At 49.4% G+C, this 230,686-nt stretch carries 207 protein-coding genes, 6 tRNA genes and 13 pseudogenes (2 of these 226 running past the window's edge); 107 read left to right on the top strand and 119 right to left on the bottom strand.

The genetic code is table 11. The features are described 5' to 3' along the window. The 3 genes in view from IPK30_11615 to IPK30_11605 are tightly spaced (at most 29 nt apart) and all read left to right on the top strand, a layout consistent with a single transcriptional unit that may run on beyond the window. On the top strand, nucleotides 1-777 hold the 3' portion of the coding sequence (locus tag IPK30_11615) for a segregation/condensation protein A (GenBank protein MBK8103880.1). Its footprint begins 81 nt before the window's first position; the window shows 777 of its 858 coding nt (coding positions 82-858); the start codon falls outside the window, past its left edge; its stop codon occupies nucleotides 775-777. Nucleotides 778-806: 29 nt separating this feature from the next. Then, complete coding sequence (gene scpB / locus IPK30_11610) at nucleotides 807-1,529, top strand: SMC-Scp complex subunit ScpB (GenBank protein ID MBK8103879.1); 723 nt, start codon at nucleotides 807-809, stop codon at nucleotides 1,527-1,529. Further along, nucleotides 1,529-2,494, top strand: coding sequence for a pseudouridine synthase (locus IPK30_11605; protein MBK8103878.1), 966 nt, complete (start codon nucleotides 1,529-1,531; stop codon nucleotides 2,492-2,494). Before scpB ends, IPK30_11605 begins: the two co-directional genes overlap by 1 nt. 10 nt (nucleotides 2,495-2,504) lie before the next feature. Here the strand turns inward: IPK30_11605 and IPK30_11600 are convergent, their stop codons facing one another. The 3 genes from IPK30_11600 to rne are packed head-to-tail and all read right to left on the bottom strand — an operon-like array spanning nucleotide 2,505 to nucleotide 7,302. Further along, nucleotides 2,505-2,999 carry a DUF934 domain-containing protein gene (locus IPK30_11600; protein MBK8103877.1) on the bottom strand — a complete coding sequence of 165 codons (495 nt, stop codon included), beginning with the start codon at nucleotides 2,997-2,999 and terminating at the stop codon, nucleotides 2,505-2,507. Further along, nucleotides 2,992-4,647 (bottom strand): nitrite/sulfite reductase, encoded by a 1,656-nt coding sequence (locus IPK30_11595; protein MBK8103876.1) that lies wholly within the window; start codon nucleotides 4,645-4,647, stop codon nucleotides 2,992-2,994. The genes IPK30_11600 and IPK30_11595 overlap by 8 nt, the downstream gene beginning before the upstream one ends. 21 nt (nucleotides 4,648-4,668) lie before the next feature. Further along, nucleotides 4,669-7,302, bottom strand: coding sequence for a ribonuclease E (gene rne, locus IPK30_11590; GenBank protein ID MBK8103875.1), 2,634 nt, complete (start codon nucleotides 7,300-7,302; stop codon nucleotides 4,669-4,671). A gap of 478 nt (nucleotides 7,303-7,780) precedes the next feature. Here rne and IPK30_11585 point away from each other — a divergent pair, with 478 nt between their 5' ends. The 12 genes and pseudogenes from IPK30_11585 (at nucleotide 7,781) to IPK30_11530 (ending at nucleotide 20,989) form a co-directional block, all read left to right on the top strand. Continuing rightward, nucleotides 7,781-8,368 carry a TetR/AcrR family transcriptional regulator gene (locus tag IPK30_11585; protein MBK8103874.1) on the top strand — a complete coding sequence of 196 codons (588 nt, stop codon included), beginning with the start codon at nucleotides 7,781-7,783 and terminating at the stop codon, nucleotides 8,366-8,368. Between the two features lie 145 nt (nucleotides 8,369-8,513). Continuing rightward, nucleotides 8,514-11,072, top strand: coding sequence for a DNA gyrase subunit A (gene gyrA, locus IPK30_11580; protein MBK8103873.1), 2,559 nt, complete (start codon nucleotides 8,514-8,516; stop codon nucleotides 11,070-11,072). An 18-nt stretch (nucleotides 11,073-11,090) separates the two neighbouring features. Next, a complete protein-coding gene (serC, locus tag IPK30_11575; GenBank protein MBK8103872.1) occupies nucleotides 11,091-12,173 on the top strand; it encodes a 3-phosphoserine/phosphohydroxythreonine transaminase in 1,083 nt (360 codons plus the stop codon). 9 nt (nucleotides 12,174-12,182) lie between these two features. Continuing rightward, the gene (gene pheA / locus IPK30_11570; GenBank protein MBK8103871.1) at nucleotides 12,183-13,268 is read left to right on the top strand and encodes a prephenate dehydratase; all 1,086 of its coding nucleotides are present in this window, start codon (nucleotides 12,183-12,185) and stop codon (nucleotides 13,266-13,268) included. Between the two features lie 23 nt (nucleotides 13,269-13,291). Next, the gene (locus IPK30_11565) at nucleotides 13,292-14,392 is read left to right on the top strand and encodes a histidinol-phosphate transaminase (protein MBK8103870.1); all 1,101 of its coding nucleotides are present in this window, start codon (nucleotides 13,292-13,294) and stop codon (nucleotides 14,390-14,392) included. Further along, nucleotides 14,389-16,610 (top strand): annotated as a pseudogene (locus IPK30_11560) (bifunctional prephenate dehydrogenase/3-phosphoshikimate 1-carboxyvinyltransferase). The gene IPK30_11565 and the pseudogene IPK30_11560 overlap by 4 nt, the downstream one beginning before the upstream one ends. Further along, complete coding sequence (locus tag IPK30_11555; protein ID MBK8103869.1) at nucleotides 16,610-17,299, top strand: (d)CMP kinase; 690 nt, start codon at nucleotides 16,610-16,612, stop codon at nucleotides 17,297-17,299. The pseudogene IPK30_11560 and the gene IPK30_11555 overlap by 1 nt, the downstream one beginning before the upstream one ends. A gap of 124 nt (nucleotides 17,300-17,423) precedes the next feature. Then, on the top strand, nucleotides 17,424-19,100 hold the full coding sequence (rpsA, locus tag IPK30_11550) for a 30S ribosomal protein S1 (protein ID MBK8103868.1): 1,677 nt from the start codon (nucleotides 17,424-17,426) through the stop codon (nucleotides 19,098-19,100). A gap of 24 nt (nucleotides 19,101-19,124) precedes the next feature. Further along, nucleotides 19,125-19,442 carry an integration host factor subunit beta gene (gene ihfB / locus IPK30_11545; protein ID MBK8103867.1) on the top strand — a complete coding sequence of 106 codons (318 nt, stop codon included), beginning with the start codon at nucleotides 19,125-19,127 and terminating at the stop codon, nucleotides 19,440-19,442. Nucleotides 19,443-19,546: 104 nt separating this feature from the next. Further along, on the top strand, nucleotides 19,547-19,831 hold the full coding sequence (locus tag IPK30_11540) for a LapA family protein (GenBank protein MBK8103866.1): 285 nt from the start codon (nucleotides 19,547-19,549) through the stop codon (nucleotides 19,829-19,831). Nucleotides 19,832-19,851: 20 nt separating this feature from the next. After that, nucleotides 19,852-20,547 carry an orotidine-5'-phosphate decarboxylase gene (gene pyrF, locus IPK30_11535; GenBank protein ID MBK8103865.1) on the top strand — a complete coding sequence of 232 codons (696 nt, stop codon included), beginning with the start codon at nucleotides 19,852-19,854 and terminating at the stop codon, nucleotides 20,545-20,547. Between the two features lie 121 nt (nucleotides 20,548-20,668). After that, entirely contained in the window at nucleotides 20,669-20,989 is a 321-nt protein-coding gene (locus IPK30_11530) for a ComEA family DNA-binding protein (GenBank protein ID MBK8103864.1), read from the top strand. Nucleotides 20,990-21,037: 48 nt separating this feature from the next. Here the strand turns inward: IPK30_11530 and pabB are convergent, their stop codons facing one another. Further along, the gene (pabB, locus tag IPK30_11525; protein ID MBK8103863.1) at nucleotides 21,038-22,492 is read right to left on the bottom strand and encodes an aminodeoxychorismate synthase component I; all 1,455 of its coding nucleotides are present in this window, start codon (nucleotides 22,490-22,492) and stop codon (nucleotides 21,038-21,040) included. A gap of 30 nt (nucleotides 22,493-22,522) precedes the next feature. On the opposite strand from pabB, the gene IPK30_11520 reads away from it, so the two are divergent. From IPK30_11520 to msrA, 7 genes are all read left to right on the top strand, one after another. Beyond that, nucleotides 22,523-22,825: a Rieske (2Fe-2S) protein gene (locus tag IPK30_11520; protein MBK8103862.1), complete on the top strand. Its 303-nt coding sequence runs from the start codon at nucleotides 22,523-22,525 to the stop codon at nucleotides 22,823-22,825. Between the two features lie 9 nt (nucleotides 22,826-22,834). Next, entirely contained in the window at nucleotides 22,835-23,311 is a 477-nt protein-coding gene (rraA, locus tag IPK30_11515; GenBank protein ID MBK8103861.1) for a ribonuclease E activity regulator RraA, read from the top strand. 75 nt (nucleotides 23,312-23,386) lie between these two features. Then, nucleotides 23,387-23,462, top strand: a tRNA-Gly gene (locus tag IPK30_11510). A 4-nt stretch (nucleotides 23,463-23,466) separates the two neighbouring features. After that, nucleotides 23,467-23,540: transfer RNA gene (locus tag IPK30_11505), tRNA-Cys, on the top strand. A 286-nt stretch (nucleotides 23,541-23,826) separates the two neighbouring features. Continuing rightward, the gene (locus IPK30_11500; protein ID MBK8103860.1) at nucleotides 23,827-24,405 is read left to right on the top strand and encodes a superoxide dismutase [Fe]; all 579 of its coding nucleotides are present in this window, start codon (nucleotides 23,827-23,829) and stop codon (nucleotides 24,403-24,405) included. A gap of 91 nt (nucleotides 24,406-24,496) precedes the next feature. Further along, the gene (locus IPK30_11495) at nucleotides 24,497-25,354 is read left to right on the top strand and encodes a CoA ester lyase (GenBank protein MBK8103859.1); all 858 of its coding nucleotides are present in this window, start codon (nucleotides 24,497-24,499) and stop codon (nucleotides 25,352-25,354) included. Nucleotides 25,355-25,505: 151 nt separating this feature from the next. Then, on the top strand, nucleotides 25,506-26,126 hold the full coding sequence (gene msrA / locus IPK30_11490; GenBank protein MBK8103858.1) for a peptide-methionine (S)-S-oxide reductase MsrA: 621 nt from the start codon (nucleotides 25,506-25,508) through the stop codon (nucleotides 26,124-26,126). Here msrA and IPK30_11485 read toward each other — a convergent pair. Next, complete coding sequence (locus IPK30_11485) at nucleotides 26,093-26,938, bottom strand: phytanoyl-CoA dioxygenase family protein (protein ID MBK8103857.1); 846 nt, start codon at nucleotides 26,936-26,938, stop codon at nucleotides 26,093-26,095. The two genes, msrA and IPK30_11485, sit on opposite strands and share 34 nt — an antisense overlap. Before the next feature lie 200 nt (nucleotides 26,939-27,138). Here IPK30_11485 and IPK30_11480 point away from each other — a divergent pair, with 200 nt between their 5' ends. Genes IPK30_11480 through IPK30_11460 form a run of 5 tightly spaced genes read left to right on the top strand, consistent with a single transcriptional unit; the run spans nucleotide 27,139 to nucleotide 32,104 of the window. Continuing rightward, on the top strand, nucleotides 27,139-28,089 hold the full coding sequence (locus IPK30_11480; GenBank protein ID MBK8103856.1) for an NAD-dependent epimerase/dehydratase family protein: 951 nt from the start codon (nucleotides 27,139-27,141) through the stop codon (nucleotides 28,087-28,089). Nucleotides 28,090-28,098: 9 nt separating this feature from the next. Next, nucleotides 28,099-29,406, top strand: a complete 1,308-nt coding sequence (locus IPK30_11475; GenBank protein MBK8103855.1) for an NAD(P)/FAD-dependent oxidoreductase — start codon at nucleotides 28,099-28,101, stop codon at nucleotides 29,404-29,406. Between the two features lie 5 nt (nucleotides 29,407-29,411). Beyond that, nucleotides 29,412-29,852: a GtrA family protein gene (locus IPK30_11470; protein MBK8103854.1), complete on the top strand. Its 441-nt coding sequence runs from the start codon at nucleotides 29,412-29,414 to the stop codon at nucleotides 29,850-29,852. Nucleotides 29,853-29,882: 30 nt separating this feature from the next. Further along, on the top strand, nucleotides 29,883-31,433 hold the full coding sequence (locus IPK30_11465) for an acyl-CoA synthetase (protein MBK8103853.1): 1,551 nt from the start codon (nucleotides 29,883-29,885) through the stop codon (nucleotides 31,431-31,433). A 5-nt stretch (nucleotides 31,434-31,438) separates the two neighbouring features. Beyond that, nucleotides 31,439-32,104: an HAD family phosphatase gene (locus tag IPK30_11460; protein MBK8103852.1), complete on the top strand. Its 666-nt coding sequence runs from the start codon at nucleotides 31,439-31,441 to the stop codon at nucleotides 32,102-32,104. Here the strand turns inward: IPK30_11460 and IPK30_11455 are convergent. From IPK30_11455 to IPK30_11440, 4 genes and pseudogenes are all read right to left on the bottom strand, one after another. Then, nucleotides 32,076-32,838, bottom strand: a pseudogene (locus IPK30_11455) (ABC transporter ATP-binding protein). The gene IPK30_11460 and the pseudogene IPK30_11455 sit on opposite strands and share 29 nt — an antisense overlap. Nucleotide 32,839: 1 nt before the next feature. Continuing rightward, a complete protein-coding gene (locus IPK30_11450; GenBank protein ID MBK8103851.1) occupies nucleotides 32,840-33,868 on the bottom strand; it encodes an ABC transporter ATP-binding protein in 1,029 nt (342 codons plus the stop codon). Further along, nucleotides 33,868-34,794 (bottom strand): branched-chain amino acid ABC transporter permease, encoded by a 927-nt coding sequence (locus tag IPK30_11445; GenBank protein ID MBK8103850.1) that lies wholly within the window; start codon nucleotides 34,792-34,794, stop codon nucleotides 33,868-33,870. Before IPK30_11445 ends, IPK30_11450 begins: the two co-directional genes overlap by 1 nt. Before the next feature lie 18 nt (nucleotides 34,795-34,812). Then, nucleotides 34,813-35,982 (bottom strand): branched-chain amino acid ABC transporter substrate-binding protein, encoded by a 1,170-nt coding sequence (locus IPK30_11440; GenBank protein MBK8103849.1) that lies wholly within the window; start codon nucleotides 35,980-35,982, stop codon nucleotides 34,813-34,815. A 202-nt stretch (nucleotides 35,983-36,184) separates the two neighbouring features. Here IPK30_11440 and acpP point away from each other — a divergent pair, with 202 nt between their 5' ends. The 10 genes from acpP to IPK30_11390 all read left to right on the top strand — a co-directional run bounded on the left by acpP (nucleotide 36,185) and on the right by IPK30_11390 (nucleotide 45,517). Further along, nucleotides 36,185-36,421 carry an acyl carrier protein gene (gene acpP, locus IPK30_11435; protein MBK8103848.1) on the top strand — a complete coding sequence of 79 codons (237 nt, stop codon included), beginning with the start codon at nucleotides 36,185-36,187 and terminating at the stop codon, nucleotides 36,419-36,421. 105 nt (nucleotides 36,422-36,526) lie between these two features. Next, nucleotides 36,527-37,765, top strand: a complete 1,239-nt coding sequence (gene fabF / locus IPK30_11430; protein MBK8103847.1) for a beta-ketoacyl-ACP synthase II — start codon at nucleotides 36,527-36,529, stop codon at nucleotides 37,763-37,765. A 21-nt stretch (nucleotides 37,766-37,786) separates the two neighbouring features. Continuing rightward, complete coding sequence (pabC, locus tag IPK30_11425; GenBank protein ID MBK8103846.1) at nucleotides 37,787-38,605, top strand: aminodeoxychorismate lyase; 819 nt, start codon at nucleotides 37,787-37,789, stop codon at nucleotides 38,603-38,605. Continuing rightward, nucleotides 38,598-39,680, top strand: coding sequence for an endolytic transglycosylase MltG (gene mltG, locus IPK30_11420; protein ID MBK8103845.1), 1,083 nt, complete (start codon nucleotides 38,598-38,600; stop codon nucleotides 39,678-39,680). Before pabC ends, mltG begins: the two co-directional genes overlap by 8 nt. After that, nucleotides 39,677-40,315, top strand: coding sequence for a dTMP kinase (locus IPK30_11415; GenBank protein ID MBK8103844.1), 639 nt, complete (start codon nucleotides 39,677-39,679; stop codon nucleotides 40,313-40,315). Before mltG ends, IPK30_11415 begins: the two co-directional genes overlap by 4 nt. Continuing rightward, on the top strand, nucleotides 40,312-41,325 hold the full coding sequence (gene holB / locus IPK30_11410) for a DNA polymerase III subunit delta' (GenBank protein MBK8103843.1): 1,014 nt from the start codon (nucleotides 40,312-40,314) through the stop codon (nucleotides 41,323-41,325). Before IPK30_11415 ends, holB begins: the two co-directional genes overlap by 4 nt. Then, on the top strand, nucleotides 41,322-43,241 hold the full coding sequence (locus IPK30_11405) for a radical SAM protein (protein MBK8103842.1): 1,920 nt from the start codon (nucleotides 41,322-41,324) through the stop codon (nucleotides 43,239-43,241). The genes holB and IPK30_11405 overlap by 4 nt, the downstream gene beginning before the upstream one ends. A gap of 77 nt (nucleotides 43,242-43,318) precedes the next feature. Beyond that, nucleotides 43,319-43,768, top strand: a complete 450-nt coding sequence (locus IPK30_11400; protein ID MBK8103841.1) for a response regulator — start codon at nucleotides 43,319-43,321, stop codon at nucleotides 43,766-43,768. Nucleotides 43,769-43,794: 26 nt separating this feature from the next. Then, nucleotides 43,795-43,947 (top strand): hypothetical protein, encoded by a 153-nt coding sequence (locus IPK30_11395; protein MBK8103840.1) that lies wholly within the window; start codon nucleotides 43,795-43,797, stop codon nucleotides 43,945-43,947. Nucleotides 43,948-44,014: 67 nt separating this feature from the next. Beyond that, nucleotides 44,015-45,517: an EAL domain-containing protein gene (locus IPK30_11390; protein MBK8103839.1), complete on the top strand. Its 1,503-nt coding sequence runs from the start codon at nucleotides 44,015-44,017 to the stop codon at nucleotides 45,515-45,517. A gap of 4 nt (nucleotides 45,518-45,521) precedes the next feature. On the opposite strand, the gene IPK30_11385 is transcribed toward IPK30_11390, so the two are convergent. Next, nucleotides 45,522-46,280, bottom strand: a complete 759-nt coding sequence (locus IPK30_11385) for an RNA methyltransferase (protein ID MBK8103838.1) — start codon at nucleotides 46,278-46,280, stop codon at nucleotides 45,522-45,524. Between the two features lie 88 nt (nucleotides 46,281-46,368). Here IPK30_11385 and lpdA point away from each other — a divergent pair, with 88 nt between their 5' ends. The 5 genes from lpdA (at nucleotide 46,369) to IPK30_11360 (ending at nucleotide 53,581) form a co-directional block, all read left to right on the top strand. Next, nucleotides 46,369-47,814, top strand: a complete 1,446-nt coding sequence (lpdA, locus tag IPK30_11380; protein MBK8103837.1) for a dihydrolipoyl dehydrogenase — start codon at nucleotides 46,369-46,371, stop codon at nucleotides 47,812-47,814. 144 nt (nucleotides 47,815-47,958) lie between these two features. Then, complete coding sequence (gene sucC, locus IPK30_11375; GenBank protein MBK8103836.1) at nucleotides 47,959-49,128, top strand: ADP-forming succinate--CoA ligase subunit beta; 1,170 nt, start codon at nucleotides 47,959-47,961, stop codon at nucleotides 49,126-49,128. Further along, a complete protein-coding gene (gene sucD, locus IPK30_11370) occupies nucleotides 49,128-50,003 on the top strand; it encodes a succinate--CoA ligase subunit alpha (protein MBK8103835.1) in 876 nt (291 codons plus the stop codon). The genes sucC and sucD overlap by 1 nt, the downstream gene beginning before the upstream one ends. Before the next feature lie 62 nt (nucleotides 50,004-50,065). After that, the gene (locus IPK30_11365) at nucleotides 50,066-51,322 is read left to right on the top strand and encodes an SGNH/GDSL hydrolase family protein (GenBank protein ID MBK8103834.1); all 1,257 of its coding nucleotides are present in this window, start codon (nucleotides 50,066-50,068) and stop codon (nucleotides 51,320-51,322) included. A 114-nt stretch (nucleotides 51,323-51,436) separates the two neighbouring features. Then, nucleotides 51,437-53,581 (top strand): carboxy terminal-processing peptidase, encoded by a 2,145-nt coding sequence (locus tag IPK30_11360; protein ID MBK8103833.1) that lies wholly within the window; start codon nucleotides 51,437-51,439, stop codon nucleotides 53,579-53,581. Here the strand turns inward: IPK30_11360 and IPK30_11355 are convergent. Then, nucleotides 53,578-55,002, bottom strand: coding sequence for a hypothetical protein (locus IPK30_11355; GenBank protein MBK8103832.1), 1,425 nt, complete (start codon nucleotides 55,000-55,002; stop codon nucleotides 53,578-53,580). The genes IPK30_11360 and IPK30_11355 overlap by 4 nt on opposite strands. A gap of 63 nt (nucleotides 55,003-55,065) precedes the next feature. On the opposite strand from IPK30_11355, the gene IPK30_11350 reads away from it, so the two are divergent. From IPK30_11350 to IPK30_11340, 3 genes are read left to right on the top strand one after another with little or no spacing between them, the layout of a single operon-like run. Next, a complete protein-coding gene (locus IPK30_11350) occupies nucleotides 55,066-56,484 on the top strand; it encodes a tRNA 5-hydroxyuridine modification protein YegQ (protein ID MBK8103831.1) in 1,419 nt (472 codons plus the stop codon). A 14-nt stretch (nucleotides 56,485-56,498) separates the two neighbouring features. Beyond that, a complete protein-coding gene (locus tag IPK30_11345) occupies nucleotides 56,499-56,882 on the top strand; it encodes a PPOX class F420-dependent oxidoreductase (protein ID MBK8103830.1) in 384 nt (127 codons plus the stop codon). Next, nucleotides 56,875-57,588 carry an endonuclease/exonuclease/phosphatase family protein gene (locus IPK30_11340; protein MBK8103829.1) on the top strand — a complete coding sequence of 238 codons (714 nt, stop codon included), beginning with the start codon at nucleotides 56,875-56,877 and terminating at the stop codon, nucleotides 57,586-57,588. Before IPK30_11345 ends, IPK30_11340 begins: the two co-directional genes overlap by 8 nt. A 184-nt stretch (nucleotides 57,589-57,772) precedes the next feature. On the opposite strand, the gene IPK30_11335 is transcribed toward IPK30_11340, so the two are convergent. The 3 genes from IPK30_11335 to IPK30_11325 form a co-directional block, all read right to left on the bottom strand. After that, nucleotides 57,773-59,194 (bottom strand): hypothetical protein, encoded by a 1,422-nt coding sequence (locus IPK30_11335; GenBank protein MBK8103828.1) that lies wholly within the window; start codon nucleotides 59,192-59,194, stop codon nucleotides 57,773-57,775. After that, nucleotides 59,191-59,832: a TetR/AcrR family transcriptional regulator gene (locus IPK30_11330; GenBank protein MBK8103827.1), complete on the bottom strand. Its 642-nt coding sequence runs from the start codon at nucleotides 59,830-59,832 to the stop codon at nucleotides 59,191-59,193. Before IPK30_11330 ends, IPK30_11335 begins: the two co-directional genes overlap by 4 nt. A 142-nt stretch (nucleotides 59,833-59,974) precedes the next feature. Further along, nucleotides 59,975-60,409 carry a phasin family protein gene (locus tag IPK30_11325; GenBank protein ID MBK8103826.1) on the bottom strand — a complete coding sequence of 145 codons (435 nt, stop codon included), beginning with the start codon at nucleotides 60,407-60,409 and terminating at the stop codon, nucleotides 59,975-59,977. Between the two features lie 193 nt (nucleotides 60,410-60,602). On the opposite strand from IPK30_11325, the gene IPK30_11320 reads away from it, so the two are divergent. The 3 genes from IPK30_11320 to IPK30_11310 all read left to right on the top strand — a co-directional run bounded on the left by IPK30_11320 (nucleotide 60,603) and on the right by IPK30_11310 (nucleotide 63,482). After that, nucleotides 60,603-61,607 carry a hemerythrin domain-containing protein gene (locus IPK30_11320; protein MBK8103825.1) on the top strand — a complete coding sequence of 335 codons (1,005 nt, stop codon included), beginning with the start codon at nucleotides 60,603-60,605 and terminating at the stop codon, nucleotides 61,605-61,607. Between the two features lie 122 nt (nucleotides 61,608-61,729). Further along, entirely contained in the window at nucleotides 61,730-62,548 is an 819-nt protein-coding gene (locus IPK30_11315; GenBank protein ID MBK8103824.1) for an alpha/beta fold hydrolase, read from the top strand. A gap of 16 nt (nucleotides 62,549-62,564) precedes the next feature. Then, entirely contained in the window at nucleotides 62,565-63,482 is a 918-nt protein-coding gene (locus tag IPK30_11310) for an alpha/beta hydrolase (GenBank protein ID MBK8103823.1), read from the top strand. On the opposite strand, the gene IPK30_11305 is transcribed toward IPK30_11310, so the two are convergent. From IPK30_11305 to aceA, 11 genes and pseudogenes are all read right to left on the bottom strand, one after another. Then, on the bottom strand, nucleotides 63,479-64,921 hold the full coding sequence (locus tag IPK30_11305; protein MBK8103822.1) for a wax ester/triacylglycerol synthase family O-acyltransferase: 1,443 nt from the start codon (nucleotides 64,919-64,921) through the stop codon (nucleotides 63,479-63,481). The two genes, IPK30_11310 and IPK30_11305, sit on opposite strands and share 4 nt — an antisense overlap. 33 nt (nucleotides 64,922-64,954) lie before the next feature. Further along, nucleotides 64,955-66,018, bottom strand: a pseudogene (gene sohB / locus IPK30_11300) (protease SohB). A gap of 17 nt (nucleotides 66,019-66,035) precedes the next feature. Beyond that, nucleotides 66,036-66,689 (bottom strand): hypothetical protein, encoded by a 654-nt coding sequence (locus IPK30_11295; GenBank protein ID MBK8103821.1) that lies wholly within the window; start codon nucleotides 66,687-66,689, stop codon nucleotides 66,036-66,038. Nucleotides 66,690-66,714: 25 nt separating this feature from the next. Continuing rightward, on the bottom strand, nucleotides 66,715-68,412 hold the full coding sequence (locus tag IPK30_11290; protein ID MBK8103820.1) for a pilus assembly protein: 1,698 nt from the start codon (nucleotides 68,410-68,412) through the stop codon (nucleotides 66,715-66,717). 185 nt (nucleotides 68,413-68,597) lie between these two features. Then, nucleotides 68,598-68,683, bottom strand: a tRNA-Leu gene (locus IPK30_11285). Nucleotides 68,684-68,740: 57 nt separating this feature from the next. After that, nucleotides 68,741-70,003 (bottom strand): exodeoxyribonuclease V subunit alpha, encoded by a 1,263-nt coding sequence (gene recD, locus IPK30_11280; GenBank protein ID MBK8103819.1) that lies wholly within the window; start codon nucleotides 70,001-70,003, stop codon nucleotides 68,741-68,743. Between the two features lie 310 nt (nucleotides 70,004-70,313). After that, nucleotides 70,314-74,063 carry an exodeoxyribonuclease V subunit beta gene (gene recB, locus IPK30_11275; protein MBK8103818.1) on the bottom strand — a complete coding sequence of 1,250 codons (3,750 nt, stop codon included), beginning with the start codon at nucleotides 74,061-74,063 and terminating at the stop codon, nucleotides 70,314-70,316. Further along, a complete protein-coding gene (gene recC / locus IPK30_11270) occupies nucleotides 74,060-76,651 on the bottom strand; it encodes an exodeoxyribonuclease V subunit gamma (GenBank protein ID MBK8103817.1) in 2,592 nt (863 codons plus the stop codon). The genes recB and recC overlap by 4 nt, the downstream gene beginning before the upstream one ends. An 8-nt stretch (nucleotides 76,652-76,659) precedes the next feature. Beyond that, entirely contained in the window at nucleotides 76,660-77,001 is a 342-nt protein-coding gene (locus tag IPK30_11265) for an exodeoxyribonuclease V subunit gamma (protein ID MBK8103816.1), read from the bottom strand. After that, nucleotides 76,899-77,456, bottom strand: coding sequence for an exodeoxyribonuclease V subunit gamma (locus IPK30_11260; protein MBK8103815.1), 558 nt, complete (start codon nucleotides 77,454-77,456; stop codon nucleotides 76,899-76,901). Before IPK30_11260 ends, IPK30_11265 begins: the two co-directional genes overlap by 103 nt. A 121-nt stretch (nucleotides 77,457-77,577) precedes the next feature. Next, nucleotides 77,578-78,915, bottom strand: a complete 1,338-nt coding sequence (gene aceA, locus IPK30_11255; protein MBK8103814.1) for an isocitrate lyase — start codon at nucleotides 78,913-78,915, stop codon at nucleotides 77,578-77,580. 205 nt (nucleotides 78,916-79,120) lie between these two features. Here aceA and IPK30_11250 point away from each other — a divergent pair, with 205 nt between their 5' ends. Next, complete coding sequence (locus IPK30_11250) at nucleotides 79,121-81,322, top strand: malate synthase G (protein MBK8103813.1); 2,202 nt, start codon at nucleotides 79,121-79,123, stop codon at nucleotides 81,320-81,322. 35 nt (nucleotides 81,323-81,357) lie between these two features. Here IPK30_11250 and IPK30_11245 read toward each other — a convergent pair whose 3' ends face one another. Together IPK30_11245 and IPK30_11240 are read right to left on the bottom strand one after the other, a co-directional pair. Further along, nucleotides 81,358-84,450, bottom strand: coding sequence for a DUF748 domain-containing protein (locus tag IPK30_11245; GenBank protein MBK8103812.1), 3,093 nt, complete (start codon nucleotides 84,448-84,450; stop codon nucleotides 81,358-81,360). A 19-nt stretch (nucleotides 84,451-84,469) separates the two neighbouring features. Further along, entirely contained in the window at nucleotides 84,470-84,958 is a 489-nt protein-coding gene (locus tag IPK30_11240; protein ID MBK8103811.1) for a peptidylprolyl isomerase, read from the bottom strand. Nucleotides 84,959-85,043: 85 nt separating this feature from the next. On the opposite strand from IPK30_11240, the gene IPK30_11235 reads away from it, so the two are divergent. Further along, nucleotides 85,044-85,325: a pyrimidine/purine nucleoside phosphorylase gene (locus tag IPK30_11235; GenBank protein MBK8103810.1), complete on the top strand. Its 282-nt coding sequence runs from the start codon at nucleotides 85,044-85,046 to the stop codon at nucleotides 85,323-85,325. 11 nt (nucleotides 85,326-85,336) lie between these two features. On the opposite strand, the gene fabG is transcribed toward IPK30_11235, so the two are convergent. The 6 genes and pseudogenes from fabG to IPK30_11205 all read right to left on the bottom strand — a co-directional run bounded on the left by fabG (nucleotide 85,337) and on the right by IPK30_11205 (nucleotide 90,847). Further along, entirely contained in the window at nucleotides 85,337-86,080 is a 744-nt protein-coding gene (fabG, locus tag IPK30_11230; protein MBK8103809.1) for a 3-oxoacyl-ACP reductase FabG, read from the bottom strand. Between the two features lie 43 nt (nucleotides 86,081-86,123). Next, complete coding sequence (fabD, locus tag IPK30_11225; protein MBK8103808.1) at nucleotides 86,124-87,059, bottom strand: ACP S-malonyltransferase; 936 nt, start codon at nucleotides 87,057-87,059, stop codon at nucleotides 86,124-86,126. Then, nucleotides 87,056-88,081, bottom strand: a complete 1,026-nt coding sequence (gene plsX / locus IPK30_11220; GenBank protein MBK8103807.1) for a phosphate acyltransferase PlsX — start codon at nucleotides 88,079-88,081, stop codon at nucleotides 87,056-87,058. The genes fabD and plsX overlap by 4 nt, the downstream gene beginning before the upstream one ends. 49 nt (nucleotides 88,082-88,130) lie before the next feature. Then, nucleotides 88,131-88,310 carry a 50S ribosomal protein L32 gene (gene rpmF, locus IPK30_11215; GenBank protein ID MBK8103806.1) on the bottom strand — a complete coding sequence of 60 codons (180 nt, stop codon included), beginning with the start codon at nucleotides 88,308-88,310 and terminating at the stop codon, nucleotides 88,131-88,133. A 48-nt stretch (nucleotides 88,311-88,358) separates the two neighbouring features. After that, nucleotides 88,359-88,913 carry a DUF177 domain-containing protein gene (locus tag IPK30_11210; GenBank protein MBK8103805.1) on the bottom strand — a complete coding sequence of 185 codons (555 nt, stop codon included), beginning with the start codon at nucleotides 88,911-88,913 and terminating at the stop codon, nucleotides 88,359-88,361. A gap of 61 nt (nucleotides 88,914-88,974) precedes the next feature. Further along, nucleotides 88,975-90,847 (bottom strand): annotated as a pseudogene (locus IPK30_11205) (potassium transporter Kup). A 76-nt stretch (nucleotides 90,848-90,923) separates the two neighbouring features. On the opposite strand from IPK30_11205, the gene IPK30_11200 reads away from it, so the two are divergent. Both IPK30_11200 and IPK30_11195 read left to right on the top strand, forming a co-directional pair. After that, nucleotides 90,924-91,709, top strand: coding sequence for a hypothetical protein (locus IPK30_11200; protein ID MBK8103804.1), 786 nt, complete (start codon nucleotides 90,924-90,926; stop codon nucleotides 91,707-91,709). A gap of 190 nt (nucleotides 91,710-91,899) precedes the next feature. Then, a complete protein-coding gene (locus IPK30_11195; protein MBK8103803.1) occupies nucleotides 91,900-93,183 on the top strand; it encodes a hypothetical protein in 1,284 nt (427 codons plus the stop codon). On the opposite strand, the gene IPK30_11190 is transcribed toward IPK30_11195, so the two are convergent. The 4 genes from IPK30_11190 to IPK30_11175 all read right to left on the bottom strand — a co-directional run bounded on the left by IPK30_11190 (nucleotide 93,180) and on the right by IPK30_11175 (nucleotide 98,558). Further along, entirely contained in the window at nucleotides 93,180-95,147 is a 1,968-nt protein-coding gene (locus tag IPK30_11190; protein MBK8103802.1) for a polysaccharide biosynthesis protein, read from the bottom strand. The genes IPK30_11195 and IPK30_11190 overlap by 4 nt on opposite strands. A 9-nt stretch (nucleotides 95,148-95,156) precedes the next feature. Continuing rightward, on the bottom strand, nucleotides 95,157-96,176 hold the full coding sequence (locus tag IPK30_11185; protein MBK8103801.1) for a glycosyltransferase family 4 protein: 1,020 nt from the start codon (nucleotides 96,174-96,176) through the stop codon (nucleotides 95,157-95,159). Nucleotides 96,177-96,186: 10 nt separating this feature from the next. Further along, entirely contained in the window at nucleotides 96,187-97,146 is a 960-nt protein-coding gene (locus IPK30_11180) for an NAD-dependent epimerase/dehydratase family protein (protein ID MBK8103800.1), read from the bottom strand. A gap of 74 nt (nucleotides 97,147-97,220) precedes the next feature. Beyond that, nucleotides 97,221-98,558: a DUF1329 domain-containing protein gene (locus IPK30_11175; protein ID MBK8103799.1), complete on the bottom strand. Its 1,338-nt coding sequence runs from the start codon at nucleotides 98,556-98,558 to the stop codon at nucleotides 97,221-97,223. Nucleotides 98,559-98,846: 288 nt separating this feature from the next. On the opposite strand from IPK30_11175, the gene IPK30_11170 reads away from it, so the two are divergent. Genes IPK30_11170 through IPK30_11160 form a run of 3 tightly spaced genes read left to right on the top strand, consistent with a single transcriptional unit; the run spans nucleotide 98,847 to nucleotide 101,616 of the window. Next, nucleotides 98,847-99,935 (top strand): 3-deoxy-7-phosphoheptulonate synthase, encoded by a 1,089-nt coding sequence (locus tag IPK30_11170; protein MBK8103798.1) that lies wholly within the window; start codon nucleotides 98,847-98,849, stop codon nucleotides 99,933-99,935. A 48-nt stretch (nucleotides 99,936-99,983) separates the two neighbouring features. Continuing rightward, nucleotides 99,984-100,157 carry a hypothetical protein gene (locus IPK30_11165; GenBank protein ID MBK8103797.1) on the top strand — a complete coding sequence of 58 codons (174 nt, stop codon included), beginning with the start codon at nucleotides 99,984-99,986 and terminating at the stop codon, nucleotides 100,155-100,157. Nucleotides 100,158-100,179: 22 nt separating this feature from the next. Further along, on the top strand, nucleotides 100,180-101,616 hold the full coding sequence (locus tag IPK30_11160) for an AMP-binding protein (protein MBK8103796.1): 1,437 nt from the start codon (nucleotides 100,180-100,182) through the stop codon (nucleotides 101,614-101,616). Nucleotides 101,617-101,664: 48 nt separating this feature from the next. On the opposite strand, the gene IPK30_11155 is transcribed toward IPK30_11160, so the two are convergent. From IPK30_11155 to bcp, 3 genes are read right to left on the bottom strand one after another with little or no spacing between them, the layout of a single operon-like run. Further along, entirely contained in the window at nucleotides 101,665-102,603 is a 939-nt protein-coding gene (locus tag IPK30_11155) for a phytanoyl-CoA dioxygenase family protein (protein ID MBK8103795.1), read from the bottom strand. A 19-nt stretch (nucleotides 102,604-102,622) separates the two neighbouring features. Then, nucleotides 102,623-102,964, bottom strand: coding sequence for a preprotein translocase subunit YajC (yajC, locus tag IPK30_11150; protein MBK8103794.1), 342 nt, complete (start codon nucleotides 102,962-102,964; stop codon nucleotides 102,623-102,625). A 30-nt stretch (nucleotides 102,965-102,994) separates the two neighbouring features. Further along, nucleotides 102,995-103,474: a thioredoxin-dependent thiol peroxidase gene (bcp, locus tag IPK30_11145; protein MBK8103793.1), complete on the bottom strand. Its 480-nt coding sequence runs from the start codon at nucleotides 103,472-103,474 to the stop codon at nucleotides 102,995-102,997. 105 nt (nucleotides 103,475-103,579) lie between these two features. On the opposite strand from bcp, the gene IPK30_11140 reads away from it, so the two are divergent. Further along, nucleotides 103,580-104,434 carry a glutamate racemase gene (locus IPK30_11140; GenBank protein ID MBK8103792.1) on the top strand — a complete coding sequence of 285 codons (855 nt, stop codon included), beginning with the start codon at nucleotides 103,580-103,582 and terminating at the stop codon, nucleotides 104,432-104,434. Here the strand turns inward: IPK30_11140 and IPK30_11135 are convergent. The 16 genes and pseudogenes from IPK30_11135 to IPK30_11060 all read right to left on the bottom strand — a co-directional run bounded on the left by IPK30_11135 (nucleotide 104,419) and on the right by IPK30_11060 (nucleotide 118,967). After that, nucleotides 104,419-105,201 carry a pilus assembly protein gene (locus IPK30_11135; GenBank protein ID MBK8103791.1) on the bottom strand — a complete coding sequence of 261 codons (783 nt, stop codon included), beginning with the start codon at nucleotides 105,199-105,201 and terminating at the stop codon, nucleotides 104,419-104,421. The genes IPK30_11140 and IPK30_11135 overlap by 16 nt on opposite strands. A 2-nt stretch (nucleotides 105,202-105,203) precedes the next feature. Further along, nucleotides 105,204-105,920: a tetratricopeptide repeat protein gene (locus tag IPK30_11130; protein ID MBK8103790.1), complete on the bottom strand. Its 717-nt coding sequence runs from the start codon at nucleotides 105,918-105,920 to the stop codon at nucleotides 105,204-105,206. Between the two features lie 136 nt (nucleotides 105,921-106,056). Beyond that, a complete protein-coding gene (locus tag IPK30_11125; protein ID MBK8103789.1) occupies nucleotides 106,057-106,281 on the bottom strand; it encodes a DUF192 domain-containing protein in 225 nt (74 codons plus the stop codon). Next, a complete protein-coding gene (locus IPK30_11120; GenBank protein ID MBK8103788.1) occupies nucleotides 106,281-107,174 on the bottom strand; it encodes a type II secretion system F family protein in 894 nt (297 codons plus the stop codon). Before IPK30_11120 ends, IPK30_11125 begins: the two co-directional genes overlap by 1 nt. Before the next feature lie 55 nt (nucleotides 107,175-107,229). Continuing rightward, nucleotides 107,230-108,090 carry a type II secretion system F family protein gene (locus tag IPK30_11115; GenBank protein ID MBK8103787.1) on the bottom strand — a complete coding sequence of 287 codons (861 nt, stop codon included), beginning with the start codon at nucleotides 108,088-108,090 and terminating at the stop codon, nucleotides 107,230-107,232. A gap of 10 nt (nucleotides 108,091-108,100) precedes the next feature. Beyond that, nucleotides 108,101-109,765, bottom strand: a pseudogene (gene tadA / locus IPK30_11110) (Flp pilus assembly complex ATPase component TadA). 26 nt (nucleotides 109,766-109,791) lie between these two features. Beyond that, nucleotides 109,792-111,129 (bottom strand): pilus assembly protein N-terminal domain-containing protein, encoded by a 1,338-nt coding sequence (locus tag IPK30_11105; protein MBK8103786.1) that lies wholly within the window; start codon nucleotides 111,127-111,129, stop codon nucleotides 109,792-109,794. 28 nt (nucleotides 111,130-111,157) lie between these two features. Beyond that, on the bottom strand, nucleotides 111,158-113,134 hold the full coding sequence (gene cpaB, locus IPK30_11100; protein MBK8103785.1) for a Flp pilus assembly protein CpaB: 1,977 nt from the start codon (nucleotides 113,132-113,134) through the stop codon (nucleotides 111,158-111,160). A gap of 16 nt (nucleotides 113,135-113,150) precedes the next feature. Then, nucleotides 113,151-113,936 (bottom strand): DUF3659 domain-containing protein, encoded by a 786-nt coding sequence (locus tag IPK30_11095; protein ID MBK8103784.1) that lies wholly within the window; start codon nucleotides 113,934-113,936, stop codon nucleotides 113,151-113,153. Between the two features lie 6 nt (nucleotides 113,937-113,942). Beyond that, the gene (locus tag IPK30_11090) at nucleotides 113,943-114,389 is read right to left on the bottom strand and encodes a hypothetical protein (GenBank protein ID MBK8103783.1); all 447 of its coding nucleotides are present in this window, start codon (nucleotides 114,387-114,389) and stop codon (nucleotides 113,943-113,945) included. Nucleotides 114,390-114,397: 8 nt separating this feature from the next. After that, nucleotides 114,398-114,634: a hypothetical protein gene (locus IPK30_11085; protein MBK8103782.1), complete on the bottom strand. Its 237-nt coding sequence runs from the start codon at nucleotides 114,632-114,634 to the stop codon at nucleotides 114,398-114,400. Continuing rightward, nucleotides 114,627-115,583 carry a hypothetical protein gene (locus IPK30_11080; protein MBK8103781.1) on the bottom strand — a complete coding sequence of 319 codons (957 nt, stop codon included), beginning with the start codon at nucleotides 115,581-115,583 and terminating at the stop codon, nucleotides 114,627-114,629. Before IPK30_11080 ends, IPK30_11085 begins: the two co-directional genes overlap by 8 nt. Then, complete coding sequence (locus IPK30_11075) at nucleotides 115,580-117,385, bottom strand: hypothetical protein (protein MBK8103780.1); 1,806 nt, start codon at nucleotides 117,383-117,385, stop codon at nucleotides 115,580-115,582. Before IPK30_11075 ends, IPK30_11080 begins: the two co-directional genes overlap by 4 nt. A 21-nt stretch (nucleotides 117,386-117,406) precedes the next feature. Beyond that, nucleotides 117,407-117,691 (bottom strand): annotated as a pseudogene (locus IPK30_11070) (pilus assembly protein). Nucleotides 117,692-117,751: 60 nt separating this feature from the next. Continuing rightward, a complete protein-coding gene (locus tag IPK30_11065; protein ID MBK8103779.1) occupies nucleotides 117,752-118,489 on the bottom strand; it encodes a hypothetical protein in 738 nt (245 codons plus the stop codon). Between the two features lie 22 nt (nucleotides 118,490-118,511). Next, nucleotides 118,512-118,967: a cyclic nucleotide-binding domain-containing protein gene (locus IPK30_11060; protein ID MBK8103778.1), complete on the bottom strand. Its 456-nt coding sequence runs from the start codon at nucleotides 118,965-118,967 to the stop codon at nucleotides 118,512-118,514. A 203-nt stretch (nucleotides 118,968-119,170) separates the two neighbouring features. Here IPK30_11060 and IPK30_11055 point away from each other — a divergent pair. The 4 genes and pseudogenes from IPK30_11055 (at nucleotide 119,171) to IPK30_11040 (ending at nucleotide 124,105) form a co-directional block, all read left to right on the top strand. Beyond that, nucleotides 119,171-120,884: pseudogene (locus IPK30_11055) on the top strand (acetyl-CoA carboxylase carboxyltransferase subunit). Nucleotides 120,885-121,035: 151 nt separating this feature from the next. Next, nucleotides 121,036-123,780 (top strand): biotin carboxylase, encoded by a 2,745-nt coding sequence (locus tag IPK30_11050; protein MBK8103777.1) that lies wholly within the window; start codon nucleotides 121,036-121,038, stop codon nucleotides 123,778-123,780. 137 nt (nucleotides 123,781-123,917) lie between these two features. After that, nucleotides 123,918-123,993 (top strand) — tRNA-Glu (locus IPK30_11045). A gap of 36 nt (nucleotides 123,994-124,029) precedes the next feature. Next, nucleotides 124,030-124,105: transfer RNA gene (locus tag IPK30_11040), tRNA-Gly, on the top strand. A 61-nt stretch (nucleotides 124,106-124,166) separates the two neighbouring features. Here IPK30_11040 and IPK30_11035 read toward each other — a convergent pair. The 4 genes from IPK30_11035 to IPK30_11020 are packed head-to-tail and all read right to left on the bottom strand — an operon-like array spanning nucleotide 124,167 to nucleotide 126,529. Further along, on the bottom strand, nucleotides 124,167-124,859 hold the full coding sequence (locus tag IPK30_11035) for an MBL fold metallo-hydrolase (GenBank protein ID MBK8103776.1): 693 nt from the start codon (nucleotides 124,857-124,859) through the stop codon (nucleotides 124,167-124,169). A gap of 27 nt (nucleotides 124,860-124,886) precedes the next feature. Next, nucleotides 124,887-125,702, bottom strand: a complete 816-nt coding sequence (locus tag IPK30_11030; GenBank protein ID MBK8103775.1) for a sulfite exporter TauE/SafE family protein — start codon at nucleotides 125,700-125,702, stop codon at nucleotides 124,887-124,889. 1 nt (nucleotide 125,703) lies between these two features. Further along, nucleotides 125,704-126,207 (bottom strand): rhodanese-like domain-containing protein, encoded by a 504-nt coding sequence (locus tag IPK30_11025; protein MBK8103774.1) that lies wholly within the window; start codon nucleotides 126,205-126,207, stop codon nucleotides 125,704-125,706. Then, entirely contained in the window at nucleotides 126,194-126,529 is a 336-nt protein-coding gene (locus tag IPK30_11020; protein ID MBK8103773.1) for a winged helix-turn-helix transcriptional regulator, read from the bottom strand. Before IPK30_11020 ends, IPK30_11025 begins: the two co-directional genes overlap by 14 nt. A 170-nt stretch (nucleotides 126,530-126,699) precedes the next feature. Here IPK30_11020 and IPK30_11015 point away from each other — a divergent pair, with 170 nt between their 5' ends. Then, complete coding sequence (locus tag IPK30_11015) at nucleotides 126,700-129,027, top strand: FdhF/YdeP family oxidoreductase (GenBank protein ID MBK8103772.1); 2,328 nt, start codon at nucleotides 126,700-126,702, stop codon at nucleotides 129,025-129,027. Here the strand turns inward: IPK30_11015 and IPK30_11010 are convergent. The 4 genes from IPK30_11010 to IPK30_10995 form a co-directional block, all read right to left on the bottom strand. Then, nucleotides 129,024-130,748: a hypothetical protein gene (locus IPK30_11010; GenBank protein ID MBK8103771.1), complete on the bottom strand. Its 1,725-nt coding sequence runs from the start codon at nucleotides 130,746-130,748 to the stop codon at nucleotides 129,024-129,026. The two genes, IPK30_11015 and IPK30_11010, sit on opposite strands and share 4 nt — an antisense overlap. 82 nt (nucleotides 130,749-130,830) lie before the next feature. After that, entirely contained in the window at nucleotides 130,831-130,938 is a 108-nt protein-coding gene (locus IPK30_11005; GenBank protein MBK8103770.1) for an IS3 family transposase, read from the bottom strand. Nucleotides 130,939-131,020: 82 nt separating this feature from the next. Next, nucleotides 131,021-132,379 carry an MBL fold metallo-hydrolase gene (locus IPK30_11000; protein ID MBK8103769.1) on the bottom strand — a complete coding sequence of 453 codons (1,359 nt, stop codon included), beginning with the start codon at nucleotides 132,377-132,379 and terminating at the stop codon, nucleotides 131,021-131,023. After that, nucleotides 132,373-134,688, bottom strand: a complete 2,316-nt coding sequence (locus tag IPK30_10995) for a xylulose 5-phosphate 3-epimerase (protein MBK8103768.1) — start codon at nucleotides 134,686-134,688, stop codon at nucleotides 132,373-132,375. Before IPK30_10995 ends, IPK30_11000 begins: the two co-directional genes overlap by 7 nt. 97 nt (nucleotides 134,689-134,785) lie before the next feature. Between IPK30_10995 and IPK30_10990 the strand changes: the two genes are divergently transcribed. From IPK30_10990 to dusA, 9 genes and pseudogenes are all read left to right on the top strand, one after another. Further along, nucleotides 134,786-135,706, top strand: coding sequence for an ABC transporter ATP-binding protein (locus tag IPK30_10990; GenBank protein MBK8103767.1), 921 nt, complete (start codon nucleotides 134,786-134,788; stop codon nucleotides 135,704-135,706). Next, a pseudogene (locus tag IPK30_10985) lies at nucleotides 135,703-136,476 on the top strand (ABC transporter permease). The gene IPK30_10990 and the pseudogene IPK30_10985 overlap by 4 nt, the downstream one beginning before the upstream one ends. Nucleotides 136,477-136,479: 3 nt before the next feature. Further along, on the top strand, nucleotides 136,480-137,307 hold the full coding sequence (queF, locus tag IPK30_10980; protein ID MBK8103766.1) for an NADPH-dependent 7-cyano-7-deazaguanine reductase QueF: 828 nt from the start codon (nucleotides 136,480-136,482) through the stop codon (nucleotides 137,305-137,307). Beyond that, complete coding sequence (locus tag IPK30_10975; protein MBK8103765.1) at nucleotides 137,304-138,329, top strand: ABC transporter permease subunit; 1,026 nt, start codon at nucleotides 137,304-137,306, stop codon at nucleotides 138,327-138,329. The genes queF and IPK30_10975 overlap by 4 nt, the downstream gene beginning before the upstream one ends. After that, nucleotides 138,326-139,381: an ABC transporter permease subunit gene (locus tag IPK30_10970; protein MBK8103764.1), complete on the top strand. Its 1,056-nt coding sequence runs from the start codon at nucleotides 138,326-138,328 to the stop codon at nucleotides 139,379-139,381. Before IPK30_10975 ends, IPK30_10970 begins: the two co-directional genes overlap by 4 nt. After that, nucleotides 139,381-141,231 (top strand): ABC transporter substrate-binding protein, encoded by a 1,851-nt coding sequence (locus IPK30_10965; GenBank protein ID MBK8103763.1) that lies wholly within the window; start codon nucleotides 139,381-139,383, stop codon nucleotides 141,229-141,231. Before IPK30_10970 ends, IPK30_10965 begins: the two co-directional genes overlap by 1 nt. Nucleotide 141,232: 1 nt before the next feature. Beyond that, nucleotides 141,233-142,828, top strand: coding sequence for an ABC transporter ATP-binding protein (locus IPK30_10960; protein MBK8103762.1), 1,596 nt, complete (start codon nucleotides 141,233-141,235; stop codon nucleotides 142,826-142,828). Between the two features lie 53 nt (nucleotides 142,829-142,881). Then, nucleotides 142,882-143,448: a DUF2062 domain-containing protein gene (locus IPK30_10955; protein ID MBK8103761.1), complete on the top strand. Its 567-nt coding sequence runs from the start codon at nucleotides 142,882-142,884 to the stop codon at nucleotides 143,446-143,448. Nucleotides 143,449-143,460: 12 nt separating this feature from the next. After that, nucleotides 143,461-144,462 (top strand): tRNA dihydrouridine(20/20a) synthase DusA, encoded by a 1,002-nt coding sequence (gene dusA / locus IPK30_10950; protein MBK8103760.1) that lies wholly within the window; start codon nucleotides 143,461-143,463, stop codon nucleotides 144,460-144,462. Here the strand turns inward: dusA and rlmKL are convergent. The 5 genes from rlmKL to IPK30_10925 are packed head-to-tail and all read right to left on the bottom strand — an operon-like array spanning nucleotide 144,445 to nucleotide 150,187. Further along, nucleotides 144,445-146,652, bottom strand: a complete 2,208-nt coding sequence (rlmKL, locus tag IPK30_10945; GenBank protein ID MBK8103759.1) for a bifunctional 23S rRNA (guanine(2069)-N(7))-methyltransferase RlmK/23S rRNA (guanine(2445)-N(2))-methyltransferase RlmL — start codon at nucleotides 146,650-146,652, stop codon at nucleotides 144,445-144,447. The genes dusA and rlmKL overlap by 18 nt on opposite strands. 11 nt (nucleotides 146,653-146,663) lie before the next feature. Further along, entirely contained in the window at nucleotides 146,664-147,497 is an 834-nt protein-coding gene (locus IPK30_10940; protein MBK8103758.1) for a Bro-N domain-containing protein, read from the bottom strand. 52 nt (nucleotides 147,498-147,549) lie between these two features. After that, nucleotides 147,550-148,569 carry a quinone-dependent dihydroorotate dehydrogenase gene (locus tag IPK30_10935; protein MBK8103757.1) on the bottom strand — a complete coding sequence of 340 codons (1,020 nt, stop codon included), beginning with the start codon at nucleotides 148,567-148,569 and terminating at the stop codon, nucleotides 147,550-147,552. Between the two features lie 32 nt (nucleotides 148,570-148,601). After that, nucleotides 148,602-149,339: a sulfate transporter CysZ gene (gene cysZ, locus IPK30_10930; GenBank protein MBK8103756.1), complete on the bottom strand. Its 738-nt coding sequence runs from the start codon at nucleotides 149,337-149,339 to the stop codon at nucleotides 148,602-148,604. Between the two features lie 2 nt (nucleotides 149,340-149,341). Continuing rightward, nucleotides 149,342-150,187 carry a MoxR family ATPase gene (locus tag IPK30_10925; GenBank protein MBK8103755.1) on the bottom strand — a complete coding sequence of 282 codons (846 nt, stop codon included), beginning with the start codon at nucleotides 150,185-150,187 and terminating at the stop codon, nucleotides 149,342-149,344. Between the two features lie 76 nt (nucleotides 150,188-150,263). On the opposite strand from IPK30_10925, the gene IPK30_10920 reads away from it, so the two are divergent. The 5 genes and pseudogenes from IPK30_10920 (at nucleotide 150,264) to IPK30_10900 (ending at nucleotide 152,427) form a co-directional block, all read left to right on the top strand. Next, a complete protein-coding gene (locus tag IPK30_10920; protein ID MBK8103754.1) occupies nucleotides 150,264-150,626 on the top strand; it encodes a hypothetical protein in 363 nt (120 codons plus the stop codon). Then, nucleotides 150,596-151,087, top strand: a complete 492-nt coding sequence (locus tag IPK30_10915) for a 2OG-Fe(II) oxygenase (GenBank protein ID MBK8103753.1) — start codon at nucleotides 150,596-150,598, stop codon at nucleotides 151,085-151,087. The genes IPK30_10920 and IPK30_10915 overlap by 31 nt, the downstream gene beginning before the upstream one ends. 3 nt (nucleotides 151,088-151,090) lie before the next feature. Continuing rightward, nucleotides 151,091-151,827 (top strand): annotated as a pseudogene (locus IPK30_10910) (ABC transporter ATP-binding protein). Between the two features lie 97 nt (nucleotides 151,828-151,924). Beyond that, on the top strand, nucleotides 151,925-152,116 hold the full coding sequence (locus tag IPK30_10905) for a hypothetical protein (GenBank protein ID MBK8103752.1): 192 nt from the start codon (nucleotides 151,925-151,927) through the stop codon (nucleotides 152,114-152,116). Beyond that, complete coding sequence (locus tag IPK30_10900) at nucleotides 152,113-152,427, top strand: type II toxin-antitoxin system RelE/ParE family toxin (GenBank protein MBK8103751.1); 315 nt, start codon at nucleotides 152,113-152,115, stop codon at nucleotides 152,425-152,427. The genes IPK30_10905 and IPK30_10900 overlap by 4 nt, the downstream gene beginning before the upstream one ends. Nucleotides 152,428-152,478: 51 nt before the next feature. Here the strand turns inward: IPK30_10900 and IPK30_10895 are convergent, their stop codons facing one another. The 3 genes from IPK30_10895 to IPK30_10885 all read right to left on the bottom strand — a co-directional run bounded on the left by IPK30_10895 (nucleotide 152,479) and on the right by IPK30_10885 (nucleotide 153,588). Beyond that, nucleotides 152,479-152,748: a BrnA antitoxin family protein gene (locus tag IPK30_10895; protein ID MBK8103750.1), complete on the bottom strand. Its 270-nt coding sequence runs from the start codon at nucleotides 152,746-152,748 to the stop codon at nucleotides 152,479-152,481. Continuing rightward, a complete protein-coding gene (locus tag IPK30_10890; protein MBK8103749.1) occupies nucleotides 152,720-153,001 on the bottom strand; it encodes a BrnT family toxin in 282 nt (93 codons plus the stop codon). Before IPK30_10890 ends, IPK30_10895 begins: the two co-directional genes overlap by 29 nt. Before the next feature lie 131 nt (nucleotides 153,002-153,132). Beyond that, nucleotides 153,133-153,588: a TlpA family protein disulfide reductase gene (locus IPK30_10885; protein ID MBK8103748.1), complete on the bottom strand. Its 456-nt coding sequence runs from the start codon at nucleotides 153,586-153,588 to the stop codon at nucleotides 153,133-153,135. 98 nt (nucleotides 153,589-153,686) lie between these two features. On the opposite strand from IPK30_10885, the gene arsC reads away from it, so the two are divergent. The 4 genes from arsC to sppA are packed head-to-tail and all read left to right on the top strand — an operon-like array spanning nucleotide 153,687 to nucleotide 156,818. Continuing rightward, nucleotides 153,687-154,031 (top strand): arsenate reductase (glutaredoxin), encoded by a 345-nt coding sequence (gene arsC, locus IPK30_10880; protein MBK8103747.1) that lies wholly within the window; start codon nucleotides 153,687-153,689, stop codon nucleotides 154,029-154,031. Next, nucleotides 154,028-154,636, top strand: a complete 609-nt coding sequence (wrbA, locus tag IPK30_10875) for an NAD(P)H:quinone oxidoreductase (GenBank protein ID MBK8103746.1) — start codon at nucleotides 154,028-154,030, stop codon at nucleotides 154,634-154,636. The genes arsC and wrbA overlap by 4 nt, the downstream gene beginning before the upstream one ends. Continuing rightward, nucleotides 154,636-154,980 (top strand): DUF2069 domain-containing protein, encoded by a 345-nt coding sequence (locus IPK30_10870; GenBank protein MBK8103745.1) that lies wholly within the window; start codon nucleotides 154,636-154,638, stop codon nucleotides 154,978-154,980. Before wrbA ends, IPK30_10870 begins: the two co-directional genes overlap by 1 nt. Beyond that, entirely contained in the window at nucleotides 154,977-156,818 is a 1,842-nt protein-coding gene (gene sppA, locus IPK30_10865; GenBank protein MBK8103744.1) for a signal peptide peptidase SppA, read from the top strand. Before IPK30_10870 ends, sppA begins: the two co-directional genes overlap by 4 nt. Before the next feature lie 3 nt (nucleotides 156,819-156,821). Here sppA and cysB read toward each other — a convergent pair whose 3' ends face one another. Continuing rightward, entirely contained in the window at nucleotides 156,822-157,796 is a 975-nt protein-coding gene (gene cysB / locus IPK30_10860) for an HTH-type transcriptional regulator CysB (GenBank protein ID MBK8103743.1), read from the bottom strand. A 24-nt stretch (nucleotides 157,797-157,820) separates the two neighbouring features. Beyond that, entirely contained in the window at nucleotides 157,821-158,720 is a 900-nt protein-coding gene (locus tag IPK30_10855; GenBank protein MBK8103742.1) for a 5'-nucleotidase, read from the bottom strand. Nucleotides 158,721-158,802: 82 nt separating this feature from the next. Between IPK30_10855 and alr the strand changes: the two genes are divergently transcribed. Next, complete coding sequence (gene alr, locus IPK30_10850) at nucleotides 158,803-159,876, top strand: alanine racemase (protein MBK8103741.1); 1,074 nt, start codon at nucleotides 158,803-158,805, stop codon at nucleotides 159,874-159,876. 3 nt (nucleotides 159,877-159,879) lie between these two features. On the opposite strand, the gene IPK30_10845 is transcribed toward alr, so the two are convergent. From IPK30_10845 to IPK30_10780, 14 genes and pseudogenes are all read right to left on the bottom strand, one after another. Beyond that, complete coding sequence (locus IPK30_10845) at nucleotides 159,880-161,079, bottom strand: NADH:flavin oxidoreductase (protein MBK8103740.1); 1,200 nt, start codon at nucleotides 161,077-161,079, stop codon at nucleotides 159,880-159,882. A 24-nt stretch (nucleotides 161,080-161,103) separates the two neighbouring features. Then, nucleotides 161,104-162,990: an ATP-binding cassette domain-containing protein gene (locus tag IPK30_10840; GenBank protein ID MBK8103739.1), complete on the bottom strand. Its 1,887-nt coding sequence runs from the start codon at nucleotides 162,988-162,990 to the stop codon at nucleotides 161,104-161,106. Between the two features lie 11 nt (nucleotides 162,991-163,001). After that, complete coding sequence (locus IPK30_10835; protein ID MBK8103738.1) at nucleotides 163,002-163,631, bottom strand: hypothetical protein; 630 nt, start codon at nucleotides 163,629-163,631, stop codon at nucleotides 163,002-163,004. Further along, nucleotides 163,622-165,319 carry a ComEC/Rec2 family competence protein gene (locus IPK30_10830; GenBank protein MBK8103737.1) on the bottom strand — a complete coding sequence of 566 codons (1,698 nt, stop codon included), beginning with the start codon at nucleotides 165,317-165,319 and terminating at the stop codon, nucleotides 163,622-163,624. Before IPK30_10830 ends, IPK30_10835 begins: the two co-directional genes overlap by 10 nt. A 50-nt stretch (nucleotides 165,320-165,369) precedes the next feature. Then, nucleotides 165,370-166,044 (bottom strand): heptose kinase, encoded by a 675-nt coding sequence (locus tag IPK30_10825; protein MBK8103736.1) that lies wholly within the window; start codon nucleotides 166,042-166,044, stop codon nucleotides 165,370-165,372. Nucleotides 166,045-166,127: 83 nt separating this feature from the next. After that, nucleotides 166,128-167,708 carry a serine/threonine protein kinase gene (locus tag IPK30_10820; GenBank protein MBK8103735.1) on the bottom strand — a complete coding sequence of 527 codons (1,581 nt, stop codon included), beginning with the start codon at nucleotides 167,706-167,708 and terminating at the stop codon, nucleotides 166,128-166,130. Nucleotides 167,709-168,491: 783 nt separating this feature from the next. Then, nucleotides 168,492-170,216, bottom strand: coding sequence for a peptidylprolyl isomerase (locus tag IPK30_10815; GenBank protein ID MBK8103734.1), 1,725 nt, complete (start codon nucleotides 170,214-170,216; stop codon nucleotides 168,492-168,494). Nucleotides 170,217-170,229: 13 nt separating this feature from the next. Next, on the bottom strand, nucleotides 170,230-170,421 hold the full coding sequence (locus tag IPK30_10810) for a SurA N-terminal domain-containing protein (protein MBK8103733.1): 192 nt from the start codon (nucleotides 170,419-170,421) through the stop codon (nucleotides 170,230-170,232). 111 nt (nucleotides 170,422-170,532) lie between these two features. Next, nucleotides 170,533-170,804, bottom strand: a pseudogene (locus IPK30_10805) (HU family DNA-binding protein). Between the two features lie 233 nt (nucleotides 170,805-171,037). Further along, nucleotides 171,038-173,446, bottom strand: coding sequence for an endopeptidase La (gene lon, locus IPK30_10800; GenBank protein ID MBK8103732.1), 2,409 nt, complete (start codon nucleotides 173,444-173,446; stop codon nucleotides 171,038-171,040). 125 nt (nucleotides 173,447-173,571) lie between these two features. Further along, nucleotides 173,572-174,855, bottom strand: a complete 1,284-nt coding sequence (gene clpX / locus IPK30_10795; protein ID MBK8103731.1) for an ATP-dependent Clp protease ATP-binding subunit ClpX — start codon at nucleotides 174,853-174,855, stop codon at nucleotides 173,572-173,574. 81 nt (nucleotides 174,856-174,936) lie between these two features. Then, nucleotides 174,937-175,569, bottom strand: coding sequence for an ATP-dependent Clp endopeptidase proteolytic subunit ClpP (gene clpP / locus IPK30_10790; protein ID MBK8103730.1), 633 nt, complete (start codon nucleotides 175,567-175,569; stop codon nucleotides 174,937-174,939). Nucleotides 175,570-175,629: 60 nt separating this feature from the next. After that, on the bottom strand, nucleotides 175,630-176,955 hold the full coding sequence (tig, locus tag IPK30_10785; GenBank protein ID MBK8103729.1) for a trigger factor: 1,326 nt from the start codon (nucleotides 176,953-176,955) through the stop codon (nucleotides 175,630-175,632). 43 nt (nucleotides 176,956-176,998) lie between these two features. Then, nucleotides 176,999-177,083: transfer RNA gene (locus IPK30_10780), tRNA-Leu, on the bottom strand. Between the two features lie 123 nt (nucleotides 177,084-177,206). On the opposite strand from IPK30_10780, the gene infA reads away from it, so the two are divergent. Next, entirely contained in the window at nucleotides 177,207-177,425 is a 219-nt protein-coding gene (gene infA, locus IPK30_10775) for a translation initiation factor IF-1 (GenBank protein MBK8103728.1), read from the top strand. A gap of 44 nt (nucleotides 177,426-177,469) precedes the next feature. On the opposite strand, the gene IPK30_10770 is transcribed toward infA, so the two are convergent. The 4 genes and pseudogenes from IPK30_10770 to clpS all read right to left on the bottom strand — a co-directional run bounded on the left by IPK30_10770 (nucleotide 177,470) and on the right by clpS (nucleotide 181,670). Then, a complete protein-coding gene (locus tag IPK30_10770) occupies nucleotides 177,470-178,630 on the bottom strand; it encodes a type II toxin-antitoxin system HipA family toxin (protein ID MBK8103727.1) in 1,161 nt (386 codons plus the stop codon). Next, a complete protein-coding gene (locus tag IPK30_10765; GenBank protein MBK8103726.1) occupies nucleotides 178,623-178,862 on the bottom strand; it encodes a helix-turn-helix domain-containing protein in 240 nt (79 codons plus the stop codon). Before IPK30_10765 ends, IPK30_10770 begins: the two co-directional genes overlap by 8 nt. Before the next feature lie 111 nt (nucleotides 178,863-178,973). Further along, a pseudogene (clpA, locus tag IPK30_10760) lies at nucleotides 178,974-181,249 on the bottom strand (ATP-dependent Clp protease ATP-binding subunit ClpA). A 37-nt stretch (nucleotides 181,250-181,286) separates the two neighbouring features. Next, nucleotides 181,287-181,670 (bottom strand): ATP-dependent Clp protease adapter ClpS, encoded by a 384-nt coding sequence (gene clpS, locus IPK30_10755; protein MBK8103725.1) that lies wholly within the window; start codon nucleotides 181,668-181,670, stop codon nucleotides 181,287-181,289. 174 nt (nucleotides 181,671-181,844) lie between these two features. Here clpS and IPK30_10750 point away from each other — a divergent pair, with 174 nt between their 5' ends. Continuing rightward, nucleotides 181,845-183,467: an electron transfer flavoprotein-ubiquinone oxidoreductase gene (locus IPK30_10750; GenBank protein MBK8103724.1), complete on the top strand. Its 1,623-nt coding sequence runs from the start codon at nucleotides 181,845-181,847 to the stop codon at nucleotides 183,465-183,467. 104 nt (nucleotides 183,468-183,571) lie between these two features. Here the strand turns inward: IPK30_10750 and IPK30_10745 are convergent, their stop codons facing one another. After that, nucleotides 183,572-183,925, bottom strand: coding sequence for a hypothetical protein (locus tag IPK30_10745; protein MBK8103723.1), 354 nt, complete (start codon nucleotides 183,923-183,925; stop codon nucleotides 183,572-183,574). A 168-nt stretch (nucleotides 183,926-184,093) separates the two neighbouring features. Between IPK30_10745 and IPK30_10740 the strand changes: the two genes are divergently transcribed. After that, nucleotides 184,094-184,339 carry a hypothetical protein gene (locus IPK30_10740; protein ID MBK8103722.1) on the top strand — a complete coding sequence of 82 codons (246 nt, stop codon included), beginning with the start codon at nucleotides 184,094-184,096 and terminating at the stop codon, nucleotides 184,337-184,339. Nucleotides 184,340-184,496: 157 nt separating this feature from the next. Here the strand turns inward: IPK30_10740 and IPK30_10735 are convergent, their stop codons facing one another. Both IPK30_10735 and IPK30_10730 read right to left on the bottom strand, forming a co-directional pair. After that, nucleotides 184,497-184,808: an XRE family transcriptional regulator gene (locus IPK30_10735; protein ID MBK8103721.1), complete on the bottom strand. Its 312-nt coding sequence runs from the start codon at nucleotides 184,806-184,808 to the stop codon at nucleotides 184,497-184,499. A 5-nt stretch (nucleotides 184,809-184,813) separates the two neighbouring features. Further along, the gene (locus IPK30_10730; GenBank protein MBK8103720.1) at nucleotides 184,814-184,978 is read right to left on the bottom strand and encodes a hypothetical protein; all 165 of its coding nucleotides are present in this window, start codon (nucleotides 184,976-184,978) and stop codon (nucleotides 184,814-184,816) included. A 206-nt stretch (nucleotides 184,979-185,184) separates the two neighbouring features. Between IPK30_10730 and IPK30_10725 the strand changes: the two genes are divergently transcribed. The 7 genes from IPK30_10725 to IPK30_10695 all read left to right on the top strand — a co-directional run bounded on the left by IPK30_10725 (nucleotide 185,185) and on the right by IPK30_10695 (nucleotide 189,620). Beyond that, the gene (locus IPK30_10725; protein ID MBK8103719.1) at nucleotides 185,185-185,430 is read left to right on the top strand and encodes an Arc family DNA-binding protein; all 246 of its coding nucleotides are present in this window, start codon (nucleotides 185,185-185,187) and stop codon (nucleotides 185,428-185,430) included. Continuing rightward, nucleotides 185,427-185,834 (top strand): type II toxin-antitoxin system VapC family toxin, encoded by a 408-nt coding sequence (locus tag IPK30_10720; GenBank protein MBK8103718.1) that lies wholly within the window; start codon nucleotides 185,427-185,429, stop codon nucleotides 185,832-185,834. Before IPK30_10725 ends, IPK30_10720 begins: the two co-directional genes overlap by 4 nt. Before the next feature lie 105 nt (nucleotides 185,835-185,939). Then, nucleotides 185,940-186,191 carry a type II toxin-antitoxin system Phd/YefM family antitoxin gene (locus tag IPK30_10715; protein ID MBK8103717.1) on the top strand — a complete coding sequence of 84 codons (252 nt, stop codon included), beginning with the start codon at nucleotides 185,940-185,942 and terminating at the stop codon, nucleotides 186,189-186,191. Continuing rightward, entirely contained in the window at nucleotides 186,184-186,630 is a 447-nt protein-coding gene (locus tag IPK30_10710) for a putative toxin-antitoxin system toxin component, PIN family (GenBank protein ID MBK8103716.1), read from the top strand. The genes IPK30_10715 and IPK30_10710 overlap by 8 nt, the downstream gene beginning before the upstream one ends. Before the next feature lie 22 nt (nucleotides 186,631-186,652). After that, nucleotides 186,653-187,612, top strand: coding sequence for a glycosyl transferase family protein (locus tag IPK30_10705; GenBank protein MBK8103715.1), 960 nt, complete (start codon nucleotides 186,653-186,655; stop codon nucleotides 187,610-187,612). 5 nt (nucleotides 187,613-187,617) lie between these two features. Further along, on the top strand, nucleotides 187,618-188,706 hold the full coding sequence (trmA, locus tag IPK30_10700; GenBank protein MBK8103714.1) for a tRNA (uridine(54)-C5)-methyltransferase TrmA: 1,089 nt from the start codon (nucleotides 187,618-187,620) through the stop codon (nucleotides 188,704-188,706). Nucleotides 188,707-188,723: 17 nt separating this feature from the next. After that, complete coding sequence (locus IPK30_10695; GenBank protein ID MBK8103713.1) at nucleotides 188,724-189,620, top strand: alpha/beta hydrolase; 897 nt, start codon at nucleotides 188,724-188,726, stop codon at nucleotides 189,618-189,620. Here the strand turns inward: IPK30_10695 and IPK30_10690 are convergent. Continuing rightward, entirely contained in the window at nucleotides 189,602-191,524 is a 1,923-nt protein-coding gene (locus IPK30_10690; GenBank protein MBK8103712.1) for a beta-ketoacyl synthase, read from the bottom strand. The genes IPK30_10695 and IPK30_10690 overlap by 19 nt on opposite strands. A gap of 103 nt (nucleotides 191,525-191,627) precedes the next feature. Here IPK30_10690 and IPK30_10685 point away from each other — a divergent pair, with 103 nt between their 5' ends. Beyond that, the gene (locus tag IPK30_10685) at nucleotides 191,628-192,644 is read left to right on the top strand and encodes a helix-turn-helix domain-containing protein (GenBank protein ID MBK8103711.1); all 1,017 of its coding nucleotides are present in this window, start codon (nucleotides 191,628-191,630) and stop codon (nucleotides 192,642-192,644) included. Here IPK30_10685 and IPK30_10680 read toward each other — a convergent pair. Genes IPK30_10680 through prmB form a run of 3 tightly spaced genes read right to left on the bottom strand, consistent with a single transcriptional unit; the run spans nucleotide 192,572 to nucleotide 195,823 of the window. Then, nucleotides 192,572-193,777, bottom strand: coding sequence for an MFS transporter (locus IPK30_10680; GenBank protein MBK8103710.1), 1,206 nt, complete (start codon nucleotides 193,775-193,777; stop codon nucleotides 192,572-192,574). The genes IPK30_10685 and IPK30_10680 overlap by 73 nt on opposite strands. A 4-nt stretch (nucleotides 193,778-193,781) precedes the next feature. After that, nucleotides 193,782-194,885, bottom strand: coding sequence for a chorismate synthase (gene aroC / locus IPK30_10675; GenBank protein MBK8103709.1), 1,104 nt, complete (start codon nucleotides 194,883-194,885; stop codon nucleotides 193,782-193,784). Next, a complete protein-coding gene (gene prmB / locus IPK30_10670; GenBank protein ID MBK8103708.1) occupies nucleotides 194,885-195,823 on the bottom strand; it encodes a 50S ribosomal protein L3 N(5)-glutamine methyltransferase in 939 nt (312 codons plus the stop codon). The genes aroC and prmB overlap by 1 nt, the downstream gene beginning before the upstream one ends. A 130-nt stretch (nucleotides 195,824-195,953) precedes the next feature. On the opposite strand from prmB, the gene folE reads away from it, so the two are divergent. Then, nucleotides 195,954-196,496, top strand: a complete 543-nt coding sequence (gene folE, locus IPK30_10665; protein ID MBK8103707.1) for a GTP cyclohydrolase I FolE — start codon at nucleotides 195,954-195,956, stop codon at nucleotides 196,494-196,496. Here folE and IPK30_10660 read toward each other — a convergent pair. From IPK30_10660 to IPK30_10625, 8 genes and pseudogenes are all read right to left on the bottom strand, one after another. Further along, complete coding sequence (locus IPK30_10660; protein MBK8103706.1) at nucleotides 196,493-197,386, bottom strand: hypothetical protein; 894 nt, start codon at nucleotides 197,384-197,386, stop codon at nucleotides 196,493-196,495. The genes folE and IPK30_10660 overlap by 4 nt on opposite strands. Continuing rightward, nucleotides 197,380-198,042, bottom strand: a complete 663-nt coding sequence (locus IPK30_10655; GenBank protein MBK8103705.1) for a hypothetical protein — start codon at nucleotides 198,040-198,042, stop codon at nucleotides 197,380-197,382. The genes IPK30_10660 and IPK30_10655 overlap by 7 nt, the downstream gene beginning before the upstream one ends. Continuing rightward, complete coding sequence (gene folC / locus IPK30_10650; protein MBK8103704.1) at nucleotides 198,039-199,310, bottom strand: bifunctional tetrahydrofolate synthase/dihydrofolate synthase; 1,272 nt, start codon at nucleotides 199,308-199,310, stop codon at nucleotides 198,039-198,041. Before folC ends, IPK30_10655 begins: the two co-directional genes overlap by 4 nt. After that, nucleotides 199,307-200,188, bottom strand: coding sequence for an acetyl-CoA carboxylase carboxyltransferase subunit beta (locus IPK30_10645; GenBank protein ID MBK8103703.1), 882 nt, complete (start codon nucleotides 200,186-200,188; stop codon nucleotides 199,307-199,309). The genes folC and IPK30_10645 overlap by 4 nt, the downstream gene beginning before the upstream one ends. A gap of 35 nt (nucleotides 200,189-200,223) precedes the next feature. Beyond that, nucleotides 200,224-201,012, bottom strand: a pseudogene (locus tag IPK30_10640) (tryptophan synthase subunit alpha). Between the two features lie 10 nt (nucleotides 201,013-201,022). Further along, complete coding sequence (gene trpB, locus IPK30_10635) at nucleotides 201,023-202,240, bottom strand: tryptophan synthase subunit beta (protein ID MBK8103702.1); 1,218 nt, start codon at nucleotides 202,238-202,240, stop codon at nucleotides 201,023-201,025. 13 nt (nucleotides 202,241-202,253) lie between these two features. Next, complete coding sequence (locus IPK30_10630) at nucleotides 202,254-202,889, bottom strand: phosphoribosylanthranilate isomerase (protein MBK8103701.1); 636 nt, start codon at nucleotides 202,887-202,889, stop codon at nucleotides 202,254-202,256. 73 nt (nucleotides 202,890-202,962) lie between these two features. Further along, a complete protein-coding gene (locus IPK30_10625) occupies nucleotides 202,963-204,138 on the bottom strand; it encodes an acyl-CoA dehydrogenase family protein (protein MBK8103700.1) in 1,176 nt (391 codons plus the stop codon). 157 nt (nucleotides 204,139-204,295) lie between these two features. On the opposite strand from IPK30_10625, the gene IPK30_10620 reads away from it, so the two are divergent. Genes IPK30_10620 through IPK30_10590 form a run of 7 tightly spaced genes read left to right on the top strand, consistent with a single transcriptional unit; the run spans nucleotide 204,296 to nucleotide 209,812 of the window. Continuing rightward, a complete protein-coding gene (locus IPK30_10620; GenBank protein MBK8103699.1) occupies nucleotides 204,296-205,438 on the top strand; it encodes an acyl-CoA/acyl-ACP dehydrogenase in 1,143 nt (380 codons plus the stop codon). Between the two features lie 20 nt (nucleotides 205,439-205,458). Further along, nucleotides 205,459-205,911 (top strand): cyclic nucleotide-binding domain-containing protein, encoded by a 453-nt coding sequence (locus tag IPK30_10615; GenBank protein ID MBK8103698.1) that lies wholly within the window; start codon nucleotides 205,459-205,461, stop codon nucleotides 205,909-205,911. A gap of 12 nt (nucleotides 205,912-205,923) precedes the next feature. Further along, nucleotides 205,924-206,520 (top strand): recombination protein RecR, encoded by a 597-nt coding sequence (recR, locus tag IPK30_10610; GenBank protein MBK8103697.1) that lies wholly within the window; start codon nucleotides 205,924-205,926, stop codon nucleotides 206,518-206,520. Further along, the gene (gene rnd / locus IPK30_10605) at nucleotides 206,517-207,662 is read left to right on the top strand and encodes a ribonuclease D (protein MBK8103696.1); all 1,146 of its coding nucleotides are present in this window, start codon (nucleotides 206,517-206,519) and stop codon (nucleotides 207,660-207,662) included. Before recR ends, rnd begins: the two co-directional genes overlap by 4 nt. Then, complete coding sequence (locus tag IPK30_10600; GenBank protein MBK8103695.1) at nucleotides 207,659-207,946, top strand: YcgL domain-containing protein; 288 nt, start codon at nucleotides 207,659-207,661, stop codon at nucleotides 207,944-207,946. The genes rnd and IPK30_10600 overlap by 4 nt, the downstream gene beginning before the upstream one ends. A 4-nt stretch (nucleotides 207,947-207,950) precedes the next feature. After that, nucleotides 207,951-208,484: a hypothetical protein gene (locus IPK30_10595; protein MBK8103694.1), complete on the top strand. Its 534-nt coding sequence runs from the start codon at nucleotides 207,951-207,953 to the stop codon at nucleotides 208,482-208,484. Beyond that, nucleotides 208,481-209,812 carry a TRZ/ATZ family hydrolase gene (locus tag IPK30_10590; GenBank protein MBK8103693.1) on the top strand — a complete coding sequence of 444 codons (1,332 nt, stop codon included), beginning with the start codon at nucleotides 208,481-208,483 and terminating at the stop codon, nucleotides 209,810-209,812. Before IPK30_10595 ends, IPK30_10590 begins: the two co-directional genes overlap by 4 nt. Here IPK30_10590 and IPK30_10585 read toward each other — a convergent pair. The 5 genes and pseudogenes from IPK30_10585 to IPK30_10565 form a co-directional block, all read right to left on the bottom strand. Continuing rightward, nucleotides 209,779-210,633 carry a 23S rRNA (adenine(2030)-N(6))-methyltransferase RlmJ gene (locus IPK30_10585; protein ID MBK8103692.1) on the bottom strand — a complete coding sequence of 285 codons (855 nt, stop codon included), beginning with the start codon at nucleotides 210,631-210,633 and terminating at the stop codon, nucleotides 209,779-209,781. The two genes, IPK30_10590 and IPK30_10585, sit on opposite strands and share 34 nt — an antisense overlap. A gap of 19 nt (nucleotides 210,634-210,652) precedes the next feature. After that, a pseudogene (locus IPK30_10580) lies at nucleotides 210,653-211,827 on the bottom strand (VWA domain-containing protein). A gap of 7 nt (nucleotides 211,828-211,834) precedes the next feature. Further along, nucleotides 211,835-213,457 (bottom strand): HAMP domain-containing protein, encoded by a 1,623-nt coding sequence (locus tag IPK30_10575; GenBank protein MBK8103691.1) that lies wholly within the window; start codon nucleotides 213,455-213,457, stop codon nucleotides 211,835-211,837. 182 nt (nucleotides 213,458-213,639) lie between these two features. Beyond that, on the bottom strand, nucleotides 213,640-214,416 hold the full coding sequence (locus IPK30_10570; GenBank protein MBK8103690.1) for a ferredoxin--NADP reductase: 777 nt from the start codon (nucleotides 214,414-214,416) through the stop codon (nucleotides 213,640-213,642). Between the two features lie 102 nt (nucleotides 214,417-214,518). Next, nucleotides 214,519-215,190: a cyclic nucleotide-binding domain-containing protein gene (locus IPK30_10565; GenBank protein ID MBK8103689.1), complete on the bottom strand. Its 672-nt coding sequence runs from the start codon at nucleotides 215,188-215,190 to the stop codon at nucleotides 214,519-214,521. Between the two features lie 120 nt (nucleotides 215,191-215,310). Here IPK30_10565 and IPK30_10560 point away from each other — a divergent pair, with 120 nt between their 5' ends. Beyond that, nucleotides 215,311-215,553 carry a DUF4404 family protein gene (locus tag IPK30_10560; protein MBK8103688.1) on the top strand — a complete coding sequence of 81 codons (243 nt, stop codon included), beginning with the start codon at nucleotides 215,311-215,313 and terminating at the stop codon, nucleotides 215,551-215,553. A gap of 5 nt (nucleotides 215,554-215,558) precedes the next feature. Here IPK30_10560 and IPK30_10555 read toward each other — a convergent pair whose 3' ends face one another. Continuing rightward, nucleotides 215,559-216,446, bottom strand: coding sequence for a DMT family transporter (locus tag IPK30_10555; protein MBK8103687.1), 888 nt, complete (start codon nucleotides 216,444-216,446; stop codon nucleotides 215,559-215,561). Between the two features lie 20 nt (nucleotides 216,447-216,466). Next, nucleotides 216,467-217,084: a bifunctional phosphoserine phosphatase/homoserine phosphotransferase ThrH gene (thrH, locus tag IPK30_10550; GenBank protein ID MBK8103686.1), complete on the bottom strand. Its 618-nt coding sequence runs from the start codon at nucleotides 217,082-217,084 to the stop codon at nucleotides 216,467-216,469. Nucleotides 217,085-217,177: 93 nt separating this feature from the next. Between thrH and IPK30_10545 the strand changes: the two genes are divergently transcribed. Together IPK30_10545 and rsxB are read left to right on the top strand one after the other, a co-directional pair. After that, on the top strand, nucleotides 217,178-217,921 hold the full coding sequence (locus tag IPK30_10545) for a 16S rRNA (uracil(1498)-N(3))-methyltransferase (protein MBK8103685.1): 744 nt from the start codon (nucleotides 217,178-217,180) through the stop codon (nucleotides 217,919-217,921). Next, a complete protein-coding gene (rsxB, locus tag IPK30_10540; GenBank protein MBK8103684.1) occupies nucleotides 217,921-218,988 on the top strand; it encodes an electron transport complex subunit RsxB in 1,068 nt (355 codons plus the stop codon). Before IPK30_10545 ends, rsxB begins: the two co-directional genes overlap by 1 nt. Here the strand turns inward: rsxB and tadA (IPK30_10535) are convergent. After that, nucleotides 218,985-219,413 (bottom strand): tRNA adenosine(34) deaminase TadA, encoded by a 429-nt coding sequence (gene tadA, locus IPK30_10535; GenBank protein MBK8103683.1) that lies wholly within the window; start codon nucleotides 219,411-219,413, stop codon nucleotides 218,985-218,987. The two genes, rsxB and tadA (IPK30_10535), sit on opposite strands and share 4 nt — an antisense overlap. A gap of 78 nt (nucleotides 219,414-219,491) precedes the next feature. Further along, entirely contained in the window at nucleotides 219,492-220,187 is a 696-nt protein-coding gene (locus IPK30_10530) for an outer membrane beta-barrel protein (GenBank protein MBK8103682.1), read from the bottom strand. Between the two features lie 144 nt (nucleotides 220,188-220,331). Between IPK30_10530 and IPK30_10525 the strand changes: the two genes are divergently transcribed. From IPK30_10525 to IPK30_10505, 5 genes are all read left to right on the top strand, one after another. Continuing rightward, nucleotides 220,332-221,075 carry a 2OG-Fe(II) oxygenase gene (locus IPK30_10525; protein ID MBK8103681.1) on the top strand — a complete coding sequence of 248 codons (744 nt, stop codon included), beginning with the start codon at nucleotides 220,332-220,334 and terminating at the stop codon, nucleotides 221,073-221,075. A 2-nt stretch (nucleotides 221,076-221,077) separates the two neighbouring features. After that, on the top strand, nucleotides 221,078-221,716 hold the full coding sequence (pdxH, locus tag IPK30_10520) for a pyridoxamine 5'-phosphate oxidase (protein MBK8103680.1): 639 nt from the start codon (nucleotides 221,078-221,080) through the stop codon (nucleotides 221,714-221,716). A gap of 90 nt (nucleotides 221,717-221,806) precedes the next feature. Continuing rightward, nucleotides 221,807-222,931: a nitronate monooxygenase gene (locus tag IPK30_10515; protein ID MBK8103679.1), complete on the top strand. Its 1,125-nt coding sequence runs from the start codon at nucleotides 221,807-221,809 to the stop codon at nucleotides 222,929-222,931. A 140-nt stretch (nucleotides 222,932-223,071) separates the two neighbouring features. Beyond that, complete coding sequence (locus IPK30_10510; GenBank protein MBK8103678.1) at nucleotides 223,072-223,350, top strand: type II toxin-antitoxin system RelE/ParE family toxin; 279 nt, start codon at nucleotides 223,072-223,074, stop codon at nucleotides 223,348-223,350. Nucleotides 223,351-223,358: 8 nt separating this feature from the next. After that, entirely contained in the window at nucleotides 223,359-223,649 is a 291-nt protein-coding gene (locus IPK30_10505; protein MBK8103677.1) for a HigA family addiction module antidote protein, read from the top strand. A 29-nt stretch (nucleotides 223,650-223,678) separates the two neighbouring features. Here IPK30_10505 and IPK30_10500 read toward each other — a convergent pair whose 3' ends face one another. From IPK30_10500 to rbbA, 3 genes are all read right to left on the bottom strand, one after another. After that, on the bottom strand, nucleotides 223,679-226,801 hold the full coding sequence (locus IPK30_10500; protein MBK8103676.1) for a thrombospondin type 3 repeat-containing protein: 3,123 nt from the start codon (nucleotides 226,799-226,801) through the stop codon (nucleotides 223,679-223,681). Between the two features lie 512 nt (nucleotides 226,802-227,313). Beyond that, the gene (locus tag IPK30_10495) at nucleotides 227,314-228,432 is read right to left on the bottom strand and encodes an ABC transporter permease (GenBank protein MBK8103675.1); all 1,119 of its coding nucleotides are present in this window, start codon (nucleotides 228,430-228,432) and stop codon (nucleotides 227,314-227,316) included. Between the two features lie 21 nt (nucleotides 228,433-228,453). Beyond that, nucleotides 228,454-230,686, bottom strand: the 3' portion of a protein-coding gene (gene rbbA / locus IPK30_10490) for a ribosome-associated ATPase/putative transporter RbbA (GenBank protein MBK8103674.1). The gene runs 509 nt beyond the window's last position; the window shows 2,233 of its 2,742 coding nt (coding positions 510-2,742); the start codon falls outside the window, past its right edge; the stop codon is at nucleotides 228,454-228,456.

Here is a 230,686-nt window from a genome sequence, read left to right as displayed (position 1 = left end):
ACGGAAATGCCGTTTGCTATTGTGCACGGCAAAAGCATTACCGAGCTGCCGAAAGATCTTTATATTCCACCGGATGCCTTAGAGGTTATTTTGGAGGCGTTTGAGGGGCCGCTTGATTTGTTGCTGTACCTGATCCGTCGCCAGAATCTCGATATTTTAGATATCAATGTTGCTGAAATTACGCGCCAATATATGCAGTACATCGAGCTTATGGATGCTATGCAGTTTGAATTGGCTGCCGAGTATCTGTTGATGGCCGCTATGTTGGCAGAAATTAAGTCTCGCGTATTACTGCCGCGTTCATCGGAAGCAGAAGAAGATGAAGAAGATCCGCGCGCGCAATTAATTCGTCGTTTGCAAGAATACGAGCGTTTCAAGCAAGCGGCAGAAGATTTAGATGCCTTGCCGCGCGAAGGGCGCGAGGTGTTCCCTGGTGGTGCCGAGCCGCCGGAGCGTGAGAGTCGCCGCGCCGATCCTCCAGTCGATATGAAAGAGTTGCTGTTGGTGTTGGGTGAAGTGCTGCGCCGTGCAGATATGTTTGAAAGTCACCAGGTGGAGCGCGAGCGTTTATCTACGCGTGAGCGCATGTCACAGGTGTTGGAAAAATTAAAAGGCGGCCAGTTTATGCCGTTTGTTACGCTGTTTACTGTGCAAGAAGGTAAGTTGGGTGTTGTGGTGACTTTTCTTGCCGTGATGGAATTGGTGAAAGAGTCGTTGATTGAGCTGTTGCAGACAGAGACTTACGGTCCTATTCATGTCAAAGCAAGAACGAATTGATAAAAATTAACGAAAAGTGATGAAAGTATATGAGTCAGTTTGATAAAACATTGCTCAAGAAAATTGTAGAGGGTTTGCTGCTTGCGAGTAACGAACCTTTGTCTGTGAAGCGCATTGCCGAAGTCTTCGCTGATCAAGAAGTATTTGGCGATGCTGAAAAGCCAGATGCAGAAGAGATACAGGCGGCGATTGAAGAAATTGCCGCGGATTGTCGTGATCATGGTTTTGAACTGAAAGAGTTGGCTAGTGGCTGGCGCTACCAAGTTCGACAAGAGTTGGCACTGTGGGTTGGCAGATTGTGGGAAGAAAAACCTGTGCGCTATTCGCGCGCTATTTTGGAAACCTTGGCGCTGATTGCCTATCGCCAACCCATTACGCGTGGCGATATTGAAGAGATACGCGGTGTTGCGGTGAGTACGGCGATTATCAAAACCCTGATGGAGCGGCAATGGGTGCGCATCGTTGGGCATCGTGATGTGCCAGGCCGTCCAGCCTTGTACGCCACCACTCGTCAGTTTTTAGATTATTTCAATTTGAAAAGTTTGGATGAGTTACCGTCTCTGAGTGAAATTCGCGATCTCGACAAAATTAACGCGGAATTGGATTTTGGTCAGGAGCAACAGGTAATTGAAGCGCTGGCGCCGCGCTTGGCTGAGCAAGCTGGCGGTGAAATAGTTGAAGATGACGGTGTAGATCTACCTGGTGTTGATCCTTCTGTGGACGATGTGTCCGATTCTCAGGTGCTACACTGATGTCTGTCTCGAAGAAATACCCTCCTGATACAAAAAAAGCTGCGCCACCTCGCGCGAGCAATAAAGCAAAAGTTAAAAAAGAAACTGTTGAGCCGAGTACAGAAAAATTACAAAAGCTGTTGGCGCGCGCTGGTTTTGGCTCGCGTCGAGAATTGGAGACATGGATTGCTGAAGGGCGAATTACCGTCAACGGTAAATTGGCAACTTTGGGAGACAGAGCTGCACTGACCGACAAAATTTGTGTCGATGGTAAAAATATTTCTGCGGCGCGTTTGGCTGGCCCGCGTGTGCGTGTGTTGCTTTACAACAAGCCCATCGGTGAGATTTGTACGCGCTCAGATCCTGAAGGTCGTCCCACTATTTTTGAACATCTGCCAACGCTGGAAAAAGGGCGCTGGATCGCAGTAGGGCGTTTAGACATCAACACCAGTGGCTTGTTGATTCTGACTTCAGATGGCGAGCTAGCAAACCGTTTAATGCATCCCAGTGCGCAGATTGATCGCGAATATCTCGTGCGAGTGATGGGGGTTGTTGATGCCGATATGCTGCAGCGTTTGCGTGAAGGCGTGGAGCTAGACGACGGCATGGCGCGTTTCACCGATGTGTGCTTGCTGCATAAAGAAGAAAGCGAAAGCATCAATCGTTGGTACTGTTGTACTTTGATGGAAGGCCGCAATCGTGAGGTGCGCCGCTTGTGGGAATCACAAGGTTTGAGTGTGTCGCGTTTGAAGCGCGTACGCTTTGGGCCGGTTTCTCTGGCGAATAAATTGCCGGAAGGTCGCTGGCAGGAATTAAAACCTGGCGAGGTGGCAATTCTGTATCAAGAAGCCGGGTTGCCTGTGCCGCCTATTTCTGCGCTGACACCGGCAGATAAAGAAGTAATGAAGCGAGAGCAGCGTAAGCCAATGAAATCTCGCGTTGAGGCAGAAAAGAATAGAGGCAGAAAGCCGCGTCGAACTATCTGACGCGGCGGTTTTACATTCTGCGAAAGAGTGGTTCTGGTTGATCCACTGAGCATTGGTAAAACTCTGTGAAATCATTCAAAGATTCAACAGCTTCCTCCAAATTGATGTGTTCAGCTAGCACAAAGCTGCTGAACCCACAGCGCTTCATGTAGCACATCTGTTCGCGCAACACATGACCAAAGGCGCGAATTTCTCCGTGATAATCAAAACGCTGACGCAATAAGCGCGCAGTAGTAAAGCCGCGACCATCAGTAAAAATCGGGAAATGAATTGCAATCAGCGGTAACTGTTTTAACTTGTCAGTCCACGCTGTATCTGGAAATTCATCACTGTCGAACCATACGGCAATATCTTTGCGTGCAGTTAATGTGGATTCCAGTGTCAGCCATAAAGTTAATGGCAGAATCAGATTGTCACCAGCGGGTAACTCAGTCGTTTCTTTGCTGATGAGTTGCCATTTGTTAGCAACAACTTGTCCGTCTTTAATGATGCGCTGTTCAGGCATACGCACGCTCCTTGAACAAATCAATGCCGATACGGCGATAGGTTTCCAAGAAACTTTCACCGTCGATGCGATTTTCTACATACACATCTAGAATTTTTCCAATCACTGCGGGTACATCTTCTTGTGAAAAAGAAGGGCCGAGAATATCGCCCAGCGCAGCCTGTTTGCCTGAATCGCCACCAAGTGATATTTGGTAAAACTCAGCGCCTTTTTTATCGACGCCTAGAATGCCAATATTGCCTACATGGTGATGGCCACAGGCGTTCATGCAGCCAGAAATATTGAGCTCGATGTCGCCGAGATCGTATAGATAATCCAAGTCATCAAACTTTCTTTGAATGGCTTCGGCGACAGGAATGGATTTGGCATTGGCAAGTGCGCAATAACTGCCACCTGGGCAGCAAATCATATCGTTTAATGTGCCAATGTTTGGCGCAGCAAAACCGAGTGGTTTGATTTTTTGCCAAAACTCAAAGAGGCGACCACCTTCAATATCTGCTAACACAATATTCTGATTGTGTGTGGTGCGTGCTTCACCAAAGCTGTATTCGTCAGCAAGGTCGGCGATGGCTTCAAATTGTTTATCGGTTACATCGCCGGGAACAACGCCGGTTGGCTTGAGCGACAAAGTGACAATGCGATAGCCCGCTTGTTTATGTAAAACCACATTGCGGTTCATCCAGTTGGCGAAGGCTTTGTCATTCGCCATTTGTTGTGCCAATTGCTCACTAACAGAGGACTCATCCAGTTTTTTGTAGTTTGGTGCGGTGAAATGTTGTTTAACGCGGTTGATTTCTTGTTCGGTTAAGGTGGCAGGACCATCTTTTACCAGCGCCCACTCTTGCTCTACTTTGGCGGCAAATGCTTCTGCACCCAAAGCTTTTACCAAAATTTTAATGCGTGCCTTGTGTTTGTTATCGCGACGACCTAGCAAATTATAGGTGCGGATAATGGCTTCCAAATAAGTTAGTAAATGCTTTTCAGGTAAGAACTCGCGTATTAGTGCTGCTATGCAAGGTGTGCGACCTAAACCACCGCCGACAAACACGCGATAGCCCATTTCACCCGCTGCATTGGTAGTGAGTTCGATAGCAATATCGTGGATCAGAATCGCTGCGCGATCTGCAGTTGCGCCATTCACTGCAATTTTAAATTTGCGTGGCAAAAAGGCGAATTCTGGGTGGAAAGTTGACCACTGGCGAATGATTTCACAATAGGGACGAGGGTCGATTAATTCGTCGACTGCTACGCCAGCGAACTGATCTGTCGTGGTATTGCGTATGCAGTTGCCGCTGGTTTGTATCGCGTGCATGCCAACGGTTGCAAGTTCAGCCAGAGCGCTAGGCACTTCTTCCAAACGCGGCCACATAAATTGAATGTTTTGGCGAGTGGTGACATGGCCGTAGCCTTTGTCATAGTGGCGCGCAATATGCGCAAGCATGCGCAGCTGTTTTGATGAGAGTAGGCCGTATGGAACAGCGAGACGCAGCATCGGTGCGTGGCGTTGAATGTAAAGCCCATTTTGTAAACGCAAAGGTAAAAATTCGGCTGGTGCCAATTCACCTTTGAGAAAGCGTTCCATCTGCCCGCGAAACTGAACAACGCGTTGTCCAAGAATTTTTTGGTCAATTTCTGAGTAGGCGTACATGGTTTCTACACACCGTGGCTGTTATTGAGCAGTTTCTGTAGCAACATTTTGCGCCTTGCTGCGAGGATCATTTGCAGGGCGTTTGCGTTGTTGGCGCGACGGATCAGGTTGCGCCATTTCTGTCGGGATACGCGGCTCAGGATTGTTAGCAACACCGGCCACAATAGTGAATTCACGCGGTTCTTTGTTCGGGTGTAAGCGTGGATCGTTGCTTGCGCGCGTGCGTACGCGTGGCTCAGATGCAGATTTTTCAGCAGTAATCTCAGTTTTAGCTGGATCAGATTCTGGTGCTGCAACAACCGGTTCTGCTGGTTTTTGCGCAACAACGACCGGCGCAACTTTTTGTTCTGTTGCTACAGGTTTTTCGGGTGCTGCTTGGACTGGTTTATCTACTTGTACAGTGACGGTAGGAGCCGTAATTGCCGGCTCAACTACTGCGTGCTCAACGCGTGGTGCTTGCACTTCTGCTGCTGTTACAACTTCGTTGGTTGAGTCAGCGGGTAGCAAGGATTGCTGTTCAGCTACTGCGGCTGGGCGTTGTCGTTGACGATCATTGCTGCGTGGGCGCTTGCCAGAAGGGCGACGAGCCGGTGCGCCAGCGTTGTCTTGCGGTTGAGCTGTTGTATTTTGCTCATTGTTATGGCGCGGCTGTTCGCTGCGTGGCGCAGCTTGCTCACCTTGCTGGGCGTTGTTGGGGCGTGCAGCAGGTTGCTGTTGTTTTTGCTGCTGATTATTTCTGCGGTTTTGATCATTACGATTTTGATCGTTTTTGTGTTGATCGTTGCGCGGCGCATTATCGTCGCGGTCGCGCGAACGCTCGCGGTTATTGCGATTGTGCCCATTGCGATTATTGCCGCGACGGCGTTGATCATTGTTGCGCTCACGCGGAGCACTGGTTTTTTCTTGTGCAGGTGGCGCTTCTTCGACAGGTTTCTCACTTTCACCAAACAATTTGCCAAACAAACGCGTCATAAAGCTGGCTGCTTTTTTCTCGCTGTTTTGAGTGGCAGTGGGTTGCGCAGCTGGAGCGATAGCAGTTGGCTGTGGAGCCGGAGTGCTAGGCACCAAAACTTGTACTGCAGCTGCTTTCGGTGCTTGTGAAGCGGCAGAGGTGTCGTCAATTTCCTGCGGCGTAATATCGCTCAATTCAATTTCAAAACTGGTTTGCGCCAGTTGTGTATCGTCATCGCGCAAGCGTTGGATGTGATAGTGCGGTGTCACCATATCGGGATTTGGCACAATCACCACGCGGCAGTGATGGCGTTTTTCAATTTCACTGATTTGCTTTCTTTTTTCGTTCAGCAAAAAGCTAGCCACAGCAACGGGCGTGACAGCGCGCACTTCAGAGCTGCGCTCTTTTTGTGCTTCTTCTTCCAACATACGCAACAGGGCTAGTGCGATGGATTTTGTGCCGCGAATGGTGCCTTGACCATTGCAGCGCGGGCAGAGGTGGCCGGATGTTTCGCCCAGTGATGGACGCAAACGCTGACGCGACATTTCCAATAAACCAAACCGAGAAATACGACCCACTTGCACGCGTGCGCGATCCATTTGCAGTGCGTCGCGAATGCGATCTTCTACCGCGCGCTGGTTTTTTGGAGAGTTCATGTCGATAAAATCAATCACCACCAAGCCGCCCATGTCGCGCAAGCGCAACTGGCGTGCGATTTCATCGGCAGCTTCAAGGTTGGTGTTGGTAGCAGTTTCTTCGATGTCGCCGCCTTTAGTGGCACGCGAGGAGTTGATGTCGATAGATACCAAGGCTTCGGTAACATCGATAACAATCGCGCCGCCGGAAGGCAGTTTCACTTCGCGTTCAAAAGCGGTTTCGATTTGCCCTTCAATTTGATAACGATTGAACAAGGGGATGCTGTCTTGATACAACTTCACTTTGCTGTGGTAATTCGGCATTACCTGCTTGATAAAAGCGGAGGCCAGTTCGTATGCGCTGCGTGTATCAATAATTACTTCGCCGATGTCTTGGCGCAGGTAGTCGCGAATGGCGCGAATAACAACATTGCTCTCTTGGAACAAAAAGTGCGGCGCTGCACTGTTGTCCGCTTCGGTTTTAATGGAGTTCCAGAGCTGTAGCAAGTAGTCCAAATCCCACTGCAATTCCTCTGCCGAACGACCGATACCGGCGGTGCGCACAATCGTGCCCATGCCTGCGGGGAGATCTAGACCGGCCAGCGCGTCTTTTAAATCCGAGCGATCTTCGCCTTCGATACGGCGTGAGATACCACCCACACGCGGGTTGTTTGGCATCAGGACTAAATAGCGGCCAGCGAGACTGATGAAAGTGGTTAGCGCGGCGCCCTTATTACCGCGCTCTTCTTTATCAATTTGTACGATAACTTCTTGGCCTTCGCGGATGACATCGCGAATGTTGATGCGACCTTCAATTTCATTGGGCTGCTTGCTGAAGTATTCGCGACTGATTTCTTTTAATGAAAGAAAGCCGTGGCGCTCGGCACCGTAATCGACAAAGGCGGCTTCGAGGCTAGGCTCAACGCGAGTGATTTTTCCTTTGTAGATGTTGGCTTTTTCTTGACGACGGTTGGTGTGTTCAATATCCAAATCGTACAGTTTTTGACCATCAACAAGCGCGACGCGTAGCTCTTCAGGCTGTGTCGCATTGATTAACATGCGTTTCATATCTATTTGTCCTTTCAGGTATTGGCGTAAAGCCAATGCATAACTTATGCATTGCCCTGCAGGGACGGCTGGGAGAAGCAGTCGGGTTCCGTTTTTCTGTGGCGGCGCAGGAGCGTCTTACTGCAACAGAGAATAGTGCGGAATGGTCTTGCTGCTTTTGTGTAACGCCCTGTGCAAATGCAAAGTAAGGAAGCACAAGGCGAGAAAATCAGTCATCACTACAGGGTGGGCAATGCGGTTTGCCTGCTGTACAGGCGAGAATCCGGTAACTGGCAGCGTGTCTTGTCGGAGCTGCGCGATACCACCCTTGTGCCCCAAGCGTCGGTATAGGTGGCCGACAGCAATTTTGGGCATCCCACTATAACAATGTTCGCTAACCTATTCAATTACAATGAAAAAATAGGGTCTTTGGTCTTGGCAAGTCCAAGCCCTCTGCTAGACTGAACCCAACCACGCTGGAGCACATAAGGAGGTGTTTGTGGGAGTCAGCGATAGGCGCAGTGCAGGTCGGCCTCGCAGCCAAGCGAGTCATACAGCCATACTTGATGCGTGTTCGGAGCTGTTGGATAGCAAGCCCTACGGTGAGATCACGATAGAGGCAATTGCCAGCTTGGCAGGTGTCAGCAAAGCCACAATTTATCGTTGGTGGCCGAGCAAGGTGGCTCTGGTCATTGAAGTACTGACCGAGAAAGCGCTGCACATGCCGCAAATTCCTTTTGATGGCCGCAATCTGCGTGATCATTTATTGGCTTGTCTCAAAGGCGGTTACAAAACCTTGCTGCGTGGACGCATGACCCCTGTGCTGCTGGCTGTGTTGGCCGAATGTCGAACGGATGCCGCGATGTTGGATCTGTTCTACAACAGTTTTTTTGCACGCTTGCAGGCCATCGGCTTGCGCGACTTACAGAAAGCTGTGGAAACGGGTGAACTGGGAACCGCCGTGCGGCTGGATGTGCTGCTCGACCAACTTTGGGGGCCGCTGTATTACCGCGCATTGATTGCTGGCAAGCCTGTGGATGATGTCTACCTCGAAAGTCTGTTAGTTAATTTATCTGCGCTCAATTAGCGTCTGAGCCAGTTTGTTGCTTCCCCGCTATCCCCCCACAAGGCAGAGCAATTCAGTTAGAATTGCGCGCTTCATTGCAGCCGTGTGTCGCTGCGCGCAGTAATTTAAGTAGTAATCAAATGTAGTAATAAAAGGAACATGCCGCATGGCTGATCTCGCCAAAGAAATTCTGCCCGTCAATATCGAAGATGAATTGAAACAGTCCTACTTGGACTACGCGATGAGCGTCATCGTGGGGCGTGCGTTACCCGATGCGCGCGACGGCTTGAAGCCGGTTCACCGCCGCGTGTTGTTTGCGATGAGCGAGTTGGGCAATGCGTGGAATAAGCCTTACAAAAAATCGGCGCGTGTGGTCGGCGATGTTATCGGTAAATATCACCCGCACGGTGACTCTGCGGTGTATGACACCATCGTAAGGATGGCGCAACCGTTTTCCCTGCGTTATATGTTAGTACATGGGCAGGGCAAATTCGGTTCGATAGATGGTGATTCGCCAGCGGCCATGCGTTACACCGAAATTCGCATGTCTAAAATCGCACACGATTTGTTGGCGGATTTGGATAAAGAAACAGTCGATTATGTGCCTAACTATGACGGCACGGAATTGATTCCTGAAGTGATGCCTACACGCATTCCCAACTTGTTGGTGAATGGTTCGTCGGGTATTGCAGTCGGTATGGCGACCAATATTCCGCCACACAATATCGGAGAAATTGTTAACGCTTGTTTGGCCTTGGTAGCCAATCCTGATTTATCGATTGATGAATTGATGGAGCATGTGCCGGGGCCAGATTTTCCAACAGCGGGCATCATCAATGGCAAGGCAGGCATCGTCGAAGCGTATCGCACGGGGCGCGGCCGCATCTATGTGCGCGCGCGAGCAGTGGTTGAGCGCGATGAAAAATCTGGACGCGAAACAGTTATCGTGCATGAATTGCCTTATCAAGTGAACAAAGCGCGCTTGATTGAAAAAATTGCGGAGTTAGTGAAAGAAAAGAAAATTGACGGCATTTCAGAATTGCGCGATGAATCTGACAAAGACGGCATGCGCATTGTGATTGAATTGAAGCGCAATGAATCAGGCGAAGTTCTGTTAAATAATTTGTACTCACAGACACAAATGCAAACCGTGTTTGGTATCAACATGGTGGCGTTGATAGACAACCAGCCGCGCACGCTAAATCTGAAAGAAATGCTGGAAGCGTTTGTGCGCCATCGTCGTGAAGTGGTAACGCGCCGTACCGTGTATTTACTGCGCAAAGCGCGTGAACGCGGTCATATTTTAGAAGGCTTGGCCGTTGCAATTTCCAATATCGACGAAGTGATTGAGTTGATTCGTCAATCGCCCACACCGGCGGATGCTAAAGAGCGTTTGATTGCGCGCGGCTGGAAGCCCGGCACAGTGGCGCAATGGCTGGAAAGAACAGGCGATGCAGCCTGCCGCCCTGAAAACTTAGGCGCAGAGTTTGGCTTGCGCGCAGGCCAGTACTATTTATCTACCGAGCAAGCACAAGCGATTCTGGATTTGCGTTTGCATCGCTTGACCGGCATGGAGCACGAAAAACTGCTTGCCGAGTATCAAGAAAAACTGGCGCAAATTGCCGAGTATTTGGATATTCTGGGTAGCTATGCGCGTTTGATGTCGGTGATTCGTGAAGAGCTGGAGCAAGTGAAAAGCGATTACAACGACAATCGCCGCACAGAAATTATCAGCTCGCAATTAGATCTCACAACAGAAGATTTGATCACGCCAGAAGATCGTGTGGTAACTATTTCACACGGTGGTTATGCCAAAGCGCAGCCGCTGGAAGTTTATCAGGCGCAAAAACGCGGCGGCATGGGCAAATCCGCCACCGCAGTAAAAGATGAAGATTTTGTTGAGCACCTGTTAATTGCTAATACGCACGACACTATGCTTTGTTTCAGCAACATGGGCAAAGTGTACTGGTTGAAGGTGTATCAAATTCCGGTTGCAGCACGCGGTTCGCGCGGTCGACCGATGATCAATTTGTTGTCTTTGGATGAAGGTGAGCGCATTACTTCGATCCTCACCATTAAAGAATATACCGAAGACCATTTCGTCTTTATGGCCACGGCCAACGGCACCGTGAAGAAAACTTTCTTAACGGAATTCTCGCGTCCGCGTTCTGTAGGGTTGCGTGCTGTGGAATTGGACGAAGGTGATGTGTTGGTAGGCACAGCTATCACCAACGGCAAGAACGACATCATGCTCTTTGCCAGTAACGGTAAAGCGGTGCGCTTTGAAGAGGATGATGTGCGCGCCATGGGTCGCACCGCGCGCGGTGTACGCGGTATTCGTTTGGCGGATGGTGCGCGCATGATTGCGCTGATCGTACCGGCAGAAGGCGGAAAAATTTTGACCGTGAGCCAAAACGGTTACGGCAAGCGCACAGAAGCTTCAGAGTTTCCAACCAAAGGTCGCGGTACGCAGGGCGTAATCGCTATGCAAACTTCTGAGCGCAACGGTGATGTGGTCGGCGCAGTGCAAGTGTTTGACGGCGATCAGTTAATGCTGATTTCGGATCAAGGCACGCTAGTGCGCACACGCACCGATGAGGTCGCGATTGTCAGTCGCAATACGCAGGGTGTGCGTGTAATTCGTCTGAAAGAAGATGAGCATTTGGTGAGCATTGAACGCATTGCCGAAGCGGATGATGCCGATGCTGATGAAGCCGCTGAATAGTTCGAGGTGAATGCGCAAATGAACAGAAAATTTAATTTCTGTGCGGGCCCTGCGGCTTTGCCAGAAGCAGTTCTGTTGCAAGCGCAACAAGAAATGCTCGACTGGCAGGGGCGTGGGCTTTCCATCATGGAAATGAGCCACCGCTCCAGCGAAATGATGAGCGTAGCCGCAGAGGCAGAAAACGATTTGCGTGATTTATTACACATCCCAGAAAATTACAAAGTGCTGTTTTTGCAGGGCGGTGCTTCCATGCAGTTTTCTGCTGTGCCGCTCAATCTATTGCCGGTGGACGGCAAAGCAGATTATTTAATTACAGGGCAGTGGTCAAAAAAAGCGTATGAAGAGGCGGCGCGTTTGGGCGAGGCGCATGTCGTCGCCACATCTAAAGGCAGCAACTTTTCTACCATTCCCACCGTTGCAGATTGGCAACTCAATAAACATGCTGCTTACTTGCATTACACGCCGAATGAAACCATCGGTGGCGTGGAGTTTCATTGGGCGCCTGAAGTGGGCGATGTACCTTTAGTGGTGGATATGTCGTCCACGATTTTGTCGCGGCCTATTGATGTGTCGAAATTTGGCGTGATTTATGCGGGAGCACAAAAAAATATTGGCCCTGCAGGTTTGGCGATTGTGATAGTGCGCGAAGACTTGCTCGGCAGGTCGCGTGCGGATATTCCCAAAATGCTCGACTGGAAAACAGCCGCCGACAACGATTCCATGTACAACACGCCGCCCACTTACTCGTGGTACCTCGCCGGTTTGGTATTTAAGTGGCTGAAGGCGCAGGGCGGTGTTGAAGGTATTGCCAAAATCAATCAGCGAAAAGCAGAAAAATTGTATAGCTACATTGATAACAGTGGCTTTTATAAAAATCCCGTTGAGTTGCAAAGTCGTTCGTGGATGAATGTGCCGTTTACCTTGCCCAATGAAAGTTTGGATAAACCTTTTTTGCAAGAAGCAGAAGAGGCGGGTTTGCTAAACCTGAAAGGTCATCGCTCGGTGGGTGGTATGCGCGCCAGCCTCTACAATGCCATCAGCGAAGAGGCGGTGGATGCTTTAATTACACACATGCAACATTTTGCTCAGCGTCACGCGTGAGGATGAACCATGACGAGTAGCTTGCAATCGCTGCGCGATCAAATCGATCAACTGGATGCCACGATTCAAAACCTAATTTCTGAGCGCGCGCGCTGTGCGCAGCATGTGGCAGAGATTAAAAAAGCGGAAGGCAGCACAGACACAGTTTTTTATCGACCTGAGCGCGAGGCGCAAGTGTTGCGCAAAGTGATGGAGCGCAACCAAGGGCCTCTCGATAACGAAGAAATGGCGCGCTTGTTTCGCGAAATCATGTCTTCCTGTTTGGCTCTGGAACAACCGGTGCGTGTGGCCTATCTTGGCCCGGAAGGCACTTTTACACAAGCGGCAGCTTTGAAGCATTTTGGTCACGCCTGCGTCAGTGTGCCGATGGCAGCGATTGACGAAGTGTTTCGTGAAGTGGCGGCGGGCGCGGTGAATTACGGCGTGGTGCCTGTGGAGAACTCTACCGAAGGTGTAGTGAATCACACGCTGGATAATTTCATGGAATCATCCGTGCATATTTGCGGCGAAGTGGAGTTACGCATTCATCAGCATCTTTTGGTGTCTGATGTCACCAAAACCGAAAATATCACGCGCATTTATTCGCACGCGCAGTCATTGGCGCAGTGTCGCAAATGGTTGGATTCACACTTTCCGCAAGCGGAGCGTGTGGCCGTTTCCAGCAATGCAGAAGCCGCACGCCGTATTCAAAGTGAGTGGAATGCAGCGGCGATTGCAGGTGATATGGCGGCAGATTTGTACGATCTGAAGAAGCTGCATGAAAAAATTGAAGACATGCCCGATAACTCCACACGCTTTTTAATTATTGGCACACAAAAAGTGCCAGCCAGTGGTGACGATAAAACCTCGATCATTGTCGCTGTGCGCAACAAGCCGGGCGCGCTCTACCATTTGCTGGAACCTTTTCATAAAAACGGTATTGATTTGACGCGCGTAGAAACGCGACCTTCACGCAACGGCGCGTGGAGTTATGTGTTTTTTATCGACTTTTCTGGTCATGCCGACAGCGACAAAGTCTCCGCTGTGCTGGAAGAAGTGGCGGGGCAGTCTGCTGATTTGCGGATTCTTGGCTCGTATCCACGCGCTGTTCTCTAATTTTTGTATCCACGCGGTTGCTCATGAAAAACATTGCTGCTCTTGCTGTATCCGGCGTACAAAAATTGTCTCCTTATCAGCCGGGGAAGCCGGTGTCTGAGTTGGAGCGCGAGCTGGGTATCACCAACATCATCAAATTAGCCAGCAATGAAAACCCGCTGGGAGTGCCGGAATCTGCTGTCGCGGCTATTCAAAAAAGCCTTGCAGATATTGCGCTGTATCCTGATGGCTCGGCTTTTGATCTAAAGGCAACGCTTGCCAAAAAACTGGCTGTGAATGCCAATCAAATCACCGTGGGCAATGGCTCCAATGAACTGCTGGATTTGATTGCGCGTGTTTTTTTATCGCCAGAAAACAATGCGGTCATTTCTGAGTTTGCATTTGTGGTGTACGCCATTGCCGTGCAATCGCTAGGTGCGGAATTGCGCGTAGCACAAGCAAAAGATTTTGGTCACGATTTGGATGCCATGGCGAAGCTGGTGGATGGCAACACGCGCATGGTGTTTATCGCCAACCCCAATAATCCAACCGGCACTTGTCTTGGCATCGCAGCAATTGAACGCTTTTTGCAAACCGTGCCTAGCGATGTGATTGTGGTGTTGGATGAGGCATATCACGAATATGTTGGCAGAGAAGATTACGCCAGTGGTCTGACGCTGCTCGATCGCTATCCCAATTTAATCGTGACCAGAACCTTTTCCAAAGCCTACGGTTTGGCTGGCTTACGCGTGGGTTACTGTATTTCCAGCGGAGAGATTGCTGATTTATTAAATCGTTTGCGTGAGCCATTTAATGTCAACAGTCTGGCCTTGGCTGCTGCGGAAGCTGCACTGCGCGATGATGCTTATTTACAGCGCAGTGTGGATACAAACAAGCAAGGCATGCAGCAGTTGGAAGCAGGTTTGCGCGAGCTGGGGCTGCACTTTATTTCTTCATCAGGAAATTTTATCGCTGTTGATTTTGCGCGCGACGCAGCGCCGCTGTATCAGGCATTTTTGCAAGAGGGCATTATTGTGCGCCCGATTGCTGTTTACGGCATGCCAACTTGGTTGCGCGTTTCTATCGGCTTGCCAGAACAAAATGCGCGCTTTTTGCAGGGTTGCCGCAAGGTGTTGTCGCTATGAAATCGCGCCGCATTTTGGTGGTGGGTTTAGGGCTGATCGGTGGCTCGCTCGCGCTGGCCTTAAAACAGCGTAAAACTTGCTTGGAAGTATTGGGCGTTAGCCGCAGCGAGACCACGGTTGAAAAAGCACTGGCGAAAGGTGTGATTGATCGAGGCTCAACTTCGCTTGCGGCTATGCTGCCTGTATTGCAGGCGGGTGATATTGTGGTAATTGCCACACCCACGCTCAGCGTAAAAAATATTTGCGAGCATTTGAAAGATGCTGTGCAACAAGGCGTGTTGATTACCGATGTCGCCAGCGTCAAAGGCTCGGTGGTGCACGATGCGGAAGCGGTTTTTGGCTGCTTGCCTAAAATTTTTATTCCTGCGCATCCCATAGCGGGTTCTGAAAAAAGTGGTGTAGAAGCTGCCGATGCCACACTGTTTGTTCAGCATCAGGTAATTTTAACGCCGCTGCCCAATGCCAATGCTGCTGCCGTGCAGACGGTGATGGCAATGTGGCAAGCCGTTGGTGCTGAGCTGTCATTGATGTCTGTCGCAGAACACGACAGTGTCTTGGCTTTGACGAGCCATTTGCCGCACATGTTGGCCTACACCTTGGTGGATACTTTGGCGCAGCGTTCGCAGCAGCAGGAAATTTTTCGCTACGCCGCAGGCGGTTTTCGCGATTTCACTCGCATTGCTGGTAGCGATCCCACTATGTGGCACGACATCGCTTTGGCAAATCAAGATGCGTTGTTAAACGGTTTGGATGATTTTGAAAAACACTTGCGTGCGCTGCGTAGTGCCATTGAACGGAGCGATGGGAAAGCACTGCACGATGTGTTTACTCGCGCCAAGCAGGCACGCGACCAGTTTGGTGAAATGTACGCTGATCGCCAAAAGAAAAAACAATCTGATGTAGAGGGTAATCTGTGAAATATTTGTTGCAGCCTAGCAGTCATTTGCGCGGCGCGTTTCGTGTGCCTGGTGATAAATCTATTTCACATCGTTCCATTATGTTGGGTTCGCTAGCAGAAGGTGTAACGGAAGTTGAAGGTTTTTTGGAAGGCGAAGATGCGCTGGCCACGCTGCAAGCATTTCGTGACATGGGTGTAAAAATTGATGGCCCAGCGAAAGGGCGCGTGACAATCCACGGTGTATGTTTGCACGGTTTACAGCAGCCCAGCAAAGCACTAGATCTTGGCAATTCTGGCACCTCCATGCGTTTGATGGCGGGCTTGATGGCGGGGCAACGCTTTGATGTAGAAATGATCGGTGATGAATCTTTATCCAAGCGCCCGATGGAGCGCGTGGCAAAACCGCTGCGCAGTATGGGCGCGGTGATTGAATCCACAGGCGATAAAGGTACGCCGCCACTCGTTGTGCGCGGTGGAAAAAAACTGCATGGCATTCACTACGATATGCCCATGGCAAGCGCGCAAGTGAAGTCCAGTATTTTGTTGGCGGGCTTGTACGCAGACGGTGAAACTTCAGTGACGGAACCTGCGCCTACGCGCGATCACACCGAGCGCATGTTGCAGGGGTTTGGTTGTCAGGTAAGCGTAAACGGCGCGACCGCTACTGTGCGCGGCGGACAAACACTCAAAGCAACACAAATTGATATTCCGGCCGATATTTCTTCGGCGGCTTTTTTTATGGTCGGTGCCAGTATTGCGCCCAATTCAGACATTACTTTGCAGCATGTCGGCATCAACCCCACGCGCACGGGTGTGATTGATATTTTGCGGTTGATGGGTGCCAACATCGAGCTGTTGAATCAACGCGAAGTGGGCGGCGAGCCGGTGGCGGATATTCGTGTGCGTTCTGCGCAATTACGCGGCATTGAAATTCCAGAAGAATTGGTGCCCTTGGCCATTGATGAATTTCCCGTGTTGTTTGTGGCAGCCAGTTGCGCCGAAGGTAAAACCGTTTTGCGCGGCGCAGAAGAGTTGCGCGTGAAAGAATCGGATCGCATACAAGTGATGGCTGATGGCTTGCACACACTGGGGGTGGATGCGCAGCCAACGCCGGATGGCATGGTGATTTACGGCGGCAAGATGGGCGGCGGCACGGTGTGGAGTCATCACGACCACCGCATCGCCATGTCCTTTGCCATCGCTTCGCTGAGAGCCAGCGAAACCATCACCATTGAAGGCTGCGATACCGTGGCGACTTCCTTTCCGGGCTTCGTGGAGTTGTCCAAAATGGCCGGCCTCAACATTCAGGCGGTGGTCTGATGGTGGCAGTGCCTATCATCACGATTGATGGCCCTGGTGGGTCGGGCAAAGGCACAATTGCGCAGTTGCTTGCTGACCGTTTGGCGTGGCACTGCTTGGATAGCGGCGCTCTGTACCGCATCGTGGCGGTGGCCGGTACACAACAAGGGCTTGCTTTGGATGATGAGTCGTCTCTGATCGCTTTATTGCCCAGTTTGGACATTCGCTTCGCGTCAGAAAATCATATTTGGGTTAACGATGTGGACTTTGGCAGCATCATTCGCGAAGAAGCGGCAGGGCTGGGAGCTTCGCAGGTGGGTGCGCTGCCTGCCGTGCGGGCGGCGTTGCTGGAGCGTCAGCGCCACTTTGCCCAATTGCCCGGCTTGGTGGCCGATGGGCGCGACATGGGCACCGTGGTTTTTCCGCAAGCGCCTCTCAAAATCTATCTCACGGCCAGTGCTGAGGAGAGAGCGCAAAGGCGCTATAAGCAGTTGATAAATAAGGGGCAGAGTGTTAGCCTGCCCGCCCTTCTTGAAGATATCCGCGCTCGTGATGAACGCGATATGCAGCGCGCAGTAGCGCCGTTGCGCCCAGCCGATGATGCTATCGTGATTGATAGCACCGCGATGGGAATTGAGGAGGTAGTAGATACTGTTTTGAGTCTCGCCATGCAAGGTGGCCTGACGCAGGCGGCATCTTTCGGCCAGTGAAGTTTGCCACCAGTCCTGTGTGCTTTTTAGTAAAACAGGGGCGACTACGCTGTTCATTATCAACCCGCATGTACTGGCTTGCGGTTATCAATAGATCGCATGCGCGATCAGCACAGGTGTATTAATGGAAAGTTTTGCAGAACTCTTTGAACAAAGCCTCAAAACCGTTGAGATGAACCCCGGTTCTATCGTTACGGGCGTAATTATTGATATCGACAGCGATTGGGTAACCGTACACGCTGGTTTGAAATCAGAAGGCGTAATTCCTCGCGTACAATTTTTGAATGAGCGCGGTGAGTTTTCGTTGCAGATTGGCGACGAAGTACAAGTGGCGCTGGAAAGCGTTGAAGACGGTATGGGCGAAACCAAACTGTCGCGTGAAAAAGCCAAGCGCGTTGAAGCGTGGAAAATATTGGAAAAATCTTTTGCTGCTTCTGAAGTAGTAGTGGGTTTGATCAACGGCAAAGTCAAAGGCGGCTTTACTGTGGATATTCAAGGCATTCGTGCATTTTTGCCTGGTTCTTTGGTGGATGTGCGTCCTGTGCGCGACACGCTGCACATTGAAGGCAAAGAGCTGGAATTCAAAGTTATTAAACTCGATCAAAAACGCAACAACATCGTGGTTTCTCGCCGCGCTGTGTTGGAAACTTCTAACAGTGCTGAGCGTGAAGAATTGCTGGCCAATCTGCAAGAAGGTTCGCAAGTTAAAGGTGTGGTTAAAAACCTCACCGATTACGGCGCGTTTGTTGATTTAGGCGGCGTGGACGGCTTGCTGCACATCACCGATATGGCCTGGAAACGCATCAAACACCCAAGCGAAATCGTTGCGGTGGGTGATGAGATTGATGTCAAAGTTCTCAAGTTTGATCGCGAGAAAAACCGTGTTTCTCTCGGCATGAAACAGTTGGGCAATGATCCATGGATCATCATCACCAACAAATACCCAGAAGGCACGAAAGTACGCGCCAAAATCACCAACCTCACTGACTACGGCTGTTTTGCTGAGTTGGAAGAAGGCGTGGAAGGTTTGGTACACGTTTCTGAAATGGATTGGACCAACAAAAATGTGCATCCTTCTAAAATCGTGCAAGTGGGCGATGAAGTGGATGTTATGGTGTTGGATATCGACCAAGAGCGCCGCCGTATTTCTCTCGGCATCAAACAGTGTCAAGAAAATCCTTGGGATGTGTTTGCGCGCAGCTTCAACAAAGGCGACAAAATCAGCGGCAAAATCAAGTCGATTACTGATTTCGGTATTTTCATCGGCTTGGATGGCAACATCGACGGCTTGATCCACTTGTCTGATATTTCTTGGAATGAAACCGGCGAAGAAGCTGTGCGTAACTTCAAGAAAGGCGATGATCTGGATACCGTTATTCTGGCGATTGACCCTGAGCGTGAGCGCATTTCTCTCGGCATCAAGCAGTTGCAAAACGATCCATTCTCCAACTATGTGGCAGAAAATGATCGCGGCAGCATCGTCAAAGGCACCGTTATTTCTGTGGATGCCAAAGCTGCTGTTGTGAAATTGGCTGACGATGTAGAAGCTACTTTGAAAGCATCTGAAATCAGCCGCGACAAAGTGGAAGATGCACGCAACGCGCTGAAAGAAGGCGATGAAGTTGAAGCGAAAATCATCAGTGTGGATCGCAAGAGCCGTAGCATTGGTTTGTCTATCAAGTCGAAAGATGTGGAAGACGACAAAGATGCGCTGCGCGATCACAACAAGAAGGAAACGGCAGACCAGCCAGTTCCAACGACGATTGGTGATTTGATCAAAGCGCAGATGCAGAACCAGTAATGCTGTTCTTCCTGTGAGGAGCTGATGGTGGAGAGAAATACAGTTACCAAATCAGAGTTGATTGAAGGCATAGCAGGGCGTTATGAGATGTTGTCATCTCGCGATGTAGAGCTGGCTATCAAGACGATGATTGATGCCATGGCGAATGTTCTGTCGACTGGCGGCAGAATTGAAATTCGTGGTTTTGGTAGCTTTTCTCTGCACTATCGCGCGCCCCGTATTGGGCGCAATCCCAAAACAGGTGATACTGTAAAACTGACAGGAAAATATGTACCTCACTTTAAGCCAGGCAAAGAGTTGAGAGACAGGGTGAATGACAGTTTGCGTGGTGATAGTATTTGAGCTGTGCGCTGTCTGATTTTTTCTGTGATGTACTCGCAAACGGCATGTGGCAACCACCGCATGCCGTTTCTTTTTGGCGGTGATTATTTGAAGGATAAGCTGCTATGAAAAAATGGTTTTCGAAAGTGCTGTCACTCGTGGTGCTAGCGGCGGGCGCGGTGATTGGGGTCTGGTTTTATCTCGATAATATGGAGGCTGTAACTGTTCATTGGTTCGGTTATCCCATAGAAAATATTCAACTAGCTTTGTGGCTGCTGATGTTTTTTGTGGCTGGCGCTTTATTGGGCTTGAGTGTGAGTGCAGTGCAGGCAATGCGGCATCAAGTACATGTGAAAGTGCTGCGTAATCAGATAAAAGCAGCCAAGCAGAAAAGTGGCTCCACAATTTAATGATTCCATAGGTAAGAGAAATGTCTGGAAATAAATCCCCAGTTGTTGTGGCTTTGGATGTGCATAGTGAGCGCAATGCCCTAGTAATTGTTGATCAGCTAAATGCGACAGACTGTCGGTTGAAAGTAGGAAAGGAGTTATTTACCGCCTGTGGTCCTGCGATTGTTAAGCAGTTGGTGCAGAGAAATTTTGATGTTTTTTTGGATTTGAAATTTCACGACATCCCAACAACCGTTGCCCAAGCACTGAAAGCTGCGCGCGATTTGGGTGTGTGGATGGTAAATGTGCATGCCAGCGGTGGCGCTAAAATGTTGGAGGCGGCGCGTGCTGCGTTGTCAGATAAATCTGATCCATTGTTAATCGCGGTAACCGTTTTAACCAGTATGGATCAGCAAGATTTGCAGCAAATTGGTGTGGAACAATCGCTGGAAAGCCATATTGTGCATTTGGCTGGTATGGCGGCCAATGCCGGCTTGGATGGGGTGGTGTGTTCAGCTAAGGAATCAACGCTGCTGCGCGAGCGTTTTGGCAGGGATTTTTGCCAAGTTACACCGGGCATTCGACCTGCGGGCAGCGCGGCAGGAGACCAATCGCGCATCATGACGCCGCGCGAAGCGCTGGATAACGGCAGCCATTATTTGGTGATTGGTCGTCCTATTACGCAGGCAGAAAATCCTGCGGCGGCGTTGAGTGCCATCAATGCCTCTTTGCGGTAAACGCCTTTGTAAGCAGTGTCTTACATCGTTGAGGATATGGCTGACAGACACTCATTGAAATTTTAGTAATAATAAATGCGCAGGGATTGCATTTAATTTCTTACAAGGAGTTTTTATGAACATGATTAAATCTTTCGTGGCATCTGTTCTTGTGGCATCGGCATTGACGGCTGGTGTGGTCCACGCAGAGCCAACCAAAAACACCAACCAACCTGTTGCTACTGCAGCACAGCAACAAGCAGCATCCGCTATGGTGAATATCAACACGGCAGATGCGACAACGCTGGCAGATAAGCTGAACGGCATTGGCATGAAGAAAGCGCAGGCAATCGTTAGTTTTCGTGAGCAGAACGGCGCTTTCAAAAGTGTTGATGATTTGGTAAATGTGCCAGGTATTGGTCAGGCTACTTTGGAGAAAAACAGAAGCTTGATTGCAATTTAATATCGCTCACTTATCACAATCCCTGTAAAACCCAGCGCGCTGGGTTTTTTATTGCCTGTGATTTCCTTGTAGCGCATTGAGCAGCGTTTGCACTTTGGTGAGCGATTCTTGGTATTCATTGTCACTTTCAGAATCGGCAACAATACCACCACCACCCCAGCAAAATAGGTTTCCTTCATTGAATAGGAGTGTGCGAATCATGATGTTGCTGTCCATCGCGCCGTGTGCGGAATACAGCACAATACTGCCGCAATAGATGCTGCGACGATGTGGTTCTACTTCATCAATAATTTGCATGGCGCGTAATTTGGGAGCGCCCGTTATCGAGCCGCCGGGGAAGCAGGCTTGCAGCAAATCTGCACCGTTGTATTCCGTGTTTAGTTTTCCTTCTATCGTGCTAACCAAATGATGCACATTTGAAAAACTTTGCAGTTCGAATAGTTTTTTTACATTCACGCTGCCAATTTCACACACTTTGCCAAAATCGTTGCGCAGTAAATCCACAATCATCAGATTTTCTGCGAGGTTTTTTGGGTCTTTTTGCAGTGTAAGTGCAGCTTGTTGGTCTTGCTGGGTGTCAGCTTGGCGTGAAATTGTGCCTTTGATCGGCTGGCTTGTGGCTACGCCATTGGTATCCAATTGCACAAAGCGTTCAGGTGAAAACGACAGGATGGCATTGTCCTCTCTGCCATAAATGGGAATAAACGCACAAAACGGTGATGGCATTACTTCGCGTAGGTGTTGATATAACTCCAGAGGTGTTTGTGTTGTTCTACAGGAAAATCGTTGTGCAAAGTTGATTTGATAGCAATCACCTGCGCAGATGTACTCCTGTATTGTGGAAAACTTTTCCGTGTATTCAGATTTCGCCATATTGCTAACAAATTCAGATGAAAATCTCTGCTCTAAGTAGTTGTTAGTGCTTGATGTATGGGAAAGCAGAATCGTGGGTAATGTTTGTGCAATCTCTTTGTTGCATTGTGGATGAATCAGTAGCCAGCTTTGTTGCTTTTTGTGGTCTTGAATGCACGCCCAGCCGTAGAAACTAAATTGCATGTCAGGGATATCAATATCTTGTTTTGCGCCGGTTGTTAGCGGCGCATATTCTCTGGCAAGGTCATAGCTGCAATAGCCAATCAGCCCGCCGCAAAAAGGCAGCTCATGTTGGGTGGCTGCTGAAAAATCTACATTTGTTGTCAGCATTTCTATGACAACTGCGTGCAAAGTAGAGAAGCTATCGGTCGAGGAGTCGACGGTTGGTTTTGTGCCAAACCATTGAATGCTTCCGCCGTGTGTCTGCAGAGTGAATTCGGGGGCAGCGGTGATGATATCGAACCTGCCGCGCGGCTCCGTTGTTGATGTTGCGCGTTGAGGCGTAATGTCGCTTTGCAAAATCAGCGGCATTGGCAGCTGTGCAGCGATAGTGTGAAAATACTGCAAGCTGTCAGCGAGATACGGTAGCGGATGCAGTACAAGTGCTGGGTGCTGCTGTGTGGAGTTCATGAGGTTTAAATAACAATCGATAGGATTTTTATGCGATTTATCGCGCTAGAAAAACTGCATCGTATGCATGATGGCTACAAACGCGCCGTTATGGTGGACGGGCGCAATCTACTGCTTTTTCAGTGTGATGACCAGATTCACATTGTCGATAACATATGCCCTCACGCCGGTGCTGCGCTGGACAGAGGCAGCATACGCAGCGGACAGCTTATTTGCCCTTGGCATGGCATTGCATTTGATGTGCGCACAGGGCAGGCAGCTACTTGCGGTCTGCAACTTGTAAAATACACGCCCGCGTTTGAACAGCAGAGCGTCGGCATTTTGGTTGATTGAGGAGAAAACATGATTTCCACGCCCGATTTATGTGATGCCCATGAGCAAGACATCACTGTATTAGAGCCGCTGTTTGTTAGCTATGGCGGCCGCGAGGCTTTTGGTGGGCAAATTGTCACCGTGAAATGCTTTGAGGATAACTCAGCGGTGAAAGCGCAATTGGCCACAGCGGGGCAGGGCAAGGTATTGGTGGTGGACGGGGGTGGCTCCTTGCGCCGCGCCCTGATGGGCGATTTGATCGCCGCCAGCGCCGTTCAGAACGGCTGGAACGGCGTGGTGATTTACGGTGCCATTCGCGATGTGGATGCCATTGCCGCTATGGATTTGGGCGTGCATGCACTGGGCTGTATTCCGCTCAAAACCGAGCGGCGCGGCTTGGGTGATGTTGGCGTATCGCTAAAGATAGCGGGAGCAGCCATCAACAACGGTGAATACCTGTACGCAGACAACAACGGCATTATTCTTTCGTCTAAGCCATTGTTGTAGTTTGTTTTTGTTGACTATTAGCAATCTGCTCATAGAATACGCGGCTCGCCTTGTTGTTTAAGGCTGTCACTTTTCGCGGAAATAGCTCAGTTGGTAGAGCACGACCTTGCCAAGGTCGGGGTCGGGAGTTCGAGTCTCCTTTTCCGCTCCAGTTTGGCGCGGTGGCAGAGTGGTCATGTAGCGGACTGCAACTCCGCGTACGCCGGTTCGATTCCGACCCGCGCCTCCATCTACCCCTCCGGGGATGTTCGTAAAAGCCCGTAACTTACTGATTTAACACTAAATAGTTGCGGGCTTTGTTCCTCTTGGTTCGCCAAAGTTCCTTTACTTCCGGCAAGTGTGTGGGTATTTTTGTGGGTATGTCCTCAAGGCTGATACCTACATACCCTGATCCTCCACTTACAGCACTGTGCGTGACAACTGGGCGGGCTTGGTGGTGCCGGGGTGATAGCTCAGGCTGGCAATCACTAGTAGACTAGCAGCCCCCTGTTTTTACAGTTAAATGGAGAACTCTCATGGCCTTCGAATTACCTGCACTGCCTTACGCAAAAGACGCACTGGCACCGCACATCTCTGCTGAAACGCTGGAGTTTCACTACAGCAAACACCATCAGGCTTATGTCACCAACTTGAACAATTTGGTGCCCGGTACAGAATTTGAAGGTAAGAGCCTCGAAGACATCATCAAAACTTCATCAGGTGGCGTTTACAACAACGCAGCGCAAATTTGGAACCACTCGTTCTACTGGAACTGCATGAAGCCCAACGGCGGCGGCGAGCCAACTGGCGCATTGGCTGATGCCATCAACAAAGCCTACGGTTCATTTGCCGCGTTCAAAGAAAAATTCAGCACCATGGCAGTGGGCAACTTCGGCTCCGCGTGGACGTGGTTGGTAAAAAATGCCGATGGCTCAGTGGAAATCGTCAACATGGGTGCTGCTGGCTGCCCGTTGACTGAAGGCAAAAAACCCTTGCTGACCTGCGATGTATGGGAACACGCTTACTACATCGACTACCGCAACCTGCGCGCCAAGTATGTGGAATCGTTCTGGAGCTTGGTCAACTGGGATTTTGTGGCCAAAAACTTTGCTTGATTTTGCTTGGCAGTAAAACGCGAGCAGCAGCGCCCCTTATTAGGGGCGTTTCTGTTTGTGAACGTATGGTTTTTATGTGCAGGATTTTTTCATGTTGATTACACCGCGTCGCTCTGTGTTGTATATGCCCGCTAACAATGCGCGCGCCTTGGAAAAAGCGCGCAACTTGCCGGCAGATTGCATCGTGATTGACCTGGAAGATGCCGTATCGCCCACAGCAAAAGCAGAAGCGCGCCAGCAGGCGGTAGCGGCAGTAAACACGGGCGGGTTCGGTCGTCGCGAAGTGGTAGTGCGCATCAATGCACAAGGTACGCCTTGGTTTGAAGATGATTTAACGGCCTGTGCCGCCAGCGCGGCCAAAATTGTCGTGTTGCCCAAAGTAGAAACAGCAGCAACCGTGCAAGCAGTTGCTGCGCGTCTGCCTGAACACATTCAACTGTGGGCGATGATAGAAACGCCGCGCGGTGTGATGAATGTAGAAGCCATTGCGCAGGCACACCCGCGCTTGCAGGTGTTGGTGATGGGCACATCGGATTTATCCAAAGAATTGCGTGTGCCGCCGCGAGCAGATCGCATGGGTTTGCAGTACGCGCTCGGCCGCTGTGTGTGTGCGGCGCGCGGTGCGGGCATCGATATTATCGACGGCGTGTATTTGAACTTTCGTGACGCTGAGAGCTTCGCAGCCGTGTGTGAGCAGGGCAAGTGGCTGGGGTTTGATGGCAAGTCGCTGATTCATCCCGATCAAATTGCGGTGGTCAATCAAACTTTTGCTCCGTCTCCTAGCGAAGTTGCCCATGCGCAGAAAGTGCTGGATGCTTGGCGTGCGGCAGAGGTCGAAGGTTCGGGCATGGCGGTACTGGATGGCAAGTTAATCGAGAATCTGCATGCAGCGGAGGCGGAGCGTATTTTGCTGTTGCAGCAGGCGATTTCAGCCAATCAATTAATTTGATGTTTAACATTAAGTTTTATATATAACATGTTGATTTATATTAATGTTTCGCACTGGGTTGCTTCGTGCTATTAGCAATAAATAACATTAGATATAGTTTGCAACTATTTGTTTTTATTTGATTTATAGGTGATGTATGAAAATGTTGCATATGCCATCGCCAAACGAAGCGCTGCCAGGGCGTAACGCGCTGATGCCGGTGCCTGCGCACCACGCAGTTTTAGGCGCGCCCATGCAGCCACCTTTCCCGCGAGGCTACCAACTGGCCATGTTTGGCATGGGTTGCTTCTGGGGCGCGGAGAAGAAGTATTGGCAACTGGCTGGCGTTTACACCACGGCGGTGGGCTATGCCGGTGGCTTCACGCCCAATCCGTTGTACGAGGAAGTGTGCAGCGGGTTGACTGGGCATAACGAAGTGGTGCAAGTGGTGTTTGATCCGGCAACCATTAGCTTTGAGCAACTGCTGACTGTGTTTTGGCAGGGGCATAACCCAACCTTGGGTATGCGACAGGGCAATGACATCGGCACGCAGTACCGCTCAGGGATTTACTGCTTCGATGCCAGCCAACTGCAAGCGGCACTGGCGAGTGCAGAAAAATATCAGCAGGCTTTGAATGAGGTTGGCGCAGGGCAGATCTCCACGGAGATTCTGAGCGCGCCGTCGTTCTATTTTGCCGAGCCTTACCACCAGCAATATCTGACCAAAAATCCTACCGGCTACTGCCCCAATATCACTTATCAGGCTACGGGGCTGCCGAGCTTCCCATCCTGAATGTATTGAAAGGCTTCCAAACATTGCGTCATGTGTTGGCGCTGGGCTGGGGTGGCGTGTTCGGTAAAGCGAGGGTGGTAGATACCGCCGCCACCGGCCATATCGAGATACATTTGGGTCAATCTAGCGAGTTCAGGCAGATCTTCATCCGCAAAACGCTGCGAGGCGCAAATGCTCATCATCCTGCGATCAGCTTGTGTGTGATTGGTCGCATGTTTGAGGCGGTAGTCAAACACCAAGGCATCGCCGGGTTGGGTGGGGATGCTGATGCTAGGTACATCGTCTTTTTCTAGCCCGAGGTGCTGCTCGTGTTTCCACACATAGCGCTCACATAAATTGGCGAATTTATCGCCAAATAAATGGCTGCCAGGGATGGCGCGAAAGCCGCCGTTATTGGCATCCAGCGGCTCTAAATACAGCAAAATTTTTACATGGCGATATTTGAAGAATGCACCGTACAAATCGGAGTGCCAGTAGGTATCGCCAGTGAAGATATTGCCGTCGCTGGCGCGGTAGAGATAATCCGTGCCCAACAGGTCGCAAAAAATACCGTCAATAACAGGGTGTTCTAGCAGGGCGGACAACTCTGGGCGGCGCTCAATAAATTGCAATAAAAAACGGCGCGATTTCATGTAATGCGCTTCGTGCCGCCAATCCACCACTTCTTCAGGGTTGTGCTCAAACAGTTGGTTGAAGACCGTGGATACCTCTTCAATGCAATTTTTCAGCAAACCTGGAATCACTAGATAACCAAATGTATCGAAGAAGTTTTTTTGTTGGCGGGTCAATGTGAACGGTGCGGCGGCGGTCATTGTGCATTCTCATCGGCAGGCGGCGCTATTGTGCAGTGCGCGCGGCCAATCGTGGATTGATGCTGGTCAAGCTACCATGTATTCAAAGAGCGGGGCAACCACTTTTCAAGGCGCAAGCTATTGAATTTATGGCATTTTGTTGCGTTGAATTTAGTGTGCGCTTTCGGCATGATGGCTCGCTTTTTCGCAATTAGGCCGCTATGCCCACACTCGCATCACAGAGCAAAATTGTCATCACCGGTGCTGCCGGTTTGGTGGGGCAGAATCTGTTGTTGCTGCTGCGCGAGAAGGGCTATCGCAATATGGTGGCGATAGATCGTCACGCAGAAAATCTGGCGATAGCCGTAAAACTCAACCCCGATTTACAAACGCTGTGTGCGGATTTGGCAGAAGCGGGTGAGTGGCAACAGTGCTTTGCTGGTGCCGAGGCCGTGATTCAATTGCACGCGCAAATCACTGCGCTGCACGACGATGCGTTTGAGCGCAACAATATTGCTGCCACGCAACAGGTGTTGGCTGCCTGTCGACAACACCAAGTGCCGTATTTGCTGCATGTCAGTTCTTCGGTACTGCATTCTGCGGCAGATGATGCGTATACACGCACCAAACGCGCGCAAGAGAATCTAGTCAAGCAGTCTGGTATTTCACATTGTATTTTGCGCCCGACCTTGATGTTCGGATGGTTTGATCCTAAGCATTTTGGTTGGCTGTCGCGCTTTATGGAGCGCACGCCCATTTTCCCCATTCCAGGTGATGGAAAGTTTATTCGGCAGCCGCTGTATAACCGCGATTTTTGCCGCGTGCTATTAGCTTGCTTGGAAAGCAGTAGGGAAGGTTTGGCTTATGACATTGTTGGCAAAGAGGATGTAGACTACATCGCCATCATTAAGGCTATTAAAGAAATAAAAGCCTTGCGTACAATTATCCTGCGTATTCCCTTCGGCTTCTTTGATGTGTTATTGCAGTTAGCTGCAAAAATCATGCGGCAGCCGCCATTTACCAGCGCGCAACTGCATGCCTTGGCGGCTGGGGATTATTTTGTGGGCGTGGATATTGAACAGGAATTTGGCGTAACGCCCACGCCCTTTCTGCAGGCGATTAATGAAACTTTTACACATCCTGTTTATTCAAAAATTGTTGTCAAACGCTGAAGCCAATCCATGATAAATGAGAAAAAGAAAATTGCAGTGTTGGGCGGAGGGCCGATGGGCTTGGCTGCTGCATGGCATTTGCTGAAGCAGGGGCATCAGGTGAGTTTATTTGAAGCCGGTGATCGCTTGGGCGGCATGTCAGCTTCGTTTGATTTTGATGGTCTGCCTATCGAGCGGTTTTTCCATTTTTTATGCACGACGGATTATGATTATTTTCAACTACTGGAAGAATTGGGCATTGCCGACAAGTTGCATTGGGTGAATACCCGTATGGGGGTATTTCATCAGCAGAAACTGCATAACTGGGGTGAGCCGTTGGCCTTGTTGAAATTTCCAGGCTTGTCCTTGCTGGAAAAAATTCGCTATGCCACTCAGGTTATGTACTGTAAACACCTGAAAGATTTTTCTTCGCTGGATAAGAAAACCGCAACGACTTGGCTAAAAAATATGCTAGGTGAGCGTGCGTATAAGATTTTGTGGGAGCCGCTGTTATCACTGAAGTTTTATCAGTTCAAAGAAGAAGTGTCTGCTGCATGGATAGCTGCGCGCGTGCAGCGTGTGGCGCACAGTCGCCAAAGTCTATTCAAGGAGAAGTTGGGTTACCTTGAAGGCGGCTCCGATGTTTTTTTGCTAGCTATAGAGGAGGCCATTCGGAAGCGAGGTGGACATATTTATGTCGGCACGCCGATTGACAAGATACAAGTGGAAGATGGGCGTATTGCCGGTTTGGTCGTGAAAGGTGAAACGCAGATATTTGATGCGGTGATTTCCACCATTCCTCTACCTTATGTCGCGCGCATCGTGCCAGATTTGCCGCAGGAAGATTTGCAAAAATTAGCGGCGATTCGCAATGTAGGTGTGGTGACAGTAAAACTGAAATTGAAGCAGTCACTCACGCCGTATTTTTGGTTGAACATCACCGACACACAGTACGGCATCCCTGGCATTATTGAATACACGAATCTGAACCCTTTGCCAGATACCGTGGTTTACATTCCCTATTACATGCCACAAGACCATGTGAAATACAGCTGGGACAGCGAACAATTTCGCAGTGAAACCATCCGCTGTTTGCGCGATGTAAATCCCAATTTTGACGAAAGCTGGATCAAAGCGCTGCATATCTCGCGTTATTTTTATGCGCAACCGGTTTGTACGCCAGCCTATCTCAGTACGCTGCCGCCTATGCAAAGCCCAATTGGCGGATTTTTTATGGCGGATACCAGTTATTACTACCCGCAAGATCGATCGATTACAGACAGTATTCGTGTGGGTAAACAGCTGGCTGATTTAGCAGCGCACGCTGCGGATGCATAATTAAAATGGATAAAGCATTACGAAAATTAGTGGGCGAGTTTTTATCTGTCCAGTTTGCGCGATTCTTTTTTTCTGCTTTAGCCGCGGCGGCAGTCAACTTTGTTTCTCGCTTGTTGCTGGATCCATTTGTTGGATATTCATACGCGATTGTTCTTGCCTATATTATCGGAACTGTTTTTGCTTTTTTTATGTATCAGCGCAAGGTGTTTGGGCAGGGCATTCGTCCGCTATGGCAAGAAATTGCCCTGTTTGTTTTTGTTACTTTGGCCGCTATTGCGCAAACGCTGATTGTTAGCGTGGTGTTGGCCGATCATCTGTTTCCTGCTATTCATTGGAACTGGCACCCGAAAGAGATAGCGCATGTGATAGGCATGGGTGTGCCGATGTTTAGCAGTTTTTTGGGGCACAAATACCTGACTTTTGGTCGGAAAGTCATACCGGATTAACACTTTCATAAACCTTCATAGGATAAAGCAATGTTGCACCCACACTTTCATGCCAAAAATCGCCCAGAACATCCCGCCGTGATTATGGCGAGCACAGGAGAAACCGTTTCGTTTGGGCAGCTAGAAGCCCAGTCTAATCAAGTGGCGCATTTAATGCGCAGCCACGGTTTGCAGCGCGGTGACCACATCGCCTTTTTGTTAGATAACCATATTCGTTTTTTTGATCTCGTTTGGGGCGCAACACGAGCAGGGTTGTATTTCACACCGATCAGCTATTACTTACAGACGGATGAAATGGAATACATCATCAATAACTGCCATGCCAAGGTTTTGGTCGTGGCAGAAAAGTTTGCTGACAAAGTGAAGCCGTTGCTAGGGAAATTGCCTGAAGTAAAAGCTTGTTACATGGTTGATGGTGAACAGCAAGGCTTCCAATCTTTTGAAAAAGCCTTGGCTGCGCAGCGGACAACATCGATTGCCGATGAATCCGAAGGGCGTGAAATGTTGTATTCATCGGGCACAACAGGCAGGCCGAAAGGCATTAAGTTTCCGCTGAGTGAAGGTGGTTTGGGTGAGGCACCGGATATTGTGCGTTCAGTGGGTTTGGCACAATTTATGGGTGTGAATCACGACACGGTTTCCTTATCAACTTCGCCGCTGTATCACTCAGCGCCATTGGGTTTTGCCACAGGCTGTCATCGTCTGGGCTCCACTGTTGTCATCATGGAAAAATTTGATGAAGAAAAAGCTTTGCAATTGATTGAGAAATACAAAATTGCGTACAGCCAATGGGTGCCAACTATGTTTGTGCGCTTGTTGAAATTGCCTGAAGCAGTGCGCGAAAAATATGATGTTTCCAGTATGAAATTTGCCATTCACGGCGCTGCGCCTTGCCCAGTAGCCGTGAAGCAACAAATCATGGCGTGGTGGGGGCCTGTGTTGTGGGAGTTTTACTCTGGCTCTGAACGCAACGGTATTTTTATGGTTAGCCCGCAAGAGTGGTTGGCGCGTCCTGGCACGGTGGGGAAATGTGTCGATGCACAAGTTCACATCGTGGACGACGAAACCGGTGAAGAATTGCCGGCAGGAGAAATAGGCACAATTTACTGTTCTAAAGGCGCGCATTTCGATTACCACGGCGATGCAGATAAAAAGCAATCCATCACGATTCGCGACGGCTGGACAACAATTGGCGATGTTGGTTATCTCGATGCCGACGGCTATTTGTTTCTCACCGATCGCAAGTCCTACATGATTATTTCTGGCGGGGTAAATATTTATCCGCAAGAAACAGAAGATTGTTTGATCACACACCCTAAAGTATTTGATGTGGCTGTGTTTGGTGTGCCGCACCCAGAAATGGGGGAAGAAGTTAAGGCGGTGGTGCAGCCGGCGCGCTGGGAAGAAGCCGATGCGGAGCTAGAAAAAGAATTGATCGAGTACTGCCGCTCAAAAATTAGCTCGATTAAATGCCCGCGCAGCATTGATTTTGAGAAAGAATTGCCGCGTGAAGAAACAGGAAAAATCAAAAAACGCTTGATGAAAGATCGTTATTGGCAAGAAGGCAAGGCGATCAACTGATTGCTATGAAAACTCCACGCTCGATTGATCTGGTGCTGTTTGATTTTGGCGGTGTTTTTACAGAGTCGCCTTTTGCTGCTGTGGAAAGCATGGCCAGAGAGATGGGTGTGGATACTGCACAGTTTTCTGGGTTGATGTTTGGTGCGTATCATCAAGATACCGATCATCCTTGGCATCGACTAGAGCGTGGAGAAATCAGTTTTGATGATGCACGCGCAGGTATTATGGCTTTGGGTGAAAGTGCTGAGCTAACCGTCGACCCGTTAGATTTATTAGTACGCATGGCGAGTGGCAATTTGATGCGCGAACCGATGGTTGCTTTGCTGCGCGAAGTAAAAACTGCAGGCTATGCCACGGCGATCATCACCAACAATGTGCGCGAATTTCGCGATGGTTGGCGTTCGCTGATGCCTGTTGATGAATTAATCGATCAAGTATTTGATTCTAGCGAGCTTGGTATGCGCAAACCGGATGCTGCGATTTATCAACACGCGTTGGTAGCTATGGGTAATGTTGCGCCACAACGCGCAGTGTTTCTTGATGATGTTGAGCAAAATGTTTTGAGTGCAGAATGCCTTGGGATACATGGCATGCAAGTTACGAATGATTTTCATGTCGCCATTCATGAGCTCCGTGCATTGCTCACGCTTTCCCCAAATACGCCTCAATAACCGCAGGGTTTTGTTGCACTTGTTCTGGCGCGCCTTCGGCAATTTTTTTTCCGTAATCCAACACGGTGATGTGGTGACATAACTCCATCACCAGTTTTACATCGTGTTCTATCAGCAAAACTGTGATGCCATCGCTGCAAATTCGTAACAGCAATTCGCGCAGTGCTTCGGTTTCGGTAGGGTTCATGCCTGCTGCAGGCTCATCCAATGCCAATAGCAGGGGATCGGTTGCCAAGGCGCGTGCTATTTCTAAGCGCCGTTGGTAGCCGTAAGACAAATCTCCCGCGCGTTTATCGTATAGCGACTCTTGCAAGCCAACATAAGTCAGCAGTGCGATGGCGCATTCACGAATGGCTTTTTCTTCATGGCGCGCTGCTGAATGACGCAACACAGCACCCAGTGCTGCTGTTTTTGTGCGTGCATGACGGCCAACCATGACATTTTCCAGCACCGTCATGTTGCTAAATAAACGGATGTTCTGAAAAGTACGCGCAATACCTTGTTCAACAATGTTATGAGGTGGCGCATTCAGAATATTTTTTGTACAGCAACATTTTTCCGGTATCTGCTTGATACAGGCCGGTAATAATATTGAACAGCGAAGTTTTACCCGCACCGTTTGGACCGATTACGCCATAGATACATTTTTCTGGCACAGAAAAGGAAACATCGTCCAATGCCTGCAAACCGCCAAAGCGTTTGCTGATATTGCACACTTCCAGTAATGGTTGCATTTCAGCGACTGCCAAAGCGTGCAGGCCACAAACCTTGTGGCTTATATAGCATCGTGGCAACTAGCGTTACCCCAAATAACAACATGCGCAAATTTTCAGGATCGATCACGGTACGACCCAGCAAAGAGTTTTGCAGAGGCACTGCGACATCACGAAAAATTTCTGGTGTGATCGTCAATAGTGCTGCACCTAAAATCACGCCGGCAATATTGCCCATGCCACCGAGCACCACCATGCACAGCACCATGATGGATTCGAGCAGCACAAAACTTTCTGGGCTGACAAAACCTTGAAAGCCGGCAAATAAACCACCCGCCACACCGCCAAAGGAGGCGCCCATTGCAAAGGCTAATAATTTGATATTGCGAGTATTGATGCCGCAGGCTTTCGCCGCCATTTCATCTTCGCGCACGGCCATCCATGCGCGACCAATGCGTGAATCTTGTAATCGGATTGAAATAAAAACGACAAGGCAGGCTAAAAATAAAAACAAATAGTAGTAGAGATAAACAGAAGTAATACGCAAACCAAAAAGCTGAAATGGCTGCACAGTAAACAAAGGATCAATCAAATTGATGCCTTGCGGGCCGTTGGTGAGATTAAAGGGGCGATCAAGATTGTTCATGAATAAACGCACAATTTCGCCAAAACCCAGTGTGACAATGGCGAGATAATCGCCACGCAAACGCAGTGTGGGTGCGCCGAGCAACACGCCAAATATACCAGCCACCACAGCACCTAATGGCAAAATAACAAACGGAGACCAGTGCAATCCTAAATGCGGTGAAGCGAGCAGGGCGTACACATAAGCTCCTAATGCATAAAACGCGATGTAGCCGAGATCGAGCAACCCCGCGTAGCCCACCACAATATTCAAGCCCAGTGCGAGCATGGCGGAGAGCAGCACAAAATCTAGCGTGCGTACCCAGCCGCTGCCAAAAGCGGCGCCGGTTAAAAAAGGCAGCAACAGAGCGGCCAGCACTAGCAAGCCATAGCCGAGCCACACTTTATTGGGGACGGTGGCTTTCATTAGGCGCGCTCCACGGTGTTTTTGCCGAGCAAGCCGGAGGGTTTTAGCACCAACACGCTGACCAACACCAAAAAGGCGAAAATATCCTGATAGTTACTGCCTAAAACACCGCCGGTCAGTTCGCCAATATAGCCCGCGCCAAAACTCTCAATTAAGCCGAGTAGCAAGCCGCCGATCACCGCACCCGCTAAGTTACCGATGCCGCCCAATACCGCGGCAGAAAATGCTTTCAAGCCCAACATAAAACCCATGTAAGGGTCGGCTTGTCCATAATTCGCCGCTACCAAAAAGCCAGCCAGTGAACCCAAAGCTGAGCCAATGGCAAAAGTGGCGGCGATCACGCGGTTGATATTGACCCCCATCAACTGCGCCACTTGGCTGTCTTGCGCGGTGGCGCGCATGGCGCGTCCCAACGGCGTGCGGTTCACCAGCAGCCACAAACCACTCAGCACCAAGGCGGAAACCAGCACGATGGCCACTTTGGTGGGCGTTAGGCTGGCGTGCATAAAGGAAAAAGGTTGAGTAGACAGGATGTCAGGAAAGCGTTGATAGCCGCGTCCCCAAATCATCATTGCCACATTTTGCAGCACGATGGACACCCCAATTGCCGTAATCAAGGGTGCCAAACGCGGTGCATTGCGCAGCGGTCGGTAGGCAATGCGTTCAATCCCCACGCCTAACAACATGCAGGCGGGCAGGGTAATCAGTAGGGTAATGCCAATGCAGAGCGCAGGTGGTAGACCGGCAATATTCAGCAGCACATTCAGCAGGGTGATGGACAGCATGGCACCCATCATGGTGACTTCACCGTGAGCGAAGTTGATCAGGCCGAGGATGCCGTACACCATGGTGTAGCCGAGAGCGATCAGAGCATAAATGCTGCCCAGAATCAGACCGTTGGCTAATTGCTGGGCAAAGATTTCCATTGTTGATAGGCGTTATTCTTATTGATCGCTGGCAGTTTTGATGAACTGCCACTGCCCGTTTTGTGCCTGATAGATAGAAACGGGGCTATTAAGTAGATCGCCTTTGGCGTCAAAGCGAATAGCAGAAGTCAGCCCAGCATATTCCATCGTCGCCAACACAGGGCGGTACTGGGCGGGGTCAATGCTGCCCGCTTGTTGCATGGCTTTAGCCATCATATTCATAGCGTCGTAAACATAGGGCGCGTAGAGCTGGATCACGCCGTATTTGGCTTCAAATTTTTGTTTGAACTCTGGACCGCCTTTCATGTTCGCCAAAGGGATGCCGGGCAGGGAGCCGATCACGCCTTCAGCATCATTGCCAGCTAGCTTGAGAAACTCTGCGGTGTAGATACCGTCACCGCCCATAAAAGGCATGGTGATGCCCAGCGCGCGCAGCTGCTTCACCATCGGTGCACCTTGTGCATCCATGCCGCCAAAGAACAGTAGTTGTGCATCAGAGCCTTTGATGCTGGTGAGAATGGCGTTGAAGTCGCTGGATTTGTCGGTGGTAAATTCGCGTTTGACAATGCTGGCACCTAGCGATTCAGCTGTTTTGGCAAACACATCCGCCAAGCCTTGGCCGTAAGCGGTGCGGTCATCAATGATGGCCAGTTTTTTGATACCCAGTGTTTGCACGGCGTAGCGCGCCAGTTGTTTGCCCTGTTGGCTGTCATTCGCCATCACACGAAACACGCCAGGAAAGCCCTGCTCGGTGTAGGCGGTAGCCGTGGCAGAGGGAGAAATTTGTACTAAACCGGCATCGTGATAAATCTTGGAGGCAGGAATAGTGGTACCTGAGTTCAAATGCCCGATGACACCGCTAACACCGGCATCCACTAAGTTCTGCGCGACTTGCGTGGCCGTGCGCGGATCGGCCATATCGTCTTCGGACATCAGCTCAAAGCGCGCCTTTTTGCCGGCAATCATGAAGTTTTGGCTATTGAGTTCATCAATCGCCAAGCGGATGGCGTTTTCATTATCTTTGCCGAGGTGGGCTTGCGGCCCTGTCAGCGGGGCGGCATGACCGATGCGGATATTGAGAGTATCGCTGGCGGCACTGCTATTGGGGGTGGTGGAGGTTGGTGCAGGTGATTTGCCACAGCCCGCTAATACAGAGAGAGAAGCCAAGAGCGCACAGGCGGCCTTCATCGATACACGCATGAGAAAAGTCCTTGACTTTCAAGATGCGGGATTATCCTTTTTTCTCAGCCCGAAAACTACGATATTTGCAAGTATTCTCAGCCTTTCCTTTTGAAAAAAAATACAGGTAGAATGCCCACTCGAAATCGGCGCAGTTATACAAATACAACGGCTGCCGGTCTTGATAACCCCTACGGAGCAAACTAGAACCATGAGCAGCATTGAAGAACGCGTTAAGAAAATCGTTGCAGAGCAACTCGGTGTAAAAGAAGAAGATGTTAAAAACGAAGCCTCTTTCGTAGAAGATCTCGGCGCAGATTCTCTGGACACTGTTGAGCTCGTCATGGCTCTGGAAGAAGAATTCGACACAGAGATCCCAGACGAAGAAGCTGAAAAAATCACTACCGTTCAGTTGGCTATTGATTATGTCAATACGCACCTGAAGTGAGATTGAACCGCTGTAGCGGTTCGGCTCGATCAGCTATAAATTGAAAAGCCGTTACTTTGCAGTGCGGCTTTTCTTTTGGGTCAAAGCATAACGAAGGAGTTTTGCGTGTTAGGCAGAAGAGTTGTGGTTACAGGTCTGGGCATGGTTACGCCATTGGGCAACACCGTCGCCAGTACATGGGAAGGTATCTTGGCAGCTAAAAGTGGCATCGCCACCATTGAACACTTTGATGCCACACCGTTCACCACACAATTTGCCGGCAATATTCGCGGTTTGGATATTGAGCAATACATGCCATTAAAAGATGCGCGCAAGATGGATGCGTTTATCCAATACGGTTTAGTCGCCAGCATGCAAGCCGTGGAAGACAGCGGTTTTGTGGTGACGGAAGAAAATGCCGATCGTTGCGGTTCTGCTATTGGTTCCGGCATCGGCGGCATTGGTGCGATTGAAGAAAACCGCGACTTGATTAACACCAAAGGGCCGCGCCGCATTTCACCGTTTTTTGTGCCGGGCAGCATCATCAATATGGTCGCTGGTAATTTGGCAATTAAATACGGTTTACGCGGTCCGAACATTGCCGTCACAACAGCGTGCACAACGGGTACGCATAACATCGGTTTGGCTGCACGCATGATTGCACTGGGCGAGGCCGACATGATGGTCGCCGGTGGCGCAGAAATGGCTTGCACACCTGTGGGTTTGGGTGGCTTTGCTGCCGCGCGCGCATTGTCCACTCGCAATGATGCGCCTACCACAGCGAGCCGCCCTTGGGATAAAGACCGCGACGGTTTTGTTCTGGCAGACGGCGCAGGCATCGTGGTGTTGGAAGAATACGAAAGTGCCAAGGGGCGCGGTGCAAAAATTTATGCCGAATTGTGCGGTTTTGGCATGAGTGATGACGCCTATCACATGACTTCGCCACCAGAAGATGGCAACGGCGCGGCACGCTCAATGATGAATGCCTTGCGCGATGCAAAAATTAATGCAGCTGATTTGCAATACATCAACGCGCACGGTACCTCCACGCCAGCGGGCGATATTGCTGAATGTCGCGCAGTGAAAAGTGTGATGGGTAATGCGGCTGCACAAGTGGCGGTGAGCTCCACCAAATCCATGACCGGACATTTATTGGGCGCAGCCGGCGCGATTGAGGCCATTTTTTCTGTATTGGCAATTCGCGATCAAGTCGCACCACCCACCATCAATTTGGACAACCCAGATGAAGGTTGCGATTTGAATTTTGTGCCACATCAACCACAGGCCATGAATATTCGCTACACCATGTCCAACTCGTTTGGTTTTGGTGGCACCAACGGCACTTTGCTGTTCGGAAAAGTCTGACGCAGGCGGCGGTAAGCTCAGATGCACGCTGCCGCTGCCATTCCAAACGCCTGGGAGCGAGCCGTCTCTTATGGCGATGGTTTTTTTGAAACGATACTTGTCATTGACGGTGCTGCGCCTTTGTGGGCGTTTCATCGTGCGCGTTTAACTGAAGCGGCAAAACGACTCAACATCAACTGCAATATTGCCGCGATAGAAAAAGATTTTTTTGCCTGCGCCATGAAGCACAGCAACTCGGTGATAAAAATAGTCATTGCGCGCGCAGGTGGTCAGCGCGGCTATCGTGCGCAAACGGCAACGAATGTCACGGTAAGCATCAAAGCTTATTCCGCTCCACAATTTTCTAAACAGCGTTTAACACAAGGCGTGGGTTTGCAGTCGTGCCAGCAACGCTTATCAAGTAACCCAGCCTTGGCGGGTATCAAACATCTGAATCGCCTGGAGCAAGTGCTGGCCGCCAACGAGCGCGATGAGCGGCTGTATCAAGAAGGTTTAATGCTGGATGAAAGCGGCAGTGTGATCGAAGGTATCAGCAGTAATGTTTTTATTTTGCACGATAAAACATTGCTTACGCCTAGCCTAAATCATTGTGGTGTAGCTGGTGTGATGCGCGCAGCGGTGATGCAGCAATTTTCTGCACAAATGGCACTACCAGTACAAGAAATGCGTTTGACACTGAACGATTGTTTGGCCGCCGATGCGATGTTTATCTGCAACAGCGTCATCGGTATTGTTCCTGTGCGAGCTATTGGTGTCAGTAAAATTAAAATGAATCTCAAAATGACTGAACAATTCTGGCAGCAACTGTCTGTGTTGGGTTACACGAGGCTTTATGTCTAAGTTTACGGCTCGCTATGTTATCCAAACACTGGTTTTTGCCGTCATCCTGACGCTGTTGTACGGCGTATGGGAGGTTAATGGAACTCTGTATCGACCGATAAAACTTGCCACGCCGACACAAACAGTTCTGGTCGGGCAGGGTGAAACGCTGACCAGTATTGTGAACCGCTTGGCAGAAGAAGGGGTGGTGCGGCATCCGCGCTGGCTGTTGGCGTATGCACGCTGGAAAAATCAAACGCATATTCGTGCGGGTGAATACGAATTGCAGCAGGGAGTTACCGGAGAGACTCTGTTACAGATATTGGCGTCAGGAAAAGTTATCCAGTATCAAATTACTTTTGTAGAAGGCAATACTTTTGCTGATGCACTAAAACAACTGTCCGAACAAAAAAAGCTGATTGATGATCTAACGAATCTCAGTGATGAGGCTCACAAGACGCTGTTAGGATTTACGCGCCAGCAGGCAGAAGGCTGGTTATTTCCTGATACTTATAGCTATGTCAGTGGTATGAAAGTTTCCGATGTGCTGCGTGTTGCACACAACCGCATGAATTCCATTTTGGATGAAGAGTGGAAAAATCGTGCGTCAGACTTGCCATATAAAACGCCGTACGAAGCACTGATCATGGCCAGTATTGTGGAAAAAGAAACCGGTGTAGCTGATGAAAGAAAACAGATTGCCGGTGTTTTCGTGCGGCGCATGAAAAAAGGCATGAAATTACAGACAGATCCGACTGTTATTTATGGCTTGGGGAAAAACTTTAATGGCGACTTAAAACGCAGCCAACTCAAAGAGTACTCGCCGTGGAATACTTATGTGATAGACGGCCTGCCTCCCACGCCAATAGCCATGCCTGGGCGCGCCTCCATCCATGCAGCGCTGCATCCCACCGACAGCGGTGCATTATTTTTTGTGGCGCGTGGTAATGGCACGCACACTTTTTCAGAAACATTGGAGCAGCATCAGAATGCCATCAATGAATTTCAGCTGCGCCGCAACGACAATTATCAATCTGCACCGCCGCTACCAGCGTCGAACGAAGTGCCTGCCGTGAACAAGGAAGCAGCGCCATGACATTATTAGGAAAGTTCATCACTATTGAAGGCGGCGAAGGCGTTGGAAAATCAACCAACATCGCTTGCGTGGAAAGTTTTTTGCAAGCACAAGCAATTTCCTATGTTAAAACGCGCGAACCGGGTGGCACACCGCTGGCAGAAGAAATTCGCAGTCTGTTATTAGCGCCGCGTGATGAGAAAGTCTGCGAAAAAACAGAATTATTGTTGATGTTCGCTGCCAGAGCGCAGCATTTGCAACAAGTGATACTGCCTGCATTGCAACGCGGCGAGTGGGTGATTTGTGATCGCTTTACCGATGCCACTTATGCCTATCAAGGCGGCGGTCGCAAGCTGTCATTGGATACAATTGCCACCTTAGAAACCGTCGTGCAGGGCGGTTTGCAGCCGGATTTAACGCTTTTACTAGATGTGGATGTCGGCACAGGGTTGGCGCGTTTAGGTAATCGTGAACAGATTGATCGTTTTGAACGCGAGCAGCAGGATTTTTTTGAAGCCGTTCGCGCCATGTACCATCAGCGCGCAAAACAATTTCCCGAACGCTTTCGCATTGTTGATGCCGGACAGTCGTTGGAAGTCGTGCAAAAAAATATTATCCATTATTTGCAGCAATTTATTGCGAGTAGCGCAGCGTGACTAACGCAAACAATTTGCCGGTTTTAGCGCCACTGCCATGGCAGGCTGACTTGTGGTCGTCACTTATTGAGCGACACACACAAAATCGTTTACCGCACGCGTTGTTATTACATGGTGTAGCAGGTATCGGAAAAGGGCGTTTGGCGCGCTTATTGGCTGCGTCTTTACTGTGTGAAACGCCTAAGCAGAACCTACCGTGTGGTGGCTGCCATGCCTGTCAGATGGTTGTAGCAGGTTCACATCCGGATTTTTTTCTGGCAGATGCAAGTTACGGCACCGCCGTTAACGATGAAGATGACGATAAAAAAAGTCGCAAGGCTAAAAAGAGCGTTGCGCCCAGTCGTCAAATAAAAATTGATTGTATTCGTGATTTAATTCACTTCAGTACACAATCAGCGCATCAAGGTGGTAAACGCATTGCTCTGATTGAACCTGCAGAATGGCTCAACCACAATGCAGCCAATGCACTGTTGAAAACTCTAGAAGAGCCGGGCGCAGATACGCACATCATTCTCATCTCGCATCAGCCATCGCGTTTATTGCCCACACTGCGCAGCCGCTGTCAGGCTTTATTTTGTCCGACACCTGATCACGAGCAGTCTTTGCAATGGCTGGAACTGCAAGGGATCAGTGCAGAGCGCGCCAACACAACGCTGGCATTTACTGCACTAGCGCCGTTAAAAGCGCTAGCGGCGGCAAACGACAACCAGGACACACTACACAAAGAAGTTATTACTGCTTTGCAGGCTTGTCGTCAGAATAAAATGGATTATTTGACCACAGCAGAAACGCTGGCAAAACACGACACACTGTTGGTGTTGGATTGGTGGTTGTCGTTAGTGCATCAGCAAGCCAGCGCACAAGCGCTAGCATCGACGCTAATTTTTTACGACGCATTATTGGCTGCACGCCGCAAAGCATTGAGCACGGCCAACCCCAATGCGCGCATGTTATTTGAATCGCTATTAATTGCATGGATTGCACCGCACTCAAAAATAGGTGGAACATGAAAAGACCGGTATGGCTGTTTAGTATGGACAGCGAAAGATTCTCCGCAGCGCCGATGACCACCGGTGGCCTCAAAGCCTGTTTTCAAAAATACGGAAAAACAGCAGGAGAAACAGAGATTGAACTCGTGCATTTTTTGGTGCGCGAAAATATTGAGCCATGGTTTCAAGGACAATGGTTGACGCAATGTTTAGCTACCGCCAATGCTGCGCTCGCAGTAGGGTTGCAGCCAATAGTTGGCTTTAGCGTGTACACATGGAATGCGGCTGAGTTTATTGATTTGATCAAACGCATTCGTCAGAGCTGTCCTGGCATTTGGATCATCCTTGGCGGCCCGCATGTGCAACAAGTGGAAGATTATTTATTGATCGACCCTGTCGATGCAATTGCGATGGGTGAGGGTGAATTTACTTTTGTCGAATGGCTAGACAAAGCCCATTTAGAAAACTGGCGCAGCATTGATGGCTTGGCTTTTGTGGAAGAAGGCGCGATTGTCAAAAATCCTGCGCGCGCACGCACCACGGACTTATCGGTATTTCCATCGGCCTTAGAAGTTATTCCTTTAACCGATGATGAAGGAAAACCCTTATATGAATCTGTAGCGTATGAAACCAGTCGCGGCTGCCCATTTAAGTGTTCTTTTTGTGAGTGGGGCACGGGTATGCTCGGCACAAAAATTTATCAGTTCCCGTTGGAACGCACGCGCAGCGATTGGGAGAAGATCGTCAATGCTGGAATTGCTAATATTTGGTTGGCTGATTCCAACTTTGGCGCGCTGAAAGAAGATATTGAAAAAACGCGCATCGCCTGCGAGCTGAAAACAAAAACTGGCTTGCCATCAACATTTGCCACTTCGTGGTCCAAAAAACACAACCCGCGTGTACAAGAAATAGTGCTGATGCTAAATCAGCACGGTTTATTGCCACACTATCAATTGGCACTACAAACGCTCACGCCGTTAGCGCTGGAATTGTCCAACCGTAAAAACATGGCCGCCAATGAATACGAGCCAATCGCCAAAGCGATGGCAGAAGCAGGTGTGCCGATTGCGGCAGAACTAATTTGGGGCTTGCCCGGCGATAACTTGGCTGACTTCGAACGCAATCTCGATAAACTGATCGCCACCTTTCCGAATGTAAATATTTTTACTTACAACTTGCTGCCCGGCACTGAGTTTTATGAAAAGCGTTTTGAATATCAAATTGAAACCGTGCCGGTGGCGGGTTATGGTCGCGCGAAAGGTGAATATGTCATCGGCTGCCACACTTTTAGCGTAGAAGAAGGCTTAGAAGGCTATTTCTTGATTGCCGCACATATGGTGTTGGTACACGGCACTTTGTTGCCATTTACCATTCGCTATTTAGCCTTGGAAGCGAGTATTCCTGCATCGCCTTTGCTGCGTGCGATTCTGAAAAAATTGCTAGAACATTACGGTCACATCATCACCTCGTCGCCTGTCAATGAAATGACTGTGCACGATAAGCTGCAAATCTATGAAAACCGTGCCGAACTGTATGTGGCGCTGTTTGATGATATCGACAATAGCTTCCATATCATCAGTGCAGCGATTCATGAATGGCTGGATGCCCACGATGCAGAACCGGCTTTGCACAAACGCGTTGATGTAATGTTGGCACTAGATAAAGCACTGTGTCCCCGTAAAGGCAATCCGTCTACAGAAGTGCACCATTTTGCTGCCGATGCCCCGTCGATTATTCGTGCCTTAGAAGCGATGGATCTACCTACTGTCGATGATTTTATGGCTAATAGTTCGTTGCGCGTGGCGTATCCGGGCGGTGTCGGTACAGTGCTAAAAGATCCCGATGGTGGCAGCTGGATACGCGGCGATTGGTCAGTGGCTACCGAAGTGACCAGGGAGATGGCTGCTGAATCGGTGGTAAACCTTTTTCTCGGCTGATTAGCTATTGCTAGTCACAACAAGCACCAGCACAATGGCCTGAGGCTAGATCATACCAACAACAGGTGACACACCACATGCAAAACACGATCCTTTTGGTGGAAGACAACGCGGACGATGAGATTTTGGCACTGCGTGCGCTGCGTAGTTGCGAGTATGTACAGGAAGTAGTGGTGGTTCGTGATGGCGCAGAAGCCTTGGACTACCTGTTCGGCGGCGGCCAATACAGTGAGCGCGACACCCGCGAGCAGCCACGCCTGATCTTACTGGATATGAAACTCCCCAAGCTTAATGGCTTGGATGTGCTGCGCCGTGTTCGACAGGATCCGCGCACACGCTACCACCCTGTGGTGTTGATGACATCTTCGCGCCAAGAAACCGACATCATTGCCGGCTACAGCTTGGGTGCGAACAGCTATGTACAAAAGCCCGTTAACTTTGATGAGTTTGCTGAAGTTATTCATGATTTAGCGAAATACTGGATACAAGTTAACCGCACACCCAATTTATCCATTAATAGCAACTGATCTGAACACAAAGAGTTTGAGACTGTATGTATCTGAATGTTCTGATAATCGACGACAGCGAAGACGATACGCTTCTGCTTGTTCGCGAATTGAATAAAAACGGCTATGTGCTGCAATTTGAGCGTGTTGATAGCCTTGCTGCTTTAGAAAAGCACTGGAACAACATCATTGGCAATTAGTTATTGCCGATCACACACTGCCTGGTTTTAACTCTACCGATGTTTTGGATAGGGTAAAAAATCCGGCTTGGATGTTCCAATCATTATTGTTTCCGGCACGATTGATGAAGTTGTCGCCGTGAATGCCATGAAAAGTGGCGCAAATGACTACATAATGAAAGATCGCTTGGCGCGTTTAATTCCTGCCATTGAGCGCGAACTGCGCGATGTGGAAACACGCAAGGCGCGCAATCAAGCAGAACAAGCGTTATCACATATTGCCTATCACGATTCGCTCACCAATTTGGCAAACCGTTCGTTATTGAATGACCGCTTAGAGCAGGGCTTGGTGCGTGCACGCCGAGACAATACTTTGTTGGCACTACTGTTTGTTGATTTGGATCGTTTCAAAATTATTAATGACACCTTTGGACATGTCACTGGTGACATGTTGTTGCAAAGTGCTGCCGATAGAATTCGAAAAGCCACTCGCCGACAAGATTTGATCGCTCGTTACGGCAGTGATGAGTTTGTCATCCTGATGGAAAACTTAGAGTCAAGAAATGAAGCTGCTGCCGTGGCGCAAAACATTATCGAATCCCTGTTAAAGCCATTTAACATCAACCGCCACGAAATGTATGTCGGCTCCAGTATCGGCATTGTGTTTTCTCGCGACTGCGATGGGCGTGGTGAAATGTTGATTCGTAAAGCCGATGCCGCAATGAGTCGCGCCAAAAGTTTAGGTCGCAACAAATATCAGTTTTATGTGGCTGAGTTGGGCGATGAGTCCGAGTCGCGCAACCAACTGGAACAAAACTTATACCAAGCACTCGCGCGTGCAGAATTTGAATTGTTTTATCAGCCACAGGTGCATGTTGAAACCGGTTTGCTACGGGGGGCAGAGGCCTTAATTCGTTGGCGGCATCCCACTTTAGGCTTAGTGCCACCCGCGCAATTTATTGACCTGCTAGAAGAAACCGGCTTGGTGTTACCTGTGGGTGAATGGGTAATGAAAACTGCCGCACAGCAGTGGTCAGATTGGCTGCAGAGCGGGCTAATTTCTGAACGCCATGTCATTTCCGTCAATATCTCCTCCTATCAATTCCGCGGTGCGGATTTAGTTTTCTCTGTTGGCAATATTTTGGCTGAGACGGGATTGCCAGCACATATGCTGGATCTGGAGCTCACTGAGGGAACGCTGATGGAGGACACGCTGTTGAGTCAGCAAATCCTGCAAACGCTGAAAGAAATGGGTGTGAATTTATCCATTGATGATTTCGGTACGGGTTATTCTTCTTTGAGTTACCTGAAGAAATTTCCTATCGATTATTTAAAAATCGACCAGTCGTTTGTGCGCGATCTCATCAACAACGAAGATGATGCGGTTATCGCCTCTGCAATTATTGGCTTGTCGCACAACCTGCACATGAAGGTGATTGCGGAAGGCGTAGAAAGTCACGAAATATTGCAGTTCCTTGCTGGAAGAAAGTGCGATATTTATCAGGGCTACCATTTTTCTAAGCCGGTCCCCACTAGCGCGTTTTCAGACATTTTGCACGCTGAACAAAAACAAATCCAAGCAATGGGTTGATTTCTTATTGTTTGTGATAGGCAATCAAGGTCGCCGTCATAGCCACATTGAGTGATTCGATGCCATTCGCCATAGGAATGCTGATCGCTATGTGTGGCAGGGTGCGAATATCTTTTGATACGCCGTCCGTTTCATTGCCTAAAACGAAAATACAAGATTGATTTGTTTGGTGTGCAAATAAAGTTTGCTTGGCATCCGCAGCCATCAAACAAATCTGCATGCCATTACTGGCTAGTTTTTTCAGTGTGTTGGGTAAATTGTCACACACATAAATGGGCGTACGAAAAAAAGTGCCTGCGCTGGCTTTAATCACCAGTGAATCTAAACGCGCGCAACCTTGTTTGGGAATAATCACGCCGTCTACGCCGCCTGCTGCAGCTGAGCGCAAAATCATGCCTACATTTTGTGGATTGGTGATTTGATCCAGTGCTAAAAAACGCATACGCGCCGAGGGTAGAGGTTCATTGCAGAGTTTATCGATGTTTTGCAAATTGGGCATGCGAATATCCAGCGCAACGCCCTGATCTTGCTTGCCGTTGCGTGAAATACGCGACAGCGCCAAGCGTGTATGAAAAGCCTGTGGCACTTGTCGGTTATCCGCCAGCTTCAGAATGTCATCCAGCGAACCACCACTGCGGTTGGATTCTGCCAAATGCAATTTATACGGTTGGATGGCAGGATTTTGCAGCGCCTCCAACACGGGCTGGCGACCGTACAGCGTAAATAAATCGCGGGGGAGGGAGGTTTTGCCAGAATGGTTCATGCCTGCGTGCTCAACTATCAGTGTGGTTTGTGCATTCGCAGTATAAAATGGCGCGATCCCATTCTGTTGTTATCACGGCGAGTTTTTCATGAGCGAAAAGTTTGATGTCATTTTTATCGGCGCTGGCCCTGGTGGGTATGTCGGCGCTATTCGTGCGGCACAGCTGGGCTTAAAAACTGCCTGCGTGGAACGCATGAAAGGCAAAGACGGCAAATCCACTTTGGGCGGCACTTGCCTCAATGTCGGCTGTATTCCTTCAAAAGCACTGTTAGACAGCTCGTGGAAATACCACGAAGCCTGTGAATCTTTAGCCGTGCACGGCATTCAAACCGGCACTGTGTCCATTGATGTGCATGCAATGCAGCAGCGCAAAGACGGTATCGTTAAACAACTCACTACCGGTATTGCGCAATTATTCAAAGCCAATGGTGTTACGCATATCAAAGGTTCAGCAAAACTGTTGGCAAATAAAACTGTGGCAGTAACCACGGAAGCTGGTGAAGAAGTTTTTTATCAAGCCGACAACATTGTGTTGGCAGCCGGTTCATCACCCGTTGAAATTTCTGCTGCAAAAACAGACGGCAATTTGATTATCGACAGCACCGGCGCTCTGGATTTAAGCGCAGCACCTAAACGCCTTGGCATTATCGGTGCGGGTGTGATTGGTTTGGAATTGGGCAGCGTGTGGAAACGCTTGGGCAGTGAAGTCGTGCTGTTGGAAGCGCTGGATAATTTTTTGCCGAGCATGGATCAGTTCATTGCTAAAGAAGTGAAGAAAACACTAGGCAGACAGAGTTTGGATATTCGCCTCGGTGCACGCGTCACGGCAACAGAAATTGCGGATGAGAGCGTTAAAGTTTCTTATCAAGATAAAGAAGGCAATGCGCAGCAAGAAATATTTGATCGCGTGATCGTTTGCGTCGGTCGTCGTCCCAACACGGAAAACTTACTTGCTGATGGCTGCGGCGTGGCCTTGGACGAACGCGGCCGTATTGTAGTGGATGCGCATTGCGCAACGGCTGTATCCGGTGTGTGGGCGATTGGTGATTTGGTGCGCGGCGCAATGTTGGCGCACAAAGCCTCGGAAGAGGGCGTGATGGTGGCGGAGCGCATTGCCGGTCATAAAGCCGAAATGAATTACGCCTTGATTCCCAGCGTGATTTACACACACCCAGAGGTAGCCGCAGTGGGGCAGACGGAAGAGCAGGTGAGGGCAGAGGGCAGAGATTGCAAAGTGGGTCTGTTCCCGTTTGCAGCTTCCGGTCGCGCTCTGGCAGCTAACGACACCACGGGCTTGGTGAAATTGATTGCGGATGCCGAAACCGATCGCGTGCTCGGCTGCCACATCGTCGGCGCAAGTGCGGCAGATCTGGCGCAGCAAGTGGCCATCGCCATGGAGTTTGGCGCCACGGCGGAAGACCTGAGCCAGATGGTGTTTGGGCATCCCACACTGTCTGAAGCGGTGCATGAGGCGGCACTGGCGGCGAATGGGCGTGCCATTCACATCGCCAACAAGAAAAAACGCGACAAATAGCCGCCAATTTGCCCGTTTAGCGGTTGGGCTGCGGGCTGTCTGCGTGTAAAATTCGCGCGCGTTATTTTCGGGTGGTGGCTGTTTGTTTGGCTCACCAATTCACCTAAAAGCCGGCATTGCCGGATTCACAGAGAGCGGTAAAACATGAACCTTCATGAGTATCAGGGCAAATTATTGTTTGCTCAGTACGGCTTGCCCGTATCCAAAGGCCACGCGGTCAGTTCTGCGGAAGAAGCTGTGAAAGCAGCAGAAACCATCGGCGGCAGTGAGTGGGTGGTTAAGGCACAGGTACACGCTGGCGGTCGCGGTAAAGCGGGCGGCGTTAAGCTGGTGAAAACCAAGGAAGAAATCAAAGCTTTTGTGGATCAGTGGTTGGGCAAGCGTCTGGTGACTTATCAAACAGATGAAAACGGTCAGCCGGTTAGCAAAATTCTCGTTGAAGCCTGCACCGATATTGATAAAGAACTGTATCTCGGCGCGGTGGTCGATCGCTCAACGCGTCGCATCGTGTTCATGGCCTCTACTGAAGGCGGTGTGGAAATTGAAAAAGTGGCGCACGAAACGCCAGAAAAAATTCTGAAAGCAACGGTTGATCCTTTGACAGGCGCACAGCCTTATCAAGGCCGCGAACTGGCCTTCAAACTCGGTTTGCAAGGCGATCAAATCAAACAATTCACCAATATTTTTCTGGGTTTGGCAAAACTGTTCCAAGAAAAAGATTTGGCGCTGATTGAAGTCAACCCGCTGGTCATTAAAAAAGATGGCAACTTGCATTGCTTGGATGCCAAGTTGGGTGTTGATGGCAACGCGCTATACCGCCACAAAGATCTGCAAGCAATGCACGATCCTTCACAAGATGATCCACGCGAAGCACACGCAGCTGCTTGGGAACTGAACTATGTTGCCCTCGACGGCAATATCGGCTGCATGGTAAACGGCGCTGGTTTGGCGATGGGCACCATGGACATCGTGAACCACCACGGTGGCAAACCAGCAAACTTCCTCGATGTAGGCGGCGGTGCAACCAAAGAACGCGTCACAGAAGCTTTCAAAATTATTTTGTCAGATGCGAATGTTAAAGCGGTATTCGTTAACATTTTTGGCGGCATTGTGCGTTGCGACATGATCGCAGAGGGCATCATCGGCGCGGTGAAAGAAGTGGGCGTTAAAGTGCCTGTAGTGGTGCGTTTGGAAGGTAACAACGCAGACCTCGGTGCGAAAAAATTGGCTGAATCTGGCCTGAATATTATTGCTGCAAATGATTTGACTGAAGCAGCGAAAAAAGTCGTAGCTGCAGCCGGAGGTGCCAAGTAATGAGCATTTTGATCAATAAAGACACCAAAGTAATTTGCCAAGGCTTCACTGGTTCGCAAGGCACGCTGCACTCAGAACAAGCGATTGCTTACGGCACAAAAATGGTAGGCGGCGTAACGCCAGGTAAGGGCGGCACACAACATCTCGGCCTGCCTGTGTTCAACACCGTTGCTGAAGCCGTTGCAGCCACTGGTGCGACAGCTTCTGTGATTTATGTACCAGCAGCTTTTTGCAAAGACTCCATTTTGGAAGCGGCAAACAACGGTATTCAGTTGATTGTTTGCATCACCGAGGGCGTGCCAACACTGGACATGCTGGAGTGCAAAATCGCTTGCGATAATTTGGGCGTGCGTTTAATCGGCCCTAACTGCCCAGGTGTTATTACACCGGGTGAGTGCAAAATCGGCATCATGCCTGGTCATATTCACTTGCCGGGTAAAGTTGGCATTGTGTCGCGCTCAGGCACTTTGACTTACGAAGCAGTGAAGCAAACTACAGATGCCGGTTTTGGTCAGTCTACTTGTGTGGGTATCGGCGGCGACCCAATCCCAGGCAGCAGCTTCATCGATATCTTGCGTTTGTTCCAAGACGATCCAAAAACCGAAGCGATTGTAATGATCGGCGAAATCGGCGGCTCGGCTGAAGAAGAAGCAGCAGCTTTCATCAAAGCCAATGTCACTAAGCCTGTGGTGTCTTACATTGCCGGTGTCACGGCACCTAAAGGCAAGCGTATGGGGCACGCTGGTGCAATTATTTCTGGCGGCAAAGGCACAGCCGACGAGAAATTCGCAGCATTGGAAGATGCAGGCGTAAAAACTGTGCGCAGCTTGGCAGAAATTGCCAACGGCTTGCGCGCCATAACCAACTGGAAATAAGCGTTGGTTAAGCAGCTCGAAAAAAGGCAGCGCAAGCTGCCTTTTTTTTGTATTCTCGCCAGATGAAAAAAGGTTTCCTACTAAGTTTTGCATCTCTTGTGTTGCTGCTGTCTGCTGCAGAGGCTAGTTTTTTCTTCTGGTTTCCGCGTGTATTTCCTACTAATTTTGCAATGTGGATGACAGATGAAGCCTTGCATCCATTACTGCAGGCATCTAAAAAAAATATTTTTCCCAGCCACTATATTGCTTTGTTTGGCGACTCCTATGCAGCAGGAATGGGAGATTGGGCTACCGAGGCGATGAACAAGCCTATGGCACGCTATAGCAGCGCAGATTTGCTGCACGAAGCAACGGGGATGGATGTTGTCAGTTTCGGTTCCGCTGGTGCAGGCAGTGTGCGAGGAATTGTCACGGAACCCGTTACGCAGCTGACCTATCTGAGAAAATATATCAACGTGCAATTGGAATCGCCGGAATGGGTATTGATTTATTTTTATGAAGGTAATGATCTCTACGACAACGCAGCGTATTTTCACTACAGTTTTCCAAAGTTATTTGATATTGATAAACAATTTAACGAGAAAACCTACCAGCAATATTTAAAAGAATTTGCTATTGAACGCGATGAAACTATACGTATCGCTGTAGCAAATGACAGATTAAAACATTGGCCTTTATTAGACCAACTCAATCAACTGTTTCGTTTATTAATGGGGTTGCCGCAGCGTTCGATCGTTGAAAAAGATACTGCCTTTGACCCACCTTGGATATTTGGCGGCGCAAGCACGAAGTCACCAGGCGTTATCAATAAAGCCCTAGTGGATAAAAAGACAGTACAGCTGCCGGATGCGTTGCAGGGGCCAGCCTTGGCGCTAACTGAAATGGAATGGAAACAGGCTTGGTACGCTTTTGATCAGTCTCTGCAATACGCTCGTAAAGCACTACCCAATAGTCAGATGGTGCTGGTTTATATTCCTTCAGTTTTGTCCATTTATGATTTGCAGTCACGGGAAGTGTCAGTACAAACCTACGAACGCAGAGCGACGGTTTTTCCTGCGCAACAGATGGTTACGCAATCAACCCTGATGCGATCCACATTTCAAACGCTGGCTGCAAAACATCAAATTCCTGTTATTGATACTACTGATGCATTGCGAATGGTCGGCAAACAAGAATTGCAGCATGGCCCCAATGATTGGAATCATTTAAATGAAACAGGCTATCGAACTTTAAGTAACGCGATACTTCAACAGCTTGAACCTTTGCTTGCTAGAATGTCCAAACAGGCAGTTGTGATCAAACAACCGCCAAAGTCCTGAAACCAGCGCTTGGCGCAACACTCTCTAAAGTACACAAACTACGCATAATCTATATTATGTTAAATTTTAACCCATGTTAGATAATGCAGATTCACCTCGACAAAGGTACCCACAATGAACCGCGTCAGCCGTACAGTCGCCTTCTCCCGGTTGTTGAAATACAGTCAAGCAGCTTTAACACAAAGCATGCTAGTCGTTGCTTTGTCGATGGGCTCACAGGCTTACGCAGCGGCAACGCCAGTAAAAGCAGCTTGGGTTGAAGACGACTTGCAGCAGTCTCTAACCAAAGAGATTGTTGAAATGATGCAGACGCAGCATTTTAGAAAGATGCCGCTGGACAACGCATTGTCCTCGTTATTGCTCGATAACTACCTGAAGGTATTGGATCCCAACCGTATGATATTTCTGCAAAGCGATATCAATGAGTTCAACACCCAATACCGCAATACTCTTGATGATGATTTAGATTCAGGCAAATTGGTCGGTGCTGAAGCTATTTACCAGCGCTACTACGACCGTTTCTCCAGCCGTTTGCTCTGGGCCGCACAACAAATTGAGCCATTGGTTAAAAATGAGAAATTTTCTGGTGAAGAAGTAATACAAACGGATAGAAAGAAAAGTTCTTGGCCGGCAGATCTAGCAGCTGCCGATGTGTTGTGGGGAGAATATCTCAAGAACGATATCCTCAATTTACGCTTAGCCGATAAGCCAACTGACAATATTGGCACCACCCTACTCCGTCGTTACAAACTGCAATTGGAGCGTCTAAATCGTCAAACGGCGATGGCGAATTATGAAATATTTATTAATGCATACACAGAATTGTACGACCCACATACCAATTACATGTCACCTAAAACCACAGAAGATTTTGATATTTCAATGGCTCTGTCTTTAGAGGGCATTGGCGCTGTGCTTGAAAAAGAAGACGAAAATACAAAAGTGTCTCGCCTCGTTACAGGCGGACCTGCTGATAAAGAAGGAGAACTAAAAGCAGGTGATCAAATTACAGGAATTGCTCAGGGACAAAAAGGAGAAGAATGGGAAGATGTCATTGGTTGGCCACTGGATGAAGTTGTCGATCTTATTCGGGGTAAAGCAGATACCTGGGTGAGACTACAAATTAAACGCAATGGTCAAATCCTAGCTAAACCCATAACGATTCGTCGTGAAAAAGTAAAGCTGGAAGATCAAGCGGCCAGCCAAAAAGTTATTGAGATTCCCAACGGAAATGCAGAACCTAAAAGTAAAATTGGCATTATTACAATTCCTGCTTTTTACTTAGATTTCGATGCTTTGCGTCGAGGTGATGCTGATGCAAAAAGTACAACACGCGATGTGGCAAAGATACTCAATGAATTACTTGCTCAAAATATCGATGGCATCGTGATTGATCTGCGTAACAATGGCGGAGGTTCTTTATTAGAAGCAACGCAGTTGACAGATTTATTTATTGATCAAGGACCAGTCGTGCAAATTCTATCGGCTGACAATCATGTTGACAGAAGAAATCGTGCTGTCGGCACCATTAATTACAACGGCCCGCTCGTCGTTCTAGTTAATCATCTCAGCGCATCTGCTTCAGAAATTTTTGCAGGTGCCATTCAAGATTACCAACGAGGCTTGATTGTTGGTGACCAAACCTTTGGCAAAGGAACAGTACAAACGCTAGTTCCTATGAAGGAAGGAAAACTAAAAATTACCGAAGCAAAGTTCTATCGCGTCTCTGGCGATAGCACGCAGCATCGTGGGGTGGTGCCTGATATCAACTTCCCTGCCCTGCTGCCATACAGCGAAGTTGGAGAATCTGCCTTGGAGCGTGCCTTGCCTTGGGATCAAATTCAACCGGCGCCGCATTATCGCTTTTCAGATATCCCTGCATACATTCCTGAAATCCAAAACAATCATGAGCGGCGCGTGCTAGATAGTGTTGAGTACAAATTATTGCTGGATAGGCGTGAATGGGCTGACGCTTTGCGTGAACGAAAGACACTTCCCTTAAATTTTGCAAAGCGCGAGCAGTTAAAAGCGACTGATGATAAGCAACTAATTGATTTTGCAAACATTTTGCGAACAGCCAAAGGTGAAAAGCCGATTAAAACCATTTTAGAAGTGGACGAGGAAGCGCAGAAACGGCGCGAAGCAAAAAATCCCCAAGATGATTTCTTGCTAATGGAAAGTGCCAATATTCTGAACGACTGGATTGGTTTGCAGAAAAAGAATCGACAACTCAGCGTTGCATCAGGTTCAACGCCTTAGGATTGTTTGTCGTTAGCGCTAAAACTCCAGTGCAGCGGGCAACGATCAGACCTGCCGGCAACAAACTGTGCGGGAATATCAACCCTGCGCAGTTTTTTCCCGCAGGCTTCACCTTTGGCCGCTGAAAACTCACAGCACACAGGATTGTTGTAGTGTGTCAGCCAGCCGCGATAATCCACCTCAGATACTTTGCAGATATTCGCTGCGTAGGCCATGGGGTTTTCAAGATAAGTGCCAATATCCTCAAGATCAATGGCAATATTGCCTGCACCTAAGTGGTAAGCCATAAAGGTTACCTTGTTGTCGCGTAGGCGCGTTATAAACTGCTCCCCTGCCTCTTTAATGAGCTTGGCGTGTTCATTGTGCAACGCATTAATTTCATCACTGAGTACAGATTGCTGCTCCTTGTTGTAGGAAATTTCAATGTCTTTTGCATCAATCTGCGCCTCTAATTCCTTCACGATTCCCTGAATACGCAGCTGCAGCTCGGATTCAAAATTAGCTTTTAGCAGGTCGATTTGATGCCCTTCCACCTGTTTGGTTTCTGCCAGCTGCACATGAAAGGATTCGCGCAATGTATCAACCATTTGTTGTTGATCTTGTAACTGCCTACGCAGCGCTTCAGTGGCTTGCCGCTCATTCTCACTAACTTCCTGCATTAGCAAAAATTGTGATTGCATTTGTCGCAATTCATCGCTGTGCAACTGCGCTGTTTCACGCAAAGCATCAGCTGCTTTATTTTTTTCTGCAATCAACTGCAACTGGTATTGACGCTCCAAGTCATTCAGTTGCTCAGAATTATCCATAGCAACTTTTTTTCGAATGTACTGAATCAATGAATGCGCTAAGGATTTATCAGCATCACTGATATCATTGTTTCCCATCCCCGTGCCAGCGACTAGCGCATCACTATTTAATACGGGTATCTCAAAAGGCAATCGATTTGAGTCGTGAATTTCATCAATATCAAAAGACAACTCTTTAAAGCCTAGTCTGTTCTGCTTAATGAGATCTCGCAGCACAATAAAAATATTGGGCTGCTGATTCATATCAGGATCCCAAAGATTTTGCACATGCCAATCCACAGGACATTGGCTGCGACAACAAAGCCGTATTGGCCCTGCCCCCAAATCTGGCCCCAGCTCTGCTTGTTCAATCAACTCTTGTAGCGGGATATTCCATTTGTTGTCGGCATTGCCGGTGCTGTCAAAATGCAGCATGAAAAAAATGGCAGAAATAATTTTTAGCTGTCCATTGATACCTACGCACACAGCCTGTACATCTTTCTCGGCATAACCTGGAATGGGAACAAAATTATCGAGAATAGCTTCGAATTCGGTGAATAACATTTCACGATCAACGCGCCCGTCGACAAAGAAAATAACGGATTGGTACTCCCCGCTGGTATAACCTGAAAACATACAATTTCCCTTGAGCGCCCTTGTATAATGACTGCCAATCTTCAGTGAAAGAAATGTACAGCCATGAAATCGGTCGAACTGTTATCCCCCGCTGGCTCCATCAGAAACATGCAGTACGCCTTTGCCTACGGTGCCGATGCAGTTTACGCGGGTCAACCTCGCTATAGCCTACGGGTAAGAAACAATGAATTCAACCAGTTAGATAAAATGGCTGAAGCCATTTCTATGGCTCACGCGCAAGGCAAGCGCTTCTTTGTCGCCAGCAATCTCGCACCGCACAATGACAAAATCCGCTCCTACTTGCGCGACATGGAGCCTGTTATCGCCATGCAGCCCGATGCTTTGATTATGTCTGACCCAGGCTTGATTATGATGGTGCGCGATAAATGGCCAGATATGCCCATCCATCTTTCAGTGCAGGCCAATGCCGTGAATTGGGCCGCAGTGAAATTCTGGGAACGACAAGGCTTGCAACGCGTGATTTTGTCGCGCGAATTGTCATTGGACGAAGTGGAAGAAATTCGCCAACGATGCCCTGATATCGAGTTGGAAGTTTTCGTGCACGGCGCACTGTGTATCGCCTACTCCGGTCGCTGTTTGCTGTCGGGCTATATGACACACCGCGACGGCAACCAAGGTGCCTGCACCAACTCTTGTCGCTGGAAGTACGACACGCACGAAGCTACGGAAACTGCTGAAGGTGATATTGTCGCCACCAATCCTGACATTCAAAAACAGATAGCAGAATCAAGCAAAAATTTAGCTTCCTCATTTCAAGCTGTTGGCGAAGTTGGCAGTTGGGATCCTTCCGTCAGCCCGACAGACAGCGTGAGTAGAGGTAAGTTATTAAATATCGAAGACCGCGTATTTCTTTTGCAAGAAGAAAACCGTCCGGGTGAATACATGCCTGCCTACGAAGATGAGCACGGCACTTACATCATGAACTCCAAAGATTTGCGCGCAATTCAGCATGTCAAACGCTTAATTGATATTGGCGTGGATTCTCTCAAAATTGAAGGCAGAACCAAATCTCATTTTTATGCCGCGAGAACAGCACAGGTTTACCGTGAAGCGATAGACGATGCCTTGGCTGGCCGTGAATTTAATATGGGCTTGATGGATAAGTTAGAAAGTTTGGCCAGCCGTGGCTATACCGAAGGTTTTTACCGCCGCCATCTTCCTAAGGAATATCAAAATTACGAAAACGGATTTTCAATTTCGACTAAACAGCAGTTTGTCGGTGAAGTTATCGGCAAAGATGAAGTCACGCACGAATGGATTATTGACACCAAAAACAAATTCTCTGTCGGCGATGATATTGAGCTGATGCTGCCACAAGGCAATCAGGTCTTTCGTTTATCATCCATGAAAAACAAGCACGGAGAATCTGTCGATGTTGCGCCAGGTTCTGGCCATCAAGTCAGAATCCCAATGTCTGATGATTGTGCTCCTGATTTTGGCTTGCTGATGAAAGCGATTTAAGCGAATCAAAATATATGTCACTTCAGAATGCGCAGTACATTAACTTTGGAACATTTCGCAAAGATGGACGCTGCGTTGAGACGCCAGTTTGGTTTGCGCAAGTTGACTCTGTTTTATACGCCTTTACCAATAACCAATCTGGCAAAGTAAAACGGTTGCGCAACAGCTCGCAATGCCGCATTGCTCCTTGCACATTTAGCGGCAGTGTCACGGGTAGTTGGCAAAATGCTACCGCTATACTCCTAAACTCTAAAGAAACAATTAAGATTGCTCATGCTGCACTGCGAAAAAAATATGGCTGGCAAATGTTGGCCTTAGATTGCGGCTCTACCCTAGGTGGGAAAATCAAACATCGCAGTTATATCGAAATTCATTTAGCGGAGAACAGCAATGATTGAGCGCACGCCCCTGCGAATATTCATTGCTTTATTTCTCTTTCTTTTATTACCTTTAACTGCAAACGCCAGCACTTGCTCGGCTGATTCACATTGTGTGCGCGTAGGAACATGGAACATCGCATGGTTGGGCGGTGAAAAACGCGATCAAGCCTCTGACAGCAAATCCATTCAAGCCATGGCCGACATGATTGCTCGGCAGTGGTCAATTGATTTAATTGCGTTACAAGAAATCAATACGCAGCTGGATGGCGAGTATCGCGGCGACAGCTTTACAACGCGTCCTTGGCGCGAGTTGCGTTCTGCATTGGAAAAATACGGCTACAACACTGCATCGGGTAACAGCGGTCAAGGACAACGCATAGTCTTGGCTTGGCGAAAACCAGTGCAATTGGATAAATCGGTTGCAGAGCTTAATGTTCCTGACAGCTACCAAGTTAATGAGTGGTGTCGCTCTTCTAATTTGCGCCGCCCATTGGCGGGGAAATATCACGCTGGAAAGTTTGATTTTTGGTTTGTGGCCCTGCATCTAAAGTCAGGCTTTGGTAATCGCGGGCATTGCTCGGATGATGTGCGAAGCCAACAGTCCTATTACCTTGCCGGTCAGTTAAAAAAACTGGAATCGTCTGATCAAGATATTCTCGTTGTTGGGGATTTTAATACTGCCGGCAGCAATAAAAGTCTGAATGCTCTTTTAATATTGGCTTAGAAACCACTACTGATAAAAATGATCGTAGCGCAGATAGCTACAACAGATCACAAGGAAAAGGCAAGTCTGGAAAAATGTTAGACCACATCATGTTAAAAAGAAGTGACACCGGCGAATGGATAAAAAAATCCACCGTAATCTACAAACCACAAAACTTAGAAACTTTTACGCGGCAGTTTTCGGATCACTTTCCTGTATGGGCTGATTTTGATACAAGCAAAGATGATGACTGATAATTGGCGATTACCTTGTCCATTACTACGCCACCGTCAAACTTTGCATCTAACGCCGCAATAAACGCATAAACACCAGCTAATTTTCTGGCAACCAACATGAAATCCACACCTGGAAAAGAAAAATTTTTGCTGAATGCAGATTGCAAAGCCTTTTTTCCCATCCTCTCTGGCAAGCGTGCGTCGGCCCACCTGTAGTTTCCTTTTGCATCCAGTGCGTAAGATGGAATATCCCCCCCCTGCTCCAACCTGCGCTTATAGTTAAGCGGCTCAATAAGCCCCATCAATACCTCACAGAAATCGGATTGGACATCATTAGGTGTATCTTCAGAGATAAACCCCGCCTCCTGCAGTGCAGCACACAACAATTCTTTATCATCGGCGTATGCGGCAAGTAGCATTTTGTGCAATGGCTGTAAAAGCTGATCAGAAATTATTCGCACAGAACCAAAATCCAACAAAACAATGGCATCTATCTCGCCAGCTTGGCGGGCAAGTCGGATACGATAATTTCCCGCATGAGGATCCGTTTGCATTTCGCCCCACAGCAGAATTTCAGTCAACAACAGTTCTAGCATGTTGGCAGCTAGTTGATTGCGCCTCTCCTGCGTTAGGCCTGCTATCGCAATGTCATTTTGAGAGACCCCTTCTTCAAAACTCATCGCTAACACAGATGACGAGGAATACCTTTCGTACACATCAGGCACAACAAAGCGCCGATCATCTTTAAGTCGTTTTCTCCAGCGACAGATTTTATCGCTCTCAATCTGCAGGTCGACTTCTTCAAGCAAAATTGAAAAGATAGCGTTTAAGCGCTGCGTCATCTCATTTCGCTGCTGTTTTTTAGCAAGCAAGACTAAGGCAGCTTTTAAGGTTTTAAAATCTGATGCCAGTGTTTCTTGTATTTGCGGGTACAACACTTTCAAACAAATTTCTTGCTTGCTCAATTTGATCGTCGCACGATGAACTTGCGATAAAGACGCAGCAGCCAAGGCCTTCTGTGAAATATCCAGTTCAGTCGTGTCGGCACCCAATGTTTCATTGATCACTGAAAAGATAACAGCCCAATCCAGCGCTTCGGTATTTGCCTCTAAACTATGTAGAGCCGACGCTAATGGTTTTGGCAGACAATAATCACCATAGGTGGTTAATATTTGCCCGAGCTTTACCACACCGCCCTTTAGTTGACCAACTTCTTGCACCCACTGCTGTGCTTGTTGTGCTGCAATCTCGTCTCGTGCTGCTGTGCGTTTATCTGGTTCCGCAATAGACCAAGTGCCAGCGTGTGCCGCTGCCCAACTCCACCCTGCCTTAATTCCCGCATTGGCAAGATGAAACTGTCGAGATAACGAACCGCTGCGTATTCGCTTCACTCGTGGTTGCCAAAAATCTGGTTGTAATACTTACCGCAAAAATCCTGAAACTCTTTTTTGCTGCTACCAAGGTATGGGGAGATAAGTGACAGTATTTGAAATACTCCTTTATTGATGATGATCTCTTCGTTTTGTTTTTCATCACACAAGATGGAATATGCGATCCAATATGTTGCCGTCATAACAACATTACTGACGAGGATATCGATATCCTTTTTATCCATGACAAGAATATTGGCGTCGTGCAAAGAAGCAATAACAGTTTTAGCCGTTTGATATTTCAGATTTAACAAGCGCCGAAATTTCTTCCCCAGCACTGGGTATCTGAATAAAAGATCATTTACATTGTGATAGATGAAGCGATATTGATAGATTTCTTCAAAAATCACATGCAAGTAATACCAGCTATCCTCAACCTTCAATTCCTTCTTGATAGGCGCATGAAGGATCTCAGTAAATCCTTCTTCAAAGCGAGAAAACAGCAGGTCAATAATGACCTCTTTCCCCTTGAAGTGGTAATAGAGATTCCCTGGGCTAATTTCGAGTTCGTTGGCTATATCGACGGTGGTGACATTCGGTTCACCCTCTTCATTAAACAGCAGAAGGCTGGCCTGCAGAATTTTCTCACGCGTTTTCATGGCTACCCTATTGCTTCTCGTTAACTCAGGTGACTAATATCGAAAATCCATAAAAAAAAAGCAAGGCTCCGAGACGGAAACCTTGCCAAAAGTGGATCAGACAAACAGGAAGGGTTGTCTGTCCAGGGCTAGAAAAGAAAACTTACTTGGCTTTTGCTGCAGCTGCTTTTGGTTTTGCAACAGCCATGCTGTCCAACAATGCATCCAACTTGTCTGACAAAGCGTCAACCTTTGCATTAACTTCATCAATTTTTGCGTTGTCAGCGCCAGCGAAGTTCAGAGAGCTCATGTTAACGCTGCTACGAACTTTGTTAATGCGATCTTCGATTGTTGCAGTTGTTTTGTTTTTAGCATTTGAAAGCTTGGCTTGGCTTTCGCTATCCAACTTACGACCGAGCTCAACCAAGTCATCAAATACTTTGCTGGTTTCTTTGCTTACTTTGCCATATTGGGTTACAGCTTCATCAAAAGCTTTGCCGTATGCGCCCAAGCCTGCCAACCAAATGCTTTTTGCCACTTCACTGGCTTTGTCAGCAATGTTTGCATCCTTAGCGTCTTTCAGAATTTTCTTGGACATAAATATCTCCGTTTGTCTGTGGGTTACTGTTTTGACCGGAGGCTAAATCAGTGAGCCATTCCTAAATCAGGCCTGCATCCTAGAGGTAAAAAATAGAATAAACATACTAAGTTTCACTTTTTTGAAGCTCATTCACCATGCACCAAATAAGACCGTTCGAGTATACTGAAACTGCGTCAATGAGTACCTAACCATGCCCAAAAAGAAAATTGCAGCCAACTTACAACCTCCAGCTTCACCTTCACGCTTGCTGACCACGCAGGAAGTCATGCGTCATTTGCATGAGGAGCATAAATACATTTCTCGGTTGCTCTATGTACTGCAAGAACAGCTTGAATTGATTGAAGCAGGCGAAATGCCGGACTTAACTGTGATGCATGACACAGCTAGTTATATGCAGGATCACGCAGACCATTCGCACCATGCCAAAGAAGACATTATCTATCGCAAATTATCTGAGTGTGGGGATGAGCAGAAAGCAGCAGCAGTTACGCTGTTAATGGATCACGAGACTATCAGTAAAAAATCTGAAGCACTGGTTCGAAGTATCAATGAAGCGCAGCTTGAGCTTTCAAAAGACAATCAGAAAATGCTCCACTTACGCTGTGAAGACTACATTGCGAGCATGAGGAAACACATGGACTACGAGGAGAGCCAGGTCTTTCCTTTGGTGTTGGAATCTCTCTCTGCAGAAGATTGGGCTGACATCATCCAAGACATCCAGCCTGACGCAGACCCTCTATTCGGTAGCACCATAGAACAGCGCTATGTACATTTGCTCGAGGCTGTCAATCGCGTCATGGAGCGTGCCGCAGAGGATGTCGCCATGGCCGAGTTAGTCGGCTTAGGAGCCGCCATGGAAAATTTTGGGGTTTTTTCTCGCTTCGGCAACGCCATGGCAAAGACCATCTCTCTGCATTTCAAACAAGCCTACGCCGGTAATATGGCTGCTTGCCGCAAGCTATGGCAAGCGCGTTCAACCAATATTGGAGATTACGGTAGCGTTACCGTGGACTGTCTACTTAATAACTACGACGCCTGTGTAGATACCCTAAAAGACATTGGGCAGTTATTACGCAGTGCCCGCACACAAATTGCCGAACCGTATACAGCTAGACTTCGGATCTACCATGAAATGACTCGTCCACCCGCTCCTTCCGTCCGCAAGCGAAAGAACACGCCAACCGTGGAGAAATAGCATGATTCACACAATATGTAGTATTCTCTCAAGGTTTGATGCACTAAATGTTAAAAATAGAAAACCTTACCTACACCATTACTGAGTAAGATGTAGAACCTATGGCTGAACCAATGCACAAAATGACGCTCGCAAGCGCCTTGATGGAACTGAGAGCTCCCGTAGAAGCACTTTCCCTTTTCCCAACGCTCCCCTTATTACGCAAGCTTGCCCCGCGTGGTAATGGGCAACCTGTATTAATACTCCCTGGTTTTCTTGCGACGGATAACAGCACCTACATCATGCGCCGCTATTTAAAACGGCAAGGTTTCAATGCGTACGGCTGGGATTTGGGAAGAAATTCAGGTTTGCGCAATAGCACCTATCAAAAACTGGAACAGCGCGTTATCGAAATGTACGGTCAGCACCAGGAAAAAATTAGCCTGATCGGTTGGAGTATGGGTGGTATTTACGCACGCATTCTTGCGCATCGCCTGCCAGACTATGTGCGCCAAGTCATTACTCTTGGGTCCCCTTTTAATCTGGCGCAGCCAAAAACGACTAGCGAAGTAGGTGAAGTTTCCAGCTCCTTACTGAAAATTTATGAGCGATTAAACCCCAATGCTAGCCAAGATGAATTATTCACTGGCGTGCCCATCTGGGAATCGCCCCCACCGGTTCCTTCAACTTCGATCTACAGCGAAAGTGATGGCATTGCTGCATGGCGCTGCTGTGTGGACCAAACCGACAACTCCACCGAAAATTTACGCGTCATTGGCAGCCACACGGGCATGACACACAACCCAATGATTTATTACGCAGTCTCAGAACGATTATCGCAAGCAGATAACCAATGGCGACCATTCGACTCTCATTGGGCGCATCGCTATTTGTTTTTACGCGCTTTTAATAACAAAGCAACCCCTAATGCAGCGCAATCAAACAACGCGTCTACCACCTAAGTAGGGCATTTATTTTATGAGCAGCTATCAGGCCACAGCATTCAAACTGGTGTTGCGCGTGTTGAAAAAGCGCATGTTCTCTAATACGGATCATGTTGCTCTGCGTCGTTTGGTTAATAACTCTTCACGGCGCATGCCCAAGCCTCCCGCGGATATTGATTTTCGTTCAGAAAGAATTGATGGCATTCCTTGCTTGTGGGTTAAAGCAATGGGAGCAGAGCCTGAAAAATTAATTTTGTATTTGCATGGCGGCGGTTACATTTTTTGTTCTGCACACACAACACATAAAGATATTCTTTGGCGTTTATCTGTTGCATCAAAATGCAGAGTTATTGCCCCCGATTATCGACTCGCGCCGGAACATCCCTACCCTGCTGCTTTAGAAGACTCGATAAAAGTCTATCGCTGGCTGCTTGATCAGGGTTACAAACCTGAAAACATTGTGATCGCTGGTGATTCCGCTGGTGGTGGTCTTACATACGGCACTGTATTAAAAATTCGCGACATCGGTTTGCCATTGCCTGCAGCTACAGTGGCGATGTCTCCTTGGACTGATTTAGCTGTTACGGGCGAATCCGTTATTACCAATTTGAAACGCGATGCGCTAATTCCTGGTGACGGCCTACCCGAAGGCGCGCAATATTACTTAGCAGGCGCATCCACGCGCGATCCTTACGCCTCTCCGCTTTATGGAGATCCAACAGGGTTGCCCCCTACACTCATTCAAGTGAGCAAAGACGAGGTATTGTTGGATGATTCTCGCAGGCTAGCTGCGAAGTATCGTGCCGCTGGAGTGCCTTGCGAACTAGAACTTTGGGACGGCATGCCGCATGTGTGGCAAACACTGGCGATGTTCATCCCTGAAGGCAAAACTGCCATCAATCGTATTGGTGCTTTTATTGCCAAACATCTACACGATAAAGATACTGCTTAAGCTTTTTCTGGTAATGCGGCCGCATACAACTCATCGAAAGATTCTCGCAAGCATTGCGCGTAAAAAGCAGGATCTTCCATTTTTTGCCTGTCGGCTGTGAATGCAATTGTTAAAGATTGCCATGTACTCGACATGGTGTGAAACAACCCCGTATTGGGCATTAAAGGTGCCATACCAAAGGCATCCACCATTTTCGCTCCGCAAAAATACAACGGCTCAGTAGAGCCAGCGAGGTTAGCAATAATGGTGTTACTCGCTGGAGGGAATTTATCTAAAACACCTGATTCAACCGCAGTTTTTACCCCCCAAGCCACTAAACCTGGGTACATGCACCCCATAGCATCGGATACCAAATTCTTGCCTACGGCATTGGCATAAGCTCTGCCAGCTTGTGATTCTTTGCGAACTTTTTTTAAGCGCTCTAGCGGATCCTTAACATCAGTACGCAAAGCCACATTTGCCAAGCTGATTTTTTCATTGCCAGCAACCAACTCACTTTCTTCTGTTTTCTTTACACTCAATGGAACAGCGGCAACCAGAGAATCTTCTGGCATTTCCGCTTTAGCCTGCAAATACCGGCGTAATCCTCCACCAATCACACTCAGCGCGACATCAGTAACGGTTGCGCCATCAACTTTTTTTCGAATTTTATGAATATCCCCCAAGGGAATATTGACGCGATCTACAACTCGTCGCGGTGAAACAACACCATTAAATCGCGTTTTATTTTTGTGAAGCTGCTTTATTTCACGCGACTCTATGCCGCGCATGATGGAGCTATACATCCCCAAAGCACGCCCAACCATGCGAATAATATTCCCAGTTTTATAGATATTATTCAGCGCGGCGCTAGCCAATATTTTTGGTAACCGCACATCAGATTCGTATTCAACAAATCGATCAAAGTCAGCCTCCACCGCCTTTAAATGATGAGAGCCTTCGTTCATTACTTTATGCAGGCTGTTGAATACTTCCATAGCTGTTTTTCCATCCATCAGGGCGTGATGAATTTTAAATAACACAGCAAAACAACCCGCTGGAATACCTTCAATCTGATCCAAACCATCAATGACATGCACCTCCCAAAGCGGGCGATTGCGATTTAATGGTTGTGCGTGCAAGTTAGCAACCATGGAGCACAGTTTTTGCCAATTACACGGCTTAGGCAAGGCGATATGACGGACATGGTAGACAAGATCAAAGTGCTGGTCTTCCACCCAATACGGCTGATCCACATTGAACAGCACTTCCATTAACTTACAGCGCAACAAAGATAAGTCGCCCTGCGTTCTAGCTTCAAACAGGCGAATAATGTCTTTAAATTCCACACCTTCACTTTTTGATGATGGATCGTAGATAGCCAACATGGACATATGCATTGGCATCCCATGCATTTCTGCATGCAGGAAAAGCGCGTCCAAGCCACTTAATTGCTTCATAAATACCGTCACCAAAAATGTATCAGGGAAATGCTACTGCAGAAAAATTTTGCGATTTTTCACTTCCGACAATGCGCGTTTTAAGACACGCTCAATTGACGCTTCAGCTGCAAAACCCAAGCGTTCAGCAATACTATGCTTTTCAATCCAGCCAATATGATAGATATCCGCATCTGGATGGCGTGAAAAAATATACTCTTCACTGGTTAAAATTTTATCAGCAAGGCCCAGATCAACTGCTTTTTACCAAACCAAGTCTCACCAGTTGCCACAATATCCATATTGAGATCAGGTCTAGAAGCTGCAACAAAATCCTTAAATAAATCATGTGTTTCTTGAATTTCTTGCTGGAATTTCTCTCGGCCCTTTTCCGTGTTCTCACCCAGCATAGTCAGCGTGCGCTTATATTCACCCGCTGTCAGCACCTCATAATCTACATCGTGCTTCTTCAACAGACGATTAAAATTAGGGATCTGCGCTACCACGCCAATAGAGCCAATAACAGCAAACGGCGCCGAGAAAATCTGGCTACCAATACATGCCATCATGTAACCACCACTGGCAGCAACCTTATCAACACAAACTGTCAAAGGGATAGATCTATCACGAATGCGTTGCAGTTGCGAAGCAGCGAAGCCATAGGAGTGCACCATACCACCTGAACTTTCTAACCGAAGTACCACCTCGTCTTCTGGTTTTGCCTGCGTCAAAACCGCGGTGATTTTCTCAGATAGCATTTCCGCATCAGATGCCTTGATATCGCCCAAAAAATCCATCACAAACAAACGCGGCTTACGCACGGCGTTTTCTTGGCCTTTTTTGTGTTTGGCTTTTTCAGCTTTCAGCTTGATTTTATTGGCTTTCTTTTCTGCTTTTTCTGTCGCCTCATAATCTGCCTCTGAGAGGATGGCCGCCTGCATGGCATGGGAAATATCCTCATATTTTTCATTAAGGCTTTTAATTTCCACATAGCCCTGCTTCTCCATTTTTTTTAGGCGCTGTGTGGTAGAGGTTAAGGTAACTAGTAGAAAACCTATAGCTGCCACAATAGTGACAGTCTTTGCTAAAAAAATGCCGTACTCAAACAAAAAATCCATAAAACCCCAAGAGTCAATTACCAGCTTTTCATGGCGTTTTTAGCCGCATCGTTTACCGGATTGGCAGACAAATTCTGACCGGCAGACACCACCTCATAGATTGCACCATCAGCTATTGGTGCAAAGCCTAGCGTTGCCGTATGAGCAGTAACAATAGGCAACACATAGGGGTAATTATTTAGAAAGCTCCATGTATCAAATATGCCCGCCGAAACTAAAGCCTCAGGTTGTTTCTGCCCAACCATTTTATCTAGCTGCAGCTCAATGAAACGACCAGAAATATTTTGCAACTGATAACCAGAGCGTAAGCCAACAAAAGCAAGCAATGGCGGCCATGAAAAACTTCTTGCCGTTAGTTGCCATTGCTGCCCTTCAACTTCGCGGCTATAAAATGAGCCGGACGGCTCTTGTAGTTCAACAATATAGTTATTGGCATCTTTTTTACGGAAACTGACAGTAGCTATCACATTGGTGTCGCTGGTAGCCGTGTTGTAGCTAAAAACATCCGCTCCAGCCAATGCCATAAATCCTGCTGTCGCTGCTAACAACAATCCTACGCAGCCGCGGATAAAACCAATTATCCATTTCTTATTGCCTAATAACTTTATGGAAAAAAAAACAGCTGCAGCCGAGACAACGAAAAGAAGAACAGCGACTATCTGATAAACCATAATTTACTCCTTAAATACGCCGCAATTAGTTAACCGGAAATCCTAAGGCACCAACACATTCTTCGGCAATTTCCAGTATAGAGTGATCTTGCTTATGAACGGCAATATAAGCCTCAAGAAAATATTCAATACTCATCACAGCGTCTGCAAAAGTATCCATCAGCTGTTGAATGGCGCCGCTCGCGTCAGCACGAATTAATTTCGTATCAACAAACTGAGCACAGGACTCTACAACCTTTGCCGCGCGTGACATATTCATCAGAATCAAGGCGCCACGCACACTGTTGAGGCTTTTGCCCAAGTTGGCAATATAAGCAGGGTCATAGCCCGATTCGGCATAAGAAGCCATGGCGCGCTTGATCAATGCCAAACCGGATTGTGCCTCATCCAATACAACTTTCTCGGCCTCTGCCAGCTGACTTTGCGCGATGATGGTATCTTTACTCAAGGCATTGGTTTCGGCCAATTTTGCCTGCGACAAGTTGATGTTTTGCAACGCAGAAACTGTACTTTCGATATAAAGCAAGGTGTCCGCCACCTCAACCAGCTGCGCGTTATCCGCTGCATGTTGCTCTTGTTCCCACTGACTGATCTTTGCCACTTGGTCGCGTAACACCTGGCCTGGAGATACCAATCCAACCACAGACAAGGTATCTGCAACTCGTGTGAGAGAGGCAATCATATCGGGATAAGTAGTAACGATATCACCGCCACCTTGCGCTGCCATTTCAAGCGCATTTTTACTAGAGCGCAACTCTTCTTGAATAACTTCAGCGACCGATTGCACAGTAGACAATCCAGGGCCGCGCAAATTATTAAGCTCTTCTTCGACATCTGCTTCTGAATATCCCAACGGCGTAACAGCAAACGCAGATCGCACAGCTTTTGCCTGCGCAGAATCAGAAGCAGATACAGCAACGATATAGACCAACGCGCGCAGCAATTCTTCATCAATCGGCGTATCAAAAAATGACTCGCCCTGCTGTACCATTTTCTTCAATTGACGATCAACCGCCGACAGCAATATTTTTCGCGCGTTAGGCAGCGCCATTTTTTTCTCACGAATAACAGAAAGTGCAACGGCTGCCGCCCATAGAATTTTGCCAAACGGCTTGCCGCCACTGATCGCATCCGTTCTTTCCAATGCGCGCTGCATTAATCCAAGCGAATAATCCGCATTCTGCCCTTGCAACACGCCCAGCAATCCCACTTGATACATATGCCGAAAACGGCGTCCTGCATCTAGCGTATACGGCGCAGATGAAGCAATTGCATGCTCACCACCTTGTGCATTCATTATCAAAAATTGGCTTTCAGATAACGGCGCTATTTTTTTTGCAGCGCGAATATCATTGATAAATGGCAACAACAACACAGGCATGGATTTTTCAAATTGCTGCACATATTCAAAATAACGCGTCGCAACAAAGGATGCTGTGCTGACAGCGGACAGCGCGGTGTCGTAGGAGGCATCGGCATTGGGCGGCAGGTTCTTTAATACATCAATAATTTCTACTGTGAGCAGATCAGCGCCCTGCAGCTGAACGATGCGAAACACACCATCAATTTGCTGAAAACTCTCTAGCGCGGCATCCACTAAATCTTGTCGATCGCGTGCTGAGATGTATTGTTCTAACTGATTGGTTGCCAGCTGGATTGTGGCTAGAAACTCGTTTTTAACGATATTCAGGGAAGTGAGATTAACGGCTCGTTGATCAGACACGCTGGCATCCTGATAGCTAGTTATTGGCAGGCATTCCAGCGCTGTGCGCGTGGCGCCATTTTCTTTTAATAATCCGAAGATTAGCGCGATTATCTAGGCGGGGTATCAGGATTTCAAGCACCTACATCACAATCCTCAAGTAAGATGATCCGATGTAGGCGGAGAATAGAAGAAATATTGAAGAATGGTGCCCGAGGCCGGACTTGAACCGGCACGGGGTTGCCCCGAGGGATTTTAAGTCCCTTGTGTCTACCGATTTCACCACTCGGGCTTGCGTAGCAGGCGACTTTCAGAACGGCGCGCATTGTAGCAGAAGCAGCGCCGCTGGCTAGCCATTATGGGACGCTGTTTGCTCTTCCTTGCATAGCGCATACATTTGACTCAATCCTGACATGCGCTGTGTGGTTTTTTGAGCGACAACCTCCAACACGCCCTCACCGACCCAGAGATCAATTTGGGATTTTGCCCGTGTGATCGCCGTGTAAACCAATTCACGCGTCAGCACGGGATTAGCACGCGCCACTTCCGTATCAGCAGGCAGGACAATCATCACGCGCTCATACTCAGAGCCTTGTGACTTGTGCACGGTAATGGCGTAACAAGTTTCATACGCAGGCATCTGTGCACGCGAAATGGCTTTAATCGTGTTGTTAACAATAAAACAAGCTTTTAGCTGCCCTTCGTATTCCAACACCATTCCCACATCGCCGTTATAGAGTTTTCGATTGTGGTCATTCTGCGTGATCATCACCGGCTGCCCGGCATACCAAGCATCCAGATTGTGATTCAGTTTTTCTGCAATCAGGCGGTTGATACCGTCTACGCCATAAGGTCCCTCACGCAAGGCCGACAACAATTGAAACTGCGTTTGCTGCTGTAAAATTTCCAGTGGCGATAGTTTGTTTTTTAGTGCGTCTGCAATCCAGCCATAACCGCGTGCAGCTTGTTCTAGCCATACGGGCTTCCATGCGGACTGCGCATCAGATACATGCAGCAAGACACTCTGATTGGCGCGCATGTCAGGCACACGACCGGCATTAATTGCCACCGCGAGCTCACCAATTTCAGGCGAACTTTTATAGCGACGACTTTCAGTAAGCGACTGAATGCAGGGATTACCCTGCAAGGCTGTACAAATATCTGCCAGCACACTCCCCGCCTCCACCGATGCCAACTGATCTTTATCCCCTAGCAGTAAAAGTATTGCTGATTTTGGGATGGCATCTAACAAGCGATACATCATCGGTAAATCGATCATGGATGCTTCATCAACAATCAACAAATCACAGGCCAAGGGATTGTTCTTATGGTAACGCGGTTTTGGGCTACTGCCGTTCAAACCCAGTAAGGCATGCAGCGTTAAACCTTTGAGAGCATGTGTTGTTGTATCAAAATCTGCTCGCATAAGTGCGTTCATCATATTGTTGGCTGCTTTGCCTGTAGGCGCGGCTAACTTAATAACACATTTGGGATTCGTCTCTAACTCGTCTTTAATGCGCTGCGCCGCATTCCATGTTTTTCCCGTCCCAGGCCCACCGGTAATAATTTCCAAGCGTTTCTCGCGCTGCATAAGGAACAAATTCTCTGCCACAGCACAATCAAAAGCATGGTATTTCTGCAACCAAATATATTGACCATCCGGTGAAGCTAACAGAGGCGCTACGGAAGGTGTTAGCAACCGCTTTGCATCAGAAGCATTAATTCCAGCCAATATGTGTTTAAAAACTGGCTCTCCCAGGTGCTCGCAAACAGCGAGATCTAAACAAGTGTGCTTCAATGCAACAGCCAGGCTGGTCGCTTCTGCCAATCTGTTTACTGTTTCACTATCTTGTTTTGAAAGACCTTGGGCGAAATGTTTTACGACCCAATTGGCGAAATGCTGATCCAGTACGCGTGTTGTATTAAGCATGACTCAACACCTCACCTACAAACGCAGCATCCAACTGTGCAATCTGCTGTGCAGTAGGCCTTGAAAAATAGATGCCGTGTTGGGGATATTCCTGCAGCCCCATGCCGCGTAAAAACAAATAGAAGATTCCGCCAAAACTGTACTCGCCACCATCAAAAACATAACGACTTCCCAAGCGCTGTTTCATGTATCGATGTGCGGCTACTGAATAAATTAAATACTGCAAGTCATAACGGCTATCTTGCATAGCAAGTTGCATCGCAGCATTGTCATAAAAACGCGGCGACTTACCCAAGGTATTGGATTTGTAATCCATAACATAGATTTTCTTATCATGGATAAACAGCAAATCAATAAAACCCGTCATGACGCCATTGATCTGTTTCTTATGGTCTTTTCTAGCAACACCAGAAGAAGCGCCACACTGTAATTGCAGAACCTCATTGAGGTAAGAGATATTCACTTCACTCTGTTGGCTGCCAATCGCAAAGTCAAAGCCGCACTCAGGCAAAACATAAGCGCTTGAAAACAAGTCACCCAACGATGGAACATCACTGCTCAACGGTGCTGCCAAAATATCATGCATCCAATTTACAACTGCTTGTTGCTGCTCTTTTTGTGCTGTTTCTGCAGCGTCATCGGCTAAAGCACCTATCTGCTTAGTCAGGCCAAACGCTCGCAATTCTTGTGACACAGCCATTTCCAAGATTTCACCCTTGGCAACGTGTTCTAATATGTTGTGTAAACAGTCCCCTGTATTTGCCCCACCACGCAACGAGTAACGGATATTGTTTTTCCAATACAAGTCGGCCTCGATATCCATTAAACGCTGGAGATTATCCGGCTCTGCCAATGTCTCATCTTGCTTACTATCAGAAATGCTGTGCGTGTCTTTTTGGTAAGCCAATGCAGAATAGCTAGTGATCTGCCAAAAAGACGAGGGGAAAACAGCTTGCTGCACAGACAAGTCTTCTGACCTATTTTCCTGTGTGGGCGAGATATAAGTATCACTGCTTGCCTGCAAAACCGTTTCAAATGCACAAGGTGTATCACTCATGCGTTCCTGTAATTTTCCTTTGATAACATCCCAAGTCGGTGAAATTGCTTCTTTTAAATCCAACAAGTGAGCAAAGCAAGTTTTTGGAAAGGCGTGAATGAGGGACTTAGAATAGTGGGATCGACTAATGCCAATGTAGCATTGGTAAATGGCTCGCGTGATGCCGACATACAGTAAACGCATACTTTCTGCCATGCGTTCTTGTTGCATAGCAAGCGCAACTGCATCGCCATCCGCTTGAAAATCCAAAACAGATTCCCATCCTGCCTTCTCTTTTTGACGATGGTAGAACGGTGGATCTCTGCATAAATCCACATCCTTGGCACCGAAGAAAAATGGAATAAACACCACCGGATACTCCAAACCTTTACAGCCGTGCAGCGTCACAATCTTTATTAAATTGTCATCGCTTTCCAAGCGGATGCTTTTGGCGTCTTCATCTAGCGAAGAGTCATCAGACAACTGATCGGCATACCAATCAATCAAGCGCTCACGAGAACCTACCAACAAATACTGCTGCTGCAATAAATCACCCAGATGACGAAAATCTGTCATTAAGCGATCACAATCCACTTGCTCTGCGAATGCAGCACCGAGACCGTACTGATCAAATAACTGATATAACGCAGAAAATACACCTTGGCTTTGCCAGCACTTGCACAAACTTGAGAACTTCTCTATTGCTTTCTCTAGCCCATCATCTGTTTCGAGCGAATCCAGCAACACCGTACCAACTTGAAAGTGGCGCATCAGAGGCGTAGCGAGTGCAGATTTCAAATAGTACAAATTATTTGGCTCATCCATAGCGCGCAAAACAAACAATAGGTCTTTAGAAAAGAGACAACTGCTAAAAACACTGTCCTTCTGTGCTAAATATACGGCAGATAAGTTTTTCTTCGCTAACGCGCTTTTAACGGCTTTAGCCTGCTTGTAATCACTCACCAAAACAGCAATATCCCCCGCTTTCACAGGAAATTCCACGCCGTCCTTTTCTACCGTTGCACATTCTTTGCCGTGAAGTAGTGCCAGAATACGCTCCGCACAATCTTTGGCATAAACCGGCAATAAATTATTCAGTGTTTGACTTGTTTCACCCTCATAACCAACAAACACCAGTGAGGCCGGCTCTTTCTTGCCGACACGGTAAATACCACGCGATTGAGACACCAATCCACTATCAACAGGTGGCTGCTCACAAGAATATACGGGGGCGTACTCGATTCCTGCATAAACAAATACTGGCTGCTCGGCACACGCAGGGCTCGCTTCACCAAAGAGTGCATTAACACCTTCTATCACTCCCTGCTTGGAACGAAAGTTAATATCCAGCGCATGAATATTGTTAGGGTTTATTTTTGACTTTACATCAAGATATGAAAATACATCCGCCCCACGAAACGCATATATCGACTGCTTGGGGTCACCGATAGCAAACAAGCCAAGATCTGTTGAATTTTGATACAGCTGATCAAACATGCGAAATTGATCCGGATCGGTATCTTGAAACTCATCCACCATACAAACGGGGTACTGTCGTGTGAGTGCATTCCGCAATATATCTGCCGCCTGAGGATCCTGTAGTTTTTCGTTCAGCAAATGGATGACATCGTCCGGCTGCATCTGTGCCAAATCCATTTGCAAGTTTCGCTGTTGTAACAGCTCGAGCAAAGCAGAGAGACCAACGGATACTGATTTTTTGAATTCTTCTTCGTTAGCATTGAAATCAGATAGGTTTTTGACCCTGCAATACAAGTCCTTCGCCAATCCCGCTAGAGAATCAGCATTAGGCGTTTCCAATACCACACGCTGCGTTTTACCCAATTTAAAACTATCATGAATAACTGAAAATTTATCATTCATGAATTTAATACAGTCTTTAATGTTTCGACTCGACGACTCTCCCCCAATAGCCTGCAACGCCTCATTGATTAGCTCTGCATTTCCCTTTGCATTGGTATCCACATAACTCCATGACTTTGCCAGCCGATCACGCTCTTTTAGAAGGCTGTCTCGCCTTTTCTCATACTGAGCAACAGAGTCTTTGAAACTAATCGCGCTAGGTAAAATATGAATTCCCGATCGCTTGAGAAAAGCATTGATCGCAGCGGCGTATCCTCTACCGTTGACACCGCGTTCAGATAAAAACAACCCAAGATTGCTGTGCTCACCCACCGCCAATAGGCGAGTGATATCGCCTAAATACTGAGCGTCTCTATCGCTACCACCTATCGTTACTTCCACATCGGCCAGCGCACCGGTTTCAAACAGAAAAGTTTGAATCGCCCGCGCAGCAAAACTGTGTATGGTAAAAATGGCAGCATCATCTACCAGCAGCAATGCACTGTATAACCGCTCACATGCCAAATGGCGAGCAGTATCGTCTTTCAAACAGTCGCGCGCATATTGCTCAATAAATGCATCGCTACTGTTGCCACCACGAAAGCATTGCAGAGCCGCCTCAATTTTTTTACGGATTCTTCCGCGCAGTTCGTCTGTCGCAGCATTGGTAAAAGTCACAACTAGAATCTGATCGACCAACAAAGGCTGATTATTTGTCTGTGAGGGATGCGGCTCCAACAATAACCGTAAAAATAAATTCGCAATGCTGTAGGTTTTCCCTGTGCCAGCACTGGCTTCTATCAAGTGGCGGCCATGCAAGCTCACTGTAGCTGGACTAAAACTCATACCTGAACCTCAGATTCTTTCCATTGTTTCCAAGCATTCGTTACCGTGGACGCCGTTTTCAAAAAATCTTCATCTAACAAGCGTTGCTCAGACATGTAAAAGGCAACCGACTGAATATCACCAGCAAGACCTGCGCTGCCACCAGCATAACTGTCACCTTCCCATGCTTTGTTAATACTCGACTCCCATTTATCTCGATCGCTATCTTGATATTCCTCTTTGTACTTTAAAGAAACATCTGGCTGGAATGGCAAACCATATTCGCGATACTGCAGATACAGGGCAGCCAATATTTCCAAAAAGTCTTCATTAGCTTTATTAATTTTTAAAGCTTCACTCTGCACAGGCTTTCCTTCTTCCCAGAAGGCAGCTACGGACCGCTTTACACGCGGCATAGCAATAGCCGCAAAAGTAGATTGGATTGCCAGTTGAAACTCTTTGGCGTCACTTTTCTTGCTGGCGGTATGAAAGAAAAAAGTATCGCCAATGCATGACAACTCACCGCGAATAAGAAGAGATCCCAGCTTGGTTTTCACTTCATATTCACCGGCGTGAGTCACAGCTTCACCCAGCAGCGATTTCCTTGCATCCAGCCAGTATTCTGTAAGTTCTTTTTTCATTTTATTGCGCAAGCTATCGCTGCCATTGCCGAGTGGCCAACGCCCTTCTGCCGTCCATTGCTTTGCCAGTCGATCAAACAAGGCGTCAATACGCTGATTAAGCTCGACACCCTCCTGCGCCTCAGCAGTTCCCGCCAAATTCAACAGTGCATCTTTGACAGCCCAAGTATCCAGAGCATCATTCAAATGCAGAGTTTCGGCATCCGATACAGATTCATCATAGATTTTCAGAGAGACTTTGTTGCAGCGATCACGAAAGAACCACTGTTCTGGCTTTATAAAAAAGCGCACAAAACTCTCTAGCGAAACATCCAATGTCGTATTTGTTTTTTTTGATTTAACCCAAGAGACCGTTGATACAGGCGCTTTTCTCTCCTGCCTCTTATGCACTGCAATAACCAGCGCTTGCTTGTTAAAGGATTGCAGAAGTTCACTTTGTGATTTCTGAAAATATGCCACATGAAATGGCTGCAAGGGGTGCTCAATAATCAACTGTTTAATGAACTGCTTACCATCAGCATCATCCATCTTTGACAAACAGTAGCCATTGCGCAGATAGTCCATCAACTCTGCCAACACAACAGAAGGCTGTCGCTCTTCATTCTTGCGCTGATCTCTGCCGATATAGCTAACATGAAATACATCGCGCGCCGATAGCAATGCTTCCAAAAACAACCAACGATCATCCACGCGGCGTGAACGATCACCGGCTTGGTAATAATTTCTCATCAAATCAAAACTGGATTGCGTGCTGCGTTTAGGATAATCACTTTGATTCATGCCCAAGATATACACCACACGAAATGGCACGCCGCGCATTGGCATCAAGCTGCAAAACTTAATCCCTTCTCGCCACGGATGACCGCCCTGTGCAGGCGCCTGCAAAGTCGGCTGGATTAATGCGCGCACCACTGCGATGTCAATTTCTTCTTCACACCACGCTTGTGCTTTATTGAGTGCATAAATCTCACGGCGAATACCGCGCAGCGCTAGCTGCTCTTCGTCCGACTGCGGAACGATAAAAGCCTCCAATAATTCGTCGATGCGATCACACCAAATCACCGCACTTGCTGGCGTTGATAATTCTTTTCTAAAACGCAGCAAAGTATCCCAAAATTGTAAAAAGCTGTTGAGCAGTTCCGCGCTGCCGCCCTCTACTTCATCGAATGGCATCACAGGCAGGCTATCGCCTCCTAACGCCAAGGGCATGTCACCAGCTGACATGCCATAACCAGCCAACAAGCGATTAATGGCAAATTCCCAACTAAATTCACTGTATGCAGGAAGATCTTCTTGCTCACGATGCGAAGCATCCAAGCCCCAACGCACACCACTATCACGCAACCATTTTTTTAGCTTTTCAAATCCATCACGATCGATAGCGAAACGCGCTTGAATTGCAGGCACTTCTAGCAAAGCCAAAATATCGGCAAGTGGCAAGCGACTATTCGGCAATCCCAGCAATAAGTTCAGCGCATTTAAGAGAGGAACCTCTTCCAACCAACTGCGATCCGTAATGTGATATGGCAACACATTGGATGTAGCACCAAATACCGTATCCACATACGGCACATAAGGCGCCACTTGCGGCATCATCACCACAACATCGCGCGGTTTTAATGTCGGATCTTGTTTAAACATGGCGAGCAGTTGATCATGCAGCACTTCCACTTCTCGCAACGGACTGTGACAACTGTGAACCTGCACACTTCGCACTGCTTTTAAATCTTCGACTTCTGGAATAGGTTGTTTTTTGGCATCACGAATAAGGGCGCTTCTGAGTGCCATGCCACCTTGATATTGCAAATCTAGAATTTCTTGCTGAACACACCGCAGAAGCGTTGCTTTATCAGATTCGCAATAGTTTTCTACTTCATGAAACGCATATTGATCATGGCGCGCATACAAAGACTCAATAAACTCCCGCACCTGCTGCCCTTGACTCGCCAACAAAGGATTGCCGATCACACCGTCATTCAATGTGCGCTTTTGTAAATTTTTTCCAATGTTTTTGCCGACTGAATATCGAACCAATACTCACGACAAGGATTTAACACAAACAAATCAACAGGAATATGCTTGCCTAACAACATCAACATATCCACCAAATGCGGCGGCATAGAAGTTACGCCAAACACACTGAGACGCTGCAGAGGAATTGCCATCTGAATAGGCGTACTGTCTCGTTTGTCCAATGCTTCCAATAAAGACTTTTCTATCGCTGCACGATGCTGCTGCCCTTTAGCGATAGCGCTCCATAGTGTCCTTTGCCAAGCGGCATTGGCGTCTTCATTTTTTCTGACTTTCCCGCTTCCCACGCCAACATCATTACGGGGCGATAAATCAGATACTGATCGAACAAATCTGCCACTGCTGCTGACAGCTGATAGCGTTTCAGCGCGTAGCTTTCCTCACCTTGAAGATAATTTCGCACCGGCTTCATGGCAGCTTGCTGCAATATTTTTTTATCGCCGAGCAAACTATATAACTTCCATGTCATTTCCAATTTCGATAGCGGCGTTTCTTTGGGGATGTCATGGGAGACAACTGCGCGCGCCAGAAGCCAAAATAATTCATGTGGCTGAATAGCTCGCGTGTTGGCAGCAATACCGCAGTGCTGGGCAAATTGCAGGTGGAACCACTGCCCCATCACTTTGTTATCAACCAACACATATTCGGTAGCAAGCGGATCCAGCATGGGTTGTGACAAAGCAGACAGCGCCATATCACGCAGGGTTTCAATGCGGTTGGAAAAGTGCACGGTGACCGTCATTTCGCATCCTTGTTCACAAAAAAAACGCCCTGAATTCAGGGCGTTTTAGTCAGCTGCTAGATCGTGAGTTTTGACACAATCTGTAAAGTGGGCTTTTTTACCAAACCGTGAACTGAGTCACTCAGTGGAACTGCTCTTCTTCGGTAGAACCCGTCAAAGCAGTCACCGACGATGCACCACCTTGAATCACGGTAGTCATATCATCGAAGTAACCGGTACCCACTTCTTGCTGGTGAGCGACGAAGGTATAGCCTTTATCGCGCGCTGCAAACTCAGGCTCTTGCACCATTTCAACATAGGCTGTCATGTCTTCACGCGCATAGGCATACGCGAGTTCAAACATGTTGTACCACATGTTGTGAATGCCAGCCAAAGTGATGAACTGATACTTGTAACCCATGGCAGACAGTTCGCGCTGGAATTTGGCGATGGTGGCATCGTCAATATTTTTCTTCCAGTTGAACGATGGCGAGCAGTTGTATGCCAACATTTGATCGGGATACTGCTTTCTGATCGCTTCTGCGAAAACGCGCGCTTCTTCCAAATCCGGTTTTGCTGTTTCACACCACAACAAATCGGCGTACGGCGCATAAGCCAAACCACGGCTGATGGCTTGATCGATACCAGCGCGCGTGCGGTAGAAACCTTCGGCAGTGCGATCACCCACCACAAACGGCTTGTCGTTCGGGTCGAAATCAGAGGTCAACAAATCTGCCGCGTTGGCATCGGTGCGCGCCAGTACGATAGTCGGCACATCGGCCACATCAGCCGCCAAACGCGCAGCCACCAGTTTTTGCACCGCTTCTTGCGTAGGCACCAATACTTTGCCGCCCATGTGGCCGCATTTTTTCACGGAAGCCAACTGGTCTTCGAAGTGAACGCCAGCTGCGCCCGCTTCGATCATGGCGCGCATCAATTCATAAGCATTCAACACGCCGCCGAAACCGGCTTCCGCGTCAGCCACGATAGGCAGGAAGTAATCCACATAACCGGCATCGCCAGGCTTCATGCCCGCTTTCCATTGAATTTGGTCTGCGCGTTTGAAGCTGTTGTTGATGCGTTTCACAACGGCAGGCACAGAATCCACTGGGTACAGGGATTGGTCTGGGTACATGGTAGAAGCGCTGTTGTTGTCCGCAGCTACCTGCCAGCCAGAGAGGTAAATGGCTTGTACGCCCGCTTTGGCTTGCTGTACCGCTTGGCCGCCAGTCAGCGCGCCCATGCAGTTCACGAAATCTTTTTCAGGACGGAAAGCAGGCTTGGCGCCTTGAGTCACCATCTCCCACAGCTTTTCTGCACCGCGCTTGGCGATGGTGTTTTCCACTTTGATGGAGCCTCGCAGACGCACAACATCCTCTGCAGAATAAGGGCGTGTGACGCCTTTCCAACGAGGGTTTTCTGCCCAATCTTTTTTCAGGCGGGCAACTTCAGCATCGCGGTCGTAATTACCGATGGACATGGTGGTCTCCAGCAAGGTTCAGGGGTGGTGAAAGGAGGCGGCATTCTAGGGATTTCATGGCGATTTTTCCACCCAAAACCGCCTGTTTTGTAGATTTTTGCCGCCCCGTTCTGAAGTATTTTTACAACACGCTCTGCTATCATGCGCGCAGCACAAAAAACACCTGTTTTTCCGCTTTTTTCCCTTCGCAACACGAGCCATCGCTATGAGCCAACATACTACGCCGCGCATTTCTCAAGGCAATTTGCAAATTGCCGAACCACTTTATCGCTTAGTAGCTGATGAAGTGCTGCCTGATCTCGACATCAGCAGCGAAGATTTCTGGAGCGCGTTTGAATCCATCGTGATGGATCTCGGTCCTAAGAACAACATCCTGCTCGACAAACGCAACACGCTACAAAAACAAATCGACACTTGGCACCAATCACACTGCGACAAACCGCACGATCACGATAAATACAAAGCCTTCTTGGAAAAAATTGGCTACCTGATGCCAGAAGGCGCGGACTTCAGCATCACCACTGATCATGTGGATGAGGAAATTGCCACACTGGCTGGCCCGCAGTTGGTGGTGCCGGTAAAAAATGCACGCTATGCCTTGAATGCTGCCAATGCGCGCTGGGGTTCTTTGTACGATGCGCTGTACGGCACCGATGTGATTGACGAAGCCGATGGCTGCGAGCGCGGTAACAGTTACAACCCCGTGCGTGGCGCAAAAGTCATCGCCTATGTGCGTCAATTTTTAGATGAAGTTGCACCACTCGCCAACGGTTCACACGCCGACGCGGTGAAATACGCCGTTATCAATGCGCAACTGGAAGTCACACTGAAAAACGGCAACAAGATGGGTTTAAAAAAATCAGAACAATTTGCCGGTTATTGGTTTCGCAACACCGACGGCAATCCATCCAACCCTTCGCATGTTTTACTGCGCAACAACGGCCTCTACATTGATATACAAATTGATGCAGAACATGTTGTCGGGCGCGATGATCCTGCACACATCAAAGATGTGGCGCTGGAATCTGCCATCACCACCATTCAAGATTGCGAAGATTCTGTTGCCGCTGTAGATGGCGAAGATAAAACCGAGGTTTATCGCAACTGGCTCGGCCTGATGAAAGGCACGCTGGTCGATTCGTTTATGAAAAACGGCAAAGAAGTGACGCGCACTCTAGCGCCCGATTTGCACGCGCTAAACCCCAAAGGTGAACCGATTACGCTACATGGTCGCGCATTGATGTTGGTGCGCAATGTCGGTCACTTGATGACCAACGAAGCTGTATTGCTCAAAGATGAAGAAGTACCAGAAGGCATTTTGGATGCGATGATTACCGTGGCAATTGCCATGCACGATTTGAAAGCCATCGGCACGCGCAAAAATTCGCGCACCAATTCTGTTTACATTGTTAAACCCAAAATGCACGGCCCAGAAGAAGTGGCTTTTGCCTGTGAAATTTTTGGCCGTGTAGAACACGCACTGGGCTTGGCGCGCAACACCGTAAAAATTGGCATCATGGATGAAGAGCGCCGCACTACGGTCAACTTAAAAGAGTGTATACGCGCCGCGAAAGAGCGCGTAATTTTTATCAATACCGGATTTTTAGATCGCACGGGTGACGAAATTCACACCTCGATGGAAGCCGGTGTGATGGCGCGAAAAAATGAAATGAAACAAAAACCGTGGATCAGCGCCTATGAAAACTGGAATGTAGATATTGGGTTAGCTTGCGGGCTTTCAGGCAAAGCACAAATCGGCAAAGGCATGTGGGCGATGCCTGATTTAATGAAAGACATGGTGGCCACAAAAATCATGCACCCGATGGCGGGCGCAAATACTGCGTGGGTGCCCTCGCCCACGGCCGCCACTCTGCACGCTATGCACTATCACAAAGTGAATGTGTTTGAGCGACAAAAAGAATTACAAAATCGCACGCGCGCCAGCTTGGATGACATTCTCACCCTGCCTTTACTGGGCGATACCAAACTCAGCGAGGAAGATATTCAGCAAGAACTCAATAACAACTGCCAAAGCATTCTCGGCTATGTGGTGCGCTGGATAGATCAAGGGGTCGGCTGTTCAAAAGTGCCGGACATCAATGACATTGGTTTGATGGAGGACCGCGCCACGCTGCGTATTTCCAGCCAACATATCGCCAACTGGTTGCGCCACGATTTTTGTAAACGCGTACATGTGTTGGAAACTTTCAAACGCATGGCCGTGGTGGTGGACCGACAAAATGCAGGCGACCCCAACTACCGTAATATGTCACCTAACTTTGATGAATCCGTAGCGTTTCAAGCCGCCTGCGAATTGGTGTTTGGTGGCGTGCATCAACCCAATGGCTATACCGAGCCAGTTTTACACCGCCGTCGCCGCGAACTGAAAGCTTCTGCTGGGCAATAACGCCCAGCGCTTCTTCACTTCGCTGACGATTGCGCTTAGTTCACATCCAGTGACAACGCAGTCGTCAGCGAGGCTTTTTCTGGATCCGTATTCACATCCAGTACAAACACACGCTCCGGCGCAACGCCATTCTGCTCCACCAATACCGATTTAATTTGTGTGGCTCGCTCCAAAGCCAACTGACGCAATTCATCATCACTGACCGCCATTTTGTCGCGCGCTGTTTTCCACGCATGCTCATAAGCTGCCTGCTTTAATGCCGCATCATCCAACTGTTCGCCTTTTGCTGTGCGCTGCGCTTTGATTTTTCCTTGTAGGTCGCCGAGATCATAATTGCTCTGTTTTTTGTAATGGCGATTTAATGCACGATAAGCACCGCCATCTTCAACCGCAGCCGATGCGGAGAGGTAGGTTTCCATCGGCGCATTACTGTCTTGCTGCAAAATCATCGCTAATTTTTTATTTTGTAACGCAGCACGATCATCAGCTGGCAAAGCATTGCCCTGCACTGTAATGCGCAAATTATTGCGTTTGTTGAGTAAATCGGCCGCCATTTTGAGTTTTCCTAGCGATGCCGCATCCAATTGAGATTGACCTGCCGCAAAATCAATTTTATCGACGCCTTCCGCCGCTTCACCACCGCCGCCAGCCAGCGAAGCAATAGCCTTGAACGGTGAGGTCACCACTTTCATCACCATATTGCTCAACACTTTCCACAAAATGCCGCCGACAGAAAATTGCGGATCATTGAGATCGCCGCCCACTTCAAAACCCAAATCAATCACGCCGTTTTCATCGCGCAATAAAGCAATAGCTAAACGCAAGGGCAAATCAATGGCTTTTTGACTTTCCACCGATTCACCCAACTGCAACTGATTCATCACAATTTTGTTTTTGCCTTGAATCTTGTTATCAACCAACTGATAGTTAATATCCAGCGACAACTGCCCCTGCTTAATTTTGAATCCCGCATAAGTGCCTGAATACGGCGTGAATGTGGTCAGCTCTAAATTATTAAACGCAAATTGCACATCTAAACTAGGCTTCGCTGCCAAGGGGTTCATCTTTCCATTAATCGTTACCGGCGCGTAGCGATCCACTTTGCCTTTTAAATTGATACTGGCCTGCTTTTTAGCATCCGAGGATAAGTCTTTGATAGAGCCAGACAACTGACTCATTGCCACTTTGAAATTTGGCTTCATTGATAAATCCGCAAACCCCAAGTTGGCATTGCGGATATCTACTGTGCCAATTGCTAATTTCATTGGCGCAGCGGACTTTTCGGCTTTGGCCGCAGGTTTCGGTGCTGCGGCTTTTGCAGTGACAGCTTTGCTGGTCGCTGGTTTTGCAGCCACGAGCATTTTTTCAATATTGGTGGAGCCATCTGAGTTAATAACAAAACCAGTATCTGGTTTCTCTATCGTCACCTTCTCAATTTTTAACTCATTATTTGGTAACCGAAAGGAAAGCCCTGCGATATCCAACGCATCCCATTGCAACAAACTTTTATCGCCTTTTTGTTCTTTAACCGATAATTTCTTGATGCCTGCCGTGCCTTTGATTTCTATCACTGGCTTTTCCGCCGATTCGAAATGCACATCCAACGCTGCAGTTAGCGCACCATCCTTAATTTGTGCGCGAACGGCATCTTGCACATAAGGCTGAATTGTAGGCAACTGAAATTGCTGCAAGTCAACTTTTGTATCAGCAATCAATGGAGTTAATTGAAGCTGCGTATTAATCTGTAACTGGCCTACGGCAGCTTTGCTTTCATTAACTAAACCACTCTGAATCTGAACAGAAAAACGATCAGAAGACAGTGGCTTCCATTCATCAATACTGATCGTCAGTGGTGTCAAACCAAGCACCAGTGCCTGCGCAGGCTGTTCATCGCGAATATTGATGGTGTAGTTATTGAAGCGTATTTGATGCACCAAGACATCCCAAGGTTTTTCTGCAGCTGGCGTAGGTGCTGTATTAGCTGGCGCTGGCGCAGCATTAGTATCGGTTGGCGTTGATGCTGGAGGAGCAGCTGCAGGAGTAGGTTCTTCCGCTGCCGTTTGCGCAAATAAGTTTTGCAGGTTGGCAACACCCTGCTTATCTAAAACCAGATTCACCACGCCGTCATTGGCTTGAAAACTTCCAACCGTCACTGACTGTTGCAACAGGTTCACATTGACATCATTCACACCCAACAATGGCAGTTGAATCACCGGCGATTCCGCATTGTCTTTGCTGTAAATGCTTAAATCTTTCAGCTCCAAGGAAGTTTTCATTGCTTGCAAATCCAAAGCACTGTCCATTTGCACAGAAAACTGAGTCTTAAATGCCAGATGCGGCGCTTTCAAGTTGAAATTAACTGGCAACGACAACCACTGCCATGCGGGCGCAAGATCCAAATTGCTGATGGCAATATCACCATTCAATCGCAGTGGCTTCAGATTTTCCAACACGGCACCTAAGGTTACAGTGCCGCCTTGCTCATCTGCTATTTCCAACTCAAAGCGATTGGCGTGCTCTTTTTTCTTGGTGTAAAAATCGTTAATAGCAACCGTTGGCAATTCGACGCGCTGCTTAAAACCACCAGCTCTTGCAGCGTCACTGTAATCAATCAAGCCACCACTGATCTGCAAATTGCCCAACCATACTGCCGGCACTTCAGCTGTGCTTTCCGGCTCTTCTGCCGGTTTATCTGGCGACTGACTCGACAAATTAGCAAAAGCATCTAGCAGGGTAAAACCACCTTTGCCATTGGCATCCAATTTTATATAGGGCTTTTGCAGCGCAATTTCTTCAATGCCATAGCGCAAGCGAAATACGGACAACGCGCTGTAATTCACACTGAACAAATCAAAGGATAGCAGCGGTGTGCTATCGGTATCTGCAATTTTGAATCCTTCAATTTGCAGTTTTACCTTGTAAGGATTAAAGCGCACAGCGTGAACTTCTACGCCGCGCTGTAAATTTTCAGCAAAACTGTGCGTCAAATACCGCTGGATAGACCACGGCAGGATAAAAAATCCTAGCAGCGTGTAGAGAGTGATAATAGAAAACACTGTGATTAGCGTGCGACGGTAATTGCATGCCAGTTGCCGCGCTTTTTGTATCCAATCCTTGCTGTTCATCATCCTCTCTCCTTTGTTGCATTTAGTCGTGGTGATGCCCACCCTCACCGTGCGCATGGCCGTGGGCGATTTCTTCTTCCGTAGCGGCTCTAACGCTAACAATTTCAATATCAAATGTCAGCGTTTTTCCTGCCAAGGGATGATTGGTATCTACCTCGGCCATAAACTTGCCAGGCTTGATCACCGTCACTTGGCGCGGCCCTTCTTGCGTTTCCACCCACGCAATATCGCCAGCTTTTAATTTATTGCCGTTGAACTTCAGGTGTTTGATCGAGATGCGCTGTTGCAACTCTGGATTGATAACGCCGTAGGCGCGCTCGGGTGGCAGCGTGACGCTAACCGTCTCACCCGCTGCTTTGCCCACCAAGACTTCTTCCAACCCAGACAGGATATTGTCGTGCCCATGCAGATACGCAACTGGCTCTTCAGTGCGCGAATCTTCGGAAAAACTGCCACCCAGTTCTGTCAGACGATAATGAAAAACCGCAACGGTATCTTTGGTAATTTGCATGAATCTCTTCCTCAACAAACTGCTAAAATGCGCTGTCAGTATATGCGTTTTATCCCACTCGGTTTACTCATAGGAGCAAGCAGGCATGTTTAAAGTCAACGAATACTTTGACGGCAAAGTAAAATCTATCGCATTCCAAGGTGAACAATTACCGGCAACTGTTGGCGTGATGGCACCTGGCGATTATGAGTTTGGCACCAGCCAAAATGAAGTAATGACCGTAGTCAGCGGCAAGCTCACCGTCAAATTGCCCGGCAATGACACTTGGCAAACATTTGCCGCTGGCGAAGCATTTCAGGTGGCGGCCAACAGCAAGTTTCAATTAAAAGTTGCTGCGGATACCGCCTATCTCTGTACTTACGAATAATCGAGCTGTTATCAGCTCATGTACATCCCGCCGTTGACATGGATAGTCTCGCCGGTGATGTAGCCAGCAGGCTCCGACGCAAGAAACGCAACCACAGCGGCAATTTCTTCCGGCTTACCCAAACGCGCTAAAGGAATTTGCCCCAACAGCATTTGCTTTTGCTCTTCTGGCAATACATGCGTCATATCGGTATCAATGAATCCAGGTGCAACCGTGTTCACAGTGATATTGCGTGAACCAATTTCCCGTGCCAAGGCGCGCGCAAAACCGGCAACACCTGCTTTGGTTGCTGCGTAATTGCTCTGCCCTGCGTTGCCCATTTCACCAACCACGGAACTGATGCTGATGATGCGGCCCCAGCGCGCTTTGGTCATGCCGCGCAAACACGCGCGCGACAAACGAAATACCGAAGTCAGGTTAGTGGCGATCACATCATCCCACTCTTCATCTTTCATGCGCATCAAAATATTGTCTTTGGTGATGCCGGCGTTGTTTACCAAAATATCAATGTTGCCAAACTTTTCATTGATAGATTTGATTGCCGCATCCACGGAGTGGGAATCGGTGACATTCAAAACAACGCCATCACCTTTATAGCCACTAGCTGCTAAACGCTCTGCAATTGCTGCCGCACCCGATTCGCTGGTGGCTGTACCAATTACCGTAGCGCCCATTTTTGCCAATGATTCCGCAATGGCGCGACCAATACCGCGGCTAGCGCCGGTTACCAAAGCTACTTTGCCTTCAATGCTCATTTATTCATCTCCCGATATTCAGTTTTTCAAATATTTGTGCAAATTAAATCGCCAACAGCGCCGCTTCCAAGCTCGCGACATCTTCAATACCAAACGCCGTTAATTCTTTTTCTATGCGTGTACACAAGCCACACAGCACCTTGCCAGGACCACATTCAACAACCGTTTTAGCGCCTGCTTCAACCAATGCCTTCACGCAATCTACCCACAATACTGGATGATCAATTTGTTGAATCATCAGTGCTTTAATTGCCTCTGGGTCTGATGCAGTTTTGGCATTGACGTTATGTACTACAGGGATTGTCGGCGCACGAAAAACAGTAGCAGCAATATGTTTTGCCATGTTTTCTGCAGCAGGTTTCATTAAAGATGTATGGAAAGGAGCGCTCACCGGCAGTGACAATACGCGCTTGGCACCAGCGGCTTTCAACAACTCGGAAGCTTTATCGACAGCAGCAACTTGCCCTGCAATAACCACCTGACCGGGCGAATTAAAGTTGACCGCTTCCACTACACCCACTGCCGAAGCTTCTTTGCAAAGCGCAAGAATTTTTTCATCATCGACATTCAACACAGCAGCCATGCTGCCCTCGCCTTTTGGCACAGCGGTTTGCATATAAGCACCGCGTTTGCGCACCAAGTCTACGGCATCTGAAAAATCCAACACATTGGCACACACCAAAGCCGACCACTCGCCCAAACTGTGGCCCGCCAGCAACGCAGGCAATTTGCCATTTTTTTCTTGCCACACACGCCACAACGCCACGCTAGAAGTCAGCAATAGCGGCTGTGTTGTTTCTGTAGCATTCAATTGTTCTTGCTCGCCGTTTTGACACAGATCCCACAAGTCATAACCCAACACCTCTGACGCTTCGGCAAAAGTTTTCTGTACAACAGGATATGCAGCAGCCATCTCCGCCAACATACCAACTTTCTGTGAACCTTGACCTGAAAAAACAAATGCTAACTTGCCACTCATGTTTCACTCCCCCGCTTCAATAAGACAGATTGCAATTTTTCATTAATTTTTTTGGGAATATTCGCTTTGGCTTCAACACTTGCCACTTCTATGGCATGAAAAAATGCATTGGCATCTGCACTGCCGTGACTTTTTACTAGCGTCGAAGTAAAGCCTAAAAAACTAGCGCCATTATAACGCGACGGATTAATACTCGATCGAAAAGCATTGAGAATAGGAGCAACCAACACCCCCAGCACACGGAAAATCCATTTGCGCTTAAACGCTTGTGATAAATATTGGCGAATTAAACGCGCAGCGCCCTCACTGGCTTTGAGTGCGACATTACCGGTAAAGCCATCGCACACCGCCACATCAACCGTATCAAAAAATATTTGATCGGCTTCAATAAATCCTGTGTAGTGGAGCGCGCTGTCGGCTTGTAACAATGCTGCGGCCTGCTGCACTTGCTCGTTACCTTTAATATCTTCTACGCCCACATTGAGCAGTGCCACGCGCGGCTGAGGGATATTGAGAATCGCTGCAGCCAACACCGAGCCCATCACGGCAAACTGATGCAAGTTTTTTGCATCAACATCGACATTAGCACCGACATCCAATAAAAAAGTTTTTCCGTTGACGGTGGGAATAGGCGCACAAATGGCGGGTCGGTCAATACCATCAAACATTTTTAACAGATGATGGCCAATCACGAGCATCGCGCCTGTGTTGCCAGCGCTGACAAAACCCTGCACTTCACCTTCTGCCAGCAAAGCGATACCGCGATACAGCGAGGAATCTTTGCAGTTACGCAATACATGCAGAGGCTTGTCGCTCATCGCCACGGTTTGCGTCGTATGAACAATGCGCAAACGGTGATTGCTGTCGCAATGCAACTTTGCCAACTCCTTTTGAATGGCATCGTTATCGCCCAGCAACAATAAATTGATATCTGACAGAAACGACAATGCCCGCACACTGGCGGGCACTGTGACGCGAGGACCAAAGTCCCCACTCATGGTGTCAATGGCAATCGTGATCATCGGGCTTCAGCGGTTACGCTGTTTAACCGTTGTACGATTGCGCACCATTTTATTCGGCAGCAGAGTCAACCACTTTGCGACCGCGATAGAAACCATCAGCAGTCATGTGGTGACGACGGTGTTTTTCACCAGTTACTGCGTCTACTGACAATGTACTGGTGGTCAAGGCATCGTGTGAACGACGCATGCCACGACGAGAACGAGATTTACGACTTTTCTGTACGGCCATTTTAAAAAACTCCTACCGTTAAATAATGTATTGGCAAATACAGTGATGTTACTTGTCTGTTTCATCACTGCCCGCTTTCAGGTTTGCCAGCACCTGAAACGGGTTGGTTTTCTTCTCGCCTGCCAGTGGTTCGACCTGCGTTTCTTCAATACTCATCTGCGCCGCTTGGCAAGTGCCTGCTTCATGCGCTGCGACTATCGGCAGTGCTAGTAGCAACTCATCTTCCACCGTTGCAAATACATCCAGCACATCGCTTTCCATCAACACTGGATCCAGCGTGCGCGGCAATTGTGCTGCCTGCTCATCGCTCCACACCAAGGCTAGCGAGGTGTCGGCGCGCACTGCAACATCAACTTGCTCCAAACAACGCTGACACACCAGCGGCACAACAGCATCTACCGTGCCGTGTATCACTTTGCGCGACTGCGCGTCGAGCTCGAACTGCCAGTCGACACGCGCCTGACCATTCTGATGACACAGTTGCTCAGCGAGGCGCTCCAATCGAACAAACGACACTTCGCCTGACAAGCTACCACCTTGCTGACAAAGCTTTACCGCATCGATATGCGGTGGCAATGGCTGACTGGTTGGCTCACTGTGCATAGGCGGCGCATTCTATGGATAGCTCATTGATATGTCAAAGAAATTTGCCCTTTTCTGAAGGTCAAATCTCGATTTGCGTACCCATTTCCACCACGCGGTTGGGAGGAATCTTGAAATAGCTAGTAGCCGGCACAGCGTTGCGCGTCATTACGGCAAAGACCTTATCAAAAATGGCCGGCATGCCAGGATGTTTACTAGGAATTAAATGCTCCCTAGACAAGAAGAATGTGGTGTCCATCATGTCAAAAACCACACCGAAAGGTTCGCATTTCTCGAGTAAATGCGGCACATCGGGGCTTTCCTGAAAGCCGTAGGAACCTTTGATAGACAAAAAGCCCGGCGCCAAATCCTCCACAGAGATACGGTCACCTTCCGGCACAAACGGAATCTCTTGCGTGCTGATCGTCAGGAACACCACGCGTTCGTGCAGCACTTTGTTGTGTTTCAGGTTGTGCATCAGCGCATGAGGCACCTGCTCCAAGTTACTCGTCATAAAAACCGCTGTACCGGGCACGGTTGCAGGCTTGCCCAAAGACAGCGCCTCAATAAATGGTTTCAGAGGTTCACTCTCTCTACCCAAGGCATCCGCCAAGAAACGACGACCTTTGCGCCAAGTGAACATCAAGCCCATAACGATCACAGCTACCAATAGAGGGAACCAGCCGCCATCGGGGATTTTCAATAGATTGGGGAATAAAAATAGCGAATCGACAAAGAAGAATGCAGCACCTGCTAGCGTTACCACAGGCAACGGCCAACGCCACAAACGGTGTGCCACAAAACAGGCCAGAATGGTATCCACCATCATCGCCATGGTCACCGCAATACCGTAAGCACCCGCGATATTGCTGGAGCTGCGAAACTCCAAAATCAACAGGATGACGGCCAACATAATCAGCCAATTCATCATTGGAATGTAGATCTGACCAATCTCTCGCGACGAAGTGTGCACGATGCGCATGCGCGGCCAAAAGCCCATTTGCACAGCTTGTCGTGTTACGGAGAACACTCCAGATATTACTGACTGCGATGCAATAACCGTCGCACAAGTGGCCAAGATGAGCAGCGGCCACAAAAACCAATCCGGCGCCAACAAATAAAACGGATTGTTAATGGCTTCTGGATTTTTCAGCAGCAGTGCGCCTTGACCAAAATAGTTCAGCACTAGGGCAGGAAGAACAACGCTAAGCCAAGCAAATTTAATGGGCCTTCTGCCGAAGTGCCCCATGTCTGCATAGAGCGCCTCACCGCCAGTGACCGCCAATACCACCGCGCCAAAAGCCAGCAAACTACCCAACCCGTGTTCACGAAAAACACCAACGCGTAAAGCGGATTAAGAGCCGCTAAAACACCTGGGTTGGTGACAATGTTGGTCAAACCAAGAATCGCCAAAGTTGAAAACCAAACCAACATCACAGGACCAAACAGCGCACCCACACGCGCACTGCCTCTGCGCTGCAGCATAAACAAGGCAACGAGAATGGTAATTGCAATGGGCAGTGTGGCGTGGTGCAGTTGCGGTGCTACAACTTCCAAGCCTTCTACTGCAGAGAGCACAGAAATGGCCGGTGTGATGATGCCATCGCCATAAAACAAACTGGCGCCAAAAATGCCGGTCAAAGCCAAAATGCCTTTTAGCTTATCGCTGCGCACCCCTGTACTGCGCGACAGCGCCAACAGCGCCAATATTCCACCTTCACCATGGTTATCAGCGCGCATGATGAACAAAACATATTTGATGGTGACGACAATAATCAGCGCCCAAAAAACCAGCGACAGCACGCCCATAATATTGCCGCTGGTTAGCGCCAACGGATGATGACCAGAAAACATTCGCGCAGTGTATAAAGCGGGCTGGTACCGATATCACCATACACCACGCCCAGCGCGGCCAAGGCCAAGGTTTTTGTCGAATTGGATGAGGTGTTAGACATGCAATCCACCGTCGCAAAGAGGGGCGCATCCTAGCATGCGTTATACTGCCGGAGTACCGAAAACAACGACAAAAATATGCCCCGATTTGTAATAATTCCGACTCTCCTGCTCTGTTTTTTAGCGGGGTGTGACCAGCCAAAAATACCTTCCTCTACTGCCACGACCACCACCACTTTAAAAGCCAGCTATGTCGGCAGCGAGCAATGTCAAAACTGCCACCAAACCGAGCAACAGCAGTGGCGTGGTTCAGACCACCACCAAGCGATGAAGCTCGCCACATCCGAAAACATTGTGGGCAATTTTTCTGCGCCACCACTTAAACACCACCAACAAAAAACTACTTTCAACACTGTTGATGGTCAGTACCACATCCAAACCGACCAAGACACACCCACAGCCTCTGACCTCACCCTGCAATACACCTTTGGTGTTTTCCCTTTGCAGCAATATTTAACTGCACTGCCGAATGGTCGCTGGCAAAGCCTGCCCTTTGCCTGGGATGCACGCAGCACCGCACAAGGTGGGCAACACTGGTTCCATCTGTATGCAAACGAAAACATTGTGCCCAACGATGTGTTGCACTGGCGTTCACCATCTCACAACGCCAATCACATGTGTATTGAATGCCATACCACCGATTTCAAAAAAATTATCAAACCGATAGCGACTCGTTCCAATCGACATGGGTGGAAACTGGCGTGGGCTGTGAATCTTGTCACGGCCCTGGCTCCAAGCACCTCGCATGGGCAAAAAATCCCAGCGACGCTTTGTACAAAAACAAAGGCTGGGATATTGCACTCACTTCCGGTTCCTCTGCCTTATGGCAACACCAAACCGCAACCGCGAAACCATCGCGCATAGAAGCTTCCGATACCACACAAATTGAACGCTGCGCACAATGCCACAGCCGACGCAGCCGCATCGACGCCAGCAACGACAAAGAGAAATTTCTCGATGCGTTTATGCCTGCACTGCTAGACGAAACGCTGTATTTCCCCGACGGGCAAATTCAAGACGAGGTATACGAATACGGCTCTTTTTGCAGAGCAAAATGGCCATGCGCGGTGTAACTTGCAGCAACTGTCACAACCCTCACAGCGGCAAAGTTAAAATCGAAGGCAACGGTCTGTGCTTGCAGTGTCACAACGCGGAGTACAACACACCTAAACACACCCTACACACACCAGAAACAACAGGCAGTTTTTGTGTGGATTGCCACATGCCAACGCGAACTTATATGACGGTTGATACGCGGCGAGATCACAGCTTTCGCATTCCACGCCCAGATTTAAGTGCCACGCTAGAAACACCCAACGCCTGCACTAACTGCCACACCGACAAAACCAACGCATGGGCGACAGCCGCTATCGAAAAAAATGCAGGCGCAAGCTGGAAAACACCACACCACGGCGAAATTATTGCGCAAGCGCGATTAGCAAAACCCGCTGTATTTGATGATCTAACGCAACTGATACAAGACAACACACAGGCGCCAATTGTGCGTGCCACCGCTATGGGCCTGCTCACTAATTTTCCCACGCGCAATGCATTGCCACTGATTAATGACGCACTGAAAAACAATGAGGATTTAATACGCATCGGTGCATTGCGTGCCGCAGAAATTCTGCCGCCAGAGCAACAATCTTCCCTGTTGCCCTTGTTGAATGATTCTGTGCGCGCTATTCGTATAGAAGCAGCACGCCAATTGGCTGGCAACCCCATCACACAAAACAGCACCAGCTTTACTAAAGCCAGACAAGAATATATCGACAGTCAAAATATTGACGCTGATCGCGCCGCTGCGCTCACCAATCTCGCTGGACTCGCCATACGCGAACAACGCCTGCAAGATGCAGAAAACTTATTAAAAACTGCTATTGCGCGTGAGCCGTATTACATCCCGGCTTCTGTCAATCTGGCTGATTTGTATCGCGCACTGCAGCAGGAATCTGACGCAGGACGCGTCTTGCAAAACGCTATGCAGCGCGTTCCAAACAATGCCGATTTGATGATGTCTTACGCGCTGTGGCTGGTGCGCAGCGGCAACATCAATGCAGCGGTCGCTCAACTGAAAACTGCCACGCAACACACTCAAGATCCGCACATTTTCTACTTATATGCCGTCGCGCTGAACCAAATCGGCAAAACAGGTGAAGCATTTAGCGTATTAGACAAAGCGGCTGCAATGCCTATTTACAACCGCAATGTGCAACTCACACGCTTTAATTTGGCATTGGACAGCAAACAATATGAACGCGCCGAAAAATATTTACAGGCTTGGCAATTATTGGATCCGCAGGATCCCACCGTATTGGAAATAACGCAGCGGCGTTAAGGTGTATTTTTTGGTGGTTTGCGCAACAGCGGTGTGACATTGGATACTGATGCATCAGCATCCAGATTACTGGGATGACTGCGCCGCCAAACGGCATCGTGAATAGGCTGTTCAGTAAATTCGCCAATCACTTCGTTCAACAAGTTTTTAAGTGTTTGGCAATCACTGTCATCACAAGCCTGCTGAATTTTTTCTAGACAGACCAACAAATTGGGCAGCGACAAAAACTTTTCTTCCGCTCGCATAATCATTGGATGACCAGTGCCGGATACCCTATCCCCCAACACCAACTCTTCATACAATTTCTCTCCAGGCCGCAAACCTGTGATGGCAATTTCTATATCGCCAGTTGGGTTTTGTTCATTGCGTACCGTGCGCCCCAGCAGTGCAACCATGCGCTCCGCCAACTCCATAATGCGCACGGGTTTGCCCATATCCAATACAAAAACTTCGCCGCCTACACCCATACTTCCCGCCTGCAAAACCAGCTGCGCTGCTTCCGGTATGGTCATGAAATATCGAACCACTTCAGGGTGTGTTACCGTCACAGGACCGCCCGCGTTGATCTGCTCAATAAACAAGGGCACAACGGAACCTGAAGAACCCAACACATTGCCAAAACGCACCATGCAAAAGCGCGTACCCAGTTTGCTTTCTGCATATGCCTGACAAATTAATTCTGCACAACGCTTGCTGGCACCCATCACACTAACGGGGCGAACAGCTTTATCGGTTGAAATCAAAACAAAAGTTTCTACCGCATTTTCAGCAGCCGCTTTAACCAAAGACCAGGTGCCAATCACATTATTGCGCACACCTTCAATCATATTGTTTTCAACCATTGGCACATGTTTATACGCGCCAGCGTGATAGATCGTCTGCACAGAAAAACTTTTTATGATTTGCGCCATTTGCTGCTGATTGGCGGTGTTGCCAAGCAATGACACCAATTCAACTGGCTGCAAATGACTATTGCTCAATGTCTGCCGCAGCTCCATATCAATCTGATACAGACCAAACTCATTGATATCTACCAACAACAAAACGCGAGGGCTATTCAGCAGTATTTGTCGACACAGTTCGCTACCAATGGAACCCGCTGCACCTGTCACCATCACAACGCGATCACGAATACAGCTATCCAATAAATGTACTTCTGGCGCAACCGGCACGCGCCCTAAAATATTGTCGTACACCTGCGTTACATCGCGACCGCGCAGGGAGCTATCCAATAACTCCTCAATGCCCGGCACCATCTGGGATTTCACACCCATCTCAGCCAGTTCCTGCAAAATTTCTTTGCGGCGCTGCAAAGGCGCGGACGGCATTGCCAATAACACTTCAGTAATGCCGTAGCGTTCCAATAACGCCGGGATATTGACTGCGCCATATACCGGCAAGCCATCTAAAATCATTCCGTGTTTAGCCAAGCTGTCATCGATAAATAATACCGGCTTGTAATCGCGGCTGCGCTCTAATGCTTGATACACCTGTAAACCCGATGAACCAGCACCGTAAATGGCTACGCGCTCACGATGAATTTCTACGCCCTTGTGGTAATACGCACGGATTGCCATGCGTGAACCGCCAATAAAAATATAGGCAAAACACAAGTAGATAACCGGCACTGAGCGCGGCATAAACATATCGCTCATATAAGCAATAACAGCAATGATCAATGCAGAAATTAAAACGCCCTGCATCACAGCAAAAATAGCTTGCTGCCCCATGTAGCGAATAATGGAGCGATAAAGTCCTAAGCGACCAAAGGCAAAGAGCGTCAGCAACAAACAAAAAGCAAGCAGCCCATATTGTGAGATTTGTTGCGGCAGCCAGACTTCACCCAAGCGCGCCCAAAATGCAAATAGCAGCGCTACACCCAGTAAAGCGAAATCGACAAACAACATCAGTATCTGTTTGTAATACTGATGCAAGAAATGCGTTGTCGCTCGAAATATTTTCACATCTAACCTTTACTGCACACTGCCACTGACTTTCACTTGCCGCAGCTTGCGCTCAGACTGCAGGATGAGGGAACCGTAACACACAAGCCAAGCCAGTGGCAGCCCGATATTTGCCAGAGGATGCTGAACTGTTTGTTGGATGATTGCTGTAAAAGAGCACGACAGCATCAAAACAATATACCAACCGAGAACTTGGCGGTGGCTGTAACCCGCCAACACCCAGCGTTGATAATGGTGTTGACGATGCGCAAGCCACACTTTTTCCCTGCGATATAACCGCAAACCCAAGGTCACCGTCGCATCCACCCAAAAAGGAGAAAATATCAGCACGGGAACCCAGAGAGGATATAGATTTAGCTGCCAACCCTGAATGCTGAGCGCACCCATAAAAAAGCCCAGCACAGTGGAACCGCTATCGCCCATAAAAATGCGTGCCGGTGGAAAGTTAAAACAGAGAAAACCTACACACGATGCTGAAATAATGGCACTGAAAATTGCGAACGGTATTTGTTCTTGTGCTATCCCCAAAATGGCAAGTGTCGCAAAACCTATTGCCCCCATCGAGCCGGCAAAACCATCCATACCATCCATAAAATTGTAGAGATTGGTACACCACATCAGTACGACCACGCCGATTATCGGCCACAGCCACGGCAACCACGCGACACTGACATAAACCGACTCACTCCACACCAAACTTACAGCAGCTATAGCCTGCGCAACAAACCGCGATGCTGGGTGCAAACCACGCCCATCATCCAGCAAGGCAATAAACAATAAAAGCAGCGCAGCAATCATGTGATAAATGGAGAGCAAATCGCTCAATTCACTGCGAGTTAATAACACCGCACATAAAACACCCAACCAAATGGCAATGCCGCCTAAACGCGATACCGGAGCTTTGTGCAGTGAGCGTTCATTGGGGTGATCGAGCCAAATTTGTTTCCTGCGCGTCACAATCAAAAAACACAGGCAGGCAGAGGCAGAAAATGCCGCGAACAGTACTAACGCCAACTGTAGAAAATTCATGCCAAACACATTAACGCTGCGCCAAAATCATATTCGGCAGTTCGCGATAAAAAGTGGTGCTAGGTACCCACCCCAATTGCCGCAACTTTGCTGAAGAATACATGGCGTTTTCTGTTAATCGCTTTACTGCCCCACTATTAACTGGCAAGTGAATACCCAACTTTTCTACTGCATCTCCCACAACACCAGCCGCTTTTAACAATGGCAAAGGAATGTGCCATGTTGCTGGTTTTTTATCGTGTGCCGCACGAATAGCCGCATACAAATCACTCACGACATAAGACTCCCCATCGGCAACAATTAGCGGCTGGTGATTGGCAGCCTCCTGAGTAGCTGCCAACAACAAGGCTTCCACCACATCGCCAGCAAACACCATAGATCGTTGCGCTTTGATATCAGCCAATGGCGGAAAAAATCCCCTTTCCACAGCCTGAATCATTTTTTGCAGATTGCCTTTTACACCTGCACCGTACATCAAACAGGGGCGCACAATAGCAAGTTGTGAAATACCCAACTCACCTAATGCAATTTCTGTTTTTCGTTTCCAATAACCGTAAGGCTCAATAGGCCACGCATCCCAGTTTTCATCTGCTATTTTTTCTGCCGGATCCGCTGCCGCTTTCGTGGTGCTAACAAATACAAAGCGTTTAACACCCAGCGCAGCGGCCTGGCGAGCCATATTGATAACCGCAAGGTGATCTGTTTGATATTGCTCTGGCGCAGCAGAAAGATGTGCCGTGCCCACCAAATAAAAAACGGTATCGACGGTATCCAGCCAAGTTTTACAGCAGGCTGTTGGCAACAACTCACCGATTACGGTTTCATCGCACGGCAACGCATTGCTTGACTCACTGCGTAGCAAAACACGCGTAAATATTTTTTCTTGACGTAAACGCGTCAGTAAGTAGCCGCCTAAAAAACCACTGGCACCTGTCACTAAACAACGCTGTATGGCGTTCAATTCACTCATGTAATTTGCCGATATCCTGAAACAAAAAACCAGGGCAAGCCCTGGTCTTTTGCTATTACAGTTGCTAGCTAATTTTAGCCCTTACCGATCACACGCAAGTTAGCAGGTGTGTAGTAATCATCAGGGCGTTTTTTAGCAGGTATTTTCTGAATACCACCTTCTTCGTTGACCAAGTTGTTCAACAGGTAAGCGCCTTTCTGAAGGTCATGATAGATCTCCTGACGCGGAGACATGCCAGGCATGTCGTAGGCATTTACGAAAGTACGCATAGTAGTACGCCACAAGCTGCCTTGGCTGTCATAGTTATCTGCCAACAATGCACCCCATGAATCTTCATCCATGTACAAACGGCGCTTAGCGTAGATATGACGCTTGCCTTCTTTCAAAGTCGCAACCACTACCCATACACGGTGCAGCTCGTAACGCATGAATTCTGGGTTGGGGTGACCCACTTTCAGAATGTCTGCATACTTGTGCTCTGGCGAATCCGCTTCAGTGTTGTTGTACGGAATAAACACTTCACGCTGCGGTTCCAGTTTCCAATCGTAACGATCGGTTGCGCCGATAAATGCCAAAGCATCATCTACTGTTCTCAAACCGCCAGGACCGTCTGGGAAGTCATAAGCGATAGTTGGCGCACGGCGCACACGGCGCGTACCAGGCAGATATTGCCAAGCGTTACGCGGCAACTCAGTCAGATCCTGAAACTCGTGAACCAGCGTTACTTTGCCTTTTTCACGCGGCGGATCGGTCACTTCAACCAATACTTTGGCGTTAAAGTTAGCATCGATTACCTGTTGACGCGTCAAGCTAGGATCGAACAATTGGAAGTAACGGCTTTCAAACTGTTTACGCATGGAAATGCTGCCGTTACTAAATACCGCACCACTAGCTACCTGACCTTCTGTCAAATAGATGTTAGGTGAGTACTCATGGTTCCACACCACTTCCACGCCATTTTGTGGAATGGGGAATGGAGGGCCGCCAACACCACCGCGTACACCGTTACCGCTTGGCACGATCTCAGCTTCTACAGCATTCTGTTTAACATTTTTGAAAATGAAATCGTTATAACGAACATCACGCTTAGAAGGATAGACCTTCATTTTGAAAGTGCTAGGGTATTTTTTGAACAAAGCGACTTGTCCATCAGACAAGTTGCTTTTGTATTTTTCGTAGTTACTAGCATCAATTACAAAAAGAGGCTTTTCATCTGGATAAGGGTTCGGGTAATAAGTGCCGGTTCCTTTGTAATCAACATTTTTTGGCGCACCCAACACAGTACCTGTGTAAGCTGGAATCGTTCCCGCAGCATTACCCTTTGGATTAGCCCCCATAGGCGTCAGTTCCGTGCCGAGTCTGTTTGCCTCAGCTTGCGAAACCTTCGCGTTTACCTGTACTGCAGAAGCCATCAGTAAAATTCCTGTGGATACTGCTACCGTTATTTTTGTATTCATATGCTTCCGTGTACTCCAGAAAGTTGACGGTTTACGGTCCACCTCAAAAATTGAGGATGCCGTAGGTTACCGCAAAGGCTGTAAGTGTAAAAGGCACTTCGAGTGTTTTTATTGCCTGCGTACGCTGAGACAAATGTTGTAGGCATGCAGGTCGAAATAGAGCTGCACTTTATGGCTGTGAACAGGTTCCGTGACTACAGTAGAATGGTGAGTCCTACTGTAGTTGATAACTCTGGAAAGCTAATGTCACTGGTCTCAAATAATGGCGTTGAAAACATCAATGTTGAATCGCAGAACATCCTCATCACACCCGCAGAGCTCAAGGCACAGCTGCCGCTAACACCTGCCGCTACTGCCACCGTCAAGGCTGGGCGTGATGCAGTGCGTAACATTTTGGACGGCACTGACCCGCGCCTACTGGTTGTCATCGGCCCCTGCTCCATTCACGACACCAAGGCTGCAATGGATTACGCCCATCGCCTGAAAGCCTTGAATGAAAAAGTGAAAGACAGCTTGCTGATTGTGATGCGCGTCTACTTTGAAAAACCCCGCACCACCACTGGCTGGAAAGGCTTGATTAACGATCCGCACATCAACGACTCCTTCAAAATCGAAGAAGGCCTGCACATCGGCAGAAAGTTGCTGCTGGATATTGCGGAATTGGGCTTGCCCACAGCCACCGAAGCGCTTGACCCGATTTCGCCACAGTATTTGCAAGACCTGATCTCGTGGTCTGCGATTGGCGCGCGTACCACTGAATCGCAAACACACCGCGAGCTAGCCTCTGGGCTGTCTTGCGCAGTGGGCTTCAAAAACGGCACAGACGGCGGCATGTCAGTGGCAATCAATGCCATTAAATCAGCTGTATCTCCGCACCGCTTTCTCGGCATTAACAATGAAGGCCAAGTGGCGATCATCACTACCACCGGCAACCGCTATACGCATGTGGTGTTGCGCGGCGGCGATGGCAAACCCAACTACGATTCCGTCAGCGTCGCGCTGTGCGAACAAGATCTGCAAAAAGCGGGTATCAAACCCAATATCATGGTCGACTGCAGCCACGCCAACTCCAACAAGAACCACGACCTGCAAGTGCTGGTCATGGACAATGTGATCAACCAAATTTTGGAAGGCAATCAATCCATTATCGGCGTGATGATTGAAAGCCATATCGGTGCGGGCAACCAAAAAATCCCCGACGATTTGAGCAAACTCACCTACGGCGTCTCCATCACCGACGCCTGCATCGACTGGCCAACCACAGAAAAATGCCTGCTGTCTGCCCATGAAAAGCTGCAACAGGTGCTCGCCGGTCGCCGCCAGCCAAAATAAGATTTCACTTTAAAAAGTTTCTTTAACTTGCTGATAAATGGAGAAATCATGGCTACACCACAGTTCAATACTCAGCATTCTGCTGAGCAGTACACCTTTGCCGGTCAAGATGTTCCTTGGCTGGTAAAGCTCTGGGCGAACCAAACCCCGGACAAGCTGTTCCTCGCTTGGGAGCCCAAAGAAGGCGAAGCGCGCATGGACTTACAAGCAGTTTTGGGATGAGATCAATGAAGTCGCCTGCGGCTTGATCGCCAAAGGCGTGAAGAAAGGCGACAAACTGCTGATCCACGCCGAAAACAGCCCAGAAATGATGATTGCATGGTACGCCTCCGCCATCGTCGGTTCGGTGGGTGTAACCACCAATACTCGCTGCATCGGCGACGAGCTCACCTACTTCGCCGAACACTCCGAAGCTGTGGGCTGCATTACCCAACCCAAATTCATTCAAGCACTGGCTGAAAACGCGAAAAGCCTGCCTTGGTTTATCGTGCTGGACGACAACTCCGGCGAAGAAGCCACTGCTGAAGAAGCTGCCTATGCCGCCAAATACGAGTGCTGGAACGCGCTGTACGGCAAGGGCAAAGAGGCGCCAGCTCGCGCCGCAGAACCGATGCTGCCCGTAGGCATCCAGTACACCTCCGGCACCACTTCGCGTCCCAAAGCCGTGGTGCATACCCATGCCAATGCGCTGTGGGGTGGCCGCACCGGCTCGCAAAACTTGCTGATGACATCCGATGATGTCTACCTCTGCTTCCTGCCCTGCTTCCATGTCAATGCACAGAGCTGGAGCTTCTGGAGCATGCTCTGGTGTGGCGGCACCGTGGTATTGCAGCCCAAATTTTCTTCCAGCAAATTTTGGGAGTTGTCGCTGAAATACAAAGTGACGCGCGCGTCGATGATTCCGTTCACCATCAAAGCCATGTTTGCACAAGCTGTGCCTGAGCATTTCTACAAAACTTGGTCCACCGGTGTGAAGCTGCACATCATTGAGCAGCATTTCAAAGTCACCACCTTTGCCACTTGGGGAATGACAGAAACCGTCACGCACGCCACACGCTCTGACATTCTGCAAGATTCACCGGAAATGAATATCGGCGTGCCAACCCCTGGCTACGAGTACGCCATCATCAATCCTGAAACGGGCAAATACTGCGCCGTGGGTGAGAACGGCGATTTGTGGGTGCGCGGCGCGCGCGGTGTGCAATTGTTTCTGGAGTACTACAAAAACCCCGAAGCAATGAAAAAATCTTTCACTGACGATGGCTGGTTTCAAACTGGCGATATGGCGCGCGTAGAAGCCGATGGCTATATGTATTTTGCCGATCGCGACAAAGATGTGTTGAAAGTGGGCGCAGAAAATGTGTCCGCTCGCCAAGTGGAAGAATTCATCGGCAACTTACTCGGCATGGGCGTATTGGACGAACACGCCGTTGTTGCGCAAAAGCACGACATGCTCGACGAAGTGCCTGTCGTCTTTGCCATCAAAAGCCCTTGGACACAACTGAGCGAAGATGAAATTCGCCAGAAAATTATGGATGGTTGCGCAACAGGCTTGGCCGATTTCAAACGCCCGCGAGCTGTGTATTTCTTACAAGAAATGCCGCGCGCTACGCTGGAGAAAGTCGCCAAAAACAAACTGCGCGAAATGGCAGATGAACTCGCCGACCAAGAGAAAAAATAACTTTTCTTGCGCTGCGTAACACAAAAAGCCCGCAAAATGCGGGCTTTTTTATTGCGGCTTAACCGCGAGAGGAAAACCTTCTTCCGCCAAATCGTAATAACGACTACTAAAATATCCATCATCAAATGCTTGGCGAGTATCTCGACCAAACGCAGAAAAATAACGCGGCTTGGCGCTAGCGGGACAATAGTGGCTCACCAAGCTCAAGCGCGTTTTTTCTGGCTCTGTCACGCGACATCCACCGTGCGTTAAATTGGGGTGCCATAGCAAAATATCGCCAGGCTCTGCCGCGAAGCGCTGAATAGCCACACCTTTCGCTTTGGCTTGCTGGCCTAAAAATTCCGTATACCGTTGATGCATGCCCTTGCCATCTTTTGCTGCCTGCCAAAACAAACGCTCTTCACCGAAAAGAAACATAGGGTCGCGATGGCTGCCAGGAAAGTACATCAATTCTCCCTGTCCCTTTTCAATTTTTTCCAGCGCGATCCAACTCGCCGTCAGCGTGCACGGCGGATCAATCACAACAAAAGCCGTATCCTTGTGCATGGATTGTTCCGAGCCCCAAGTAAATAGCAGGGACTGAAATACCATCGCAGGCTCTTGATAAATCAACTGCAAAAAACGCGTGATCTGTGGCACCAATACCATTTGTCGAGCCAGCAAGCTGGGTACATAAAAATCCAACAAGCGGCTGCGCCAAGGCAAAATAGATTCTGTGGGGAACGCCAATATTTGTTTTTGCAAACGCATGATGTAGCGATCAGGCTGCTGATAAAGCTGCTGTAGCTCATCCCGCAGTGCAGCAACCGCTTCTTCTGAAATGACTTTGCGCCAAACGATATAGCCGTCACGATAAAAATCGCGCAGCCAACTCGCTTCTTCTGCTGTGCAATTTTGCGTTGACTCAAGTTTTTCTATAGTGGATAGCGCATCCTCGCGATCTATCCAAAGCTGTTGCGGCGGAGCACAAGTCTGCGTCGGCTTCATTGCACTCCCCCGCTAAAAATCAAATCGCCTTAATGGTTCCCTTCGGCAACACCGCATGCACGGCTTGGCGCTGAAATTTCAGCTCAATATTGTCGCCAGTGTTCAACACCAAATAATCACCTTCAATGCGAACGATCTTACCCAGCAAACCAGAAGTCAAAACCACTTCGTCACCTTTGTTGAGGCTGCCCATCAAGGCTTCTTGCTCTTTTTGGCGTTTGCGCTGTGGGCGAATCACCACAAAGTACATAAAAATAAACATGCCGCCCATAATCAAGAGCATGCTGTACGGGCTCTGAGGGCTTGCGGCTGGTGTCGCAGCAGCTGTTTGCGCCATGGCTTCAGAAATAAAAAAACTCATATCAACCTCAATATCAAAATCAGTAAAAAATTAAATATCCTTCAGTTCGCCTTGCAGCAGTGCCAACACATCCTCGTGATGTGTTTTGGTGGTAACTTTGCTCATCACATGGCGCAACTTGCCGTCGCAACCGATGATAAAAGTGGTGCGCAGTATACCCATGGACTCCCGCCCCATGAATTTTTTTAGCCCCCACACGCCGTATTTTTCCGCCACGGCATGATCGGGGTCGGACAACAAATCAAAGTTCAGGTTGTCGCGCTCACGAAATTTCAACAGTGATTTCGGTTGATCGGGACTCACTCCCAGTGCCACAGCATTCACCTTGGCCAACAGCTTGGCACTGTCGCGCAGGCCACAGGCTTGCACGGTGCAGCCTGGTGTCATCGCACGCGGGTAGAAATACAGCACCACGCGCTGCCCTCGGTAATCTTTCAGAGATACGCTCTCTCCCTCTTGATTAACCAAACTGAATGCCGGCGCCAAATTGCCCACTTTAGGAAAAGCCATCGCAAACCTCTCAATAACTATCGTCTCAGCATTATGACAGCTCTACTGCCCTCAAATGCCGTTCTGATAACATAGCCGCCCTCGCTTTCTCTCGCGTTCAACACTATGGCACGCATTCTTGTCTTTGATTCCGGTGTCGGTGGGCTCTCCATTCTGAGCGCGCTCAAAAAAAATTCCGATATTGCTCAAAACACACATCAATGGCTGTTCTGCTCGGACAATGCTTTTTTTCCTTATGGCCTTAAAAAAGAAGATGAATTGATTGAGCGCGTGACAGCAGTTTTGTGTTCGCTACACGCGCAATATCAGCCAGACATTATTGTGCTCGCCTGCAACACAGCCAGCACCGTCGCACTAGACGCTGCGAGAAAACAGCTGCCTGTTCCTATTGTCGGCGTGGTGCCAGCCATCAAACCTGCCGCGCAACTGACACAGTCGGGCTGTATTGGATTACTCGCCACCCCCGGCACGATTTCACGCGCTTACACCCAACAACTGATTGATGATTTTGCCAATCATTGCCATGTCGTTCGCGTGGGCAGCAACGAATTGGTGTGGATGGCCGAACAACAACTGCGCACTGGCATGGTGGATCAAATGGAATTGCACCGTGTGTTAACGCCGTTGCGCGCGGCGATTGCGCAAAAACAACTCGATACTATTGTGCTGGCCTGCACGCACTTTCCACTGTTATCTGACAGCTTGCGCGAACAGTTGCCGGAAATAAAACACTGGGTGGATTCTAGTGATGCAGTAGCGCGGCGCGTGGCGTGGTTATTGGGGCAGCCCGCATCGAATTTCTCTCAAGCCCCTGAAGTTGATAGCTCATCGCTTAAAGAAAATCACATCGCTCTGTTCACGCGTGTGGATGAATCTGTGACTAGCCTTGAGCAAGCGTTGCGCTATTTTGGCTTTGAAAGTATTGTCTGCCTTAATATAAAAACTCAGGGCGACGCTTGATCTCCCTCCTCTGCATCCGGCTTGCGAGAAAGCCCCAAGCCGTTATCACCAAAGGCACCCAAATTTAGCAAGCTGCCTGAACTTTCACCGTAAGGCCACGCATTCCACGCAGGGTCATCGAGAATATCTGACTGCATGCGCACCACCGCAGACGCAGTAATCGGAATTGTGTATGGGTCATTCGTACTCGCCTCACAATCCAACAAATTATGCCCAATGTTATAAGTTCTGATCGCTTCTCTAACAGCCACTCGAATCACAGGAAAGCTCATGTGATAACAAAAGGTAATTTGCAGTTTTAACAAATTAGCATCTTGAATATTAACGCGCGACGCACCTGGCTTGGCATCGCGGTACATCAAATTGTCATTAGGAATTTTTTTCCAACCCGTTACTGGGTCATCTTCACCAAACTCCAGAAAAGCCAAGCGCGTCGGATTGATGCGGTCAAACTTTACATAACCCGTACCCACTAAACTATCAACAACACCAACTGCATCCGTTACATTAAAAGAATTATTGTCAGTCGTGAAAAATGGCGCCATGCCAATCACAAAACCGCGCCGCACTGATGTCAGTGTTGCACCATTCACCGATGCAATACGCGCCGCATTAAACGCAGCATAATTGAGCGTAGTTTTCGCCTGATAAATTAAGGCAAACTGGAGGCAGCCAAACACCAGCATGAAAATTACTGGCGCGATAATAATGAACTCTGTCGCGCTCTGGCCTCGCTGATAGCACAGTAACGACAGTCTTGCTTTCATGGTTACTCAGCCTGCCCGTCTGACATTTTTAGTAGCGGCGGATGCCACAAATCCTTTTTATCCTTACCTTCTGTTTCTTCCACTGGCTGCACAAAATCCTCTTTATGCTGCATCTCTTCACGCAACCTAGCTTCTTCTAAGCTTTCTGGCGCTGTTTGATCTGGCAGTAATGCAGGCGGCAAATCAGAAATTTTTTGCGGCTTGCCATCCAACACAATCATTTCAACTTTGCTAACATCTACCGGCTTTTTGTTTTGCTCTTTTTCTGAGGCTTTTGCCAACGCCGTGTTCTGCTGCTCCATCAACTGTAGCAACTGTTCGTTATAAGATTTGGCAACCTTATAAATTGGATCATCTGGAGACAGATAGCGCGTAGCTTCTGAAAATGTTTGCGCAGAAGCGCGCAACTGGTTAAAACCTGCGTTGTACCACGCCTTAGAAAAACGGTTGTCGCGCAACACTGCTTCGCGGTAGGCCTTTACCGCTTCATCTGTTTGATCCATACGCGCATGCGTATTTCCTAAGCGAAACCAAATTTCCGCTTCCGACGATGCAGCTTTTGATAGCTTCTGGTAATAGCGCAAAGCCGTAGGATACTGGCCTTCTTGGTAGGCTTTATCCGCTTTAGCGCGCCATTCTGCCAAGGTGGATAAATCTGTCATTGACGCACAGGCCGATAAAACAAGCACAGCAAGCGCCACCAATACACGTTGCATCATATTGTGTTTACCTATTGGGTAAAAATTCCACATGAGAGCCTACCGAAACACCAAGCTGACCGGCTGCGCCTGCACAAAACTCCAGCACCGCTGCCGCAGACCAACAAAAACACAACCGCCACGGCACAACATTCGCTCAAACTTTCAGCACCACACCCTGCTTATCGACAAATCCCACATCTAGCGCAAAACGCATAAAACAGGTGTGTATGGAGTTGCAGCGCGTAATCCACAAACACTCACAATCACCCATCGTCGAACGCCCTAACAAGCCACGCATTCGCTCAAACACATGGGTGGTTTGCCTAGCAAGAGCGGAAATTTCACGCTCACCATTGAGGCGCAGTTTCCCCAATAGCATTACATAAACCCTTGATGCATAAACTTCATGACTATAGGAAAAGCGAGAATCATAAAAGTGACGGGGAAAATAAATGCCATCAGCGGAAAAATCAGTTTGACCGGCGCTTCCATCGCCAGTTTTTCTGCGCGCTGGAAGCGCTCATTGCGGCGCTGATCTGATTGCACTTTCAATACTTTACTCATGCTGGAGCCCAATTTCTCCGCCTGAATCACCGCACGCACAAAGGCGCTAACCGCCTTTATATCCAGTCGCTCTGCCATGCGCGTCAACGCATCCGCTCTGCTTGCGCCTGCTCGAATATCACGCATCACCGTTAAAAATTCATGTTTCAATGCACCACTAGGACCCTTTTCAACCGCCTGATTCATCGCGCCCGTCAAATTTAAACCCGCCTCGACGCACATGGAAATAAACTCCAGATACATCGGCAGTGCGCGCATCACCTCTTTTTCGCGCTTGGCTTTTGTTTCGCTCAACCAAATCACTGGCAAGAAGAAACCCAGCAAGATTGAACCTAAAAATACTAGAAACGACAGTTTTTTAAGCATCAGCGCAGCCAAAAGCACTAACACCGGAAACAATAGCGCACTAAAAATACGAATTGCAAAAAATTCTTCGGCATTGACGTAGTACGCCACACCCGTCTGCTGCAAGCGTTTTTCCAAACGATCCAAATACTGAATGGGCAAATTGGTACAGAGGTAATAGGCAATAATACGGATCAGCGACCACACCAACTTGAGCGCAGGCGGCAACTCGTCTTTGTATTCACGACTTTCCGGCGGAATGCGAGAGCCGAGAATTTTTACAATCAAAACAATCAAGGTGACTGAAATGCCAATTCCCAGCGCAGAACCGTACATCAACACGGGCGCACTGAGATTTAAGATCAGCAACCACAGCTCAGATAATTCTTTTTGTATTGATGACCACATGGCGTATCACTCACACATCAATGGTCGTGATTTTCCGAATAATCGAAAAACCAATCCCCAACATAACAACGATAACACCCAACACCACATATCCAACTGTTGTGGTGTACAACTTACTCATGGCTTCAGGCTCAATCACATTCAAAGCGCAAGCCAACAAAATAGGCAAGCCAGTCATCACATAACCCTGCATTTTTCCTTGCGAGGTCAAGCTGACAATTTTCCCTTCCATGGCTGCTTTTTGCCGCAAGGTATCTGCCAGCTTTTCCATCACCTCGACCAAGTTACCGCCCACCTCGCGCGAAATACGTATAGCTGACAACGCCACTCTAAAATCTTGTGACTGTATGCGTTTTTCCATATCGACCATGGCTTGATCAAAATTCACGCCCAACTTGATTTTGCGCACCAACAAGGAAAACTCTTGCGCCAACGGTGCCGGCTGTTCGGTTGCCAAGGTTTCAATAGCGCCCATCAAACTGGTTCCCGCACCTAAGCTGCTGGCCAATGACATAAACGCATCCGGCAATTGTTCATCAAATTTTTTCATGCGTGACTTTTTGATACTGCCATACATAATTTTTGGCACCACCGCCATAAACACCACCGCCACCAGCACGCTCAGGAAATCGCGCCGAATAATTAACACCAGCAGCGGCACGACCACTAAAGCCGTAGTGTAGTAACGCACCAACATATCGGGATCCATAAACATGAACATGTCGGACAAGTTCATGCTGGCCTCTTCAGACAGTTGCGACTCAAAACGCGAGCGCACTTTTGCACTGAGTTGCAGCACTAAAAATACAATGATGGATATGCTGATAAACAGCAGCACAAAAATGAGCAATAAACCTGTACCAGACATCATGCGCTTTTACTCAACCAAATAAGCTCATATCCACTTCCAGCCCGCGTTTACGCATCTCTTCATAGAACTCAGGCACTCGACCTGTCGCTACAAAATGACCGCGCACACGCCCTTCTGCGTCATACCCTTCTTGTTGAAAACGAAAAATTTCCTGCATCTGGATGATGCCAGTTTCCATGCCGGTAATTTCGTTGATAGCCGTTACGCGACGGCTGCCGTCTGAAAAACGCGACTGTTGCACAATCAAGTTAATCGCTGAAGAAATCTGCTCACGAATTGCCTGTATCGGCAATTTTATGCCCGCCATCATTACCATAACTTCCAAACGCGAAATCATGTCGCGTGGTGTGTTGGCGTGACCTGTGGTCAGTGAACCTTCGTGACCGGTATTCATCGCCTGCAACATATCCAGTGCCTCACCGCCACGACACTCACCGACAACGATTCGGTCTGGGCGCATACGCAAACAGTTTTTCACCAAATCGCGGATAGGAATCGCACCGCGACCTTCCATGTTGGGCGGCCGCGCCTCTAAGGACACCAAATGCGGCTGCGCCAACTGCAACTCCGCCGCATCTTCAATGGTAATAACGCGCTCTCCGTGCGGAATAAAGTTAGACAACACATTGAGCAAAGTTGTTTTACCCGAACCCGTACCACCTGAAATAACAATATTGCGTTTTTACTCCACGCAAATTTTTAAAAACTTCATCATGTTTTCGCTGACAGCTTTGAAGCCAACCAAGTCAGATGACTGCAATTTTTTCTTGGAAAACTTTCGGATAGTAATGCAAGGACCTTTCAGTGCCAGCGGCGGGATAATCGCATTCACACGCGAGCCGTCTTTCAAACGCGCATCCACCATCGGTGAACTTTCATCAATCCGTCTTCCCAATGGTGAGACAATGCGCTCAATGGTGGAAAGTACGGCTTTGTGGCTGCTGTAGTTAACGTCCGATTTCTGCAAGCGCCCACTGCGCTCCACATAAATATCGTTAAAGCTGTTCACCATGATTTCTGTAACGGAATCATCCGCCAACAGCGCTTCCATAGGCCCCAAACCAACGGCTTCATTCAACACATCTTCTGTTAAACGCGCGCGCGTAATAAACGGAGGCAGTGAACCTTCCAAGCCATCCAACACTTCATCAATCAGCGCTTTGATTCTGTTGCGCAAATCGTCATCCGACATCGTGCCAACATCAATGCGCTTCAAATCCATGCGCTTGAGCAATTCTTCGTGCACATGGCTTTGCCACAAAATCAGTTGCTCTTGCTGCGCGCCACCCACTGCACCCATAGCTGGCGCAGCAGCAACACCGCCCTCAGCAACCACGGCACTTTCTTCAGCGCCATCTTCATTGGCCGCCATCATGGTGTTGCCCACATCCAACTGCTTGCAGCGCAAGTTGTACGCACCAATGGTGATGACATCCGCTGTGGTCAACGGACCATAAGCATCAATGCGTTTGCCATTCACAAAAGTACCGGCATCCACTTGATCGCTGATATGCAAGCCATCGCCTTTTTCTTCAATCTGCGCATGCAAGCCCGCCACTTTCCAGCCGCGCAACTGCACCAGATTGTCTCTGGATTTCCCTATGCCACAGCGATTTCCCATGCAGCGCACAAGATTATCGCTTTCACCTTTGGTGCTAACTGTTATCTCAAACATTGATGAATCTCTACAAATGAACGCGATTATTCAAACAAGCCTTTTTCAAACGAGCTATTGAAGCGATTAATCATGTCATCACGGCGCGCTGCTTCTTCACGGTTGATGTCATGGTTCACGTCAATAATGGTCGGTGTAACAAAAATAACCAGTTCTGTTTTTTTCGTTTGGAAAAACTTAGAGCGGAACAATTTCCCTAAAATCGGCAGATCACCCAACCATTTCACTTTATCCAAGTTTCTGCTGATTTCTGAATTAGTCAGCCCAGAAATAACCAAGGTTTCGCCGTCTTTCATGTTGACATCGGTGGTAGTGCCGCGCGTTTTGAAGGCAGGGTTTCCGTCTACGGCATTCGCAGGATCCAACACACTGACTTCGGTAGAAATTTTTGCCGAGATATTGCCGCGCGTATCGGCCTGCGGCGCAACGCTCAACTTAATACCAAAATCCTTGTAATCCACCGATGAACCGTTGATATTGCTAGTCACCACCGGCACCTGACCACCCGCCAGAAACTCTGCCTGCCCGCCGCTGCGCGCGCTCAAACGCGGTGAAGCCAACAAAAACGCATCCCCCGTACTCACCAAGTAGCTGATGCGTGAAGTAATTTCCGTGGCAATACCAAAGAAAGCCTGACCATCGCCATTTTTAAACGGCAGCGCAGTTAAATCACCCGTAAAATCTTTTGCAGGTGCGGGGCGATAAACAGAATTGGTTTTAACACCTTTGTAAAAAGCAGCCGTTGGTCCTGCAATATCCGTTTGCCAGTTAATGCCCAGTTGCTCCAAATCATTGGTATTGAACTCAGTGATTTGCACATTCATGTAAACCATTTTTTCTGAAAATGCATTCGACACGCGCGTGAGATTAATCACACTGGGATACAGCGCCACCACACGCTCCACCAGCACTTTATCGCGCTCATAGATGTCGCCTTCAATCACAGGCCTGCCAGAAACCGATTTCACCGTAATGCCTTCCACATCGCGCAACAGCGCGCTGATTTCAGCTACCGCACGCGTGGTGCTGCCCGGCAACACATACACCGTGGTGTCGTGCTGCCAGCCCGCTTTGCCCCACAGATGAATATTGGTCATGCATTCTTCATCCGCAACAATCACTAACTCACCCGTGGTTAACAAACGCGTGCTAATCACCGAACCGCTGCCGACAACTACGCGCTCTATGTCACCCACTTTCATGACATAAGTTTCGCCTTTGTACAAAGACAGCAGCACTTCTTTCGGCTTAATTTCAGTGGCGTGCAGTGTGTGCATAACAAAAAATGTCATCAAAACACTCAGGCATTTGAGCCACTGTTGCGTGCGCGATAATTGTTTTTTCATGGTGCAGTTAATGCTCATATTGATTGATCCCTGACTCATTGCCGCCTCACTTGCCTTGCGGCAATGCTTGCGCATCGGTTGATGCTGATGAAATAGATGTTTTATCCAGTTTCAACACGCCGTTTTCTTTATTGCCGCCACTCATATTTTCGTAGCTGCGCCCACTAAACCCATCAGCAGTATCAGAACCTACGGCTGGCACATTGCCATCTGCCGTTGTCAGCGGCGCAGAATCCGGTGTGCCTGCGCGCACAGAAACATCTAACACTCGACCATCCATTGCCTTCACTGCGCCGTCAGCATCAACAGTGGCAACCACATTGCCTTTGTCGTCGTAAACCTTATCGCCGATTACTTTGCCGATAGATTTTCCGTCGCTGCCCACCACTTCATTGGCCACCACGTTACCTTTGGCATCCACCAAGGCATCATTTACCGCCTTGCCGATGACATTGCCATTCACATCCGTCACCGAGCCATCTGCATTGACGGTGCCGACCACATTGCCCATGGCATCAATGACTTTGCCATCGACAATGCGTCCCAGTGTTTTTCCATCTTTGCCAATCGCCACAGCCGATTGCTGCACGCCGTCAGACACTTTGCCAACTACTTTGCCGTTTAAATCCACGACATTGCCGTTGGCATCCACGCGCGCCACCAATTTGCCGTTGGCGTCATACACTTTGTCACCCACCACTTTGCCAATGGGTTTACCTTTGGCATCAACAGCCACTTTGCCAACCGGCGCACCGATCACATTGCCTTTATCATCGACAACCTGACCTTTTGCATTCACTTTGCCGACAGGATTGCCGTTTTTATCGTACACAACGCCATTGACGACATTGCCGATCACATTGCCCTTGGCATCCACAGCCACCGACTCGCTGACATGACCCAACATGCGGCCGTCGTTTGACACCACTTTGCCATCGACTACGCGACCAATTTGATTTCCGTTGGCGTCATACACTTTATCGCCAACCACTTGCCCAACCGGTCTGCCGTCTGCGCCCAAGGCCAGCTGTGCTTTCGCTTTTTCACCGAGCACTTTGCCTTTGGCATCGACCACTTGGCCTTTCTCGTTGACTTTGCCAATCACATTGCCCTGCGCGTCATACACGGTGTTGCCTACCACTTTGCCGATGACATTGCCGTTGGCATCACGCACCACTTCCGTTGAAGCGCGCGCCAATTCCGCATTGCGCGCTTTTCTCATCAAGGACATTAATTGCGATGGTCTCACCGCATCAAAACCGCTGGCGCTGCCATCATTGCGATTACGCAAAGCGGCAATAATGCGCCCCGCTTCTTCTGCCACTTTTAGCATCGCTACTTGTTCTGGAAATAAATCCACCGTGACCGAAGAATAATCTTTATCTGTCATCACGGTGCCAGCACGCTGCGACTGCATCGATTTTGCATCCTGACTGCCGGTAGCAATCACAACCACATTCTCCAACACCGGAAATACCACTTCCTCTGCGCCACCGTTTTCCAAACCCGGCGTAGGTTCTGCACCCGCTTGGTTGGCGGGCATGCCCACCAAAATATCAATGTGGTTGCCAGGGCGCAGCATGCCATCCATGGAATTGATGCGATCCACTTTGATGGTGATAGCGCGTCGTCCAGTAGCAATCGAATCAGAAAAATCGCCTGTGTTAATGCCAGACAAAGCGTATAAAGGAATAGGCTTGCCGCGTGCAGCCGGGTATTGCAAACGACGGCCTTCCACTTTTTTATACATTTGTGCCGTCAGCACATCAGGGCCTGTATATTTTTCAGGAATTTTTCTTGCCGCTACAGTATCCAGCGCAACAATTTCCCCCGGCAGCAAATCGCGTACCGGCACAATAATTGTTACTTCTGCCTCTGGCTCCTTTTGATATTGCTTTGCCAGTGCCGCCTCCCTGTTTTTGAGATACAACACCGCAAGCCCTGCGGCAATCAAACCGAGAAAGACAGACACCATCAACATCGACAGTGTGCTCTGTTTTTTAAACCCTTCTACCAATGACATACCATTCCTCTAATCATCACTCTAATTTAATTTGTCCAATGACATTTCCATCACTATCAACAATGTCGCCATTGCCTGCCACTTTTCCAACCTTGCCAATTACTGTCGGTTTATTGTCTTGATCTAGAATCACATTGCCTAAGGCATCTGTTTGTAAAACATCATCACCATCGCGCTTCCCTACAATATTGCCGTTGTCATCGACCACAAAACCATCTTTATCAACTTTGCCCAATACATTGCCGTTTTTATCCACAGCCACATAGCTGGCTCCTATGCCGCCACCCGCTGCGGGGTAAGTGCCAATTTTGTTGCCGTCGTTATCAATAACATTGCCTTCGCCATCAATCGTGCCAATTAAATTGCCTTGGTCGTCGTAAACATTGCCTGCCAAAACTGTGCCGATCACTGTTTTGCCATCTAAACCAATCGCCTCCGTACCAGAGGGTGGCGTGTAAGTTGATCCACCATCATCAGAGCCACCACCAGAACCGCCGCCAGAGCCACCACCCGAGCCACCACCGGAACCACCATTACCGCCGTTATTAAAATTCACCAAAAAGTTTGGATATTCCGATGCAGAAATTGCGTAGGAATAACCTTCATAACGATTGCGTAACACCTGTCCTAGTATCTCCATCACACTGCATTTGTTTTCGTGGTTAGACCACTCCGTACGCTGCGAAGAAGCCGGACACTGCAAGGAGCCCGGCGGGGTAATCGGTTGCATCAGCGCAAAAACAATCGCCGATGTCACTACGATGTACTCCATGCTGGACTGCCCTTGCTGGTAAATTTTCATACCCCCTCAGAACGCCGTTTTCACTTCGTTAAACAACACCACCGACACACCTTCTTGTTCGTGAATAGCAATATTTACATCCACGCTGTCTTTTCTGTATGACAGCGCCTGCGAACCCACCGAAGGGTCCACTGGCGTCAAAAAAGAATTCCAACCGGCGCTTTCATAATGCATACGGTAAAAATCCATGTTGTCCACAATACTTTTCTCATTCAGTAACAACACCGTGCGCGCCCGTTTTCCTGGCATGGCATCACTAATATCGGATACCACTTCCGAATCTCCCATCATCGGCACACCAGAACCCAATATGACTTTTGTGCTGCGATTGCCTGGCAATTCACTAATGACCAATCTACCAACGGTCTTTTCTGCATCTTTAGGATCTGGCTTTACCTGCACAGAAAAGAAATAGTTTTCATCGCCTCTGCTGATTTGTTTCAACTCACCCAAATCATTTTCTACGAAACCTTTCTCGTCGATTTCTCCCTCTGCCCAATGTTTTCGGTAGAAATTAAGAATTTTTCGTACTGGCAATCACAATGAATATTCTCGATATACATGCGAACGCCGTTGTACACCATGTCGTCAGCCGTCCAGTCTGTCTCCACAAAATCAGGGCGATCAAACGATGGCCACGCTTGCGCCAGCGCAGGCAACACCAGAAAAACCCATGCCAGCAACCTGAGCTTATTCATTGAATGAGCACACGCCGTTTTTGTCACAGATATTCGCTTCATCCACACCAATGTTGAACGGGTCGGTGTTGTAACCGCCCATATCCCAACCATCGGAACTACCGGGGTCAGGCTGTTTTAACTTTGGCTCCAATAAAAGTACCGACAACACATCACGCATTGTATTAAGAATATCGTTATTCAAAAATGAACTCGGCACCAAGCCACCGGTCTGCGTCTTGAACATGGCAGGCCCTTGCGCGCTCCAGGAATCCACCAACAAAGCAGAATCGGCATACATCGCCAAATGCACGGTTTCGATAGTGTCCAGGCCATTTTTTTTCTGATCTTCCGGCACCACATAAGAAACATTGTTGAGAGGAATGCCAACGATATGGCTGTCACTTTCAAAGTAACCATCCAGATTGGGCGAGAAATTGCTGCGATTGCTGCCCAACCAACTAAACAATTTATAAACCGGTTGCAGGGTTTTAGTAAAAAACCGCAACACCTCATAGCCGATGCCTGGCGTTTCTTGCAGTTTTTCTACATTGACTTGCACACCGCCCACATCAACCAGCGGCTTGCCTTGGTAATCAAATAAAAACGGATTTAGCGATGAATCATTCAGCACAGCGCCGGATTGCGACAATATCGGCGCATTGGGCGCGCCCAACATACGCAGCCGCGCTTCATTGGCAATCACGCTAGACGTTTTTGCAGGAAACGTGCTGCCGCCCACAATTTCGACACCGGCAGGTATTTTGTCTGGCTCGTGCCACACACTGCGCTCCCATGCCACATAGCGCGCCATTTCTACCGAGGTTTGGCTCACTTCGCCGTATTTAGTCAGCACCGGCAAAATCAAAAATAGCGGCACCAATACAGCCGCAGCGACGATGGCGAATTCCGTCATTGCCTGACCGTATTGCCAATGACGATGTTGCTGATGGCGGCGCACACCGTTCATAAACCGAAAATTCCCTTGATGGCATTTTCGATCATGTCTTTGGCATAGCCGTCCATGTCGGTCATTTCATCCGTCACAGACTGCTTGACGTTATCCACTTGCCCTGCCAAGTCATACGAACTTTGCTGGATGCCCGTAAAAGCCCAAGCCAGTTTAGGCTCTTGTGCAAACATGGCAGAAATCAACACCATGTTATCGACCTGCGCCAAACGCGCGCCCCAATACGGGCTGAACGCATTGGGTTCTTCATCCAAACCGTCGGTGCGTTTGTAATAAATTTCACCGCTGGAGATGGCCTGCAAACCGGGCTTCTGACCAAAAGGCCCGAGTGTTACCGGGTCATCCGCAGATTGCCCCGCCGCCATATTTTCGAGCTGCAAATTTCCTGCGGGACTGGTGGCGCCCATATTGTCGGATGTGCGCGTATTTTTTTCCGGCATATACACCCACACCACATACGGCGGCGGAATCGTGCCCGGCCAGTCAAACTGCCAGCTCTGCCCTGAGGCATTTAAAAAATCGGGATCAATCGTGTGGAACGGCGACAAATCGCCGTAGCTCTGTACTTGCGTGGTGTTGTTTGGCCCCCACGGATAAAACGCCTTGCCTGGCGATGCCATGGCACTTGATGCTGGGTTGTTCTTCCAACTATCACCATACGCCGCATTCCAACCGGCCGCGCCCAGCGCCGTACCTCCTGTAAATAGATCCATCAATTTATATTGTTTTTTATCTTTCTTGTCTGTATGGGCAAGCTGCATTGTTCCGAAGCCCATGGGGAAGGGAAGCTCAGCAGAGATAGGGCTGCTACTGAAAATCCAAAGCTTCAGACCCAGTTTGAATTCGTTGGTATCCATCGATGACCAGTTGAAATGCTCGCGGTTGGCAGCCGGACCCGTACCGGCGATATAGCGCAGGGTTGTTCCACCTTCTTGAAAGAATCCAAATTTGGCACCAAAACCAAGTGGCCCAAACAACGTATTGAAAACAAGCTTAAATTCCTTGCCTAGGGAATAATTGGAGCGGTTCTTGCTCCACAAATCGCGCGAATCATTCACTGTCGCCGCCATTTGCCGCATGCAAGCGCGGTTGGTATCGCGATCTTCTTTGGTCGCCGATTTGCTCATCGCATCAGCCGGTTTACAGCCCTTGTTGTACTGCTCAAACAAAAACATATTCAAGAACTGCACAAACTCCGACACTGTACCCATCTTTGCGCCAGGGGCATTTTTTTGTATCAAGTCGTCACTGATGCTGAGCATGGTTTCGTACGTGCCGAAACGAAACGCCAGTTGCGAGTAGCCGTAGAACGTGTTCAAGCCAGTCACCAGCTTTGAATAAACGCCAGCAAACTGCCCCACCAGATTGGAGAATTTTGCGATACCCTGGCCTACCGTCGTAAGCACCGCCTTCACTATACCTGCCAAAACTGGACCGGCAATAGGAATTGGCATCAACATCTGGTTGAGAACATTTCCAAGGCTGATAAACGTGCTACCCCATTTCATCAACCACGTTGCAAGGCCGATGGTTTGCGCCAACGCCACTTCATTGGCGATCATCGCGCGATTGGTGTAAGCGGTGAAATTGAGATGGCGCGCTTCTAATAATGCAGCGCTGTAGGCCACGGAATCTGCGGCATTTTGCACTTCCATTTTGTCGCGCGTCAGTTGTGAGGTATTAAACAGCACCAACAGCGACAACATTAAAACGGTCAGAAACAATAAAACTAACAGCATGGCCTGGCCGCGCTGCCGCAAAACGACAGCGTGCCATGACAACCACAGCCAGCGCGAGTTCATCCCTGACTGGTCACAGAAAAATTACTGCTGGCCTTGCTGGTTGTCGTCAAACGTGCCCATGCCTTCCACCGTGCCAGCTTCCTTCTCTGCGTCTGCCGCACCTTTTTTAGCGGTGTCTTTAGATTGTTGGCCAGACAATTCTGTGGAAACATCTGCCACCGCACCCTGCATGGTTTGGCCAAAATAGCTGTATGCCGCAATGCCGGCAATCGCAATCAGAGCCACGATAATGATGTACTCCGTCATACCTTGACCCAGTTGTTTCAATTGACCTTTTACAGAAACGTTTTTCATAGCTCACTCCACGCTGTTGCGGCTTAGGAAAAATATCAGCAGAGCAAGCCGGAAACCCTGCCAACAATAAAACTAGATATTGCAGTCAGTGTCGTATTTCCAATCAAACACTTGCGCTTGATTTGTCACTAAACGAAACACCTGACGAGCAACCGGCATGCCTTCTCGATCAAAACCAGCCATATGCAAGTTCATATAAGAACCGGCAACACCTTTTACATTGAACTCCAACACATAGGCATTGAACTCACCGCTCTGCGACGGCAATTTTTCCCGCACGATGCCCAATACTTTTTGCCGATTTTCATGATTTACAGAAAAGTGGCGTGAAATTTTGATGGGATGCAAAGCCTTGCCACTGGTTTCCAGCCACACTTGTGATGGCGTGAAAAAATAGCCAGAGCGAAATGGATCGGGATAAACGGCGATTTTTACTGTTTCAAATTGCGCTTCAGGCGCGCTGCGATACTGCGCCGCCTTGCCGTTACCCACTGGGTCAGGAATCACCGGCAGAGGCACGATCACACCGGGCCCAACGCTGTGCTGGTTGATGACACGCGGCGCCAATAGCTGTAAACGCGCAGTGAAATCTACCTCTGGATAATACTTGGAAAAATAAGCAGGCTCAGCACCTTTATAGTTGCGAATGTGTGCGCAAAAAGGGTCTTTGTGGTTGGGGTTATCTATGGCGTTTTCCGGTAGAAACACATAGGCACTTTCTGTGGCGACAGAGGCGCAGCCACTCATCAGTGCCGCACAGAACACTCCAGCAAAAACAGATACGACAAAACGTGCGTGTCGACTTTCCATGGCAATACGGTTCCTCTATTTTTTATTTCAGAAGGTCAACGAAATCTTCCGACAGATCGCGAATCTTTATACTCATTAACTTAGCCAAACTGCGCAGAATCACCACGCCGATATCCGCATGTTGATTCAGTAACAACTCAAACCCTTTGCGGGTTAGTACCATTAGTACGGTCTCTTCCAATGCTGTGACTGTTGCTGAGCGAGGGGCATACTCGATCATCGCCATTTCACCAATCAGCTGACCACGGCGCAGCACGGCCAGCTCGATAGAGCGGCCAGACTGATTTTTTTTGGTGATTTGCAACTTGCCCTGCACCACATAGCACAGAAAATCTCCCTGATCGCCTTCCTTGAACAACACTTCACCCGCATCCAAATGCGTTTCATACATATGTTCTTCAACGATTTCTCGATCTGACTCGCTCAGACCGGAGAACAGAAAGGATTCTTCTAGAAACGTTTCGATTGCGTTTTCCATGCGCCCCTAGTAATTCCGATTGTTATCGTGGGATTAGTGTAACTGGCTTTTGCAAAAACAGGAACTAAGTGTCGATTGCATAAGCTCAGCACGCCGCCCAGCAGGCTACGAGCCCCCCTGCAATCCGTTGACTCCCCTACCTCAAAAAAGTATCGTTCCGCGTCTTTTATTCGCCCTATTCCAAGTCGCAACCGAGCCCGCCCATGAGCAAAGCACCTGCCAAGTCCTCCGCCTCAAAATCCACCAAAACCGCCACGCCCATCCCTTCATTAAAAAACCCCTTTGCCGAACACTGTGAAGTTGCCTTTAAGATTCCAGGGCAGCACAGCTACGAGCCAGGCCTATACGAAGCCACGCTCAAAATGGGGCATGACTTAATTCAGCGCCCCAAACTTGCATCAGGGGTGAGCAACACCCAGCGCCAACATTTGAAGAAGCGCATGACGGTATGGGAGCGCATTCAAGTGCTGGCCGACCACGACAGCGAACCCAATGTGCTGTACCAAAACTGGGGGCCTAACCTCGACGGTGCCAGCTTGGTCACCGCCATCATTAAAGTAAAAGGCCGCGATGTAGCGGTGTACGGTCACGACTTCACCGTGCGCGCAGGCTCCATGGATGCCACCAACGGCGAGAAAATTGCGCGCCTGTTCACTATGGCTGGCAAGCTCGGTATTCCCTTGGTGGGCATGAACGATTCCGCCGGTGCCTATGTACCAGCCGGCGTGGGCGGCTTGGACGGCTACGCCGAAGCGTTTACTGCGCTGCGCAAAATCTCTGGCCGCGTGCCTTCTTTAATGTGCATGTTCGGCTTCAACGCTGGCGGTGGCTCGTACTTGCCGCGCCAAGGCAGCTTTGTGATTCAACCCAACGAAACCTTCTTTGGCTTGACTGGCCCAGGGGTGGTGAAGTCAGTGCTCGGCGAAGATGTGACGCCCGATGAACTCGGCGGCCCCGCCGTGCACTCGCAATCCGGCGTTACCGATTTTGTAGTGCAAGACGAAGCCAGCGCCCTGTACTTGGTGCGCGAGCTGCTCGACTACCTGCCCTCCAACAACGAAACCGCCGCGCCGTTCCGCGCCACTAGCGATCCGGTTGATCGCAAAACCTGGGACATCGACATCCTGCTGAAAAAGCTTCAACTCACCCAGCGGTTTCAACACGCCGGTTGATATTTCTATTTTGATTCAACAAATTTGCGATCACGGTGATTTCTTTGAAATTCAACCTGAACGCGCGCGCAATACCATTTGCGCGTTTGGACGCATCGGTGGCCATGTCGCCGGTTTTGTCGCCAACAATTCCGCTGTCGCTTCAGGGCAGATTGATATTGCAGCGGCCTACAAAAATGCGCGTTTTATCCGCTTCTGTAACCTGTACAACATTCCTGTAATTTTCATGGAAGACACCACCGGCTTTTTGCCCGGTCGCGAACAGGAAACTGGCGGCATTGTGCAAGCTGGTCGCGCCATGTTGGATGCGATTATTGATCTGCGCACGCCGCGTTTTCTTGTCATCATTCGCAACGCATTTGGCGGCGCGTACGCTTCTTACAATAACTACCCCACCGGCGCTGACCATGTGATTGCGCTGCCCACTACGCGCCTCGCGGTAATGGGACCTGCGGGTGTAGAGTTTGTTTACAAAGACGAACTGCGCAAAATTCGCGCGGAAGTAAAAGCGCGCGCGGCAAAAGATCCACAAGGTGCAGCCGCTTGGGGCAAGCAAGAAGAAGCCCTGCTCGCACAACGCTACGAGCGCGAGTTGATGAACCCGAATGAAGCCCTGTCGCTGGGTTCGATTTCTTCTATCGTGATGCCATCCGATTTGCGCAAAGAAATTGCACTGAACCTCGAGCTGCATCTGCGCAGCTATAAACCATCGCCGCTGGTAGATATTCAGCGCGAATTTTTCTAATCGATTTCCAAGCTAATCTATTCTTAAAAAGCATTTAGAGGTTCACACCGTGGGCAGTAAAAAGAATTATTTGAACAACCCTTTGATTCACAGCGATCGTCGTCTCGATCAACACGCCTCCGACTGGGTGCGCAGTTTTGATTGCCGCGACATGAAACCCCTCATCATCTGTCGTGGCCCTATTCGCAAAGAAGCCATGGATGTGTTTGATGAAATGGGCATCCACGGCTACGGCATTTTGCTGTCGGAAAAAGACTCCATCACCTATACCAACGCGCTCGCGCCTGAGCTGCGCAAATTGACCGATCCTTCGCGCGTACACCGCGTGCCCGATTACACCGGCGCCAACAAAGAAGAGCGCCATCAACGCATTCAACAAATTGTTAGCATCGCGCATGAAAATGGCTACAACAGTATTTTTGCGGGCTACGGTTTTATGTCGGAAGACGCAGAAATGGTTTCTGCGATGGAAGAAGCCGGTTTGATTTTTATCGGCCCCGGTTCTTTTACGCAAAGCGCAGCAGGTTTAAAAGACGAAGCCAAACGCACCGCACTGGCCGCTGGCGTTTCTGTTACGCCTGGCATCAACAACGGCACCACACTGGCGCTGATTGCCAAAGCCAAAAATGAAGCGGGCCTCGCCAAAATTGCCAAAGAGTTCAAACTCGATGTCAAACTCGACAAACTGAAAACACTGGAAGACAAAGCCGAAGCTGTGCTCACAGCTTCTTACAAAGCGCGCGTGGATGTCATCACCGTGGATGACTTAGGCGTGACTTTGCATCAACAAATGTTGAAAATTTTTGCAGAAAACCCAAACAACCGTTTTCGCTTGAAAGCGATTTCCGGCGGCGGCGGTAAAGGTCAGCGCATTCTCAACGCACCGTCTTCTTACAAAGGCAGCAAAGAAGAACAGATCAAACAAGCCGCTGCGGTAACACCGGCACTGGTGCGCGAAGTGCTCGCCGAAGTGAAATGCAACGGCGTGGGCGACAACAAAAACGTGTTGATCGAAATGAACATCGAAACCACGCGCCACCAAGAAATTCAGGTGGTGGGCAATGGCGATTGGTGCATCACCATGGGCGGTCGCGATTGCTCATTGCAAATGCACGAACAAAAATTGCTGGAAGTGTCAGTTATTCATGAAGATTTGGTAAACGCACACGCAGAAGCCAAAGCAGCGGGTAAAAAAGCAGAAGCCACACAATTGGAACGCGACATCACCATACTCGGCAAAATGGAAGATGAAGCCGTGCGCTTTGGCCAAGCGGTTAAATTGAATTCTGTGGCCACCTTTGAGTGCATCGTCGATGGCGAACGCCACTACTTTATGGAAATGAACACGCGCATTCAGGTGGAACACCGCGTCACTGAATTGTGCTACGCCCTCACCTTTAGCAACCCTGACAATGCGAGCGATAACTTCACCGTTACTTCATTGGTAAATGTGATGGTGTTGCTGGCACGCCACGGCAAACGCCTGCCAAAACCATCGCGCAGCGTGCGCGAATTGTCTTCTGTTGAAGCGCGTTTGAATGCAACGAACGACGCACTGCAACCACATGCGGGCGGCGTGATTACCAAATGGTCTGATCCTATCGACGGCGAAATTCGCGACGATCAAGGCATCTCCATGCACAACCCAGACACCGATGTATTCATGAAATACACGCTGGCTGGCGCATACGATTCCAATATCGCGCTGCTGCTCACCACGGGCAAAGATCGTTTGGGCACTTACGCTTTGATGAGCGAAGTGATTCGTCGCACCGTATTGCGCGGCAAAGACCTTGCCACCAATTTAGATTTTCACTACGGTTTGGTGAATTGGTTTGTCGGCAACAACATCAATGCGCGCCCCACCACGCGCTTCATCGTGCCTTACCTCACCTTGGTCGGCGCATTGAAAGAACAAGCCAATCAAATTGATATTGCGCACGCGTGGAAAGCCGTGCGCCAAGCGGCACTCGCACAGGTTGGCAAAGAGGCTGAAAAAGCCATGGCTGCGGTGATTGATAGAAAAATCACTTTGTTCGATCGCATTTTTGAACCCTTGTTAGACAACCCACATGTTTTATCGGGCTGGTTGAGTCTGAACAAAGCGCATTTCAAAGTGAACAAAGGACAAGTGAGCTGGCTGGAAAATCCGGTAAAAATTCTGGCGGAAACCTATCACTACCTGAACATGGAAGCGCAAGAAAAAGCGCCGGCTGCTTATGTAATTTGGGATCACGACAACGAAGTGCTGCAAGACGCTGTGTGTTTCTACGCTGCGCTCGACGAAAAATTGGGTACGCCTGCGTGGAGCGATTTGCAGCAGCTGCTCGCAGCAAACGAAGCGCCAAAAGGCATTGCGAAAAAAGATTGGGCAGCGGTGCAAGCTGCGCATGTAGGCTATCAAGCAGGCTGCGATATTTTGAACCTGCTGCCCTATATTGCCGACAAGGCCAATTTCTTTTCATTGAGCGTGAATGCCGATCTGTCGATCAATATTCCTGAGCGCCTGAATGACAAAGACTTGCAAGACAAAATGGCGAAAGTGTTGGTGCCACCACCGGCTGCTAAATCGGATGAAATTCTCGCTGCCTCTGGCGGTATGTTCTATCCGCGTGAAGCGCCGGGCACGCCGAAGTATTTGGAAGTTGGCACGCACTTCAATAAAGGCGATGTGTTGTACATTGTTGAAGTGATGAAAATGTTCAACAAAGTGCATGCCACTTTTGCCGGCACCGTAACAGATGTGTTAGTAGATGTTGACGGAGCGATCATCAAAAAAGGTCAGCCGCTGTTCAAGATCAAGCCGGATGAAATCGTGGTGGTGGAGTCACCGGAGCAGATCAAAGCGCGCCGCAGAAAATACACGGACGAATTTATCAACCGCAATTTGGCGTAATCCATTCGCAATCCACCGACAGAACCAGCCTCGCGCTGGTTTTGTTGTTTTTACAACACGCAAAATTAAATGTAAAAAATCTTGACGCATTCCATTCCGCTACATAGAATGCGCGCTCTTCAAACGAAGACCTATGCGTCCCCTTCGTCTAGAGGCCTAGGACACCGCCCTTTCACGGCGGCGACAGGGGTTCGACTCCCCTAGGGGACGCCACTTTTCTTCACTGATGCCGCTTGGCATCAGCGCCGAGCGGAAATAGCTCAGTTGGTAGAGCACGACCTTGCCAAGGTCGGGGTCGGGAGTTCGAGTCTCCTTTTCCGCTCCAATATCTCACGGTAATCCAAACCCATTTTTGCCATTCCTTGGCAATTTTTAGCCTGCTGACTTCACGCCTTTCCACATGATTGATTGGCGGGCACGGCAATATCCATCAATTTGGGATTTGCGAGCATTAAGCTGTTCATGTGCGTGATAAAAGCATCGCGTGAAGGCAGGCGAATACGCGGATTGTTATTCGCTTCTTCTGCAATGGAGCTGACGGACCAACCACGATAATCGTGACCGGGATACACGCGTGTGTGCGGCGGCAATGCTAATAATCGTTGCAAACTGTCGTACTGCTGCCCCGCATTGCCATTTTGAAAATCGGTGCGACCACAACCACGAATCAACAATGTATCGCCAGTAAAAACCATAGGCTGGTTTTCGTTGTCTAACACAAAGCAATAAGAATCATTGGTGTGACCTGGTGTGTACAGCACTTGAAGTCGCAACGCGCCAACGGTGAGGATATCCCCGTCTTGATAAGTGCCATCAGCGCAACTGGCTGCGCTCTGTGCACCCACGCGTGTCATACAACCTGTACGCTTGCGCAACAAACCAGAGCCAGTGATGTGATCTGCATGCGTGTGGGTTTCAATACTTAAAACTAGCTTTAATTGCAGTTCTTCCAACAAGCGAAGCGTGTTATCCACTTGTATATCGACAGGATCAATCAACACAGCTTCTCTTGTTTTTTCATCAGCCAACAAATAACTGTAAGTCCATGAGTCGTGATCAAACAATTGACGAAACAGCATCACTATTCACCTCTGTTTATTAAAAAATCAAATGAGTTTTAACAACAACGCAGCGGACAACAAAACAACACTGGCACTAAATAATTTCTGCAATGTTGCGCCCGCTACGCGTTGACCAATAAGAAATCCCACAAACATGCCTAACACGCCACCACCAGCAACTTGCAGCAATGTGTTTGATAACACTTCTTGGCTCATCAGCAAATAACTGAGAAATCCAGCACTGGAAATCGCCGCAATTACGGCAAGCGAAGTCGCCACGGCGATGGCATAAGGGACAATTGATAGCATCATCAGCAAAGGAACAATAAGAAAGCCGCCACCCACGCCAAACATGCCAGACAAAAAACCCACCACCGCGCCACCCACACCCAGCCCTGCAATACAGCGCGGTTGCAGCTGAAAGTGTCCCGTTGCACTGAATGGACACAGCAGCGTAACCACTTCAGTCTGTTGTTCCGCACCGGCACGAATCACGCGTGTTGTATCCGGTTGTTGCACGGCCTGGCGCCACATTCGCACTGCGATAGCACTGGCCAGCAACACAAAACCAATCAACAGTGCCGCTTCAGGTAAGCCGTGCGCCGCCCATCTGCCCATTGGCGCCACAGCGGCACCCGTGGTTGCGAGAATGGCAGCGGGAACCCACAACACCTGTTTGCTGTGAATGCGCTGAATCACACCGCTGATAGCACTGGCCGCAACGGCGCCCAAGGCAATGCCTGCGGCGTGGTTCATCGGCAACTTGAGGCACAGTGCGAGCAATGGCACCGCCAGTACCGATCCGCCAGCGCCTGTCAGCCCCAGCACCAAGCCAATGACGATGCCAATCAGCACAGCCACTTCAACGATTCCAAGGCATACGCGCCAACAGCATCGCCATACCACAAGTGTCTGTGATACCCGCAAACATCAAGCCGGCACCGACAAATAGCGGCACTGCCAAAAAATACGGTTGCAGCAAAGACAAAAGACTGCCTAAAAACACCAGTGTGCCGGCCACCAAGCGCACCTGCCGTTCTAGCGACCACGCTCTGCCAGAGCCTTCTAAAACAACACCTTCTTGAGCAAGTGCGACTATCCCACCTTCAATGGTCACCACATTGCCGCCCAACTTCGCCGTGAGCAGTTCACAGGCGGCGCTTGAGCGTTTCCCCGACTGACACAACAGGGTGATGACTTCCCCATCGTTCAGTGTGGGCAAGATGCCTGCCTGTACCTTATCCAAGGGAAGATTTTCACTGCCTGGCACATGATTGGCGCGAAACTCGGCTGGTGAACGCACATCGATAATGCGATGGCGATAGCGTTGATCTTGTTGAAATGTCTTTGCATCAATAACTTTCATAGGGAACCTCTGTATTGGATGAAATACCGTTAGGGCAAAACTGTTCATGTAGCACTTGTATGACGGCCTTCACAGTAGGATTGGCAATCGAATAGAAAATGCCCGTGCCCTGCCTGCGTGTCGTAACCAACTGCGCATCCCGCAAGCTGGCTAGGTGTTGCGATAACGATGACTGGCTCAATGGCACTAACTCGCCCATTTCACTCACAGACATCTCACGCTCTATCAATGCGCACAAAATCAGCAGTCGGTTTTCATTCGCTAACTGCTTCAAAAACAACGAAGCCCGTTGCACATTGGCTGCCATTTGTTCTGCCTTCATTTGCTTACTCCAACGCTCTGCTGTATTTATATTAGATTTATATAATTTATGCAAATCTAATATATAAAGAGCAGCCGTAAAAGCAGCCGCTAACGATGATGTAAACTGCCGCACAAAATCCCCCAGTAAAAAGCTAACGAGCTTTGCCCTGTATCACTGGAGAGTGCGCCATGCCTGAAGCTGTCGAACCGAAATACATCCGCATAGACCACAGCGACAAACCCGCTGGCGGGCGCGGTGCAGTGAAAAGCACTTTTAAGTCCTACACCGCACAAGGCATGTCTCCACTCAAAGCGGCATCCATGCTGTTGCAAGCCAATAAACTCGCCAAATTTGACTGCCCCGGCTGCGCCTTCCCCGACAAACCGGGCAAGCCTGCCGTCGATAGCTGCGAGCAGGGCCACAAAGCCATCGCGTGGGAAATGACGCGCAAGGAAACTGGCCCTGATTTCTTTGCCGGACAAACCCTCGACCAACTGCGCGCGCGCAGCGACTACGGACTGGAGTTCCAAGGTCGACTCACCACTCCCATGCTCTACACACAAGAAAGTGGCACTTATCAGCCCATCTCGTGGGAGAAAGCCTTTGCGATAACCGCCGCAGAATTGCAAGCCATCTCGCCCGACCAAGCGGCATTTTATGCCTCTGGCCGCAGCAGTAACGAGGCGGCTTTTTTGTGGCAACTGGTGGCGCGATCCTACGGCTGTGCCAACCTGCCCGACTCTTCCAATTTCTGCCATGAATCTTCGGGCTTCGCACTCAAGCAATCCATCGGCGTAGGCAAAGGCACTTGTTCGTTGGACGATTTTGAACAGGCCGATTTGATTTTGGTGGTTGGGCAAAACCCTGCCACCAACCACCCACGCATGATGGGTGCGCTGCACGAAGCGGCAGCGCGCGGCACCAAGATCATTGCCATCAATCCGCTGCGCGAGCGCGGCTTTACCAATTTTTCTGACCCGAAAGCCATGGGCGAGATGATCGCCAATACCGGCATGGCGGTGGCGCATCGCATCTACCAAGTACGCATTGGTGGCGACCTCGCGCTGTTCAAAGGTGTGATGAAACACCTGTTCGACATGCACGCCCAAGCAACAGCCAACAACACCAAGCCGGTATTGGACGAAGCGTTCATTGCGGAACACACCACCGGCTTCGAAGCCCTGCGCGCCGATTTAGCGGCAGCAGCGTGGGGTGCGCTGGTCGAACAGTCGGGCATCGCGCAAGCCGATATTTGCGAACTGGCTGAGATTTACGCCGCCGCCCCCGCCGCTATGGCGACTTGGTGCATGGGGATTACACACCACGAGAACGGCGTACACACCATCCAAACGCTGATGAATCTACTGCTGCTGCGCGGCAATATCGGACGCGCCGGTGCTGGCGCAGTGCCAGTCCGCGGTCACAGCAATGTGCAGGGCGATCGCACCATGGGCGCCACTTCTATGGTGTCCGAACGCTGGTTGGACAACATGAGCACCGTATTCCCGCAAGCCAGTATCACCCGTGCAGCGGGTTTGGATGCCGGTCAATTGATGCCAAAAATGTTCAAGGGCGAAGTGCGCGCCTTCTTCACACTGGGCGGCAACTTTGGCACAGCAGCCCCGGATTCCGTGCGCGTGCTGGACGGCCTCAGCCGCTGCCGCTTCACTCTGCACATCGCCACCAAACTCAACCGCACACACTGCTACCCTGGCGAAGTGGGCTTGTTATTGCCCACCTTGGGGCGCACAGACATTGATTTGCGTAGTGGCACTGCGCAAGTAGTGTCTGTGGAAGACTCCATGAGCAATGTGCGCGCCTCACGCGGTGTGCAAGCGCCGCTGTCCAGCAACATGATGAGCGAGCCAGCCATCGTCGCGAACCTCGGTGCAGCACTGGCGCCAGACAGCGGTATCCCTTGGTTGGCAATGGCAGATGACTACAGCCTGATCCGTAATGCGATCGAACAATGTCAGCGCGGCTTGGTGGATGATTTCAGCGACTACAACCGAAAAATTCACGAGCAAGGTCGCTTTACATTGACCAACACGGCGCGCCTGCGCCAATGGAAAACCGCCAGTGGCAAAGCGGAGTTTCGTGTGCATCCACTGCGCACTCACGGCCCAGTAGAGCGCGCGCGCATCAAACACGGCAATGAAGTTTTAACACTGATGACCGTGCGCTCACACGATCAATTCAACACCACGGTGTACGGGCAAGACGACCGCTATCGCGGCGTATTCGGTGGACGCAATGTGCTGTTTATCAGCCAAGAGGATCTACAAAAACGCGGCTTACAAGATGGCGATTTGGTGGATCTGCACAGCTGCGGCGACGGCGACGAAGCTGCGCGCGTGGTAAAAGGTTTCAAAGTCGTGCGTTACAGCATCCCTGCTGGCTGCGTGGCGGCGTATTTCCCCGAAGCCACACCACTGCTGCACGCCTCGTCGCTGTCAGAATACACACGCACACCGGCATACAAAGAAATCCCAGTACTGGTGAATGCTGCGGTTTAATTTACGGCTTCTATCGATGGAATTAACCCAAGTTTCTCAAAAATTATTTTTTCAATATCGGCTCCCCACACTTTGTAAGTATGGATTTTAAAATTTCGTTTGCGCTCGATATCTTTTCGATAATCTTCCAGCAGGTAGTCATATTGCCCAGTATTCAGCTTATAGATGGCCTTAAACCTTTCTAGCGTAAACAAGTCTTTGCTTGTAGTAATCAACTTAATATGACGATAGTACTCATCAAGTTTTTGATCTTTTAGCGTATTTTTTTCATCCAGAAAACTCTCGAAATACCCTTCTGGAAGTTCTTTTTCAAAATGGGATGTAAAGTTCATTCTCACCGAGGGGAGCATCGCCACAAACGGATCGGTTAACCCAAAGTAATCGAGTAGCACTATCTCCGTTCCAGCGTAGTATCCAGTGGCTCCTGTTGCCCCTATAACAGCAACTTTATCGCCTGATTTTTTCAGATCAACGCCGAACCTGACATCACTGTCTTGATTCGCAGTTGCTGTACGCGCCTCGTTATAAAACCATGCTGCAGACGAAGTTGAGTAATAGGCCTTGCGCATATTGACAACACCCATGGCTTGGATGTCTGCATCCTGTGTCACAGACCAAGGCAAATGCCTACCGTATGTCCACGGCCTTGTTATGGGGTTTTCAGTCGTTGTCAATCCAAATACTACGAAAATAGGAATAAGAAACTTTAATCGATTCTTTATTTTATTTTCTGATAAAGAAAATTTTCTGAAGATTTCCGTCAGTAACAACGCGGCAACAAGGAATGGATAACTCAAAAATCGTCCCAGCATATATTCCCCACCAATTGAAATGACATAGCAAAAATACGCCATCATTCCAACAGCAAAAGCCTTCTTCCATGGCTCTAAGAAAAACAAGCCCCCGATAAAACCAAGGCCTATTGTAGCCAACATATAGGGATCAAAAACTGTGTGCTGCAGCAGGTAGTTTATGCCGCTTGCCAGAACAATATCTTCCGGAATCCCATTAAAAATTTTTAGGTATGCCGTATTAGGCAGTGGCTTTCCGTAATACACAATACTAAATAACAACCACGCCACTACAGGAAGTGCTGCAAGCAATCCCGCTTTAAACAATAAGGATATTTTTGGCAGATACTTGTACACCACATAAAGGAAAGGCGGCACAGAAAATAGAATAAGGTCTGGCCTCGCAAAGACGATCATCGAGGTGAGAAAAGTGATCGTATAAAACTCTTTTTTTGGCAGCGTTTCTTTTACAAAGCCTAGCTGGGCCTTATACCTATAATAAAGATATAAAATAAAAGCGAACCCTAGGATATTATCCAACCCCGAACTGGTGTAATCATAAAAACTGTTTGACATCAATAAAAACAATATAAATAAACAAAACTCTACCGTCACTCCAAAAACTTTTTTTGCTGTAAATAAGAAAAAAGCAAATACCGCTGTATTTACTACGACTAGCGACATGAAAATATTGTGTATAAAAAAACCCGCGATAACAAGGAGATAGAACCATCCAATACAACTAAAAATTTGCACCCTAATACCGGCATTCCATACCGGCCCATTTCCTATTCTGAATTGCTCTAAAACTCGATACCCAATAAAAGCATCTTCGGTCACCCAGAAGCTTTTAAAAAAAACAACTATCGCTAAAACCGCACAAACACAAGTGAGCAGCTGGATGTTTCTACTTGTTATTACTCTCGTCATTAAAAGATCCGACAATGATGTGTTCTGATTTACGAAGAGTAGGAGTGATCTTTGATCTTCCCCACCAAACACGGGCACTCTGTTAAGCTGTTTTCACCTCGAATGCTTCAGGGCTGATACGCCCGATAGCACTGTGTCGGCGGTTTCGATTGTAATACACCTCAATATATTCAAATACCACTTGCTTCATAATTTCACGGGGCAGAATACACACGCACACCGGCATACAAAGAAATCCCTGTGTTGATCCACGCGTCGGCTTAAAAAAACAGTTACAGTTCAATGGTTTGATTTTGCAACGGCACGCACGCCTGCCAACCCAATTCGCGTTGAATGCGCTCGCGCAGCGCTTCCGATGCTTCTGCCTCACCATGCACGATAAACACTTTTTTCGGCGCCGCTTCAAAACCAGATAACCACCGCATCAATTCGTTGCTATCAGCGTGCGCAGACAACATGGGCAGTTCTTTTACCTCTGCATTGACTGGCAACCAACGACCAAATATTTTCACTTCGCGCGCACCTTCTAATAATTTACGACCGCGTGTGCCAGCCGCTTGAAAACCTGAGAACAACAAAGTATTTCGGCGATCTGGTGCAAAAGCTGCAATGTGATGCAACACACGCCCTCCCGTTGCCATGCCACTGGCAGAAATAATAACTTTGGGATAACGGTTTGCTGACAACTCTTTTGATTCATCAACATTCTGGATGTAATTCACTGCATGACAAGCTGCCTCAAAATCTCGCTTATCTAAACGGTGTTCATTTTTATGTTTGTATAACAACTCCGTAGCACTGGTCGCCATGGGACTATCGAGAAAAACAGGTACATTTTTTAACCTTCCCTGCTGACGCAACAACCACAAATCGTAAATTAATGACTGCGCTCGCCCCACGGCAAATGCCGGAATAACTACCGTGCCTCCGCGCTGTACCGTGCACTCAATTACTTCGCCCAATGCATCCACTGGATCGGTTTGATCATGCACACGATTACCATAAGTTGATTCAATAACCACATAGTCTGCCGATGGCACAGACTCAGGATCATGCATGACCAAATCGTTATAACGCCCCAAATCTCCAGAGAAAACGATGCGTTTTCCATCGATATCAATTTGCGCGGTTGTCGCTCCCAAAATATGCCCGGCTCTGCGCAACAACAATTTTGCATTGCCTGGCAGATCGACCGTGCGATGTAACGGCACTGTATTGAATAGTGCGACGGTGCGTTCCGCATCGCGCACACGATACAAAGGCTGTGCCGGTTTGTGTTTACTAAACCCTTTTCGATTGGCGTATTCCGCATCTTTCTCTTGAATCCACGCACTGTCTAACAGTATTAGCTCTGCTAAATCTCGCGTGGCAGAGGTTGAAAAAATATCGCCGTAAAAACCATCCAGCAATAATCGCGGCAAATATCCACAGTGATCCAAATGAGCATGCGTCAAAACAACCGCATCGATTTCACGAGGATCACTAGGCAGCCGCTGCCAATTCAATTCACGCAGGTTTTTTAACCCCTGAAATAAACCACAATCGACCATGATGCGCGCGTTGCCGCAAGTTAATAAATGCTTTGAACCTGTTACCGTTCCAGCACCACCAAGGCATGTCAGCGTTAGCATATAGCAGTCTCTCTTTTTCCAATCAGTGTTAATGCAGCATCAACGGCATGTGAAGCCGTGCATCGATTAGCGAACAACATGCCGGCAACATCCAGAGTTCCGCCGCGATTGATGTACCCCAATGCACACATATTTTTTGGACCACCATCCAAACGACGCAATACGCCCAACATAGGCTCCGGTCTGGTATGCGTTAACAATACGCGCGGCAAATGTGGCGGAAACAGCGCATGTAAAGATTCGTCATCCAATACAAACTCCGCTTCGTATTCGTCGCGCGGCACACGCAAACGCCCTGGCTCAACAATCACTGTTACGCAAGACAAACAACCTTGTTGCGCAAGAAACTCTTGCGCCTTCAAGGCTTCTTCCAATTGATAGGCTCCAATAGCAAGTAATTGAATTTTTGCATCACGCAAAGAACCAGCCACATGCGCCGCACCGTGAGTCACTAATGCCTTGGCATCCTCTGCATTGAATCGATGTGACACATCACGCTTCGATACCACCACACAAGCCACCTGCCCTCGTCCGGCATAAATGCTATGCAAAGAAGCTGTTGCGGTATTGCCATCCACAGGAAATAAAACGCGCGAAATGTCTGACATTTCCGTCAATAAAGTTTCTGCAATCGTTGGATCTTGATGCGATTGTTCGTTTTTTGAATTCTCCCATGTGTGCGAAGTTACCACTAACGGCACAGGCAACCACTTTGGCGCATGCCCAATTTCTTTTTGATGACGCGCAAAAATAATTTCTTGCCGCAAAATGCCCAGCATTTTTACGGCGAATGCTTCGTAACTAACAATCAGGTTTAACCCGCCTTTATTGGCAAGCGCTGCAGCAGCAACAGCTTCTTCGTTCAACGAAGTGATGACTGCACCGTGCAAACTTTCTGGCACACCCGCTTCCGGCACATTCACCCTGTGTTTTAACAAACGCAGCGTGCCACCCATCTTGTTGCTAGCCAATTCATCAGGATTGCCAATGCGCACACGCAAAGATGGATTGGATTCCACCAAGCTAACAAACCATTGATCCAGCGCACTCATTGCACTACCAACAACACCAATCTCGCTATTGGTTGGCTCTGGCAATTGCAGTGCCGCAGGATTGCGATGCGCCATCGGGTGCTGACTCTCTTTCTCACGCTGCTGTTGTTGATGATTAGTGAGCCGAGTAATCGCCTCACTCAATTCCTGTTCAGGTACAAACAATGTACTGGCACTAGCGTTAAATAAATCACGCGTTGCTTCGTCACAGCATGGGCAGCCTGGCAGCGGTAAGTTATGTGCGGCATTGGTTCCCGCGCCTGGAAAACCGAATCCTTTTTCTGTTTCGGCAATGACATAAGGAAGCCGAGCGGGATAGTGTTTGTCTGGCTGCGCTGAAAATGTACGCAGTGCTGCCTCCGCTTCTATCACAGCCCATGCAATCGCCGCCGGATCGCGTCCATCAACAATCAGAGGGGCGAAGCCGTTGTGCCGCACATCTTCAGCCAACCAATTTGCACCGCCTTCTTGCACAATTTGTGTGCGCTGTTCGATGCGACGACCATTGAGAATCATCACAGGAATGGCATAGCCACAATCTTCTGCACGCCACCAACGCGGCGCCCAATCCGAGCCACGCTGCTCCTCAAAAGCACCATCGCTCAAAAAAGCCACCAAACTTTCCCCTGGCAGTGGCATGTGCACATATTGCAGGCTAGCAAACCCTAGGTAGCCACCCTCTGACACAGCGCCCGCAGTATTGGCTCCTGCGTGACTGCCCAACGGCACGGCAGGTCGTCCATTGGCATCCATGGCATACGAATAAAAGTCTTTGATCAGGCGAGACAAGCCTTCAGCGCTGCGGTCATAGCGCCCGCGCTGTGTGTCGGATACATCGCCCGTCAGCGCATTGATTGCTTCAATTGCCGCCACGCAATGTCCTTGCTCCATCACCCAGCCGCGCGTGTTGCCGGTTAGCGCATTGGCTAGCAGATAGCCCACGAAGGCCGGCACCATGTTGAGTGCGCCGCCGGTATGTCCTTCAGGGGTCGATTTGAAATCCTCAGCTGGCAAGGGTTTACCCGTTAAGTCGATGCGCTGCGCATAAGTCATATGCACAACCACATTCATGGCCACACAAGTGAGTTTGTCAGCCGCCGCCAGCAGCGCGTACGCGCTTTCTACACTGGCAACACTGCCAGCCGCCACTAAACGCTCTACCAAGGCTGCCACGCGTTTTACCGTATCTGCACGATGAGCAATAGGACCTTGCCCTTGCTGCCATCTCAATTGATTGTTAGTTTTATTTTCTTGCATAAACACCTCTTTATAACCATATAAATTATGCGTTTTTAATTCTTAGAGAGGAAGCCTCTGGCATAATGCCACCTTTCCTAAAACGCGCAGATTCACGATGACCAACGCTGTCTCCATTCAAAATTTACGCAAAACCTACGACAACGGATTCTCTGCACTCAAAGGCATTGACCTAACCGTCAACGAAGGCGATTTTTTTGCCCTGCTCGGTCCCAACGGCGCAGGAAAATCCACGCTAATCGGTATTCTGTGTTCACTGGTTAGAAAAACCTCCGGCACCGTAAGTATTTTTAACAACAACATCGACACACATTTCCCGCAAGCCAGAAAATGCTTAGGCGTTGTGCCGCAAGAATTTAATTTCAGTCAATTTGAAAAAGTCGGTGACATCATTCGGACACAAGGTGGTTACTACGGTATGCCCGTTAACCTCGCTAAAGAACGCGCCGATTTCTACATGAAAAAACTGGATTTGTGGGATAAACGCGATTCCATTGCACGCATGTTATCCGGCGGTATGAAACGGCGCTTGATGATTGCTCGCGCACTGATTCACGAACCAAAATTACTGATTCTGGATGAACCCACCGCTGGTGTAGACATCGAGCTGCGCCGCTCGATGTGGGATTTCTTACGCGAAATCAACAAGAACGGCACCTCTATCATCCTCACCACACATTACTTGGAAGAAGCGGAAAACCTCTGCCGCAATATCGCCATCATTAACAAAGGCAATATCATTGAAAACACCACAATGAAAAGCCTTATTCAAAAATTGGACCAAGAAACCTTTGTGCTAGATCTAAAGGATGCCATGCACTTCCTACCGGAAATTCAAGGCTTCGCCATCAAGCAAACGGATTCGCATTCCCTGGAAGTGGAAGTCAAGCGCGGCACCGATATCAACGCTCTCTTTGCACAACTCAGTGAAAGAAATATTCAAGTGGCCAGTATGCGCAACAAAGCCAATCGCCTCGAAGAGCTGTTTGTTAAATTATTGAACGAGAACGCCGCATGAATTCGCAAGAAACTTGGATCGCCTTCAGCACCATCTTAACCAAAGAAATACGCCGTTTTCTCCGTATTTGGATGCAAACCCTTTTGCCTCCCGCCATCACCACAGGTTTGTATTTTGTCATTTTTGGCACGCTGATCGGCAGCCGTATCGGCGAAATGCAAGGCTATAGTTATATTCAGTTTGTGGTACCTGGCTTGGTGATGATGTCGGTGCTAACCAATTCCTATAGCAATGTGGTCTCCTCTTTTTTCAGCAACAAGTTTCAACACAGCATTGAGGAGTTGCTGGTAGCGCCCGTTCCCAATTGGGCAATACTTGCCGGTTATGTGGCAGGCGGCGTGGCACGCGGCATCTGCGTAGGTATTGTTGTCACCATACTGTCGTTATTTTTTAGCAAACTGCATGTACAACATTAACTCATCATGATCAGCACCGTGTTACTCACTTCCGTTTTGTTCTCACTCTTAGGTTTGCTCAATGCCATCTTCGCCAAAAACTTTGATGACATTTCTATCATCCCTACTTTTGTTTTAACACCACTGACATATCTTGGCGGTGTGTTTTATTCCATTGATTTACTGCCGCCATTTTGGAAGGCTTTATCGCAACTCAACCCAATTCTCTACATGGTGAATGCATTTCGCTACGGCATGCTCGGCATTTCGGATGTCAATGTTTCTGCATCGCTCGGCATGATCGCTCTATTCTCCTGTATCGCATGCGTTGTTGCCCTGCGTTTGCTCAACAGCAGCAAAGGCTTGCGGAGCTAAGGCATGACTGTGGATTACAGTCAGCTGCCTCTGGGCAAGCACACAACCTACAGCGATCATTACGATCCGAGCTTACTCGTTGCTGTGCCGCGACAAGCTGCACGCGATTTTTGGCCAGCCAAAAAACCGCTGCCTTTTATTGGCGAAGACAGCTGGACTGGCTATGAAATTTCGTGGCTAGACCAACAAGGCAAACCGCAAGCCGGCTGCATTCTGCTCGACTACAGTGCACAGACAGCAAATATCGTTGAATCGAAATCGCTGAAGCTGTATCTGAACAGTTTTAATCAAACCGCCCTAGAAAATACGAATGAATTGATCGAAAAAATTTCCGCCGATGTGGCGAGTATCGTCGGCGGCAATGTTCAAGTGGTTTTTTGTGCAGCACAAGGCGATAGCCGTTTGCAAATCCAACCGTGGACTGATCGCTGTATTGATAACGCCAATATTTCCATCAATCACTACGAAATTACTTCTGCGTTACTCACTTGTGATACAAGCAAAACAACGGAACAAGTCCTAATCAGCCATTTACTGCGCAGCAACTGCCCCGTTACCGGCCAACCGGATTGGGCGAGCGTGCGTATTGCTTATTGCGGCGCAGCAATTAACGAAGAAAACCTGCTGCGCTACTTATGTTCATTCCGTTTACATCAAGGTTTTCACGAGCAGTGTGTCGAGCGTATTTTTTGCAATATTTGGACACACTGCTCGCCAGAAAAACTCAGCGTTGAAGGCAGATTCACGCGACGCGGCGGCCTCGACATCAACCCCTTTCGCGCCAGCCACGCTGAACTAAAGCCCACACGCGCAAGGCAGTGGCGGCAATGATTGCGTATCTGCTGCGCCGTTTATTGCTGACTATTCCGACATTACTCGGCATCACGCTGATTGTTTTCACCCTCACCCGCTTTGTCCCTGGCGGGCCAATAGAAAAAATGATGACCGATGCGCAATTTGCCGGCGGTGAAGGCGCACATATTGTGCGCGACCGCGCCAACAGCAGCGGCTCGTTAGATGAAGAACAACTTGCGGAATTAAAAACCTACTATGGCTTTGATAAGCCACTGCTCATCAGTTACGCAGAATGGTTATGGCGCGTGCTACAACTCGATCTTGGTTATTCCACCCGCTACGGCGAACCCGTGTGGGATACGATTGTTTCGCGCATGCCACTCTCATTATTTTACGGCGGGCTTTCTTTATTGATCACTTATGCCGTGTGCATTCCCCTCGGTATTGCTAAGGCTCTGCGTCACAATTCGCGTTTTGATCATCTCAGTGCTGCTCTCATTTTTTTAGGTTTTGCGATCCCCAATTATGTACTCGGCATTATTTTGATCACTGTTTTTGCTTCGCATTGGGAAATTTTTCCTTTGGGTGGCTTTGCTAGCGATGACATTGCTGATTTGTCTTGGGTGGAACAAATCCGCGACATTGCTATGCACGCGGTACTGCCGTTGACCACCTATTTGGTCGGCAGTTTCGCTGTGATGACCATGCTGATGAAAAACAGCTTGCTGGAAAATCTCGCCAGTGATTATGTGCGCACAGCGGTAGCTAAAGGGCTCTCGTTTCGTCAAGCCGTGTTTCGTCATGCACTGCGTAATAGCTTAATTCCACTCGCCACATCATTCGGCCACGGCATCTCAATTATTTTGTCTGGCTCTTTTTTAGTAGAAACCATCTTCAATATCGACGGCATGGGTTTGCTCGGCTATGAATCTTTAGTGGAGCGCGACTACCCCGTGGTAATGGGATTGTTGGTTATATCTTCCGTACTATTTTTGATCGGCAATATCCTCTCTGATCTCTGCGTTGCAGCCATTGACCCGCGCGTGAGGTTTGAATAAGCGTGTTCACACTGCACCCACAAACCAAAAAACAATGGCAGCGTTTTCGCACGCAGAAACGCGGCTACTGGTCTGCGCTGTTGTTAGTTGTGTTAATCGCTTTGAGCTGTGTTGCTGAATTGATCGCAAACAACCGCGCCTTGATTGTGCATTACCAAGGCCACTACTTTTTCCCGACCTACGGCGCTTTTTTACCTGGCACAAGCTTTGGCTTGGATTACCCACACGAAACCAACTACCGCGATTTACAACAACAATTTCGCAAAACAGCAGACACGGACAACTGGGTGTTAATGCCGATAATTCCTTGGAACCCGCTGGAGTCTCACGCCGTTGAGGGTTTATACCCACCGCTACCGCCATCACTCAGTTATCAACATTTTTTGGGAACCGATGGCGCTGGTCGCGATATCGCCGCGCGTTTGCTGTACGGCTTTCGTTTTTCCATCGCTTTTAGCATTTTGTTGTTGCTGTGCAATTACACCGTTGGCACCATCATCGGTATTGCGATGGGTTTTTATGGCGGCAAGTTTGATTTGATCATGCAGCGCGTGATCGAAATTTGGTCGTCTATTCCCACGCTGTATGTGATTATGATTCTCGCCTCATTGATACTGCCCGGTTTTTGGACGCTGCTGTTGATCATGGCGTTTTTTGATTGGACTGCTATCACTTGGTATATGCGTACCAGCAGTTACAAAGAAAAAGCACGCAATTATGTATTGGCAGCGCGCGCACTGGGCGCATCGGATTGGCGCATCATCACGCAACATTTATTGCCCAACACACGCGCACTGTTAATTACTTTTGCTCCGTTTTCGATTACAGGCGGCATCACGGCCTTAACTGCGTTGGATTATCTCGGCTTCGGCTTACCGCCGCCCACACCCAGTTGGGGCGTGTTATTGCGCGAAGGCATGTCGCGACTAGACAGCGAATGGATCGTTGGCTCTGTCACTATCGCCATGGTGGCGGTGTTGATTATGGTGACTTGGATAGGTGAAGCCTTGCGTGAAGCCTTCGACCCCAAACAACACACGGTGTACGAATAATGTTGCGCCGTTTTTTGCTATTGCCACTGTGTATCTGTTTATTTCTTATTGGCTGCGATAAGAAAGAAGTATCTAGCGCAACAGCTATTGAACGAACACTTACACCTTATCCAGCATCCACCACAGCATTGCCCAATGATTTGGTGTGGCAAACCAATGACAGCGACCCAGAGTTTGCCGACCCCGCTGCACAACGCGGCGGCACACTGCGTGAATCCATGTTGAGTTTTCCACTCACACTGCGTGTCGTTGGCCCCGATTCCAATGGCAGTTTTGCTGGTTACACGCGTGCGCTAAACATGAATTTGGTGGACATACACCCTGATACCCGCCGCCCAATTCCTGCACTCGCCACACACTGGGCGTTTGGCAGCGATCACAAAACAATGTATTTCAAATTGGATCCCGACGCGCGTTGGTCTGACGGCAAACCGGTCACTGCCGACGATTTCGTATATTTGCTGGAATTTATGCGTTCGAAATTTATCGTCGCACCGTTTCAAAACGAATACTTCACCACCCAAATTACCAATGTCATCAAATTTGATACCTACACCATTGCTATGGTGTCTGGTGTTGCGAAACCAGACGATGAATTACTCGAACAAGTCAATGTCAATCCCGTGCCGCGCCACTTTCATACACTGGATAAAAATTGGGTGCGTCACTACAACTGGCTGCCAGAACCGGGAACTGCTGCCTATAAAATTGGCGAAGTGCGCAAAGGAAAATTTGTGCGCTTTGATCGCATCAACGACTGGTGGGCGAACAATAAACGCTACTACAAACACCGCTTCAATCCTGATCACATCATCGTCAAAGTCATTCGCGACCCCAACATTGCTTGGCAGTATTTTCAAAAAGGCGAGCTGGACAGCTTCGCACTCACACTACCTGACTTTTGGCACAACAAAGCGAAAGGCGATATTTTTGATAAAGGCTATGTACAAAAACTGTGGTATTACAACGATGTAGTACAGCCCGCGCAGGGCTTGTGGCTCAACATGGCCAAACCACCACTCGATGATATTCGAGTGCGCGAAGCCATTGCCTACGCCATGGATTTCGACAAAGTCATCAACACCGTTTTGCACGGTGATTATCAACGCATGGAAACGCACAATGTCGGCTATGGCGATTACGACAACAAAAATATCAAACCTCGCGGCTTTGATATTCCTCGCGCTATTGTTTTGCTGGAAACCGCCGGTTGGAAATCATTAGACAAAGATGGCATTCGCTTAAAAGATAGAAATCGACTGTCTCTTACGCTCAGTTACGGTAATCCACTGCACACCGATCGCCTAGTAATTTTGCAAGAAGAAGCCAGAAAAGCCGGCATTGATTTGCAGTTACAACTGTTGGACAGCTCCGCTTTTTTCAAACAAGTCTTGGAAAAAAATCATCAAATCGCCTCGCTGGGCTGGAGCGGTGGCGGTTTATCCCCAGAATACCGCCAGTTTTATCATTCCGATAACGCTTTCAAAGCGCAGCCCAACAACATCACCAACTTCGCAGATCCCGTGATGGACAAACTGATTGATGCCTACCGCGAAGAATTGGATCGCAACAAACGCACGGTATTAGCACATCAAATTGAACAACAGGTTTTTGATACGGCAGCAATGATTCCTACTTTCAAAGTGCCCTACTTCCGCGAAGCCTATTGGGCATGGATAAAATTGCCAGCTAGCCACGCTACGCGCAGCAGCGACAGCGCCGTAGATGCCATGGGAACTGGGCTATTTTGGATAGACCTACCCACTAAAAACCGCATTCGCCAGCTACAACGCGAGGATAAACCACTCTCTACGCCTGTCACGATTACCGACAGCACATGGCGGCATTGATATGAGTATCCCCTTGCTCGCCATTGAAAATCTAAGTATTGCGGCTCACAGCGATGATGGCGAACGCACGGTGCTACGCAATGTTTCCTTCACCATTCAAACAGGTGAAACACTGGCTTTGGTGGGAGAATCCGGCTCAGGCAAAAGTCTCTGCGCACAAAGCATCATGGGCTTGTTACCTAAACCTGCGCTAAAAATGTGTCGAGGAAAAATTCTGTTTGATGGCGAACGCATCGACAACAACTTGCATTTATTGCACAGCTTACGCGGCAAACGCGTGGCAATGATTTTTCAGGAGCCAATCACCGCACTCAATCCCGTGCAAACCATTGGCGAGCAGTTGGCAGAAGTGTTTCAACTGCATGAACCCACTTTGCACGCAAACGATATACGCGAACAATCATTGCAACTATTACAAGAAGTAAAAGTCGATCAACCAGAACTGCGTTTAAGAAGTTTCCCCCACCAGCTTTCAGGCGGCCAATGCCAACGCATTATGATTGCGATGGCTTTAGCAGGAAAACCCGACTTACTGATTGCCGATGAACCCAGCACGGCGCTAGATGCCAGCACGCAACACCAACTTCTGGCTTTACTACAAAATCTGCAACAACAACGACAAATGGCGGTGTTATTTATCACACACGATTTGGCTTTAGTAAAACACTGGTGCCAACGCGTTGCTGTCTTACAAAACGGTTCGCTCTGTGAAATCGCCTCTACTGAAACAATTTTTTCATCACCACAACATCCGTATACGCAAAGTCTGATTGCTGCACTGCAGCCAACGGCTCATTCAGAAACAAAAAACAACCAAAAAACCGTGTTGTTAGAAGCCAGAAATATCAGCAAAGCCTTTACGCCACCGCAAGCACTGTTAACACGACGAAAACCCGCTACTCCAGTGCTACATGACATCAGCTTCTCTATCCACGAACAAGAAATACTGGCATTGGTAGGAGAATCCGGCTGTGGAAAAAGCACGCTGGGGCGCGCCCTGTTGGTTTTAGATCCAGCGGACTCTGGCGAAATTATTTTTCAACAACAAATACTCGACAGAAATAATCGCCAGCAAATCACCGCTTTTCGCCAGCAATGCCAAGTTATTTTTCAAGACACCAATGACTCTTTAAACCCCAGACACACGGTTGAACGCATCCTGCTGGAACCGCTTGAAATTCACAGCATCGGCAACCCGCAGACCCGCACCGCAACGGTACAAACATTGCTTCAACGCGTGGAGCTGCCAGCTGACAGCTTGCACCGCTTTCCCCATGAGTTTTCCGGTGGTCAACGACAGCGGATCGGTATCGCTCGTGCCATCGCCCTCAATCCTAAATTGATCGTCTGCGATGAGGCCGTCTCAGCCTTGGATGTATCCACGCAGGCACAAATCATCGCCCTGCTGCTGCAACTTAAACGCGATATGCAGCTATCGCTGCTGTTTATCACCCACGATCTCCATTTGGTGCAACGCATAGCAGATCGCGTACTGGTGATGCAGCAAGGCCGTATTGTGGAGGCCGGCAACACACAGCAGATTTTTGAAAATCCTCAGCATCCCGCCACCCAACTGCTGCTTAGTGCATTGTTCTAGCGACGGTTGTGGGATAATGAGGAAACAACTGAAGTACTCTGACTAGATTCGGTATGGCAAAAAAAATATTCAAACGGTTCACCACCGAGGGGCAAAAACTGCTGTCTAGTGGGAAACTGGCTGTATTGGGTAACCGCATCCATGACCCCAATTTATGGCACTTAAACCGCAATAGTGTTGCACGCGCATTTTTTGCGGGTCTATTTGCTGGTTTTGCTTTCATCCTTTTTCCTTTTCAAATGCTAATTGCTGCCATTATTGCCATCTGGCTGCGCGGCAATTTACCTATCTCCGTGGGCTTGGTTTGGGTTTCCAACCCTTTAACTTCTCCACCCATTCTTTATGCTGCCTTAAAAATTGGTTCTTTCTTTATTCCCAATACTGTCAATTTTGATCTCAATGCTTTGCTCTCTTTCGATTGGAGCCATGACAGCTTGCTCAGTGAAGCAACCAACTTATTCCGTATCATCAAAGATACATGGCGACCACTTCTACTGGGCTCTTTCATTATCGGCACAGCATTTGGCATATCTGGATATTTTGCCGTGCAACTTTTCTGGCGTTGGCATGTGATACGCACTTGGAATAAACGCCAGTTAGATCGAATAAGAAAACGCTAATCAACTTCTCTCATGCCAAAGAAAAATTCAGCAATAAGAAAATTGTCTGTTGCTCCAATGATTGATGTGACAGATAAACACTTTCGCTATCTGGCGCGCTTACTCACTAAACATACGCTGCTCTATACAGAAATGATCACCACCCATGCCATCTTGCATGGCAAGACCGATCACTTACTGGCATTCCATAATGTTGAACACCCTGTTGCCCTACAACTCGGCGGCGCTGATCCTGCACAACTGCGCGACAGCAGCGTCATTGCTGCGCAATACCAATACGATGAATTAAATCTGAATTGCGGCTGCCCCAGTGACCGCGTGCAAAGTGGCGCATTTGGCGCTTGTTTAATGAGCACACCGATATTAGTGCGCGACTGTCTGCGCGCTATGGCAGATGACGGCAGCGTACCCGTTACGCTCAAATGCAGAACCGGCATTGATCAACAAGATAGCTTTGACGATTTTTTATACTTTATTGATACAGCAACCGACAGTCCTTGCAACACCGTCATTGTACACGCGCGCAACGCTTGGCTTCATGGTTTAAGTCCCAAAGAAAACCGTGAAATCCCACCGCTGAAATACGATTGGGTGTATCGCTTAAAAGAACTGCGACCCGAATTAACGATTGCAATTAACGGCGGCATTGCCACGCTAGCAGAAGCAAAAAATCATTTGCAGTATGTTGATAGCGCAATGATGGGGCGTGCGGCGTGGCACAACACTTATTTTTTAGCCGAAGCCGATGCTGTGTTATTCGATGATCAACATGAAATTGCCAATCGCATTCGTATCACACAACAGTACGCTGCTTACTGTGCAGAACAACACGCGCAAGGTGTGTCACTCAGCATGCTCACACGGCATTTATTAGGTTTGTGGCACAATGTTGCTGGCTCACGGCAGTTTCGCCGTCACATCAGCGAGAACGCGCATAAAAAAGGCGCAACCGTTGCCGTCATTCACGATGCACTCCATCTACTAGACAAACACCATTCACGCGCGACGGAATAACCAACACTGGTGAATTTTTTTGCTGCGCTGAAAATCCACATCCAGCGTTTGCGCGGTAATATTTTCTGGCCTCCAGCCGTGATCAATGAATATCGCCTCCTCCAACTTGAAGCGCTGGTGGTTGGTAACAAAAATCAACTCGCCATTCTCCGACAGCAAATCCAAAGCGTAACCAATCAATTGCACTTGATCGCGCTGCACATCCAAGGTGTTGTGCATGCGCTTGGAATTGGAAAAGGTGGGTGGATCCAGATAAATAAAATCGAACTGCTCATCCGCTTCTTCCAACCACTGCAAACAATCTGCTGTTAATAACTGGTGCTTGCGAGTGTTGATGTCATTGCTAGCAAAGTGATGGCGCGCCCAATCGGTGTAAGTGGCCGACATATCGATTGACAAGGAACTGCGCGCACCGCCTTTTGCCGCATACACCGTGGCACTGGCCGTGTAAGAAAACAAATTCAAAAAATCTTTGCCTTTGGCTTTTTCAGCCACTAATTGCCGCACAGGGCGCGTGTCCAGAAACAAGCCCGTGTCGAGATAGCTTTGCATGTTGATTTGGAAAATATGCCCATTCTCCTGTACGGGGAAACGCGTGTCCGCCACCACTTCCTGTTTGCTGTACTGCTTTTTCTCTCCGCGCTGGCGCTCACGGTTTTTGCCATACACACGCGACAAGGGAATTTTTAACGCCGCCGAAACCGCCAGCCGCGTTTCTTCTCGCCTGCGCGCCGCCGCAGACTCGTCCACGGTTTTAGGTGGCGCGTACTCTTGCAAATGCACATGCAATTCACCTGTTTCTGCATGTGTATAAACATCTATCGCAAAAGCATATTCCGGCATATCCGCATCGTACAAGCGATAACAAGTCACACCCGATTGTTTTAACCAAGGTCGCAGTTTTTGTGCATTTTTTTGCAGGCGATTGCACAGCATACGCGCAGCATCTGAAAGCTGCTCTACCTCACTCACCGCTTCTTGGGCGCTGTGTTGCGCGGAGGCATCAAACGCCTTGAAACGGTTTCTGTCGCTCAATTCAAACAAATACAGACGACACGCAAGCGCGCCATTATCAAAACGGTAAGAGCGATGGCTGCGCAAACCTATTGCCTGCGCCAATGACTTTTCACTGGTGAGTACTGCCGCTTGCCAGCCGTGCAGCGCGCTCATTTTTTCACCGAGCATGGCGTACAACGCTGGCAATTCTGCCGCATCACCCAAACGCTCACCGTAAGGTGGATTGCAAATCAGCAAACCTGTTTTGGCGCGCGGTGGCATGCTATCTGCCAAATGCTCTGCGTCTACGCTAATACATTCCGATAAACCTGCGCGTTCAATATTTTCACGCGCCTTTTTTACTACCTGCACCAACATATCGCTGCCGGTAATTTTTGGCATGCTAATCGCGCCCACATTAAGCAGACGACTTTTGGCATCAGCCTGTATTTTTTTCCACAAAACTTCATCGTGCCACGGACAGTGTTGAACGCCCCACTGCTCGCGATACACACCCGGCGCAATATTGGCCGCCATTAGAGCCGCCTCAATCAACAAAGTACCGCTGCCACACATAGGGTCAAACAGCGCACCGCCCGCTTGCGCTATCGCTGGCCAACCCGCGCGCAGCAACATGCCGGCAGCCACCGTTTCTTTCAGCGGCGCCTCACCTGCCTGCTGACGGTAACCGCGTTTATGCAAACTGCCATTGCCTAAATCTACCGCTACTTGCACGCGGTCCGTTTGTTTTTCATTGGAAAGTAAAACGGTGTTGAAACGAATATCGGGCGCATCTTTCACCACACTGGGGCGCGCATCGCCAACGCGCACGCTATCTACCAACGCGTCTTTTACGCGCATGGCGCCGAACATGCTGTTGCGAATAGTTTCGGATTCACCAATAAAATCTATGCAAAATGTATTGTGCGGTTTGAGCAATGTTGCCCAATCGTATTCGCGTAGCGCCTGATACATTTCATCGCCATCATTCGCTGGTACGGTGCACACCGGCCACAACACGCGATTAGCAATGCGCGTGCCAAGCAGTACGCGATAAATCACTTCTGGGCTGGCAGAAAAACTGACGATGCGATCACCTGCCACCACATCTTGTGCAAACAGCGCTTCTAATTCCTGTGCTAGCAGTGGCTCCTGCGCACGCGCGCAAGTAGCGATAAAGTGCAGTGGTTTCATGGTGAGTTTTGTCATTTATTTGGCGACCCTAAATTTTTCATTCTGCCCAGTTGCTTAGCGTTCTTGCTGGTAATGACCTTTTTTCCGGTTCTTGCTTCAATATCCTTGCGTGCATTACCAGCCACCGAGCCGCCCTGACGCGCTACCGTTTTACTTTCATCAAGATTCTCTGGCAATTTCTGTTTTGAAATTTCTGATGTTGTTGCTTCTGCCAACATATTGAGAACCAATTCAAGATTGGTCATGTTATCGCGCAAACTTTCTTTTTTTAGGCTTTTGAATTGTTTGTATTCTTTTGTTGTCATTCCACTCCATGCGCGGATAATTTCATCTGTGAGCATGGCAAACTCTTGTCCTTTTTTTACGCCGCGTTTTTCCCATTCATCCGTTAACTCCTTGCGCACTTCAATGCTTTGCAGGCGCTGGTTGATCCACTCACGGGAATAGCCCTTGGCGAGATAAGTTTCCAGCGCTCGGTCTATGGTCAGCTCTGGATCTTCATTTTCTTCCAAGCGCTCATAACCTACCTGCGCCAACCAGAGCTTGAACGGTTCAGCCCGCGGGGAAGGAATGGACTGGATCAGTCGCAACAGGACTTCGGTGTCAGCCACATCAGTGAGGCGTGATTTTCCGTCTGGGGCTAGCATTTTCAACTGTCCGATTTTATCGGACACTTCACTACCTTCTTTTTTCAGCTTGTTTTTCAGGTCACTCCAGTATTTGCGCGGGCGCTCGTTGCCAGTAAGCGCCTGAATAATATCAATCACGCTGAAATACCATTGCTCTTTATCGGCATCCCAATGGCTACGGATTTCCTGACTTTGAAATAACTTGATGTTGCTCATGATCCAGTTCCTCCTTGAACTATGGATATGTCGCGCCTCATGACGCCCTTCATTATCTACCTACCACGGCTGTTGCACACTCACGCACCAACTCAGGTCCACGATAAATCAAGCCGGAATACAACTGCACTAGCGCTGCACCGGCTGATAGTTTTTCTTTCGCCTGCGCGCCATTTTCAATGCCGCCGACGCCAATCAAAGGAATTTTTCCGTCCAGTATTTGCGATAACTGACGCAAAACAGCGGTAGATTTTTGATACACCGGCGCGCCACTCAAGCCACCCGCTTCCTCTGCCAAAGCCGTGCCGCGCAGTGCCGATTTTTCTATCGTGGTGTTGGTAGCGATCACGCCGTCTATCTGCATTTGCAAAAAAGTCTGCGCGATGTCATCAATATCTGCATCGGCAAGATCGGGAGCAATTTTTACCAACAGCGGTTTGTATTTGCCAAATTCAGTGCTCAGTTGTTGCTGACGATTTTTCAAACCTTCCAACAAACGCTTTAACGGTTCACCAAATTGCAAATCACGCAACCCTGGTGTGTTGGGTGAAGACAAATTCACAGTGATGTAATCGCAGTCTGCATAAACAGTATTGAGACAAGCCAGATAATCATCGAGTGCACTTTCTACCGGCGTGGTCGCATTTTTTCCGATATTCACACCGAGCACACCTCGGTAAGTGCGGCGTTGAATATTTTTCAGCAAATACTCCACGCCTTGATTATTAAAACCCATACGGTTGACGATGCCGCGCTGTGCCACGGCACGAAACAAACGCGGCTGAGGATTGCCCACCTGCGGACGCGGCGTGACGGTGCCCACTTCTACAAAACCAAAACCGAGAGCGCCCAGTGCGTCGATGTAATCAGCATTTTTATCCAAGCCGGCCGCCAAACCCACGCAGTTGGGAAAGGTGATGCCAAACACTTGCGCGGGATCCGCCACCGGCTGCCCAGCATAAAGACCCAGTACACCGCAAGCTTGAGCAATGCGCAAACTTTCCAGCGTGAGGTGGTGCGCTTTTTCCGCATCTAACGCAAACAACAATGGGCGCAGCAAGGAATAAAGCATGGGCATTCCAAAAAGGAGATTAAAATAACAGATTATTCGTCTTTTAGACGCTCAACCCACAACAAGGTCGCGCCACAAACAGCGGCTGGCATCATGAATAAATTGAGCAGTGGCACCATATTGCCCAACATCACGAGCGCACCGAAACTAAAACAGGACCAGCGCTGCGTACCTGCCGCTTCTCGCACCTGTGAAAAACTGTAGGCGTGATTGTCCATCGGGTAATCACAGTATTCCAAGGCTGTCGCCCAAGCAGAAAAAATAAACCAGCACAACGGCGCGATGATATTCAGGCCTGGAATGAGTGAAAGAATCAGCAAGGCAATTAACCATTTCACCTGAAAGCCGAGCTTGTGTAATTCCTTCATAAAAATGCGCGGCAGTTGCTTGCAAGCACCCCACACCGTTTCCTTGCTGTTGGGTGAAACGCCTGTAAACAGCGCTTCCGCTTTTTCTGCCAGCAAACCGTTAAACGGCGCCGCCAATAAGTTGGCAATCGTGCTGAAAGTGTACATCGCGACAATCAACACCAACATCACCGCCAGCGGCCACATAATCCAGCTCAGCCAATCCAACCATTCTGGCAGTGCATTGATAGCACTGCTGATCAAATCGCCGATTAAATTCAGGCTCCACCAAAACAAGCCACCAAAAATCAGCGTATTGATCAGCAGTGGAATAACGGCATACGCGCGCAACTCAGGATGCAGAAATACGCGAAAACCTTCGCGCAAATACTCCAAACTGCTGGCTTTGGATTGCGTAGTCACGCTTAACGCCCTTCACGCCGCGTCATAAACGCCAAACGCTCTAGCATGTGCACATCCTGCTCATTTTTTAGCAGCGCGCCGTACAGCGGGGGAATGGCTTTGGTGGCATCGCGGTTTTTCAGAATTTCTTCGGGGATATTGTCAGCCATCAGCAACTTCAGCCAATCTATCAATTCTGAGGTCGAAGGTTTTTTCTTCAAACCAGGGATTTTGCGCACATCAAAAAACACATCCAGCGCTTCTTTTACCAAATCGTGCTGAATAGTCGGAAAATGCACATCGACAATTTTCGTCATCGTTTCCCGATCAGGAAAGTTGATGAAGTGAAAGAAACAGCGACGCAAAAAAGCATCCGGCAGTTCTTTCTCGTTATTGCTGGTGATGACGACAATAGGACGCTGCTTGGCTTTGATGGTCTCGCCCGTTTCATAGACAAAAAATTCCATTTTGTCGATTTCCACCAGCAAGTCATTGGGAAATTCAATATCGGCTTTGTCAATCTCGTCGATCAGCAATACCACTTGTTCATCGGCATCAAAGGCTTCCCACAATTTGCCGCGCTTGATGTAGTGGCGAATGTCATGCACGCGATCATCGCCAAGTTGCGAATCGCGCAGGCGTGAAACGGCATCGTATTCATACAAGCCCTGCTGCGCCTTGGTGGTGGATTTGATGTGCCACTGAATCAAACGCTTGCCCAATGCGCCTGCCACCTCTTCTGCCAACAGCGTTTTGCCCGTGCCGGGCTCGCCTTTGATGAGCAGCGGACGCTGCAAAGTGACCGCCGCGTTGACCGCCATTTGCAAGTCACTGGTGGCCACATAGCGTTCTGTACCTTCAAACTTCATGATCTAAATCCTTAATTTACGATAGGTGGAATGCTAGCATGACGACCCATCACAGGGCATTCGGTAAATCCAAATCATGAGCCTCCCACCCATGATAAACCCGCAGTTTTCCGGCAAATCCGGCGAGTATGTCTTTGATTACGACGCACTGATGGCCTTTGCTGAAAGCCACGGCGCAGGCTATCGCGCCGCGCAGCCTTTCCCGCATATTGTGGTGGATGATTTCGTCAGCGATGCCATCTCGCAGCAGTTGCAAGCCGGTTTTCCACCCGCAGACCCTGCACTGCAAGAGCGCGACAACACCTCGTTTGTGGATGAAGACACGCAGCGCATTCCCGCACAAAAAACAAAGTGGGCATACGCAATGAACGCCTGTTTGATCCTTTCGTGCGCCATCTGCTGTGGGAAATGCAATCGCAGGCTTTTATTCTGTTTTTAGAAAAACTCACCGGCATTCAAAACCTGCTGCCGGATCCGCGCCTGCTCGGTGGCGGCACACACCAAACCCTGCAAGGCGGTTTGCTGCGCGTGCATGCGGATTTCAACATCCACCGCATTTATCAGCTCGATCGCCGCCTCAATTTATTGCTGTATTTGAACGACGATTGGCAGGAGGAATACGGCGGCCATCTGGAGCTGTGGGATCGTCAGCTCACTGCCTGCCAAAAACGCATCCTGCCTATTGCCAAACGCTTGGCCATTTTCAGCACCGGCAGCGACACTTGGCACGGCCACCCGCACGCACTCACCTGCCCGCCCGATCGCGCGCGCCGCTCGCTGGCGCTGTACTACTACACCAACGGCCGCCCCGCCGCCGAAACCCATCCGCGCCACAAAACCCTGTGGCCGCTGCTTCCCGGCGAAACGATACCCGACGGCGGCCTGCCCACTACGGATTGATTGATGTCTACCCATTCCACCGCTCACGCGGATGCGCTGCTCGCCGTGCAGGCGATTGATGTTAGCTACGGTGCGATTCAAGCCCTGCGCCAAGTTTCCCTGCACGTTATGCCGGGGGAGCTAGTGTCTCTCATCGGCGCCAACGGCGCGGGCAAAAGCACTCTGCTGAAAAGCATTGCCAGCCTGCTCAAACCCACGCGCGGGCAAATTCTGTTCAGCGGCGAAAATATCGAAGGCGCACCGGCGCACAGCTTGGCCAGCAAGGGCTTGGCGCTGGTGCCGGAAGGTCGCGGCATCTTCCCTGAAATGACCGTGCTGGAAAACCTGCAAATGGGCGCGTACAGCCGCAGTGATAAACACGCCATCCAGCACGACATCGAGCACGCCTACTCGCTGTTCCCGCGTTTGGCGGAGCGACGCACGCAAGCGGCCGGCACACTGTCGGGCGGCGAGCAGCAATGGTAGCAATCGCCCGTGCGCTGATGAGCAAACCGCGCTTGCTGTTGCTCGACGAACCGGGCATGGGGCTGGCGCCGATCCTCGTGCAAAAGATTTTTGAAGTGATTAAAACCATCAACCGCGAAGGCGTGAGCGTGCTGCTGGTGGAACAGAATGCCCAGCTTGCGCTGACACTCGCGCAGCGCGGCTATGTGATGGAACACGGCGAGATCACTCTGCACGATGCCGCCAGCGCGCTGCTGAATAATCCTGCTGTAAAAGCGGCGTATTTGGGTGGGTGAGTAATTGGTGTGCGCCACTATGGAAATCATGGAGGGTCTCTTATCATGAACGCCTGTGAATTTCCAAAAAATGACCAGATATAGCGAGAGGCCATTCATGCAAACCATGCAGCAAATTGTTCACAATATTGCGGATCACCTGCCAGAAAAGGCCACATGGGATGATGTGATGTATACCGTTTATGTGCGCCAGAAGATCGAAGAAGGATTAAAAGATATTGAGGAAGGACGCACGGTTTCGCACGAAGATGCCAAAAAAGAACTGTTGGGTGGCAACTGGAAACCATGAAGTTACGCTGGTCCAGACGCGCACTGAAAGATGTTGCACAGTTGCGCGATTACATCGCATTGGATTCACCCGTTTATGCGCAACAATTTATTGGACAATTAACAACTCGACTGGAGAACTTGTCTACATTCCCTCGCAGTGGACGCCTTGCTCCTGAAGCCGAGCACAACGACATTCGTGAAGTTGTTTATCGGGGATACCGCGCTATTTACCAACTCATTGAAGCACGACAGGAAATTGTCATTGTTACCGTAGTCCACGGCAGCCGTGATTTAACCGACCCAGATAATCAACAGTGGGAAGCGCGTTAAAGTAATTGGGCTCAGAGTAATATTCACGGCATCAAAGAAAAAAACTCCAAATCAAGCTGCTGGCGAGTGTGTTCGCAACCAGTCTTTTAACGCGGTATCAATCTTCGACTGCCAGCCATCACCCGTTGCACGAAATGTTGTCAACACATCGGGCGAAAGCCGAATCGTAATACGCTCTTTGGTAACAGCCGCTTTCGGACGGCCGCGTAATTTGGTTTGCAGTGTTGCCGGAAGTTGTTTGAATGGAATAGCGTTGTCGATATCCGCCTGCGTCCACTCTGGGTTTTCATTATCAGGAGTTGATGGAGATATTTTTTTCATACAACAGCACCTCGCGCTTGTTGGCTTTGCGGAAGCTGATGACACGAATGCCATCGGTAGTTTCGGTGAAGATCAAACAGTGCACGCGACCTTTCAGCTTGCCGAGCGCCTTGTAGCGTATTTCCTTGTAGTCTCGGCGAGTATCAATGGTGATGAGCGCCGTCTCAAAACTGAACTCAGCAACTCGATCAAAGCTCAGGCCACGCTGCTGAATATTGAGGGCATTCTTGGCTGAGTCATAAGTGATCTTCATTACTTCGCTGCTTTATTGTATGCACAATAAATAAAGAGTCAACATTTTTGAGCATGAGTAACCTCCTTCATCAAGAGCGACGAATTCAAGGCTCAAATGCTGTAAAAGCGGCGTATTTGGGGGTGGTTGAGCTACTGACTAGTCTGCGCTTGCAACAGCGTGGATTCCGTTTGCGGCCCTTGCAGTGTGCGCAGCACTTTTCCTTCTGGGCTCACGACAATCGTGCCAGGCAAGCCGGTAGGGACTGAATGCGGGAACACGGCTTGCGCGCTGTCATTGGTCACCACAGCAAACTCAATGCGCATACGGCTCATCTGCTGTAGCGCGGCAACGGATTCGGGATTGTCAAAGTTAACCCCTAGTACCAAGGCATTTTTGCGCTCTGCAGCAAACTTGTTCAGCTCAGGAATTTCTTCCGCACAGGGCTTGCACCACTCCGCCCAATAGTTGATGTAAACCCACTTGCCTTTCCAATCTTCGGGCTGGACAACATTGCCTTCAATCGTCGTTAGCACAGCAGGTGGCGGCTCTTTACTGCAAGCTGTTAATAGCAGCGCCACCACAGCCATCAGAGCAAAGCGTGACATTCGTTTATCCATTAACATGGTCATTCCCCCTCTAAAGCAGTCCCGTTGTAAGTGTATTTTTGTGAACTGCATCACTAACTTACCAAGTTGAAACGACTATGACAACCATCTACCACAACCCACGCTGCTCCAAATCACGCCAGACACTCGCCCTATTGGAAGAAAGAAATATTGCCTGCGATGTGGTGCTGTATCTCGAAACACCGCCGGATGAAAAAACGCTGAAAGGTCTGCTCAAAAAATTGGGTATCTCCGCCCGAGAGTTGCTGCGCAAAGGGGAAGATGAATACAAAACTCTGAAACTGGATAACCCCGCCCTGAAAGACGATGCTTTGATCGCCGCCATGTGTCAGCACCCCAAGTTGATTGAGCGCCCCATTGTGGTACACGGCAAACAGGCGGCTCTCGGTCGCCCACCGGAAAACGTGCTGGAGATTTTATGAGCGCATCGCATAAACCCTACATCTTGGTTTTGTACTACAGCCGCTACGGCGCCACCGCTGCCATGGCACAACAAATTGCGCGCGGCATTGAACAAGTCAGCGGCATGGAAGCGCGTATTCGCACCGTGCCCGCTGTCTCTGCCGATTGCGAAGCCACGGCACCCGCCGTGCCTGCCGAGGGCGCGGTGTATTGCACGCTGGATGATTTGCGCGATTGCAGCGGGCTGGCCATGGGCAGCCCCACGCGCTTTGGCAATATGGCGGCAGCGTTGAAATATTTTCTCGACGGCACATCCAGTATGTGGGCTTCCGGTGCATCGGTTGGCAAACCGGCGGCCGTGTTTACCTCCACCTCCTCCATGCACGGCGGCCAAGAAACCACACTACTCAGCATGATGTTGCCGTTGTTGCACCACGGCATGTTAATCACCGGCATCCCTTACACCGAAGAAGCGCTGCATCACACCAAAACCGGCGGCACACCTTACGGCGCGTCGCATCTCGCCTGCAAAGGCAATGAAAACTTGAGCGAACATGAAATTATTTTGTGCCAAGCTTTGGGCAAGCGCTTGGCCAGCATTGCACTGGCATTGAGCAAAACTTGATGATAAACACAGTGAAATCATATCGGGCTTGGCAGATCACGCTCACGCTTTATGCCGCACTACTCATCGCCTTAGTCATTGATCATGCTTTGGTACGCGCGCAGCTTTTTCTACCTGTGTTGCTGATACAAACAGTTCCGCTATTGCTAATTTTGCCCGGCTTGCTCAAACAAAATGCGCGCAGCGGTATTTGGTTGTGTTTTATGATTTTGTTTCACTTTCTCTTGGCTATCGACCATGCCTTTGAAAAAGCACACACTGTTTTCTATACCGGTATGGCTGTTCTGGTACTTGCGCTTTTCACCACGGCACTGCTGTTTGTACGCTGGAAAACTCGCTCATGAAAAAAATATTATCTGCCGTTTTTATTTGGCCTTGGCGCGCACTCACTTGGTTGCGCGGCACATTGGCCAACCTTTTGCTACTTATGCTCGTGGTTTTAGTCACTTCTGGGCTGTTGCACGGCGGCAGCAAAGTGGTGCTGGAAGAAAACACCCTGCTATATGTTCAGCCCGGCAGAATGATTGTCGAGCAACGCAGCTATGACGATTCTTTCAGCTCCCTCATGCAACCCACCGATGAAGAAATTGCAGAAGAAAGTGTGTTGCATGAAATGACTTCCGCCATTCGCTGGGCGCAACACGACAAACACATCAAAGGCATCGTGATTCAAGCTGATGATCTGGAAGGTGCAGACTTGAGCAAGCTCAACGCATTAACGCAGGCAATTCTCGCGTTTAAAGACAGCAAAAAACCGGTGATTGCGCTGGGCGATAATTTCAGTCAAGGTCAATACTACCTCGCCAGCGTGGCTGACAAAATCTATCTCAACCCCATGGGCAGCGTGCAACTGCACGGCTTCGGCGCGTATCAAAATTATCTGAAAGATTTGCTCGATACCTTAGCCATCAATGTACATGTTTTTCGCGTAGGACAATTCAAATCTTTTGTCGAACCTTTTGTGCGCAACGACATGTCACCCGAAGCGCGTGAAAACTTAGCGCAGTGGATGGATGAGCAGTGGAGTTTTTATCGCAGCCATATCGAGCAACGGCGCAAACTGCCTGCAGGCGGCGTAGACAACTTTATTAACCAGCAAGACACTCTACTTGCACAAAACCAAAACAACGCTGCCAAACTGGCACAGCAATACGGTTTGGTGGATGCACTGGCCACGCGCCAAGAAGCAGAAAAAGTGGTCAACACCTTGGCGGGCAGCGACGAACCCAACACCATCGACACCACGGCCTATTTCCAACTGAGCATGGAGCGCAAAGAGCCCAGTCGCCTGCTCGAAAAAGCGCGCCATATTGCGGTGATTCAAGCCAGTGGCGACATCGTGGAAGGCTATCAACCCGCTGGTACGGTCGGCGCAGAAACACTGGTGTCGCTGATTCGCGACGCGCGTGAAGACGACAACACCGCCGCCATTGTGTTGCGCATAGACAGTCCTGGCGGCAGCGCCTTTGCCGCCGAGTTAATCCGCAACGAACTGACCGCCGCGCAAGCAGCAGGCAAACCGGTGGTCGCTTCCATGGGCGGCGTGGCAGCCTCGGGCGGTTATTGGATTGCTGCCAGCGCCAATGAAATTTGGGCATCCGCCACCACCATTACTGGCTCCATCGGTGTTTTCGGCATCGTACCTACGCTAGAAAATACGCTGAGCCGCTGGGGTGTACACAGTGACGGTTACAGCACTCACGCACTGGCAGATATTGCCGCACAACAAATCGACCGACCTATCAGCCCCATGGCGGCGCGCGTGTTGCAACAGGGTGTTGAATTTACCTACAACAATTTTTTACAGGTGGTTGCCGCAGGCAGAAAGCGCACGCCAGAAGCCATCAACAACATTGCGCAGGGCCGTGTGTGGACAGGCAGGCGCGCTCATCAATTGGGTTTGATCGATCACATCGGTGAATTGGATGATGCGATTGCCGCTGCTGCGCGCTTAGCCAAACTCACACAATACGAATCCAATTTTCTAGAACCGGAACTCAGCCCGTGGGAGTCTTTCAAGCGAGAATTGTTTAGCGTTTCGCTGTTACCCAAACCGTTGGTGCAATGGTCGCAAGTTTTAACGCATTTACCTGCGCTACAAAATTTGAATACTTTGCAACGATTTAATGATCCCAACCATCTTTATGTGCGCTGTTGGGAGTGCAAAGCGCTCGTGCGTTAAGCCTTAGCGCACGGGTAAATCGATATTCACAAACAACGCGGCTCGCTCTTCTGCCGTTGTTTGTTGCGCGGCTTCTACAACTTGTTTTTTATTGAGATGCGGCGCAAAGCGTTCAATAAAATCGTACATATAACTGCGAATAAAAGTACCGCGCCGTATACCTAAACGCGTCACACTGGGCTCAAATAAATGGCTGGCATCCAGCGCCACTAAATCGCTGTCCGCCCCTTCATCCCACGCCATGTGCGCGATGATGCCTATCCCCAAACCCAAACGCACATAGGTTTTAATAACATCAGCATCCGTTGCTGTGAACACTACTTGCGGTGTTAAATTTTCTTGTGCGAAGGCCGCATCTTGTTTGGAGCGCCCAGTAAAACCGGAAACATAGGTAACGATAGGATACTGCGCAATTGCCGCCAGTGATAAAGGCGTTACCGCACACAGCGGATGATTTTTCGGCACCAATACGCAGCGGTTCCAGCGATAGCACGGCAGCGTAATCAGCTCAGAAAACTGCTCCATTGCTTCGGTAGCTATCGCCATATCCACCTGCCCTTCTGCCACCATTTGCGCAATTTGCATCGGCGTTCCCTGATGAATATGCATGGCGATATTGGGGTATTGCCGAATAAAACCGTTGATCACTTCCGGCAGTGCGTAGCGCGCTTGGGTGTGGGTGGTGGCGATACTCAAACTGCCGCTGCTGGGGTCATTAAATTCCCTTGCGATTTGGCGCAGGCTATTGGCGCGACGCAAAATTTCTTCTGCCTCCTGCAAAATCATTTCACCGGCCTGTGTAACATGCGTGAGATGTTTTCCGCTGCGTGCAAAAATTTCTACGCCCAATTCGTCTTCCAACAAACGAATTTGTTTGCTGATACCTGGCTGCGAAGTGTGCAAACTCTCTGCCGCAGATGAAATATTCAATCCTTGGCGCGAGACCTCAAGGATGTAACGCAATTGCTGCAATTTCATAACGGCAATCTTTCTTGATAAGTTTTATTCATTGGCAATACCGTGCGGCACATGGCCAGTGGGTACATGTTGCGCGGCAGAATCGCAATGCCCCTGTTGGTCATCAAAAAACACATCGGCTCCATAAGCGCGTAAAAACTCACCTTTTGCCAAACCACCGAGGAACAAAGACTCATCAATACGAATTTGCCACGCACGCAAAGTGCGGATCACTCTTTCATGTGCTGGCGCTGAACGCGCTGTCACCAAGGCTGTGCGTATGGGGCAAGTATCATTTGCAAATTCCGCTTGCAAACTTTGCAAGGCCTGCAAAAACGGTTTGAATGGGCCACCTGATAAAGGTTCATGCGCGGCTGCTTTTTCACTGGCGGCAAACGCATCCAAACCGCGCGTTTTGTACACGCGCTCAGCTTCATCAGAAAAAATAACGGCATCACCATCAAACGCAAAACGAATTTCACCACCCTCTTGTTGCTGATTGGATGATGGCAACAAAGTCGCTGCCGCCAAACCATTTTCCAGCGCCAAGCGCACATCTTCTGCTTCAGTTGAAAGAAACAAATGGCAACCAAACGCGGTGGCATAGGGATACGGCGAATGCCCACCGCAAAACGCCGCGCGCACAATGGGTAGCTTGTAATGTTGTATCGAATTAAAAATGCGCAACCCCGTATCGGCTGTATTGCGCGACAACAGAATCACTTCTACGCGCGGCTCACCACCGAGCTGTTCGTTAATGGCCAGTAGCTTGCGCACCAAGGGAAAGGCACCACCGGGTTGCAGCGGATTGTCCTCGTTGGCCACCTGATGCGCAGCATAGGCAGCCAGGCCTTCACGCTCATAAATGGCGTGGCTGGCATCCAAATCAAACAAGGCACGCGAAGAAATCGCAATCACCAGTTTGCTGCCAAAGTGTTTCGACATTTCTGTCTGCTCCTGCTTGTATTTCGCTCGTCAGTCTAGCAGCAAGTCAGTATCATGGAACCAATCATTGATCGTTGCACACATGAAAACTCGCGCCATCATTAACACTGCTGCTCTTGCTCACAATTTAAGCCACATTCGCCAGCTAGCGCCTAGCAATCCCATTCTCGCTATTGTGAAGGCAGATGCCTACGGTCACGGTGCGGTGGGTTTACTGCCCAGCGTGGCACAGCACAGTGATGCACTGGCTGTTGCGCGTTTGGAAGAAGCAAAAATTTTGCGCACTGCACAATACCAAGGTCGTCTGATGTTGATGTGCGGCGTGAGCAATGCCGCAGAACTTACTGAGGCCATTGCACTGCAACTGGATATTGTGGTGCACGATCCTGCACATCTCGTACTGCTGGCTGCACACAATTATTGCGCAGCACATAAAACCCATCTTTGGTTGAAGATGGATTCCGGCATGCACCGCCTCGGCTTTCATCCCACGCAATATGCAAACGCTTTTCAACAACTGCGCACTTTACCGTGGTGTAGTGAAATTATCGGCATGACGCATTTTTCTTGTGCCGATGAACCAGAAAAAAATACCACAGAAAAACAAATTCAATGCTACGCAGAGCACACAAACCATTTGACTTTAAACAATCACAGTCTCGCCAATTCTGCTGGTATTTTGGCGTGGCCTGCCGCGCATCGTGGCTGGTTGCGCCCAGGCTTGATGATGTACGGAATCAACCCTTTAGAAAATTCAACACAAATTTTGCAGCCGGTGATGCAATTAGAAGCGCAAGTGATAGGTACACGCATCATTCCTGCAGGCGAAACCACAGGCTACAACCAACGCTGGCGCGCAGAAAAAGATTCTTGTATCGCTTTTATCGCAGCCGGTTATGCCGATGGCTACCCCATCACTGCACTCAACCACAGCGCAGTAGGATTTAACGGGCAGCGCGCACCAGTGGTAGGACGAGTATCCATGGACACCATCGCCATTGATTGCACGGATTTAGCAAGCAAACCACTGATGGGCGATTATGTGGAGCTATGGGGCAACACCGTTTCGGTAACAGAAGTCGCCCGCGCGGCTGGCAGCATTGCTTACGAGCTACTCACTTCTGTTTCTGCGCGTGTGCAGCGTATTTATCACTAATATTTACGGTTGACGCACCGTGCAGCGAATACCACCCGGCGCTTCAATCAAACCTGCACATTGATTGCAGTGCGTGCAGCCATTCACATAATTTGCATCGGCTTGCGCGTTTTTCACGAAATCCGGATCAAATAACAGTGGTCTACCGAGCTGGATAAAATCAAAACCACCATTCATTACGCGTTCAATGGCCGCATTACTATCCACACCACCCACATAACACACTGCGCCTTTTTTAACGCGCTCGCGTATGCGCAAGGCATTTTCCAATAAATAGGTTTCGTGATAAGGATAATGGCGGAACAGTTTTCCGCCGATGGCTTTCAACGCCACTTTCATCAGTGGATTGGTTTCATGTTCGATCAAACCTGGCTGAATACTGTCACCTTGAAAAATCATCATCGGATTCATGGAGCTCGTGCCATCACTGGGAATAATGCAATCCAAACCCGCATCATCCAACATGCCGGCCATTTCCAATGATTGTTCATAAGTGGTTCCACTGCGTATGCCGTCCGACATGCTAATCTTTCCCAACAGAGGAAAATCATTGCCCACGGCTTTGCGCACTGCTGCTAATACTTCCAGCGGAAAACGCATGCGATTTACCACACTACCGCCGTATTCATCACTGCGTCGATTGGTAATTGGTGACATAAACTGGCTTAAACCGTAACCGTGACCAAAATGAATTTCGATGGCATCAAAACCCACTGAGCGCATAAATGCCGCTGCGCGCGCCATCACTTGTGCGCGTTCGCGCAATTGCGGTCGCGTCATACCTAGCGCCAGAAAACGACCGTAAGCCATGCCCAATAAGTTGGGGCCGAACGATGCACTTTTCGCTATCCAGCCATCCATTTCTGAATTTTTTGTCATGGCACCTGCATGCGACAACTGCCCAGAAACTTTGGCACCTGTTGTTTTGATGGTGGCAATCGTTTGTGACAAAGGTTCACGCACATATTCGTCCATGTACATCATGTCTGCATGCAGGCGACCATTATTTTCTGCAGCACAGTAGGCAATTGTTGTCATGCCTGCGCCACCCTCGCCTATGCGACGATGCAATTCTGTTAAATCTGCGGATGGTAAACCTTGCGGTGTTTTTCCTTCAAAAGTTCCTGCTTTAATGATGCGATTGCGCAAAGACAGACCATTTAATTCTGCTTTTGAGAAGCATTTGTTCAGCCCTGTATTCATCATCATATTCTCCCGTTACCATTCTTAACTGTTATTTTCCAACTGTTCTTGAATATTAAACCACTCCACTTCCCAATCTTCAATCTGTTTGCGCAAAGTGCCCTGCTCTTCCAGCGCTTTTTGCAGTTGTGATTTCTTCTCTGCCTCGTACAAGGCAGAGTCAGAAAGCGCCTGTTCAATATCCGCTAATTTTTTCTGTTTTCCAGCAATATTTTTCTCCAACTCACCAGCGCGTTTACGCAAAGGAGCTAATGCTTGTCGCAACTGCGCAGACTCCTGCCGCTGCGTTTTCTTATCTTGCACGGCATTGGCAGCGCTTTTTTTCTCAACGGCCTCCGCGCTATTCTGCTTGCTCAGTTGCCGATGATAGTCTTCCAAGGTGCCATCAAACTCCGACACTTCACCATCATGCACACGCCAAAATTCATCTACGCTGTTGCGCAATAAATGACGATCGTGCGAAATTACCACTAGGGCACCACTGTACCCCAACAACGCCTCCGTTAGCGCCTCGCGCATTTCCAAATCCAAGTGGTTGGTTGGCTCATCCAACAATAACAAATTGGGACGCTGCCACACCACCATGGCCAGAGCCAAGCGTGCTTTTTCACCACCAGAAAATGGCTCGATAGGTTCCAAGGCTTTATCAGCATGAAAATCAAAGCTGCCAAGAAAATTGCGTATGGTTTGCTCCGAAGCGTCTGGCGATATGCGCTGTATATGCAATAACGCGCTGGCGTTCATGTCCAGCGCCTCCAGCTGATGCTGTGCGAAGTAGCCGACAGCCAAATGCTCGCCTGCCACACGCTCACCGGACAGCAGCGGCAAATCACCCACCAAGGCTTTAATCAGCGTTGATTTACCCGCACCGTTTACGCCCAACAAACCAATACGCGCACCTGGTTGTAAATTGACATGCACTTTATTGAGTAGCATTTTTTCACCGTAACCTATATTCGCGTCACGCAGCACCAGTAACGGCGATGAAATTTTTTCACTGTCGCGAAAGACAAAATGAAAAGGAGAATCTACATGCGCCAGTGAAATTACCTCCATGCGCTCCAGCTCTTTGATACGGCTTTGCGCTTGTTTGGCTTTGGAAGCTTTGGCGCGAAAGCGACGCACGAAATCTTCAATCTCGGCCATGCGGCGCTGCTGCTTGTCATACGAGGCCTGTGTTTCTGCCAAACGCATCGCACGCATTTTTTCAAAGCTGGAATAATTTCCGCGATAATAATTGAGCTGCTGATTTTCAACATGGACAATGCCATCCACCACATTGTCTAAGAATTCTCGGTCGTGCGAGATAATCAATAATGTTCCCGTATAAGACTTTAGCCACTGCTCCAACCACAGCGTCGCCTCCAAATCCAAGTGGTTGGTCGGCTCATCCAACAATAACAAATCAGAACGCGAAATTAACGCCTGTGCGAGATTCAAACGAATACGCCAACCACCCGAGAAACTGTTTACCGGCAGATGGCATTGCGCCTGCAAAAAACCTAAGCCATGCAACAACTGCTCAGCGCGATAGTGCGCATCGTAACCGTGCAAAGCCTCCAACTCGGCATAAGCATGCGCCAGTGCATTGTTGTCGTGTTTATTCTCTGCATCTGCAATAGCTTGCTGCACGCGCCGCAGGTCTTTGTCACCATCCAAAACATAATCCAATGCCGTTCTATCACTGGACGACACTTCTTGCGCCATATGCGCCAAACGCCAATTAGGCGGCACAGACAGTGACCCTGCTTCCAACTGAATCTCACCTTGCAGCAATTGGAACAAGCTGGATTTTCCACAGCCATTGCGCCCAGTAATACCGATATGTTGGCCAGGGTTGATGCGCAAAGACGCTTTTTCCAGCAGTGTTTGTGTGCCGCGCTGTAAGCTAATGTCCGTTAAAACAATCATGCAGAAATCAACTACTGAGAACAGTGCGCATTGTATCTTTGTTCACGCCAGAAAGTTCGCTGCACACACAGTGCTTTTTCTATGTCGATGTCCATATCTGTCAAGCGTATTTTTACTGCACCCACCTCAGCAGTATTCAGCATAGTCATTCCAAAGTGCTGATAGCGTTCCTGTACTATCTTCGCAGGATGATGAAATCGATTTTTATAACCCGAACTCACAATAACTATCCCTGCATTCACCGCAGACAAAAAAGATGATGACGACGATGTCTTGCTACCGTGATGTGGTGATACCAAAACATTTGCCTGCAAATCAATATTGGCATTTAACAGCTGCTGTTCTGACTGCTTTTCAATATCACCTGTCAGCAATAATCGCTTGCCACCTGCATCAATCTGAATCACACAACTGTTGTTATTTTCGTTGTTGGCTATATTTTCATTCTTATTGATGGGATACAAAACTCTAAAATCTACACCATCCCAACGCCAGTGCATACCGCCATTACAAGGAAGATAACCCTCGTCATTCCCCAACTGCTCAGATGAACCAGACCACTTCTGTAACGCAGCGATCTCATCCAACAAACCATGCCTCCCACCAGCATGGTCACCATGTGCGTGACTAATCACCAACATATTAATTCGCCTAGCACGCATATTTCTAAGTGCGGTTGCGACAATATCCTCCCCGCATCAAATCTTTCTGAATGTTTATCGCCTGCATCAAAAACCATAAAATGCGTCGCAGTGCGCACAACCACCGCCAAACCTTGGCCCACATCCAACACCTGCACTTCCACTGTTTTCTCTGGCAAATCAATACTCGATGAAAACAACAATGGCACACAAAGCAATAGACAAAAAATCCGCCAGTGAAGCTGGAAAGAAAAAAAACAGAGCGAACCAACACAAGCCATCAACAACAGTAGAACCGTCAGGCTGACGCCACCTAACTGCCATTGCCATTCAGAAAAACTTTCAACAACCCACTGCATGGCTGTCCAATAAACATCCAAAGACCACGCCGATAATTGCAGCAACTTATTTGAAAACGCTGCAGATACCGGCATCAAAGCCAAAGCGGCAAAACCACAGGGAAGCGATACAAAACTCACCCACGGCACAGCGATAATATTCATGGGCAGCGATAACAGAGAAACCTTGCCATAGACATATAGCAACACCGGCAGCATCACGACAAACATAATGAGGTGCAAGCGAAATGGCTCTGCCACATAACGATGCAACCAAGATGAACGCAATGGAGAGACTGTGTGACTCGCCAGCAATAACACCGCCGTTGCCACAAAGGTAAACCAAAAACTGACGGACAACATGGACAATGGATTGGCAATTACCACCAACACCAACGACATCAGAAAAATAAACTTCAGTTGGAACTTTCCATAGACAATCCGCTGCAACACAGCCACCGTCACCATAATCAGCGAGCGCTGGGTTGCCACGGAAAATCCAGTCATCAACGCATAAAAAACAGCAAAAGCCAAAGCGAAAACACTCGCCCACAGATCCGCAGGCCAATAACGCAGCGGAAACACCATCAAACACACCAAGCGCTTAAATAGAAAATGGAATAGCACAACCACCAAAACAATGTGCAAGCCTGAAACCGAGAGCAAATGTATCGTCCCACTATCGCGCAACACACGCCATTGCATGCTGTCTATATCGGCATAATTACCAATCAATAACGCAGACAAAGTGCTTCCGGCGTAATCACTTAGTTTGGCGTTTTTTATGGCTTGATCAACAGCTTCTCGCAAGCGCAAAAAAATATCTGCCTGAAAGGCTTCACAGGTCTCTACTGCCTGAATATAGCCTGTTGCGCGATAGCCAGCCTGCAACAGCCAAGCCTGATAATCGTATTGATTAAAATTTAACAATCCACGCGGCTGTTTTAATTTTACGCGCAAGCGGTAGCGGCAGGAAAAATCAGGAAAGTTTTCATCCTGAAGATCGCGTGTAGTTAATCTCAGCTTTCCCTTGAATTCTTCTGCATGAAAATCCAATTGCCAGCCATCATCTGTCGCACGCGGAAAGTCCTCAATATAACCGGTAACCAGTATAGATTGCCCTTCCTGTTCAGCCGGCAACCACTGCGAAAGAACATACTGACTATAAATTACCGCCCATGTAAAACCCAATGCAAAACACCCAACAACCTGCAACCGCCTCCACCCTGCAAGAAAACAAAGAACCACCAACAAAGAAAGCGCAACTAAAACAGCCTGCGACAACAGAGAATCACAAAACAGCGCCAATAGCGCACCAATAACAAATGCAATAGCAAGATTGTTAAACACAATGAAACCCTCCGTGGCTTCCTTGTTACATGCATCTATCAATGCAGTATTTATCTTCCATCGTAATAACGCGCAATCTTTTTCAGACGCTCTCTGTCTGTTTTATTGAGCTTTTTTCTTCCTGTGTACTGCTTGTAAAACCACAAGCGCCAACGCAAAGGAATGCACTCTCTGGCAATTTTATCTAAATGTGACAAATCCTTAATAATGCGATACTCCAAAAACGGCCACACCCAAAAACGGCCGCCAGGGCAATCAAAAAAATAAACATCCATTTCATCCGTGACGAGTATGTTTCTCCAATCCAAATCGTTATGTGTAAATTTCTTGCTATGCATAACCTTAGTAAATTTTGCCACTTTTCCGGCAATAGCTCTGAACTTATCTCGCTCAAAAATCAGCGGACTTTTATGTTTAGCTAGGCTTTCCATATCCTTAGCGCCATGCAGCGCCAAAGTCACCAACACACCGCGCTGAAATTTACCCGAGTGATATTCTTCGCCATACGCCAATATTTTCGGCGTATCTATACCTTGTTTTTGAAACCAGAGCAGGTGCTCCCATTCTGCTCGCACACGCGAACGCACGAAGTATTTCCGCACGCGACGCTTACCTGGCACAAAGCGTTTCATATAAAACGCCTGCCCATTCGCCTCGTGTAGCGTAACGGTATTGCTAGGCCCTTTGCTAACCTGCTTTCCCTTTAGAGCGAGGCAATTATCCATTGACGCAAAGCTTTGCGCCAATCCAAGCTCTTTAGCTAGATCAGAGACAACCCACTGTGTCTTCACTGCTGGCCGCCCATGAATTATGAAAAATCACGCTTATACGCTTCATGTAGAGCAAGCTGCATATCACTGGCGGACTCATAACGATTCGCAGGATTTTTTTGCAAAGCTTTATTGATGATACGCTTGGCGCTGGCTGGCAAACCCGGACGCACCTCATCAACAGGCTTGAATTTACACTGCACAATTTGAAAAGTGAGATTAGCAATATTGTCGGCTTTGAAAGGCAACTCACCGGTTAATAGCTGATAGAAAGTTACACCCAAGCTAAAAATATCCGTGTAGTGACTCACCTGTTCGCCACGAATTTGCTCGGGTGACATATACAAAGGACTACCTAACAAATCGCCTGTGCGCGTGCGTGTTGCCGATCCATCCATGATGCGCGCAATACCAAAATCTGCCACTTTGACTTCGTTGGTTTTTTCATCGTACAAAATATTGCTCGGCTTAATATCGCGATGAATAATGTTTTGTTTATGTGCGTGATACACGGCATCCGCAGCCATGGCCATGATGTAGTACACCAACTCCACACTCAACAAACTATCCTTGCGCGTATGCTCAGATAAAGCTACGCCATCAACAAAATCCATTGCGATATACGCCAAGCCAGGCTCTTCACCAGCATCGTAAATAGTCACAATATTGGGATGCCGCAGTTGGCCAACAGCCGCAGCTTCACGAAAAAATCGCTCTTTGATATTGGGTAGTTCTGAGGCATCAAACTGATCGTAATGTAGTGTTTTTATCGCAACTTGCCGTGAAATCGTGGGATCAAAACCCAAATACACCACGCCCATGGCGCCGCGACCCAATTCTCGCAATATCTGATAGCGCCCTAAGTGTTGTCGCGCCGATGTGCTTCGTGGCGGCGCAATAGCGTCTGTGCGTTGACGATCACGCGCTTTTGCAATAATCGTAGAGTCTTCAAAATCCAACACCGCTGCCGAACCTTCCATCGATGGCTGAATTCGCTGTGGTATCTGTTTTTTACGCTGCAATTTTTCTAAAAATGATGACTTACTTTTTACTGTGCGTGACATGCTTGTTGGCACAAGCGTGGATGCAGAGTGAGCAGCTTGTTTTTCTGTTGAAGTGATAATGATTCGCTCACCTTCAAAAGAACGCTTTACACACCATAAAAATACGAGGGCATGCCCTGACAATAAGAATATTAACCACTGCGAGATGGGAAACCATTCTCGGTGTACGCTGAACACAATTTGCTGCGCCAGCACTAGAGCGACAGCCATTAGTACTGATAGCAAAGCTCCCCAACGCACACTCAACAATGGCAAAGCAAATAAATAGAGGGCGATACTCAAGGCCACACACAAGTGCAGCAACAAATAGCTGCGAAATGGTGTAGCAAAACTGGCATTTTCAAGACTCGCCACACTGAGTAATAAATCATCTGCGTCTAAATCACCTTCTTCGCCGATCACCACAATTTTGTTTTGCAGCACACGCAACGCCGATTGATCAAGTACTGCGGATAATGGATAGCGGATAGCCGCGGGCACAGAAAATCCATTATCAACAGAAAAGAAAGGCAGCACTTCAGAAGCTGGCGAAGCCGGAATCACAATCCCTTGCATTTTGATGCCCTGCGCAGGCAACCACTCCGGGCTGCGCACATTTTGTTGCAAAGAAAACAAGGCTAGTCGCGCATCATACCGGACAGCATTTTCACCGCGCCACAATAAAGGTCGCCCCAATGCACCGTGCTGCGCTTGCGGCGCAGTAATACCGACAAATTGTGTTTGTTCTGCAGACAATACCGGTAGCGCCTTGCTAGCCATAAGAATCTTTGCACGAACAGCATAATCATCAATAACTTTTGTGCGTATCACACGCTCGTTTGCAAGCAGTGAACGATAGGTAGACATTCTGTCGGCCATCGCACGAAAAGACGCCGAAGCAGTCGCAAAATCCGAGTTCTGTGTATGCTCTGTCAGATCATTAAAACCGTACTGATTCCATAGCACATCATGCAAAACCAAAGCAGAGCCTTTCATACTACTGGCCTGCAGGCGCGTGAGGAAACTCATCATATTTACTGCACTGGCAGGATCATGCAGAAAACTTTGCATGTCCGCACGCGGCACATCGATGCGTACAGATGCGTTACTGACATCCCCCATGCGCCCCTGTAAGCGAGCACCTATTCGGAATAGCGTGTTGTCAATTCCACTAAAAGCCGGCAGCCCTGTTGCTGTGGTTTTTGCACCCAGCAGCAAAAAAAAGAATACGAAAAGCAAAAGCAAAACCCTCGCATCCAGCAGCGCGGCTACCGTTTGCCAGTGTTTATTGGTCAGCTTTGCTCGTATTTTCACAGCCCCACCCTGCGCGAATGCAAGCGGATTGTTTTGAACAAACGCTTATTGCTGTTCACTACTCTCTTTGTTTTCAACCGTTGATGTGACAGCAGTTCTTTTTTCAACTTTCGCCGATTGACGCAGCGCCTGTTGATACAGCGAATACTCTTCACCACCCACGCTAGTATTCATTCGCTCTAATACCGCTTTGTATTCAGCACTGTTTGTATCAAGTTGTGGATTATTGATTGCCAACAAATGCACAACCGCCCAATCACCATTGGTCATTTGGAATGCTTCTGTAGCCGTAGCCGCAGAAGACTGACCACTCAACTGAAATGCTCGCGCCACCAATTCTGCACCCACTCCATTTGCATTATTTTTTTGATTTTCTAAAAGCAGACGCGACAATTTTTCCTTACTTGCCACAGCACTCATCGATTCTCCTTCAATCACACGCTGACGAATAGCGTCAGCCTGCGTTTTTAGCTGATTGGCCGCCTGTGTTTTCTTGATGTTGCTAATAATGTCATCTCTGACCAGTGCCAAATCTTTTGGCTTAGGCAATTGGTGCTCCGCCACGCGCACAACGACTGCACGATCCGCTGACAATTCAATCACCTGACTGTTTTTTCCTGAATCGAGCAAATCTTCCGAGAAAGCAGCATCAATCACTTTTTGTTGACCTGCAATCCCTTTACCGCCGCGACGACCAAATGCTTCTGTTTTTTGCACTTGCATATTGAGATCCGCTGCCGGCCCAACCAGATCGCCCGCACTGTAGGTACTGTCGGTCATTTGATTCAGCTTTTCTGTGTAATCCGCATCTACTTTTGCATGGGACAACTGCTCCTGTAGTGCAGCCTTGCGCTCAGCAAACGAAGGAAATACCGTATTTTTTTGATCCAGCAGTTTGATAACATGATAGCCGTAACGCGTTTTTACCGGCTCAGAAAAATCGCCCACCTTGATCAACGCCGCCAATGCCGCCTCAAACTCTGGCTCAAATACATTGCCAGCACTTACGCCCACATCACCACCCATCACAGCAGATTCTTTATCATCAGAATACTTTTTAGCGACATCCGCAAAGCTTTCGCCCGCTTTCAGTTTTTTCATGATGGTATCTAGTTTGGTTTTCTCTGAGCCATCTGGTTTCTCTTCCACCAAAATATGCGCTGCCTGTCGCTCAGGGGATGGTTTAAAAGCTGCAGCCTCTTTTTCATACGCTGCTTTTAAGTCGACTTCTTCCACCGGCGCACTATGTCCCAGCGCTACCTTATTCAGATCAAGATATTCAAGAGTGACAGTTTCTTCCGTCATAAACTCGTCAGCATGATCTTTAAAATACTGCTCAACTGCTTTTTCATCAGGCTGGATGCTGTTAGTTGCAGCTTTCTCGTCCAATAACAAATATTCAAAACTTCTGCTTTGCTCTGACAGAGCAACAGCAGCAGCCACTTGTCTATCTGTTGTAAATGCCGTTTCTGCAATACCGCGCTGCAGTTGCTCTGTTACTAATGCATCGTTTAAGCGTGAACGATAAATCGCCGGTGTCATGCCCACGCTGCTCAATTTACTTTTGAAAAAACCTGGATCAAAATTTTTTCCGTCTTGGCTAAATTCTGGATTGCGTACAATTTCACGATCAATGGCATCAGGTGCTGCCGCCATTTTCATCACGCTAACCTGCTTAGCCAGTACCGCACGGTTGATCAAAGACTCAATCGCCGGCTCACGCAACATTTGATCAGAGAGGAAAGATGGATCTATTTTTCCCTTAAACATCTCACTGTAGCGTTCACGCGCAGTGGTGATTATGATTGATCTGTTGCTCGCTGATATCGGTGCCATCTACGGACAATGGTGCTTTAGCTTGTCCACCGCCACTAAAAAATGCGTCCGCGCCAAAGAGTGCAAAAATCACGCAAATAAAACCAATTATCACAGTGGCAAAAACGCCCTGCATTTTTTCACGCATTGCTCCGATCATACGAGCCTCACTATCAAAGGATGCAGCATGGTAACAAAAAAAGGCGCATTTTTATGCGCCTTTTTTCGAATTTCCTGCGTTATTTCAGCAGGTTATGCATGAAAGCTAGACTCAATTCAGAGCATCTTTCAATGCTTTACCAGGCTTAAATCCAGGCTGTTTAGACGCTTTAATTTCCAGCGCTTCACCTGTCTTAGGGTTGCGACCAGTACGAGCAGCACGCTCTTTAACAGCAAAAGTACCAAAACCGACCAGTGTTACTTGGTCATTGTTTTTCAGTGCTTGGGTGATGCTATCAATAACCGCATCCAGTGCACGGCCAGCGGCCGCTTTTGGCAATCAGCTGCTGTTGCAATTGCGTCGATCAAATCAGTTTTATTCACGAGAAACCCCTTGGTTGTATTCCATTGAAATTTTGTCTGGGTGGCAGGAAGCGGGTCGGCGGCCGACCAGTTCACTCGCAGCTCCCTGTTGCCTATAGCTTGTCAAAAATACCCAAGCTACAAACTACGCCTACGGCTTACGAGGGCAGGTTTTATACCCTTGCCACTGCCAAGGGTCAAGCCAACTTTCACAAAACCGCGATATTCGTCGAATATTTTCGCTGTCAATCCGCTTAATGTGTGCTGACTCGCTCTATTTTTTTCTTGCCAACACTTGCTTCTTCTGCAGCAGCGGTCTCGGCATACTCCGCGTCAGTCAATGGCTCAGGCAGATATTGCAGTGCAATAGCCAGTACATCATCAATCCACTTCACCGGCTTAATCACCAGCTCGTCTTTGATATTGTCTGGTATTTCTTTCAAATCCCGCTCGTTTTCTTGTGGAATGATCACTGTACGAATGCCACCGCGATGCGCCGCCAGCAGCTTTTCTTTTAACCCACCGATAGGCAGGACTTGCCCGCGCAGAGTAATCTCGCCCGTCATCGCCACATCGGCGCGCACGGGGATATTGGTCAGCACCGACACTATCGCCGTGCACATCGCGATACCCGCACTAGGGCCGTCTTTCGGCGTGGCACCTTCTGGCACATGGATATGCAGATCGAATTTCTCGTGAAAGTTCGCCGGTACGCCCAATGTCTGTGAGCGACTGCGCACCACAGTGAGCGCCGCCTGAATCGACTCCTGCATCACATCGCCCAAAGAACCTGTCTTCACGATGGCACCTTTGCCTTTTACAGCCGCAGACTCGATGGTCAGCAACTCACCGCCCACTTGCGTCCAAGCCAAGCCTGTGACCTGCCCGACTTTGCTCTCCTCTTCCGCGCGGCCGAAGCTAAATTTACGCACACCAGAATAAAGCTCCAAATTGGCGCTATCTACCGTCACATGCTTGATCGCACCTGACTTGCGCGCGCCGTGGGACTTCACCACCTTACGACAGATTTTTGCCAACTGACGCTCCAAACCGCGCACGCCTGCTTCGCGAGTATAGAAACGCACGATGTCTCGAATCGCTTCATCCGCAATTTCACACTCACCCTGATCCAAACCATTGGCCTTAAATTGTTTTGGAATCAAATAGCGTTTAGCGATATTGAGTTTTTCATCTTCTGTGTAGCCCGGGATGCGAATAATTTCCATACGATCCAATAACGGACCGGGAATATTCATCGAATTGGCTGTGCAGATAAACATAACATTGGATAGATCGTAATCCACTTCCAAGTAATGATCATTGAACGAACTGTTTTGTTCGGGATCCAACACTTCCAACAAAGCAGATGCAGGATCACCGCGATGATCCATGCCAATTTTGTCGATTTCATCAAACAAAAACAGCGGGTTATTCACTTCTACCTTTGCCAGTTTTTGTAGCAACTTTCCCGGCATAGAGCCAATATAAGTGCGGCGATGGCCACGAATTTCTGCTTCGTCGCGCACACCGCCCAAAGCCATACGCACAAACTTGCGATTCGTAGCACGCGCTATGGATTCTCCCAGTGAAGTTTTACCAACCCCTGGCGGCCCCACCAAACACAACACCGAGCCGCGCAATTTTTTTACGCGTTGCTGTACTGCCAGATATTCGAGAATGCGCTCTTTTACTTCCTCCAAGCCGTAGTGGTCTTGGTTCAGAATGTCTTCTGCGCGCTGTAAATCATGGCGCAAGCGCGTTTGCTTATTCCAAGGCAAGGATGTCATCCAGTCGATAAAACTGCGCACCACGGAGGCTTCTGCCGACATCGGCGACATCATTTTCAACTTTGATAATTCACGGCGCGTTTTTTCTTCTGCTTCAGGTGACATCTTAGCTGCGACAATTTTCTTTTCGATATCATCGACTTCATTGCCGGTTTCTGCGTTACCTAACTCTTTCTGAATCGCCTTCATCTGTTCATTGAGGTAGTACTCACGCTGGCTGCGTTCCATCTGTTTTTTCACACGCCCGCGGATACGCTTCTCCATGTGAAATAAATCCATTTCTTTTTCGAGCAAGCCCAACAAATGCTCCGCACGCTCCAATGGATCAGCCATTTCTAACAAGCTCTGCTTCTGCTCAATGCTCAGCGGCATATGGGTGGTCATCGTGTCCACCAATCGTCCCAATTCATCGATGGCAGCCAAGCCCCCCAAGGTTTCGGGGGGAATCTTCTTACTGAGCGTGGCGAATTCTTCAAATTGTTTTAGCAAGATTGCAGTCAGCGGTTCAGCCATGTGTGTAGCCAAAGGTGGCTCACTAAATTTTTCAATTTCTACCGCAAAATAACCGCCCACATCTTGTAGCTGTTGAATCGTGGCGCGCGCACCACCTTCTACCAAAACTTTGACGGTATCGTCGTGCAATTTAAACAATTGCAATACCGTGACCACGGTGCCCACTGCATACAAATCTCCAGCCGAGGGTGCGTCAGCAGCGGCATCGCGCTGTGCCACCAACATCACTTGTTTATCGGCAGCCATGGCACGCTCTAATGCTTTGATGGATTTGTCGCGACCGACAAACAGCGGAATCACCATGTGCGGATACACCACCACATCGCGCAACGGTAACAGCGGCAACACCAGCGATTGGCTCATTTATTCCTCCAAAGCAACACAGTAATTTAAGAGAACGCTCCGTACAGTCTAGCCCACAAACCAAGAAAAAAACCAAAAAAAAGGCGACCAATTGGCCGCCCTTTTTTCATCACAACGCGTTGTGATTATTCATCTGATGCTGCTTTGCTCAGCTTCGGCGGCTCAACAGATTGATACACCAGCAGCGGCTCTGAATCACCGCGAATCACCGGCTCATCAATTACCACTTTGCAAACATCTTTCTCAGACGGCAGTTTGTACATGGTGTCTAACAACACATTTTCAAGGATGGAACGCAGGCCACGAGCGCCCGTCTTGCGCTCCATGGCTTTCTTGGCAACGGCACGCAGAGCATCTTCACGGAAGTCGATTTCGACATTCTCCATCTCAAACAAGCGCGCATACTGTTTTGTTAATGAATTACGCGGCTCAGTCAGGATGCTGATCAGCGCTTCTTCATCCAACTCCTCCAGTGTGGCGATAATTGGCAAACGACCGACGAACTCTGGAATCAAGCCATAGCGCACCAAATCTTCTGGCTCCAACTCGCGCAGAGATTCGCCAACATTCTTGCTGCTGTCTTTACTTTTGATTTCTGCGCTGAAACCAATGCCGCCTTTCTCAAAGCGATCGCGAATTACTTTGTCCAAACCGGCAAACGCACCGCCGCAAATAAACAGGATGTTGCGCGTATCCACCTGTAAGAATTCTTGCTGCGGATGCTTGCGTCCACCCTGCGGCGGCACAGAAGCTACAGTGCCCTCGATCAGTTTCAACAGCGCCTGCTGTACGCCCTCGCCGGACACATCGCGGGTTATGGAAGGGTTATCTGACTTGCGCGAAATTTTGTCGATCTCGTCGATATACACGATACCGATCTGTGCTTTTTCCACATCGTAATCGCACTTCTGCAACAACTTCTGGATGATATTTTCGACATCTTCACCGACATAGCCCGCTTCGGTCAGTGTGGTGGCATCCGCGATAGTGAACGGCACATCCAGCAAACGCGCCAGTGTTTCCGCCAGCAGAGTTTTACCACTGCCGGTAGGCCCAACCATCAGGATGTTGCTCTTGCCCAGCTCGACATCGCCTTCTTTCTTATTACCGCCCGCACGCAAGCGTTTGTAGTGGTTGTACACCGCTACGGCGAGAATTTTTTTCGCTTTTTGCTGACCAATGACATATTGATCCAGCGTTTCTTTGATTTCCAAAGGCGTAGGCAGTTTTTCACTGCCAGTTTCTGCCGCGCTTTCTTGGATCTCTTCACGAATGATGTCGTTGCACAAATCCACACATTCATCACAGATGAATACGGAAGGACCTGCAATCAGCTTTTTTACCTCGTGTTGGCTTTTGCCACAGAACGAGCAATACAGCAGTTTGCCGTCGTCGCCACTTTTGGCCATATCAACTCTCCAGCACGCTTTTCTTCAATTACACATCATTTGAATGATAGCAGCGCTGCCATTATTTGGCAGCACCTCTTCTTACTTAACGACAGTCAACACCCGACGATCCAGCACTTCGTCAATCAATCCAAATGCTTTCGACTGCTCTGCGCTCATAAAGTTATCGCGCTCGGTTTCTCGTGCAATGGTTTCCACCGGCTGACCGGTGTGCGCTGCCATGATTTCGTTGAGGCGATGGCGAATTTTGATAATTTCCTCAGCATGAATAAGGATATCAGTCGCTTGACCCTGCGCACCGCCGCTAGGTTGGTGAATCATGGTCCGCGCATTCGGCAGGCAGTAACGCTTGCCTTTGGCGCCACCCGCCAACAAGAACGCACCCATGCTGCAGGCCTGACCGATACACATGGTGCTGACATCCGGTTTGATGAACTGCATGGTGTCGTAGATCGACATACCCGCTGTCACGGAACCACCTGGCGAGTTGATATACAGATGAATGTCTTTATCTGGATTTTCTGCTTCCAAAAACAACAACTGTGCCACTACCAAGTTGGCCATGTAATCTTCCACCGGACCGACCAAGAAAATGACGCGCTCTTTCAGCAAACGCGAGTAGATATCGAAAGACCGCTCACCGCGAGCGGTCTGTTCGATCACCATCGGGATCAAGCCAACATTTTGTGGAGATTGAATAATCCTGTCGTTCATCGTGTCTTTTCCTGTGTCTCAATACTCATCGCAGTGTAGCTTTGTCCGTCGGTGAACTCATCACTCGCCGTCAGATTCTTCTGCTTTACTAACCACTTCTTGATAGCTCACTTTGCGATCTTCTACCGCCGCTTTACCCAATACCAGCTCGACCACCAAATCTTCTAACACCATGTTTTCGATGCCAGACAACAATTGTTTGTTCGCCATGTAATGCTCGATCACTTCTTTTGGCTCGCGATAGCCTTCGGCCAGCTCTTCCACTTTGCTGCGCACACGGGCTTGGTCAGGCTTGATGTCGTGTTGACGGATGATTTCAGCAAAAATCAAACCGGTGGTGACACGCTTTTTCGCCTGCTCGGCAAACATATCGTCGGGGAAGATAGAAGCGGCATCAATTTGCTTGGCCATTTCGCCAAACTGCTGCAACATTTGGTTTCTCATGGCATTAACTTCATTACGAATCAATGCCTTAGGGACTGAAACCTCATGTAATTTCAGAAGTTCATCCACCACATTGGTTTTGAGTTTATTCAGTGCGGCATTCTTCATTTCACGCGCCATGTTCTTGGTCACTTCCGCGCGGAAGGCTTCTAGGCCACCTTCTTCTACACCAAAATGCTTGAAGAACTCGTCATTCAGCTCTGGCAGCTTCTTCTCAGACACTTTTTGCACTTTGATCTTGAATTCCACCGCCTGACCTTTCAGCTCTTCGCTGTGATAGTCATCAGGGAAGGCCAGCGCCAATGTTTTTTCCTCACCGGCTTTCATGCCGACGATGCCGTCTTCAAAGCCGGGGATCATCTGGCCAGAACCCAGTGTCAGCGGTGTGTTCTCGCCCTTGCCACCGGCAAATGGCTCGCCGCCTTTGAAGCCTTCAAAGTCGATAACTACTTGATCGTCTTTTTGCGCAGCGCGCTCTACCACTTCAAAGCGGGCCTGCTGCTGACGCAGAGAGTCGATGGTTTTATCTAGGTCGGCATCTGAAACAGATCCCTCCAAACGCACCAAAGAAACTTTACCCATGTCGCCAAGGGTGATTTCTGGGAAAATTTCAAAAGTAGCCACGAATTCAAAGTCTTTGCCTGCTTCATCTTCGCCTTTGGCCTCAATAGAAGGCATACCAGCAGGCTGTAACTTCTCTTGCTGCACCGCTTCAAAATAGGCTTTGTTGATCATTTCGCCCAATACTTCTTGGCGCACGCCCAAACCAAAACGCTGACGCACCACTTTCATAGGCACTTTGCCGCGACGAAAGCCATCCAAACGCACATTGCCTGCCGCGCTTTGCAGACGCTTGTCCACCTCAGCATCAATTTTTACGGCAGGCAAACCCACCGTCATACGGCGCTCTAAAATGGATACGGTTTCAACCGACACTTGCATGATCTATCAACCTCATTGTTCAAGGATTATTTTAAAAAGGGGTTGGTGCGAAAGGAGAGACTCGAACTCTCACGGGTTGCCCCGCTGGAACCTAAATCCAGTGCGTCTACCAATTTCGCCACTTTCGCAGAAAGGGGCGCGCATTATGCCATCCCTCCTTTGATTTAGCACGATACATACGGCAAAATGCCGCCCGCTGCGTTGGGCACCCTGCCCGCGAGTTATTCGGTGAATAGCCATGAGGTTTATAGATGTCGAAAGAAGACTGTATTGAGTTTGAAGGCGAGGTGGTCGACACCCTTCCCAATACAACTTTCAAAGTGAAGCTGGAAAATGGCCACACCGTGATGGCACATATTTCCGGCAAAATGCGCAAGAACTACATTCGCATTCTGACGGGCGATAAAGTCAAAGTCGAAATCACGCCTTACGACTTGAGCAAAGGCCGCATCACTTATCGCGCGCGCTGAGGAACACCTCCTCAGCTTGACACTTCAAGCTATCGCCCTGCTTTTTAGATAGCTTTCTTCATTAAGCTCAGCAAATGTTCTAGCACATGCCTAGCGTCTGCGTTGCTTGCGCTGAGGCATGCAGCGTTTACCTCACTTTCTATCTGCGCAATAGCTTGTAAACAATCGTCGTATAAAGCGCTCGCCTCTCGCAGCGTAAGATCACAAGCACTCGTACCAAATTGCAGCAGATGCTTGCGCGCCCACCATTTGCGACTACCCATCATGGTCAGCGCCGAAAGATCGTTTTGTAGATAGGCAGTTGTACTCACCACATCGTAAGCTGGTGCGAGACGCACACTATCAATACCTTCATACACCAAACCAAAATTTTTAAGATGCGCATCGCCGTTCTGCAGTAACTGATTCAACACCATCATCTTAAAAAACTGAGCTAAGGCAGCAGCTTTTCTAGCAGGCGCAACAAATGTTTTGATGGTTTTTGCCACTTGTTCATAGCTGCCCACATATTTGTCATCGCGCTGGCGCGCTTGCAACACACACATATCCTCAAAGCCCAATGCGCAGCCATCTGCTGCTAAATCAAAGCGCTTCATCACAAACAATGCAGCATCGTTACTCAAATAAAACTCAGGCACTGGGATCTTGGCTGCTTGCAACACGCGCATACACCAGTATTCGTTCAACGCCAGTTGCGGGTAATCAGCACCCCATGCTTTTACGATGTAACTGCCTAATTGCAAGCTTGCTTTATCCTGCAAATGCGCAAGCACCTTGGGCTGCACACCACTTAAAGGCGAGCGCAAAGCAAAACGCGCTACCAACTCGTCAAATAAAGGTTTTTCTCCCGTTGCTTGTAACAGCTCGTCCAGTGGCAACATATCGAAAGACGGCAGACTTGATGCATAACTCAAACGCCCTTCCACACTGGGCGCCAGCAGTTTTAGCAATCCGAAATCATCCGTGGTGACCAATTTACTAAAATGCCGTTTGATGAATGATAGTAAATACCCTTCCGGCAAATGCATTTCAAATAACGGGAACAGGCGATCGTGTACATAATCACGCCCACGCACCGGCATGGTAAGCGACACAAACTGCTCGGTGTTGACGCCACTGTGGTAACGAAAAACCGTCTTGCCGCCTTCCAAAAACAGCTCGCCCACTGGCTGGTTTTGCACAAAAACATTCAACGCATTAGCCATCACGCAATTCCTCAAAAGTAGGAAAAGGTGACTTTGCTCTCACCGCCAGTTCGTACCCCAACAAATTGAGCACGCTCATCACCTTGCGCACTCCTACATCCCCGCCGCGTCCAGCTTCCAGCGCCGCTAAGGTGACACGAGAAATACCGGCTTGATCTGCCAGCGTCTGTTGAGACATGCCGCGCTCACTGCGCAGATGTTTGATTTGCTGCCCGAGTGATTGAAAGTCCATACCCGTCAATATGATAAAAATACTTGTCAATAATACTACTTTTATTAATTTTGTAAAGTATTTTTATCAAGCGTAGCTATTCCAGATAGGCGCTCTTTCCCAATATCAATATCAGGCCGGAGTCAGCTCCTCGATATGCAGCACCACTTCGCCGTTTTCCACGGTGACTTCCACACGCCCGCCCGACTTCGACAGCTCACCAAACAACACCGCCTCTGCCAGTGGTTTGCGCAACTTATCTTTAATCAGCAGCGCCATTGGGCGTGCGCCCATGGCTTTGTCGTAACCGTTGTCGGCCAGCCAATCGCGCGCGGCGTCATCCACCTCCAGCATGACTTTTTTATCATCCAACTGCGCCTGCAATTCCACCAAGAATTTATCCACCACGGTTTTGATGGTGGTTTTTCCAAGGGCGCGAATTGCACGATGGCATCCAAGCGGTTGCGAAACTCCGGCGTAAACACGCGCTTCAAGGCTTCACCGGCATCGCTGCTGTGATCTTGTTGCGTAAAGCCGATGCTGCCACGACTCACTTCACGCGCACCAGCATTGGTGGTCATCACTAAAATCACATTGCGAAAATCGGCTTTGCGACCGTTGTTGTCGGTGAGTGTGCCGTGATCCATCACTTGCAATAACAAGTTATAGACATCGGGATGCGCTTTTTCAATTTCATCCAGCAACACCACGCTGTGCGGATGTTTAGTCACCGCTTCCGTCAACAAACCGCCTTGATCAAAACCCACATAACCGGGAGGCGCGCCGATCAAACGCGAAACAGTGTGGGATTCCAAATATTCCGACATATCAAAACGAATCAGCTCCATACCCATCAACTGTGCGAGCTGGCGCGTGACTTCGGTTTTGCCCACACCCGTAGGCCCTGCAAACAAAAATGAACCGATAGGTTTACCCGGCGCACCCAAACCGGCGCGCGACAATTTAATCGCCGTGGCCAAGGTGTCGATAGCTTCATCTTGCCCAAACACCACCATTTTTAAATTTTTATCCAAATCACGCAGCAATTCTTTATCAGATGAAGACACTTGTTTCGGTGGGATGCGCGCAATTTTTGCCACCACGGCTTCAATGTCATGCACACCAATCTGGCGTTTGCGTTTGGAAATCGGTTGCAGTTGTTGATACGCGCCCGCCTCGTCAATCACATCAATCGCTTTATCAGGCAAGAAGCGATCATTGATATAACGCTCCGCCATTTCGGCAGCCGCTTTCAAGGCTGCATCGGTGTAACGCAAGTTGTGGTGTTTCTCAAACGCGGGTTTTAAGCCGCGCAAAATGTGGTAAGTGTCTTCAACGGAAGGCTCGCCCACATCCACTTTTTGAAAGCGACGCGACAGGGCGCGGTCTTTATCAAAAATACCGCGATACTCCTGAAAGGTAGTGGAGCCGATGCAGCGCAAATCACCGGAAGTGAGCAGCGGTTTTAACAAGTTGGAAGCATCCATCACACCGCCGGAGGCAGCGCCCGCACCGATAATAGTGTGGATTTCATCGATAAATAAAATCGCGCCTTCGCGTTTTTTCAATTCCGCCAACAGCGATTTGAAGCGTTTTTCAAAATCACCACGGTATTTGGTTCCCGCCAATAACGAGCCTAAATCCAGCGAATACACCGTGCAGCCCGCTAACACTTCCGGCACTTCACCATCCACAATCAAACGCGCCAAACCTTCTGCGATGGCCGTTTTGCCTACGCCAGACTCACCCACCAGCAGCGGGTTGTTTTTGCGGCGGCGGATGAGAATTTGCGAAACGCGCTCCACTTCTTGCAAACGACCCACCAGCGGATCAATGCGCCCCTCTTTTGCCAGCGCATTCAAATTAGTGGCGTAAGATTCCAATGGATTATTGCCTGTACCTTCATCGCCAGAGCGCACTTCTGCGTCTGAATCTTGCTCGCGGTTTTCAGATGAAGGTTCATCACCATTGCTGGTTTTGGAAATGCCGTGCGTGACAAAATTCACCACATCAATGCGCGCAATGCCCTGCTCGCGTAAATAATAAACCGCTTGGCTTTCCTGCTCGCTAAAAATCGCCACCAACACATTAGCGCCTGTGACTTCGGTTTTGCCGGACGACTGCACATGAAACACCGCGCGCTGCAATACGCGCTGAAAACCGAGTGTGGGTTGTGTTTCGCGCTCGGCTTCGCCTTCCACTAACAGCGGCGTGGTGCTGTTAATAAAATCCACCAAATGTTTGCGCAGTTTGATGAAATCAGCAGAGCAGGCGCGCAGCACAGCGGTGGCCGCTTCGTTATCTAACAAGGCCAACAACAAGTGCTCCACGGTCATAAACTCGTGGCGTTTCGCTCGAGCATCCTTGTAAGCGCGATTCAGTGTGACTTCGAGATCTTTGCTTAACATGATGATGGCCTCATCGCTGGTTATTGGTCACTATTGCTTACTCGTCGCCTTTGCTGCTGTCGGGTTCTATTTGACACAACAAGGGGTGTTCATTTTCTGAAGAATATTGATTGATTTGCTCTGCTTTCGTTTCCGCAATGTCTCGCGTAAACACGCCACAAATTGCACGCCCTTCAACATGCACTTTCAACATAATGCGCGTCGCTTGCTCGCGGTTCATGTGAAAGAACACTTCCAACACTTGCACCACAAACTCCATCGGCGTGTAGTCATCATTCAACATCACCACACGATACAAACGCGGCTTATGCAAGCGCGGTTTCTGTTTCTCAACCAGCGCCGTACCCGCACTCTCGTGCTCAATTTCGTTACTGTCTGCACCGTTGCCCAAATGCGGCTGGCTGCATGCAATACGCTTCATCAAATCCACCTTGTAATGCTCTTTGCAATGAGATCTCGATTTCATTCTACCCTGCTTGCTCTAAATTTATAGGGACTTCTATCACCCTTCTGATACCGCTAAAATAAGCGTCCTTTCTCAACCCCTTTTTTATTTCACCCCGAGGTTCATCCAATGACCGTTGAAAGAGAATCCATGGAATTTGACGTCGTGATCGTCGGCGCAGGCCCTGCTGGTCTGTCTGCTGCTTGCCGTCTGCGTCAACTGAACCCAGAGCTGTCTGTCGTGGTGGTGGAAAAAGGCTCGGAAGTGGGCGCGCACATTCTCTCTGGCGCGGTGTTTGAACCCAGAGCATTGAACGAGCTGTTTCCGAACTGGAAAGCTGATGGCGCACCGCTGGAAACAGCAGTAACAGGCGACGATATTTACATGATGCTGAACGACAGCAAGGGCATCAAAGTACCGGGCTTTGCAGTGCCAAAAACCATGCACAACGAAGGCAACTACATCATCAGCCTCGGCCGTCTGTGCCGCTGGCTGGCCGAGCAAGCCGAAGCACTGGGCGTGGAAATCTTCCCCGGCTTCGCTGCCGCTGAAGTGCTGTATCACGACAACGGCTCGGTGAAAGGCATCATCACCGGCGATATGGGCGTAGACCACAACGGTCAGCCGACTGACGGCTACACCCCAGGCATGGAATTGCACGGCAAATACACTCTGTTTGCCGAAGGCTGTCGCGGTCACCTCGGCAAGCAACTGATCGCCAATTTCAAATTGGATGCCGGCAAAGACGCACAACACTACGGCATCGGCATCAAAGAAATTTGGGAAGTGCCGGTCGACAAACACAAACAAGGTTTAGTGGTACACAGCGCCGGTTGGCCGCTGACTGAAAGCGGCTCTGCGGGCGGCGGCTTCCTCTATCACTTGGAAAACAACCAAGTGGCGGTGGGTTTGATTACTGACCTCTCCTACTCCAACCCGCATGTCAGCCCGTTTGAAGAATTTCAGCGCTACAAAACCCATCCGGTGATTCGCCAGTATCTCGAAGGCGGCAAGCGCACTTGCTACGGCGCACGCGCTATCACCAAGGGCGGCCTGCAATCACAACCGAAAATGACTTTCCCCGGCGGCATTCTGATCGGCGATGACGCTGGCACGCTGAACTTCGCCAAAATCAAAGGCAATCACACGGCGATGAAATCCGGCATGATTGCCGCAGAAACCATCAACGCGGCATTAGCAGCGGGTAAAACCGGCGAAGAACTCACGGAATACACCAAGAGCTACGAAGCGTCTTGGGCGTATCAAGAATTGTGGATGCAGCGCAACTTCGGCCCTGCGCAACACAAATTCGGCAACATCATCGGCTCCGCTTACGCGTTTTTTGACATCAATATTTTCAACGGCAATTTGCCGTGGACGATGCGCGATCCAAAACCAGATTACGCACAACTCAAACCAGCCAACGAATGCGCAAAAATTGTGTACCCGAAACCGGATAACACACTGACATTTGATCGCCTGTCTTCGGTGTTTTTGTCCAACACCAACCACGAAGAAAATCAGCCCTGCCATTTGCGCTTGACCGATCCTTCCATCCCCATCAGCCGCAACTTGCCACTGTACGACGAACCCGCGCAGCGTTACTGCCCTGCAGGTGTGTATGAAGTGGTGGAGTTGGATGGCAAAGCGCAATTCAAAATCAACGGGCAAAACTGCGTGCATTGCAAAACTTGCGACATCAAAGACCCCGCGCAAAACATCAATTGGGTCACGCCGGAAGGTGGCGGCGGGCCGAATTATCCGAATATGTAATGCACACTCAGGCCGCACACGCGGCCTGTTTTTTATGGAGCAAACACCCTCTTCAACTTCCCGCCTAATAAGAGAAACAGAATGGAGTTAAATTGACGGCAAAATCAGATTCCATAAGTTGAGTATTGAGGAAACATGAAGCTGAACATAAAATACAAAACAGCCCATACGATAAAAGCTGCTACATATAAAGATAAACGGCTATCGGATGGTTCTACGAAGCGCTTTCCATAATATGTGGCTTCGTACAGCCTAGCATTGTAGTAAGCAGCCTTGTTGATCCTGATACACTCAATCACCAAAGTAAATACTGCGATAGGCCAGCATACGATGGCAAAGAAAATATACCAAATAATATGAAAACGCCATGGACGCATATATTTCTTTTGGCACTTCTCATCAACATCTGGATCATAAGGTGCAAACTCATATTTCAGAAACCAAAAATCATTTAACACAGCAGATCACCTGTCTAGAACCTATATTTATCTTTGTAGTTCCCGCATCACTTTTGAAGTGATAATGTTAGCTTCTTACTTAGCAAAATTAGATCAATACTTTTTATATACAACGCTTGGTTTACCACTTCTACGCTATGTTCAAACCAAATAAACAAGGAAATCTGAATGAAAGTGAACCATGAAGGAACTTACCGAATTGCCCGCACACCGATACGACTGAAACCGCACAATGCTGAATCTTGGGAAAAAATAGCTAAATTGGCATCTGCGTCACCAAATGGACAATTATCTTTTGATCAAATGCTTGTCGCCGTTAAAGATCATTCTTCAGGCTCAAAGAATGCACCGCATCCACACCAATTTGTAATTTATTGTATCAAATCAGGATGGCTAAAACGCACACAAGCATGACTGAAGCCACCTTAGCTGAGTGGCCAAGAAACCCCACAAGCAAGACCAAGATCACTCAGCCCCGAGACATTTGAACACGCCTGATTTTGAGGCCAGCTTCTATACGATTGCTACGCAATCACACTTCGGCAGGGGCAGTGCACAGATCAGCCAAGCCCTACGCTGCACACAACTCAAGACGAGGATGTAAACCTGCACGCGCCGCAAGGCGCACCAGTTTATCAAGGCTGAACTGGCTGATCTTGCCGTGTTTGATATCCGAAACACGCGCTTGGGATATTTTCAGAATCTGTGCGGCAACGATTTGTGTCTGAGCAGATTCGGCAAGCCAAGCCTGCAACCCCCGTAACAAACTGGCGCGCATTTCCAGCTCTGCCGCTTCTTCCGGCGCAAACAGATCCTCTAACGCACTGCGGTTAGCAGGTGTGACATGACCGGATGTAATCTTCGCTTTTTGGCTAACTTTCATTGTATTCACCTCACAAGCGCCTTGTAACGGGCAGTTGCCAGCGGTTTCCAGTCATCCGGCTCCATGCCGCGCTGCACCTTGTCCAACTGAAAGCCCGCATCACGACGAGCTTCCGGCGGAAACGCTTTCGTATCCTCATAGCTACTGCCATGCCAAACAATTGATTTCATCAGCCAAATCCATTTATGCCGAATTAAGCATATCACAGCAATGTATATGTAACATAGTGGCAGCTCAAGGCAGACCACCAAGGCATTGAATCAGGCCGTTAAACGAAACCATCAGCGTTGGAGGCTAAAGCAACTTGCCAGAGTTGCCTTGCTCCTCAGCGAGCAATACCATATAGGAACCATTATGGTTACCGCGAGAGCCAGCCATGGGCACAACCATCACCCTAAAAAACATACCTGACACCATTTACGACAACTTGAAACAGTCGGCTGACGCCCACCACCGCAGCATTAACAGCGAGGTCATTGCCTGCCTAGAGCGTGTGCTGCTCCCCAGCAAAGACGGACAAGAAGAACGCCTTGCTCGCGCTAGACAGATTAGAGTTTCTTTAAACCCCAAACAGTTCAAAGCGGCGGATATTGCAAAGGCTATTGAGCAAGGGCGCCCATGATTGTTGTTGATACCAACATCTTGGCCTATCTGTACTTGCCAACGGCATTTAGTGAACAAGCCGAACTTCTGCTCATGCGGCAACCAAAATGGATAGCACCGGTGCTTTGGCGCAGCGAATTTCGTAATGTGCTTGCGCTATACCTGCGAAAGAAAATACTGACGCTGGAACAAGCCTACAACATACAAACCGAAGCAGAAACGCTGCTGACTGGCAATGAATACGATGTGCCTTCTCTTGATGTATTGCGTTTGATTGAAGCCAGCGAATGCTCGGCGTATGACTGCGAGTTTGTCGCGTTAGCTAAAAAAAATCACACGATACTCGTTACAGAAGATAAAAAAATACGCAAACAGTTTCCAAGTTTTACCCTGTCGCTAGCTGAGGCTGTTTTGCAACCCTAGCTTCTCTCAACACTTTCCTATTCAGGTAGGGGAAGCCCGCTAAACAGCACTTGCACCCACCACAAAAAACATCTATTTTGTACAAAATAGACAAAGGAGTAGCCCATGCGCGCTATTACCGCTTCTGAAGCCAAGCAAGCCTTCGCCGGTGTGATTGAAGCCGCCGCTAAGGAGCCTGTGGTTATACGCCGCCACGAGCGTGATGTGGCCGTGGTGCTTTCCATGACCGAATACGAACGCCTCAGCCGCCTGAATGTGGCGGAGTTTCAGCGGTTTTGCGATGCGATCGGCAGCAAGGCCGCCAAAGTCGGTTTGACCGAGAAAAAACTCGCCGAGCTATTAGCCAGCGATGCTTGAGCAAACCACTGCCGAGCAACGCTTTGTTGTCGATACCAACATATTGATTAGCCGTTTGTTGCTGCCGCATGGTGTTGCGGCGCAAGCCTTGGATCTCGCCTTGTCGCGCGGTGTGCTGCTGGCATCCGATGCCACGCTAACGGAACTGGTTGAGGTGTTGAGTCGCCCCAAGTTTGACCCTTATATCACGCAAGAAGAACGCAAAGAATTTATTCGCAAACTGGGTGGTATTGCTCGTGTAGTGGATATTGCTTGGCAAGACACGGTGTGCCGCGACCCGAAGGATGACAAGTTTCTGCATGTGGCGGTGAACGGCGAGGCTACCGTTTTATTAACTGGCGATAAAGATTTGCTGGTGCTGCATCCGTTTCATGGCGTAGAAATTCTTTCCCCCAGTATTTTTTTACAAACCAACTCGCAAGAAAACGACAACTTATGAACCGTGAACACCCCTTCGCGCAATACATTCAAATCCTCGGCAAAGGCAAAAAGGTGCGCGCTCACTCACGCGTGAAGAAGCCGAGGCTGCCTTTGGTATGATTTTGCGCGGCGAAGCTAAGCCAATACAAATTGGTGCTTTTTTAATGTTGCTGCGCGTGAAAGAAGAAAATACTGAAGAGTTGGCAGGCTTTATTGCCGCAGCGCGCACACACATTGCTGCACCGCGCGATATTGCAGTGGATTTAGATTGGTCTTCCTGCGCGGGAAAACGCAAACACTTGCCGTGGTTTATTCTCAGCGCACTGCTGCTGGCAGAAAATGGCATTCGCATTTTTATGCACGGCACCGATGGCCATAAAACCAACCGCATTTACACCGAGCACTGTTTTCATGCGCTGGGTTTGCCCGTGGCAAAAAACTGGCAAGGCGTTTCCTCGGCGATTGATGCCAACAATTTGTGCTTTTTTCCTCTGCGCGCTTGGGGCGAGCCACTGCAACAGTTAGCGGATTTGCGCGATGTACTCGGCCTGCGCTCCACCGTGCACACCGTAACGCGCATGACCAACCCACTCAACGCACTGTGCTCCGTGCAAGGCATTTTTCACCCGCCGTATGCAGAAAATTGTGCGCAAGCCAATTACTTGCTCGAACAAACCAACGCACTGACGATTAAAGGTGACAGCGGCGAATTTGAATACCGCCCCGAAGCCGACTGCAAATTATTTTTGGTACACAACGGCGAGCGCACGCAAGAAGCTTGGCCGCGTTTTTTTGCCGAGAAACAAGAGCCGGAAACCATCATGGATGCCGCGCGCTTGCGCCATGTCTGGCGCGGCACAGATACAGACGCTTACGGCGAAGCCGCTGTAATTGGCACCGCAGCACTCGCCCTGCGCGCCATGAACCGTGAACCGAACCACACAGCGGCTTGGGCATTGGCAGAGCAACTCTGGCAACACCGCACGCGTGACAGGCTGTAAACCCCATGAGCATTTCACCCGTCAACGCCGCGCATTACAGCGAGCAACTGCAAGAAAAAACCGCACGCCTAACCGCATTGCTGCAAGCGTTTTCCGCACCTGCGCTGGAAGTATTTACATCACCGCCGCTGCACTACCGCATGCGCGCCGAGTTTCGCTTCTGGCATGAAAACGACGACTGTTTTTTTGCCATGACCGATGCTGAAAAAAACATTGTGCGTGTAGATCATTTCCCCATCGCCTGCGAACACATCAACGCACTGATGCCAGCACTGCTCGCGCAGTTGCGAAACAACGACACCCTGCGCCGCAAACTGTTTCAAGTGGATTTTCTCGCTGCTACCACGGGCGATGCCGTTATCACCCTCACCTACCACAAAGCCGTGAATGAGGTCTGGCAGGCGCAAGCGGAAATCCTGCACGCGAAGTTGGGCTGTTCCATCATTGGGCGCAGCCGCGGCAAGAAAATTGTTATCGGCCATGATTTTGTCACCGAGCAATTTACAGTCGACGGAGAGACATTTACGCAGCAGCAACCGGAATCTGCCTTCAGCCAACCCAATGCCGCTGTAAACCAACACATGCTCAACTGGGCGCAGCAACACGCACAAAATAACGACGGCGATTTTCTGGAGCTGTATTGCGGCAATGGCAATTTTACCCTGCCGCTGTCGCGCTGTTTTAATAAAGTATTAGCGACAGAGGTTTCCAAAGCCTCCATCAAAGCACTGGAGCACAATGTCGCCGCCAACCATTGCGAGAACATTGCACTGGCGCGTTTATCCAGCGAAGAAATTTCGCAGGCACTGCGCGGCGATAGACCGTTTCGTCGCCTCGCGCATCTCAATCTGGCTGACTATCAATTCAGCACGGTGTTGGTAGACCCGCCGCGTGCCGGTTTGGATGACAGCACTTGCAGCTTGATTCAGCGTTTCGACAATATTTTGTATATTTCCTGCAACCCGGAAACACTGGCGCATAATTTGCAAACGCTGTGCCACACACACAGCATTGAGCACGCCGCCCTGTTCGACCAATTTCCTTACACCCACCACATGGAATGCGGCGTGGTATTGAGAAAAAAAGTTGCATAAAAAATAGCGAGAACACTATGAGCAGCGAAGCGACACTGAATCAAATCCGCGAAGAACTAAAAGCTATACGCGCTGAAAAACGCGGGCTGGAAGGCAATCGCGCTTTTATGGACAGCGGCTGGGAAAACGCGCCCTACCCTGCAGGCGTGCAGTTTTCGCCGTTTGATGCCGACGGCATTCACGCAGAGACTGTTTTTATCGGCGAATACAATCCACAAAAAACTCTCATCCTGCACTGCCACGGCGGTGGTTATGCCGTGGGTTCTACGCTGTCACACCGACCACTCGCCGCACAACTGGCGCTGGCTTGTGATGCCAATGTCGTCACCTTTAATTTTCGGCGCGCACCTGAGCACCGTTTCCCTTGTGCATTGGAAGATGCATTAAGCGTTTATCGTTTTTTACTGCAATCACACAGCAACAAAAACATTGTGATTAGCGGTGATTCAGGCGGCGGCAGTTTGGCGTTTGCTCTCGCTCTGCAAATTCGTGATTTGGCACTGCCGGCACCCGCTGCCTTGGTCGGTTTATCCGCATGGGTGGATTTCGCCTGCGAAGGCAACACCTTTGAAATTAACAAGCCGAAAGATTTATCTGGCAATCGCGGCGGTTTGATGATGATGGCTGTGTCTTATGCGGGCAAAGACAATCTAAAGAATCCACTGGTGTCGCCGCTGTATGCAGACAGCCTCGCCAACTTGCCGCCAACTTTATTGCAAGTCGGCACGGCGGAAACGCTGTTGGATGATTCGCGCCGCTTTGCTGAAAAACTCAAAGCTCACGGCAATAAGGTCACGCTGGAAGAATGGCCAGACATGATTCATGTCTGGCATGCGTTTTATCCGCGCTTACCCGAAGCAGAGCAAGCCATACTCGCCATTGCGCGCTGGTTGCGTCACACCATATCAGGGTAATCGTTGGCAGTTGGCAGCGTGATCGCTTGATCGTAGCCTGGAATTTTTACTGCGTCTTTGCTGATGGAAATGGCTTCACAAGGCACGACATTGTGATCGAACAAATAAATAGGGTTGGCTGTACCGCGCACGGCGTCTTGATCGTATTTTGCTGCTGTTTCAGCCACGCGCTCGTTAGCTTTCTGCCAAGTATTCATCACAGAAGCGCCGTGTTTTTTCTGCAACATTTTTTGCACCACATGCGGCGCAAACACGGTGGCAGTGGCATTGTTGCCGCCAAAGCCTTTGGCGTTGATGACGGCCAAATCCATATTCTCACGCCCTACTTCTAAATCGCGTTTATCAATATGCAAATTGGATGCGTGTACATCATCTGCCGCTTTGTCGATGGTTTTGATGCCAGGAATCAAACCGTACTGCCACACACCCAGTGATGCCGTGATTTGATCGCCCGCCGCGCTGCCAATGGAGTGACCGAGAAACGCTTTCATCGCCGCCACTGGCCATTTTTTCATACCGAAGGCTTTTGCCGCTTCATTCAAAATATGCGATTCCGTGACGCGGTTTTGCGGCGTACTGGAACCGTGCGCTTGCACAAAACTGCGCTGCGCAACGGCTTCATCGCCGAGCAATGCGCGCGCGGATGCCAGTGCTTTGGCCACGGTGATGTAATTGCCAGCGCCCGGTGCAGAAATGGATTTTTTGTGGCCATCGGCATTCACAAACACATTGCCGACTGCACCAAAAATAGTTGCGCCCATTTCAACTGCCAACGCATCGTCCATCAAAATAATAAATTGCGCGGATTCCGCCAGTGTGAAGCCGCAGTTTTCGCCAAACGGACGGCTGGCGCGGCGATGATTCGCCACATCACTGCCATCAATTTTTTTCAAACCGTCATCAGTAGCCAACGCGCCCATCGCATCGTAGCCATCAATAATTTCCGGCATGATCGGCGCTTCACTGGTGCCCACCATCACTACGCGACGGCGACCGCTGCGAATATCGTCCACGCCCATGCGCAAGTTGTACAAAAAGGTAGCGCACGCCCCCGCTGCGGTGCCTGTGCTGCCCACGGAACCCAAAATATAAGCGTTGACGAAATCGGCCGGCATTTCACAAAAACCCAGTGCGCATTGTTTCGAGGTCACGCGCTTGCCCATCAAACGCGACTGCACCATGCCGCCAGAGCCGTAAGCGTCTAACTGGCTCATGGCGCTGCCCGCGTACACCGCCACTTGATCCGGCGACACATGCTTCATCACCTCCGCCCAACTCATGCCCATGCTGTGCACGGCATCGGAAGCGGCGTACACCGTCATCTTCAAACCGCGCGGGTGATGGTGTGAGTTGTACAGCGCCCCTGGATCAAAACCCGTCGGCAACATGCCCGCCGCCTGCACGCTGTAAACGCGCTGGCTGGGTACCAACACATCGCAAGCGCCAGTGATTTCTACTCGCACTTGCTTGCCATCGTCCAGCGGCGTAACGCGCCAGTTGCTAGGAATCGGCTCTGGCAATTGACGCTCGGTAGTAACGAAACTGACAGGCGCATCGCCGGAAGCGAGCGTCATACTTTTTTGCCACGGCGCAGCATCCACAGGGAAAAAATTGGGTTCGATGCGACGCACCAAGGAGCCTGCCAGCACTTCATCGGAAAAGCGTGCGGCCAGTTCAAGAGCCGAGTAGTGCGTGCCGCTGGTGTCGAGATAGCTGTCGGCACCGTAAGTGCTGTCGCTGTTGTGAGTCGCCAAGTTCATCAAGGTGGTCAGACCCACTACGGTTTCCTGCCGCGCTGCTGCGGGCAAGCTTTCCAACACCATGCGGCGATAAGCGTGGTGCGAAGAGGCGCGACCTGCGGCGTTAATCCCCCCAAAACCGACAATAACAGGCAGCAAAGACATGGCGTACACCTATAAATGAGATGTCAGCAGTCTAATCTTGTTTAAGTGAAATCTAGCAGCCAAAATAGCCATCAAAGTAGCCATTCTCGCCATATCTCACTCTATGAATGTTGCCTTCGTACTGGTTGAACACATGCTCGCCACCAGCATGGCACTGCCCGCCGAGATGCTGCACGCGGCGGCGGATTTAGCACGCGCACGCCAGCAGCGCGGCCAGCCCAACATCCACCTGAGCTTTGTCGCCACCCGCGCCGGTTTGTATACCAGTCGCAGCGGCGTGCCCCTCGTGGCCACGGAAACCTTGGAAGACGACAGGCAATACGATCTGATTTTTCTGCCCGCACTGTGGCGCAACCCACAGCCCATTATTCAGCAGCACGCTGCTCTGCTGCCTTGGCTGCGCCAGCAGCACGCAGGTGGCGCCTTGATTGGCGCAGCGGCCACTGGCGTGTGTTTTCTCGCCGCCAGTGGTTTGTTGGATCATCGCCCCGCCACCACGCATTGGTTTTATCTGGATGCCTTTAGCAAACGCTACCCTGCTGTCGATTTAAAACCGCAGTATTTGATTACGCGTGCGGGCAATTTGTATTGCGCCGCCTCCATCAACGCACTGGCTGATCTCACCGTGCATTTCATTCGGCATTTTTACGGCAGCGCAATTGCAGTGCATGTAGAGCGACATTTTTCGCACGAAGCGCGTAAATCCTATGAACAAGTCACTTACCGCGAAGACGACACCGAGAGACACAACGACGAAGACATTATTCAAATTCAGTTATGGCTGCACCAACATCACACACAGGCTGTTATTTTGGCGGATGTAGCCAAGCAATTTGGCATGAGTTTGCGCAATTTTAATCGTCGATTTTTAGCCGCAACAGGAAAAACACCGCTGCACTATTTGCAGGGTTTGCGCATTGAAGAAGGCAGGGACTTACTCAACAACAGCAATCTCAGTATTGCAGAAGTAGCAGAAAAAGTAGGCTACCAAGATAGCAAGCACTTCGCGCGTTTATTTCGCGATACGCTGGGTGTTACCCCAAGAGATTATCGTCGCAGCGTGCGCAGCAAATTATTTTCTGTAGAGGCAACGCCAGAAAAAAAAGCGTCTGGTAAATAACGCCACACCAATAAAAACGCCAGCGCACACACCAGAGCCGACACCACAAAGGGCCAGACATAGCCCCAGTGCCAAATCGCGCCACTCAATAAGGCTCCCAAAGAATTACCTGCACCGTAGCCGACCGCACTGTAAAAAGCCTGCGCTTTGCCAGATTGTTGGATGGCAAACAGGCGACGCACCGTTTCAATTGCGCCTGCATGGAAACCCGCAAAACTCAGCGCATGTAAACACTGCGCGAACAACATAATCGGCATGGATTGCGGAAACAACGCCAGCAACAGCCAGCGCGCAGTGGTCGCAGCTAAACAAATCAGCAACAAACTGCGCACACCCCAGAAAGGCAGCAGCTTATGCATGTACCAAAACAAAATCATTTCTGCGACTACACCTAAACCCCACAGCAAACCAATCACTGTGAGACTGCGCTGAAATTGCTCCATCAACAAACTAAAGAATGTGTAGTAAGCACCGTGCGACAGCACCATCAAAAAACAGACGAAAAAAAATAGTGCGATGGATGGATTGCGCAACCGCTGCCAAAAAGAAGGGCTTGCTTGTGCAGGCAGCGCCGCCACATCCGGCTCCACCGGGTCACTCACCAAGCAACTGCTGACAAAAATTGCCAATAGCGCCAGCGTTACCAAAACAGGAAAAAAAGAAATGGGGATGCGATCAAACAACCAGCCTGCACCGGCTACCGCCACAATAAAACCAGCCGACCCCCACAAGCGCACACGGCTATAACGCTCGGGGGTTTTACGCAAATACAACAAGGTAACCGCTTCAAACTGCGCCAACACCGCATTCCAAAAAAAGCTGTATAAAAAAATGATAGCGGCCAAAATCCAGAGGCTCTGCTGCTGTTGCCACAAAAACAAAAAAGGCAAAACCGCCATCAAACAACCCAGACGAATAACCGTCATACGCTGACCGCTATGATCGGCCAGCCATCCCCAAATATTGGGCGCAATAATTTTGGTGCCAGCCATCACAGCGATCAAAAAACCAATCGGCCAAGCACTTAAACCCAGGCTTTTGAGATACAACGGAAAGTAAGGCACCATCGTGCCCAATACCGAAAAATAAAAAAAATAAAAACCGGACAGCCGCCAGTAAACACTGCCCTGCACGCGTTTACTCCGGTGCGCGTGCGGGAATAATTGGTGTTGCCATTACCACATCGGCGTTTTGCGCGCGATGACGCAATGCGTGATCCATCAACACCAAGGCCAGCATCGCTTCCGCTATCGGCGTGGCGCGGATGCCCACACAGGGGTCATGACGACCTTTGGTGATCACTTCCGTGGCATTGCCTTGTATATCCACGGTTCTGCCGGGCACATGCAAACTGGATGTCGGTTTCAGCGCAATATTCACAAGAATATTTTGCCCCGTGGAAATACCGCCGAGAATGCCGCCCGCGTGATTGGATAAAAAACCTTGCGGCGTGATTTCATCGCGATGCTCGGTACCGCGCTGTGCCACTGCCGCAAAGCCCGCACCAATTTCCACGCCTTTTACCGCGTTAATACTCATCATGGCGTGGGCAATATCGGCATCCAGACGATCAAAAATTGGCTCACCCCAACCCGGCGGCAAACCTTCTGCCACCACAGAAATTTTTGCGCCGATGGAATCGCCGTCTTTAATTAACTGCTGCATGTAACTTTCAAGCGCAGGCACTTTTTCTACATCGGAACAGAAAAAAGCATTCTGTTCTACGCAATCCCAAGTTTTAAAATCAATAGCAATATCGCCCAGTTGACTGAGGTAGCCGCGTACTGTGACCCCAAAACGCTCTTGCAGGTATTTTTTCGCAATCGCACCTGCGGCAACGCGCATGGCCGTTTCACGCGCAGACGAGCGACCGCCGCCGCGATAATCTCGAAAGCCGTATTTTTGTGTGTAAGTGTAATCGGCGTGACCCGGGCGAAATACATCCTGAATATTGCCGTAATCTTTTGATCGTTGATCGGTGTTTTCAATCAACAAACCAATCGGTGTGCCCGTGGTTTTTCCTTCAAACACGCCCGATAAAATTTTGACACTGTCTGCTTCTTTGCGTTGCGTGGTGTAGCGCGAGGTGCCAGGCTTGCGGCGATCTAAATCGCGTTGCAAATCTTCTTCACAAAGCGACATACCCGGCGGGCAGCCGTCCACAATACAGCCCAAGGCCAAACCATGGCTTTCACCAAAGGTAGTGACGGTGAACAGTTTTCCAAAGCTATTGCCAGACATTATTCGCTCCTCGTGATGCTTGGCATTATATGAAAGCTTTCAGCGTGTTGCTGCAACTCTGCTGCCGTCAGCGTAAACACACCATCCCCGCCGCGCTCAAAGGCCAGCCAAGTAAACGGCACGCTAGGAAATGCCGCTTCCAACGCTGCTGCACTGTTGCCCACTTCAACAATCAACACGCCATCCTCTGTTAAAAAATTGCGCGCTTCACGCAATAAGCGGCGCGTGAAATCCAAACCATCCACACCCGATGCCAGAGCCAACTCCGGTTCATGGCGATACTCATCCGGCAAACTGTTCATATCGTCTGTATCCACATATGGTGGGTTGCACACAATTAAATCGTAACGCTGCCCCTGCAATCCTGAGAACAAATCTGATGCGACTGCTTGTACGCGCTGCTGCACACGATGCTGTGCAATATTGATAGCGGCAACTGCCAGTGCATCGACAGAAATATCTGCCACATCAACCGCTGCTTCTGGAAACGCCAAAGCGCAGGCAATGCCGATACAAGCACTACCACAACACAAATCCAAAATATGCACGGGCTCTTTTTGCAGCCACGGATAAAAACCATCCTCAATCAATTCACCCAAAGGAGAGCGTGGAATCAGCACGCGGCGATCTACATAAAACGGCAAACCGCAAAACCATGCTTGATGAGTGATATACGGCACCGGCACGCGGCAAACAATGCGCTGCTCACGCGCCTGCTGCAATTTTTGCTGCTCAATAGCCGTTAATTGCCGCTGTAAAACTTCTGGGTTTGCATCAAAAGAAATTTCCAACAAGGGCAGTGTTAAATGCAGTGCCTCATCCCAGCTGTTATCCGTGCCGTGCCCTAAAAAAACGCCTGCGCGTTCAATTTGCTGAGCGGTGGCTTGCAGCCAATCTTGCAAGATCATTACTGTTTTCCTCAATGGATTACCCTGCATTCTACCCTTGGAAAACCCTACAAATACCCAAGTTTTATCGCGTATTGGCAACAATTTGCGCCTTGTCCAGACTTTACCCCAGCACGAGCTTCGCTTACTGTGACAGCCTGTTTCAGCACCGAGAAATACCATGCAAGACGCTTTTGCAAAAATCATCACCGAGATTGGCGAAAACCTACAACGCGACGGTCTGCGCGACACCCCTGAACGCGCTGCGAAAGCCTTCCAATTTCTGACACGCGGCTACCACCAAAATTTGGATGAAGTGATCAACGGCGCGCTGTTTGAATCCGATTGCAACGAAATGGTGTTGGTGAAAGATATCGAGCTATATTCGATGTGCGAGCATCACTTGCTGCCTTTTATCGGCAAATGCCATGTGGCTTATATCCCAACCGGCAAAGTGCTAGGGCTTTCTAAAGTTGCGCGCATCGTGGACATGTATGCGCGCCGCTTACAAATTCAAGAAGGCTTAACCAAACAAATCGCCAACACCATCCAAACTGTTACCAATGCCGCCGGCGTTGCCGTAGTTGTAGAAGCGCGCCATATGTGCATGATGATGCGCGGCGTAGAAAAGCAAAACTCGGTGATGAAAACTTCAGCCATGCTGGGCGTGTTTCAAAGCAACCCTGCTACGCGTTCTGAATTTTTAGCGCTGACCACCAATTAATTTTTCTCTCTCGTGCGCTGATCATCCATACTTTTGCCGTTATATCGCAACCAGTGCATGGGGCGAGGCCCCAACAATTTAGGAAAGAACGCATCGGTGGAACAATCAACATCCATTGCGGTATAGGGTAGTTGGCTCCATAAAACGCCATACCCCTCAAATTGCCTATCGTTATCCAATAACAGTAACTGGTAGCGACCGCTGAGTAATTGCTGCTTTACATCATTTTCTAATTGATTAGCAAACTCACGGCTGCTGCCGTTCATTACATCAATTCCCCACGCTTCGTGCGCGCAGCTTTTTTTACCTGCTAGAAAAGCAAGATAGGTGTGTTTAGAAACACAAACAAGGTCTCCCTGCGCCTGTTTCAACACAGCAACCACACTATCACCACAAGCACGATCCGCTTCGGTTGGTAAAAAATAATTAGGACGGATCCATCCTCTCGCCATATTGAGTGTAAGCAACACACTCACCAAACCTAATACCACATTACCCAACCATGTATCACCCTGTTTACCACTACGCTTTTTTACCAGCAAACCAAAGCCCACTACAGACAACACAACAATAAACTGATGAAATGGAATCAATACATTAATCCAACCACCAGAATACCAACGCGATAACAAAGTCATCACAAAAAAACCAGAAAAGAGTGACAACCACGCACAGCGCCGTCGAAGATTTTTTTCACCGATAGAAACAAAATACCCACACAAACCAAGATAAATGGGAACACCTGTCAACATATCACCAAGTAAAAAATTATTGGGAATACCTTGAATAAACTTGTGCGCTCTCGCCATCTCCATCGTATAGAAAAAAAACAAGCCTTGAGTTTGCCATTGCAGCCAGCCCAACACAGCGCAAACTAGCACAGTCAACATGAAGCCTGAAAAAATGCGATTCTAAAACTTGAGAACAACCATAGGGCGAGAAAGAAAAAAGGCAGCAGTGATAGCGTTGTTTGTTTAGTAAAAACAGCCATCAATAAAAACAGAAACATGCAACACAGAAAAATTTTTTTCCTATTAAGCGAATAACTAATTAATAGAACAACTGCACCAATTAAGAAAAAAGTCCACAGGCTGTCTACTCGAGCCGCATCGTAATAACTGCCAGACATGGAAAATAGCGCGGCCCAACAGCATACACCCAACAACACTGACAACCGAGAGCGCGTTAGCAACCATACGGCATAACCTACCCACGCTACCGCACCCAGCGATGCCAGCAGCGACACCAAGCGCAGTGCCGGCAATCCTTCTCCCATAATTTTTGTTGCAAAAGCAGCCACATAAAAATACAGCGGCGCATACAGCGGCGGCGCGTATTCCATACTGGGAGTGGTGTATATCGGCAAACCATCGACAACACGCATCACCACCTGAAACATCGCGCCTTCCATCCACTCCAACTCGTAGGGATAAGTCAGGCGAGAAAACATTACGAACAAACACAATGCCAACAAATACAAACCCACCGCAAAGGGCGGAATGTAAAACAGCCATGCTCTGCTTATTTTTTTATTGATGTCATTCATCGCAAAGCATCACTTAATGCGGCGACAGTAAAAAACGACCCGCACACCAATATCGGCGTTTCAGAGGATTGCCCTTCTGTGTAAGCAATTGCTGTTTGTGCGCTATCCACACAAACAATTTTCTCTGGATGGATCCCTGCAGCCAGGGCAGCATTGTGTAACCGCGATATAGAAGCGGCCCTAGCATTCTCCTGCAGCGAAAATAATACACACTGCGCGGCAACAGGTTTTAATGCGACAAGCAAACCTGCAATATCTTTATCCGTCATTGCAGAAAAAACTAAAACAACTTCTGCAACGCCTTCACACTGTAAACGCTGCGCTAAATACTGGGCGCCGGCTGCGTTATGCGCCACATCAAATATCCATTGCTGATTATTTATGCTTATTTTTTCCATGCGCCCCATCAGAGAAAGACTCGGCAGCGCCTCAGAAAAAACCTTCTCATCCCACAAATCCAAATTAGCCAACACCTGTAAAGCGCAGGCCACACTGGGCAACGGAAGTGCGGGTAATTTTATTGTCAGCGATACACTACTTTTTTCAGCACTCACACCGCGCCAGCAAAAATCTTCTCCCTGTATGGCGACACTAAAATCTCGGCCTAACTGACGCACATCCACCTGCAATTCCTTGCATATTTCACGAATACTGCTCGGCATATCCGCTTCGCCATACACCAGCTTGCCGTTGGCGCGCAAAATACCCGCCTTTTCTGCACCAATTTTCTCGCGCGTATCGCCCAGCCAATCCACATGATCGAGTGCAATATTGGTGATAACAGCAACATCGGCATCCAGCAGATTGACTGCATCCAACCGACCGCCCAAACCCACTTCCAACACCTGCACATCGACGCGGTATTTTTTGAACAGCCAAAAAGCTGCCAGTGCATTGAATTCAAAATAAGTGAGGCTGATTTCGCCGCGCACGGTGTCAATGGCAGAAAAAGCCTCACATAAATCGGCATCGCTGACTTCCGCACCATCAATGCGTATGCGCTCGTTGTAGCGCAATAAATGCGGCGACGTAAAACTGCCTACACGTTTACCCAAGCGGTGCAGCAAAGCAGACAAGACTGTGACGCAGGAGCCTTTGCCATTGGTGCCGGCAACAGTAATGGTTAGCGGTTGTTGTTTTTGAAAATTTTCACCAAATAGCGCAATGGCTACTTGGCGAATACGAGAAAGCCCGAGATCAATAACCGAGGGATGCAGTGTTTCCTGCCACTGCAACCATGCCTCTAAGGTAGAAAAACGCGCGCTCACGCGCTGGCACTGACCACAGCAGCTTGATGCGTGAGGCGCGCCAGCAGGCTGGACAATTTATCGCGCATGTCTTTGCGATGCACAATCATGTCGATGGCGCCGTGATCCAACAAAAACTCGCTGCGCTGAAAACCTTTCGGCAATTTCTGGCGAATGGTTTGTTCGATGATGCCTGGGCCCGCAAACCCTGCACGCGCGCCGGGTTCAGCAATATTGAGATCACCCAGCAATGCCAAGCTGGCAGACACACCGCCGTACACTGGGTCTGTCATCACCGAAATATACGGCACGCCCTGCTGCTTCATGCGCTCAATCACCGCGCTGGTTTTTGCCATCTGCATCAGGGAAATTAAAGCTTCCTGCATGCGTGCGCCGCCGGTGGCAGAAAAGCAAATAAATGGGATTTTTTCCTGTAAGGCCAAGGTCGCCGCGCGCGTGAATTTCTCGCCCACGGCATAGCCCATGGAGCCACCGTGAAAAGCAAATTCAAACGCAGCCACCACCACTGGCAAACCATTCACCGTGCCTTTGAAGGCAATCAGTGCATCTTTTTCACCGGTTTCTTTTTGCGCTGCCGTTAAGCGGTCTTTGTATTTTTTAATGTCTTTGAATTTGAGTCGATCAATCGGCTCCACTTCCGTTGCCAATTCTTCTCTGCCGTTTTCATCCAAAAACCAATCCAAGCGCGTGCGCGCACCGATGCGCATGTGGTGATCGCACTTGGGGCATACATCCAGCGAGCGCTCTAACTCTGGGCGATACAACACCGCTTCGCATTTCGGGCATTTTTTCCACAAGCCTTCAGGAATAGCACTCGTGCCCTGCTGGCGTTTTTCAGAGCGGACAACCGATGGCACCAATTTTTCCAGCCAACTCATAAGCGCACTCCTTTTTTTATTAAATCGCTTGATTATTAAATAGCTTGTCGAATGTTTGTAATAATAGCCGCTACCGCTGGCACCGATTGCGCGCCAGATTCCGCCATCGCATTGACCAACACGCTGCCCACCACCACGCCATCGGCGGTTTCAGACACCGCGCGCGCAGACTCCGCATCTTTAATGCCAAAACCCACGCACAGCGGCAGCGAGGTGTAGCCGCGAAATTGCGCTAATTTTTGGCGCACTTCGGCAGTGTCGAGATTGCCCGCACCCGTTACACCTTTCAGCGAAACGTAATACAAATAGCCGGTGGCCAATTCACAAATCTGCTTGGCGCGCGCATCCGTCGTCGTCGGTGCCAACAGGAAAATATTGTCGATACCTACGCGCTTTAATTCTGCATTCAATTCATGTGCTTCTTCCGGCGGAATATCCACCGTGAGCAAACCGTCTACGCCCGCTGCACTGGCTGCATCGGCAAACGCGCTGTAACCCATGCGCTCAATCGGGTTGGCATAACCCATCAACACGATCGGTGTTTTGTCATCCGTTTTGCGAAAAGTTTGCACCAGTTCCAACACTTTGCGCAGCGACATACCACTTTCTAGCGCGCGCTCGTGGCCTTTTTGAATGGTGGGACCTTCCGCCATCGGATCTGAAAACGGCACGCCGATTTCCAAAATATCTGCGCCCGCTTTTACCATCGCCTGCAATGCAGCGAGTGTGGTTGCCGCATCAGGATCACCCGCGACGACATAGGGAATCAACGCCTTGCGCTTGGCGGCCTTCAGTTGTTACATACATGACGCAATTCGACTCACAGCAGCGCCCTCAAACTTTGATGCCGTCGATGGCGGCAATGGTGTGAATATCTTTGTCACCGCGACCAGACAGGCAGACGACAATCACATCATCCGGTGTCATCGTGCGCGCCAGTTTTTCGGCGTACGCAACCGCATGGCTGGATTCCAGCGCCGGCATGATGCCTTCCACCAGCGTGAGTTTGCGAAAACCCGCTAGCGCTTCGTCGTCGTTGATCGCCACATACTGCGCGCGACCAATATCTTTCAGCCACGAATGCTCAGGGCCTACGCCCGGATAATCCAGCCCCGCAGAAACGGAGTGTGTGTCGATAATTTGGCCGTCGGCATCGTCGATTAAATAAGTGCGATTGCCGTGCAACACACCCGGATGCCCTGCCGATAAAGTCGCCGCATGACGACCGGTTTCTATGCCGTCACCGCCCGCCTCCACGCCGTACATCGCCACGCTTTCATCCGCCAAAAATGGATGAAACAGGCCAATGGCATTGGAGCCGCCGCCCACGCAAGCCACTACCGCATTCGGCAATTTGCCGGTTTGCTCTAAGCATTGGCGGCGCGCTTCACGGCCGATGATGGATTGAAAATCGCGCACCAGCATCGGATAAGGGTGTGGACCCGCTGCGGTGCCAATGATGTAAAAGGTGTTATCGACATTGGTGACCCAATCGCGCATCGCTTCGTTCAGCGCATCTTTCAGAGTGCGCGAACCGGAGGTGACGGATTTCACGGTCGCACCCAGCAATTTCATGCGGTACACATTCAGGGTTTGACGCTTGATGTCGTCCTCGCCCATGTACACCACGCACTCCATGCCCAAGCGCGCCGCCACCGTGGCCGTGGCCACGCCGTGCTGCCCCGCGCCAGTTTCCGCGATGATGCGCGTCTTGCCAGAGCGTTTCGCCAGCAGCGCCTGACCGATGGTGTTGTTGATCTTGTGCGCGCCGGTGTGGTTCAAATCTTCGCGCTTGAGAAAAATGCGCGCGCCACCCAGCTCGCGGCTCCAGCGCTCAGCGAAATACAGCGGCGATGGACGGCCGACGTAATGCGCCATGTCGTGATCAAATTCGGCTTGAAACTCAGGGTCTTCGCGCAAGCGCGCGTAGCTCTGCTCCAGCTCGCTCACCGCGGCCATCAGGGTTTCAGAAACAAACTGACCGCCGTAGCGACCAAAGTGGCCGTGTGCGTCAGGAAAGGCAGAAAAATCAATTACTTTGGGGGATGTCACAAGCTAGCTCCGATTACCGCACCGCAGCGTGGGCGGCGCGTACAAAGGCGGCTATTCTAGCGGAATCCTTGCGGCCAGGGGCGGATTCCACGCCGCTGCTTATATCCACGGCATACGGTTTTACCTGTGCAACGGCTGCGCCCACATTCTCTGGCGACAGCCCGCCCGCCAAAATCAGCGGCAACTGCAACTGGGCGGGAATACGCTCCCAACCGAAGGTTTCACCCGTGCCGCCTGGTGCCGCAGGGCTGTAGCTGTCCAGCAGCAAACCCAGCGCGCCCGCTGCCGCGTATTCACGATCCGCAGCCAACACATCCACGCCATCGGCCATGCGTATCGCTTTGATAAACGGGCGCTTGAATGATGCGCAAAACGCGGGCGTTTCATGCCCGTGGAATTGCAATAACTGCAAAGGCACGGCTTGCAGTACCGCTTCGATTTCCTCACGCGCTGCATCCACAAACAAACCCACGGTGGTGACGAACGGCCCCACCGCACGCGCAATGTCAGCCGCTTGCACCACCGTCACACAGCGCGAACTTTTGGCATAAAACACCAAGCCGATGGCATCTGCACCGGCAGCGGCGGCAGCTTGCGCATCGGCGATGGTGGTTAATCCGCAGATTTTCGTGCGTGTAAACATCGTCATAAAAAATCCTTACTCAATTTTTATTTCACAAAAAGCCCGCACAAAGCGGGCTTTTTCTTGCTACAAAGAAAAATTATCCGCGTGCGGCGCGCGACATTTTCAAGCCAAACATCGCAATCAATTCGCGCTGCACTTCGTTCACGCCACCGCCAAAAGTCATGGTCTGACATTTGCGGAAGCCTTCTTCCAAACGCCCTTCTACCACAGTGTGTGATTGACGACGGCGAATCAAACCCGCTGCACCGACCACATCCATCATCAAGCGATAGCATTCGATGGAAGTTTCCGTCACATACACTTTCATAGCAGAAGCGTAAGCGGGATCGGGCGCGCCTTTGCTCAACTGCCACATCATGCGCGCAACCACAATGCGCATGGCTTTCAAACGCGCGTAGCACTCGGCGATGTTGGATTGCACCCACGATTCATCGATCACGCGATTGCCATTGGTTTGTTCTTCGCGCGTCCAATCGAGGAAAAATTGGAAATCACGCTGCGTCCACACACCAATCGCCGCCAAACCGACGCGCTCGTGATTCAACTGCGAAGTGATGAGGTTCCAACCTTTGTTCAACTTGCCAACCACATTGGTAAGTGGCACGCGCACATTGTCGTAATAGCTCATGCAAGTAGGGACATCGCCCACGGTTTTAATGTGTGCAAAGGAAAAACCTTTCGCGTTGGTCGGCACGATAATCATGCTGATGCCTTTGTGCTTTGGCGCGTCTTTATCGGTGCGCGCGGCGAGCCAAATATAGTCGGCGTTATCTGCACCGGAAGTGAAAACTTTAGTGCCGTTGATCACCAACTCGTCGCCTTCAATCACGGCGGATGTAGTGAGCGATGCCAAATCCGTACCTGCACCTGGCTCGGTGTAGCCGATGGCAAAATGGATTTCACCGCCCGCAATTTTTGGCAGATAAAACTGCTTCATTTCTTCGGAGCCGTGCTCCATCAACGCGGGGCCAACGGTGCCCAAAGTCACGAAAGGAATTGGCGCACCGGCGATGTAGGCTTCTTCCAACAGCGCGAGCTGCTCTGCCTGACCGCGCCCTTGACCGCCGTACTCTTTCGGCCAGCCGATCGCCAACCAGCCGTCTTTGCCGATTTGGCGCACGGCATCACGGTAGACCTGACCGCTCTCCTTGGCGTGACAGCCTTCTTTCACTTCTGGTGTCATCACCTTGGCGAAATACGCGCGCAATTCTTGGCGCAGCGCCTTAACTTCTTGCGACTCATCTACCTGCATGACACAACCTCTGAGAAACAACCTGAAATTCGAGAGGCGCATTGTAGCCGTGGTTGCAATGGACGGAAACCGTAAAACACGCACCCATCTTCACCAAACAAGCAGCCACAGATTAGACGGTCTGTGGCAAAATGCGCGCCTTATTTTCAGCAAAGCCATGACCAGCGAGGTTGTTAGCATGGATTTCACCTTTACCGAAGAACAGACCCAGATTCGTGAGCTGGCTAACCAAATTCTGCGCGAGAACTGCGGCGATGAGTTCTTGATGCAATTTAGCAAGGGCGGCGAGCTGTACAGCCAGAGCCTGTGGCAGTTGTTTGCGGAATCCGGCCTGCTCGGTACGGCTGTTCCTGAGTCTTGCGATGGCACGGGCTTCGGTTTTATCGAAGTCTGCCAAATTCTTGAAGAGCAAGGTCGCTTTGTTGCGCCGATTCCCTTGTTGCCTAGCTTGGTACTCGGCGGCTTGCCTCTGGCGCGTTTTGGCAGCGAAGCACAACAAAAGAAATACCTGCCTGCACTCGCCAGCGGTGAAGCCATTTTGACTGCAGCGATTGCCGAGGAATCCATGGTCGCTGCGATGCGTCCCGCTTGCCGCGCTACACAACAAGGCGATGCGTGGAGCATTACCGGCGAGCGTCTGTGCGTGCCTTACGCCGCGCAAGCTGCCGTGATGTTGGTAGCGGCAGACACCGCCGATGGCAAAGCTGTGTTTTTGGTAGAGCCTAGCGATGCGGTAAAAGCAGAATATGTAGACAGCACCAACCACGAGCCGCTGTACAACGTGCAATTCAACGGCGCGCAAGCAGAGCGCCTCGGCGGTGCTGAAGTGTTGGCGTTTATTGTTGAGCACGCCAGTGTTGCCAGTTGCGCCACGATGATCGGCATTACTGAAGAAGCGCTGCGCCGCACGGCGGAATACACCGCCGAGCGCAAACAGTTTGGCACCACCATCGCCAGCTTCCAGAACACCACCATGAAATGCGCCGATGCCTATATCGACATCGAATGCATGCGCTCCGCCTACTTTGAAGCGCTGTGGAAATTGTCAGAAAACATGAAGGCCAGTGCAGAAGTACACACCGCAAAATGGTGGTCCGCTATCGGCGGTCACCGCGTGGCACACACGGCGCAACATTTGCACGGCGGCATTGGTTGCGATGTGGAATACCCACTGCACCGCTACTATTTGTGGTTCAAACAATTGGAAATTCAAATGGGCGGCGGCACACAACAGATCGCGCAACTGGGCGAATTGTTGGCGGCAGATAACAGCATTCAATTGCTGTCGAAATCTGCATAAAAATAAAAACGGAGCGCACTATGGATCACCTCGCCATCATTCGCGATTGCCCGCTGTTCAAATTATTGGATGACGAACAGTTCGAACATATCGCTCCGCGTTTGCAAATTTTAGAACTGCCAGCAGGTGCGATTCTTTACAGCGAAGGCGCACCGGCGGATACCGTTTCGATTGTGTTATCCGGCGCATTGGAAGCGATCAAAATGAGCGCGCTCGGTGGCGAAGAAACCGTGCTCAGTGAATTTTGCGCCTCGGATGTGATCGGCGAAATGGCATTGTTATCTGATCGCAAACGCTCTGCCAGCATACGCGCACAACTGCCCACCACCGTCGCCAGTTTTCAACGCGCAGTTTATGGCACGCTGGAGCGTCAGCGCCCAGACATTGCGCTGCTGGTAATGAAATCTGTCGCGCGCATTCTTGCCGAGCGTTTGCAAGACACATCAGCCGATCTCGCTGATGTGTGCGCTTAATTTTTACTGCGCATGTCATTCAGCCCACTGATTGATGAATTGATTAACGCCCTGCGCTGCTTGCCGAGTGTCGGCCCCAAATCCGCGCAGCGCATGGCCTTTCAGTTGTTGCAACACCGCCGCGACAACGCACTCAAGTTAGCAAAAACATTGGAGCGCGCACTGGAACATGTCGGCCAGTGCAATGAATGTCGCACACTCACCGAACAAACGCTGTGTGAAATTTGCAGCAACGCGCGCCGCAATCGCCGCTTGTTGTGCGTGGTCGAAACGCCGATAGATGCACTAGCAATCGAAACAGCTGGCTCTTTTACCGGTCTGTATTTTGTGTTGCACGGCAAACTGTCACCAATAGATGGCATCGGTCCCAGTGACATCGGCATTCCGCAGTTATTACAGCGTTTAGAACAAGAGCCGGTAGACGAATTGATACTCGCCACCAACGCCACTTTAGAAGGCGAAGCCACCGCGCATTACATTGCCGATCGCGCGCGCGCGCTGTCTATTCGCTGCACACGCATTGCGCACGGCGTACCACTCGGCGGTGAATTAGAATTTGTGGATGGCGGTACGCTGTCGCACGCGTTGTCAGGTCGCACGCAAATATGAAACAGATTGCGGACGACTGTTACTACCTCACCGATGACAGCGATCTCGCATCCGCAGCAGAAAGCTGGCGCTCTGCCAAGGTGCTGGGCATCGACACCGAATTTATTCGCGTGGATACCTTTTATCCCATTCCTGCCTTATTACAAATCAGCAACGGCGCGCAGTGTTGGTTGATTGATGTACTCACCATCAATAATTTTTCACCGCTGATTGAGATACTCACCGCTTCTCACATCACCAAAGTAATACACGCCGCCAGTGAAGATTTAGAAGTCTTCGACCGATTGTTCGGCACGCTGCCCACACCATTATTTGATACACAAATTGCGGCGGCTCTGTGCGGCCACGGCGCGTCCATGGGCTACAGCCGCTTGGTGCAAACACTGTTAGATATTGAACTATCGAAAGATCAATGCCGTTCGGATTGGTTGGCGCGGCCACTCACCAACGAACAAGAACACTACGCCTGCTTGGATGTGCTGTATTTGCCAGAACTCTATCAGCAGCTTGCACAAACACTGGCGCAATTACAGCGCACGCTGTGGCTGGAAGAAGAAATGATGCGCCAACTGGAGCGCGGGCGCGAACAGCGCAGCACCAACTACAGCTTAGAAAAAATCAATAATGCGTGGCGCTTGAACGCAACAGAACGCCAACGGCTTTGGCATTTGGTGTTGGGGCGCGATGCGCTGGCACGGCAACACAACAAAGCGCGCAATCACATCGCCAAAGATTTTGCGCTGCTGGAATTAGCGCGCCGCCCACCTGCACATTTAGCTGCGCTGTACAGCATTGAAGGGTTGCACCCCTCGGCCGTACGTCAGTTTGGCGCGCAGTTATTGCAGTTAGCGCAAAACGTCACGCACGATCTGCTCTGCCCACCGCTGGCAACGCCGCTCAGCAAAGCAGAAAACGATTACGTCAAAAAATTGCGCGCCGTCACGGAGCAAATTGCTCATCATCTACAACTGCCACCTGAATTGCTCGTCAAAAAAATAGAGCTGGAAAATATCGTGCGACAATACCTTGCCAAACAATCGGCGGATAGCATCGCCCTGCCAGAGCGGTTCAGCGGCTGGCGCGCCAGTGTTATTGGCTCTGCCTTGCGCGATGAAATGATTCGATGGGGAGACAACACATGAAACGGCTGATCGAAATTTTTCGCAGCCCGCGTGAAGATGGGCTCTACTTGTATGTCGATCGCCAAGAGAGTTTGAGCCGCGTGCCAGAAGCCTTGCTTGCCCGCTTTGGCAAACCTGAGAGCGCCATGGTGTTGATGCTAGAGCCTACGCGCAAATTAGCGCGCGCCAATGCCGGCACCGTGTTAGACAGCATTCAAGAGCAGGGATTTTATTTACAAATGCCGCCGTTGCCAGACAGCGAAATGTTTGCCGTGCGCGTCAATAATCAAAAGCTGGAGAAATAACGCAATGGAAATCGCCGATGTAGAACTGGCAAAAATGGCTTATTTGGTCAGCGCCTTAGCCATTGTCTTATTTACCAGCATGATTTTGCGCGGTCTGTGGCGTCCACTGCGCTTTGTGTTGATTGCCTGCGCCATTAGTGTGTTTTTTACGCCGTACTTTCTCGCACAAAAAATGCCGGATGGCTCCCAAGAAAATGTCGTACCGTCCTTTGTGGTGATGCTGCACAAAATCATTGAAGATCGAGAACAGTGGCGTGAAATTACTATCACGACCGGAAAACCCATTGCTGTAGTAGCTGGCATTGGCAGCGGTCTTGCCTTGATATTGGCACTACTGTTACCGAAACCCAGCAAAAAAATGAAATCCCCTTCTAAAAAAATTCCAGAGCCAACACAGGCCGAACAGGAAAACACAAATAAACCTAAGCAAGGACACACAAAAAAGCACAAAAAAAGAAATAAAAATAAGCACAAACATAAAAACCGGTATCTTCCAGACGACTTTGTCCCTCCTGCAAAGAAACAGGCACAACCATGATCGACACCCTACTGCACTGCCGTTACCTCATTCCTGTTATTCCAGAAAATTGCGTGCTGGAAAATCACAGTATTGCCATTAGCAATGGCAGCATTACTGACATTTTGCCGCGTAGCGAAGCGCAGAAAAAATATGCCGATATTTCAACCATAGAGCTGGATCAACACATCGTTTTACCCGGCTTAATAAACGCACACGGCCACGCCGCCATGAGGTTACTGCGCGGCTATGCCAATGATTTAGCGCTGATGGATTGGCTCAACAACCACATTTGGCCCACTGAAGCCAAATGGGTGAGTGATGCGTTTGTGTTTGATGGCGCGCAACTTGCCATTGGTGAAATGATTAAAAGCGGCACTACTTGTTTCAGCGACATGTATTTCTTTCCTGAGGCGACAGCGCGCGCAGCCAGCGAAAGTGGCATACGCTGCCAACTGACCTTCCCCATTTTTTCCTTTCCTTCCAACTGGGGTTCTGGGCCGCAAGAATATTTAGAAAAAGGATTGGCTCTGCACGATCAATTTCGCGGCTCCGAACGCATCAAAATTGCTTTCGGCCCACACGCGCCTTACACCATCGACGATGACAGCCTGAAAAGAATTGTGATGCTGGCCGATGAATTGGATGCCAATATCCAAATTCACTTGCATGAAACCGAGTTTGAAGTGGAAAGCGCTGTGCAAGAAACTGGCATGCGACCCGTTGAACGCTTGCGCCAGTTAGGCGCGCTCTCACCCCGTACGCAATGTGTACACATGACGGCGTTGAATGAAGATGACATACGCACCATTCGTGAACACGGCTGCCATGTGATTCACTGCCCAGAATCCAATTTAAAACTGGCCAGCGGTTTTTGCCCTGTCGATACACTGCAAAAAAATGGCATCAATGTAGCGATTGGCACAGACGGCGCAGCCAGCAATGACGATCTCGATTTATTTGCTGAATTGCGCACCGCCGCTCTGCTCGCCAAAGCCGTTGCCAACGATGCTACCGCCCTCGCCGCACATGCCGCGCTGCACATGGCAACAATTAATGGCGCGCGCGCGTTGGGTATGGACAACATCATCGGCAGTTTAGAAATCGGCAAACAAGCAGATATCGCTGCCGTTCGCATCGACACACTCTGTGCACAACCGATGCACGATCCCGCCTCTTCATTGGTTTACACCAGCAGCGGCGCGCGTGTTTCTGATGTATGGGTGGGCGGAAAACGCCTACTCAATAACCGTCAGCTCACCACACTAGACGAAGGTGAATTGGTGCAACGCACCATGCAGTGGCCAGAGAAAATTCAATCTTCTGCAACCAAAGAAACCACGCGATAACTGCCGCTGCTCGGTGCGAGTTGTTGCACCAACCACGGCAGAGTTTCTTGCATAGCGGCTGCCAATGACCACGGTGGATTAATCACCAACATTCCACTACCAGCCATGCCAACGCCTGTGGGTTCGCGCACCAGCAACTCTACTTGCAGCAGATTTTTTAACGGCAACGCCGCAATTTTTTTGATCATTTTTTTTGTGCGTTGCGCATCCACAATCGGATACCACAGCAAATACACGCCGGTAGAAAAACGCTTTAAGGCTTCGTTTAAGGCATCAACCACTGCCGCATCATCAGACTGCGTTTCATAGCTGGGATCGATCAACACCACGGCGCGACGCTCCTTGGGTGGCAGCGCTGCTTTTAGTGCAGCATAACCATCTACCTTTTGCACGCGCATATTTACCAGCGACTGTGTGTTTTCACACAGCGCCGAATATTCTTGTGGATGCAATTCTGAAGCAAAAAAACGGTCCTGCTCACGCTTATGTTTTTGTGTCAATAACTTCTGCGCTAATAACAAAGAACCCGCATAAAAGCGCAGAGAACCATTCACATTAAACAAACGCAGAGTTTGCAAATAAGGCTGCAAACCCACCGGCATAGAAGTAGCTTGCCACAATGCAGAAATGCCATCACGATATTCACTCGTTTTTTGCGCAACCGGATGTGTTAAATCATAGAAGCCACGACCAGCATGCACATCATGAAAATACAACGGCTTATCTTTCTGCGCCATGTAATCCAGCACTGAGCACAACACCGCGTGCTTAAGCACATCAGCCACATTGCCTGCATGAAACCCGTGTTGATAACTGAGCATAAAAATTATTCGTTATGCATTATTTCGACAAATACGCCATGGCTTGATCCAGCCCGGCAATCGTCAAAGGGAACATGCGGTTTTCGACCAAATCCCGCACCAATTTAATGCTGTGCGTGCGTGGCCAATATTCTTCTGGCATCGGATTTAGCCACACCAATTTAGGATAGGTCGCCAACAAACGCTGCATCCACACTGCACCCGATTCTTCGTTGTGATATTCAATATTTCCGCCAATGTGTGTAATTTCGTAAGGCGCCATACTGGCATCCCCACAAAGACCACTTTGTAATCGGCGGCGTACTTGTGCATCAAATCTAGCGTTGAGGTTTTTTCAGAAAAACGCCGCACATTGTTTTTCCACACAAAGTCATAAATAAAGTTGTGAAAATAAAAATACTCCAGATGCTTAAACTCTGTGCGCACTGCAGAAAACAACTCTTCGCACATTTCAATGTGTGAATCCATCGAGCCGCCAATATCAAAAAACATCAGCACTTTCACGGCATTGTGGCGCTCTGGAACCATGCGTATATCCAACAGTCCTGCATTGCGCGCCGTGGAGCGAATAGTGTTATCAATATCCAACTCTTCTTCCGCACCTTGCCGCGCAAATTTACGCAAACGCTTCAGTGCCACCTTGATATTGCGCGAGCCAATTTCGGTAGAGTCATCCAAATCACGAAACTGGCGCTTTTCCCACACTTTCACCGCACGACGATTTTTACTCTCGCCGCCCACGCGTATTCCTTCTGGGTTATAGCCGTTGTTGCCAAAGGGCGAAGTGCCACCCGTGCCTATCCATTTATTGCCGCCTTCGTGGCGCTCTTTTTGCTCTTCGAGGCGTTTCTTAAACTCCTCAATCAGTTTTTCCAAACCACCCAAAGATTGAATCTGCTTTTTTTCTTCATCGCTGAGATGTTTCTCAAATGCCTCACGCAACCAATCGTCGGGAATCATCGCCGAAATCAAGTCATCAACGGTTTGCATATCCTTAAAGTAGCGGCCAAAAGCTTGATCAAAACGGTCAAAATATTTCTCGTCTTTCACTAAGCAGGCGCGAGACAGCACATAAAAGTCATCAATGTTGCCAAAAGCCAAATGATTCTCTAGCGCCTCTAACAACACCAATAGCTCTTTAATAGACACTGGCACGCCAGCATTGCGCAGCGCGTAAAAGAAATTGATCAGCATAAGGAAGCTATTTCAAACGGAAATACAAAGCCTGCTCGCGCAAACGCTGTATCTTCTCGTTGATCTCCTGCACTGCTTGCGACAAAACCTTAGAAGTTTCTGCACTTTTTTGTGTTGAGCCTTCAATTTGCGTAACCGCAATCGTAATCTGCTCTACCCCGCTCTGCTGCTCCTCTGAAGCATTGGAGATTTCTCGAACCAACTCAGAGGTTTGCACCACCTGCGGCACTATTTCATTCAAAATTGCGGCGGCTTTTTCTGCCACCTGCATAACATTGGTGGAAAGATCACTAATTTCGTAGGCCGTTTCTTTGCTGCGCTCTGCCAACTTTCTCACTTCACCCGCCACCACCGCAAAGCCACGCCCATGCTCACCCGCACGCGCCGCTTCAATCTCTGCATTCAGTGCCAACAAATTTGTGGTGTGCGCAATTTCATCAATCAACAGAATTTTTTCTGCGATTTTTTTCATTTCGCTAACAGCTTGGCTCACTACATGGCTACTGGAGCGCACATTATCCGCCGACTGCGCGGCAATTTGCTCGGTGGCGCGCGCATTGTCTGCATTGCGGGCAATCGTCACACTCATTTCTTCTAACGCCGCTGAGGTTTCTTCCACACTCGCCGCTTGCTCGCTGGAGCTATTACTAACATCCGCAGCACTACCCAAAATGTGATTGGCACTGTTACTGAGGTGATCAATCGTATCGCTCACCTGCAACAACACTGACTGCTGCTTGCTAATAAATGCGTTGAACTCATCCGCCAATTCGCCCAACTCATCATTCGTAGTTTTGTGTAAACGGCGTGTGAAATCTCCTTCACCTTGGTGTAGCTCTTGCGCTGCAGAAATCAACGCACGAATCGGCTTTACCAACAGTCTCTGAGAAAGCAAATAAGTACCAAGATAGATAAAAAAACCAGGCGCCAGTGACCCTAGGGTAATAACCAATTGCAGAAAATCAAATGGCGCATCCGCATCGCTTTTATCAACCTCTGAAACCACTTGCCAAGAAAACCCAGGCAACTGCAAAGGTTGTGCTGCACCGTAAACCGCCGAACCTTCACGATTCAGATAATAAGGCAGCCTAAAGAAACCAGAATTCTGCAATAACTTTCGTTGCTGCCACTGTTCATTTGTTGTGACATGAATTTTTGACGACCCTGCCGGCAACAATGCACTCAATAAAACACCTTGTGCAACAACACCCAACCGAACGCCAGACTCCATCACCGGCGTTAAAACAATAACACTCTGTTGCGCGTCACTTCCTGATATTGTCATCGGCAACACCAAGGAAGAATCTTTTAATGTAGCCATCACCGAAGAAGCTGCCACCCGCAAGTCCGCAGCATATTTTCCCACCTCAAATAATGGTTCACCACCAGAAGCAGGAAGCAACACAAAGCTCTCCGTTGCCGACAATAGCAACTCTTGTTGCTGCACAGGCGCCACATTTCCTGTGTGAAGAATATTTTTTACTGTCGAACTGGCTGCACGCCACTGCGACTGCGCCTGCACTTGCGATATTTTTAGTAATGCCTGATTAGCTGCATAAGCAGCCTCGTAACCACGATCACGCAAAATACTTTCATTGACATAACGGTTATATACAAATGTAGCTGTCATAGAGACTGTAGTCACCGTGACACTGATACAAACGATTTGTATCAAAACAAACTTCCAGCCTAGCGATAGATTTTGCAGTTTTTTTATCATTGCTGTTATCCCCTGCCACAAAAAAGGATCCGTGCGCCGCTGCTACACTGTAACAACGGCACACGGATCCTGCCAAGCATTCCGATAAACGATTATTTTTCGACGAATGCGCGCTCAATCGCGTAGTCGCCCGCCTCACCCATGCGCGGCGACTCTTTCAAGCCCAAGCCGTTGAGGATATTGCACAGATCCACCAGCAGCGCTGGGCTGCCGCACATCAGGGCGCGGTCATGTTCTGGGTTGATCTGTGGCAGGCCGATGTCTTCGCACAATTTTCCACTCACGATCAAATCGGTCAAACGACCTTGATTGCGGAAAGGCTCACGCGTCACCGTGGGGTAGTAGATCAACTTCTCTTTCACCATATCGCCGAAGAATTCATTGTCTTGCAGCTCTTTGGTGATGTAGTCGTAGTACGCCAGCTCGCTCACCCAACGCACGCCGTGCGTGAGAATCACTTTCTCGTAGCGTTCGTACACTTCTGGGTCTTTAATGATGGACATGAACGGCGCCAAGCCGGTACCGGTTGAAAACAGATACAGATTCTTACCCGGCAGCAGATTGTCTTGCACCAGTGTTCCGGTTGGCTTTTTGCTGACCAATACCGAATCACCCACTTTGATGTTTTGCAGGCGAGAAGTCAGCGGACCATCGGGCACTTTGATACTGAGAAACTCCAGATAAGGCTCGTAATTGGCGCTGACGATACTGTAGGCGCGCAGCAGAGGACGGCCTTCTACTTCCAAACCGATCATCACAAACTGGCCGTTGATGAAACGCAGACCGTCTTCGCGGGTGCATTTGAAACTGAACAGCGTGTCGTTCCAGTGGTGAACTTCGAGAACGCGCTCAACCGTGATATTGGACATCAGACTTCTCTCTGGGAAAGCGGGGTGGGCAAAAATCAGGTGCGAAATGATAACGGCTCGGGCGGTTGCAGAAAACCTTTACATTTGCCGTAGATCATTCATTTAGATGGCTGCACCACGGTCTTGCGGTGCTGGCTCACGCACAATCAGCTCGTGGTTCCACTCGGAGATCAGTGCCGTCAACTGCATGATCTGGCGCTCCAAGCTCTGCAATTCCTGCTCGGTCAGCTTTTTGCCGATGAAAATCTCCACTTCCTTGCTCTTTTGCGTGAGCGGGTGAGCGGGGAAATCCATACGATACACTTCCAACTGCCAGCGCGTGTTGTTCACCACGGTGCGATACAGCGAGAGCTTGGTGGTGAGGTTAAACACCGAGAAATCCAGCAGCTCACCCAAGCCAGCCAAATCAATCGCAATCAGCAGCGCACCAGTGCAGCCTGGCGTTACCGCTACCGTAGCCGTGCGCGGTTGATGGCAGATGATAGACAGCGCGCCAAAGCTCTGCCCTGGGGTGATTTTGTTCAGCTCACGATCGCGGTGTGCGTTGTCGGCGTATACCGATAACTGCCCTTTTAAGAGGAAAAAATAGCGGCTGTCCATCTCGCCGGCGTTGATGATGGCTTCTTCTTGCGACAGTTCAATAAACTGGGTGCGATCCATCAACAGGGCAAATTGCGCGGGGTCATTCAGGCGCATTTCGCGTACAAAATTGATGCCACTGAGAAAATTGTCCGCAACATCCTGCGGGTAATCACGCATCGGGATAACTTTCATTGCCCGTCCTTTCTATATATCCAGAAATACTGGGAGCAGATTCTAGCCGATAGCACTGCGTATTGTTGAGCCTTTCCTCCACTCAGCGGCTAAAATGCAAAAAAACACGAGGGGAATCCCATGCCGCAACAACAACTCGAAAATTTGATTACACGCCTGCACGACAGCTTCGGCTCCAGCGAAGTCAGCCCGCAGCAACAGCAATTATTGGATGATTTGCAGCGCCACAGCGCAGGCGGCGCAGACACCCTATCCCTGCAAGATTCCGCCAACGCGATTCTGGAAGAACTGGAAATTGACCACCCCAAAGCCGCCGCCGTGCTACGCGAAATTGTGGAAACACTGGGGCGATTGGGGGTGTGATCCATTCACACCTGTGGCTGACTCTCCACCGCCTTGCCCTGCCGCATCACCAACAACGCCGAAGCAAAAATCAACACCGTGCCGCCGATGGCATAAGCATCCGGCACTTCATCCCACAACAACCAGCCGAGCAGCGCAGCCAGTAATACGGTGACATAACTGACGGGGGCAATTTGCGCAGCGGGCGCAGAACCATAAGCGAGCGACATCAACCACTGCGCCAAAGTATTGACGCCGCCGATACCGAGAATCAAAAGCCAGCCGCGCATGTCCGGCCACTGTGGATGCCATAAAAAAGGCACCACGGAAATAATTGCGCTGAATAATGTGAAATAAAACACCACGCGCGTAGGCGGTTCACTCACCGACAATTTGCGCACCGACACAAAAGCCAAAGCAGTAAACAAAGTACACGAAAGACCGACAGGTGCCATCCAATAAAAATGTTCACCGCCCGGCTTTAACACCAAGGCCACACCCGCCAAACCGATCAACACCACCGCGTAAATGCGCGCAGTAATCGGCTCGCGCAGCAGCCAATGCGCGAGTAAAGGCACAATGACAGGCGCGGAATACACGAACAACATGGCATCAGCCAGCGCAAAATGTGCCAGCGAATAAAAATACAAATACATCGCCGTTAAACCGACGGCTGTGCGTATGAAATGCCAGCGCATCATGTCGGTTTTTAATTCCGCACCACCGCGCCGCAAATGCCGCACTAACCACGGCAATAAAAATAACAAGCCTGAAATATTGCGCCAAAACACCATGGCGTTGTTGTCTAACTGCACCGATGCCATGCGCACCAATACGCCAGTGATGGCATAGCAAAACGCGGTAGCCGCTAAAAACAACGCACCGCGCAGCACATTATGCGAGCGAACAGACATACTAAAACGCTGATGCGCGCTTACAAATCCAGCGTACGCGTACTAGCTTTGATAAACGCCTTTTTTAGATCGTCATAAGTGTGCACGGCAGGGAATTGCGGAAACTCGCGAATCACATTTTCTGGCGCATGAAAAAGAATCCCTGCATCTGCTTCCGATAACATGCCGGTATCGTTGTAAGAATCACCGGCTGCAATGGTACGGTAATACAAACTTTTCAGCGCCACAATGGTTTGGCGTTTAGGGTCGCGCTGGCGAATGTGGTAGTCCACCACATGCCCGTTACCATCCACTTCTAAATTGTGACAAAACAGCAGCGGATAACCCAGTTGACGCATCAAGGGCTGGGCAAATTGATAAAATGTGTCAGAAATAATCGCCACCTGAAAACGCTCGCGCAACCACGCCACAAACTCCACCGCACCCGGCAGCGGCTTGAGCTGTGCAATCACTTCTTGAATTTGCGGCAGACCAAAGCCGTGTTGATCTAGCAGGCGCAGGCGCTGCTGCATCAACACATCGTAATCAGGAATATCGCGCGTGGTGGCGCGCAATTCAGCAATGCCGGTATGCTCGGCAAACGCAATCCAGATTTCCGGCACCAACACACCTTCCAGATCTAAACAGGCAATTTCCACGCGCGCACCCTCATAAAAGTGGCGGCATTTTATCAGCAAAAACATCAGCCACCGTATAATGCAGTCACGATTGGATGAACGCACACCACGGCCGTGAATATCATTCTGCTCACCGACAGCGATTTCACCTCTACCACGCATTGCACACTGCAAGGCGCGCGTGCGTTGCATATCGTCAACATTTTGAAAAGCGCTGTGGGCGATACGCTGCGCGTGGGCGCACTGAATGGCAACATGGGCAGCGCACAAATTGCTGCAATCAGCGGCACAGGCAGCAGCACGCAAATCCAACTGCACCTAATTCAGCTAGATCAAACACCACCTGCACCACTTGCCATCACTTTGCTATTGGCTCTGCCGCGCCCGCGTATGCTGGGGCGGCTGCTGCGCGATGTCACCAGCCTCGGCATCAAACATATTCACTTGTTTGGCAGCAGCAAAGTCGAAAACAGCTATTGGCAAACACCCGCACTGAAACCCGACAGCGTGCATGAGAAATTATTGGAAGGCTTGGCACAGGCGCGCGACACACATTTACCCGCCATCCACTTGCACCGCCATTTTCGTGAAGTGAGCGACACGCTGCTGCCCTCGCTCCTGCAAACACACACTGCTGTACTGGCAGACCCGTTTTCTCCTCGCGCCACACCCGCGCTGCCTGCGCAAAAACCGATTGCTCTATTGATTGGCCCCGAAGGTGGTTTTACCGACGAAGAACGCACGCAATTGTTAGCAAAAAATTGTCAGCCGCTGTGGTTGGGCAGTCGCATTCTGCGCGTGGAAACCGCCGTGCATAATGCGATAGGACGACTCGGTTCACTCATGGAATTGCCGTGATGAGTGATGCGCTCATTCCCGCCATTAACTTAACGCTGACTGATCGCATTGATGCCGTGTTGCCGCAAACGCAATGCACCAAATGCGGCTATCAAGGTTGTCGGCCGTATGCAGAAGCGATTGCCGCGGGTGATGCCATCAACAAATGTCCACCAGGTGGCGCGGCCGGCATTCAAAAATTGGCGCAATTATTGGATCGACCTGTCATTCCTCTCGACACCACACACGGCGAAGAACTGCCGCAATTGATGGTGGCTTATATTCGTGAACCGGAGTGCATCGGCTGCACCAAATGTATTCAAGCCTGCCCTGTGGATGCGATTTTCGGTGCCGCAAAATTGATGCACACCATCGCCAGCGATATTTGTACCGGCTGTGAATTGTGTGTCGCGCCCTGCCCCGTCAACTGCATAGAAATGATACCTGCGCCCTATCAAAATCTTTCTGCTGACGACACACAGAAAAAATCTGATTTATCGCGCGCGCGTTTTCAGCGCCGCAATACGCGCCTACAAAAAATAGCCTATGCCAAAATTGTGCGCAGAAAAATCTCCAGCGAAAAAGCCGATGCCGTCGCCGCTGCACTGCAATTAGCGCAAGAAAAACAAAAGGCTTATGAACAGGCTGCACAGCAATCGCCAGAAGTTCTGCGTGAAAAACTGGAGAAAACGCTGGCCGCCGCACAAGAGCGTCTAGCGCGCGCTGAAGCCAAAGTGGTGGAGGCGGAGAAAAAATCTCCTGAGCAAGTCGCTGCTCTCACTGCGCGGCGCGAAGATATGCGCTTCAAAGTCAATGAAGTGCTAAAAAAATTGGCTGCACTCGATAAGCCCTCCGCATCAATCAACACCACGGCACAAGCAGCACTGGAAAAAATGCAGGCGCTGCGTCAACGCAAACCGGATAGCGAGCGTTTTGCTGCGGGACTGCTGGTGATTGAGGAAAAACTGCAAGCCGCCAGAGCGCAACTGCTATCTGCTGAAGGCGATGAAGCCATTTTTCTGCGCGAAGATATCGCACGCTTGGAAAAGAAACGCGCTACCGTGCTGGAAGAAATGAAAAACTCTTAACGCCGGCTGCGAAAAAAATCCTGCATCAGGTTCGCACAATCTTCCTGTAACACCCCACCTTCACAACACACGCGATGATTAAAATGCGGCGCTGAAAACAGCGACAAATGACTGTCTGCCACCCCCGCTTTCGGCTCCGGTGTGCCGTACACCACACGCGCCACGCGCGCATGCACCAGCGCACCCGCACACATCGCACAGGGCTCAACCGTGACATACAGCGTGGTATTCGGTAAGCGGTAATTGCTAATGCGTTTCGCGGCATCGCGCAGCGCCATCACTTCTGCGTGCGCGGTAGGATCGTTTGTAGTAATTGGGCAATTAAAACCTTCGCCAATCACTTCCCCTTCACACACCAGCACCGCACCAACAGGGACTTCCCCTTTGGCTGCGGCCTGTTGTGCCAGCGCGAGGGCGCGCTGCATGTATTGCTCGTCGTTGTTTTGCGTCACAGGTGCTACTCAATGCTGAATAGCACCATTAGACCATCAAAGATTGCAGCATTAAAAACGGTAGCCAATGCTCGCCATGTAAACCCACACATCGGCTTCAACATTCGCTTTCACTTTCGAGCTCGCTAACGGGCCGTTTTTCACGGTGTAAGTCGCTTCGGTATCAACAGGGAAATACCACACACCAGCGTTAACCAACCAGTTATTGCCGATATCCACATCCAAGCCCGCTTCCAAGGCGTAGCCCCAAGAGTTGTCGATATCGAGATCTACATCACCGCCCAAAGTGGTGTTCAATTCACGGCTGGCATCCTCACCGTAAAACCACGAGTAATTCACGCCGGCGCCCAAATACGGCGTAAAAGCCGTGGAATTATTGAAATAGTACTGCGCGGTCAAAGTCGGTGGCAGTAAACGCGTTTTGCCGAGATCGGTCGTGCCGAATGCCGCACCTACCGTGCTATTACCGTTTAAGCGATGTTGAAATGGAGCTGCAGCGAGCAGGCCCACACCAAAGTTATCCGTGATCATATAAGTACCGGTCACGCCCAAACGCGTATCGCTGTCTACACTGACATTGGCACCGTACAAGGCATTACCGTTGAGCTCTGGTGTTGAGATGCTGTCGTCCAGTGTTACATTGGTGGCCCCAACACGCACAATAATGTCACCTGCCTTATGCGCCTGTACCCCCACTGTACAACTTGCCAAAACCACACCTACCACTGCTTTTTTCAATGCGCTCATCTAACACCTCTGATCAAACGGAATATGCGATTCACCGAACCGCGAGATCATTGGAGCACAGGCTTTTTCACAAAATATTGACAGAAATTAATAATCCATCAGTTCAAAAAATGTATTTTAAATAGACTAATTACAGAACAGCTTATGAGTGACGACCCTTTTTTCTACTTTGATCCAACCAGCTTACATACGCGCGCTGAAGCATTGGCTGAAAGTTATCGCACGGCTTCCCCCTTCCCGCATGCTGTGATCGACAATTTATTACCCGATGCTATCGCTCTGCGTTTAGCGCGTGAATTTCCCGCGCGTGACTTTGTGGGATTTCAACGCCGCGACAACTCACACCAAGTGTTAAAACAAGCACGCCTACAAGAAAGTTATTTCGCCGGCGTTTCCGGTTTTGCGCGCCATATGGTGCTGCTGTTTAACGATCATGTTTTTATCGATTTCTTAGAAAAGTTGACCGGTATTAAAGGCATCATTCCCGACCCGCATTTTTTTGGCGGTGCGTTCCATCAAATTCTTCCCGGCGGCAAACTCGATATACACGCAGACTTCAATCGCGATGAACGCCGCAAATTAGATCGCCGCTTAAATGTGCTGTTGTACTTGAATGAAGATTGGCAAGACGCATGGGGCGGCAATCTGGAATTGTGGAATGCAGAGATGACGCGCTGCGAAAAAACTGTGTCGCCGATTTTGAATCGCTGCGTGATTTTCAACACCACCGATACCTCTTTCCACGGTCACCCTGAACCACTCACCTGCCCGCCCGATCGCACGCGCAATTCCTTGGCTTTTTACTACTACACCAATGGCCGCGACGACGGCGCTACCGGCGAAGGGCAATTCAAAACGCTGTGGCGTGATAGGCCTGAAGGAAGATAAACATGAAAACCTCCGACATCCGCCGCGAATACCAATACGGTGAATTGCACAGACGCGATCTCGCTGCTGATCCTTTTGCGCAATTTTCGCGCTGGCTGGATGAGGCAGTGCTTGAACCCAACTTGCCCGACCCCACCGCCATGACGCTCGCCACGGTGAATGCACAAGGCCAGCCCGCGCAGCGCACGGTATTGCTGAAAGATCACGGCGCGGCGGGTTTTACTTTTTTCACCAATCTGCGCAGCCACAAAGCACAAGATTTGCAGACGAACGCCAAAGTCTCGCTGCTGTTTCCTTGGCTGGTGCAGAGCAGACAAGTGATTATTCAAGGCACGGCGCAGCGCACCACGCGCGCAGAAGATGAAGCCTATTTCTCTAGCCGACCGCGCGGCAGCCAGCTCGCCGCTTGGGCTTCTGAACAGAGCAGCGTGTTGCAAAACCGCGAGCAACTGGAAGCAGCTTTTGCTGACATGGAAAACCGTTTTGGCGATGGCCGCATCCCCTGCCCTGAGCATTGGGGCGGCTGGCGTGTGATACCGGCGCGCATCGAGTTTTGGCAGGGGCGACCCAGCCGTCTGCACGACCGTTTCGTCTACGAAAAACAAGGCAATGCTTGGCGCGTTTTTAGGCTGGCTCCGTAGTTTTCAGACTAGCCCCTCACCGCACTCTGCCGCATAATTCCGCCTCCCAATTTTTCACTTTTTCTTTTAACCAACCCTAGGAGCATCACCATGCAAACCGTTATTGCCAAAAAACTGGGCATCCAAGTGCCTATCTTCGCGTTTACGCACTGCCGCGACGTTGTGGTTGCGGTGTCCAAAGCCGGCGGCTTGGGCGTACTGGGCGCTGTCGGCTTCTCGCCTGAGCAGCTCAAGCAGGAGCTGGATTGGATCGACCAGCACATCGGCGATCATGTTTACGGTGTGGACATCGTAATCCCGCAAAAATACGAAGGCATGGGCGAAATGGACCCCGCCAAGCTGGAAGACATGCTGCAAGGCATGGTGCCGCAAGAGCACCGCGACTTCGCAGAAAAACTGCTGGCCGACCACGGCGTACCCGCTTGGCCCGACAAAGACGACAAAATGGGCTTGCTGGGCTGGAACGAAGCCATCGCCACCCAGTTGGTTGAAGTCGCACTGGAACGCCCGAAGTGCAAACTCATTGCCAACGCGCTCGGCACCCCGCCGGCTGAGATCATCAAAAAAGTGCAAGACAGCGGTCGTCTGATCGGCGCGCTGTGCGGCAAAGTGAAGCAAGCCGTGCAACACAAGAAAGCCGGCCTCGACTTCATCATCGCGCAAGGCGGCGAAGGTGGCGGTCACACGGGCGATGTGGGTTCTATCGTGCTGTGGCCACAAATCATCGACGCCGTGGGTGACACCCCCGTGCTGGCTGCTGGCGGTATCGGCAATGGCCGTCAGGTATTGGCCGCGATGGCGATGGGTGCGCAAGGCGTGTGGTCCGGCTCTTTGTGGCTGACCGTGGAAGAAGCGGACGCTGAACCGGCACAAAAAGAAACTCTGCTCAAAGCCACTTCCGAAGACACCGTGCGCTCACGCAGCTGGACCGGCAAACCTTGCCGTATGCTGAAGAACGAGTGGACCATGGCTTGGGAAGCGGAAGGCAACCCCAAACCACTGGGCATGCCGCTACAAGGTTTGGTCACTGGCGATGCCATTCGCCGCACGCACAAATACGCGGCCGTGGGCGACTGCCAGAAAGTGGCGTTCAACCCCGTTGGTCAGGTGGTTGGGCAGATCAACCATGTCGAGAAAAGCGGCCAAGTGGTTATGCGTTTGTTGACCGAATATGTCGACGCGCTAGACGGCGTAAACGCGCTGACTGCCGAATAATCCGCGCTGCTTTGGCAGCCCACGGAGCAACAAAAAAATCCCGCCGCGTGCGGGATTTTTTATGGATACGAACTCAGACCCAAACATTGTAGAATGTAACCAAAAGGGTTACGATACATTCATGTTACGAGGATTAAGGAATGATCCGCAGTATTCGGCACAAAGGATTAAAGCGCTTGTTTGATGTAGGTGACGAAACAGGTGTGCAGCGATCCCACAGTAAAAAGCTGCGATTGATATTGGCTGCGATTGACGCAAGCGCTTCCATTCAAGCGTTAGACCTACCCGGCTTTCGCTTACACACACTGAAAGGCGACCAGCAAAACCGCTGGTCTATTCGCGTAAATGGCAACTGGCGCATCACATTTGTATTTATTGATGGCGACGCATGGTTATTGGATTACGAAGACTATCATTGAGGTGCCTTATGTCTCGCATGCACAACCCACCACACCCAGGCAACTTATTAGCAGAAGTCATTCTGCCGGAAACCGGCTTGAACATAACTCAAGCCGCTCAAGCCTTGGGCGTTTCACGCAAAACACTCTCTGCCATTCTGAATGGCAGGCAAGGTATTTCAGCAGAAATGGCTTTGCGTATCACCAAAGCATTCGGTGGCGATCCGCAAATGTGGCTTTCTATGCAAGATAGTTACGACCTCTGGCAAGCAAAACAATCGGTGGACCTCAGCCACATTCAGCGTGTGAGTGCGGCTTGACCAACTGGTTGCAACCATGCTGCATTTTTTCACAACTGCAACGCGTCAATCACCTTCACCCCACCCGCATCTTTTTGCACGGAAGATTCCAGTTCCACATCTTTATTCGGGATGCCGATGATGAGATCGGCCTTACCATCACTGTTGATGTCACCCGCGCTCACGGCGGCACCAAATAAATCACCGAAAGCATCGCCGTACACGGTTTTGATCGGTGTGTAAGTTGCGCCATTCCATACGGTGACGCTGCCAGTGCCGTGGGTTGCGGTGGGTACATTGTCGTCTTGCGGCGCGCTGGCGATGATGTCCAGCGTGCCATCGCCGTTTACATCACCCAAGGCTACGCTGCTGCCCAGCCAAGCTTTTTTCACCGCACCAAAAGCTTTTGCAGATAACAATTCACCATCACTGCCGCTGATCACGCTGATGCTGCCGACATCTTTGGTGTTGCTGTCTGCGTCATCGTCCAGCGGTGCGCCGATAACAATATCTGCATATCCATCGTGATTGATGTCCGCGCTCGCCACGGCTTTGCCAAATTGTGTTTTTTTGTTGCTGCCGAGTTTTTGCAGCAATTCCGTGCCGCCACTGTTGTACGCACGCACACTGCCCACGCCGTTTTCATCTGGTGCGCCGACAATGATGTCAGCCACGCCGTCGTTATCCACATCGCCCGCTGCTACGGCTGTGCCTGCATGTGCGTTTGTTGATCGTCCGTAAAAACGCTTGCGGCTTTGCAGCGTGTTGCCATCAAACACCGTCACGCTGCCCGCCGCTTTTTGTGGTGATGTCGGGCTTTTATCTTTCGGTGCGCCGATCAACACATCGGCGTACTCATCACCATTCACATCACCCAAGGCTACCGCCGAACCAAAGCCGGTGTTTTTCGTCGCGCCCCAGAAGGTGTGCCTGCGATTGCCGGTGCCGCCGTACAACACCGTGACGCTGCCAACGCGCAGTGCCGTGGCATTGGGCGCGCCCACGACTACATCGGCAAAACCGTCTTTATCAATATCCGCATTGCCCGCCACGGCAAAGCCCATCGCGTCTTTCGCAGCATTGCCGATAATCGACGCGATCACGCTGCCGTCTTTGCCAGAAATCACTTCGGCTTTGCCTGCACCAATAATCGCCTTTACGGGCGGCGCTGCTCGCACGCTGTAGCCCGGTGAGCCGATCACATAATCGCCGTAACCATCACCATTAAAATCACCGGCGAATGCCACCGCTGAACCGGCTTTGGTGTTTTTTATTGTGCCGACAATATCATCGGGTAATGGCACTGGATCATCGCAGGCATCGCCTGCGCCATCTGCGTCGTAATCGAGTTGGTTGGCATTGGCAACGAGTGGACAGTTATCCGCTGCGTTATCCAGGCCATCATTATCGGTATCACCATTCGGCGTGTTGTCACACGCATCACCAAAACCATCAGCATCCGTATCAGTTTGTGCTGCATTAGTTACAGCCACGCAGTTATCAGCATTGTTGCCAATGCCGTCGCCATCGGTGTCAACAGATTCAGACGCGTCGAGTGGAAATGCATCAGAAGTATCTGCAACGCCGTCGTTGTCATCATCGCTATCGCAGGCGTTTCCTTCGCTGTCGCCGTCGGTATTGAGTTGATCCGCGTTAGAAATAGACGCGCAGTTATCAGCCAAGTTATCAACACCATCGCTATCGGTATCACCATTGGGCGTGCTGTCTGCGTTGTTGCCAATACCATCACCATCCGCATCAACCGATTCTGTTGCATCTAACGGGAACGCATCACTCGCATCAGCAACGCCGTCGTTGTCATCATCGCTATCGCAGGCGTTTCCTTCGCTGTCGCCGTCGGTATTTACTTGATCGGTATTGAAAACAGAAACGCAATTGTCGCTGTTGTCATCAATACCATCTGCGTCTGTATCCGCACCATCTGGAACAGCGGCATCTAAATCATTTGCGTCTATTGGGCGCGGAACGCCATCACCGTCACTGTCAATCCTAAGGTTTGACAGCACAAAAGACGAAGTCTGCCATGCAACAATCGAGGCATTACCAACCACAGAATCTACCGAGAAACACTCAACACCTCTATCATTTAACACACAAGGTTCGGCAGAGGACTGACCCAATTGACGTGCGTTATTGCCCGGTGACAACACCTTGTCTTCACCAGTAATCGAACCGGTAGTCCAGTAGCAGGTATACGCAATAAAAGGCGCCACTCTGGGAGCAATTTCATAGCTACCCGAGGTATCGCATAACACATCACCTTTAGCCGTGATACTGCACTGTGTAGTAGCGTCGTAGCCACGTGGTACGTTACCAACACCACCGAAGCACGACCCTTGCACCTGAGACGACAACCTGTGGCTTGCACTTACTGAAGCACTACACGACGGCGTTGCAGGATAGCCATCACCCCAACACTGCGAACCGTTATCGTCACAGGCACAACTCCAGTTATTGCCTGTTGTTACTGAATAGGGATGTGACAACGTTGCAGGAACATTCAGTTGACCATTAGCATTGCTACCTCCCCAGCACTTCACACCCTCCTCATCAATAGCACAGGTATGGCTGCCGCTGGAAACAGGGACGGCATAATCTGCCTTGGCAGGATCACGCCCGTTAGCGGTTTCCCAGTTGTCCGGTAACGTGTCACGGTCGGTATCGGCACTGTAGAGCGGGTCTAATGGATAGGTATCACTGGTATCCAGCACTCCATCATTATCGTCGTCGGCGTCTGCTGTATCCAACTGGCCGTCATTGTCATCATCGGCATCACAAGCATTGCCCGCGCCATCGCTGTCCAAATCCGCCTGATTGCTATTGGCCTTTAATGGACAATTGTCATCCACATCCAGCACGGCATCGTTGTCATCATCATCATCCAGTGTCAGACCAGAATTACTTTGACAATTTACATCGCACGCTACATTCCAGCTATCTGGTTTACCGTCTTGGTCGGTATCCGTTGATCCCGCAGCGTTTAATTGAAATGCATCGGAGGCATCAGCCACACCGTCATTGTCATCATCGGTATCACAGTCATTGCCTTGCGAATCGGAATCCGTATTAAACTGATTGGGATTCGGCACTGCCAGACAATTATCTGTTGCATTTTGCCAACCGTCCGAATCAATATCATCATTGACTGTCATGTTCATTGTCATGGACGGGTTGGATCCAGCCAAATTAACATTCCAGCACAATGGCGTATTTAATGCATCAGTTACACAAACCCTGTCCGTAGGGAAAAGAACTGCAGAGTCCAGAAACTGGACATCTAATAACGTATTGGCTGCTGTTGCCGAATTGATGATTGTCTGCCCTGTGCCATTTCCACAAGCAGACTCAAAGCCTTTCAGATTATTAAAACCAAAACGCCTATAGGTACAACTCAAGGAGTTGCCACTGACGCTGCAAGTTAGCCGTTTTAGATCTTGTGGTCCGCCTCCGCCTGTACAAGCTCCGATATAAGTTGTTTTAACCACAGATGTTGCAGCGAAAACGCCGTTGCTCAAGCCCAACAACAAAAGGCTCAAAACGAGGCTCAGACTTTTCTTCCCTAACCCAGCGTTCATTACTGCCTCACGTGCTCGCTAGAGCCTTAATTCTTTTTATTATCAATGAGTCTTTATACTCCCCACACACAGCGTTTTCAAGCCTTTTGTCACTGCTTACCAATCACCCCGCGAAAACGCAGCAGCGCGCCGGTGAGAAAGCACACGCCGATGGCGCTCATGGAGGCAATTTGCTTCCAGACCATCCAAAAATCTGCACCGCGAAACAAAACTGCCATGGAGAAATTTGTAAAGTGTGATGAGGGAATCAACAACATAAAATAATGGATAGGTTTTGGCATAGCATCCAGCGGTGTTAAACCACCAGATAGCACAGCAATCGACATAACAATAGGCAAAAACAACAAGCCCAGTTGCGGCATGGAACGCGCAACGGTGCCTAAAAAAATCCCTATCGCCGAAATAGAAAACAAATACAGCGCCGCGCCGAATAAAAATAAAGCCAATGAACCCTGCAAGGGAATGCCGAGAATAATTTTGATCACAAACTGAATACAGAGAAACATTGCCACCAAAATCACGGTGCTGTTTGCCCACACTTTACCCAGCGCAATTTCTACGGGGCGCAGCGGCATTACCAACAAATGCTCGACGGTGCCGCGTTCGCGTTCACGAATCAGCGCCGCGCCCGTTAAAACAATCGCCAACATCGACACGATGCTTATCATGTTGGTAATGCCAAAAAACCAGCCGCCGTGCAAATTGGGGTTGAATGCCACACGCATATCCATGCTTACCGGCTGTGGAAATTGCGCCTGCGGAAAATATTGCTTCAGCGTTTCACCAAAAATTTGTGAGATATACGCCGCACCGTTGCCCGCTTGCGTCATGGCTGTGGCATCCACCAACACTTGTATCGCCGGTTGGCGGCGCGCGTTGATGTCGGCTTCAAAACGACGCGGTATCCACACCACAAAAGTGTAAGTGCTGTCGTCCATGCGTTGAATAGCTTGATCGCCCGCTATCAATACCGGCGGCTTGAAATACGGCCTTTGCAAAGCGTAAAACAGCGCGCGCGACAGCGGCGTGTTGTCTTCATCCACCACCGCCACCGAGGCATTGCGCATATCCATCACTGCATTTTTGGTGGGCACGATGATGAACACGGTGAACGACAATACGATCAACACACACATCACCACATCGCTGCGTAAACTCCACAGCTCTTTAATGCCGAGGTGATAAATATTAACCAAGCTGCGCCACATCGTTTTGTGCCACATAGCAGGCTACGCCTCCTGCTTGCGCAGCAGCAGCACACTGCCGAGAGTGAACACAGAAAAATGTACCGCCATCACGGCAAAGTTTTTCCACAAATCCGCAAAGTACAAACCTTTGGTAAATGTGCCCACGGTGATATTGAGCAAATAAGTGGTGGGAAAAACGGTGCCAAACCAATACGCGCCGCCTTCTAGCGAAGCCACTGGCTTCAACATGCCCGAAAAATTCACCGAAGGAATCATGGAGATAATCAAGGCTGCAAACAGCGCGGCAATTTGTGTGCGCGTAAAAGAAGAAATCAACAAACCAAACGAAGTCGCCACCCAACTGTAACAAACGCCAGCAAACAGCAATACGGGCAAACTGCCGAGCAGCGGCACTTGAAACGCAAAGCGCGTAATTAACACCAAACACAGATAGTTGATCATCGCGATCATCACATACGGCACTTGTTTACCCCACAAAAACTCTAAACGGCGCGTGGGTGTGGCGTAAAAATTGATGATGGAGCCGAGTTCTTTTTCTCGCACCACTGCCACTGCCATCAACATGGTGGGAATCATGGTCACCAACACCGCGATAATCGACGGCACGATGGCGTAAGCACTCAACATTTCTTGGTTGTATTGAAAGCGCGTTTCCAAACGGTACGGTTCTTCTGGCATGTGTACGCGCTGCTCGCGCACTAATTGCTGCAAATACTGCTGATGAATCCCTTGTATATAGTTGCGCGCCCTTTCCGCACGAAACGGATAGCCGCCATTAAGCTGCACCGCCACCGCCGGCTCTCTGCCCGCCTCTAAATCTTTACCAAAACCGGAGGGAATTTCCAAAGCAAACAACAACTGCCCCGATGACAATTTCTGTTGCAACTCTGCATAGCTATGTAAAGCCCCGTAAAAGAAAAAATAATCACTGGCGCGGTAGCGATCAATGTATTCGCGGCTGGCCGGTGTGTTGTCTTGATCCAACACCGCAAAATCCAAACGATCCACATCAAAGTTCACGCCCATGCCCAGCACCATCATCAAAAATAAGGGCGCGACAAACGCAAACAATAAACGGATAGGCTCACGCAGTAGCTCTAGCGTTTCGCGTCGTGCATAGGCTTTGAGTCGTTGAAAACTAAAAAATCTGTCTTGATCTGCCGGTGCATTGTCGATGGCGGTTTTATCCACTGCTGCTGCAATCGCCACTGCCGGTTTCTCATCGGCCGGTCGCGCCTGCTCCAATACCTGAATAAACGCATCTTCCAAAGTCGGCACGCCAAATTGCTGGCGAATGGCTTCCGGGCTGCCGGATGCCAATACCTTGCCTGCATCCATCAAGGAGATGCGATCACAGCGTTCGGCTTCATTCATGTAATGCGTGGTGATAAAAATAGTTACGCCTTGTTTGCGCGACAAATCAATTAACAATTCCCAAAAACCGTCGCGCGCCACGGGGTCTACGCCCGACGTGGGTTCATCCAAAATCAACATCACCGGGTTGTGGATAACCGCCACCGCCAAAGACAAACGCTGGCGCACACCCAAGGGCAAACTGCCCGCAGCTTGCTGCGCATACGGCGTGAGCTGCATATCGTGCAACAGCGTTGCACAGCGCTCGCGTATCTGCTCGCTGCTCATGGCAAAAATACGCCCGTGCAACTCCAAGTTTTGGATGACATTCAATTCTTCGTACAGCGAAAAACTTTGCGACATATAACCGAGGCGATGCCGCGTGCTGATGTCATCCACATCCACCGGCTTGCCAAACAAAAACGCCTCACCTTCGGTAGCTGGCAGCAGCCCCGTGAGCATTTTCATGGTGGTGGATTTGCCGCAGCCGTTAGAACCGAGAAAACCAAAAATTTCTCCCTGCTGTATTTCAAAATTGACGCTATCAACGGCGGTGAAATCACCAAAACGACAACTCAAATTGCGCGCACTGATGACGATGTTGTTTTGATGTGCGTCTGTCAGTGGCGGCAGAACCGGCTCCACATGCCCTGCGCGTTTTTCTGGCGGCAGCAGTTGAATAAACGCCGCATCCAAATTGCTCGCGCCTGTTTTTTGCAACAGTGCCGCAGGCGAACCCTGTGCCAACACACTGCCGGCATCCATCATGGCCAACCAATCAAAACTGGAGGCTTCTTCCATGTACGCCGTGGCGACGATGATCGACATGCTCGGCCGCTGCGCGCGCAAATCTTTTAACAACTGCCAAAATTGGCGGCGCGATAGTGGATCTACACCCGTG

This window comes from Cellvibrionales bacterium (assembly GCA_016713115.1).
Taxonomy (GTDB): Bacteria; Pseudomonadota; Gammaproteobacteria; order Pseudomonadales; family UBA7239; genus UBA7239.
Note: the sequence above shows the minus strand (reverse complement) of the source record. Positions and strands in the feature narration are given on the sequence as shown.

Bases quoted from the DNA above. Each gene is read 5' to 3' on its own strand.
- scpB (MBK8103879.1), top strand. From the start codon at position 807: ATGAGTCAGTTTGATAAAACATTGCTCAAGAAAATTGTAGAGGGTTTG.
- IPK30_11605 (MBK8103878.1), top strand. From the start codon at position 1,529: ATGTCTGTCTCGAAGAAATACCCTCCTGATACAAAAAAAGCTGCGCCA.
- IPK30_11600 (MBK8103877.1), bottom strand. From the start codon at position 2,999: ATGCCTGAACAGCGCATCATTAAAGACGGACAAGTTGTTGCTAACAAA.
- IPK30_11595 (MBK8103876.1), bottom strand. From the start codon at position 4,647: ATGTACGCCTACTCAGAAATTGACCAAAAAATTCTTGGACAACGCGTT.
- rne (MBK8103875.1), bottom strand. From the start codon at position 7,302: ATGAAACGCATGTTAATCAATGCGACACAGCCTGAAGAGCTACGCGTC.
- gyrA (MBK8103873.1), top strand. From the start codon at position 8,514: ATGGCTGATCTCGCCAAAGAAATTCTGCCCGTCAATATCGAAGATGAA.
- serC (MBK8103872.1), top strand. From the start codon at position 11,091: ATGAACAGAAAATTTAATTTCTGTGCGGGCCCTGCGGCTTTGCCAGAA.
- pheA (MBK8103871.1), top strand. From the start codon at position 12,183: ATGACGAGTAGCTTGCAATCGCTGCGCGATCAAATCGATCAACTGGAT.
- IPK30_11565 (MBK8103870.1), top strand. From the start codon at position 13,292: ATGAAAAACATTGCTGCTCTTGCTGTATCCGGCGTACAAAAATTGTCT.
- IPK30_11555 (MBK8103869.1), top strand. From the start codon at position 16,610: ATGGTGGCAGTGCCTATCATCACGATTGATGGCCCTGGTGGGTCGGGC.
- rpsA (MBK8103868.1), top strand. From the start codon at position 17,424: ATGGAAAGTTTTGCAGAACTCTTTGAACAAAGCCTCAAAACCGTTGAG.
- ihfB (MBK8103867.1), top strand. From the start codon at position 19,125: ATGGTGGAGAGAAATACAGTTACCAAATCAGAGTTGATTGAAGGCATA.
- IPK30_11540 (MBK8103866.1), top strand. From the start codon at position 19,547: ATGAAAAAATGGTTTTCGAAAGTGCTGTCACTCGTGGTGCTAGCGGCG.
- pyrF (MBK8103865.1), top strand. From the start codon at position 19,852: ATGTCTGGAAATAAATCCCCAGTTGTTGTGGCTTTGGATGTGCATAGT.
- IPK30_11530 (MBK8103864.1), top strand. From the start codon at position 20,669: ATGATTAAATCTTTCGTGGCATCTGTTCTTGTGGCATCGGCATTGACG.
- pabB (MBK8103863.1), bottom strand. From the start codon at position 22,492: ATGAACTCCACACAGCAGCACCCAGCACTTGTACTGCATCCGCTACCG.
- IPK30_11520 (MBK8103862.1), top strand. From the start codon at position 22,523: ATGCGATTTATCGCGCTAGAAAAACTGCATCGTATGCATGATGGCTAC.
- rraA (MBK8103861.1), top strand. From the start codon at position 22,835: ATGATTTCCACGCCCGATTTATGTGATGCCCATGAGCAAGACATCACT.
- IPK30_11500 (MBK8103860.1), top strand. From the start codon at position 23,827: ATGGCCTTCGAATTACCTGCACTGCCTTACGCAAAAGACGCACTGGCA.
- IPK30_11495 (MBK8103859.1), top strand. From the start codon at position 24,497: ATGTTGATTACACCGCGTCGCTCTGTGTTGTATATGCCCGCTAACAAT.
- msrA (MBK8103858.1), top strand. From the start codon at position 25,506: ATGCCATCGCCAAACGAAGCGCTGCCAGGGCGTAACGCGCTGATGCCG.
- IPK30_11485 (MBK8103857.1), bottom strand. From the start codon at position 26,938: ATGACCGCCGCCGCACCGTTCACATTGACCCGCCAACAAAAAAACTTC.
- IPK30_11480 (MBK8103856.1), top strand. From the start codon at position 27,139: ATGCCCACACTCGCATCACAGAGCAAAATTGTCATCACCGGTGCTGCC.
- IPK30_11475 (MBK8103855.1), top strand. From the start codon at position 28,099: ATGATAAATGAGAAAAAGAAAATTGCAGTGTTGGGCGGAGGGCCGATG.
- IPK30_11470 (MBK8103854.1), top strand. From the start codon at position 29,412: ATGGATAAAGCATTACGAAAATTAGTGGGCGAGTTTTTATCTGTCCAG.
- IPK30_11465 (MBK8103853.1), top strand. From the start codon at position 29,883: ATGTTGCACCCACACTTTCATGCCAAAAATCGCCCAGAACATCCCGCC.
- IPK30_11460 (MBK8103852.1), top strand. From the start codon at position 31,439: ATGAAAACTCCACGCTCGATTGATCTGGTGCTGTTTGATTTTGGCGGT.
- IPK30_11450 (MBK8103851.1), bottom strand. From the start codon at position 33,868: ATGAAAGCCACCGTCCCCAATAAAGTGTGGCTCGGCTATGGCTTGCTA.
- IPK30_11445 (MBK8103850.1), bottom strand. From the start codon at position 34,794: ATGGAAATCTTTGCCCAGCAATTAGCCAACGGTCTGATTCTGGGCAGC.
- IPK30_11440 (MBK8103849.1), bottom strand. From the start codon at position 35,982: ATGAAGGCCGCCTGTGCGCTCTTGGCTTCTCTCTCTGTATTAGCGGGC.
- acpP (MBK8103848.1), top strand. From the start codon at position 36,185: ATGAGCAGCATTGAAGAACGCGTTAAGAAAATCGTTGCAGAGCAACTC.
- pabC (MBK8103846.1), top strand. From the start codon at position 37,787: ATGCACGCTGCCGCTGCCATTCCAAACGCCTGGGAGCGAGCCGTCTCT.
- mltG (MBK8103845.1), top strand. From the start codon at position 38,598: ATGTCTAAGTTTACGGCTCGCTATGTTATCCAAACACTGGTTTTTGCC.
- IPK30_11415 (MBK8103844.1), top strand. From the start codon at position 39,677: ATGACATTATTAGGAAAGTTCATCACTATTGAAGGCGGCGAAGGCGTT.
- IPK30_11405 (MBK8103842.1), top strand. From the start codon at position 41,322: ATGAAAAGACCGGTATGGCTGTTTAGTATGGACAGCGAAAGATTCTCC.
- IPK30_11400 (MBK8103841.1), top strand. From the start codon at position 43,319: ATGCAAAACACGATCCTTTTGGTGGAAGACAACGCGGACGATGAGATT.
- IPK30_11395 (MBK8103840.1), top strand. From the start codon at position 43,795: ATGTATCTGAATGTTCTGATAATCGACGACAGCGAAGACGATACGCTT.
- IPK30_11385 (MBK8103838.1), bottom strand. From the start codon at position 46,280: ATGAACCATTCTGGCAAAACCTCCCTCCCCCGCGATTTATTTACGCTG.
- lpdA (MBK8103837.1), top strand. From the start codon at position 46,369: ATGAGCGAAAAGTTTGATGTCATTTTTATCGGCGCTGGCCCTGGTGGG.
- sucC (MBK8103836.1), top strand. From the start codon at position 47,959: ATGAACCTTCATGAGTATCAGGGCAAATTATTGTTTGCTCAGTACGGC.
- sucD (MBK8103835.1), top strand. From the start codon at position 49,128: ATGAGCATTTTGATCAATAAAGACACCAAAGTAATTTGCCAAGGCTTC.
- IPK30_11365 (MBK8103834.1), top strand. From the start codon at position 50,066: ATGAAAAAAGGTTTCCTACTAAGTTTTGCATCTCTTGTGTTGCTGCTG.
- IPK30_11360 (MBK8103833.1), top strand. From the start codon at position 51,437: ATGAACCGCGTCAGCCGTACAGTCGCCTTCTCCCGGTTGTTGAAATAC.
- IPK30_11355 (MBK8103832.1), bottom strand. From the start codon at position 55,002: ATGTTTTCAGGTTATACCAGCGGGGAGTACCAATCCGTTATTTTCTTT.
- IPK30_11350 (MBK8103831.1), top strand. From the start codon at position 55,066: ATGAAATCGGTCGAACTGTTATCCCCCGCTGGCTCCATCAGAAACATG.
- IPK30_11345 (MBK8103830.1), top strand. From the start codon at position 56,499: ATGTCACTTCAGAATGCGCAGTACATTAACTTTGGAACATTTCGCAAA.
- IPK30_11340 (MBK8103829.1), top strand. From the start codon at position 56,875: ATGATTGAGCGCACGCCCCTGCGAATATTCATTGCTTTATTTCTCTTT.
- IPK30_11330 (MBK8103827.1), bottom strand. From the start codon at position 59,832: ATGAAAACGCGTGAGAAAATTCTGCAGGCCAGCCTTCTGCTGTTTAAT.
- IPK30_11325 (MBK8103826.1), bottom strand. From the start codon at position 60,409: ATGTCCAAGAAAATTCTGAAAGACGCTAAGGATGCAAACATTGCTGAC.
- IPK30_11320 (MBK8103825.1), top strand. From the start codon at position 60,603: ATGCCCAAAAAGAAAATTGCAGCCAACTTACAACCTCCAGCTTCACCT.
- IPK30_11315 (MBK8103824.1), top strand. From the start codon at position 61,730: ATGACGCTCGCAAGCGCCTTGATGGAACTGAGAGCTCCCGTAGAAGCA.
- IPK30_11310 (MBK8103823.1), top strand. From the start codon at position 62,565: ATGAGCAGCTATCAGGCCACAGCATTCAAACTGGTGTTGCGCGTGTTG.
- IPK30_11305 (MBK8103822.1), bottom strand. From the start codon at position 64,921: ATGAAGCAATTAAGTGGCTTGGACGCGCTTTTCCTGCATGCAGAAATG.
- IPK30_11295 (MBK8103821.1), bottom strand. From the start codon at position 66,689: ATGGTTTATCAGATAGTCGCTGTTCTTCTTTTCGTTGTCTCGGCTGCA.
- recB (MBK8103818.1), bottom strand. From the start codon at position 74,063: ATGAGTTTTAGTCCAGCTACAGTGAGCTTGCATGGCCGCCACTTGATA.
- IPK30_11260 (MBK8103815.1), bottom strand. From the start codon at position 77,456: ATGACGGTCACCGTGCACTTTTCCAACCGCATTGAAACCCTGCGTGAT.
- aceA (MBK8103814.1), bottom strand. From the start codon at position 78,915: ATGTCCATCGGTAATTACGACCGCGATGCTGAAGTTGCCCGCCTGAAA.
- IPK30_11250 (MBK8103813.1), top strand. From the start codon at position 79,121: ATGAGCCAACATACTACGCCGCGCATTTCTCAAGGCAATTTGCAAATT.
- IPK30_11245 (MBK8103812.1), bottom strand. From the start codon at position 84,450: ATGATGAACAGCAAGGATTGGATACAAAAAGCGCGGCAACTGGCATGC.
- IPK30_11240 (MBK8103811.1), bottom strand. From the start codon at position 84,958: ATGCAAATTACCAAAGATACCGTTGCGGTTTTTCATTATCGTCTGACA.
- IPK30_11235 (MBK8103810.1), top strand. From the start codon at position 85,044: ATGTTTAAAGTCAACGAATACTTTGACGGCAAAGTAAAATCTATCGCA.
- fabG (MBK8103809.1), bottom strand. From the start codon at position 86,080: ATGAGCATTGAAGGCAAAGTAGCTTTGGTAACCGGCGCTAGCCGCGGT.
- fabD (MBK8103808.1), bottom strand. From the start codon at position 87,059: ATGAGTGGCAAGTTAGCATTTGTTTTTTCAGGTCAAGGTTCACAGAAA.
- plsX (MBK8103807.1), bottom strand. From the start codon at position 88,081: ATGATCACGATTGCCATTGACACCATGAGTGGGGACTTTGGTCCTCGC.
- rpmF (MBK8103806.1), bottom strand. From the start codon at position 88,310: ATGGCCGTACAGAAAAGTCGTAAATCTCGTTCTCGTCGTGGCATGCGT.
- IPK30_11210 (MBK8103805.1), bottom strand. From the start codon at position 88,913: ATGCACAGTGAGCCAACCAGTCAGCCATTGCCACCGCATATCGATGCG.
- IPK30_11200 (MBK8103804.1), top strand. From the start codon at position 90,924: ATGCCCCGATTTGTAATAATTCCGACTCTCCTGCTCTGTTTTTTAGCG.
- IPK30_11195 (MBK8103803.1), top strand. From the start codon at position 91,900: ATGGCCATGCGCGGTGTAACTTGCAGCAACTGTCACAACCCTCACAGC.
- IPK30_11185 (MBK8103801.1), bottom strand. From the start codon at position 96,176: ATGAATTTTCTACAGTTGGCGTTAGTACTGTTCGCGGCATTTTCTGCC.
- IPK30_11180 (MBK8103800.1), bottom strand. From the start codon at position 97,146: ATGAGTGAATTGAACGCCATACAGCGTTGTTTAGTGACAGGTGCCAGT.
- IPK30_11175 (MBK8103799.1), bottom strand. From the start codon at position 98,558: ATGGCTTCTGCAGTACAGGTAAACGCGAAGGTTTCGCAAGCTGAGGCA.
- IPK30_11170 (MBK8103798.1), top strand. From the start codon at position 98,847: ATGTCACTGGTCTCAAATAATGGCGTTGAAAACATCAATGTTGAATCG.
- IPK30_11165 (MBK8103797.1), top strand. From the start codon at position 99,984: ATGGCTACACCACAGTTCAATACTCAGCATTCTGCTGAGCAGTACACC.
- IPK30_11155 (MBK8103795.1), bottom strand. From the start codon at position 102,603: ATGAAGCCGACGCAGACTTGTGCTCCGCCGCAACAGCTTTGGATAGAT.
- yajC (MBK8103794.1), bottom strand. From the start codon at position 102,964: ATGAGTTTTTTTATTTCTGAAGCCATGGCGCAAACAGCTGCTGCGACA.
- bcp (MBK8103793.1), bottom strand. From the start codon at position 103,474: ATGGCTTTTCCTAAAGTGGGCAATTTGGCGCCGGCATTCAGTTTGGTT.
- IPK30_11140 (MBK8103792.1), top strand. From the start codon at position 103,580: ATGGCACGCATTCTTGTCTTTGATTCCGGTGTCGGTGGGCTCTCCATT.
- IPK30_11135 (MBK8103791.1), bottom strand. From the start codon at position 105,201: ATGAAAGCAAGACTGTCGTTACTGTGCTATCAGCGAGGCCAGAGCGCG.
- IPK30_11130 (MBK8103790.1), bottom strand. From the start codon at position 105,920: ATGATGCAACGTGTATTGGTGGCGCTTGCTGTGCTTGTTTTATCGGCC.
- IPK30_11125 (MBK8103789.1), bottom strand. From the start codon at position 106,281: ATGCTATTGGGGAAACTGCGCCTCAATGGTGAGCGTGAAATTTCCGCT.
- IPK30_11115 (MBK8103787.1), bottom strand. From the start codon at position 108,090: ATGATGTCTGGTACAGGTTTATTGCTCATTTTTGTGCTGCTGTTTATC.
- IPK30_11105 (MBK8103786.1), bottom strand. From the start codon at position 111,129: ATGAGCATTAACTGCACCATGAAAAAACAATTATCGCGCACGCAACAG.
- cpaB (MBK8103785.1), bottom strand. From the start codon at position 113,134: ATGTCATTGGTAGAAGGGTTTAAAAAACAGAGCACACTGTCGATGTTG.
- IPK30_11095 (MBK8103784.1), bottom strand. From the start codon at position 113,936: ATGAAAATTTACCAGCAAGGGCAGTCCAGCATGGAGTACATCGTAGTG.
- IPK30_11085 (MBK8103782.1), bottom strand. From the start codon at position 114,634: ATGAATAAGCTCAGGTTGCTGGCATGGGTTTTTCTGGTGTTGCCTGCG.
- IPK30_11080 (MBK8103781.1), bottom strand. From the start codon at position 115,583: ATGAACGGTGTGCGCCGCCATCAGCAACATCGTCATTGGCAATACGGT.
- IPK30_11075 (MBK8103780.1), bottom strand. From the start codon at position 117,385: ATGAACTCGCGCTGGCTGTGGTTGTCATGGCACGCTGTCGTTTTGCGG.
- IPK30_11065 (MBK8103779.1), bottom strand. From the start codon at position 118,489: ATGGAAAGTCGACACGCACGTTTTGTCGTATCTGTTTTTGCTGGAGTG.
- IPK30_11060 (MBK8103778.1), bottom strand. From the start codon at position 118,967: ATGGAAAACGCAATCGAAACGTTTCTAGAAGAATCCTTTCTGTTCTCC.
- IPK30_11050 (MBK8103777.1), top strand. From the start codon at position 121,036: ATGAAACCCCTCATCATCTGTCGTGGCCCTATTCGCAAAGAAGCCATG.
- IPK30_11035 (MBK8103776.1), bottom strand. From the start codon at position 124,859: ATGCTGTTTCGTCAATTGTTTGATCACGACTCATGGACTTACAGTTAT.
- IPK30_11025 (MBK8103774.1), bottom strand. From the start codon at position 126,207: ATGAAAGTTATTGATGCAAAGACATTTCAACAAGATCAACGCTATCGC.
- IPK30_11020 (MBK8103773.1), bottom strand. From the start codon at position 126,529: ATGAAGGCAGAACAAATGGCAGCCAATGTGCAACGGGCTTCGTTGTTT.
- IPK30_11015 (MBK8103772.1), top strand. From the start codon at position 126,700: ATGCCTGAAGCTGTCGAACCGAAATACATCCGCATAGACCACAGCGAC.
- IPK30_11010 (MBK8103771.1), bottom strand. From the start codon at position 130,748: ATGACGAGAGTAATAACAAGTAGAAACATCCAGCTGCTCACTTGTGTT.
- IPK30_11005 (MBK8103770.1), bottom strand. From the start codon at position 130,938: ATGAAGCAAGTGGTATTTGAATATATTGAGGTGTATTACAATCGAAAC.
- IPK30_11000 (MBK8103769.1), bottom strand. From the start codon at position 132,379: ATGCTAACGCTGACATGCCTTGGTGGTGCTGGAACGGTAACAGGTTCA.
- IPK30_10995 (MBK8103768.1), bottom strand. From the start codon at position 134,688: ATGCAAGAAAATAAAACTAACAATCAATTGAGATGGCAGCAAGGGCAA.
- IPK30_10990 (MBK8103767.1), top strand. From the start codon at position 134,786: ATGACCAACGCTGTCTCCATTCAAAATTTACGCAAAACCTACGACAAC.
- queF (MBK8103766.1), top strand. From the start codon at position 136,480: ATGACTGTGGATTACAGTCAGCTGCCTCTGGGCAAGCACACAACCTAC.
- IPK30_10975 (MBK8103765.1), top strand. From the start codon at position 137,304: ATGATTGCGTATCTGCTGCGCCGTTTATTGCTGACTATTCCGACATTA.
- IPK30_10965 (MBK8103763.1), top strand. From the start codon at position 139,381: ATGTTGCGCCGTTTTTTGCTATTGCCACTGTGTATCTGTTTATTTCTT.
- IPK30_10960 (MBK8103762.1), top strand. From the start codon at position 141,233: ATGAGTATCCCCTTGCTCGCCATTGAAAATCTAAGTATTGCGGCTCAC.
- IPK30_10955 (MBK8103761.1), top strand. From the start codon at position 142,882: ATGGCAAAAAAAATATTCAAACGGTTCACCACCGAGGGGCAAAAACTG.
- dusA (MBK8103760.1), top strand. From the start codon at position 143,461: ATGCCAAAGAAAAATTCAGCAATAAGAAAATTGTCTGTTGCTCCAATG.
- rlmKL (MBK8103759.1), bottom strand. From the start codon at position 146,652: ATGAAACCACTGCACTTTATCGCTACTTGCGCGCGTGCGCAGGAGCCA.
- IPK30_10940 (MBK8103758.1), bottom strand. From the start codon at position 147,497: ATGAGCAACATCAAGTTATTTCAAAGTCAGGAAATCCGTAGCCATTGG.
- IPK30_10935 (MBK8103757.1), bottom strand. From the start codon at position 148,569: ATGCTTTATTCCTTGCTGCGCCCATTGTTGTTTGCGTTAGATGCGGAA.
- IPK30_10925 (MBK8103755.1), bottom strand. From the start codon at position 150,187: ATGAAGTTTGAAGGTACAGAACGCTATGTGGCCACCAGTGACTTGCAA.
- IPK30_10920 (MBK8103754.1), top strand. From the start codon at position 150,264: ATGAGCCTCCCACCCATGATAAACCCGCAGTTTTCCGGCAAATCCGGC.
- IPK30_10915 (MBK8103753.1), top strand. From the start codon at position 150,596: ATGCAATCGCAGGCTTTTATTCTGTTTTTAGAAAAACTCACCGGCATT.
- IPK30_10905 (MBK8103752.1), top strand. From the start codon at position 151,925: ATGCAAACCATGCAGCAAATTGTTCACAATATTGCGGATCACCTGCCA.
- IPK30_10900 (MBK8103751.1), top strand. From the start codon at position 152,113: ATGAAGTTACGCTGGTCCAGACGCGCACTGAAAGATGTTGCACAGTTG.
- IPK30_10895 (MBK8103750.1), bottom strand. From the start codon at position 152,748: ATGAAAAAAATATCTCCATCAACTCCTGATAATGAAAACCCAGAGTGG.
- IPK30_10890 (MBK8103749.1), bottom strand. From the start codon at position 153,001: ATGAAGATCACTTATGACTCAGCCAAGAATGCCCTCAATATTCAGCAG.
- IPK30_10885 (MBK8103748.1), bottom strand. From the start codon at position 153,588: ATGTCACGCTTTGCTCTGATGGCTGTGGTGGCGCTGCTATTAACAGCT.
- arsC (MBK8103747.1), top strand. From the start codon at position 153,687: ATGACAACCATCTACCACAACCCACGCTGCTCCAAATCACGCCAGACA.
- wrbA (MBK8103746.1), top strand. From the start codon at position 154,028: ATGAGCGCATCGCATAAACCCTACATCTTGGTTTTGTACTACAGCCGC.
- IPK30_10870 (MBK8103745.1), top strand. From the start codon at position 154,636: ATGATAAACACAGTGAAATCATATCGGGCTTGGCAGATCACGCTCACG.
- sppA (MBK8103744.1), top strand. From the start codon at position 154,977: ATGAAAAAAATATTATCTGCCGTTTTTATTTGGCCTTGGCGCGCACTC.
- cysB (MBK8103743.1), bottom strand. From the start codon at position 157,796: ATGAAATTGCAGCAATTGCGTTACATCCTTGAGGTCTCGCGCCAAGGA.
- IPK30_10855 (MBK8103742.1), bottom strand. From the start codon at position 158,720: ATGTCGAAACACTTTGGCAGCAAACTGGTGATTGCGATTTCTTCGCGT.
- alr (MBK8103741.1), top strand. From the start codon at position 158,803: ATGAAAACTCGCGCCATCATTAACACTGCTGCTCTTGCTCACAATTTA.
- IPK30_10845 (MBK8103740.1), bottom strand. From the start codon at position 161,079: ATGAATACAGGGCTGAACAAATGCTTCTCAAAAGCAGAATTAAATGGT.
- IPK30_10840 (MBK8103739.1), bottom strand. From the start codon at position 162,990: ATGATTGTTTTAACGGACATTAGCTTACAGCGCGGCACACAAACACTG.
- IPK30_10835 (MBK8103738.1), bottom strand. From the start codon at position 163,631: ATGTTGGTGATTAGTCACGCACATGGTGACCATGCTGGTGGGAGGCAT.
- IPK30_10825 (MBK8103736.1), bottom strand. From the start codon at position 166,044: ATGGATAATTGCCTCGCTCTAAAGGGAAAGCAGGTTAGCAAAGGGCCT.
- IPK30_10820 (MBK8103735.1), bottom strand. From the start codon at position 167,708: ATGCAAGGGATTGTGATTCCGGCTTCGCCAGCTTCTGAAGTGCTGCCT.
- IPK30_10815 (MBK8103734.1), bottom strand. From the start codon at position 170,216: ATGTTTAAGGGAAAAATAGATCCATCTTTCCTCTCTGATCAAATGTTG.
- IPK30_10810 (MBK8103733.1), bottom strand. From the start codon at position 170,421: ATGATCGGAGCAATGCGTGAAAAAATGCAGGGCGTTTTTGCCACTGTG.
- lon (MBK8103732.1), bottom strand. From the start codon at position 173,446: ATGAGCCAATCGCTGGTGTTGCCGCTGTTACCGTTGCGCGATGTGGTG.
- clpX (MBK8103731.1), bottom strand. From the start codon at position 174,855: ATGGCCAAAAGTGGCGACGACGGCAAACTGCTGTATTGCTCGTTCTGT.
- clpP (MBK8103730.1), bottom strand. From the start codon at position 175,569: ATGAACGACAGGATTATTCAATCTCCACAAAATGTTGGCTTGATCCCG.
- tig (MBK8103729.1), bottom strand. From the start codon at position 176,955: ATGCAAGTGTCGGTTGAAACCGTATCCATTTTAGAGCGCCGTATGACG.
- infA (MBK8103728.1), top strand. From the start codon at position 177,207: ATGTCGAAAGAAGACTGTATTGAGTTTGAAGGCGAGGTGGTCGACACC.
- IPK30_10770 (MBK8103727.1), bottom strand. From the start codon at position 178,630: ATGGCTAATGCGTTGAATGTTTTTGTGCAAAACCAGCCAGTGGGCGAG.
- IPK30_10765 (MBK8103726.1), bottom strand. From the start codon at position 178,862: ATGGACTTTCAATCACTCGGGCAGCAAATCAAACATCTGCGCAGTGAG.
- clpS (MBK8103725.1), bottom strand. From the start codon at position 181,670: ATGAAGCGTATTGCATGCAGCCAGCCGCATTTGGGCAACGGTGCAGAC.
- IPK30_10750 (MBK8103724.1), top strand. From the start codon at position 181,845: ATGGAATTTGACGTCGTGATCGTCGGCGCAGGCCCTGCTGGTCTGTCT.
- IPK30_10740 (MBK8103722.1), top strand. From the start codon at position 184,094: ATGAAAGTGAACCATGAAGGAACTTACCGAATTGCCCGCACACCGATA.
- IPK30_10735 (MBK8103721.1), bottom strand. From the start codon at position 184,808: ATGAAAGTTAGCCAAAAAGCGAAGATTACATCCGGTCATGTCACACCT.
- IPK30_10730 (MBK8103720.1), bottom strand. From the start codon at position 184,978: ATGAAATCAATTGTTTGGCATGGCAGTAGCTATGAGGATACGAAAGCG.
- IPK30_10725 (MBK8103719.1), top strand. From the start codon at position 185,185: ATGGGCACAACCATCACCCTAAAAAACATACCTGACACCATTTACGAC.
- IPK30_10720 (MBK8103718.1), top strand. From the start codon at position 185,427: ATGATTGTTGTTGATACCAACATCTTGGCCTATCTGTACTTGCCAACG.
- IPK30_10715 (MBK8103717.1), top strand. From the start codon at position 185,940: ATGCGCGCTATTACCGCTTCTGAAGCCAAGCAAGCCTTCGCCGGTGTG.
- IPK30_10710 (MBK8103716.1), top strand. From the start codon at position 186,184: ATGCTTGAGCAAACCACTGCCGAGCAACGCTTTGTTGTCGATACCAAC.
- trmA (MBK8103714.1), top strand. From the start codon at position 187,618: ATGAGCATTTCACCCGTCAACGCCGCGCATTACAGCGAGCAACTGCAA.
- IPK30_10695 (MBK8103713.1), top strand. From the start codon at position 188,724: ATGAGCAGCGAAGCGACACTGAATCAAATCCGCGAAGAACTAAAAGCT.
- IPK30_10690 (MBK8103712.1), bottom strand. From the start codon at position 191,524: ATGTCTTTGCTGCCTGTTATTGTCGGTTTTGGGGGGATTAACGCCGCA.
- IPK30_10685 (MBK8103711.1), top strand. From the start codon at position 191,628: ATGAATGTTGCCTTCGTACTGGTTGAACACATGCTCGCCACCAGCATG.
- aroC (MBK8103709.1), bottom strand. From the start codon at position 194,885: ATGTCTGGCAATAGCTTTGGAAAACTGTTCACCGTCACTACCTTTGGT.
- prmB (MBK8103708.1), bottom strand. From the start codon at position 195,823: ATGCAGGGTAATCCATTGAGGAAAACAGTAATGATCTTGCAAGATTGG.
- folE (MBK8103707.1), top strand. From the start codon at position 195,954: ATGCAAGACGCTTTTGCAAAAATCATCACCGAGATTGGCGAAAACCTA.
- IPK30_10660 (MBK8103706.1), bottom strand. From the start codon at position 197,386: ATGTTGACTGTGCTAGTTTGCGCTGTGTTGGGCTGGCTGCAATGGCAA.
- IPK30_10655 (MBK8103705.1), bottom strand. From the start codon at position 198,042: ATGAATGACATCAATAAAAAAATAAGCAGAGCATGGCTGTTTTACATT.
- IPK30_10645 (MBK8103703.1), bottom strand. From the start codon at position 200,188: ATGAGTTGGCTGGAAAAATTGGTGCCATCGGTTGTCCGCTCTGAAAAA.
- IPK30_10630 (MBK8103701.1), bottom strand. From the start codon at position 202,889: ATGACGATGTTTACACGCACGAAAATCTGCGGATTAACCACCATCGCC.
- IPK30_10625 (MBK8103700.1), bottom strand. From the start codon at position 204,138: ATGCAGGTAGATGAGTCGCAAGAAGTTAAGGCGCTGCGCCAAGAATTG.
- IPK30_10620 (MBK8103699.1), top strand. From the start codon at position 204,296: ATGACCAGCGAGGTTGTTAGCATGGATTTCACCTTTACCGAAGAACAG.
- IPK30_10615 (MBK8103698.1), top strand. From the start codon at position 205,459: ATGGATCACCTCGCCATCATTCGCGATTGCCCGCTGTTCAAATTATTG.
- recR (MBK8103697.1), top strand. From the start codon at position 205,924: ATGTCATTCAGCCCACTGATTGATGAATTGATTAACGCCCTGCGCTGC.
- rnd (MBK8103696.1), top strand. From the start codon at position 206,517: ATGAAACAGATTGCGGACGACTGTTACTACCTCACCGATGACAGCGAT.
- IPK30_10600 (MBK8103695.1), top strand. From the start codon at position 207,659: ATGAAACGGCTGATCGAAATTTTTCGCAGCCCGCGTGAAGATGGGCTC.
- IPK30_10595 (MBK8103694.1), top strand. From the start codon at position 207,951: ATGGAAATCGCCGATGTAGAACTGGCAAAAATGGCTTATTTGGTCAGC.
- IPK30_10590 (MBK8103693.1), top strand. From the start codon at position 208,481: ATGATCGACACCCTACTGCACTGCCGTTACCTCATTCCTGTTATTCCA.
- IPK30_10585 (MBK8103692.1), bottom strand. From the start codon at position 210,633: ATGCTCAGTTATCAACACGGGTTTCATGCAGGCAATGTGGCTGATGTG.
- IPK30_10575 (MBK8103691.1), bottom strand. From the start codon at position 213,457: ATGACAGCTACATTTGTATATAACCGTTATGTCAATGAAAGTATTTTG.
- IPK30_10570 (MBK8103690.1), bottom strand. From the start codon at position 214,416: ATGTCCAATATCACGGTTGAGCGCGTTCTCGAAGTTCACCACTGGAAC.
- IPK30_10565 (MBK8103689.1), bottom strand. From the start codon at position 215,190: ATGAAAGTTATCCCGATGCGTGATTACCCGCAGGATGTTGCGGACAAT.
- IPK30_10560 (MBK8103688.1), top strand. From the start codon at position 215,311: ATGCCGCAACAACAACTCGAAAATTTGATTACACGCCTGCACGACAGC.
- IPK30_10555 (MBK8103687.1), bottom strand. From the start codon at position 216,446: ATGTCTGTTCGCTCGCATAATGTGCTGCGCGGTGCGTTGTTTTTAGCG.
- rsxB (MBK8103684.1), top strand. From the start codon at position 217,921: ATGAGTGATGCGCTCATTCCCGCCATTAACTTAACGCTGACTGATCGC.
- tadA (MBK8103683.1), bottom strand. From the start codon at position 219,413: ATGCAGCGCGCCCTCGCGCTGGCACAACAGGCCGCAGCCAAAGGGGAA.
- IPK30_10530 (MBK8103682.1), bottom strand. From the start codon at position 220,187: ATGAGCGCATTGAAAAAAGCAGTGGTAGGTGTGGTTTTGGCAAGTTGT.
- IPK30_10525 (MBK8103681.1), top strand. From the start codon at position 220,332: ATGAGTGACGACCCTTTTTTCTACTTTGATCCAACCAGCTTACATACG.
- pdxH (MBK8103680.1), top strand. From the start codon at position 221,078: ATGAAAACCTCCGACATCCGCCGCGAATACCAATACGGTGAATTGCAC.
- IPK30_10515 (MBK8103679.1), top strand. From the start codon at position 221,807: ATGCAAACCGTTATTGCCAAAAAACTGGGCATCCAAGTGCCTATCTTC.
- IPK30_10510 (MBK8103678.1), top strand. From the start codon at position 223,072: ATGATCCGCAGTATTCGGCACAAAGGATTAAAGCGCTTGTTTGATGTA.
- IPK30_10505 (MBK8103677.1), top strand. From the start codon at position 223,359: ATGTCTCGCATGCACAACCCACCACACCCAGGCAACTTATTAGCAGAA.
- IPK30_10500 (MBK8103676.1), bottom strand. From the start codon at position 226,801: ATGACAGTCAATGATGATATTGATTCGGACGGTTGGCAAAATGCAACA.
- IPK30_10495 (MBK8103675.1), bottom strand. From the start codon at position 228,432: ATGTGGCGCAGCTTGGTTAATATTTATCACCTCGGCATTAAAGAGCTG.